The sequence below is a fragment of the Allobosea sp. FBZP-16 genome (assembly GCF_002831785.1).
GTDB lineage: Bacteria > Pseudomonadota > Alphaproteobacteria > Rhizobiales > Beijerinckiaceae > Allobosea > Allobosea lupini.
On record NZ_LNCQ01000022.1, the window covers coordinates 341,193 to 564,962 of the forward strand.

Below are 223,770 nucleotides of genomic sequence, written 5' to 3' on the forward strand. Positions count from 1 at the left end.
CCGGCGGCGCAGCATAGACCTGCGCCGATTCCGACGGAGTCGGGATATCGGCGGCCCAGTCGATGAAGGGCGCGTGCACGGGCTGGTATTTTTGCGGCGGAATCAGATCGCGGCGGGCGATCGGCGGCGCCTCGTCACCGTTCGAGTCCCACAGCGATTCGCCAGGCGGCGGCGGCATCGCCGCTCGCTCGGCCGGGCCGGGGACTCCGCGCTCCGCCTCGTCGATCGCGACCGCGATGATGTATTGGCCGATCTCGAGCCGGTCGCCATGCTGCAACCGGTAGGGCGACTGCACCCGATAGGCACCGCCATTGACGAAGGTGCCATTGGTCGAGATGTCGCGCAGCCAGTAGGCGTTGTCGTTGAAGCGGATTTCGCAATGCCGCCCGGAGATGGCCCGGCTCGGATCCGGCAGGCACCAGTCGAGATGCTGGTCGCGGCCGATATCCAGCCCGCGCCCGCCGCTCAGCGTGACGCTGAGCGGGCCGCCATCCGGCAGTGAAGCCTGGTTCTCGATCGTCAGCGTCAGCGCCATGTCGGGCCGCCCGCCTCGTCATAGTCCGACACCGGCTGCCGCATCGGCGCCGGGGCCAAGCTATGCTCTCGTCCTGCCGCTTTCGTCATCGATCAGACGAATGCATGCTTCGACGCAATTTCGCAATGCGGCATCGCGTTCTGGCTCGGATACCCTTCCGAGTGCGGTTAATACCGCGATCCGCGCCGTCTTGGCGGTCAAGTCCGGCGGTGCGGGCACGGCATGGCTCGCCACCATGCTGCCGCCGGAATATCCGGCCGCCAGCGCGACCCAAGTGCCGAGGCTGGCGTGATGGCCGCTTTCGCCGAGCGCCAGGGCAGCACGGCGCGTCTCGTCGGTCGGGTCGCGAACCCAGGCTTCGGCTGCCTTCAGGCCGGGATCTGCTGCGGTTCCGGCAGGCTGCATGCGCTGGACGCTCTGCAGGGCCCACCAGACGGCTTCGCGGCGTGGCATCAGGAAGGCGCAGAAGCCGATCGCGTCCTTGTGATCGCCCGAGGCAAGGAGCTTGCGCAGGAAGCTCAGCGGCGGCTCGGTGGTCGGCGCGGTCTGGATGATCTCGCGCGCGGCGGGGAAGGTCTCGAAGACCTCCTGCGCTGTGCTGAACCGAAGTTTCGACATCGCTGTACCAGAGGCTGTCAGTTGATCTTGACGACGCCGCCCGTGATGATGGTCATGCCGCCGCCGTTGATCTCGGTCTTTGCGGTGCTCTCGACCTTGATCATCGGCGAGGTGATGGTGATGTTGGTCGGCGTCATCGTGATCTCGCTCTGGCCGCAGACCAGCTTGATCTCCAGAGCAGCCTCGACATAGCGCTTGCCCTGCTTGACGTGCAGCTTGTCGCTGCCGCTCAGGATCTGCGTCGTGCGGGCGAAGTCGGTCGGGCCGCCCTCGAATTTCTTGCCGACGTCGCGGGTCTCGAGGTTGAAGACCTCGGTCTTGTGGTCGCGTTCGGCCTGCATGGAGAAGACCTCCTTGCCGGCCAGGTCCTCGAACTTGATCTCGTTGAACTTCCCCGACTTGCCGCCGCCATCGGTCGATTCCGACTTCAGGCCCGATTGGGTCTTGTTGGCCGGCAGGTCGTAGGGCGGCATATGCTGGTCGTTGACCACAGCGCCGGTGATGATCGGCCGGTCGGGGTCGCCGCCGATATAGGAGACCACGACCTCCTGGCCGATGCGCGGGATGATCTGCCCGCCCCAGTTCTTGCCCGACCAGGCCTGCGCCACGCGCACGCGGCAGGAGGTCGACTCCTTCTCGCGGTCCCAGTGGAAGCGCAGCCAGACCCGGCCGTACTTGTCGACGTCGATGTCGCCTTCCTCGCCCTTGTTCTTCTCGCCGACCACCTTGGCGGTGTCGGGGCCGATATGGAGCGGGGAGGGTGTCAGCAGCGGGGCGCGGAAGCGCTTGGTCGCTTTCTGGAGTTCGTAGGAGCCGTGGTAGATCGCCTGGTCGGTGCGCTTGGACGAGCGATAGCTCTGCACGCCGTAGCTGTGCGTCGCCCGCACCACCAGGAACTCGGCGTTCTCCGAGCCGACGGGATGATCGGCCAACGTCATCAGGGTCCCAGGATTGAGGCTGGGCGCATCGCCGACGGCGAGGCGCCGCTCGTCCTGCGCCTGCTCGGCCTGGACCTGGATACGGGCGAGCTTCTCGCCCTTGCCGCGGTCGAGATAGGCGCCGGGATAGTCGAACGCCTCGTAGGACTTAGTGCGCGGGAAGCCGTCCTCGGCGCGCGCCGTCAGGTCCGAGGTGGATTTCTCGAAATCATAGTCCTTGATCTCGATCTTGCCGGTCCGCAGCCGCCGCTGCGCCGACCATTGCGTCAGATGCTCGATGCGCCGCCTTTGGGCACCGTCCGTCGGCATGAACGGGTAGGCGGCGCCGGCTCCGGCGAAGCTCGGTTCGGCTGCGGCAGTCACCGCATCATGCGAGTTGCGCGCATCCGAGAGGACCAGCTTGTGGTCCCCCTCGGTGTGCTTGAAATAGTAGTAGATGCCGTATTTCTCCATCAGGCGCAGGACGAAGTCGAGATCGGACTCGCGGTACTGCACGCAATAGTCAATCTCCGGGGGCGGCTCGCTGACGCGGTCCTCGAAGCTCGCCTTGTCCTCTTTCCCGAAGATCGTCTTGATGATGTCGAGGGCCGTCTTGTTCTTGAAGATGCGGCAATCGGAGCGCTGCGAGAGCAGCCAGAGCCAGGGCCGCAGCACGAAGCGGTAGTGGTCGAGATCCTTCTCCCGGCCGAGCCACTGCGCCTCGACGAGCACGCCGTTGAAGATCCGGTCTTCACCGTTCTTCAGCGTCATTTTAATATGGCATTTCTCGCCAATTAAATTTTGAAGATCGTCGCCCCGAGAAGTACTCACAGCCTCGATTTGATAAACAAATAATTCGCTGAGAGCTTCGCGCGCCTCAAACTTGAGAAGTGAGAAGACATCTTGACCCGCCGGTGTCGTAAAGGAGGCAAGTCTTTTCGATTGTCCTGGAGCGGCGGGCATCAACAAAACCTCGTGGCTTGCGACAAGAGACGACTATTGACGCAGCAAACGCTGCGAGGCATAGTTCGCGCCGTCAGTCTTCAACCGCCTCAGCGAACCTAAACGGGAGGAAGACCGTGCGCAAGCAGGCCCTTGTCATGGTTAGTGCCGCTCTTGCCGCAGGCTTCTGCGTCCTGTCGCCGTTTTCCGCGCAGGCACAGGCCTACAAGGCGGACGATATCGTCAAGCACTTCGGAGCCGCGAAGCCGAATCTCGGCGTCTCGCGCGGCCTGTGCGTCGGCACCGAGGCCGAGTGCAACAGGGCCGGCCACGTCGTGAAGCCGCCGACCGCCTTCGATCTCGTCGTCAAGTTCAAATACAATTCCGACGTGCTCGAGCCCGAGGCGCGGGTGAACCTCGACGAGTTCGCCAAGGCGCTGAAGGATCCGCAGCTTTCGGCGAGCAGTTTCCTGGTCGAGGGGCACACTGATGCCAGCGGCACCGCGGACTACAATCTGAGTCTGTCGGAGCGGCGCGCCAAGGCGGTCGTGCGCTATCTCAGCGATCGGGGCGTCGATACCGCCAAGCTCGTCCCGCGCGGCCTCGGCCAGAGCAAGCCCGTCGTTTCCGACAAGTTCTCGGCCGATAATCGCCGGGTCGAGACGCGGCTGCAGGTGGAGTGACGGCCAGGCGGCCGCCCCGATAAGCTCGATTGATCGTGAGGGGGCATGGCCGCGCTCAATTTCGCTGATCTGGCGAAGCCGGTTTCGGCGGATGATCCCTGCGGTCCCGATCCGGATGCCGATCCCGACGTCATGAACGTCATGGCGCGCCTCGAAGTGGCGCTGCCGACCTCCTATTTCCGCCGCGACGACGAAGGGCGGCAAATCCCGTTCGATCGCAGCACGATCGATTTTCCCGTAGCCTTCGGCGATCTCGGCAAGGTGCTGAAGCAGAGCCGCGACCTGCGTGGCTTCGTCCTGGCGGGCAAGCTTTGTCTGCTCAATCGCGACATCGCCGGTTTCGCCGCGAGCCTCGGGCTGATCGCGAGCTATCTCGGCGACTATTGGGAAGAGGTCTATCCTCGGGCCGAGGACGGCGACTTCATCATGCGCGAGGTCGCGCTGCAGGGGCTCGACGAGAACGCCACCGTCGCCCTGCCGCTGCAGCATGCGCCGCTGTTCCTGAGCAAGCGGCTGGGACCGGTGATGTTTCGCAGCCAGCTCGTCGCCTCGGGCGAGCTGCGGCCCGGCGAGGATGAGAAACACCCCGATGCCGGCGGAATCAACGCGGCGCTGAAGGAGGTGGAACTCTCCGACCTGACGGCGATGCTCGGCCATGTCACCGCGATCCGGGACGCGCAGTTGCGATTGCGCGCGATCTGGAGCGAGAAGCTCGGCACCGACCAGGCGGTGACCTTCCCGCGGCTTGCCGGACTTGTCGGGCAGATCATCGCGTTTCTCGAGGCCGCGATCGAACGGAAGGCGCCCGGCGGGCAGGGCGCCGCCGGCGCCGAGGTGCCCGCAGCCGTCGGCGGCGCTGCGACCGGGACGATTGTGGTTGCAGCGCTTCCGCCCGGCGTCTGCGCCTCCGTCGACGAGGCCCAGGCCGCGCTCGCCGGCTGTCTCGCCTATTTCCGCCGGGTCGAGCCGTCGAGCCCGGCCGTGCTGCTGATCGGCCAGGCGCAGCGCCTGATCGGCAAGTCGCTGATCGAGGTCATCCAGATCATGTTCCCGGAGCACGTCGACAAGGCGATGCTCGAGATCGGCGACGACACGAAATATCAGCTGCCGCTGGAGCGCCTGGGTGGCGATGGTTCTGGCGGCGGCTATGGCGACGACAGCGGTGAGGACGACGGCTACGCCTCCGATGGCGACGAAGAGAGCTCATCCTACGATGACGAGGAAAATTCGTCCGATGATGAGGAGACGGACGCCGGGGACGGAGCTGACCAGGAAGCCGACGACGAAGGGGAACAGGGCGCCGACGAGGAGACTGAGAGCGAGCAGCCGCAGGCCGGGACCGAATCCAGAGCGAGTGCTTCCGCGGCGGTGGCACCTGTACCTGCGATCACCATCGCGAGCCGGGCCGAGGCGATCGCCCGGATGAAGGCCGTCGCCGGCTTCTATCGTCACGCCGAGCCGTCCAATCCGGTGCCGCTGCTGATGGACAAGGCCTGTGCGCTGGCGCAGCAAGATTTTCTGTCGCTGCTCGGCGATATCCTGCCTGAAGTCGGCATAAGGCAGAGCAGCGGCGAGTAGGTCGCGACGGTCCCTTCGTGGAGCGCCGCGCCTCATTCGTTCGGTGGATGCGGTGACGTCATCCGCCTGCAAAGCTGAGCTGGCTGGATCTTGTGCAGCCGATGCGAGCAGTTCGACAAGAACTGTCAAGCGGTCGGCAAGTGTGTATGGTATAGCGAGCTGGATCGTAAGCGTGGCATCACGCTCTCCTTGCGTGATGCCTCTAAAGGAAGGGGCGCCGTCATGGCCGGAGATTCGGGGCAGAAATTCATTCGCCGCAATAGGCCACCGCGGGTCCACATTACCTATGAGGATCCCTACAATGCCGACCAGAAGGTCGAGCTGCCCTTCGTGATGGGGGTTCTCGCCGATCTGTCGGGCAATGCTTCGGCGGTCGAGAAGCCCGACGTTGGCGACCGCAAGTTCCTCGACATCGACATGGACAATTTCGATCAGCGCATGGCCGCGATCGAACCGGGCGCGGCCTTTACCGTGCCGAACAAGCTCGGGGACGGGAGCGACAAGCTGTCCGTGTCGCTGAAGTTCAAGAAATACGAGGACTTCAACCCGGCTGCGATCGCCCGCCAGATTCCGGCGACGGCCAAGCTGCTGGAGGCACGCGAGCAGCTCGCCAACCTCCTGCGCTACATGGATGGCAAGGTCGCGGCCAGCGACCAGCTCAAGGCCCTTCTGGCTGATCCGCAATTGATGGCGGCGCTGAAGGACAAGCTCGGCGAAAAGCCGGCTGGTGACGACAAGCAGGACAGCAACGGGTAAGCGAGGCGGCTATGGCGGAAGCACAGATCCAACAACCCGGCGCGGCAGCTGCTGAAACGCAAGGCGCCGACGACTTCTCGGCACTGCTGAAGCAGAGCTTCAAGCCGAAGACCGAACGAGCGGCCAGCGAGGTCGAGAACGCGGTCGCGACCCTGGTCAACCAGGCTCTCGCCGACTCGACGCTGATCAAGGGCGACGTACTCGACACGATCGAGGAGATGATCGCCCGGCTCGACGCCAAGCTCAGCGAGCAGATGAACGAGGTGCTGCATGCGCCGGAGTTCCAGAAGCTCGAAAGCGCCTGGCGCGGCCTCAACTACCTCGTCTTCAACTCCGAGACCGACTCGCAGCTGAAGATCAAGGTGATGAACGTCGGCAAGACCGAGCTCTACCGTAACCTCAAGACCTATCCCGGCGCCCGCTGGGACCAGAGCCCGCTGTTCAAGCAGCTCTACGAGCAGGAGTTCGGTCAGCTCGGCGGCCAGCCCTTCGGCGCGCTCGTCGGCGACTATCACTTCAGCCACGCCCCCACGGACGTGCAGTTGCTGCGCGATCTCTCCAAGATCGCGGCCGCCGCCCATGCGCCATTCTTCACCGGCGCCGACCCGAACCTGATGGGCATGGACTCCTGGACGGAGCTCTCGAACCCGCGCGACCTTGGCAAGGTCTTCGACACGCCGGACTATGCGGCCTGGAAGGGCCTGCGCGACGCGGCCGACTCCCGTTATGTCGGCCTGTGCCTGCCGCGAGTGCTGGCGCGGGTTCCCTACGGGGCCAAGTCGGAGCCGGTCGAGGAGTTCGCCTTCGAGGAAGACACCGACGGCCACAAGGGCGAGAAATACGCCTGGATGAACGCCGCCTACGCCATGGCGGTGAACATCAACCGGGCCTTCAAGGAGTATGGCTGGTGCACCCGCATCCGCGGCGTCCAGTCGGGCGGCGAGGTTCTCAACCTGCCGACCCATACCTTCCCGACCGATGACGGCGGCGTCGACCTGAAGTGCCCGACCGAAATCGCGATCAGCGACCGCCGCGAGGCGGAACTGGCCAAGTCCGGCCTGATCCCGCTGATCCATCGCAAGAACACGGACAAGGCGGCCTTCATCGGCGCGCAGTCGCTCTACAAGCCCAAGACCTTCTTCGGGCCCGACGGCGTCGCGGCGACGGCCTCCGACAACCTGTCTTCGCGACTTCCCTATATGTTCGCCGTGTCGCGCTTCGCGCATTACCTGAAGTGCATGGTGCGCGACAAGATCGGCTCCTACAAGGAGCGCGAACCCCTGCGTCGCTGGCTGCAGGAGTGGATCACCGAATATGTGGACGGCGATCCGCTGAACTCCAGCGAGGAGACGAAGGCGCGCAAGCCCCTGTCCGATGCGCGCATCGACGTCTTCGAGGACGAGGAGAACCCCGGTTATTATTCGGCTAAGTTCTACCTCCGGCCGCACTTCCAGCTCGAGGGCATGGATATCGGCCTGAGCCTCGTCTCGCGCCTGCCGGCGCCCAAGACCTGAGACCCAGGCGGGCCCTTAGGCGCGCCGGCCCCCAGGACAACAGTCGACCCTGCGCTCGCGGCGCAGGGAGAGTAGCGACGCATGGGGGGAGCTCTCCAGGCGACGCGAGTTCTATGCCTAAATCACCTGAATCAGCCAACAATTGGAGAGCACCATGGCTAGCGACTTCCATCTGGAGATCGACGGTATCAAGGGCGAAAGCCAGGACGCCAAGCACAAGGACACGATCGAGATCGAATCCTTCTCCTGGGGCGTCAGCAATTCCGGCACGCACGCCGCCGGGCATGGCGGCGGCGCCGGCAAGGCGAGCTACCAGGACCTGCACTGCACGGCCAACGTCAACAAGGCCTCGGCGACCCTGATGCTGAAGTGCTCGACCGGCGAGCACATCAAGAAGGCCGTGCTGCACGTCCGCAAGCAGGGCAAGGGCCAGCAGGAGTTCTACACGGTCACGCTCGAGGACCTGCTCGTGTCGAGCTACCAGTCGGGCGACTCGACCGGCGGCAACCCGGTCCCGACCGATCAGTTCTCGCTGAACTTCGCCAAGATCAAGTTCGAATACAAGCCGCAGAACAAGGACGGCTCGCTCGGTTCGGCGATCACCGGTACCTACGACCTCAAGAAGAACCAAGAGTAATACGCCATTCCAGCCGGGTCCGCTCGGGCGGGCCCGGCTGGAGGGCAGCTTCCGGTGTCCCGCCTCGACCGGCGTCGCCGATCCTGTCACGTTCCGCACGGACTCCCCGCGATTGCGGCAGCAATCACCGGGAGTCCGTCGCATTGAGCAGCTTCGTTCGGGATGACCCAGATGCTCGACCCCAAGGCGAAGAACCGGTTGCGACCGCCGTTGATGTTCGCCTTCCGTGAGGCGCATCGCGCCAAGGACGCGAAGGTCCAGCTCGACCTGCGCGACGCCGGCGGCGAGCGCGTGGTGGCTGGGCGCCGCGCTGCGCCGCGGACCGCGATCACCGAGAGCAAGCTGCGCCAGGAGATCGCGCTCGACCTCGAAGCCCTGGTCAACACGATCAATTTCGCTTCCTCGACGGATCTGTCGCGCTTCGAGCATGTCCGCCGCTCCGTGCTCAACTGCGGCTTCCCGGACGTCCAGAACAAGTCGATCGACGAGCACCGGGTCGGCGCGATCAAGGACGAGCTCGCGCAGGTGCTGCTCGCCTACGAGCCGCGGCTGATGAAGCAGTCGATCGTGGTCGAGCGCGACGAAGGGCTCGACAAGGCCGAGCTCAAGATCCGCTTCATCGTGCGGGCAGATCTCAATTGCGAGCCGCTGAATATTCCGGTGCAATTCGTCGCCGATGTCGAACTCGACACCGGCAAGATCGCGATCAAGAACCGGTAGCGTGGAATGAACCAGGAATTCCTCGACTTCTACAATCGCGAGCTCAGGCTCTTCACCGAGCATACGAAGGAGTTCGCCGAGGAATACCCCGGCATCGCCGAGCGGCTCGGCGGTCTCGTCGGCGAGCGCATGGACCCGATGGTCGGCGGCCTGCTGGAGGGGGCGGCCTTCCTTGCCGCGCGGGTCCAGCTCAAGCTCAAGCACGAATTCCCCGAGTTCACCAACAATCTGCTCGAGCAGCTGATCCCGAACTATCTGGCGCCGACGCCGTCGGCTCTGCTCGCCGGGATCGCGCCCACCTACGGCGACCCGGCTCTGCGCGAGGGGGTCGAGGTGCCGCGTGGCTCCTATCTCGACGCAACCTATGTCGAACGCGACCGACGCGTCGCCTGCCGCTACCGGCTGAGCTCGCCCGTTACGATCTGGCCGTTCGAGGTCGCCTCCGCCGAATACATCGCCGCGCCGGGGCGGCTGCAGGCGCTTGGGCTCCCGGCCGACGGCCGGGTGCTCTCGGGACTGCGCCTGTCGCTGACCCATCGCATCGCCAGCGACCCGGCCGAGGAACCATCGCCGGAGCAGGCGAGCAAGCTGCCGAACAGCTGGTTTGCCGGCTGCAAGACGCGCGAGCTCACAGTGCACCTGCTCGGCACGGAAGCCGATGCGATCGCGCTCTATGAGCAGATCTTCGCCGACCGCCTCGGTCTCTATTTCCGCTATCTCGACGAGTTCGGCGATCCCGTGGTGCTGTCGGGGGCGGAGTGCGCGCTGGAGCAGATCGGCTTCGATGAGGACGAGGCGCTGCTGCCGGCCGATACGCGGGTCTTCCGCGGCTTCGACCTGCTGCGCGAGCAGTTCTGGTTCCCGCGCAAATTCCTCGGCTTCAAGCTGAGCGGTCTCGACAAGGTGATGTCCCGGCTCAAGGCCAAGGCGGTCGACATCATCTTCGTCTTCGACGAGGTCAACACGCGCCTGCCGGCAGCGGTCCAGCGCGAGATGTTCGCGCTCTATGCCGCCCCCGCGGTGAACCTGTTCGAGAAGACGACCGACCGCATCCCGGTGCGCCGGAACGAGCACGAATATCACGTCGTGCCCGATCGCAGCCGCATGCTCGACTACGAGCCGCACTCGATCCTCGACGTCTACGCGCATTACAGCGGCGGCCGCGACAAGCAGCCGGTCCACCCGCTCTATTCCTCACCCGAAGGCGCTTCGCCGACCCACGGCCTGCTCTACACGCAGCGGCGGCTGCCGCGCCGGCGTTCCTCGGCGGAGCGCCGCGAGGGGCGGGCGTCCGACTATACCGGCACCGAGATGTTCATCTCCCTCTACGAGCCGGCGACGGTTTCCGATGCCGCAGCCGTGGCCGAGCTCAGCATCCGGGCTCTCTGCTCCAACCGCCATTTGACCGAGCATCTGCCGACCGGCGTCGGCGGCGCCGATTTCCGCCTGATCGACAATGTCGTGCTCGACGTGACCTCCCTCGCCGGTCCGACCCCGCCGCGCGAGCCGATCGTCTCGCAGCTTCGGCTGCGCTCGGAGACGGCGAGCACCGGCGTCGTCACCTGGCGGCTGATCAATCTGCTCAGCCTCAACCATCTCGGCCTGGTTCAGCGTGGCGCCGGCGAGAACGCCGAGGCGCTGCGCGAGATGCTCTCGCTCTTCGCCGACCTCGCCGATAGCGCCACGGAGCGCCGCATCCGCGGCATCAAGAGTGTCGACAGCCGCCCGGTGATCCGGCGCTTCCCGCAGCGGGCCGGAACAGGCGCTGCGCGCGGGCTCGAGATCACAGTCCTCTTCGACGAAAAGGCGTTCGAGGGCAGCGGCGTCTTCCTGCTGGGGGCGATCCTCGACCGCTTCTTCGCCGAATACGCGGCGATGAACCATTTCACGCAGACCGTGATCCGCACCGTCGAGCGCGGCGAGGTCATGCGCTTCCCGCCGCGCGCCGGCACGAGGCGCATCCTGTGAACGAGCGCGCGCCAGCCCTGCCGCCACCAGCCGCGCTCGACGATCTGCGCGTCGAGCCGCCCTTCGTCGAAGGGTTGCGGGCCGAGCCCTGGCGGCATGATTTCTATGCGGCGCTGCGCCGGATCGAACGTAGCTTCCCGGAGCGCGAGCGCATCGGTGACGTCGCCGCCAGGCGGGATGAGTATGTCGCGCTCGGCGAGCAGCCCTATATGGACTTTCCGGCCTCGGCCATCGCCGAGGCCGATCGCGACCTGCAGGGCCGGCTGCGACTCTTCGTCAAGTTCCTCGGCCTGCTGGGCCCGCAAGGTGCGCTGCCGCTGGCGACGACCGAGGAGAGCTATCACTGGCAGCTCGTTCGCGACGACGCCTTCCCGCGCTTCCTCGACATCTTCAACAACCGGTTCCTGCAGCTCTTCTACCGGGCCTGGGCGGATTCGCGGCCTGTCGCGCAGCATGACCGGCCCGACAAGGACCGCTTCATCGCCTATGTCGGCAGCATGACGGGCCTGGGCTCGCAGCCCTATCAGAACCGTGACAGCGTCCCCGATCCCGAAAAGCTCGCCCATGCCGGTCTCACCGGCGCGCAGGCCAAGTCGGCTTCGCGCCTGCGCAGCCTGCTCGCCGGGCTCTTCGACATCGAGGTCGAGGTCGAGCAATTCGTCGGCATGCGGCTGGTCTTCGACCCCGAGGACAGGACCAAGCTCGGCCGCGGCCAATGCGCCTTGGGCAGCAATGTCCTGCTCGGCGCCAGCGTCTACAGCGTCGAGGACAAGTTCCGGGTCAAGCTGGTCGCCCGCGACCTCGAGCAGTTCAATCGCTTCCTGCCGAATGGCGATCGCTGCGAGCCTCTGGCCGACGCGGTGTTCTTCTATCTCGGCGAGCAGTTCGAATGGGATGTCGAGCTCGCTCTGCCGGTCGGCAAGGTCCAGCCAATGCAGCTCGGCCGCTCCGGCGCGCTAGGCTGGTCGAGCTGGATCTCGCCGAACTGGAACGTCCCGGACGGCAGCCTGCGCCGCGATGCCCGTTTCCACCCGGCCGAACGCATGCGCCAGAAGCGCAGCCGGCAAAGCCAGAACTTGACCAAGCAAGCTTCCACCAAGCCAGCTTCATTGAAACAAACCTGATTCAAAAAGACAGACGATAGGGGACCGCCATGGCCGACATCAGTCTCGAAGCCGTCACCGGCAAACTCAACCGCGTCGGCTATGAAGCCTTCATCCAGGCCTTGCGCCAGGCCAAGGGAGCCGGCAACCGCAATGTCGAGCTGGCGCACTGGCTCGCCCAGATCCTGCAGCGGCGCTCCACCGATATCGGGCTGACCGCGCAGCATTACGGCCTCGACATGGCTCGGCTGGCCACCGATATCGGCGGCGTCATCGAGGGTTTCCGCAAGAACGAAACGGAGATGCCCGGCGTCGCGAACAACGTCGTCGACGTGCTCGACCGCGGCTGGCATTACGCCACGCTGTTCTTCGGCGAGACCCAGATCCGGAGCGGCCATGTCCTGGTCGCGGCGCTGAAGTCGCTCGAGCTCAAGCGGGCGCTGACCGGCATCTCCAAGGAGTTCGGCAAAATCCCGGTCGAGGAGCTCGCCGCCGGGTACGCCAAGATCTGGAAGGACTCCGAAGAGGAGAACCTGCGGCCGATGGACGGCTCGGGGCTGCGCGCCGCCGGCACGCCGGGCGCAGAGCAGGCGGATGGCGCCAAGGGCACCACCGCGCTCGACCGCTTCTCGCAGGACCTGACCGAGAAGGCGCGCTCAGGCACGATGGACCCGATCCTCGGGCGCGACGACGAAATCCGCCAGGTCATCGACGTGCTGATGCGCCGGCGCCAGAACAACCCGATCCTCACCGGCGAGGCCGGCGTCGGCAAGACCGCGATCGCCGAAGGCTTCGCCCAGCGCATCGTCGCCGGCGACGTGCCGCCGCCCTTGCGCGGGGTCAAGGTCTGCGCCCTCGACATCGGCCTGATGCAGGCCGGCGCCTCGATGAAGGGTGAGTTCGAGCAGCGCCTGCGATCGGTCATCGACGAGGTCCAGTCTTCGCCGACGCCGGTGATCCTGTTCATCGACGAGGCGCATACGCTGATCGGCGCAGGCGGAGCTGCCGGCACCGGCGACGCCGCCAATCTGCTGAAGCCCGCGCTGGCCCGTGGCACGCTGCGCACCATCGCCGCGACGACCTGGTCCGAGTATCGCCAGTATTTCGAGAAGGATCCGGCACTGACCCGCCGCTTCCAGCCGGTCCAGGTCGACGAGCCGGACGTCGTGCGCTGCTGCACGATGCTGCGTGGCCTGATCGGGCCGATGGAAAAGCACCACAAGGTCCGCATCTCCGACGCCGCCATCGTCGCAGCGGTGCAGCTCTCCTCGCGTTACATCCCGGCACGGCAGCTCCCCGACAAGGCGGTGAGCCTGCTCGATACGGCCTGCGCTCGCGTCGCGATCAGCCAGACTGCAACCCCGGCGGCGATCGAGGATGCCCGCGTCGCCATTACCGCGCTGGAGAAGGAGAAGATCGCGCTGATCGCCGACAAGGATCTCGGCGACGCCACCGATGAGCGCCTCGGCAAGATCGAGGAAGAGAGCGCTGCGCTGACGGCGAAGCTGGAGGCGCTCGAAGCCGACTGGGCTTCCGAGCTCGCCCTCGTCGAGGAGATCACGCTGCTGCGCGGCAAGCTCGGCGAGAAACCGGCCGCTGAGGCTGTTCCTGCTGATGGCGAGGCATCTGCCGACGCCGCGCCCGCCGAAGCGCCGGCCGATCCCGAGGCGACGCGCGCCAGCCTGCGCGAGAAGTTCGATGCGCTCGGCGCGATCGATCCGGCGGGCCGGATGATCTACGCCCATGTCGACGAGCAGTCGGTCGCCTCCGTCGTCTCCGACTGGACCGGCATCCCCGTCGGCCGCATGGTCAAGGACGAGATCGAGACCGTGCTCAACCTCGCCGCGACGCTGAACAAGCGCGTGGTCGGGCAGGGGCATGGCATCGCCATGATCGCCAAGCGCATCGAGACCAATCGCGCCAAACTCGACAATCCGAACAAGCCGATCGGCGTGTTCATGCTCTGCGGCCCGTCGGGCGTCGGCAAGACCGAGACGGCGCTGGCGCTGGCTGAATCGCTCTATGGCGGCGAGCAGAACGTCATCACCATCAATATGAGCGAGTTCCAGGAGGCTCACACCGTCTCCACGCTGAAGGGGGCGCCTCCCGGCTATGTCGGCTATGGCGAGGGCGGACGCCTCACCGAGGCCGTGCGCCGCAAGCCCTATTCGGTCGTGCTGCTCGACGAGGTCGAGAAGGCCCATCCCGACGTGCACGAGCTGTTCTTCCAGGTCTTCGACAAGGGCACGATGGAGGACGGGACCGGAAGGCGCATCGACTTCAAGAACACGCTGATCATCCTGACCTCGAATGTCGGCACCGACGAGATCATGCGCATGGCCGGCGACGAGGCGAGCCGTCCGGATTCCGAGGAGCTCGCGGTCGCGCTGCGGCCGGCACTGCTCAAGGTCTTCCCGCCGGCGCTGATCGGCCGTCTGGTGACGATTCCGTATTACCCGCTCTCCGGCGAGATGCTCGGCGGGATCGTGCGCCTCCAGCTCGGGCGCATCGGCAAGCGCCTGCGCGACAATCACAACGCTGCCTTCACCTATGACGACGCGGTGGTCGAGCACATCGTCGCCCAGTGCAACGACCCGGATTCGGGCGGGCGCATGATCGACAACATCATCACCAACTCGATGCTGCCGGCGCTCTCGCGCAGCATCCTCAACCTGCAATTGGAGAAGAAGCCGCTGACCGAGGCGAAGGTCACGGTGGAGGATGGCGCTTTCCACTACGCCTGCAATTGAAGTGGTGGTCCCAGCGTCATTGCGACGGAAGGCGAAGCAATTCACGAGTGGCGGGCTCTACGTCCCCTGGATTGCTTCGTCGCTACGCTCCTCGGAATGACGGAACGGGGCCAGCAGCGAGACAAGCATCGCCGCCGATCTCTGTTTGAGATATACTTGCGCGGCGGGTTCGACGCGGAAACAGAGACGTGCAACCGGTTCGCCTGAAGCGACGGCCCGACGAGGCCGCCAGCACCACCTCTCTCCAGCCGGAGAGCGAGACAGCGCGGCGTCCACGTAGCGGTGGCGGACGGTCAGGGTCGGGACGCGGCAGCGTGCTGCCCTGGATTCTGGCTGTGCTGGCGATCGTCGCTGCCGGCGTCACCGGCCATCTTCTCTATGAGGAAAAGAGCCGCGTCGCGGCACTCCAGCAGGAGCAGGCCATCCTGCAGAGCAGCTATGACGAGAAGCTGAAGGCGCTGCAGCGTCGCCTCGTCAGCGCCATCGTCGCCTCCGGCAATTCGCCCGGCCTGCCGTCGCAGCCGGGCCAGCCCGCTGCGTCCGGCAAGGCGGGCGACCAGCTCGCCGACCTGATCACGCGTCAGATCGAGCTCGAGGCCCGCCAGGCCCTGCTCGGCGCGCTGACCGGCCAGGCAGTCGGGCCGATCCTGCCGCAGGGCGGCGCCAAGGCGCAGGGCGGCAATCAGTTCGCCGACGGCCAGAATGTCCTGGATCGCGTCAATCCCGCCATACTGGCGCAACAGCGCCGGCAGGTCGCGGCAGCGGTCAAGGCAGCTGAGACGATGTCGCTCGACCAGCGCATCGCCATACTCGGCCAATCGCTCGACCGGGTGCAGAACGGCCAGAACCAGCAGCTTCCGGCGCTCGGGCGCCAGCTCGTCGGCCGTGTGCAAGAAGTGAAGGCAGCGCTGACCGAGATCGGGCTCGATCCTGCCAAGGTCAAGCTGCCGCCGGGCCAGCCGGGCATGGGCGGCCCGCTCATACCGATGACGGTGAAGGCCGGTACCTTCGAGCATGCGCTGATGCAGCTCGGCGAAGCGCGCGCAGTTTTCGGGCGCTGGCGTGACCTTGCGACCATCGTCCCATTCCAGCGCCCGGTCCCGACCGACGACACCACCACCAGCAATTTCGGCCCGCGCTCCGATCCGTTCACCGGCGGCACCGCGATGCATGCCGGCATGGACTTTCGAGGCGAGACCGGCACGCCGGTGCATGCTGCCGGGGCAGGCAAGGTGCTGCGTGCAGAGGTTGCCGGCGGCTACGGCAACCTCGTCGAACTCGATCACGGCAATGGCGTGACGACGCGCTACGGCCATCTTTCGGCCTTCGACGTCAAGGCCGGCCAGATCGTCGCCGCCGGCCAGGTCATCGGCCGCGTCGGCTCGACCGGCCGCTCGACCGGCCCGCATCTTCACTATGAGACGCGGCTCTCGGACGAGGCGCGCAATCCCCTCAAATTCATCCAGATTGGCGACAAGCTGACGGTCGGGCCGAGCGGCCTGCGCTGAGTGGGCGCGAGGTGCCGCCCGGCGCCTAGAGCATTTCCGGCGAACACGGGTTCGCCTCCAATGCTCCATCTCTCTGTTTTCACGCAATTCCTGACGCAAAACCGCTGCGCACCGTTGCTGGAATTGCTCTAGCCGGCACCCGCGAAGAAGGAGACGAGCCGCTCGCTCAGTTCGGCCGGGCGCTCTTCAGGAACATAGTGCCCGCTACGGCTGGCGATCCAGCCCTGTGGATTTGCCGCGACCCGCTGCATCGTCGCGAGGGCTGCGCCGCGATAGCCGTGCTCGGCGCCGATCGCCAGGACTGGGAGCATCAGTTTGCGCGAGCCGAAATCCAGGTTGTCCTGAAGGTCATGCGACAACAGGGTTCTGTAGTAGGCGAACATGCTCCGCAGGCAGCCGGGGGCTGCCGCTGCTGCGGCATAGACCGCGATGTCCACCTCGGCGATGGCAGTGCGGTCCCACAGCCCGACCTTGTCGCGATGCAGCATATGGCGGATGAACATGTGCTCGCGGCCGGCGACCAAGGCCTCGGCGATGTCACCGGCGGCGTTGAAGCCGAAATGCCAACTCCCGCCCTGCGCGATGTTCATGGCGTTCTCCTGGCCGAAGCCGGGCAGGCCCGACTCGATGAACACCAGGCCCTTCGCCCGCTCCGGCCATTGCGCCACGAACGGATAGGCCACCTGTCCGCCCATGTCGTGACCGACCACCCAGCACGACGGAATGGCGAGGCTGTCGAGCAGTTCGAGCAGGTCGCGTGCGACGCTCTTCTTGTCATAGCCGTCGGGCGGCTTCAAGCTGTGGCCGAAGCCACGCAGATCCACCGCGATCGCCCGGTATCCGGCCTTTGCCAGCAGGGGCGCAACGTGTCGCCAGGCATAAGACGTCTGGGGCCAGCCATGCAGGAGCAGGACCGCCTCGGCATCCCGGGATCCGAATTCCGTCAGATGAAGCCGGACCCCGCTGGGCAGGAATGCCGCAGCAGGACGGACCTCGTTGCGATCACCAGCAATCATCGACGCTCTCGCTTCCGCTTCGACGTCGATAGCGCTCCGGCGAGACCAGCTGCAAGTGAGAGATCCGGTGTCCCGATCTCACCTTGCTGTCAGGTTGCGCTTGAACCGACCTCCCGCCACGCGCTTCCGGTGTCGTAGAAGAAGCGCTCTTCGGCGATACGGTCGCCCCGCCAGCGCTGGAAAGCCAGCTCTTCGAGCCGGCGCGTCACGCCTGTCTTGTCGGTCGCGTCGAAAATCCAGCGGACGACGACATGGTCGCCGTCGACCAGCACTGCGGCGGGGGGATGCGTATGCATCTTCTCGAGCCGCTCCAGCGCGCGCGCCTCGTGCGCCATCAGCGCCTCGCGGCCGCGGCGCGGCTCGTTGGCGTTCTCCTGCATGGTCGCGTCGTCAGTGTAGAAATCGCGAATGGCGCCGACATGATCGCCGCTCACGACGGCGGCGACAAAGGCATCGACTCTCGCACGGTCAGGCATAGCCATCTCCATCTCGTCAGGCCGAGATGGTGGAGAATAGCTCCGTCCGCGATGGAGCGTGTCAGCATCAGCTCCGGTGCTTGGGCGCTCCGGGCTTGGTCGGAACTTGCGGCGAGACCGGATCGCTGGCGGGAAAGGTGTCCTTCAGCGCCTTGTCGAGCTCCTTCTCGGCCGAGCCACCCGCCTTCTTCGCGTCATTGCGCTGTTCGCGCTGCTCCTTGCGCAAGCTCTCGACCGCGTGGTTTGCCGAATTCGCCATGATAGTCCCCCTGTAGTGTCGCAGGACCAGCCTGCATGTCCCGTCAACGCAGGTGCTTGAGCGAAAGTTCCTGTGGCAACGGCTCAGGCGCGCTTGCGAGCAGGCTACGGATTCAATGGATCGGGAAGGATTTTCTCCTTCTTCCTCGAAATAAGAAAATTCACGCTATCTGATGTGAATTGATTGACAGGCTTTCAAGTTATATGTGGATTGTTCGATTTACAGAACATCCCACTGACTGACGACATGGCAGGTCGTGGCGGGCGAGGGCGGCATCGTGCTGTCCGCGTCGGCCTTGTCTGCGCAGAGCAAGTACATGGTCGAGTTGCAGGAACAGGCCGAAAACCTCAATGCTGCGTTCGGAACGTCGGATGCAGCCGAGCGCCTCGCAGGATTGGTGCGGAACACTGGTGGGCGCCTCGTCTTCACCACCAGCTTCGGCCTCGAGGATCAGGTCGTCACCCATCTGATCGCAACCCAGAACCTGCCGATCGAGATCGTCACGCTCGATACCGGCCGGCTCTTCGGTGAGGTCCATGCGCTCTGGGCGCAGACCGAGGCGCGCTACGGCATCACGATCACGCCGTTCTATCCGCGTCACGACGCGGTCGAGGCCTTCGTGCTCGGCCACGGCATCAACGGCTTCTACAATTCGATCGAGGCCCGCAAGGCCTGCTGCAATGTCCGCAAGGTCGAGCCGCTCGGCCGGGCGCTCGCCGGAGCCGCCGCCTGGATCACCGGCCTGCGCGCCGACCAGTCGGCCGCACGCGGTGGCGTCGCGCTCGCCGAGGCCGACCGGGAGCGCAGCCTCATCAAGTTCAATCCCCTGCTCGACTGGTCGCGCGACCAGGCGCTGGCCTTCGCCCGCAAGCACGATGTTCCGCTCAACCCGCTGCATGAGAAGGGTTTCCTCTCGATTGGCTGCCAGCCCTGCACCCGCGCCATCCAGCCGGGCGAGCCGGAGCGGGCGGGGCGCTGGTGGTGGGAAGAGGAAGCCGCCAAGGAGTGCGGCCTGCATGTCGGCCCGGACGGCCGGTTGGTGCGGTCCAAGCCGGCCGCGGAGGTTTTGGCGTGATCCAGCTCAGTCATCTGCAGAAGCTCGAAGCCGAGGCGATCTTCATCATCCGCGAGGTCGCCGCGACCTGCGAAAAGCCGGTGCTGCTCTATTCGATCGGCAAGGACTCGGCGGTCCTGCTGCATCTTGCCATGAAGGCCTTCTATCCCGGCAAGCCGCCATTCCCGCTGCTCCATGTCGACACGACCTGGAAGTTCCGGGACATGATCGCCTTCCGTGACCAGACCGCGAGCCGGCTCGGGCTCGACCTGATCGTGCACATCAACGAGGAGGGCCGGAGGGCCGGCGTGAACCCGTTTGCCTCGGGCTCGCGCCTGCACACCGATGTGATGAAGACGCAAGGGCTGAAGCAGGCGCTCGACAAATACGGCTTCGACGCGGCCTTCGGTGGCGCCCGTCGCGACGAGGAGAAGAGCCGGGCCAAGGAGCGGGTGTTCTCGCTGCGCTCGGCCCAGCACCGGTGGGATCCGAAGAACCAGCGGCCCGAGCCCTGGCGGCTGTTCAACACCCGCAAGGCCCAGGGCGAGAGCTTCCGCGTCTTCCCGCTCTCCAATTGGACCGAGAAGGACGTCTGGGACTACATCGCGCTCGAGAACATCCCGGTCGTGCCGCTCTATTTCGCCGCGCCGCGCCCGGTCGTGCGCCGCAACGGCGCCTGGATCATGCGCGACGACGAGCGCATGGAGCTGCTGCCCGGCGAAAAGCTCGAGACCCGCATGGTCCGCTTCCGCACGCTCGGCTGCTACCCGCTGACCGGCGCGGTCGAGAGCGAAGCGGCGAACCTTACCGACATCATCGCCGAGATGCGTGCGTCACGTTCCTCCGAGCGGGAAGGGCGCGTCATCGACCATGACGGCTCCGGCTCGATGGAGCAGAAGAAGCAGGAAGGCTATTTCTGATGGCGGCGCTCGCGAAGTTGAAGGGCCAGCCCGCTCCGGCTGGCCAGCCGCACCCCGCCAACGACCAGAGCCAGAGAACCGAGGGCAGCGCCCGCGCCTTGCTGCGCTTCATCACCTGCGGCTCGGTCGACGACGGCAAGTCGACTCTGATCGGCCGGATTCTCTATGAGGCCGGCGCGGTCTTCGACGACCAGCTCACTGCGCTCGACTCAGATTCCCGCAAGTTCGGCACGCAGGGCGCGGCGCCGGACTTCGCTCTGCTGGTCGATGGGCTCTCGGCCGAGCGCGAGCAGGGCATCACCATCGATGTCGCCTATCGGTATTTCTCGACCGACCAGCGCAGCTTCATCGTCGCCGACACCCCCGGTCACGAGCAGTACACCCGCAATATGGCGACCGGCGCCTCGACCGCGGACCTCGCCATCATCCTGATCGACGCCCGCAAGGGCCTGCTGCCGCAGACGCGCCGGCACTCCTTCATCGTTTCGCTGGTCGGCGTCCGCCATGTCGTCGTCGCCGTCAACAAGATGGACCTGGTCGGCTATGACGAGGCGGTCTTCCGCCAGATCGAGCAGGACTATCGCAAGGCCGTCGCGGGCTTAGGCTTCGCCAGCATCGACTTCGTCCCGGTCTCGGCTCGAGACGGCGAGAACGTCACGAGTCTCTCCAAGCTGACGCCCTGGTATCGCGGCCCGGCGCTGCTGCCCCTGCTCGAATCCGTCGTGGTCGTCGCCGAGGCGGAAGTCGAAGCCGGCTTCGCTTTGCCGGTGCAATGGGTCAACCGGCCCGATCTCGACTTCCGCGGCTTCGCCGGCACGGTCGCGCGCGGGCGCCTGCGCGTCGGCGATGCGGTCGCGGCGCTGCCGTCGGGCCGTCGCAGCACGATCGCCCGCATCCTTGCGCCGTCCGGCGACGTCTCGCAGGCGAGCGCCGGCCAGTCGGTGACGGTCACGCTTGCGGACGAGATCGACGTCTCGCGCGGCGACGTCATTGCCTCGGTCGCTCACGCTCCGGTGGTGAAGCAGGAATTACAGGCGCGCCTGCTCTGGACCGGCGAGGCCGCGCTGCGCGAAGGCGGCGAGTTCATCGTGAAGCTCGCCACCGCGAGCGCCAACGCGCAGATCGTGCGCCTGCACCACAGCGTCGACATCGAAAGCTATGCCGAGGCACCGGCCGACAGCCTGGCGATGAACGGCATCGGCCTGGCGACGCTGACGCTCGACCGGCAGCTCGCGGTGCTCGACTACACGCATAGCCGCGAGCTCGGTGGCTTCATTCTGATCGACAGGCTCAGCAACCAGACGGTCGCCTTCGGCTTCGTCGAGACCCATAAGGCTCAGGACAAGGCTCGTTCGATCACTGAGGCTGGTGCGGTCAGCGGCGCGGTCCTGCGTCTCGTCGGCTGGCGCGGTGCACAGGAACGACGCGCCTGGTTCGAGGCCGCGAGCTGGCGCCTGGCAAGCGGATTGTTCGTCTTCGCCGTCGTGGCGCTGTCGACGGGGCAGTGGGGTCTCGCGGCCGTGCTTGCACTCGGCGATATCGCGCTGCGGCCGCTGCTGAAGGACCTGCATGCGAGGCTGTGGGCAAAGAAGGCGCCGCCTTCGCTCTATGACGGGGCGGGCATCTGAACCGCATATCTCGAGAGCGCCGGACGGCCTTCTGCCGGCCCGGCGTTGCGCAAGCGGTGATCAGGCCGCCTGGGAATAGGTCGTGCCAGCGGAAGCCTTCGCTCCGAGCTGGTAGGTCTGGCCATAAGCTTCCGACGCGCCGCTGATCTCCGCCGGCAATGGTGGCGGAGGCGGCCGCTGCGAGGCGCGTTCTTCCATCTGCTTCTTGAAGTCGGCCATCTCCTCCTTGGAGACCTGGCCGTCCTTGTCCGCATCCATCGCGGCGAAGAGGCGGCTTAGCAGGCCGTTCGAGCTGTCTCCGTCGGGAGCGACCACCTTCAGGAATTCGTCCTTGGCGACGCTGCCGTCTGAATCGGCATCAAGCTTGGCGAAGTAGTTCTTGTCCTCGCCATCCTTGGCGTCGGTCTTGGTCGACGTCTTGGCGTTGGCCGTATCCGACTGGAGCATCAGCAGGAGGGCCTGCGTCTGCTGGTCAGCCTTCTCCGCCTTCGCCTTGAAGGCGTCCGATTCCGCCTTGCTGACCGACCCGTCCTGGTCGGTGTCCATCGCCTTGAACAGTTTCTCTGTCTTGGCGTTGTCGGCGCCTTTCGGCGCGCCGGCGGAGAATTCGGCGAGGTTGAGCACCCCGTCGCTATTGCTGTCGAGCTTGTCGAAACTCGGCGGCTTTCCTGGCGGTGGCGGGCGAAAGCCCCCGGCGCCGCTGATACTCGTCATGCGATACTCCTGACGATTCACCGCCCGGATCAGACGGCGCCGTCGAGTATCGTGGCTAATTCTTGGTAAATTCCTAGCGCGTCTTACACTGCGCCGGAGCGATGGCTCAGCCCGGCAGCACGGCCGTCGCCTCGATCTCGACCATCGCCTCCGGCTCGACCAGAGCGGGAACGGAGACCACCGCCATGGCGGGGAAATGCCGGCCGAGATTGGCGCGATAGGCCGGGCCGAGCTCGGCCAGGCTGTTGCGATAGGCCTCGATGTCGGTGACGTACCAGGTCAGGCGCACGATATCCTCGACCTTGCCGCCGCCGGCCTCGACCACGGCCTTGATGTTGGCGAGCGTCTGGCCGACCTGGGCGACGAAGCCCTTGGCGAAGACGCCCTGGACGTCCCAGCCGACGAGACCGCCGGTCACCAGCACCTTGCCTTCGGCGACCATGCCGTTGGCATAACCGCGCGGCTGCGGCCAGCCTTCGGGCAGGACCGCGCGGGCGCGGCGCGGAGCGGAATCGGATGGCGAGGTGCCGCTGGTCATGGGCGTGGTCTTTCTCAAGCAATAGTCAGGAAGCCGAAGCTTCCAGGCGCGCGATCTCGCGCAGGGCGAAGCGCTGCAGCTTCCCGGTAGAGGTCTTCGGCAGGGTTGTCACGAAGGCGATGGCGCGTGGGTATTTGTAGGGCGCGATCGTCGCCTTGACATGCTCCTGCAGCGCCTTGGCCAGCGCGGCATCGCCAGTGAAGCCCTCGCGCAGCAGCACATAGGCCTTCACGATCTGGCCGCGCTCGGGGCAGGGCGCTCCGACGACGCCGCATTCGGCCACCGCCGCATGCGTCAGCAGGGAGGCCTCGACCTCCGGCCCGGCGATGTTGTAGCCGGCCGAGATGATCATGTCGTCGGAGCGCGCCTGGTACCAGAAATAGCCGTCGCCATCGCGCAGATAGGTGTCGCCGGTGACGTTCCAGCCATCGAGGATGTATTTGGCCTGGCGCGGATCGGCTAGGTAGCGGCAGCCGGTCGGGCCGCGCACGGCGAGGCGCCCGGGCGTGCCGTCCGGCACCTCCTTGCCATCCTCGTCGACGATCTTCGCCTCGTAGCCGGGCACCGGCAGGCCGGTCGAGCCCGGCCGTATCTTGTCGCGCGGCGCGCCGATGAAAATGTGCAGCATCTCGGTCGCGCCGATCCCGTCCATCAATGGCAGCCCGGTTGCCTCCTGCCAGGCGTCGAAGGTCGCCTTCGGCAGCGTTTCGCCGGCCGAGACGCAGATGCGCAGTGAAGAGAGGTCGCGCTCGGCGAGTTTGCCGAGCATGGCGCGATAGGCAGTGGGAGCGGTGAAGCAGACCGTCGCACGATGGCGCTCGATCGCTTCGGCGAGATCGGGCGGCGCGACCTTGGCCGGCAGGATGCAGGCGGCGCCGATGCGCAAGGGAAAGAGCACGATGCCGCCAAGCCCGAAGGTGAAGGCGAGCGGCGGCGAACCGATGAAGCGGTCGTCAGGTGCAGCCTGCAGCACGCGCGCGCCATAGGCGTCGCAGATCGCCAACAGGTCGCGCTGGAAATGCATCGTGCCCTTGGGTTCGCCGGTGGTGCCCGAGGTGAAGGCGATCAGGCAGACATCGTCCTGCGCGGTGTCAGCCGGCTCGAAACTCTCGTAGCCGGCTTTGTCCATCAGGGCTTCTAGCCCGCCATCGCCCCATGTGACGATGGTCGAGAGTTCTGCTGCAAGCTGTTGGGCAGCCTTGAGTTCATCGACCAGCGTCGCATCGCACAGCGCCAGCCCGATCTTCGCCTTGCGGATCGGATAGGCGAGCTCGCCGGCACGCAGCATCGGCATGGTCGCGACCACCACGCCGCCGGCCTTGAGCACCGCGAAATAGGTCGCGACCATCATCGGCGTGTTGGCGGCGCGCAGCAGTACCCGGTTGCCCGGCACCATGCCGAGATCGCGGGTCAGCACATTGGCGATGCGGTTCACGATTTCGGCGAGCGCCCGATAGCTCCAGGTCTCGCTCGGGCCGATCACCGCGTCGCGTTCGCCGCGCCCCTCGGCGACATGGCGATCGACGAACTCGGTGACGACGTTGAGCCGTTCCGGATAGCTTAGCCCGGCGGCTGCGAGGTCGAGGCGCGGCCAGCTTTCACGCCGCGGCAGGTTGTCCCGCGCGAAAGAGTCCACATGTCCCGACCGCATGAGATCTGCGGTACCCATCTCGTTCCCCTGGTCCATTTTTTGAACGTAGTCTTGTCGCAAAACCGGTTCCCACTTTTGCGGACCATGCTCGCGCCTACTTCAGCAGGTCGCGTGCGATCACGACCTTCTGCACCTCGCTGGCGCCCTCGTAGATTCTGAGCGCCCTGATCTCGCGATAGAGTTCCTCGACCTTGACGCCGCGGGTGACCCCGAGACCGCCATGGATCTGCACGGCGCGGTCGATCACCTTCTGAGCGTTCTCGGTCGCGACGAGCTTGGCGAGCGCCGCCTCGCGGGTGACGCGGGCTGCGCCCCGGTCCTTGGTCCAGGCGGCGCGGTAGACGAGGAGGGCGGCGGCATCGACCTCGGTCGCGCTGTCGGCGATCGCGGCCTGCGAGAGCTGGAGGTCGCCGAGCGTCCCGCCGAAGAGCTTGCGGTTCTTGGCATGGGAAACCGTTTCGTGCAGCGCGCGACGGGCGAAGCCGAGCGCCGCGGCGCCGACCGTCGATCGGAAGATATCGAGCGTCGCCATCGCCACCTTGAAGCCGTCGCCAGGACCGCCGATGCGGTTCGCGGCGGGGATGCGGCAGCCATCGAAGCGTAAGGTCGCGAGCGGATGCGGCGCGATCACGTCGATGCGCTCGGCGATGAAAAGCCCAGGCGTATCGGCCTCGACCAGATAGGCCGAGAGGCCGCGCGCGCCGGGCGCCTCGCCGGAGCGGGCGAAGACGACGTAATGGTCGGCGATGCCGCCATTCGAGATCCAGGTCTTCTCGCCGTCGATCCGGACATGGGTATTGCCGTCCGGCGTCGCCGTTGTCGCCAGGGCGGCGACGTCGGAGCCGGCTTCCTTCTCGGAGAGGGCGAAGGCCGCGATCCTCTCGCCGCGCGCCACCGCCGGCAGGATGCGCGCCTTCATCTCGGGCGAACCGGCGACGCTGATCGAGCCGGTCCCCAGCCCCTGCATGGCGAAGGCGAAATCGGCGAGCCCGTCGCGGGCGGCGAGGATTTCGCGGGCGAGGCAGAGCGTGCGTACGTCGAGCGCGGCATGCAGTCCGCCGTATTCGGCCGGCACGGCGGCCCTCAGGAAACCAGCCTCGCCCAGCGCTTTCACCCGGGCCCGGCAGGCTTCGTCGACATCGTCATGCGGCAGGCCCGGCAGGGTGGCGTCGGCCCAGGCGGAGAGCCGCCCAGCGAAGTCGCGGTGATGCGCCTCGAAGAAGGGCCAGTCGAGCGTGTCGCCGAGGAATCCTGTGCCGAGCGCAGCCATCTCAGTTGCCCTCGAACACCGGCTTCCGCTTCTCGGCGAAGGCGTGATAGGCGCGGGCGAAATCCTCGGTCTGCATGCACAGCGCCTGCGCCACCGCCTCCGCCTCGATCGCGGATTCGACCGACATCGCCCATTCCATTTCGAGCATGCGCTTGGTCATGGCGTTGGCGAAAGTCGGCCCGTCGGCGAGCTCGGCCGCGAGCGCCTGTGCCTCGGCGAGCACGATCTCGCGGGCGATGAGCCGGTTGAGGAAGCCCCAACGCTCGGCTTCCTCGCCCTTGAGCACTCGGCCGGTATACAGAAGCTCGGCGGCGCGACCCTGTCCGATGATGCGCGGCAGCATCGCGCAGGCGCCCATATCGCAGCCGGCGAGGCCGACACGGTTGAACAGGAAGGCGATCTTGGTCTCGGCCGTGCCGAGGCGCAGATCGGAGGCCATGGCGATGATCGCGCCGGCGCCGGCGCAGATGCCGTCGATCGCGGCGACGATGGGCTGCGGACAGGCACGCATCGTCTTGACCAGCTCGCCGGTCATCCGGGTAAACTTGAGCAGGTCCTTGGTATCCATCGCGACCAGCGGCCCGATGATCTCGAAGACGTCGCCGCCCGAAGAAAAGTTGCCGCCTGCGCCCGTCACGACGATCGCCTTGACCGCTTCCTCCTTCTGCGCCGCGAGGAAGAGATCGGTCAGCTCGCGATAGCTCTCGAAGGTCAACGGGTTCTTCTTCTCCGGCCGGTTCAGCGTCACGGTCGCGACCTTGCCGGCGACCGAGAGCTGGAAATGCTGCGGCTTGAAGCCGGAAAGCGGCAGGGTGACGGGGTTTGCGCTGGTCATTCGGTCTCTCCCGCCGCGGTCGGCGTGCCGTTCTGGCGGTTGCTGATGGCCTGGTGGAGCGAGGCCTTGACCCCGCCGAGCAGGCGGAAGAGCTGGCCGATCTCGGCTGGGCCGAGGTCGGCGAAGAGCTCCGCGATCCAGCCTTCATGACGCTCGGCCATCGCCTTGAAGGCGCGCCTGCCCTGGGCAGTCAGCGTCAGCACCTGGACGCGCCGGTCCTGCGCCGCCGGGCGCTTGTCGACCAGCCCGTCGGTGAGCAGGCCGGCGACGACGGCCGTGACGTTGCCGTTCGAGACCATCAGCCGCTGCGAGACCTCGCCGACGGTCATGCCGGTGGTCGACTTCTCGAGCTGCGCCATCAGGTCGAAGCGCGGCAGCGTCGTCTTGAACTCCTCGCGCAGGCGGGTGCGGATTTCGCTCTCGATCAGGGTCGAGCAGGTCAGCATCCGCAGCCAGAGGCGCAACTCATCCTTGTGGTCGCCGGGGCGCTCGCTCGCCTTGGTTTCGCGGTCGAGCAGGGGGGCGGTGGACGGGATTTCCATGGTCAGAATTCCCCGCCATTGATCAGGATGGACTGCCCAGTGATGCCGCGGCTTTGCGGCCCGCAGAGATTGAGGACGGCGGCCGCGACTTCCGCCGGCGTGATCAGCCGGTGCTGCGGATTGTCCTTGGTCAGCTCCGCCAGCGCCTCCTCGCGGCTCTTGCCGGTCTTGGCGGCGATCGTCGTCAGGCTGCCGGCGACCATGTCGGTGTCGGTGTAGCCGGGGCAGATCGCGTTGACGGTGACGCCGGAGCGCGCCGTCTCCAGCGCCAGCGAGCGCACGAGACCGACGACCGCGTGCTTGGCGGCGACATAGGCTGAAACATAGGCATAGCCGCGGTGCCCGGCGGTCGAGGCGATCGCGATCAGTCGGCCCGAGCGGCGCTCGGTCATGCCAGGCAAAGCGGGACGGAAGCAGTTCACCGTGCCGATCAGGTTGATCTCGACCATGCGCCGGAACAGCTCGGCGTCGCTGCGCTGGAAGCTGGCGCTTTCGGCCGCGCCGGCATTGGCGACGACGATGTCGAAGGGTTGTCCCGCCGAGAGTCCGGCCATCGCCTCGCTCACGGCGCTCTCATCGGTCACGTCGACGGCATGGGCGGCATCGGCTGCGCCAGCGATCACCGCCTGTTGCAGGATGTCGTCATTGCGGCCGATGATCGAGACGCGGGCGCCGGCCTGGCGCAGGATGGAGGCAATGGCGCGGCCGATGCCGCGTCCGCCGCCGCTCACCAGGGCATGTTGTCCCGCCAGAGCCGATGCCATGCCGTTCACTCCCTCTTGGCAGTCAATATATTTTAGGTCTGAAACATTTTGCAAGAGGGATGGAGAGAAACAGGGATGAGGATAAATATCGTTGATATGACAATGTATTATGCGGATTTAGCTTTGACTCGACCAGCCTGTGCTGCGGTCGGGAACATGGCCGATCCATCGGGGCTTGAGCCGAAATTATTTTAGGTTTAAAATGATTTCACGAGCGAGGGAGAGCGTCATGCGCATTGCGGTGGTGGGCGGCGGTCCGGCAGGTCTTTATTACGCGCTGCTGATGAAGCGGGACTGGCCGGAGCTCGACGTCACCGTCTTCGAGCGCAACCGCCCCGACGACACCTTCGGCTTCGGCGTCGTCTTCTCCGACCAGACACTCGACCTGTTCAAGGCGGCCGACCTGCCGAGCTATGAGGCGATCGTTCGCAGCTTCGCCTATTGGGACGATATCGAGATCCATTTCAAAGGCACGGTGCGTCGCGTGCCCGGCAACGGCTTCTGCGGCTGCTCGCGCCGCACGCTGCTGATGCTTTTGCAAGAGCGGGCGCGCCAGGTCGGCGTCAAGCTCGTCTTCTCGCAGGAGATCGAGGACGTCGCCGCGCTCAAGCGCGATTACGACCTCGTCGTCGCCGCAGACGGCATCAACAGCCGCATCCGCGAGGGCGACCGCGAACGCTTCGCGCCGCAGGTCGATCTGCGGCCGAACCGCTTCGTCTGGATGGGCTCGACCCGGCCCTTCGACGCCTTCACCTTCTTCTTCAAGCAGACGCAGCACGGCGTCTTCATCGCCCATTGCTACCAGTACGAGCCGGGGCAATCGACCTGGGTGCTGGAGACCGACCCCGAGACCTTCGCCCGCGCCGGGCTGGAGGGCCTGGATGAGGCCGGCACAGCTGCCTTCCTGGAACAGGTCTTCGCCGAGGAATTGCAGGGTCACAGGCTGATCACCAATCGCTCGCTCTGGCGGCAGTTCCCGATGATCCGCTGCAGCAACTGGGTCGTCGATAATGTCGTGCTGCTCGGTGACGCCAAGGCGACGGCGCATTTCTCGATCGGCTCCGGCACCAAGCTCGCCATGGAGGATTCGATCGCGCTGCATCGCGCCTTCCATCGCGCCGGGCTCGACGTCAAGGCGGCGCTCGCCGGCTTCGAGACCGGGCGGCGCGAGGAGGTCGAGAAGACCCAGCACGCCGCCGACGTCTCGCTGGTCTGGTTCGAGCAGTTGAAGCGCTTCTGGGATTTCGAGCCGCTGCGCTTCGCCTTCGGCCTGATGACCCGTTCCAAGGCGATCACCTACGACAACCTCGCGCTGCGTGCCCCCGAGTTCGTCGCGGCGATCGACAGGCTGGTCGCCGACGATCTCGGCGCAGATCAAGCGACGCGCCGCGACGGCACGCCGGTGCCACCGGCCTTCCAGCCCTTCTTCCTGCGCGAGATGAAGGTGGCGAACCGCTTCGTCGTCTCGCCGATGTGCCAGTATTCCGCACAGGATGGCCTGCCGGGCGACTGGCACCTGATGCATTACGGCGCCCGCGCCATCGGCGGGGCAGGGCTCGTCTTCACCGAAATGACCTGCGTCTCGGCCGATGCCCGCATCACCCCCGGCTGCGCCGGGCTCTACAATGATGCGCAGGAAGCCGCCTGGACGCGCATCGTCGATTTCGTCCATGGCAACTCGGCTGCGAAGATCTGCCTGCAGCTCGGCCATGCCGGGCGAAAAGGGGCGAGCAAGCTGATGTGGGACGGCATGGACCGGCCGCTCGCCGAGGGCGCCTGGCCGATCATCTCGGCATCGCCGCTGCCGTATTATCCCGAAAGCCAGGTGCCACGCGAAATGACCCGAGCCGACATGGAGCGGGTCAAGGCCGATTTCGTCGCGTCGGCCGAGCGCGGCCTGGGCGCCGGCTTCGACATGCTCGAACTGCACTGCGCCCACGGCTATCTGCTGGCGAGCTTCCTTTCGCCGCTGACCAACAAGCGCAGCGACGAGTACGGCGGCTCGCTCGAGAACCGCCTGCGCTTCCCGCTCGAAGTCTTCGACGCGCTTCGCCAGATGTGGCCGGCCGACAAGCCGATGTCGGTACGGATCTCGGCGACCGACTGGCAGGAGGGCGGCATCAGCGCGGAAGATTCCGTCGCGATCTCCGAGGCCTTCGCCGGGGCCGGCTGCGACCTCGTCGACGTCTCGACCGGGCAGACGACGCCGCGCGCCCGCCCGCATTATGGCCGCATGTTCCAGACGCCGTTCGCCGACCGCATCCGCAACGAGGCCGGCGTCGCGACCATGTGCGTCGGCGCGATCACCACGGCCGACCAGGCCAACACGATCGTCGCCGCCGGCCGCGCCGATCTCGTCGCGCTGGGACGCCCGCACCTTGCCGACCCCTCCTTCGTGCTCAGGGCCGCCGCCTGGTATGGGGCGGACGTCGCGCAGCCGGTCCAGTACCAGCCGGGCAAGGACCAGCTCATGCGCAACACGCCGCGCGAGCGCGAGGAGCTGGAGACACTCAAGCTCAAGGCCAAGCCGAGCCGGCACGGTGGCGCACCGGCTGATCCGACGAGCATTCCGGCTGCGCGAGCGGCGGAGTAGGCGGAACCTGATCGGGAGGTGGCCGGTTGATCAAGGACTTCCTCGATCAACCGGAGATCCGCCATGACTGCCAGGACGACGCTGCTTGCCCTGCTGACGACGGTCGCGCTGACTGCCGCCGCCGTGGCGCAGACACCTCAAACCACGAAACAGCCCGACAACTCGGGCGTCGGTCCGACTACGACGCATCCGAGCCAGGTCGACAAGGGCCAGAACATGATCCTGCCTTCGGCGGGACAGGCCGGGCAGTCGGCCGCGCCGACCATGGTCTATGACTGCAAGAACAAGCCGCAGGATTGCACCACGCCGCCATCGCCGGGTGACAAGAGCAGCTTGCCCAAGCAATCGTCCTCGCCGCCGAAGCAGGTTCCATGATTGCATTCATGCAATTTATGATTGGATGCGCGCCGTCTTTATGGCGTAGGCGCAAAGATTATCTTGGTGAGCAGCGCAAGCGCTTCGTCAGATGAAGCCCGCAACCAAGGGGTCCGCATCATGCAGCTCACCGGCATCCACCACGTCACCGCGATCACCGCCCAGGCCGCGCAGAACCGGCGCTTCTACGTCGAGACGCTCGGCCTGCGCCTGGTCAAGAAGACGGTGAACCAGGACGACACCTCTGCCTATCACCTGTTCTACGCCGACGGCGCCGGCTCGCCCGGCACCGACCTGACCTTCTTCGACTGGCCAACGTCTCCTGCCCGGCGCGGCACGAACTCGATCACCCGGACCGCGCTCAGGGTCGCGAGCGAGACCTCGCTCGACTTCTGGCGCGAGCGACTCACGGCAGCCGGCGTCACCGTCTCCGACACGCGCCTGCTCAATGGCCGCGCCGCGCTAGATTTCGAGGATCCGGAAGGCCAGCGCCTGACGCTTATCGTGGATGGCGGCGCGATTCCCTTCGTCGCCTGGGAGAAGAGCCCGGTTCCGGCCGAGCATCAGATCCGCGGCCTCGGGCCGGTGACGATCTCGGTGCCGCAGATCGAGCGCACGGAGCTGGTTCTGACCAAGCTGCTCGGGTTGGAGCGCATCGCGGACTATCGCGACGCGGGCCACGCCAGCGGTGACATCCATGTCTTCCGGATCGGCGAGGGCGGCCCTGCGGCCGAGCTCAATGTCGCAGTCGAGCCCGGTCTTGCCCCGGCCCGCGAAGGCGCCGGCGGCGTCCATCACCTGGCTCTGCGGACGCCGAGCTTCGGGGAGTACGACGCCTGGGCCGAGAGGCTGCGCGCCTCCGGCTATCCGAACAGCGGGCCGGTCGATCGCTTCTATTTCCGCTCGCTCTATCTGCGCGAGCCGAATGGCGTGCTGATCGAGATCGCCAGCGACGGGCCCGGCTTCGCCACCGACGAGCCCTTCGAGACCATGGGCGAGGGGCTGTCGCTGCCGCCTTTCCTGGAGCCGAAGCGGGCGGCGATCGAGGCCGGGCTGAAGCCTCTGGCCTGACGGCGCCCGGGCCATAGAAGCGCGCTGCGGCCAGGACGGCCGCAGCGCGAGAAGCATTCCCTAAAATGCTTTTGATTCATCGCGAATTAACCAAGGTCGCGCTGAATGAACCTCGTGAGGTTGGGGCCTCCCGAGACTGATTAGCAGGCCGCTACGGTCTCCCGGTGCGTATCGAGCGCGGCGGCGAGACGAGCAGGGCGCTGCGCCTCAGCGGGAGGCCTGCAAGGTGTCCCGAGGCGTTGCGTATGCGTAGCTCGAACAAGTTCGCCGGTTATTCCTATAGCCTGAAGCGTCGGCGCGGCAGCCCCTTCATCCGCCTTGGCGTCCTCGTGGCCGTTGCCGCCGGCGCGATGGCGGGGGTGTCGGCCTGGTCTGGCAGGCAGACCGAGCAGGCGGCGACCGCAACACTGCCGCCCCAGAAGCACGCGCTGGGCCATTCGACATCGCCCCACAGCGCAACACCGCTGCTCCGCCCCGGCTATGTCGTTGGCTATGTCGCGCAATCTCTCGCCGAGAGCGCACCGCTCTCCAGTCGCTTCCAGTCGACAGTCGCCGCCCCGCAGGCCGTGGTATTCGATCCTGAGACGACCGGCTCGATCGCGCCGTCTGAGCCGGCGGCCGGCCCAAGCCTGGCGACGGCCACTATTGCCGTCCAGCCCGCTACTGCTGAAGCCCCGCGAATCGCGCTGATCGCGCCGCGTCCAGTTCCGCGCCCGTCCGATCTCAAGCTGCCGACACCGCCTGAGCCGCGCCTCGCGACGCGCGCAATCTCGCGCCAGGGCAAGGATATCGTCGCCAAGGCCGAGCCTGCCCCCGACAACCGCTCCTTCTTCGAGAAGCTTTTCGGCGTGAATGCAAATGCCCCGCAGAGCTCCGGCGAACGTCTCGCCTATGCCGCGCCGCAGGACGACATCACCCAGCGCAGCGGCCGAGGCAGCGGCCTCACGGTCGCTCCGGCGCCCATGCCGGCGCCGATCGCATCGACGGCGCCGGCTGCCAGCGGCAAGACCGCAGTCTACGACATCAGCGCTCGCACCGTTTACTTGCCCAATGGCGAGCGGCTGGAAGCCAATTCCGGCCTTGGCGACAAGATGAACGACCTGCGCTACGTCCATGTCCGCATGCATGGCCCGACGCCGCCGCACGTCTACAATCTGACCGAGCGCGAGGCGCTCTTCCACGGCGTGCGCGCCATCCGCATGCATCCGGTTGGCGGCAGCGGCAAGATCTTCGGCCGCGCCGGCCTGCTGGTGCACAGCTACCTGCTCGGGCCGCGCGGCGACTCGAATGGCTGTGTATCGGTCAAGGACTACGACCGCTTCCTGCAGGCCTTCCTGCGCGGCGAGATCAAGCAGCTCGTCGTCGTGGGCGGGCGGAGTTGAGGCGCCGCCGCCAGCCTTGCCCCCATGGGAGCCCGGCTGCTCTGATCGGCGGATGACGAGACCGCCCACTCTTCCGACCTCTCTGCTGGCGCTTGCTGTGCTGGCACTCTCTCTGGCGGTGGCCGCTCCGGCCGCCGCCGAAGTGCGTTTAGGCAGCAATGTCCGCATCGGCGGCCACGATGCCTCGAACCAGCGCTTCGATCGCCGCAATCGCGGCGCCTACCGCGTCTACGATGGGCGGCCGCGCAGTCCTGGTTGCTCCTGGCATGCGGATGGCAGGGGTGGGCGGGTCAAGATCTGCCATCTGCAGCGCATCAGGCGGCGCTGACCAATGAAAAGGGGCCAGCTTGCAGCTGGCCCCGACGATGTCTCTGTTCAACCAAGTGCGTGGGGCGTGCCGCGGGCCCCGGCCGAGTGTTCTGTTTCAGAACTCTTCCCAGCCCGCGTCGCCGCCGCGGGCATTGGCGACCTTGCGGGCAGGGGCCGGCATGGGCGCGGGCACAGCACGTTCGCGACGCGGTGCCGGCTTGTGTTGGGCAAAGGCGGCCTCCGCACGCTGCTGCAGCCGTACCGGCTCCGATGCGTTGACCAAGACGAACGCAGCCGACTGCGGCGAGGCGGTGCCGGCGCTCGCACTGGTCCGGAAGCCGGAGACCAGGGCGTTGAGTTCGCCGATCTTGCTCGACAACGCGCCGGCAGAGGCGGCGCTCTGTTCGGCGAGTGCCGCGTTCGCCTGGGTCATCTCGTCCATATGGGCGACGGTCTGGCTCATCTCCTCGATGCCGTTCGCCTGTTCGCTCGAGGCCGCAGCGACCTCGGAGACGGTCGCTTGGACGCTCTGCGAGGCGGAGACGATGCGGGTCAGCGCGTCGCCGGCCTGGCGAACCAGTTTGACGCCCGCTTCGACCTCGGTGTTCGAGGAGGAGATCAGGCCGGTGATGCCCTTGGCCGCCTCGCCCGAGCGCTGGGCGAGCGTGCGGACTTCCGACGCGACGACCGCAAAGCCCTTGCCGGCGTCGCCGGCCCGCGCCGCTTCCACCGCTGCATTGAGCGCCAGCAGATTGGTCTGGAAGGCGATGTCGTCGATCACGCGGGTGATGTCGGAGATCTTCTTCGAGGCCGCCTCGATCCGTTCCATCGCCGAGACGGCGTCGGTGACGATGTTGCCGCCGGCCTGCGCGACCTGCATCGCCTCGCCGGCCTGGCGCACCGCCTGCTGGGCGGCCTGGGCGGCGGCCTTGACGGAGGCGGCGAGCTCCTCGGTGGTCGCAGCACTCTCCTCCAGCGAGGAGGCCTGCTCCTCGGTGCGCTTGGAGAGATCGTCGGCGCCCATGTTGATCTCGCGCGCCGACAGGCCGACATCCGCCGACATCGTCTGGATCGTGCTGACGGTCGCCGACAGCCGCGACAACGTTTCGTTGATCGCATCCTTCAATTCGGCGAAGCGGCCGCGATAGGCCGTCGGGACCTGGCGGGTCAGGTCGCCGGCGGCGAGCGCCTGCAGCACCGCGACGAACTCCGTGGTGGCGTTGTCGACGACAGCATTGATCTCGTTGATCCCGGCGACCAGCTTCTGCATCTGCTCGTCGCCATGGTCGATCTGGAGCCGGGCTGAGAAATCGCCCGCGGCGGCCGCGGCGACGACCTCGCCGACATCGGACACCACCGAGGCCATCGCATCCGCCGAGCGAATGCGCGTTGCGGAGGCGGCACGCTCCTGCTCCTGCAGCAGCGCGACCTGCTCGGTGCTCTGGCGCAGGACCGAGACTGCCCGGGCCATCTCGCCGATCTCGTCGCGGCGCTTGGTATGTGGCACCTCGATCTGAGTCTCCCCGGCGGTGAGGCGGCTCATCGTCCCGCCGAGGTCGACGAGAGGACGGATGATCGAGCGCCGCGAAAAGACCAGCGCGCCGAAGATCGCGCCGCCGAGCACCGCGATCAGCGCGACCGGCAGCCAGGTCCGCACCTGCTCCGAAAAGGCGCTGGAGGCTGCATCGACCTCGTTGGCGAGCGTCTCGTTGAAGCTGCTCAGCGACGTCAGCTCTTCCTGCAGCGTCGCGCGGTTCTTCTTGCTGGCGTCGCTGTTGCCCCAGGCTTCCGCCGCACGGGCCGAGATCTCGCGGACCATGCGCGTCGTCTCCAGCCGGATGGCGACGAATTCGGTGATCAGGCCACTGATCTTCTCCATCCGCTCGCGTTCGGCCGGCGGGACGAGCCTGGCGAGATCCTTGCGGCGCTCCTCGACCCTGGCGAGGCCGCCCTCGACCGTCGTCGCTGCGATGCCGGCGAAATGCGGGTTGCGGGCGGTGTAGACGAGGTAGGAATCGGCGACGACGAGATTGACCGCGGCATTGAGCCGTTCGGCGGCGAGGGCGATGTGGTTCTGCTGCGACGAACGATCGTTCATCGTGTCGATGCGGGTCATCGCCAGCAAGGCGCAGCCGAGTGCAACCAAGGCGCCGGCCGCGACGATCGCGATCAGCCCCAGAATCTGGGTCCTGATGGATTTCATGATGTCCCCTCGCAGGCCGCTAGTTCGACTGCGGCGCTGAAACCTAGCGAGAGGCTTTGAATCCGGAGTTAACCGTGATCGGCTTTAGAGCGCTTTTTCAATCGGTTGAAAGATCGCTGCGGGCTAATGGCGGCTATTCCTCCGCGGCGCTGGCCTTCTTGGCCTTGGCGCTCTTTGCTTTCGCTGGCGCCTTCTTGGCTGCTGCCGGCTTCTTGGCAGCTGCCGGCTTCTTGGCGGGTGCCTTCGCCTTGCTCTTGGTGCCACCGCCGGTCGCCGCCTTGGCGTTGACCAGCTCGATCGCCTGTTCGGTGGTGATGCTCTCCTGCGCCATCGTCTTCGGCAGCGTGGCGTAGACCTTGCCCCATGCGACATAAGGACCGTAGCGGCCGGCCCTGACCTCCATCTTGCCGCCCTGCGGGTGCTCGCCGAGATCGCGCCCTGGCGTCGCCGCGGCATTGCCGAAACGGCGGCCGCCCGCACCGCTCTCCTTGGCCACGATCAGGTCGATGGCGCGGTTGGCGCCGATCTCCAGGATGTCGTCGCCCTTGTCGATATTGGCGTAGGTCTTGCCGTGCTGGACGTAAGGGCCGTAGCGGCCGATGCCGGCGAGGATCGGCTCGCCGCTGGTCGGGTGCTTCGCGACCTCCCGCGGTAGCGAGAGCAGGGCGAGTGCCTTCTCCAGCGTCAGCGAGCCGACGGTCTCACCCTTGGGCAGGCTGGAGCGCTTCGGCTTCTCGCCGTCGCCAAGCTGGATATAGGGGCCGAAGCGGCCGTCGCGCGCGGTGACTTCGAGATCGGTGACCGGATCCTTGCCGAGGATGCGGACGCCATTGACGGCCTGCCCGCCTTCGGCCGACGCCTCGCCATCGGCGGCGGACGCCGTGAGCGGGCGGGTGAAGCGGCATTCGGGATAGTTCGAGCAGCCGACGAAGGCGCCGAACTTGCCGAGCTTGAGCGATAGCGTGCCGGTGCCGCAGACCTGGCAGCTGCGCGGATCGCTGCCATCGGGGCGCGGCGGGAAGACGTGCTGACCCAGGATGCCGTTCAGCGCTTCCAGAACGTCGCCGACGCGCAGCTCCTTGGTTTCGCCGATCGCCTTGGTGAATTCGTCCCAGAACTCGCGCAGCAGGACCTTCCAGTCGACATCGCCGCTGGAAACCAGATCGAGCTTCTCCTCCAGGCTCGCCGTGAAGTCGAACTCGACATAGCGCTTGAAGAAGGACTCCAGGAATGCCGTAACCAGCATGCCCTTGTCCTCGGGCACCAGGCGCTTCTTCTCGACGCGGACATACTCGCGGTCGCGCAGCGTTGCCAGCGTCGCGGCATAGGTCGAAGGCCGGCCGATACCGAGCTCTTCCATGCGCTTGACCAGGCTCGCTTCCGAAAAGCGCGGCGGCGGCTCGGTGAAATGCTGGTCGGCGGCGATGGCGCGCTTCTCCAGCGGATCGCCGGCCTTCATCGGGGGCAGCTTCTTGGAGTCCTCGTCCTCCTCGTCGTCGCGGCTCTCCTGATAGAGCGTCAGGAAGCCGTCGAAGAGCACGACCTGGCCGGTCGCGCGCAGTTCGAGCGCGCGGGCCCCGACCTGGGCGGCGATATCGACTGTAGTGCGCTCCATCGAGGCCGATTCCATCTGGCTGGCGATGGTTCGCTTCCAGATCAGCTCATAAAGCTTGGCCTGCTCGGGCTCGAGATGGCGCGTCACCATCGCCGGCAGGCGGCCGAGATCGGTCGGGCGGATGGCTTCGTGCGCTTCCTGCGCATTCTTGGCCTTGACCGTGTATTTGCGCGGGGCGTCGGGCACGTAGTTGTCGCCGAACTCCTTGCCGATGACCCGCCGCGCCGCCGTGATCGCGGAGCCGTCCATGTCGACGCCGTCGGTCCGCATATAGGTGATCAGGCCGACGGTCTCGCCGCCGATGTCGACGCCCTCATAGAGGCGCTGCGCGACCTGCATGGTGCGGGCCGGCGCCATGCCCAGCTTGCGCGAGGCCTCCTGCTGCAGGGTCGAAGTCTGGAAGGGCGGCTGCGGATGCCGCTTGACCGGCTTGGCCTCGACCTCGGCGACCGAGAACCTTGCGGTCTCCAGCGCGGCCTTGAAGGCCGCGGCCTCATCGCCCGTGCCGATGTCGAGCCGGGTGATCTTCTTGCCGTCGGCGCCACTGAGGCGTGCATCGAAGGTTGCGCCGCTGGCGGTTGCGAGCGTCGCGATCAGCGACCAGTATTCGCGGGCCCGGAAGGCCTCGATCTCGCGTTCGCGGTCGCTGACCAGGCGCAGCGCGACCGATTGCACGCGCCCGGCCGAGCGGGCGCCGGGGAGCTTGCGCCACAGCACAGGCGACAGCGTGAAGCCGACGAGATAGTCGAGGGCGCGGCGGGCGAGATAGGCGTCGACCAGCGCCTGGTCGATCGGGCGCGGATTGGCCAGCGCCTTCTGCACGGCGTCCTTGGTCACGGCGTTGAAGGTGACGCGCTCGACCGGGATGCCCTTGATGGCCCGCTTCTGGTTCAGCGCCTCCAGCACGTGCCAGGAGATCGCCTCGCCCTCGCGATCCGGGTCGGTGGCGAGAATGACCTTCTCGGCGTTCTTTGCCGCCTTGGCGATCTCGGCGACCTGCTTGGCGCCGCGCCCCTCGGTCTCCCAGAGCATTGCGAAGTCGTTCTCGGGATCGACCGAGCCGTCCTTCGCGGGGAGATCGCGAATGTGCCCGAACGAGGCGATGACCTCGTAGTCCGGGCCCAGATATTTGTTGATCGTCTTGGCCTTGGCCGGCGACTCGACGACGAGGAGCTTCATGACGCTTTCGATCTCATAGACAAGGGTAAGGCGGGCACTAGCAGCCAGCCTCGCCGAACTTGGCGCGGGGCGCGTTGATAGCGGTTCGGGATTGCGCGCGAAAGTGGTTCACGCGGCCGGTCCTGTCAAACCCGATTCTGCTTTCCGGGGCAGGGCGGTCAGGCTACGTCAGCAGCCGCCGCCGTTTCGGCGTCTGATATGGAGAGCTTGGCATGTCGTCGCAGAACCGGACAAGTCGGCTGACCTCGCTCGATATTCGCGGACGCAAGGGCGGCGAGCCGCTCGTCGCCCTGACGGCCTGTATCGCGCCGATGGCCAGGATCGTCGACGAGGTCGCGGATGTCGCGCTCGTCGGCGACTCGCTCGGCATGGTCGTCTACGGCCTCGACAGCACCGTCCCGGTGACGCTGGAGATGATGAGCCTGCACGGCCAGGCCGTGACGCGCGCGACGACGCGTTCCCTCGTCGTGATCGACATGCCGTTCGGCAGTTATGAAGAGGGCCGTGAACAGGCCTTCCGTAATGCCGCCCGGCTGCTCAAGGAGACTGGCGCCGGCGCCGTGAAGCTCGAAGGCGGCGCGAGGATGGCCGAGACCGTGCGCTTCTTGGTCGAGCGCGGCGTGCCGGTGATGGGCCATGTCGGGCTTACGCCGCAGGCGGTCAACACGCTCGGTGGCTACAAGGCGCAGGGTCGCAGCAAGGCTGAGTGGCCGGCCCTCATCGCCGACGCCACGGCGATCGCAGATGCCGGGGCATTCTCCCTGGTGATCGAGGCGGTGGCTGAGCCGCTGGCGGTCGAGATCACCAAAAAGGTCGCGATCCCGACCATCGGGATCGGCGCCTCGGCCGCCTGCGACGGGCAGGTCCTCGTCCTCGACGACATGCTCGGCCTCACCGGCCGGGTGCCGAAATTCGTGAAGGCCTATGGCAATCTCGCAGCACAGGCCCGGGAGGTGGTGCGTGCCTACGCCGCCGAGGTGCGCAGCCGCCAGTTCCCTGGTGAAGCACATGTCTACGCGTTGAAAGCAGAGTGACGCACTGAAGAACGTGCGCGCCGCCTTGCGCCGGCCACGACTCGCCCCTAAACAGCGGTCTTCAAATGACATCGACCGTATCGCTCTATCCGCACCGGCACCTCCTCGGGATCGAGGGGCTGTCACATCTGGATATCGAGGCGCTGCTCGAGCGCGCCGAGACCTATGTCGCGCTCTCGCGCCAGATCGAGAAGAAGACGGCCACGCTGCGCGGCCGCACCCAGATCAACCTGTTCTTCGAGCCGTCGACACGGACGCAGGCCTCGTTCGAGCTCGCGGGCAAGCGTCTGGGCGCCGATGTGATGAACATGTCGGTCGGCTCCTCCTCGGTGAAGAAGGGCGAGACTCTGATCGACACTGCCGCGACGCTGAACGCGATGCGGCCGGACATCCTGGTCGTGCGCCACCATGCCGCCGGCGCGGTCAATCTGCTCGCCCGCAAGGTCGATTGCTCCGTCGTCAATGCCGGCGACGGCGCCCATGAGCATCCGACTCAGGCCCTGCTCGACGCCCTGACCATCCGCCGTAACAAGGGCCGGATCGCCGGGCTTACCGTCGCGATCTGCGGCGACATCGTGCATTCGCGCGTCGCCCGCTCCAACATCATCCTGCTGAGCGCCCTTGGCGCCAAGGTCCGCCTGATCGCGCCTTCGACCCTGCTGCCGACCGGTGTCGAGCGCATGGGGGTCGAGGTCTTCCGTGACATGAAGAAGGGGCTGGAGGGCGTCGACATCGTCATGATGCTGCGCCTGCAGCTCGAGCGCATGAACGGCGCCTTCGTGCCGTCCTCGAAGGAATACTTCCGCTATTTCGGGCTCGACCGCGACAAGCTCTCGCTGGCCGCGCCGGATGCGCTCGTCATGCATCCCGGCCCGATGAACCGCGGCGTCGAGATCTCGTCCGAGGTGGCGGACGGCGCCCAGTCGCTGATCCGCGAGCAGGTCGAGATGGGCGTGGCCGTGCGCATGGCGGTGCTCGATGCGCTTGCGCAGCATCTCCCGAATGGCTGAGCCGGATGGAGCTCTTCTTCGCCTGGCTGCTGCGACAGATGCGCCGGGCAAGGATCGTCTTCGTCGGACTCTATCTCGTGGTCGTGGCCGGCTTCGTCTATGCCGAGCCGCGCTCCGCCTGGACCTGGCTGATCGTTCTCCTCGGTGCGCTTCTGTGCATCGGCATCTGGGGGCTGGTCGGGTTCTGGCATTATGTCTTCACGCAGCGCCGCGAGCGCGAGAATGGGATCGAGCGTAGCGATGGCTGAGAGCAGCGATCTTGCGATCATCGGCGCGCAACTGGTCGACCCGGCCTCCGGCCGCGAGGGCGTCGGCAGCGTCCTGATCCGCGACGGTGTGATCGCCGATGTCCATTGGGGTGGCGATCGTCCGGAGCTGCCCGCCGGCATCCCGGTCGAGGACGGCCAAGGCCTCGTGCTGGCGCCCGGCCTCGTCGATCTGCGCGCCTTCCTCGGCGAGCCCGGCGCCGAATTCCGGGAGACGCTCGGGACTGGCTCGCAAGCCGCCGCGGCCGGCGGCGTCACCACGGTGATCTGCCGTCCGGACACCGATCCGCCGATCGACGATCCCTCCGTCATCGACTTCATCAAGCGCCGTGCCCGCGACAAGGCGATCGTCAATGTCCTGCCCGCTGCGGCCTTGACCAAGGGATTGCACGGCAGGGAGATCACCGAGTTCGGCCTGCTGCTGGAAGCCGGCGCGGTCGCCTTCAGCGACGGCGCCAAGGGCGTGCGCAACCCGCAGGTGATGCGCCGCGCCATGATCTATGCCCGCGACTTCGACGCGCTGTTGATCAACCATGTCGAGGATCCCGATCTGCGCGGCGTCGGCGTGATGAACGAGGGCGAATTCGCCAGCCGCAAGGGCCTGCCGGGCATTCCGCACGAGGCCGAGACGGTGATGCTCGAGCGCGACCTGCGCCTCGCTCGCGCCTCCGGCGCCCGCTACCACGCCGCCATGATCTCCTGCTCGGATTCGCTCGCGCTGATCCGCCGGGCCAAGGAGGACGGGCTTTCCGTCACCTGCGGCGTCTCGATCAACAATCTCTGCCTGAACGAGAACGATGTCGGCGAGTACCGCACCTTCTGCAAGGTCTCGCCGCCGCTGCGGCACGAGGACGAGCGGCTGGCGATGATCGAGGCCGTAGCCGAGGGCCTGGTCGATGTCATCGTCTCCGACCACGACCCGCAGGACGTCGAGACCAAGCGCCAGCCCTTCGCCGAAGCCGCCAATGGCGCGCTCGGCATCGAGACGCTGCTGCCGGCGGCGCTCAGGCTCTATCACGGCGAGCAGGTCGGCCTTGCCTCGCTGTTCGCCGCCCTGTCGAGCCGGCCGGCTGAATTGCTCGGGCTTGGCTGCGGCCGGCTTGCGATCGGCGCACCAGCCGATCTTGCCTTGATCGACATCGACGCGCCCTTCGTCGTCGACAAGCGCAAGCTGAAATCACGCGCCAAGAATTCGCCCTTCGACGAGGCGCGGCTGCAAGGGCTGGTGCGGGCGACCTGGGTCGGTGGCCGGGTAGTATATCGCGGCGAAGCAGCTTAGGGTTGCGGCCGTACGGGCGGGGGAGGTTGCATGGCTGAGGCGTTCGCTTGGGCGTATCCGAGCCCGATAGGGCTCGGCGCGCTTGTCCTCGGCTACCTCCTCGGGTCGATTCCGTTCGGTATCATCCTGACCCGGCTGAGCGGCGGCCCCGACCTGCGCACGATCGGCTCCGGCAATATCGGCGCGACCAATGTCCTGCGCACCGGCAACAAGAAGCTGGCGGCGCTGACGCTGCTCGGGGACATGCTGAAGGGCACGTCGGCGGTCCTGCTCGCCGGCTGGCTGCTCGGCGGCAAGGCGGCTGCGCTCGCCGCCGGCCTCGGCGCCTTCCTCGGCCATCTCTTCCCGGTCTGGCTGCGCTTCAAGGGCGGGAAAGGCGTCGCGACCTTCCTCGGCATCCTGATCGGCTTGAATTGGTCGATCGCGCTGATCTTCGCGGCGGTCTGGCTGAGCATCGCCTATCTCTCCAAGTATTCCTCGCTTTCGGCCCTGATCGCCAGCCTGCTCACGGTGCTGCTGCTCTGGTTCTGGATTCGCGATGCCCAGGCGGCCGGGCTGATGGCGATCCTCGCGCTATTGCTCTGGTTCATGCATCGCGAGAACATCGCGAGGCTGCTCGCCGGCCGCGAGGGCAAGATCGGACAGAAGGGCTGAATGGCGATGGCCGGTTTCGCTCTCGACGATCGGCAACGCCTCGACTGGCTCCGCCTGATCCGCAGCGAGAGCATCGGCCCACGCACCTTCCGCACCCTGGTCAATCGCTTCGGCGGTGCCGCCGGGGCTCTCGAAGCCTTGCCGCAGCTCGGCCGGCAGGCCGGGCGGACGCTTCGGCTGTGCACGCCAGCGGAGGCCGAGCGGGAATTCGAGGCGCTGCACCGGCGTGGTGCCCATCTGATCGCGCTCGGCGAGGCCGCCTATCCCGTGCCGCTGCAGGCGATCGATTCGGCTCCGCCGCTGATCGCGATCGAAGGCGATCCGGCGGTGCTGGGTCGCCCCTGCGTCGCACTTGTCGGCTCGCGCAACGCCTCCGCCGCCGGGCTGAAATTCACCGCGACGCTGGCGCGGGAGCTGGGCGAGGCTGGCTTCGTCGTCGTTTCGGGTCTTGCCCGAGGGATCGACACGTCGGCGCATCAGGCGAGCCTGGAGAGCGGCACGATCGCGGTGCTCGCAGGCGGGCTCGACGAGGTCTATCCACCGCAGAACATCCCGTTGCTGGATCGTATCCGCGGGCGCGGCGCAGCGCTGAGCGAGATGCCGCTCGGCTGGGTGCCGCGCGGGCGCGATTTCCCGAGGCGCAATCGCCTCGTCTCGGGGCTGGCTCTAGGGACGGTGGTCGTCGAGGCCGCGCGCAAATCCGGTTCGCTGATCACCGCCCGCTTCGCCAATGAGCAGGGCCGTCAGGTCTTCGCCGTGCCGGGTTCGCCGCTCGATCCACGGGCCGAGGGTGGCAACCACCTGATTCGCGAAGGCGCGATCCTCTGCGCAGAAACGGCTCATGTCGTCGATGTCCTGGCGCCGATGCTACGGCAGGGCGATCTGTTCGGGTCAGCGCCGATTCTGGCGCGCGAAGAGGCTGGCACGGAACCCCGGAAGGAAGCGCTCTGGGACGAGCTCGATCTGCCGGAGATCCTGCCGGCCCCGAAGCTCGAGCTCGAACGCGAGCCCATCTCGCAGGAGGGGCACGTCGAAGATGCTCCCCGCCGGCGCCTGCTCGACCTGATCGGGGCCACGCCGACGGCGCTGGACGATCTCGTTCGCGCCAGCGGCCAGCCGGTGCGCGAGGTCAGCCGCATCGTGCTGGAACTGGAACTGGAGGGCATGGTGCAGCGCCACGCCGGCGGCGCGCTTTCACGGTCGACCTGACCCCTGGAGGCGGGACGGTCAGCCGGCCGCGTCGCCCCAGCGGCTGCGCTCGCGCACGGCCTCCGCCGCCGCTAGCTCGAGGAAGGTCACCAGCAGGTCAAGCTCGGCGGCGCGAGCCTGGTTGCCAAGTTCGGCGAGCATAGTCGCCGCCTTTACGGCGACGTCGCGCTGCAGGTCGCGTTGACGGGCTCGCTTCTCGACCAAGAGCTGCAAGGCCAGTGCCTCCGGTTCGCCGTGACGGTACAGGCCTTCCGCGGAGAGAAGGGCGCCGCTTGGGCAGGCGATCGTCGGAGAAGCCGGCATCGGACACTCCTGTCAGGTTGCTGAATAATATTAATGCAACCTATAGTTTAATAATCTGCAAAGCCCGGCTTCAAGGTGAACTATCGGGATCGGCCACGTCGCCGAGCTGCAATTGGCAGGTCCGTCGATTGATCGCCGCCTCAAGCCGCGTCATCTCGACGAAATAGGCCAGGCTGCTGAGCTGCGCCGCCCGGGCCATCGCACCGAGCTCGATGGTGATCTCCTCGATATAAGATGCAACCTCCAATTGCATGCGCGCCAGCGCGTCCATGCTGTACGGACCGGGCGAGGCCGAGGCGCTGCGGCCGATGCCGGAAGCTCGAGGCAAGTGATTGTCATCCCGATAGATTTTATCCTCCTTGATTCGCCGCGATGCTGCTTTCCTCATCTCGCCCAACCCTGTGGCCGCACTAATTCGGGAAACGAACCGGCGTTCGACGCAGCTATTCTTGCTACTCGATCTCCAGAAATGCAATCACTGCGTGCAGTTATTTTCTCGAAAGGAACACTTTCCGGATTGCCGGGTTGATTGCCAGTCGCAATTCCGCCGCGATTGGTTCAGACCCGGTTCAACCGGAGCGAGCTAGATCAGGCGTCAAGGCGGGAACCCGCCGAGAAGGAGAATGCCATGTCAGCTTTCGGAAAGAGCCGTTTCCTCGTGACGCTCGCCGTCACCGGCAGCGTTCTGGCGGCAGGCCTGACGCCCGTCATGGCGGGCGAGACCCGCCCGGTCGGCTTCGACAAGAGCCGTCTCGATGCGGCGCAAGTCGACTACTCGCAGTACTATCGTCGCGGCTGGCGGGGCGGCAATCGCGGCGCTGCGGTCGCAGCTGGTGTTGGCCTCGGCCTCCTTGGGGCTGCGGCGATCGCTGCCAGCCGTCCGGACTATGCCGAACCGGTCTATGGCTATGACGACGGCTATTATGACGAGCAGCCGGTTTATGTGGCGCCGCGCCGCTACTACGCGCCGCGTTACTACGCCCCCGACAACATCCGCGACCCGGCCGGCGGCAGCTATCGCTGAACGCCGACCAGGATAAACAGCCTTAATCGATTCTGAACGCCTGGCGCCTAGGCTTGAAGGGCCGCTTCCGTATCATGACGGGGGCGGCCCTTTTCATGGCCTACGGGAGCTCGCGGCTCCGATCCCGGGGCGTTGCCTTGCCGACCTTGGAGAAAAAAGATGAAACCCTCGCTCAAGACACTGCTGTCCGGCTGCGGCGCGGTCGCCCTGGCGGTGCTCTGTTCCGGCGCGGCAACGGCCCAATACTATTCCGATGACGGCTACGGCCGTCGCCGCGGCTATGACCGGGGCTATGACAGCGGGTACGATCAGGGCCGCCGCGACAGGGGCTATGGTCGCGACGATCGCGGTTATGGGCGCGACGACCGCCGTTTTGGCGGCCAGGACGGTGGCGGCTATCGGCGCGGCCCCAATCCCAATAATCCGCTCGCCGGCATGAGCATCGAAGACCAGAAGCGGGCGATCAAGAACCATCGCGACGCGCAGAAGAAGGCGATCAAGCGCGGCTACGTCATTCCGTAGTCGTCCTCCTCCGGCTCGCTCGCATCGGCCGTGAGGCGGCCGAGCCGGTCGAGCGCGCCCTGCAGGATATAGGCGGCGGCCATCTTGTCGACGACGGCCGCGCGCCGGGCGCGCGAGGCATCGGCGTCGAGCAGCGTGCGGGTGACGGCGAGCGTCGACATCCGCTCGTCCCAGAACACGATCGGCAGCGTCGTCAGCGGCGCGAGATTGCGCACGAAGGCGCGGGTCGACTGGACCCGCGGACCTTCCGTTCCATCCATGTTGAGCGGCAGGCCGATCACCAGCCCAGCGATCGCGTGCTTCTCCGCCACCTTCAACAGCGCCGCAGCGTCCTGGCGGAACTTGATGCGCTGGATCGTCTCCAGCGGCGTCGCGATCCGGCGCTCGACATCGGACAGAGCGAGCCCGATCGTCTTAGTGCCGAGATCCAGCCCGAGCAGGCGTGCGTGCTCGGGCAGAGCGACGAAATGATCCAGGGCGACGAGATTGCTCATCTGCCGCCGGTAGCATGGGCCGCCCGCAGAGGCGAGCGGCCCAGCCAACTCTAGTTGGCGTTCTGCGGCGTCAGCCCGGCGGCCTTCAGCGCCGTTCCCCATTTGGCGACCTCGGCGGCGAAGCGCTTGGCATGGGCCTCGCGCGTCCATTCGCTGGCCGGGAAGGCGCTGGTGCCGACGGCCTTGAAGCGCTCGAGCACGACCGGGTCCTTCAAGGCGGCCTGCAGCGCGCCGTTGAGCTTGTCGAGTGCAGCGGTCGGCGTGCCCGTCGGGGCGTAGAGCCCGTGCCAGATCGTCATGTCGATCTCGGTGCCGGCCTCGCGCGAGGTCGGGACGTTCGGCAGCACGCCGAGCCGTTCCGGCGAGGTCACCGCATAGGCGCGGATCTTGTCGGACTGGATCTGCGGCACCGCCGTCGTCGACTGGTCGCAGAGCACGTCGACCTGGCCGCCGACCAGGTCGTTCATCGCCGGCCCGGTGCCGCGATAGGCGACCTGGGCAAGCTTGACGCTCAGGGCCTGCGAGATCAGCACCGCGCACAGATGAGCATTCGACCCGACACCGGCATGGGCAACGGTGAGCTTCTCGGCCTGCTGCTTGGCGTAGGGGAAGAATGACTTGCCATCGACCGGGGGTAGCGCGAGCTTGCCGGCAATTACCATCGGCCCGGTGTTGATGAGCCCGACTGGTGCAAAGGCGGTCTGCGTGTCGTAGCCAAGATTGCTGTAGAGCGCCGGCGCTGCCGCGAGCGCGAGATGGTGGATCAGCAAAGTGTGCCCGTCCGCCTCGGCCGAGACGAGGCGCTTGGCTCCGGCAGTGCCGCCGGCGCCGGCGATGTTCTCGACAATGACCTGCTGGCCAAGCGTGCGGCCCATATGCTCGCCGAGCAGGCGGGCGATAACATCGCTGGGCCCGCCGGCGGCAAAGGGAACGATCAGGGTGATGGGCTTGGTCGGGAAGCCTTGAGCCAGGGCAGGTGCGCCCAGGCCCAGCAGGGCCAGCCCAGCGAGGGCGCTGCGGCGCGTCATGAGGATTCTGCGGATATGCGCGATCATTCGTTTCCTCCAATAGGGCGGCCGCTCTGCGTCGGCTTGGTCGAAATCTCGTGGCTTTTCGGTCCTCGAGTTTGGTTCGCTCGATTTCGAGCGGAACTTTAGAAATGCAGGGCAACAAACTGATCTTGCACCGGTAGATGATCGGTGCTCGCACGAAATCGGGCAGGGACGGTTCAGCGCAGGTCCGACAGGTAGTGAACCTCCTGGGTCAGACACAGGCTGAGCCGGTGCTCGACAGGCGTGCCATCGAGCGACAGGGCGATACGGTCGATCTGCAGGGCCGGTTCGCCAGCCGCAGCTCCCAGCACTGCGGCGTCCTTCGCCGAGAGCGCCACCGCCTTCAGCCGTTCGCGCGCATTGGCGATGGTGATGCCGTAGTGCCCCGCATACAGGCTGTAGAGATTGTTCGGGATCGGCCCGCTCTCCAGCCCCGGGAAGAGGGCTTGCGGCAGGCTGACCGTCTCGACGATCAGCGGCGCACCGTCGAAGGAGCGCTGCCGGCGGATTCGGATGATGGGGGCAGCCTCCTGCAGGTCCAGCGCCGTACGTTCCGCGTCGTCAGCCGGTCCCGTCGTCACCGAGAGCACGACGCTGTCGGGAAAGCGCGGCGCACCCTGGTCCGGCGCCAGCTTGAAGAACTGGAACAGGATGCGGCGCTCGTCATGCTCGGCGACGAAGGTGCCGCGGCCCTGGCGCCGCACGACGAGGTTCTCGGCAGCAAGCTCGTCGAGCGCCTTGCGCACCGTGCCCTGGCTGACGCCGATCTCGGCGGCGAGTTGCCCTTCGCTCGGCAGAACCGCGCCGGGAGCCCAGACGCCATCCATCAGCCGGCGTACGAAGATCGCTTTGACCTGCCGGTAGAGCGGCCGGAAGCCGAGCGTCTCCGGCATATCGGGCTCACGAGGCTGCGCTGTGATTTCGAGCTTGTGCACACTCATATGTCTTATATAAGACTTGGGCGCAGCCGCGTCGAGCCTTATTCGAAAAGGGGTCGCGAAGCGTGGATTACGGGAACGGTCAGGGATATCAGCCATGAGCAAGCCGCATCTGCTGGTGCATGAGAAGAAGGACACGGTCGGCGTCGTCGTCGTCGAGGGCCTGAAGGCCGGAACCGACATGCTCTGTGTCGTCACGCACGACAATTCCGACTTCCGCCTCGCCGCCAAGATGGACATCCCGATCGGCCATAAGGTCGCGCTCAAGGACATCAAGAAGGGCGATACGATCTGGAAATACGGCCAAGACATCGGCAAGGCGATCGCCGATATCGCCAAGGGCGAGCATCTCCACGTCCACAACGTCAAGACCAAGCGCTGGTGAGCGCGGCTCTTCGCCGATCACGTCACGAGGCTCCCGTCCGGTCGAGCCCGCAACCTTTCAGGAAACACCCATGTCCTCCATCGTTGCCAATTTCGACCTCGTCAAAGGCAAGCTCGCCAAGGTGAAGGGCCGCAAAATCGAGGCGCCCGAATTCAAGACGCCCTTCGTCAAGCGCCCGACCGGCCGCAGCCTCGATTCCTTCATGGGCTGGCGCCGCGAGAACGGCCGCGTCGGCGTGCGCAACCACGTGCTGCTACTGCCGCTCGACGACCTCTCCAACGCCGCCTGCGAGGCTGTCGCCAACAATATCAAGGGCACGCTGGCGATCCCGCATGCCTATGGCCGCCTGCAGTTCGGCGAAGACCTCGAGGTCCATTTCCGCACCCTGATCGGCACCGGTTCGAACCCGAACGTCGCGGCGGTGGTCGTCATCGGCATCGAGGATGGCTGGACCAAGCGCGTCGTCGACGGCATCGCCAGGACCGGCAAGCCGGTGGTCGGCTTCGGCATCGAGGGGCATGGCGACATCGCCACCATTGCGAAGGCGTCCTATGTCGCCAAGGAGTTCGTGCAGTGGGCGACCGAGCTGCAGCGCGTGAAATGCGGCATCGAGGAGCTCTGGGTCTCGACCAAGTGCGGTGAATCGGACACCACGACCGGCCTGTCCTCCTGCCCGACCGTCGGCAACATGTACGACAAGTGGATCCCGCGCGGTGTCTACGGCGTCTTCGGCGAGACCTCCGAGATCACCGGGGCCGAGCATCTCTGCAAGGCGCGCGCCGCCACGCCGGAGGTCGGCGAGCGCTGGTACAAGATGTGGAAGGCCTATCAGGACGACGTCATCGAGGCCCACAAGACCGACGACCTCTCCGATTCACAGCCGACCAAGGGCAACATCGCCGGTGGCCTGACCACGATCGAGGAGAAGGCCCTCGGCAACCTCGAGAAGATCGGCCGCGAGTGCAAGTTCATCGATATCCTCGAGCCGGCGCAGGCGCCGGAAAAGGGGCCGGGCCTCTACTACATGGACACCTCCTCGGCCGCGGCCGAATGCGTGACCCTGATGGCGGCGGGCGGCTATGTCGTGCACACCTTTCCGACCGGGCAGGGCAACGTCATCGGCAATCCGATCGTCCCGGTCATCAAGATCACCGGCAACCCGAAGACCATGCGGACCATGCCCGAGCACATCGACGTCGACGTCTCTGGCATCCTGCGCCGTGATCTCACCATCCCGCAGGCCGGTGATGCGTTGATCGAAAACATCGTGCGCACCGCGAATGGCCGCCTCACGGCAGCCGAAGCGCTCGGCCATCGCGAGTTCTCGATGACCAAGCTATACCGCAGCGCCTGAGGAACTGCGTCTCCGGGCGCGACGAGGCAAACGTGTCGGTCAGTATCGCTTCCAGCATCGTTGCACTACATCAGCCGGGGCGGGATGCCTTGCCCGCCTATGTCCGTGCTCTCGAAGCAGGCTGGTCGCCGAACACGATGCGCAACGTCGCGCCGGAGCAGCTCGCAGCGATTGCGGCCGATCCGGACGCCTTCGTCGCCGGGCTCAACCAGCGCGGCGGCACCATCCGCCTGCATGACGGCAGCGAGGTCGCGCGCCTGCCTGACATGATCCGCTGGATCATCGCGACCGACCGGCCGGAGCGGCCCTTCGTCGGCAGCATCAATCTGCGCTGGCAGGAAGATGAATCCGGCAAGCCGGTCACGGAATTGCCGCCGCATGTGCTCGGCCATGTCGGCTATACCATCCTGCCGGACCATGCCGGGCGCGGCTATGCCAGCGCCGCCCTGGCTGCGGTGCTAGTCGAGGCGCGTAGTATTGGCCTGCCATTCCTGAAGATCACCTGTGACGTCGCGAATGCCGCCTCGCGCCGGATCATTGAGAAGGCCGGCGGACGTTTCGTCGAAAGCTTCGTTGCGCCATTATACGGGCCGGAAGAGCGGCTGATGTATCGGATCGACTTGCAATCATGAGCCAAACGGCGACCTTGCGCCTGACGAACGGGCTCGGCCGGCTCGCACCGGGCATCGCCCTGTCGGTGGCGGTGGCGATCGCCTCCGTGCTGGCCGAGCCTATCGTGAAGCAACTCGCCGGCGGGCGCGTCGGCCTCCCGGCCGTCGTCATCGCCCTGGTAATCGGCATGACCTTGCACCCGATCGCCAATACGAAGCGCTTCGAGCCTGGCATGACCTTCTGCGTCAAGAAGCTGCTGCGCTGGGCGATCGCGCTGCTCGGCCTGCGCGTCGCGCTCGGGGACATCGTCGCGCTTGGCCTCGGCACGGCCCTGCTCGTCATCGTCGCCATGACCGCGACGATCGTCGCCGGCTTCGTGCTGGCGCGCCTGCTCGGCCGTGAGCCAGGCGTCGGCGCGCTCGGCGGCGTCGCAACGGCGGTCTGCGGTGCCTCGGCCGCGCTCGCGACCTCGACCGTCGTGCCCGACTACCGCAACAAGGCCGCCGACACCGCCTTCACCGTGATCGCGATGAACGTGCTCTCGACGATCGCGATGCTGGCCTATCCGCTGCTCTGCGCCTGGCTCGGCCTCTCGCAGCAGCAGACCGGCGTGATGCTTGGAGCGACCATCCATGACGTCGCGCAAGTCGTCGGTGCCGGCCAGGCGGTCTCGGACGAGGCGGCGAATGCGGCTGTCATCGTCAAGCTGTTCCGGGTCTTCCTGCTGCTGCCGGCGGTGCTGATCGTCGGCTGGTGGCTGACCCGCCATGGCGAGACCCATGGCGACGCCAAGGTGCCGGTGCCGGTCTTTGCTTTCGTCTTCCTGATCATGTGCCTGATCAACAGCGTGCTGAGCACGCAGGCGGGGCTCGCCGGCATCTACATGCCGATGCGCGATATCCTGCTTGAGATCTCGCGCTGGGGCCTGCTGATCGCCATCGCGGCGCTCGGCCTTGGCACCTCGATCGCGGCGATGGCCCGGCTCGGCTGGCGGCATCTCGCCGTGGTCACCGGCACCAGCCTCGTCATCCTCGTCGTCGCCACGGGCGGGATCATCCTGCTCGGCTGACTGGACTTCACAGCGGAAACAGCCATGACCGAGATCGTCATCACCGAATTCATGGACGAGGCGGCGGTCGCGGCGCTCAAGGCGCGCTACAGCGTGCACCATGACCCGGATCTCTTCGGCAAACCGGACGAGCTCGCGCGGCTGGTCGCCGACATCCCCGCGCTGATCGTGCGCAACCAGACGCAGGTCCGTGGCGAAGTGCTGGCAGCCGCCAAGAACCTGAAAGTCGTCGGGCGGCTCGGCGTCGGACTCGACAATATCGACATGGAAGCCTGCTCGGCGCGCGGCATCAAGGTTTTCCCGGCGACCGGCGCCAACAGCCTGTCGGTGGTCGAGTATGTGATCGGCACCGCGATGACGCTGCTGCGCGGCGCCTATTTTGCCAATGCCGCCATGCTCGCCGGCGAATTTCCCAAGACTAGGCTGATCGGCCGCGAGATCGCCGGCAAGCGCATGGGCCTGGTCGGCTTCGGCGCGATCGCCCGCGATGCGGCGCGGCACGCAAGGGCGCTCGGCATGACCGTCGCGGCCTATGACCCTTATGTTCCCGCTGGCGATGCCTGGCAGGGCATCGAGCAGCTCGAGCTCGACGCTTTGCTGTCGACGTCCGACGTGATCTCGATCCATCTGCCGCTGACGCCTGAGACGCGCGGACTGATCGGCAAGGCCGCCTTCGCCAGGATGAAGCCCGACGCGATCCTGATCAACGCGGCGCGCGGCGGCATCATGGACGAAGCGGCGCTGGTTGCGGCGCTGAAGGACGGGCGCCTTGGCGGCGCGGCGCTCGACGTCTTCGAGCAGGAGCCGCTCAAGGCCGACGGCGCCAATGTCTTCGCGGGCACGCCCAATCTGATCCTGACGCCGCACATCGCCGGCAATACGGTGGAATCGAACGGGCGCGTCTCCGGTCTCGTGGCAGAGCGGGTGATGGCGGCTCTGGAGGGCAGGGCGTGACGAAGCTCTCGCTGGAAGCGGCCGAGCAGAAGGTCGCGGATCTCTTCATCGAGGCCGGCGCCTCTGCCGCCAACGCCGCCTCAGTCGCGCTGGCGCTGGTCATGGCCGAGGCGGACGGGCTCAAGGGCCACGGCCTGTCGCGCGTGCCGACCTACATTTCGATGCTGCGCTCCGGCAAGATCGACGGTCAGGCCGTACCGATCGCGCGCCAGCCCAAGCCCGGCGTGCTGGCGATCGACGCCGCCCACGGCTTCGCCTATCCTGCGATCGACCTCGCCGTGATCGAACTGCCCGAAATCGCGCGCAAGCAAGGCATCGCTGCCGCGCCGATCCGCCGTTCCAATCATTGCGGCGCCGCCGGCCTGCATGTCGAGCGGCTGGCCGAGCAGGGCCTGGTCGCGCTGCTCTTCGCCAACACCCCCGGCGCGATGGCGCCCTGGGGCGGCGCGAAGCCGGTCTTCGGCACCAATCCGATCGCGTTTGCCGCGCCGCTGGCCGGCCGCGAGCCGCTGGTAATCGATATGGCCCTGTCCAAGGTGGCGCGCGGTCCGATCGTCGCGGCCAAGCAGAAGGGCGAGCCGATCCCCGAAGGCTGGGCCCTTGACGCCCAGGGCAAGCCGACGACCGATCCGACAGCGGCGATCGCCGGTACCATGGTGCCGCTCGGCGACGCCAAGGGCGCGACGCTTGCCATGATGGTCGAGATCCTCGCTGCTGCACTGGTCGGCACCCATTTCGCCTTCCAGGCCTCATCCTTCCTCGACGACCAGGGCGGCCCGCCCGACACCGGCCAGCTCATCCTCGCCATCGACCCGGCGAGCATGGGCGGCAACTGGTTCGCCGAGCGCATGCGGATGCTGACGCATGCGATCGAGGAGCAGCCGGGGACGCGGCTGCCTGGCATGCGGCGCTATGCTTTGCGGGCCAAGGCACGGGCGGAGGGCATCGAGGTCGCATTCTAACGATGCCGCGTCCTTCCGGGGGCAGGCCGAAGGGCTGAGCCCGGAACTCATGAACACAGGTCGCTTCCAGAAGGCAGCGGCGCTCGACACGCTTCTTCAGCAGCCTCCGGTGTTCATGGATTCCGGACTCTTTCCTGCGCAAAGCCCCGGAAAGACCGCAGTCTCTCGCTCACACGAAATCGAATCGATCAACATCGACAAGGCCTTTGTCGGTGATCTTGAGATGCGGGATCACCGGCAGGGTCAGGAAGGCGACCTGCAGGAAGGGTTCGGCCAGCACGACGCCGAGCGCCTTCGCAGCCGCGCGCAGGCCTTCCAGCCCATGCCGCACCCTCTCGAAAGGCTGGTCGCTCATCAGCCCGGCGACGGGCAGCGCCAGCTCGGCGACGACCTTGCCGTTGTCCGCCACGGCGAAGCCGCCGCCGGTCTCGATCAGCCGGTTGGCCGCCGCCGCCATCGAGGCCTCGTCGACGCCGACGACGCAGAGATTGTGGCTGTCATGCCCGACCGATGAGGCGATTGCGCCGTGCTTCATGCCGAAGCCATGGACGAAGCCTGAGGCGATGCCGCCATTGCGGCCATGGCGCTCGATCACCGTGACCTTGACGGCATCCTGGTCGAGATCGGGCAAGGCGAGGCCGTCCTGCATCGGCAGGCGCATCGAAAGGCGCTCGGTGATGATGCGGCCGGGCACGACGCCGATCACCGGCGTCTGCCCCTCGCGCGCTTTCACCGCGAAATCCTCCGGCGCGAGCCTGCGGCTGCGGACGCTGGCGAGGCCGACGGGTGCCACGGCCTTCCTGTCGGCGAAAAGCCCGTCCTCGACCAGTCGGCCGCCGGCGAAGACCTGCTTGACGCGACAGGTGGCGAGATCGTCGACCAGCACGATGTCGGCGCGCTTGCCGGGGCCGATGAAGCCACGATCGAACAGGCCGAAGTTCCGTGCCGCCGACAGGCTCGCGGTGCGATAGGTCGCGAGGATGTCGGCGCCATGCGCGATCGCGGTGCGGATCATGTAGTCGAGATGGCCTTCCTCGGCGATGTCCAGCGGGTTGCGGTCGTCGGTGCAGAAGGCGAGGAAGGGCGAAGCGTCGCGCGTGATCAGCGGGATCAGCGCATGCAAATCCTTCGAGACCGAGCCCTCGCGGATCAGGATGGCCATGCCCTTGCCGAGCTTTTCGCGCGCTTCGTCGGCGGTCGTAGTCTCGTGGTCGGTGCGAATGCCGGCGGAGAGATAGCCGTTGAGGTCGAGCCCGCGCACCAGCGGCGCATGGCCGTCGATATGCCGGTGCGAAAAGGCTTCCAGCTTGGCGAGGCAGCCGGGATCGCGATGGAGGACGCCGGGGAAGTTCATGAACTCGGCGAGGCCGATCACCTTGGGATGATCGATGAACGGGGTGAGATCGGCCGCTTCCAGCGCAGCGCCCGCCGTCTCCAGATGCGTCGCCGGCACGCAGCTCGAGAGCTGGACGCGTAGATCCATCCGCATCGCCTGCGCGCATTCGAGGAAATAGCGGATGCCCTCGGCGCCGAGCACATTGGAGATCTCGTGCGGGTCGCAGATCGCGGTGGTGACACCGTGCGGCAGGACGCAGCGCTCGAATTCGAGTGGCGTCACCAGCGAGGATTCGACATGGAGATGCGTGTCGATGAAGCCGGGCACCGCGATCAGGCCGGAGGCATCGAAGCTCGCCTTGCCCTCATAGCGGCCATGGCTTCCGACGATCGTGTCGCCGCAAAGCGCGATGTCGGTCGGGGTGAGGTCGCCCGTGACGAGGTCGAAAAGCCGGGCGCCGCGAATGACGAGATCGGCCGGCTCGTCGCCCCGTCCTTGCGCGATCCGGCGGGCGAGGGTGGCTGCGTCGGTCATAGGCGTGAGCTCCGGGTTTGCTGGGAGAGCCTGCACGCGCCTTGCATCGCTGTCGACGTGATGACGTACGAACATGCGTGTCGTCCCGGGCCAGCGGCGTAGCCGCGCCGACCCGGGACCCATTCCGGAACAGTGCAAAACAATCGGGACATTTTCGCATCCTATCCTGGACCGTTCCGGAATGGGTCCCGGGTCTACGCTTCGCTTCGCCCGGGACGACAGTGCGTTATGGTTCTGCAATGTGGGTATATCTTCTAGCGAGCAAGAAGGGCGGAACGCTCTATGTCGGCGTGACCAATTCGCTGTCGCGCCGCATTCTGGAGCACCGCGAAGGACGGGGTTCCGAATTTGCCAGGCGTCATGGTGCTCTACGGCTCGTATACGCGGAACAATTCGACGATGCGCGGGAGGCGATCGCTCACGAAAAGCGGATCAAGCATTGGCACCGCGCCTGGAAGATCGCGCTGATCGAACGCGCCAATCCCGACTGGAACGATCTCTATCCGACCACACATCTCGATTGAGCCGCCCAGCCCGGCTATATGCCTGCCACGCAGCCTTTTCGCGGAGACCATCATGCAGCTCACCTGGTTCGGCCATTCGGCGTTTCGGCTCGACCTGCCCGGCGCCTCGGTCCTGATCGATCCGTTCTTCACCGGCAATCCGGCTTTCGAGGGCGATGCCGCAGTGGCCGGCAAGGGCGTCAGCCATATCGTCATCACCCACGGCCATGGCGACCATGTCGGCGACACGCTCGCCATCGCCGCCGCGAACGACGCCACGGTGATCACCAATTACGACCTCTGCATGCACCTCGCCTCGAAGGGGCTGAAGACGTTCCAGCCGATGAACACAGGCGGCACTGTCGATCTCGGCGCTTTCTCGGTGACCCTGGTCCGCGCCGATCATTCGGCAGGCATGGGCGAAGCGGGGGTGGCCGTCCCGGTTGGCAACGCCAATGGCGCGATCATCAAGACGCCTGGCGAGAAGACGCTCTGGCACATGGGCGACACCGATATCTTCTCGGACATGGCCCTCCTCGCCGAGATCCACGGCGTCGAGGCCTGCATCTGTCCGATCGGCGATCGCTTCACCATGGGCGCCAGGACCGCGGCGCTGGCGATGACCCGCTTCGTCAAGCCCAAGCTCGCCATCCCCTGCCACTACGGCTCCTTCCCGATCATCGCCCAGGATGCAGCAGTCTTCGTCGAAGGGCTGAAGGGCAGCGGCATCGAGGCGCTGGTGCCGGAGAAGGGCAAGGCGGTCACGGTCTGACGCCGGAGCCATTGTGAGCAGCCGCAGCCGGCGGACCGCAAGTAAGTGCTGACTTACTGGCGGTCCGCGCGCTATAGCGCTGGCGAACCATGTCCGGCGTCGTTGCGCCGATCCCAGCAGGAGCCAGCCCATGTCGGTCGACGCCGCCACCGTCAAACGCGTCGCGCATCTCTCGCGCATCGCCGTCGATGATGCGGATGTGCCGAAGCTGCAAGGCGAGCTCAACGCCATCCTCGGCTTCGTCGATCAGCTCAACGAGCTCGACGTCACAGGTGTCGAGCCGATGACCTCGGTCACGCCAATGGTGATGAAGAAGCGCCAGGACGTCGTGACCGATGGCGAGATCGCCGCCGATATCGTCGCCAACGCGCCGGCTTCCGAGGACGACTACTTCATGGTGCCGAAGGTGATCGAGTGAGCGCCTGACGCGCTCCGTTCACCCTCATCGCCCGTTCCTATACGTTTTACGGATATTTCCCGTGACCGATCTCACCCGCCTGACCCTGACCGACGCTCGAGACGGGCTTAAGGCCAAGCAGTTCTCCGCCACCGAACTCGCCAAGGCGCATATCGCCGCCGTCGAGCAGGCGCGCGCGCTCAACGCCTATGTGCTGGAGACGCCCGAGCATGCGCTGAAGCAGGCCGCCGCCTCCGACGAGAAGCTCGCCAGAGGCGAGGCCGGCCCGCTCGAAGGCCTGCCGCTCGGGATCAAGGACCTGTTCGCGACCAAGGGCGTGCGCACCACCGCCTGCTCGCGCATCCTCGGCAACTTCGTGCCGCCTTATGAATCGACCGTCTCGTCGCAGCTCTGGCGCGACGGTGCCGTCATGCTCGGCAAGCTCAACAATGACGAGTTTGCCATGGGCTCGTCGAACGAGACCTCGGCTTTCGGGCCGGTGGTCAACCCCTGGCGTCGGCAGGGTTCCAATGTCGGGGCAGGGGCTGCTGGCGCGATCGAGGGCAACCACTTGGTGCCCGGCGGGTCTTCTGGCGGCTCGGCCGCGGCTGTTGCCGCGCATCTCTGCCTCGCCGCGACCGCGACCGACACCGGCGGTTCTATCCGCCAGCCGGCCGCCTTCACCGGCACGGTCGGCATCAAGCCGACCTATGGCCGCTGCTCGCGCTGGGGCATCGTCGCCTTCGCCTCCTCGCTCGACCAGGCCGGGCCGATCGGCAAGACCGTGCGCGACACCGCCGTGATGCTGCGCTCCATGGCCGGCCACGACCCGAAGGATACGACCTCGGTCGACCGCCCCGTGCCGAACTACGAGGCGGCCGTCGGCCGCTCGATCAAGGGCATGAAGATCGGCATTCCCCGGGAGTATCGCCTCGAAGGTCTCAACCCCGAGATCGACGCGCTCTGGCAGCAGGGCATCGACTGGCTGAGGACTGCCGGGGCCGAGATCGTCGAGATTTCGCTGCCGCACTCCAAATACGCACTGCCGGCCTATTACATCGTCGCGCCGGCGGAAGCCTCGTCCAACCTCGCCCGCTATGACGGTGTCCGCTACGGCCTGCGCGAGCAGGGCCGCGACATCGTCGAGATGTACGAGAAGACCCGTGCCGCCGGTTTCGGCGCCGAGGTCAGGCGTCGCATCATGATCGGCACCTATGTGCTGTCCTCGGGCTATTACGACGCCTATTACCTGCGCGCCCAGAAGGTGCGAACGCTGATCAAGCGCGATTTCGAAGCTGTCTACGAGCAGGGCATCGACGCGGTGCTGACGCCGGCGACGCCATCCTCCGCCTTCGGCATCGGCGAGAAGGGCTCGTCCGACCCGGTCGAGATGTATCTCAACGACGTCTTCACGGTGACGGTGAACATGGCCGGCCTGCCGGGCATCGCCGTGCCTGCCGGGCTCGACAGCCAGGGCCTGCCGCTCGGGCTGCAGCTGATCGGCCGCCCCTTTGACGAGGAGACGCTGTTCTCGCTCGGCCAGGTCATCGAGGAAGCGGCCGGCCGCTTCCCGGTCGGCGAGCGCTGGTGGGCCTAAGCACCGGACCGGAAAGTGGAATCCACTTTTCGGGCGAATCCGGTGCGGCTGGATCAAAGCCCGTCAGCGCGTGATCGATCGCATTCCGAATCCTGATTTCTCGGACGCGACACCGGGTGGCACTCTCCGCGCCTGACCAGGCTGCCGGAGACCGCCATGCCGTCCTATCCGTTCGAGACTGTAGACGTCTTCACCAACACCCGCTTCGGCGGAAACCAGCTCGCCGTCTTCACCGATGCGCGCGGCCTGTCCGATGCCGAGATGCAGGCGCTGGCGGCGGAGATGAACTACAGCGAGACGACTTTCGTGCTGCCGCCGAGCGATCCGGCCAACACGGCGCGCGTCCGCATCTTCCACCGTACCGCCGAGATGCCTTTCGCCGGCCATCCCAATGTCGGCACGGCCTGCGTGCTTGCAAGCCATGGCCGCGACCGCGACGGCATCCTGCTGTTCGAGGAGATCGCCGGCCTCGTCGAAGTCCGGGTGGCGCGCGATGCCGCCGGGGTGGTGACGGGCGCGACCATCGCCGCGCCGCAGGCACTCTCGCTCGGCATCCAGCTGCCGGTCGACGCGGTCGCTAGCTGTGCCGGACTTCAGGCGCAAGATATCCTCACCGGCCGCCATTTGCCGCAGCAGGCCTCGGTCGGGGTCAAGTTCTTCTTTGTCGAGGTCACGCCGGAGGCGCTGACGCGGGCGACACCGGACATCGCTGCCTATCGCCGGCTGTCGGCCGCCAATCCGGGCCTGGAGGGGCGCCTGTCCATCTTCTTCTACGCCTGGGATGGCGAGAGGGTGCGCGCCCGCATGTTCGCGCCGCTATCGGGCACCTGGGAAGATCCGGCGACAGGTAGCGCCAGCGCGACGCTCGCCGCCCTGACCCTCTCGCTGTCCGACAAGGACAACATCGCCTTCGAGATCGCACAGGGCGTCGAGATGGGGCGGCCGAGTCTGCTGCAGGTCACGGCGCGGCGGGTCGGCAGCGAGATCCGCGCGACGGTGGGCGGCGGCTGCGTGCCGGTGCTGCGGGGCGAAGCGACGGTTTAGAGCTCCATCCTTGGAGCGCGAGTCGTCCCGGGCGACCGGAGGGAGACCCGGGACCCATTCGAGAACCTCTATCGGTGAAACTCCGGAATGGAATCCCGGATCGGCACGGTTGTTGCCGCTTCCGGGATGACACGCGCTCTTGGAACGAGGTGGATCAGGCCCTGAGCCCGAGCTCCGCACGCACCTTCCGCGTCAGCCCGGCCGCGACCAGCCGGTGGCTCTCGCGCAGATAGTCGCGAAAGGCGTCGTCCGGCAGGCCTTCGTCGGAGAAGCGCTGGATCCACTTCATTCCGCGCGAGGCGAGATAGGGCGCCGGGCGGCAGCCCGGCGCGTCGCGTAGCATCTCATAGGCCATCGGCGAGCATTTGAACGAGACGAACAGTGTGCCCTCGGCATCGTCGCGGCCGAGCGCGAACACCTTGCCGCCAACCTTCCAGACATCGGCCCCGCCCCATTGCACGACATGGCTGGTCGCGGGCAGGGCGGCGCAGAAGGCGTTGTATTCGGCGAGTGTCATGTCGTCCTGCTATCGCGAGTCGCTGGGTCGGATCGCTTGATATCCTAATCGCAGCCGGCGGGTGTCCGGAGCCGGCGACACTATCCGCTAGCGTTGCCAGAAGCGCTTGGCGAACTCGGTCTCGACCTGCTGTTTCGTCAGGCCGATATCTTTGAGCAGGTGCGGATTCTCCTGCGCCATCTGCGCCAGATTCCAGCGCGCGCGAATGCGTTCGCGCCAGATTGCCAGCAGGCCTTGTGGGGCGGCCGGATGTGAATTGGGTGCGAGAACGGGACCGTCGTGCATGGCAACCTCCCATGGTTCGGGGGCGCATGGCACCCGGAGTGAAGGGAGGTTTCGTTCTGCTTGATGCGGGCAGCCTGGTCCTTAAGCCCGCCCGAAGAGTTCCAAAAACTTCCAAACGGACTATGGATTCAGCCCATGCAGGGATCGCGCTTCGCCTTCGGCCCTTTCGTGCTCGATTCGGGCACGGGAACGCTTCTCGAGAACGGTATCCCCGTCAGCGCCAGCTATCGTGGCCTGAAGCTGCTCGCGGCCCTCGTCGGACGGCCCGGCGGTGTCCTGAGCAAGGCCGCATTGCTGGAGGCCGCCTGGCCGGGCATGGCCGTCGAGGAAGGCAATCTCACCGTCCAGATCGCACAACTGCGTAAACTGCTCGGCGAGCCCGCAAATGGTGGTGATTGGATCGTCACGGTACCGCGTGTCGGCTACCGCTTCGCCGGAGTGGTCGAACAACTGGGCAGTGCGAGGCGAGAGCCCTTGCCGCTGCCGAGCAAGCCGTCGATCGTCGTGCTGCCCTTCGTCAATGTCAGCAACGATCCCGGGCAGGAAAGCTTTGCGGACGGACTGACCGAGGACCTGATCACTGACCTGTCGAGGACCGCGGAGCTCTTCGTCATCGCCCGCAATTCGGCCTTCGCCTACAAGGGCAAGGCGAGGGAGGTGCGCGAGATCGCCGAGGAACTCGGCGTGCGCTACCTGCTGGAAGGAAGCGTCAGGCACGCTGCCGGGAGGGTTCGCATCAACGCCCAGCTCGTCGATTCGCTGACCGGCGATCATCTCTGGGCCGAACGCTTCGATCGCGAGCTGGGCGACATCTTCGCCGTCCAGGACGAGGTCGCCGCCAGGATCGTCCAGGCTTTGCTGGGTCGCCTGCGCACACCGCCGCCGAGGCAGCGACCGAAAAGCCTCGACGCCTATGAACTCTGCGTGCGGGCGCGCCGATTGATGGACGACACGCCGCAGGCCGCGCAGGAAGCGCACCTCCTGCTGACACGCGCGATCTCGCTCGATCCGGACTATGCCGAGGCCTATCGCTGGCTTGCCTTGAACCACTGGATGGGCTGGGTGCACTCCGGCGGGCCGAGCGAAGCCTCTCGCGGCACCGCCCTTGACCTGGCGCGCAAGGCCGTAGCGCTCGATCAGGACGATGCCGGCTGCCGTTGGACGCTGGCCTATCTGCTCGCCTATGAGCGAGACTTCGCAACGGCGGATGCGGAATTCGCCCGGGCGATCGAGCTCGATCCGAACGAAGCCGATGCATGGGCAGCGCTCTCCGATATCACGGTGCTGGCCGGGCGGGTCGAGGAGGGCCTCGAACAGATCCGCAAGGCCTTCCGGCTGAACCCGTTTCCGGCGAGCTGGTACTATCTGCCGCTCGGCCAGGCGCTTTATGCGGCCGGCGAGTATCAGGCGGCTGTCGAAGCACTGCGCCGGGACGAGACCCATCGGACGAGCTCGCGCCGCTTCCTGGCCGCGAGCCTTGCCCAGCTCGGCCATCTCGAAGAGGCGAGGGCGGAGGCCGAACTGTTCCTGGTCGGCAATCCGGATTTCAGCGTTCGCCACTGGGCGACGATGGAGCCATTTCGCGATGACATGCTGCGCGAACGCTTCGTCGACGGCTTCCGCAAGGCCGGCCTGCCGGAATGATGGAACCCGACCGGCTCATATGTCGTTGCCGATGGCGAAGACCCGAATGCGAGGCGACGATGAAACTCTCCGGCGGCTGCAATTGCGGACAGGTCCGCTACGAGCTAGACGGCGAGCCCATTCGCGTCGGCATCTGCCATTGCGAGACCTGCCGGAAAAGCTCCGGCTCGGCGTTCTCCTATTTCGGCATCTGGCCGCGGGCGAGCGCGACCCTGTCCGGCGAACTCGGCTGCTGGCAGGCCCGCGCCGGCGGCGAGCGCTTCTGTCCCGCCTGCGGCTCGCCGCTGTTCTGCTGGGCTGAGGGGGCCGACGAGATCGAGGTCAAGCTCGGTACATTGGACAGCCCGCCGAGCTCGCTCGTCCCAGCCTATGAGCTCTGGACGATCCGCCGCGAGCCCTGGCTGGCACACCAGAAGGGCGCCGAGCAGCACACGCGTGATCGCGAGAAGCCTGACGGCTGAGCGCGATCAGAACCTTTCGGCGTCGACGCCATGAGCCTTAGCGGCGGCGACGATCTGCGACCAGGTCTCGTCGTCGAGCGGAATGCCGTCGCGCTCGCGCTCGATACGCATCGTACGCTCCTTGTCGCCCGGCGCCAGCACGGGCTGCGAGGGATCCTGCGGCGCGGCAGCGCGGACGAATTTCAGATAGCTCTCGATCCGCTGCCGACGCAGGTCCGCATCCGGCTCGAGCCGCGCCGGATCGATCAGGACGCCGAACAGCGAGTTGATGATCCAGGTTTTATGCGGCTTCTGGTCGATGCGGGCGGCTCCCATCAACCCGGCCGAGAGCAATTCGGCGATCAGCGAGAGGCCGGCGCCCTTGTGGTCGCCGAAGGGCAGCAGCGCCCCCAATGGCAGGTCGGGCTGCGCGAAGACGTGGCGAGGCTCGACGGTCGGCCGGCCCTCGCCATCGATGATATAGCCCTCGGGCACGTCGACGCCCTTGTTGAAGGCGACGCGGGCCTTGCCATGCGCCATACGACTGGTGGCGAAATCGAGGATCAACGGCTCGCCGCCCGGAACCGGCAGGCCGATGGAGATCGGATTGGTGCCGAAGCGCGCCTGCTTGGCAGCGAAAGGCGCGACGATCGGCGGACGCCCGGCGACATTGACCCAGAACACCGAGATCAGCCCGGCAGCCGCCGCAACCTCGGAATAGTGGCCGATGCGGCCGATATGGTGGGAATCGAGCAGATTGAGCACGGCGACGCCGCCAGTCCGGGCGATCGTGATGGCGCGGTCGACGGCGCTGCGCGCGGTCGGCTGGCCGAGCGCGATATTGCCGTCGACGATCAGGAAGGAGCCGAGCTCGCTGCGGACGGCCAGCTTGGCCTCCGGCTTCAGATTGCCGTCGGCAAGCGAGTTGAAATAGAGCGGCAGCATGCCGACGCCGTGGCTGTCATGGCCGCTGAGATTGGCCAGCACCAGATGCTCGGCCGTCTCCTTCGCCTCGTCCTCGCTCCAACCGGCGGCGGTGATCATGGCGCGGGTGAGGGCGCGGAGCGCCTCGGGCCGGTGCAGGCGATAGGATGTCATGGCTGTCTGTCGGATGCTGCGATGGTGGGGCCAGAGTGCACGGGCGTGCGCTCCATGCAATGGACGCAAGCAAATGGCGCCGTCCCGGCCGGTGCATCTCGACGTTGCGCTCACCAATCCTTATGTTGCCGTCAGCAATCCTGTTTTCACCGGACCTTGAATCCGGTCGAGGAGGGACGAGGATATGTTTTCGATACCCGGTCTTAAGGTGGTCTCGCTGACCGATGCTGCTGCTCGGCGCATTCGCGAGATCATGGCGCAGTCGGCGCGCGACAATCCGGATTCGCCGGCGCTCGGCCTGCGCGTCGGCGTCAAGAAGGGCGGCTGCGCCGGCATGGAATACACCTTCGAGGTCGCGCGCGCGGCCGGGAAGGGCGACGAGGTCGTGACCGAGAAGGACGCGACCGTGGTCGTCGACGCCAAGGCGGTGCTGTTCCTGCTCGGCACCGAGCTCGACTTCAAGACCGACCGCTTTTCCTCGACCTTCGTCTTCAACAACCCGAACCAGGTTTCGGCCTGCGGCTGTGGCGAATCGGTCGAGATCAAGCCGCGTTCGGAGACGGTGCTGGCGGCCCAGTAGCCAGCGATGGATGCCGCCGCCGTTGCGGAACTGTTCGCGCCGGTGGTCGCGGTTCGTACGCGCCGCATGTTCGGCGGGCTCGGCGTATACTCGGGCGAGGCGATGTTCGCGCTCGCCTTCGCTGGCGAGATTTTCCTGAAGACGACGGAAGCGACGCGGCCGGACTTCATGGCGGCCGGCAGCGAGCCGTTCCGCTATGCCGCACGAAGCCGTGAGCGCGAAACCGGCTATTGGCGTTTGCCGGCGGCGGCTTTCGACGACGAGGATGCGCTGCGCCATTTCACTGAGCTCGCGCTTGCCGCAGCGCGCGAGGCAGCGCTCAATAAGGGTATCAGGCCGCTCAGGCGACCTTCGCGGCGTCCTGGACCGCGTCCTCGGTGACGGTGCGGTTGCGGCCGTCGCGCTTGGCCTGCAGCAGTGCATTGTCAGCCCGCTCGACGATCGAGCTCGCCGTATCACCGCGTCGGTACATCGATACGCCGAGCGAGATGGTGATCCGCCCGAGGCTCTCATTGGTCGAGCGCTTGACCAGTTCGCGGGTCAGCAGCGCCTGGCGCACCGTCTCGGCACCGAACTTGCCGGCAACGACATCGGCTTCCGGCAGGATGATGGCGAACTCCTCGCCGCCGAAGCGGGTGATGATCGCCTTGTCCTTGAACTTGTCCTTCATCGTCCTGGCGACCAGGCGCAGCACCTGGTCGCCCGTAAGATGGCCGTGCATGTCGTTGAAGTGCTTGAAGAAGTCGATATCGGCCATGACCAGCGCGAAGGGCTCGCGTCGCAGCGTCGCCTGATCGATCGCCTTCTGCAGCATCTCCTCGAAATGGCGGCGATTGGCGAGACCGGTGAGGGGGTCGGTCAGCGCCTCCGCCCGTGTCGATTCCAGCGCCTCGCGCAGATTGCGGATCTCATGAGCGCTCTCGCGCAGCTGGCCTTCGAGCTGCGTCTTGCGGGCGACCTCCTCGCGGGTCGACAGGACGAGTGCCTCGACCCATTCGCGCAGCTTCTGCCGGTCAGCTGACGGAGGCACTTCCTCCGACATGGCGCAGAGCCGGCCATGATACTGCTCGCTGGAGCTGAGCGCCCTATCGACCAGCGCCATCATGCTCTCGATCTCGGCGAGCACCTGCAGGCTGGTACGCTCCGCCTGTCGCGAGAGCCGGTCGGTGCTGACGAATTTCTCGTAGAGCGTGTCGATGTCCGCAGCGCCGACTTCGCCATTGCTGGCAGCGATCACAGCCTGCATCGCCATGCTGAGCGCCGGCATCTCGCCGCTGAGATGGGCGTACCAGACCTCGAAAGCGCGCGGATACCCAGGGGAATAATGCTGTCGCATCGCTGCGACGACCTGCTCGGCGAGGTCGTGAGCCTGCGGCGAGCCTGAGCTGCTGTTGGTCATGACATCCTGTCCCCTGCCGAGCGCGAAATTCTTCCGCGCCCGCTACGCGCCTGACCCTAGGACAGGCGAAGTTAAAGCAAGGTTGCCAGTATACGTATTTTAGCCGACGCGGACGGGGCGCAGCAGGAAGGCAGGGACGTGGTCGCCGAGGCCTTTGACCTTGGGGCCGTCGTCGAGGTCGTCGCGACGCGGTGACCGGCCGCGATTGCCGTGCGGCGCACCGTTGCCGGAGGCTTCCTCGCGGCGTGGCGCCCGTGGTGCCTCGCTGCTGCGCACAGCCTCCACCTCGGCCCGCTCGGGGCGGCTTTCGGATCGAGCGTGCTCGCTCCTTGGCTCGCCCCGCGACGGCTTGCCATCGCGTCCGCCGCGTTGCGGGCGGCCGCCCTTTCGGTCGTCACCACGGCGGCCGCGGCGCTCTTCACGCGGCTCGGCTGCCGGCAGGCTATCGAGGCCCGGCCCGGCCCATTCGATGCTCTGGCCGGTCAATTTCTCGATCGCGGCGAGGAGCTTGTCGTCATGGCGGGTGACGATGGTGAAGGAGGCGCCCTCGCGGCCGGCGCGGCCGGTGCGGCCGATGCGGTGGACATAGTCCTCGGCATGGGTCGGCACATCGAAATTGAAGACGTGGCTGACGGCGGGAATATCGAGGCCGCGCGCCGCGACATCGCTTGCGACCAGGATGGGGTTCTCGCCCGTGCGGAAGGACTCGAGCGCCGCCATGCGGGCGTACTGGTCCATGTCGCCATGCAGCGCCACAGCCGGGAAACCATGCTTCTGGAGGGACTTGTGCAGCGTTGCTACATCGCGCTTGCGGTTGCAGAACACGATCGCGTTCTGCAGGTCCTTGGCGTCCTTGATCAGCTTGCGCAGGGTCTCGCGCTTCTCGAAATCCTGGCTGTTGGAGGCGATCAGGCGCTGCGTGATCGTGGTCGCGGCGGTCGCAGGCCGGGACACTTCGATCCGCACTGGATTGTGCAGGAACTGCTCGCTGATCCGGGTGATCTCCGGCGGCATAGTCGCGGTGAAGAACAGGGTCTGCCGCGTGAAGGGAACAAGCTTGCAGACCCGCTCGATGTCCGGGATGAAGCCCATGTCGAGCATGCGGTCGGCTTCGTCGATGACGAGCAGCTCGACGCCGGTGAGGAGCAGCTTGCCGCGCTCGACATGGTCGAGCAGGCGGCCCGGCGTCGCGATCAACACGTCGACGCCGCGCGTGATCTTGGCATCCTGGTCGCCGAAGGAGACGCCGCCGATCAGCAGCGCCACCGAAAGCTTCTGGTTGACGCCGTAGCGAGTGAAATTCTCCTCGACCTGCGCTGCGAGCTCGCGCGTCGGCTCCAGGATGAGCGTGCGCGGCATGCGGGCACGGGCGCGGCCGTTTTCCAGGATGGTCAGCATCGGCAGGGTGAAGGCCGCGGTCTTGCCGGTGCCTGTCTGGGCGATGCCGAGCACGTCCTTGCGGGCGAGCACGTGGGGAATGGCCTGGGCCTGGATGGGGGTAGGCGTCGTGTAGCCGGCGGTGGTGACCGCGGTTAGAACCTTATCGCTCAGGCCGAGTTCGGCAAAAGACATCGATGGCTGCGCTTCTCAAGGGTCGGTGACACGTGGCGGGATGACCGATCGACCGCAACGGTGGCGCGACTTTGCTGGGTTGCGCGCCTTCGGACGCCCGTGCAATGCAGAAAAAACAGGGCAAAGTCAACATTCTAGCGAGCTTGATGAAGAATGGCTGCGATGCAGACAACGATTCCAGAACCACTCGTCCTGATTCCGGGACTGAATTGCACGCCTGCATTCTATGCTCCGCAATGGCCAGCCCTGGCGCCGGGGCGGCAGATCCTTGTCGCTGACAACACAACCGACGATACGATCGCCGCCATGGTCGAGCGTTTGCTGGCTACGGCGCCGGAGCGCTTTGCGCTGTGCGGATTGTCTATGGGCGGCTATGTCGCCTTCGAGGTGGTGCGTCGTGCGCCGGAGCGGGTGACGCGGCTCGCTTTGCTCGACACCACCGCCAAGCCGCCGACACCCGAAACCAATGCGCCACGCGAACAGATGATCGCGCTGGCGGAAAAGGGCGCCTTCGGCAATGTCGTGACAGTGCTCTGGCAGAAGCTGGTCGCGCCCGATCGGCTGACCGACGAGGCATTGCGGCTCAAGGTGAAAGCAATGGCCGAGGCCGTCGGGCCATCAGGTTTCATCCGCCAGCAGCGCGCCATCATGGGCAGGTCGGATGCCCGGCAGGTAGTGCGTACGATATCCGTCCCGACGCTGGTCGTGGTCGGCGCGGAGGACGCGATCACGCCGCCCGACGAGGCGCGCGAAATCGCCGGCGGAATCGGGACGAAGGCGCGTTATCTGGAAATACCGGGCTGCGGCCATCTCTCGACGCTGGAGGCGCCGGAGGTCGTCACGGCGGCTTTGCGCGACTGGCTCGCTTAGGGCTCAGCGCGGGACCACGCAGGGGTCGAGTTTCGTCTCATTGGCGCGCTTGGCGAGTGAGCCGGTGACCAGCGGGTCGATTGCCTGCCCCTTCGCCGCGGCCTGGGCGACCTCGCGCATCGCGTCACGATCGAGCTGTGCGGTGTGGTTCGAGACAAAATTGGCGGCGATGACGGAAAGGAAGGCGATCGCCGCGCCGGCCTTGGCGACATCGGCGACCATGGTGCCGCGCGTGTTGCGCAGGAAGGCGATGACGAGCTGCATCGCAGAACTCCGGAAAGCAAATGGCTGGGATCGCCGATAGACAGAGCATGCGGCAGCGGCTGTAAAAACTTGGTTAGCGAAGCGTCTCTGGCTCAGTTCGCCATCGCTAGGCGCGAATAAACGGCTTACGCTAGGACAGTCAGTGGTCGTCACCGTCAGAGGGGCGTCGGATGCTGAAACTGGGGGCACGGGGTGAGCCGGTCCGCTTGCTGCAGAACCAGCTCAACATGCTGCCGACGCGGCTGGTCAAGCTCGTCGTCGACGGCATCTTCGGCACGCGGACCCACAGCCGGGTACTGGAATTCCAGGGCAACAATCAGCTCGAGAAGGATGGCGTCGTCGGCCCGCTGACGGTGCAATTGCTCGAGAACCTGCTCAAGAACCTCAACAATATTTTGCCGGTTCCGCCGCCCGTGCCGGTTCCCAAGAAGCCGTCGGCGGTGAGGCTGGTCACCGACGAGATCCTAGGTTCCTTTCCATCGGCGAACGGCCTCATCACGCAGGTCATCCCGCCGATCGCCGTGATCCAGACCGCGACCTACAAGCAGGGAGCGGGCGGCCCGCCGCTCGACTTCCAGATCATGCCGCTGACGACCGGGCGGCTCGCGATCTTCGCCGCCCGCAACAAGGACGGGATCGAGCGCGCGGTGATCCTGCTGCTGCCGGCGCAGGTCAAGCCTGATCGCCTGCTGATCTGCATCAGCCACGGCTTCGGCGGGCAGGGGCCGAAGACGCGGGCCAGGCTCGCGGCGCTGAACTGGACCAATCCGCTGTCGAAGCCGCTGATCGACTATGTGCTGCTGAATCATGTCGTCAATCGCTGGGGCGCCCAGACGCTTGCGGCCCAGAAGCGCAATCTCGGCTACATGCAGATCGTCCGCTCCGGCGCGGCCGGCGGCGAGCTCGGGCCCTTCGCCAGGGACGCTGCCTTCCTGCGGCAGGTGCTGACCGAGATGAGCGACCTGACTAACGGCGCCTTCTCGTTCGACACTCTGGAGACAATGACCTTTTCGAGCGGCATCAGCGATCACAACCTGTTCGTCTCACATGCCGAGAAGCAGTTCGACATTGCCGCCAGCTACGCCATCGATCCCGTACCGCAGACTCGGCCGGCCAATTCCAAGGGCAAGAAGCGGCTGTTTCGCAGCGGCGTGACCTCGCAGGGGCCGCCGCTGCCCGGCTCGGATTTCCTGCCGGTCGGTCGCTGGCGCAATGAATGGGCGAATTTTCGCCTGAAGACCGACGGCGAGTACGACTACATGCACAATTGGACGATGCCGTTCTACTGCCTCTATCTGGGCATCCAGACATCGTGACGAAAAACGCGCTGCGCCGTCAGCGCTTGCCTTCCAGCCTGCCACGATGCTCGCGGAACAGTGCACGCAAGGCGTCGAGCGCGGCCAGTACAGCTGGCCGCTGCCTGCTGCTCTCGTGCGAGACCAGGAAGATCTCGTCGGCGGTCGCCTCGGGCGGTTCCTCCAGCCGGATCAGCCCCGCATCGCCATCCGCCAGGAAGCAGGGCGCCATCGAGACCGCACCGGATGAGCGGATGCTCTCATAGCGCGCGGCCGAATCGCCGACGCGCGCGGCGATCGGTCGTCCGGCGGCCCAGGCGAGGATGTGCTGCTCGATGCGTGAGGAGACGTCCCGGCTGACCGAGATCACCGGTGCGGTCGAAGGATCGACATCGCGGTGGACGTAGAAGGCCTGCGCCAGCCTGCCGACCTTCTGGCCGAAATAGCCGGCGTCACCTGGCGGTTTGCGCATGCGGATCGCGATCTCGGCCTCGCCGCGTGCCAGATCGAGCCGCTCGCGGGTACTGATGATGACGATCTCGATGCCGCCCGCGGCTGCCGAGAGCCGGGCGGCGTGCTGGGTCAGGAACAGGCTGATCGAGGTCGTCGCCGTGATGCGGACGGGAGCGTCGTCGCGGGCGCGGGCGGCGTTCGCTCGTGTCGCGAAGCGCGCGACGGCCTCGGCCGCCGCTGCCGCATCCTCGGCGAGCGATAGGCCGATCTGCGTCGGGATCAGACGGTTGGCGCCGCGCTTGAACAGGGGCAGGCCGAGACGCGCCTCGAACGCTTTCAGGCGCCGCGCAACCGTCGTCTCGCTCAGTCCGAGCGCAGACGCTGCCAGAGCGAGGCCGCCCGTGGCGGCGATGGCGTGGAAGATTTCAAGATCGGCCCAGAGCGAGGTCTGGGCCGAGGCCTGGGCATCGCGTCGAGATGGAGAGGCAGGAGGCTCGCCCATTCGCTCAAGGGCCGGAAGGAGGGCGCGGACTCGTGGCCATGGGTGGGATCATGGTCGGCATCGTGCGGGTCGGTCGACATGCGCGCAAAGTGCGCGCATGTCGGTTGCAAGACAGCCCGGCAGGCTTGCCGGGGAGCCCGGCGCTCGAGCCGGCCAGGCTTCGCCTCACAGGTCGATCAACTCGCCGGCGAAGGCGGCCCGCTCCTGGATGAAGAGGAAACGCGCCTCGGGCTTGTTGCCCATCAGCCGCTCGACCGTGTCCGAGGTCTCTTCCTTCGCCTCGTGGTCGACCATGACCTTGAGCAGGGAGCGCTTGCTCGGGTCCATCGTGGTCTCCTTGAGCTCGGCCGGCATCATCTCGCCCAGGCCCTTGAAGCGGCCGATCTCCGGCTTCTTACCCTTGAAGACAGTCTCGATCAACTCGTCCTTATGGGCCTCGTCCCGGGCATAGACGGACTTGGTGCCATGACGAAGCCGATAGAGCGGCGGCACGGACAGATAGAGATGGCCCTTCTCGATCAGGCGCGGCATCTGGCGCCAGAAGAACGTGACCAGCAGCGAGGCGATATGGGCGCCGTCGACGTCGGCGTCGGTCATCACGATGACCTTCTCGTAACGCAGGTCGTCTTCGCGGAACTGGCTGCCGATGCCGCAGCCCAGCGCCAGGATCAGGTCGGCGAGCTGCTGGTTGGCGTTGAGCTTCTCGCGCGTCGCATTGGCCACGTTGAGGATCTTGCCGCGCAGGGGCAGGATCGCCTGATTGGCGCGATTGCGCGCCTGCTTGGCCGAGCCGCCGGCGGAATCGCCCTCGACGATGAACAGCTCGGAGCCTGCCGCGCCGGCATTGCTGCAATCGGCGAGCTTGCCGGGCAATCTCAGCTTGCGTGTCGCGGTCTTGCGCGAGACCTCCTTCTCGAGGCGGCGGCGCTGGCGCTCCTCGGCCCGGTCGACCGACCAGTCGAGCAGCCTCAGCGCCTGTTGCGGCGAGGCGGCGAGCCAATGGTCGAAAGCATCGCGGATCGCGTTCTCGACGATGCGGGCCGCTTCAAGCGTCGCCAGCTTGTCCTTGGTCTGGCCCTGAAATTCCGGCTCGCGGATGAAGACCGAGAGCATGGCGGCGCAGGTCGCCATCACGTCGTCGGCGGTGACCTGTGCCATGCGCTTTGACTGGCCGATGCGTTCGGCATGGTCGCGCAGGCCGCGCAGCAGCGCGATGCGCAGGCCGGATTCATGCGTGCCGCCCTCCGGCGTCGGGATGGTGTTGCAGTAGGAAGAGGAGAAGCCGTCCTCACCGGTCGCGAGCCATGCCACCGCCCATTCGAGCGAGCCGTGGCCGCCTTCCTTGGTGATCTTGCCCGAGAAGATCGGCTCGGCGACGAGGTCCTTGCCCTCGATTTCGCGGGCGAGATAGTCGCGCAAGCCGCCTGGGAACTTGAACACCGCCTCGGCCGCGACATCGCCTTCCGGCTGCAAGCGCGACGGCGCGCAGCGCCAGCGGATCTCGACGCCGCCGAACAGATAGGCCTTGGAGCGGGCCATGCGGAACAGCCGCGCCGGGACGAAATGCGCGCCTTCGCCGAAGATCTGAGCGTCCGGATGGAAGCGAACGCGGGTGCCGCGGCGGTTCGGCGCCCGGCCGACGGTCTCCAGCGGCCCCAGCGGGATGCCGCGCGAGAAGCTCTGGCGATAGAGCATCTGGCCGCGCGCCACCTCCACCTCGACCAGATCGGAGAGCGCATTGACGACGGATACGCCGACGCCGTGGAGACCGCCCGAGGTCTCGTAGACCTTGGAGTCGAACTTTCCGCCGGCGTGCAGGATCGTCATGATGACTTCGAGCGCCGACTTGTCCGGAAATTTCGGATGCGGGTCGATCGGCATGCCGCGGCCATTGTCGGTGACCGCGAGCGAGCCGTCGGCGAAGAGCTCGACATCGATGAAGCTGGCATGGCCGGCGACCGCCTCGTCCATGGCATTGTCGATCACCTCGGCGAAGAGGTGATGCAGCGCCCGCTCATCGGTGCCGCCGATATACATGCCCGGCCGGCGCCGCACCGGCTCCAGACCCTCGAGCACCTCGATCGCGGACGCGTCGTAGCCGGCCTCGGAGGGCGTGCCGCTGCGCGGGGGCGGAGCAGGGCGCGCGGCCGGCTTCGGCGCAGGGGCGGGCGCACGCGATTCCTCGCGCATCTCCTTGCCGCCATCTTCGCCGAAGAGATCGTCCGTCATCGTCACCGCACTCGCTGATTCGCTCAGATCGCAGGATAGCGCATCGGCCTGCCCACCGCCTGCCGGAGCCCCTATAACCCGCCGCTCTCCCGCAATAAACCGATCGGATCGCCGCCGAAAGTCAGGATCAGCGAGACCGTCGCCGAACCGTCATTCAAGGATGACACGGTCGGCCATGGAACCTTGGCCGGCACTTGTCGGTTCAGCAGCCATTAAGGGCCCCGGCTTCATCATCATGATGCAAATCGGGACTGGCTCCGACAGCACATTCGGCTAAGCTGGCCAGAGGGGGGAAGGTCTCGTGGCGTCGCGTTCCGCTGTACCCAAGATCCGTATTGCCGGTCTCGAGCGGGCCGCGCGTTTTGCCGGCGAGGCCTTCGCTTACGAGGAACTCTCCAGCGTAGAGACGCGGCACGATGCCGAGAGCGCGCAGCTGCGACGGCTCTGGTGGGGCGCCGCCATCGTCGCGCTGATCGGTCTGGCGATCGTCGCGCTGCGCTGAGCGTATTTCAGGCAGGCACCTTCAAGCCGTCATAGAAGCTGATATGGGCGAGGGCGGCCTCACTCCATAACTTGGCGAGATCGACGCCGATCGCCTCCGCCTTGCGGACCTGGGCGGCGAGGATCGCCTCGGCGAAGCGCTCGGGCGTGGCGTCTGTCGGGCAGAGCACCGTCGCCGGATTGTCGATCTTCGCCTTCAGCGCGGGCGCAAGCGCGAACTCGTCCTGCCGCTCCGGTTCGGTCGAGACCAGCGGGATCGCGAGTTGGCTGACCGCCTGGAAGCTGCCGCGCCGCGTGCTGATCCCGTCGGTGAAAGGCAGCAGGAAGACATCGGCGGCCGAGAGCGTCGCCATCAGCTCGCTTTCGTCGTCGATCCGGCCGCGGAAATCGAGCCAGTCGGAGACGCCGAGCTCGCTCGCGAGCGCAAGGAAGGCTTCGCGATCTCCAGGTTTGTCCCAGAGGAAATCGCCGCAGATCAGCAGGCGCGCCTTGACGCCGCGCTGGTGCAGCGCCTGCGTCGTGCGCAGCAGGACATCGGGCCGCTTGCTGGCATAGAGCACGCCGAAATAGCCGATCACGACATCGGCTTCGCTTGCGCCGCTGCCGCGCAGTTTCACCCGTTCCGCCGCGACCCGCTCGGGATCGATCCGGGCCGGCATGATGTTGGGGCCGATCGGGATGACCGGCGCCGCCTGCTTCTTCGCCGCGCCGACCAATGGCGTCGTCAGGAAGCCCTCGCGCTGCTGCGGCGAGACGAGGACGAAGCCGTCGCAGGCGAGGATGTCCGGTACCATCGAGAGATAGCGCAGGCGATTGAGCGAGGCCCATTCGTGCAGGGTGATGGCGATGCGGCCCGTGCGGGTCATCAACCGCGCCGCCATCAGCGCCGAGCCCGGCACGACGCTGTTGCCCCAGCCCTCAATCGGCATCTGGAAATGCACGACACGGTCGCGGCGCAGTTCCTCGGCGATGGCGCCGATGAAGGCGGCCGGACGTCCCGGCTCGATCGTCCGGATCCCAACGAGGCCCGGGCGCAGCGCATTGACGGCGCCGGCGAGCCGATAGGCGTAGTCCATCACCGCGCAGGTGACGGGCTTGGCCGAGCCGAAGATGACGACGGAGGGGGCGGGGGCAGCGGGCATCGGCGGCAATCTACAGCATGGGCGGGTGGCCCACCTTCGCACCGCTTTGCTAAGCTTCGGTTGAGCGCCGCCCCCAGCACAAGGGATTGCGCGGCGCCGCCTGGATCAGGACACCGGCCTGAACCAGGTCCCGTTCGCGACCGCGGCGAGCATGATGCACCCGAAGCAGAGAAGAGCCGCCGCCAGCGCCGCAAAGAGCCCGGTGAGCCCTCCGCCGGACGCGAGTGCCAGCGAGCCGATCCCCAATGCGATGGTCATGCGGACACCGCCCGCGATCAACGGCCAACGCAACTGGCCGGCACCCTGCGAGGCGAAATAGAGCGACAGGCCGAGGCCGAAGAAACCATAGGCGGGCCCGACGATCCGCAGATAGAGGCTTCCGGTCGCGATCGCGGCAGGATCGGTCGTGAAAAGCCCGATCCAGGCCGCCGGCCATGCCGCGGCGGCCAGCCCGATCGCTTCCGTCAGCGCAAAGGCGATGGCTCCGCCCGTCAGTGCGATCCGCAGCGCGCGGTCCTGGCGGCCCGCGCCGATATTGGTGCCGACCAGCGCGACGAGCGGGGCGCCGAGCCCGAAGACGAGCGGGATCAGCAGGTATTCGAGCCGTGCGCCTGTCCCGAAACCGGCGACGGCGCCGACACCGGCCGCACCCGCGACCAGAGCTGTGGCGGTCGCGATCGTCAGATTGGTCATCAGCGACGTCACCGAGCCTACGGCGCCGACGCGCAGGATCGACCAGAACAACGGCCAGCGCAGCGGCACCCAGCGGAAATGCGCGAGGTTCCTGCCAGAGAGCACGTACCAGGCCAGTGCGGCCGCTCCGCCCGCATAGAACGGAACGAGCGCGGTGCCCGCTCCCGCGATGCCCAATGCGGGCACCGGCCCCCAGCCGAAGATCAGCAGTGGTGAAAGCGGGATCAGCAGGGCGACGCCGACGATGGTGACCAGCGCCGGGACAAGCATGTTCCCGGTACCGCGGATGACGCTCGCCAGGCCGTTCATCAGCCAGAGCAGCAGGTTTCCCGCGAAGACGACATCAGAATAGGCGAGGGCGGCATCAAGCTCGCCGGAGGTCGCGCCGAGTGCCCGATAGATCGGCCGCCCCCAGACCAGCATGACCGCCGAGAAGACCAGTCCGAGCAGCAGGTTGATCACGACAGCATGGAGCACGAGCGCGTCGGCTTCCTCGCGCTGGCCGGCGCCGAGGGCCCGGGCCACGGCCGAGGAGATGCCGCCTCCCATCGCGCCGGCGGAGATCATCTGCATCAGCATTGCCGCCGGGAAGACCAGAGCCATTCCCGCGAGCGCCTCGGTGCCGAGATGCGAGACCCACCATGTCTCGATCAGGCCCGTCGAGGCCTGGGCGAGCATGATCAGCATGTTGGGCCAAGCGAGACGCAGCAGTGTCGGGACGATCGGGTCGTTGAGCAAACGCAGCGTGCGCGCGCTGTGGATGGCGTTTCCGGGCGCCGCCTCGGTCGTGGTCACGAACGGCTCTCCGCCTCGTGCCGGACGCGCGCCGCTGCGATCAACGCCTGGCGCGCAAGACCGCGACTGCCCAGTGCCGGACCGGGCCTGATCTCGAAGATGGGGTCGGCGAGCGACTTGCCGCTGACGCTGTCGACGAGGATCGGCTCGGCGGCCAGGCCCGTCGTCCGATCGACGATGAGCATGCTTGGCCCCTCCGGCGCGAAATGCCGGTTCCCCCAGGCGAGCAGCGCCTGCACCACCTCGCGGAAGTCGCGGCCGCGTTCGGTCAGGACGTAATCGTACCGCCGCGGACGCTCGCTATAGGCGCGCTTTTCCATCAAGCCGCCGTCGACCAGTCCTGCCAGACGTCGCGCCAGCATGTTGGGCGCGATCCCCAAGCTGCGCTCGAACTCGTCGAAGCGGGTCAACCCTTGCAGGGCATCGCGCAGGATCAGGATGCTCCACCACTCGCCGACGCGGTCGAGGCCGCGGGCGATCGGGCAGGACATCGCGGCGAAGGGGGTCCGTTTCATGGGTCGTCTCGATTGACTTGCATTATGCAAGTTACAGATGCGACTTGCATGATGCAAGCTACCTTGAGCGGCGCCATGCGAAGAGCGCCGAACGCCCTGTTGGGAGGCCGGACGCTGGACATGAAAAAACCGGGGCGTTTCCGCCCCGGTTCGAAGGTGGACTGCGGATCGCCGCAGCCAGGAGGAAATCCTGTCCGGACCCGAAGCCCGGCCGGAAACCTGCTCAGTAGGAATAGTACATCGTGAACTCGACCGGGTGCGGCGTCATCTCGAAGCGCGCCACGTCCTGCATCTTGAGCTCGATATAGCTCTCGATGAAGTCGTCGGTGAAGACGCCGCCGGCCTTGAGGAAAGCGTTGTCCTTCTTGAGCGAATCCAGCGCCTCGCGCAGCGAGCCGCAGACGGTCGGGATCTTCTTCAGCTCGCGCGGCGGCAGGTCGTAGAGATCCTTGTCCATCGCAGGGCCGGGATCGATCTTGTTGAGGATGCCGTCGAGGCCGGCCATCGTCAGCGCGGCGAAGGCGAGATAGGGGTTCGCCATCGGATCGGGGAAGCGGACCTCGACGCGCTTGGCCTTCGGCGAGGTCGTCCACGGGATACGGCAGGAGGCCGAGCGGTTGCGCGCCGAATAGGCGAGCAGCACCGGCGCCTCATAGCCCGGGACCAGGCGCTTGTAGGAGTTGGTCGACGGGTTGGTGAAGGCGTTCAGCGCCTTGGCATGCTTGATGACGCCCCCGATGAACCACAGGCACTCCTGCGACAGGTCGGCGTACTTGTTGCCCGCGAAGAGCGGCTTGCCACCCTTCCAGATCGACAGGTGGACGTGCATGCCCGAGCCGTTGTCGCCATAGACCGGCTTGGGCATGAAGGTCGCGGTCTTGCCGTAGCTCTGGGCGACATTATGGATGGCGTACTTATAGACCTGCATCTGGTCCGCCATATGCGTCAGCGTGTCGAACTTCATGCCGAGTTCGTGCTGGGCCGAGGCGACCTCGTGGTGGTGCTTCTCGACCTTGACGCCCATCGCCGCCATGGCCGCGAGCATCTCGCCGCGCATGTCCTGCGCCGAATCCTGCGGCGGAACCGGGAAGTAGCCGCCCTTGATCGCGATGCGGTGGCCGAGATTGCCGCCTTCGTACTCGGTCTGGCCGTTGATCGGCAGCTCGACGCTGTCGAGCTTGAAGCCGGTGTTGTACGGGTCGGCCGAGAACTTGACGTCGTCGAAGACGAAGAATTCGGCTTCGGGGCCGACATAGACGGTATCGCCGATGCCGGTCGACTTGAGGTACGCCTCGGCCTTCTTGGCCATGCCGCGCGGGTCGCGGCTGTAGGGTTCGCCGGTGGCCGGCTCGAGCACGTCGCAGTTGATGACCATGGTCGAGGCCGAGAAGAACGGGTCGATGCAGGCCGTCGTCGGGTCGGGCATCAGCAGCATGTCGGACTCGTTGATCGCCTTCCAGCCGGCGATCGAGGAGCCGTCGAACATCGTGCCCTCGGCGAAAATCTCCTCGTCGATCATCGAGACGTCGAAGGTGACGTGCTGCCACTTGCCGCGCGGATCGGTGAAGCGGAAGTCGACGTATTTGACGTCATTGTCCTTGATCGCCTTCAGGACCTCTTTGGCGTTCTTCATCTCACGACTTCCTTTGTCGACTGCTAGGGTCTCACGACAGACGCTGCCCGCGGGGCTCCGCCGGCGCACGCATTCCTTCGGGGATGGGACAAATCCTCAGATCGCGTCCGCGCCGGACTCGCCGGTGCGGATGCGGATCGCCCCCTCCACGCTCGATACAAAAATCTTGCCATCGCCGATGCGGCCGGTCTGGGCCGCCTTCTTGATCGCCTCGATCGCCCGCTCGACCATGTCGTCGGCCAGCACGATCTCGATCTTCACCTTCGGCAGGAAGTCGACCACATATTCGGCGCCGCGATAGAGCTCAGTATGACCCTTCTGGCGGCCGAAACCCTTCGCCTCGAGCACCGTGATGCCCTGGAGGCCGACCTCCTGCAGCGCCTCCTTCACCTCGTCGAGCTTGAAGGGCTTGATGATCGCTTCGATCTTCTTCATGCGCCGACCGACCTCCTTGGCGTGACCTTCGGCCACTGTACGCAGCCTTTTTCCGTTCTGACCATGGCGGCCGGTCCGGATCAACCTCGGCGCGTCCAGCAAACTCCGCCTCCGCTGCTCATAGCATCGGCGCAGTCTGGCCGCCATGACGCCCCCCAGGGCAAACCGCCTGTTGAAGAGGCGAAAAACCGTCTAAAAAATATGCAGATGCTTATCTTGAGTGCAAACAAGGAAATTGCCTGCATCCTTGCCTCGGCGCCTGTGCCGGCAGACAATCCTCGGATGACGATGGCTGCCGATCTCTCGCCCCTCGCGTTGCTCAGCGTCGCCGAGATGGCGGCGGCGGACGCGGCGACGATTGCGACCGGTACGCGGGGCGTCGTCCTGATGGAAAGGGCGGGCAAGGCTGTCGCCGACGCGGTGACGCGGCGCATCCGCCCCGGTCAGAGCGTCCTCGTGCTGTGTGGCCCTGGCAACAATGGCGGCGATGGTTTCGTCGCGGCCCGGCTGCTGGCCGAGCGCGGCTGCCGGGTCACGCTGGCGCTCGCCGCCGACCCCACCGCCTTGACAGGCGATGCGGCGCTGGCGGCGCAGGGCTGGACAGGCCCTGTCGCGGCGGTCGATGGAATCGATCCGGCCCGGCATGACCTCGTGATCGACGCCCTGTTCGGCGCCGGGCTCAGCCGTGCGATCTCCGGCGAGCTCGCGGCGCTTGTCGAGCAGGTCAACGCCGCAGGCAAACCCGTCGTTTGCGTCGACGTGCCGAGCGGTGTCGACGGCGATACCGGGCTCGCGGACGGCCCCGTCATCCGCGCTGCCGAGACCGTGACCTTTTTCCGGCTGAAACCCGGCCATCTGCTCCAACCGGGTCGATCGCTCTGCGGTGTCGTCACCCTGGCCGATATCGGCATGCGACCCGAAACCATCTTCACGCCGGGCAGGATCACGCCATCGACCTTCCGCAATGCGCCAGGCCTCTGGCGCACGCGATGGCCGGACCATGACCCCGGCGTCCACAAATATGCCCGCGGTGCTGTTGCAGTCGCTGCGGGCGGATTGTCCGGTGTCGGGGCGCCGCGGCTTGGTGCTCGTGCGGCGCTGCGCGTCGGCGCAGGGCTCGCGACGATCATCTGCCGGCCGGAGGCGCTGGCGGCGCATGCCGCGCGCGGCCCCGATGCCTTGATGCAACGCGCGGCGGCCGACTCCGCAGCCTTCGAGGCGATGCTATCAGGAGGCAAGGTCGACGCGCTGCTGATCGGGCCGGCTCTCGGCCTCGACGATGAAGCGCGATCCTGGGTGGCGGCAGCCTTGCGCGGCGGCCATCCCTGCGTCTTCGATGCCGATGCGCTGACTCACATCGGCGCGCAGCGGCCGGCCTTCCCCGATCTGCTGCAGCAGCGCCCAGGGCCGGCAGTGCTGACGCCGCATGAGGGCGAGTTCAAGCGCCTCGTCGCCGATGCCGCTGGCTTCGAGCCCGAACGCGGCAAGCTCGAGCGGGCGCGTCGCGCTGCCGGGCTGATGGGAGCAGTCGTTGTCCTCAAGGGGCCGGATACGGTCATCGCCGCGCCCGATGGGCGCGCCGCGATCAACAACACCGGTTCTTCCGCCCTGGCGACCGCCGGCTCAGGTGACGTCCTCGGCGGAATCGTTGCCGGCCTGCTGGCGCAAAAGATGCCGGCGTTCGAGGCGGCCTGCGCCGCCGTATGGCTGCATGGGCGGGCTGGCGAGACGAGCGGCATGGGCTTGATCGCCGACGACCTGCCTGAGGCGCTCCCTGGCGTGCTGGCAGAGGTCGAGGACTGAAGTGCTCGGCAAACAAAAGGCCCGCCCCTTTCAGGGCGGGCCTCCAGTGAGCGTTGCCAGCGCGTGCTTAGCGAGCGGCGTAGGTCACGGCCGGAGCGGACGTCAGTTGCTCCTTGGTCATCGTGATCTTGCCGTGGTCGGGATACATCTCCGGGCCCTTTTTGGCTGCCGGCGGCGCGTTCATCGCCGTGCTGCCGCCAGTTCCGGTCCCGCCGGCCGGGGCGGGAGCCGGCGTAACCATTGGCTCCTCGCTCCACTGCACCTGCTCGAACGGGATGGCGACATCCTTGGTGCCGATGCCGAGGAAGCCGCCGACGCCGACCGTGACAAGCTCGATCTTGCCGGCCTTGTCGAACACGACCTCGGTGACGTCGCCGACCTTCTTGTTGTCGGGACCGTAGATGTCGACGCCCATCAGCTTCGACGCCCGCCATTTGCCCTGGCCGGCGAGGTTGTTCTCGGGAGCCTTTGCGGTTTCGGCCGCCGGCGCCGGAGTGGCCGGCGCGCTCGTCGCGGGCGCGGTCGGCTGCGGGCTCGGCGGCTGGTTCGAGGGCGCGCTGGTCTGCGCAACTGCAGCGGTGGCAAGCATGACGCCGCCGATAGCCGTCAATGCAACGTGACGCTTGTACATCGTATTTCCTCCTATCATGTCCGCATGTGCGGAATGATCGAACAACGCGGAAAAGCCGTTTTGGTTCGCGTATGGGGAGCATGCGCCTGTCGTTTGACGGAGGCGGAACCCCGCGACGCCTGTCGGCTTAGCGCTTCGGTAAGGCCTGTGCGCTTTGCTGACGGCCCGCCGCGTGGCTCGGAGCCTGACAGGATGCGCAGGAATTTCACGCTTTTGAGCCTCGCTGCCCTCGGTATGATCGCGACGACACTGCCCGCCGCGGCCTTCTGGGAGCGCTCGCAATGGCGCGTCTGCTCCGAGGGGACGACGGCAGCCGACTACCAGCGCTGGCGCTGTTGGGAGCTCGACGCCTATGGCGGAGCGATCGCGCCGTCGGGAGGCCAGTCCTTCGGTGGAAGGGCGCTGCGGCAACCGCGGGGGAAGCTGCCGGGCGGCATCGTCGAACGTCTGGGCTAAAGACGGCAGGGCCGGCGGCTTTGCCGATCCAAATAACGACGTCGGGCGCTTAACCTGGCCTCATGCCGGCGGCATGCTCCGGAGGATTCCACTGGGGACTCCACATCAAGCATCACCTGCACTGGCTTTCTGAAATGCTGGAGTAGGCCGCGTGAAGCAGCGGTTCAGTCGCGACCGATGCCGGGGAATCGCGCTTCCCGACCAGCAAAATGCTTTCCAAAACACAGATTGGGAAGCAATCTGGAAAACGCTACTTATAAAAAATCAAGCCAAACTATTGATTTTGTTGGTGAGCGGGGAGGGGATCGAACCCTCGACCACATGATTAAAAGTCACGTGCTCTACCACTGAGCTACCCGCCCTCACCGGCTCGCTTCCAGTTCGCTCGATCAGCGAAACGATCATGCAGCGCACCAATTCAGTCTGCTCCGGTGCGCTGACATAGGCAGGTGGCGCGCGCCGGTCAACATTGTTCCGGCGGACGCATCGTGGCAGAAGCCCTGCCGATGGCGAACGAGCGTGCAACCGGAGAAGCGTCGAGCGGCGCACCGCAAGACTGGCGCGGCTGGACAACGGCGTTCGCGCTTGCCGCCGCGACGCTGACGGCCTTCCTGCTCGGCTTCATCATCGTGCTCGATCCCTACGGTGCGCGCTTGCGGGCCGGCCAGCCCGCGCGGCCGCTGATGGATCTCAACCAGCGCTTCATGTACCCGCAGATCGTCAAGTCGGGAGCGTTCGATTCGGCCGTCCTCGGCACCTCGACGATGCGCCTGCTCGATCCACAGATTCTGTCGAAGGGATTGTCCGCCCGCTTCGCCAATCTCGGCATGAATGCCGCCACCCCCTGGGAGCAGAGCCAGATCGCCGGCCTGTTCGCGCGCAAGGTCATGGCTCCTAAGGTCGTGATCTGGGGTATCGACCAGACCTGGTGCGACGCCGATGCGACCGACGAGGCTCGCCGGTTGACGCCGCGGCCGTTCCCGCCCTGGCTCTATGACGACAGCGCTTGGTACAATTGGCCAAAGCAGCTCAATGTCACCACGCTCGAGATCGCGCTGCGCCTGGCTGCCTATCGGCTCGGCCTGCAGCCGGAGCGCCTGCGCGGCGACGGCTACGAGGTCTTCACGCCGCCCGAAGAGACGTACGATCTCGCTCGCGCGCGCTCCCATCTCTATCGCAGCCACGGCGGCAGAGCGCCTGATCTGGCGCCCCAGGCGCCTGGCGCCGCGGTGTCGGCCGCCGAACGCGCGAGCTGGCGCTTCCCGGCGCTTGCCTGGCTGGAGCAGGGCCTCGCCGCGTTTCCGGCGGCGACGCGGCGTCTGATCGTGCTGCCCCCGGTCCATGCCGGCGCGATGCCGCGCGAAGGCAGCCCGGCCTGGCAGCGCTTTGCTGCCTGCAAGGCGCAGATCGCGGCGATCGCGTCACGTCAAAAGGCCGTGGTCGCCGACTACACCCATCCGTCAGCGTTGACCCGCGAGGATGCCAACTACTGGGATCCGCTGCACTATCGGTTGCCGATCGCGCGCCGGCTCGAAGCCGATCTGATCACGCTGGGACAGGGGCAGCGAGCGCCGGACGACCCGGCCTTGATCGTGATCGGCGCTCCTCGTTAACGGCGCATCAACCAAGCGACTCTACCGTGGCGGCATGGTCATCCGCCGCGGTCTCCGCTCCGTTCTCGTCACGCTCGCGCTCTATCTCGTGTCGAGCGCCGTGGTCGGCTATTTCCTGTTCCACGCGCAGCACGGAGCGCGCGGGCTCGAGACGTCGGCCGGCCTGCGCGAGAAGCTCGGCGAGATGGAAGCGGAACTCGCTAGCCTGAACGGCGAACGGCAGGACTGGGAGAAGCGCCTGGGACTGATGCGCGACGAGGCCATCGATCGCGACCTGCTCGAGGAGAGGGCGCGTGCCGTGCTCGGGCGCATCCACCGCAACGACGTCGTCGTCATGGGGCGTTGACGCCTCCGCAGCGTCCTTGAGGCGAGGCCAGCGAACCGACGTTCCAGCCTGGAAAACAGCTCTACCGATCGGTTGCGAGGCACACGCCGAAAGCGGCGCCGAGCCAGCTTTCCCAGCGTCAATGGTCGCAAAAAGATCGATTAACCGATAATCGGTTAAATAACATTATCATAGAAATAGCAGATACTTAGCTTATGTTGCAGTGCGAGATGCCCGTCTCGCCAAGGTGTAGGGCTTACTCTACAACCAAAACAGTAGAGCTCGGGAGGACCGTTCATGGCCATTGCCGCACGGAAGACGAAAGCAGGGGCGCCTGCGAAGGCAGCCGCAAAGGCGCCAGCGAAGAGCGCTTCGAAAGGTGCGGCCAAGACGCTTTCGAACGTCCCGACCTTCAACAAGGACGAAGACCTCCACGCCTATCGCGAGATGCTGCTGATCCGCCGCTTCGAAGAGAAGGCGGGCCAGATGTACGGCATGGGCCTGATCGGCGGCTTCTGCCATCTCTATATCGGCCAGGAAGCGGTGGTCATCGGCATGCAGATGGCGTCGAAGGAGGGCGACCAGGTCATCACCGGCTATCGCGACCACGGCCACATGCTGGCTTGCGGTATGGAATCGCGTGGCGTGATGGCCGAGCTCACCGGCCGGCGAGGCGGCTATTCGCACGGCAAGGGCGGCTCGATGCACATGTTCAGCCGCGAGAAGAATTTCTACGGCGGCCACGGCATCGTCGGCGCCCAGGTTTCGCTCGGCGCCGGCCTCGGCTTCGCCAATTGGTACCGCCAGGACGGGCGCGTATCGATGGCCTATTTCGGCGACGGCGCCGCCAATCAGGGCCAGGTCTATGAGAGCTTCAACATGGCCGAGCTCTGGAAGCTGCCGGTCGTGTTCGTGATCGAGAACAACCGCTATGCCATGGGCACCTCGGTCAACCGTGCCTCGGCCCAGACCGACTTCTCCAAGCGCGGCGTCTCCTTCGGCATCCCGGGCGAGCAGGTCGACGGCATGGACGTCCGGGCCGTGCGCGAGGCGGCGAGCCGCGCCATCGAGCATGCCCGCTCCGGCAAGGGCCCCTACATCCTGGAAATGCAGACCTACCGCTATCGCGGCCACTCCATGTCCGATCCGGCGAAGTACCGCTCGAAGGACGAGGTCCAGCGCATGCGCGAGGAGCACGACCCGATCGAGCAGGTCCGCGCCCGCCTGACCCGCGAGCATAAGGTCGGCGAGGACGAGCTCAAGGCGATCGACGCCAAGGTCCGCGAGATCGTCAACGACGCGGCGGAGTTCGCGACGCATGACCCGGAGCCGGACGTCTCCGAGCTCTACACCGATATCCTGCTGGAGCCGGCGCAGGCCTGAAGGCCGCGCTCGATCCTCCCCGCCCTTTCAGCCCTCGCGGCCATCCCAGAAATCCGGGTGCGTAAATGCCGATCGACATTCTGATGCCCGCCCTGTCGCCGACCATGGAACAGGGCAAGCTCGCCAAGTGGCTGAAAGCCGAAGGCGACAAGATCAAGGCCGGTGACATCATCGCCGAGATCGAGACCGACAAGGCGACCATGGAGGTCGAGGCGGTCGACGAGGGCGTGCTCGCCAAGATCCTGATCGCCGACGGCACCGAGAACGTCGCGGTCAACACGCTGATCGGCCTGATCGCCGCCGACGGCGAGGACGTATCCGCCGCGGCCAGCGGCTCCGCCAAGGCGGCTCCCGCGCCGCAGGCCGCGGAGAAGCCGGCGGAGCCCGAAAAGGCCGCCGAGGCGCCCACCAGCCCGGCTCCTGCCGCAGCGGCGAGCGTTCCGGCTCAGGCGAAATCCTATGACGCCTCCTCCGAGTTCCCGGCCGGCGCAGAGATCGTCTCGATGACGGTGCGCGAGGCGCTTCGCGACGCCATGGCCGAGGAGATGCGTCGTGATGCCGACGTCTTCGTCATGGGCGAGGAGGTCGCCGAGTATCAGGGCGCCTACAAGGTCACGCAGGGCCTGCTGCAGGAGTTCGGCGCCCGCCGCGTCATCGACACCCCGATCACCGAGCACGGCTTTGCCGGCATCGGCGTCGGCGCGGCGCTGACCGGCCTGAAGCCGATCGTCGAATTCATGACCTTCAATTTCGCCATGCAGGCGATCGACCACATCATCAACTCGGCGGCCAAGACGCTCTACATGTCCGGCGGCCAGATGGGCTGCCCGATCGTCTTCCGCGGCCCCAACGGCGCCGCCGCCCGCGTCGGCGCGCAGCACAGCCACGACTATGCCGCCTGGTACTCGAACGTGCCCGGCCTCAAGGTAGTGATGCCCTACAGCGCTTCCGATGCGAAGGGCCTGCTGAAGAGCGCAATCCGCGATCCCAACCCGATCATCTTCCTCGAGAACGAAATCCTCTACGGCCGCTCCTTCGACGTGCCCAAGGGCGACGATTTCACGATCCCGATCGGCAAGGCCAAGGTCGTGCGCCCGGGCAGCGACGTCACCATCGTCTCCTTCGGCATCGGCATGACCTATGCGCTCGGCGCGGCCGAGGCGCTGGCCAAGGACGGCATCGAGGCCGAGGTCATCGATCTCAGAACCATCCGCCCGATGGACATCGAGACCGTCATCGCGTCGGTGCAGAAGACCAATCGCTGCGTCGCGGTCGAGGAGGGCTTCCCGCAATCGGGCGTCACTGCCGAGATCGGCATGAAGATCATGGAGGCGGCCTTCGACTATCTCGATGCACCCGTCGCGCGCGTCACGGGCAAGGACGTGCCGATGCCCTACGCCGCCAATCTCGAGAAGCTGGCGCTGCCGAATATCGGCGAGGTCGTCGCGGCGGCCAAGGCCGTCTGCTATCGGGCCTGACCATGCAGGTGACGATCGGAGCCATGCTGGTTTCGGTCGGCCTCGCGGCGATCGGGGGGCTGGCGAGCTATGCCTATGTCCAGCCCCGCAAACGGCTGGCGCCGCGCCCGCTGACACCGAGGGACCTCGCTACGACGCGGCTCTATCTGCACCGTGTCGACATATTCGCCTTCGTGCTCGCCGCCGCCGGCGTGCTGACGCTGATTCCGGAAAGCGTCCAGGCTTTCGCGCCCGAACTTATGGCCGGCAAGACGCTGGCCGGCACGGCGCTGGAGCATCTCGACTATATCGCCTTCGTTCTTGTCTCCGTCAGTTTCGGCATGGGCGTCATCCGCCGCATGCTGTTCATCGCATTGGAAAAAGCGAGCCTCCAGCCATGCCCGTGAACATCCTGATGCCCGCGCTCTCTCCGACGATGGAGAAGGGCAATCTCGCCAAGTGGCTGAAGAAGGAAGGTGACGCCATCAAGTCCGGCGACATCATCGCCGAGATCGAGACCGACAAGGCGACCATGGAGGTCGAGGCGGTCGACGAGGGCGTCCTCGCCAAGATCGTGGTGCCCGAAGGCACGGCCGACGTCGCCGTCAACGAGGTGATCGGCGTGATCGCCGGCGAAGGCGAGGATGCCAAGAGCGTCTCGGCGCCCGCCAAGGCCGATGCTCCGAAAGCAGAAGCTCCCAAGCAGGAGCCGGCAAAGGCCGAGGCGGCTGCACCGAAAGCGGAAGCCAAGCACGAATCGACACCGCAGGTCACCGCGGAATCCGGCTTGAACACCGGTGGCAAATCGGTCTCGGGTGATCGGCCCTTCGCCTCGCCGCTGGCACGCCGCCTCGCCAAGGAGGCCGGCATCGACCTTGGCAAGGTCCAGGGCTCGGGTCCGCATGGCCGTATCGTCGAGAAGGACATCGAGGCCGCCAAGCAGGGCGGGGCGGCCAAGACCGCGCCGGCTGCTGCCCCGGCAGGCGCTCCTGCCGCGCCAAAGCCCGCCGCCGCGCCGCTCGCGACCGGCCCCTCGGACGAGCAGACCAAGAAGCTGTTCGCGCCGGGCTCCTATGAGGAGATCCCGCATGACGGCATGCGCAAGACGATCGCGCGCCGCCTGACCGAGGCCAAACAGACCATCCCGCATTTCTACGTCACGCTGGATTGCGAGCTCGACGCGCTGCTCAAGCTGCGGGCCGAGCTCAATGCCGCAGCGCCGGAGAAGGACGGCAAGCCGGCCTACAAGCTCTCGGTCAACGACATGGTGATCAAGGCGCTGGCGCTGGCGCTCAAGGCCGTGCCGGACGCCAACGTCTCCTGGACCGATGGTGCCATGCTCAAGCACAAGCATGCCGATGTCGGCGTCGCCGTCTCGATCCCGGGCGGGCTGATCACTCCGATCATCCGCGACGCCTGCCACAAGACGCTGAGCCAGATCTCCAACGAGATGAAGGACATGGCGGCACGGGCGAAAGCGCGCAAGCTGAAGCCCGAGGAGTATCAGGGCGGCACCACGGCGGTCTCGAACCTCGGCATGTTCGGCGTCAAGGACTTCGCCGCGGTGGTGAATCCGCCGCATGCGACGATCCTGGCAGTCGGCGCCGGCGAGCAGCGGGTCATTGTCAAGGGCGGCCAGCCGGCCGTCGCGACGGTGATGTCGGTGACGCTCTCGACCGACCACCGCGCCGTGGACGGCGCGCTCGGCGCCGAGCTGCTCCAGGCCTTCAAAGGCTATATCGAGAAGCCGATGGCGATGCTGGTGTGAGCCGAGTGAACGCGGCCGGCAAGAAAAGGCATGGATTGTCGGCGCTGCTGTTCCTGATCGCGGCGGTTGCCGTCTGGGTGGCGGCGGAGGCGGTCGTGTTGGGCGGGGGGCCCGGTATTGCCTGGGCCTTTGTCCTCGGGGGCAAGCTAGGTTTAGGATTCGTTGTGTGGCTGGCAGTTTCGGATTCGTTCTCTAGAAGCTGGGGTGTTCCCGAGATCGCGCCGGTGATTTACTTCGTCATGGCGGCCTGCGCGTATGCGTTGCTGTGGTGGCTGAGAGTAAGCCTTCGCGACAGCGTGCCTTATGTCCTAGTCGGCCTGATGTATCTTGGTCGTAACGTCGCTAAAGCGGTCACATAAGGGCGGCACGTCATGCGTGGATTTGCGAGAGCAGTTCAGCGAGCAGGGTGGTGCAGCTTGCAGAGGGCGTCCGTCGGCGAGCCCTGCAACGGCTGCGGCACCTTTTCGGGAACATCACGATGACCCGCCAGGCCCGCATCCTCGCTTTCGGCGATTCCCTGACCTGGGGCCGGATCGCAAACCGGCCGGAGCGGCATGGCGACGATGTGCGCTGGCCGCGCGTGCTCGAGAAGGCGCTCGGCGGCTATGCCACGGTGATCGAGGAGGGGCTCAACGGCCGGCGGATCGCGGTCGAAGACCCCTTACGCCCCTATCGCTCCGGCATCTCGCTCCTGCCACTCTTCATCGAGTGCCATGCGCCGCTCGATCTCGTCATCCTGATGCTCGGCACCAATGACTGCCAGCGCCAGCACTCGCTGGCGCCCTACGACGTCGCCCGCTCGATGCGGATGCTGGCGCAGGTGGCGCAGCGCCCACCCGTCGAGCCCGGCATGCCGGTACCGGAGGTGCTGATCGTCGCGCCGCCGGTGGTGCGCATGCCGGATGACCCCGAGCATGAGGCCAATTTCTTCATGGAGGGCGCGCCCGAGAAGATGGCGCTGCTGGCGAGCTATTATCGCCGCATCGCCGACGAGATCGGCGTCAGCTTCTTCGACGCGGCTGCGGTCGCGACGGTGACCGGCGCGGACGGCATCCATCTCGACGCCGACAACACCCGCGCGATCGGGCTGGCGCTTGCCCCCGTGGTCGACGGCCTGCTCGGCCTGCCGCTGCCGGCGCGCGGGCCGGCGCTGCGGATTACTGGGCGCGTGGGATGATGGCGCGACAGGTTGTTTGCGCATGCGCTAACCCCTCCCCCCTGTGGGGAGGGGCAGGGGTGGGGGTCGTCCTGCAGCGCTGGTCCGTGGTGGGGGGCATTATGCCGTGGGTGCAAGCCAAGGATCGCGTCGCTGGCGAGGCAGCTAAGCGAAACGCTGCGACGCTACGGCGTAGCCAAACAGAACCCGAGAAGCGCCTCTGGATGCTTCTTCGCAAGCGCTTGCCGCAAGAAGGCCGGCATTTTCGCCGGCAGGCCGCGCTTGGATCTTATGTTGTCGATTTCGTCTGCTTCAGCGCCCGTCTCATTATCGAGGTGGACGGCGACCAGCACGGATCTGATACGGCGGTTCGCTATGACGCAAAGCGTTCCGCCTGGCTTGAAACCCAAGGATTCCGCTTCCTGCGCTTCACGAACCGCCAAGTGATGATCGACGCCGATATGGTGGTCGACACGATCTTTGCCGCCCTGACGAATAGCCCCGAACCCGGTCATACCACCCCCACCCCCAGCCCCTCCCCACAAGGGGGAGGGGAGGAGCGCTAGCCATGGCTGACTACGACATCATCATCATCGGCTCCGGCCCCGGCGGCTATGTCGCGGCGATCCGCGCGGCGCAACTCGGCTTCAAGACCGCCATCGTCGAACGCGAGCACCTCGCCGGCATCTGCTCGAACTGGGGCTGCATCCCGACCAAGGCGCTGCTGCGCTCGGCCGAGATCCTGCACTACGGCCAGCACGCCAAGGACTACGGGCTGACCCTGGAGGGCTCGTTCAAGGCCGATCTGGAGGCGGTGGTGAAGCGCTCGCGCGGCATCGCGGTCCGGATGAACAACGGCGTCCAGTTCCTGATGAAGAAGAACAAGGTCGACGTGATCTGGGGCGAGGCCAAGCTCACCAAGGCCAACACCATCGTGGTCGCGCCGACCAAGAAGCCGGCGATGCAGCCGCAGGGGCCAGTGCCGAAGGGCGCCAAGGGCGAGGGCACCTATACCGCCGACCACATCATCGTCGCGACCGGCGCCCGCCCGCGCGTGCTGCCCGGGCTGGAGCCGGACGGCAAGCTGATCTGGACCTATTTCGAGGCGCTGGTGCCGCCGACCATGCCGAAATCGCTGGTGGTGATGGGCTCGGGCGCGATCGGCATCGAGTTCGCCTCGTTCTACCGCACGCTCGGAGCCGAGGTGACGGTCGTCGAGGTGATGCCGCAGGTCGTCCCGGTCGAGGATGGCGAGATCGGTGCCTTCGCCCGCAAAGCCTTCGAGAAGCAGGGCATGAAGATCCTGACCTCGACCAAGGTCACCAAGGTCGAGAAGGGCGCGAACTCGGTTACCGCCCATGTCGAGGACGATAAGGGCAACAAGCAGACGATTACTGCCGAGCGGATGATCTCGGCCGTCGGCGTCGTCGCCAATGTCGAGAATCTCGGCCTGGAGGCGCTCGGCGTGAAGCTCGATCGCGGCGTGATCGCGATCGACGGGCTCTGCCGCACCAATGTGAAGGGCATCTATGCGATCGGCGACGTCGCCGGTCCGCCGATGCTGGCGCACAAGGCCGAGCACGAGGCGGTGATCTGCGTCGAGGCGATCAAGGGCCTGCACCCGCACCCGATGGACAAGGCGATGATCCCGGGCTGCACCTATTGCCACCCGCAGATCGCCAGCGTCGGCCTGACCGAGGCCAAGGCCAAGGACGCCGGGCACCAGCTCAAGGTCGGCCGCTTCAACTTCGTCGCCAACGGCAAGGCTGTGGCGCTGGGCGAGGATAGCGGCATGGTCAAGACGATCTTCGACGCCAAGACCGGCAAGCTGCTCGGCGCCCACATGGTCGGCGCGGAGGTCACCGAGCTGATCCAGGGCTTTGTCGTCGCGATGAACCTCGAGACCACCGAGGAAGAGCTGATGCACACCATCTTCCCGCATCCGACCCTGTCGGAAACGATGAAGGAGGCGGTGCTCGACGCCTACGGCAAGGTGCTGAACGCCTGAGCGTTCACATCCGCTTCACATAAGCTCGGCGATCCTCCCGTCATTGTTTCGGGAGGATCGCCATGGACCTTCGTGCCGTTCTCGTCGCCATCGCCATCGGCGCCGTCGCCGGCTGGCTCGCCAGCATCGTCATGGGCGGCGGCGGCCTGATCCGTTACATCATCACCGGCTTGATCGGCGCCTTCGTCGGCAGCTTCCTGCTGCAGTTCCTCGGCATCAGCCTCGGCATCGGCAATCCGCTGGTCTCGCAGATCGTCACCGCGACGATCGGCGCGATCGTGGTGGTCTTTTTGGCCCGGTTGATCGCCTGATCTCCCGGCGCTGGAATTCGCGCGCGGCCGAGGCCATATCCGGCCGATGACGCGCGCCCACAAATCCGCCAAACCCGATCGGATCGTTCCGGACGACAAGATCGAGATCCTGCCGCCCGGCACGAAGCTCGCGCTCGACTGGCGCCGGCTTCTGCCTCCAGTGGCGTTCGGTACCGGCGCGGGCTTCATCGCCAGCCTGGTCGTCGGCGGTGGCGGCTTCCTGCGCCATGCCGTGGTCGGCCTGCTCGGCATGCTGGTCGGGCAGGGCATCGTCCGCGTCACCGGCTGGCGCGCGAGCACCGGCTACCGCTTCCTCGATTCGATGGCGATGGCGGTGATCGGCGCGATCCTGGTGGTGCTGCTGGCCCGCTTCATTGCCTGACGGAACCGGCGCGGGGGTGGCGCGTTGCAGACTGCGGCCGGCTGGCCGGACTTGAGGGCAGGGGGATTGCCATGAACGACCAGATCTATGCCGCGCTCGGCACGCCGGGCTATGGCTTCTTCATGACGCTGCTGATCGGCGTCATCGCCGGCTGGATCGCCGAGCGCGTCACCTCGTCGGATCACGGCCTCTTCACCAACATGATTGTCGGCGTCGCCGGCTCCTTCGTCGGTAGCCGTATTGCCGAACTGCTGGAGATCCCGATCTTCGGCTTCTGGCGCACGCTCGTCGCTGCGATCGCCGGCGCCTGCCTGCTGATCGTGGTCTGGCGCGCGGTGCGCAACTGAGTCCCATGGCGCGCGGGTTGCTCGCGAGGCACTTCGGCATTAGCTAGACGGGAGTGGCCGCGCCCTGCTGCGCGGCGCCAGTAACGGACCCGTCCATGGCCGTCGTGCTCGACCTCCTCAACCGCGATCCGCGCCCCAACGCCGGCAACCCGAAATCCGAGGTGAAGCCGGAGCTGCGCCATCCGGAAAAGCAGAAGCGGCCGGAGAACCCGATCCTGCGCAAGCCGGACTGGATTCGCGTGAAGGCCCCGGGCTCGCCGAAATGGGCCGAAACCCAGAAGATTGTGAAGGCCGAAAAGCTCGTCACCGTCTGCGAGGAGGCGGGCTGCCCCAATATCGGCGAGTGCTGGGAGAAGAAGCACGCCACCTTCATGATCATGGGCGACACCTGCACGCGCGCCTGTGCCTTCTGCAACGTCAAGACCGGCGTGCCCGAAGCGCTCGATCATGACGAGCCGCGCAAGGTCGCCGACGCCGTCGCCAAGCTCGGCCTGGAACATGTCGTGATCACCTCGGTCGACCGCGACGATCTCCAGGATGGCGGCGCCGAGCATTTCGCCGGCGTCATCTGCGCCATCCGCGAAGCTTCGCCCGGCACGACGATCGAGATCCTGACGCCGGACTTCCTGCGCAAGCCCGGCGCGCTCGAGATCGTCGTCGCGGCCAAGCCCGACGTCTTCAACCACAATCTCGAGACGGTGCCCGGCAAGTACCTCAAAGTGCGCCCCGGTGCCCGCTATTTCCATTCGCTGCGCCTGCTGCAGCAGGTCAAGGAGCTCGACCCGACCATCTTCACCAAGTCCGGCATCATGGTCGGCCTCGGCGAGGAGCGGAACGAGGTCTTGCAGTTGATGGACGATCTGCGCTCGGCCGAGGTCGATTTCATCACCATCGGCCAATACCTGGCGCCGTCGCGCAAGCACCATGAGGTCGTGCGCTTCGTCACGCCGGACGAATTCAAGAGCTTCGAGACCATCGCCTATGTGAAGGGCTTCCTGATGGTGTCGTCGACGCCGCTCACGCGCTCTTCGCACCACGCCGGCGAGGATTTCGCCAAGCTGCGTGCGGCGCGCGCGGCCAAGCTCGGCAGCTGATCGGCCCAAGTCACATGCCGATGTTCAACAGCACCCGCCGGGTGAAGCATTCGCCCGGAGAGATGTTCGCGCTTGTGGCGGATGTCGAGAAATACCCGCAGTTCCTGCCGCTCTGCGAGGGGCTGACGGTCCGCCGGCGCACGCCGCGCGAGGGCGGCGGGGAGGTGCTGCTCGCCGACATGACGGTCGGCTACAAGGCGATCCGCGAGACCTTCACCAGTCGCGTCACGCTCGACCCCGGCAATCTCAAGATCGTGGTGGAATATGTCGACGGGCCGTTCCGCTATCTCGAGAACCGCTGGAGCTTCAAGCCGCTCGATACGGGCAGCGAGATCGGCTTCTTCATCTCCTACGAATTCGCCAGCCGCATGCTCGGCCTGCTGATGGGCGCGATGTTCGACAAGGCCTTCCGCAAATTCGCCGAGGCGTTCGAGAGGCGTGCCGACGCGATCTATGGCAGCAGCCCGGCGGCGCTCACCTAGTTTTAAGGGGGCTTGCACCATTGTTCCCCTCGTTTCGGCGGGGGAAGACATGGAAGCTCCAGTTGTGCAGGCGGACGTCGATGTCGGCGCGCGCCGAATGAGCGCGATGCTGCCGGTCTATATCGGTACAATCTTTCTCTCCGCCTTCCTGCTCTTCGGCATCCAGCCGATGTTCGCCAAGATGGTGCTGCCGAAGCTCGGCGGCTCACCGGCAGTCTGGTCGACGGCGATGGTCTTCTTCCAGGCGATTCTGCTCGCGGGCTACGCTTATGCGCACTGGCTTGTCAGCCGCTTCAGCGTGCGGCGCGCCGCGCTGATCCACATCGCCCTGATGATCGTGGTCGTAGCGACCTCGCTGCCGATCGGCATCGCCGCGGGCTTTGAGCGCCCGCCGCAACAAGGCGAATTCGCCTGGCTCCTGCTGCTCTTCGCCGCCTCGGTCGGGTTGCCCTTCTTTGCTGTCTCCGCAAACGGCCCGTTGCTGCAGGCCTGGTTCGCCCGGACGGGCCATGCCCATGCCCGCGATCCTTACTTCCTCTATGCTGCCTCCAACATCGGCAGCTTCCTCGCTTTGCTCGCCTATCCGTTCGCGGTCGAACCCGCCCTCAGACTGGCGACACAGGCTTCGGCCTGGGCCTGGGGTTTCGGTCTGCTACTCGCCGGCATCACGGCTTGCGCCGGATTGTGCGTCGGGTCGGTGGCGGGCACACGCGATACTGCCCCGCTCATGGCCGAGCCGATCCCTGCCGGCCGCAAGTTGCATTGGCTCTTCCTTGCCTTCGTGCCGTCTGGCCTGCTGGTCGCCGTAACGGCGCATATTTCGACCGATGTTGCGGCCGGCCCGCTGCTTTGGGTCGCCCCGCTCGCACTCTTCCTGCTGACCTTCGTCATCGTCTTCCAGCGTAAGCCGCTGCTGCGCCATGGCTGGATGCTGAACGTGCAGCTGCTGCTCGTCCTCTGCTACATGGCCTCGATGGTGTTCAACCTGCGCCTGGGCTGGGGCAGCGAACTCGTCCTCCATCTCTCCATTCTGTCCGTCACGGCGATGGTCGCGCATGGCGAGCTGGCGCGGCTGCGGCCGTCAGCGGCGGAGCTGACGAGCTTCTACCTCTGGATGTCGTTCGGCGGTGTGCTGGGCGGCGTGTTCGCCGCCTTGCTGGCGCCATTGCTGTTCAATTCCGTGGCCGAGTATCCGCTTCTGGTCGTGGCAGGCATGCTCTGCCGCCCGGGTTTCACCTCCGTCCGGCCGTCGCGGCGGCAAGGTGCCGCGCTCGCTTGCCTGGCCGTTGTCGCAATGACGGCGCTCATCGTCCGTGAAACCACCCGGACGGACATGGTTCGCTCCTTCTTCGGCGTGCACCGGATCAGCGAGATGCAGGCGGGCCGCTTCCGCGTACTCAGTCACGGCAGCACGATCCATGGTGCGCAACGCCTGCGTCAGGATGACGGTACGCCGGTGTCCGGGCGCCCGGAGCCGTTGACCTATTACTTCACCGGCGGTGGCATTGCCGATGGCATCGACTCCGTTCGCCAGGCGAGGGGAGGCACCCTTGGGGCCGTCGCCGCGATCGGCGTCGGGACGGGCTCGCTCGCCTGCCAGGCCCGCACCGGCGAGGATTGGCACTTCTACGAGATCGACCCGGCGGTGATCGGGATCGCGACCGATCCGGCCCGCTTCAGCTTCTTCAGCGCCTGTGCACCCAAGCCGACCTTCGTCATCGGCGATGCGCGGCTGACGCTCGGCGACGCCAGCAACGGCTCGCTCGACCTGATCGTCGTCGATGCGTTCTCGTCCGACGCGATCCCGGTCCATCTGCTCACCAGCGAGGCCCTGGCGCTCTATATGCGCAAGCTCAAGCCGGATGGAGCCGTGCTCCTGCACATCTCCAACCGGAACATGGAGCTTCAATCCGTGGTCAGGGCGACGGCGGCAGGGCAGGGGCTGACGACCTGGATCAACAGCCCGGTTCGGACCGAAGCCGATCTGCAAGCCATGAAAACCGCTCCGAGCGTCGCAGTGGTCACGCGACCGGGCGTCGATCCCGGCCCAGCGGTGATAACATGGAAGCAGCAGGTTGGCCCGGGAACGACCCGTCCCTGGAGCGACGACTATGCCGACATCGTCGGCGCAATCTGGCGGCAGCTTTCGCCGAAATAGGAGCAGCCGCCTATTCGATCGTCAGCGCGGCCTCGCGCAGCAGGTCGAGCGCCTCCAGCACGCTGAGGCGCCTGATCTCGTCGCGTCCCTTCGCGCCGAAGCGCTTCTCGCGATGCAGCGTCCGTGCCCCGTTGGTGCAGGCGAAGTGCACCAGCCCGACCGGCTTCGCTTCGCTGCCGCCATCAGGGCCGGCGATACCCGTGACGGAGACGGCGAGCCGCGATGACAGCCGCTCGCGGCCGCCTTCCGCCATGGCGCGCGCGACTGGCTCGCTGACCGCGCCATGCTGGCGGATCAATTCGGCCGGGACGCCAGCCAGAACCGTCTTCGCTTCGTTGGAATAGGTCACGAGGCCGCCGAGCACCATACTGGACGAGCCGGAGATCGCTGTCAGGGCGCCTGCAACCAGCCCGCCCGTGCAGGATTCGATCGTCGCGACGGTGATGCCCCGCTCCCGCGAGATGTTCAGCAGTTCGGCGGCAAGCGAGCGGATATCGAGATCGAACATGGTCTCACTCCGGTTCCGGCAGGCGGATGGTGGCGGTGGCGAGCGCGGCCAGGCCTTCCCCGCGCCCGGTGAAACCAAGACGCTCCGAGGTCGTCGCCTTGGTGCCGACTTGGTCGAGGCGCAGGCCGGCGATCTCGGCGATGCGGGCACGGATGGCATCGCGATGCGGGCCGACCTTCGGTCCCTCGCAGACGATGGTCAGGTCGAGATGATCGATCTGCCCGCCGCGCTGCCGGACACGGTTTGCGGCGAAGGCGAGGAAGCGATCAGAGGAGGCGCCGCGCCATTGCGGATCGCTCGGCGGGAAATGGCTGCCGATGTCGCCATCGGCCAAGGCGCCCAGCACGGCATCGGTGAGCGCATGCAGGGCGACGTCGCCGTCGGAATGGGCAGTGACACCGCGGCTATGCGGGATGCGGATGCCGCCGAGCCAGACATGGTCGCCCTCGGTGAAGGCGTGGACGTCATAGCCGGTGCCGATGCGGGTGACGAGCGGGCGGGCGAGGCGCTGCTCGGCCAGTTCGAAATCGCCGGGATAAGTCAGCTTCAGGTTCATCGAATCTCCGGCGAAGGTCGCTACCCGGTGGCCGGCCCATTCCATGATGGCGGAATCGTCGGTGAAGCCGGCGGCTCCAGCGGCATGGGCGGCTCGGTGCGCGGCCAGCAGCGGCTGGAAGGCGAAGGCTTGCGGTGTCTGCACCGACACGAGCTGCTCGCGCGGCAGGGTCTCTTCGATCTGGCCGGTGGCATCGACGCGCTTGACGGTGTCGGTGACCGCGAGTGCCGGAATGGCGGCGACACTCTCGGCACCGGCCGCCAAGGCCCGCTCGATCAGCGCTGGCGACACGAAAGGCCGCGCCGCATCGTGCACGAGAATGGTGCCGGTGAATCCCGACGCCGCGAGCGCCTCCAGCCCCGCGCGAACCGAATCCTGGCGGGTCTCGCCACCTTCGATCGGCGCGAGCAGCCGAGTGCGGGCGCTCTGCGGAAGCCGGCTGATCGCGTCGTCATAGCGGTCGTTGTCACCGGCCCCGGTCACCACCAGCACCGTGCCGAGGCGGCTTTCCGCCAGGAAGGGCGCGAGCGTGCGGCACAGGACCGGCACGCCACCCAGCTGCCGGTACTGCTTGGGAGAACCAGCTCCGGCGCGCAGGCCGCGCCCGGCGGCAACGATCAGGGCTGCGACGGCCGGTGTCATCGATCCTCTTGGGTCCGGATCACGGGGCTTCGCTGATAGGACGGCAAGGGCCTCGCGCCAAGCCATCAGCACGCTGAAGCAAGAGGCGAGGAGGATGAATTTCCGCGCATGTCGATATTGCATTGCAACATCGCGTGAAATTCTCTTGCGCGCCGCACCATTTGTCCAATAAATCGGCAGAATGGAAACTGCCTCAAATTCGGGCGAGCGCAAAGTGTCGATCGGCGGGCTGCTGCCGGTCTCGCGCGCCTTCCTCGCGCCAATGTCGGGCGTGACCGATCTGGCCATGCGCCGGATCGCCGCGCGCTTCGGCGCCGGGCTCGTAGTGTCTGAGATGGTCGCATCGGACGAGCTCGTCCGCGGCAGCGAAGAGGCAAGGCTGCGGGCCGAGGGCGCCGGCGTCACGCCGCATGTCGTCCAGCTTGCCGGTTGCGAGGCGCGCTGGCTTGCCGAAGCCGCGCAGGTCGCCGAGGCCTCGGGCGCGGATATCGTCGACATCAATATGGGCTGCCCGGCCAAGCGCGTCGTCGGCGGCTGGGCCGGCTCGGCGCTGATGCGCGATCTCGACCATGCCGTCGGCCTGGTCGAGGCCGTCGTCGCGGCGGTGAAGGTGCCGGTCACGGTCAAGATGCGGCTCGGCTGGGACGATGCCAGCCGCAACGCGCCGGAGCTGGCGCGCCGGGCCGTCGTTGCCGGCGCAGCTGCGATCACCGTTCATGGCCGCACGCGCCAGCAATTCTACAAAGGGCAGGCCGATTGGGCCGCGATCCGCCCGGTGCGCGCCGCAGGCACGTTTCCGCTCGTCGCCAATGGCGACATCGCGACGCTGTCGCAGGCGCGGTGCTGCCTGGAACGATCTGGCGCCGACTATGTCATGGTCGGCCGCGCCGCGATGGGCCGCCCCTGGCTGCCCGGCGCGATCGGCGCCGAACTCTCCGGCCGCGTCCCGCTGGAGATTTCGCTCGCCGCCAAGCACGACATCGCCCGCGAGCATTATGAGGACCTGCTGTCGCTGATGGGACGCGAATCAGGCGTCCGTCATGCGCGCAAGCATCTGGCCGCCTATGCCGACGAAGCGCTCGCCAGCGGGCTGGAGCCCGACGAGGGCGCCCGCCGCGAGCTGCTCACCACCACTGAACCCGCGCGGGCGATCGCTGCGCTCGGGCAATTGTTCTCAAGCGACCGCCTCGGCGCCGCCGCCTGATCACGAAAGTCCGCATATGACGATGGCGATGTTCAACGACGGTGTGGAGGGGCTGCACGATCCATTGTCCGACCTGCTCGAAATCCAGGCCCTGAACGTCCTGCCCATGCCCGTGCTGGTGATCGGGGAGCGGCATGGCATTCTTTACGCCAACACCGCTGCCGAAGATTTCTTCCAGGCCAGCGCACTTGTCCTGAAGCGCCAGCGCCTCGATGACCTCGTCGCCTTCGGCTCGCCGGTCCTGGGACTGGTCGAAGAGGTGCAGCGGCGCGGCGCCAGCGTCAGCGAGTATCGGCTCGAGCTCGCTTCGCCCCGGCTCGGCCTTGACCGGATCGTCGACGTCTTTGCCTCATTGCTGCCCAGCCAGCCCGATGCCGTGGTGCTTCTGCTGCAAGAACGAACAATTGCCGAAAAAATGGACAGGCAATTGACGCATAGAGGGGCAGCCCGCTCGATCACGGCGCTCGGCGCAATGCTTGCGCATGAGATCAAGAACCCGCTCTCCGGGATCCGCGGTGCGGCGCAGTTGCTCGAGGCTTCGGTCGGCGACGAGGATCGCCTGCTGACGCAGTTGATCTGCGATGAGGCCGATCGGATCGTGAAGCTGGTCGAGCGCGTCGAATTGTTCGGCGACGAGCGCCCGAGCGAGCGCGGGCCGGTCAACGTCCATGACGTGCTCGACCATGTGAAGCGGTTGGCGCAGTCGGGCTTCGCCCGCCACATCCGCTTCAGCGAGGCCTACGATCCGTCGCTCCCTCCGGTCGCCGGCAATCGCGACCAACTCGTCCAGGTGCTGCTCAACCTGGTCAAGAACGCGGCCGAGGCGATCGGCCAGGACGCTATCGACGGCGAGATCACGCTGACCACAGCCTATCGCCCGGGCATCCGCATGCAGGCGCCGGGCTCCGGTGCCCGGCTCGCTCTGCCGCTCGAGATCGGTGTGCGCGACAATGGGCCTGGCGTGCCGCCCGAACTGCACCAGCTCCTGTTCGATCCCTTCGTTACCACCAAGGCGCAGGGAAGTGGCCTTGGACTTGCACTCGTCGCCAAGGTGATCGGCGATCACGGCGGAATCGTCGAATGCGAATCCGTGCCGCGACGCACGACATTCCGCATTCGGTTGCCCCTGCACGAGGCCAAACCGTCTCAGGCCGGGTGAAAAGATGAGTAGGACACGGAAAAGCGCATGCCGACGGGTAACATTCTCATCGCCGACGACGACGCCGCGATCCGCACCGTCCTCAACCAGGCGCTCGCCCGCGCCGGCTACGAAGTCCGCACCACCGGCCAGGCGGCGACGCTCTGGACCTGGGCGGCGCAGGGCCTCGGCGATCTCATCATCACCGACGTGGTGATGCCGGACGGCAACGCCTTCGACCTTCTGCCGCGTATCAAGCGGGTTCGGCCCGAGCTGCCGATCATCGTGATGAGCGCGCAGAACACCTTCATGACCGCGATCAAGGCTTCCGAGCGCGGCGCCTACGAATACCTGCCCAAGCCCTTCGACCTGAAGGAGCTCGTCGCCATCGTCGGGCGGGCCCTGTCGCGGCCGCGCGGCGATGCCCCGCGCAACCATGCTGCCGAGCCGGAGGACATCCCGCTGGTCGGCCGCTCGCCGGCCATGCAGGACGTCTACCGCGCGTTGGCGCGGCTGATGCCGATCGATCTCACCGTGATGATCAACGGTGAATCGGGCACCGGCAAGGAGCTGGTCGCCCGCGCCCTGCACGACTACGGCAAGCGTCGCAATGGCCCCTTCGTCGCGATAAACATGGCGGCGATCCCTAAGGACCTGATCGAATCGGAGCTGTTCGGCCACGAGAAGGGCGCCTTCACCGGCGCTTTGACCCGCTCCTCCGGCCGCTTCGAGCAGGCCGAGGGCGGCACGCTCTTCCTCGACGAGATCGGCGACATGCCGATGGAGGCGCAGACGCGCCTGCTGCGCGTGCTTCAGCAAGGCGAATACACCACCGTCGGCGGCCGCACCCCGATCAAGACCAACGTCCGCATTGTTGCCGCGACCAACAAGGACCTGCGCATCTCGATCGCGCACGGACTGTTCCGCGAGGACCTGTTCTTCCGCCTCAATGTCGTGCCGATCCGCCTGCCGCCGCTGCGCGAGCGCGTCGAGGACATTCCGGATCTCGTCCGCCATTTCTTCGCGATGGTCGAGAAGGAGGGACTGCCCCGCAAGCAGATCGATTCGGAAGCGATGGACGTGCTGCGGCGCTATCGCTGGCCCGGCAATGTCCGCGAGCTGGAGAATCTGGTGCGGCGTCTGGCCGCGCTCTATCCGCAGGAGACGATCACGGCGCCGATCGTCGAAGCCGAGCTGCAGCCGGCGACCGGTGCTCCGATGCAAGCCGGGAGCAGCAGCAGCGCCCCGGAGCGTGCAGAGACCCTGTCCGGCTCGGTGGAGCGCCATCTCGGCCAGTATTTCGGCGGTTTCGGCGACCAGATCCCGCCGCCCGGCCTCTATCACCGCATCCTGCGTGAGATCGAGCCGCCCCTGATCGCCGCCGCCCTGGCGGCAACGCGCGGCAACCAAATTCGCGCCGCGGAGCTGCTAGGACTCAATCGCAACACTCTTCGCAAGAAGATCCGCGAGCTCGACATGCAGGTGGTACGCTCGCCGCGCTAGAGCCCGCTCCGATCAGCTTGCTCCGCTAGCTGATCGATAAAATGGCGTCGCCTTAAGTTGAGAGCCGGATATACCGAGCAGGTTGAATCGACCTGATCGGATCAGGTTTGCCCCGTCACTGTGGCTGCCTTGCATCTGTCATATTTTGACAACACCGTTGCGGCGGCGCATCAGTGCGCTGTGCGGTAGTTCCGATGACGGACCGCCGCTGCAATGGAGCTCCGATTCCGTCTTGACCACTTCGACCGGCGACATGCGCATGACGCCCCGGACCGACGACCCGCCACGCCGGGTCTCGGGCTGGCTCGGCGCGCTCGTCGTCGGGTTCGCGCTGGTCTCGGCGCTCACCACCTTCCTCGTGCTCTCTGGCGCGACGCCGGTCGCACCCGTCCACGAGGTTGTGGTCGGCGTCTTCATCATCAACGGCCTGCTGATCCTGCTCCTGCTGATCATCGTCGCCTTCGAGGCGGCGGTTCTGATCCGCGCCAGGCGCAAGGGCGTGGCCGCTGCCGGCCTGCATGTGCGGATCGTCAGCCTGTTCAGCATCGTCGCCGCCCTGCCGGCGATTCTCGTCGCGATCATCGCGACCGCGACGCTGGAGCGCGGTCTCGAACCCTGGTTCTCCGACCGGATGCGCGACGTGATCTTCAAATCCGTCGAGGTCGCCGACGCCTACACGACCGGCCAATGCCGTTCGCTCGGCCGCGAGATCAGGTTGCTCGCCGACGATCTCGGGCGGGCGAAAACCGCCTACGACGCTGATCGGCGCTGGTTCGAGACCTTTCTGACGGCGCGGGCCACGGCGCTCGGCCTGCCGGTGGTCTGGATCATGAAGCCGCCGGACACCGTCGTCGTCCGCGCCAATATCGACGTGCTGCGCGACCCTCACAAACCCAATGCCGACGCATTCGAAGATGCGCAGAGCTCGCCGGAGCCGATCTGCGTATTGCCGTCGGAGGGGCGGGTCTTCGGCGCGCTGATGAAGCTGCCGAGCTATGACGGCGCCTTCCTTTATGTCGCCCGCGAGGTCGATCCGCTCGCTGTCGAGTTCCCGGCCGTCGCCCGCGGCGCCGTGGTCGAATATCTCGGCATCGACGCGCGGCGGAAGGGCGTACAGGTTGCCTTTGCCTCTATGTACGTACTGATCTCGGTGATCCTGCTGCTCTCGGCGATCTGGCTCGGCCTCAATTTCGCCAATGGCCTCGTCGCCCCGATCCGGCGGATGATCCATGCGACCGACCAAGTCTCCAGCGGCAATTTCTACGTCCAGGTGCCGATACGACGAGCGGAGGGGGATCTCGCCCATCTCGGCGAAACCTTCAACAAGATGACCGCCGAACTGCGCCGCCAGCGCGACGGGCTGGTCACGGCAAGCGAAGTGATCGACCGACGAAGGCGCTTCACCGAGACGGTACTCTCCGGCGTCTCTTCGGGCGTGCTCGGCATCGACGAGGACGGGCACATCACCCTCAGCAACCGCTCGGCCGAGACCCTGCTCGGCTCCGGCGGCCGGCTGCTCGGCGAACCCGTCGCGCGCGTCGTTCCCGAGATCGCCGGCTTCGTCTCCGAGGCACTGAGCAATCGCCAGCGCCTGAGCTCCAGCCAGGCAGCGATCACCCGTGGCGGCCGCGAGCGCATGCTCAACATCCGCGCGACGCGCGAAGGCGAGGGGGCTGGTGCCGGGCTGGTCGTGACGCTCGACGACATTACCGATCTCGTCTCGGCGCAGCGCACAGCCGCCTGGGCCGACGTCGCCCGCCGCATCGCCCATGAGATCAAGAACCCGCTGACGCCGATCCAGCTCTCGGCCGAGCGCATCCGGCGCAAGTTCGGCCGCGTCATCGTCGACGACAAGGAGATCTTCGACCAGTGCACGGCGACGATCGTGCGCCAGGTCGAAGACATTCGCCGCATGGTCGACGAGTTCTCATCCTTCGCCCGCATGCCCAAGCCCTCGCCGGCACGGGACGACATCATCGAGACGGCAAGGCAGGTCACCTTCCTGATGCGGGTCGGCAATCCCGAGATCGACATCACCGACAACCTGCCGGAGGCGCCGGTCCTGGCCCATTTCGACCGGCGCCTGATCTCGCAAGCCCTGACCAACGTCATCAAGAACGCGACCGAGGCGATCCAGGCGGTGCCAGCCGAGGAGCGCGGCAAGGGCCGCATCGAGATCAGTTTCGAACGGACACAGGACGGGCGGATCGTCATCGACATCCTCGACAACGGCAAGGGCTTGCCGGCCGACCAGCGCCAGAAGCTGCTCGAGCCCTACATGACCACCCGCGACGGCGGTACCGGGCTCGGCCTCGCCATCGTCGGCAAGATCCTCGAGGATCATGGCGGCGGCATTGAGTTGCTTGACCGCCCCGACGGCGCCCGCGGTGCCCGGATCAGGCTCTGGTTCATCGAGACCGGACCGCCGCCGGCCGACGAAGACAGGCCAGAAGCACGCAATCACCCGGCGAATTCCGCCGCACGACAGGTAAACGGGACGAAGGCATGAGTGCTGACATTCTCGTCGTCGACGACGAGGTCGATATTCGCGAACTGGTGGCCGGCCTCCTGGAGGACGAGGGCTATCGGACGCGCAAGGCGGGCTCCGCCGACGAGGCGCTGGCCGCGATCGCGGCACGGCGCCCCAATCTCGTCTTCCTCGACATCTGGCTCCAGGGCAGCCGGCTCGATGGGTTGCAGGTGCTGGAGCTGATCAAGGAGAGCCATCCCGACCTAGCGGTGGTGATGATCTCCGGGCACGGCAACATCGAGACAGCCGTCTCGGCAATCAAGAGCGGCGCCTACGACTTCATCGAGAAGCCGTTCAAGGCCGACCGGCTCGTGCTCGTCGCCGAGCGGGCGCTGGAGGCCTCGCGCCTGCGGCGCGAGGTGCGCGAGCTCAAGACTCGCTCGGTCCAGGCCAGCCGCATCGTCGGCCGCTCGACCGCGGTCAACCAGTTGCGCCAGACGCTGGAGCGGGTCGCGCCGACCAATGCCCGCGTGCTGATCACCGGCGAGCCGGGCTGCGGCAAGGAGCTGACCGCGCGCACCCTGCACGACGCCTCGACCCGCTCGGCCGGCCCCTTCGTGGTGATCAACGCCGCGACGATCACGCCCGAGACGATGGAGGAGGAGCTGTTCGGCATCGAGGGCGGCGACGGGCGCTCGCGTCGGGTCGGCGCGCTCGAGGAAGCGCATGGCGGCACGCTCTATATCGACGAGATCGGCGACATGCCGCGCGAGACTCAGAACCGCATCCTGCGCGTCCTGGTCGACCAGAACTTCCAGCGCGTCGGCGGCGCGACGCGCGTCCATGTCGACGTCAGGATCATCTCGTCCAGCAGCCGCGACCTCGCCAAGCTGATCGCCGACGGTCAATTGCGCGAGGACCTGTACCACCGGCTCGGCGTGGTGCCGATCCGCGTCCCGGCCTTGTCTGAGCGGCGCGAGGACGTTCCCGAGCTGATCGAGTTCTTCATGGACCAGATCTCGGTCGCGACCGGCCTGCCCAAGCGTCGAATCGGCGGCGACGCCATGGCGATCCTGCAATCGCATGAATGGCCGGGCAATGTCCGCGAGCTGCGCAACAACGTCGAACGGCTGATGATCCTGACCAAGGGCGAGCCCACAGCGGAGATCACCGTCGACATGCTGCCGGCCGAGGTCGGCGCCATGGTGCCGACGACGCCCTCCGGCTCGGGCGGCGAGAAGCTGATGAGCCTGCCGCTGCGCGATGCCCGCGAGATCTTCGAGCGCGAATATCTGATGGCGCAGATCGCCCGTTTCTCCGGCAACATCTCGCGCACGGCGGAGTTCATCGGCATGGAGCGTTCAGCCCTGCACCGTAAGCTGAAATCGCTTGGAGTGGGCTGAAACCCAACCGTCGTGTTGCACCGCACGCAAGGCGGTTGGCCGAAATTGACGTTCCGCAACCCTTGCGCGTTCTCGCCGGGTCACGATCTAATGAAGCGTCGGTGTTCCGACGGCCCGGCGATTGGCGCCGAAGCCGAACGGAACGATCTGGATCGCAAGGGCAAACCGATTGCGATCCCAACAACAGGGATTACCCATGGCCGCCGAACGGGCTCAAAATCTCCAGGACACCTTCCTCAACCACGTCCGCAAACAGAAGATTCCGCTGACCATCTTTCTCGTGAACGGCGTCAAACTGCAGGGCGTGGTCACCTGGTTCGACAATTTCTGCGTTCTCCTGCGTCGCGACGGGCATTCGCAGCTCGTCTACAAGCATGCGATCTCGACGATCATGCCGGGCCATCCGGTCCAGTTGTTCGAGCCCGAGGACACGGACAAGGCCTGACCGTGGGCGGCAAGGCCGGCGGCTCGACGACAGGCAGCGGAAGCGCAATCGGGATCTCGATCGATGCGGCCGAGCATGCCTTGGCTGCGGACACTCGCGCCTTTGTGATCGGCCCCTATCTGGCGCGCCACGCCGCCAGCCGGGCCGCTGCGGGCGACGAGAACCAGCGCAGCCATGCAGCGCGGCTGGACGAGGCGTTCGGCCTCGCCAGCGCCATCGACCTCCAGATTGTCGAGGCGATCCCCGTGGTCCTGCCGGCGCTGCGGCCAGCAACCTATCTCGGCAAGGGCAAGGTCGAGGAACTGGCCGAGCGCGTTAAGATCGAGGAAATCGGCCTCGTCGTGATGGACTGCGCCCTGTCGCCGGTGCAGCAGCGCAATCTTGAAAAAGCCTTCGGCTGCAAGGTGATCGACCGCACCGGCCTGATCCTCGAAATCTTCGGCCGGCGCGCCCGCACGCGCGAAGGCGCGCTGCAGGTCGAGCTCGCCCATCTCAACTATCAGAAGAGCCGCCTGGTCAGGTCCTGGACCCACCTGGAGCGCCAGCGCGGCGGCTTCGGCTTCCTCGGCGGACCCGGTGAGACCCAGATCGAGGCCGACCGGCGCATCATCCAGGAGCGGATGACCAAGATCGAGCGCGAGCTCGACAGCGTGAAACGCACGCGCTCGCTGCATCGCGCCAGCCGCAAGCGCGTGCCCTATCCGGTCGTCGCGCTGGTCGGCTACACCAATGCCGGCAAGTCGACGCTGTTCAACCGGCTGACCTCTGCCGAAGTTCTGGCGCAGGACATGCTTTTCGCCACGCTCGACCCGACGGCGCGGGCGCTGAAGCTGCCCCATGGCGCCAGGATCATGCTCTCCGACACGGTCGGCTTCATCTCCGACCTGCCGACGCAGCTCGTCGCGGCTTTCCGTGCAACGCTTGAAGATGCGATCGAGGCCGATGTGCTGCTGCATGTCCGCGACGTTTCGCATGAGGACACGCAGGCCCAGGCCGCCGATGTCCAGGGCATCCTGCGCGATCTCGGCATCGACCCGGAGGACGGCGAGCGCGTCATCGAGGTCTGGAACAAGGCCGATCTACTCTCGGGTGACGAGCGTGAGCGCCAGGCGGCGCTGACCGAGCTCAAGCCGGGAGCCTCGCGGCCGGTGCTGGTCTCCGCCTTGACCGGCGAGGGCATGGAAAGGCTGACCGACGCCATCGAGCGGCGCATCGCCCGCACCCGGCCGGTCTATCGGCTCACACTGGAACCGGGCGACGGCAAGTCCCTGGCCTGGCTGCACGCCAATGGCGAGATCCTCGAGCGCGAGGATGCGGAGGACGGTGCGCTCAGCCTGCTGGTCAGGCTGCCACCCGAGCGGGAAGGGGCCTTCGGGGCCCGTTTCCCTCAGGCAGAACGCGTCGGCAGCAACTCCTGAGGAGGCCGGTCACGCTCGCTGTGGCCGCAGTCTGAAACGCCGGGGTTTCAGGTCGGCGAGCACCGAGCGGGCCGCATTATGGCCCGGCGCACCGGTGACGCCGCCGCCCGGATGGGCGCCCGAGCCGCAGAGATAGAGGCCCGGCACCGGCATGCGATAATCGGCATGGCCGAGCACCGGGCGGGCGCTGAAGAGCTGGTCGAGCGTCAGGCGGCCATGGAAGATGTCGCCGCTCACCAATCCGAAGCGCGCCTCCAGATCGCTCGGCGCCAGAGCCAGCCGGCCGATGACGGAAGCCCGGAACCCCGGGGCGTAGCGGTCCACGGTGTCGATCATCAGATCGGCCACCGCGTCGCGATGCGCATCCCAGCTGCCGCCGTCCGGCAGCTGTGGCGCAACATGCTGGCAGAACAGGCTGGCGACATGGCGACCGGGCGGGGCGAGGCCATCGTCCAGCGTCGACGGGATCAGCATCTCGACGATCGGCTCGCTCGACCAGCCCGACAGCCGCGCCTGCGCGTGGGCGCGGTCCATATAGGCGAGCGAGGGCGCGATGATGATTCCGGCGGTGAGGTGGTCGCCCAGTTCCGGCAGGCAGGTGAAGTGGGGCAGTTCCGACAACGCCAGGTTCATCCGGAAGGTGCCAGAGCCCGAGGCATAGCGGCGGATGCGCTCGCCGAAGTCGGCGGCAACGATCGCCGGATCGACGAACCGCTCGAACAGCAGGCGCGGATGCAGGTTGGACACTACGGCGCGCGCCCGCACCACATCGCCCTGTTCGGTCACGGCACCGACGGCGGAGCCTTTTTCGGTCAGAACCTGAGCGACCGGCGTCTCCAGCCTGATCTCGACGCCCTGTTCGGCGCAGGCCCGCGCCATCGCCTGCGTGATCGCGCCCATGCCGCCGAGCGCATGGCCCCAGGCACCGCGCTTGCCGTTGACCTCGCCGAAGACGTGATGCAGCAGCACATAGGCCGAGCCAGGCGTATAAGGGCTGGCATAGTTGCCGACTACGCTGTCGAAGCCGAAAAGCGCCTTGACCGGATCGCTCTCGAACCAGCCGTCGAGCCAGTAGCCGGCCGATTTGGTGAAGAGGTCGAGGAGATCGCGCCGGCCGGACTGGTCGAGCCCGGCGATGCGCCGCCCGAGCGCGGCCGCCTTCAGCATTTGCGGCAGCGCCGCCAGCCAGCCGCCATCCCCGAGATTGGGCGGCGCCTGCAGCACGAGATCGCGCAGGATGGCAGCGATCCGTTCCAGCCGCACGCCATAGGTCGACAGCCGCTCCGCATCGCGGGCGGAGAATTTCGCCACCTCCGCTGCCGTGCGCCCCTCGCCGGCAGAGAGATAGCGCCCATCCGGCAGCGGCAGGAAGTTCGCCATGCGCCGCTCGACGATGCGCAGCCCGTGCCGTGCCAGCTCCATATCCGCGATGATGCGCGGATTGAGCAGGCTGACCGTGTAGCTCGCCGTGGAGTTGCGGAAGCCGGGATGGAATTCCTCGGTGACCGCCGCGCCGCCGACCACGGCGCGCCGCTCCAGCACGATGACCTTCAGCCCGGCTTTGGCCAGATAGAAGGCGCAGACGAGGCCATTATGGCCACCGCCAAGAATGACGATGTCGGCATGGCTGGTGCTCACGAAACCACCCCTTCGTCAGCACGCAGCACGTCTATTGGAAATTCGGCAACTCAGTTCAGCTCGGCCTTGTCGAGCCGATACTTGCCCTTGCGGTCGCGCCGGAAATATTCGCGCGCCTGCGGATGACGGATCGGCTGGCCCGACTCGTCGATCACGAGATTTTGTTCCGAGACATAGGCGACGTACTCGGTTTCCTCGTTCTCGGCGAAGAGGTGATAGAAGGGCTGGTCCTTGGAAGGGCGCAGATGCTCTGGAATCGCCAGCCACCATTCGTCCGAGTTCGAGAACACCGGATCGACGTCGAAGATCACGCCGCGGAACGGATAGACGCGATGGCGTACAACGTCGCCGATGCGGAATTTCGCCGTGCGTGATTCCATGATCCTCGTTCAGCCCCAGGCCGGCCCGTCACAGCCGGTGTCGCCGTAACCCTGCGCTTGACGTAGGATTACGTCGCAAATGCGTCAATATCCGTCGATGTCGCGGCAGCGCTCTTTCAGAAGCCGTAGCGCGCCGCCAGCGCCGGATCGCGGGCCGCAACCTGCCGCGCCAGGTCGACAATGACCTTGGCCTGCTTCCAGGTCGCGTCGTCCTGCATCTTGCCATCGATCATCACCGCGCCTGAGCCGTCCGGCATTGCTTCCAGGATGCGTCTGGCGAAAGAAACCTCGCCCGGATCGGGGCTGAAGACGCGCTTGGCGATTTCGATCTGCGAGGGATGCAGCGTCCAGGCGCCGGCGCAGCCGAGCAGGAAGGCGTTGCGGAACTGCGCCTCGCAGGCGGCTCCATCCGAGAAGTCGCCGAACGGGCCGTAGAAGGGCTTCAGGCCGGCCGAAGCGCAGGCGTCGACCATCTTCGCGAGGGTGTAATGCCAAAGATCCTGCTGCGCCACGGCGCGCGGGCCGCCATCGGGCGTGGGGTCGGCGATGACCTTGTATTCGGGATGGCCGCCGCCGACGCGCGTCGTCTTCATGGCGCGCGAGGCGGCGAGGTCCGCCGGGCCTAGGCTCATGCCATGCATGCGTGGGGAGGCGGTGGCGATCGCATCGACGTTCTTCACGCCCTCGGCCGTCTCCAGAATGGCGTGGATCAGGATCGGCTTGGGCAGGGCATGGCGCGCCTCGTACTGCGCCAGCAGCTGGTCGACATAATGGATGTCCCAGGGGCCTTCGACCTTCGGCACCATGACGACGTCGAGCTTGCCGCCGATCTCGCCCATGATCGCGGCGATGTCGTCGAGGAACCAGGGCGAGTTCAGCGCATTGACGCGGGTCCACAGGCCGGTCGCGCCGAAATCAGTCGCCTTGGCAAGCTCGATAAATCCGTCGCGCGCCGCCTGCTTCGCCTCGACCGGGATCGCATCCTCGAGGTTGCCGAGCACGATGTCGACCTGGCCGGCGAGCTCGGGAACCTTGGCGCGGACCTTCTCGAGGTGCGGCGGCACGAAATGGATCATCCGCTCCAGCCGCAGCGGCAGCTCGCGATAGGGCTCAGGCGCGCCGATCGCCAGCGGGCGGAAGAACTGGCGCGGCGTCTTGGTCGTCATGCTCGGCTCCATGCTGCGATGCAGCGAATGTGCCGGAAGGTCGCCGCGCCGTCCATCGGTCTTTCGGCAGGCTTTGGGTGAATTATCCTAGGGCAGAAGTCCTAGGATAATAAACTTAAGACCGCTCAGTTGCGCGAAAACGGCGTCTGCAGCACGACGCGCGCCGGATTCGCAATCGGATCGCGGGGGGTGAGCACGCCACGCAGGCCGAGCGTATCGGCGTCGCTGGCATAGCTGTCATCGTGCAGGCTGGCCTCGCGCACCCGCATCTGCCGGCGCAAGGCGCGGACCTGCGCTTCCCGATGCGAGACGCCGACCTTCTCGTCGATCTGGCGACGGTCGCTGGCCGTCAGGTCGGGCGCGCCGCGGAAATCGCGGAAATCGGCGGTGTTGTAGGGCCATTTGCCGCCGGTGAAGGTCCGCACCCTTCCGTCGAGCACGATGCTGTCGCCCGGACGCAAGGTGAAGTCGCGCAGCAGCGAGACGCGGCGATCCTTCGCCGTTGCGATGGCAGGCCGGCAGGCTGGATCGGCGCCGCGCTCATAGGCATAGGCCATCGGCAGCTGGCGATAGGTCTTGCCGTCGTTCGCCACGGCGTCGTCGATCGTCGCGGCGCCGGCCGCGACCTTGAAGACCTTGACCGGCACGCCGGGGTTGGCGGCCTGGCAGAGCGCCTCATGCGCCCTGAGATCGGACTGGCTGCGCAGATGGCCGATCGGCGCCTGGAAGCCGTCGCAGAGGCGCACGCAGATGGTCCGCGTCACATCGGCCGCGCCGGACACGGTGTCGTAGCGGATCGGCGGCAGCTTCGGCTTCTGCTGCACCTGCCTGGCTGCGGCACGGACCGGCTTGAACGGATTGAGCTCGACCGGCGGCGGTGCAAGACGCCCATCCGGGCGTGCCTGCTGGAAGAAGGGCACGGACCAGGTGTGGCGGGCCGGGGCATAAGCCGACACGGGAACGGAGGCGTAGGCGGCCCGAGCCGGCACGCGTTCGGCCCGGCGGGTAGCTTCCTCGCGATAAAAGGCGCGGATTCCGGCGTCGTCCTCGGCCTGGACCAGCGAGACGGTCAGGACCGTGCCACTCGCGCCGAGCGCGAGCCCGACGCCGGCCATGGCGACCATGCGCAAGCCACCGCTGCGACCACGCGAGACGGAATTCACCTTCGTCGAGGAACTGGAACCGGTCGGCGGGACGGGATCGGAACGCAGGCAATCGACATTACGGACACGAAGCACCGCGATCTCTCCACCGCTCGCTAGTTCATTGTCCGCCGCAGGATTGGCTTAGTTTACTTTTCGTTAAGACTCAACGGCCGCGCAGCAGCCGTCACCGCAAAGCCGGCGTCATCGTTAATGCGCAGATCGCTGGAATAGGGTCTGCCGGTCTGAAGCGACCGGCGGCCGGAGCCGGATGCCTCAATCCGGCTGGCGATGCACCGCCTGCGGGATCGCGACCGGGATCGCGCCCGGCACCGAGGCCGCTTCCTCCCGCTCGCCGCGACCGCGGCCGGAGATGAAGCTGTCGACCTTGTCGAGATAGAAATAGACGACCGGCGTGATGTAGAGCGTCAGCAGCTGCGAGACGACGAGGCCACCGACCACGGCGATGCCGAGCGGCTGGCGCAGTTCCGCTCCGGCGCCATGGCCGAGCGCGATCGGCAGCACGCCGAAGATCGCCGCGAAGCTCGTCATCATGATCGGCCGGAAGCGCACCAGCGCGGCATCACGGATGGCGGTCAGCGCGTCGTCACCCATCTTGCGGCGCTCGATCGCGAAGTCGACCATCATGATCGCGTTCTTCTTGACGATGCCGACCAGCATCAGGATGCCGATGATCGCGATCACCGACAGGTCCATGTGGAAATACTGCAGGGCGAGGAGGGCGCCCAGGCCCGCCGAGGGCAGGCCGGACAGGATCGTGATCGGGTGGATGAAGCTCTCGTAGAGAATGCCGAGGATGATGTAGATCACCAGGATCGCCGCGAAGATCAGCAGGCCCTGGCCCTTCAGCGCATCCTGGAAGAGCTGGGCCGAGCCGGCGAAGCTGGTGACGATCGAGGCGGGCAGGTTGATGTCGCGCTCGGCGGCGCGGATCGCGTTGACGGCATCGCCGAGCGAGACGCCGGGCGCGGTATTGAACGAGATCGTCACCGCCGGCTGCTGCGAGATCCGGTTGACTGCGAGCGGCCCGACGCTCGGCTTGATCGTCGCCACCGCCTCGAGCGGCACGTTCTGGCCGTTGGCGGCCTTGAGCATCAGGCGCGACAGCACCGCCGGGTCCTGCTGGTAGGCGCGCTCGGCCTCCATGATCACCTGGTAGTCGGTCGCTGGCGTGAAGATCGTCGCGATCTGGCGCGAGCCGAAGGCGTTGCCGAGCGCCTGGCGGATCTGGTCGCTGGATATGCCCAGGCTGGCGGCGCGCTCGCGATCGATGTCGATCGACAGCTGCGGGTTGCGCAGTTGCAGGTCGATATTGGCGTCGCGCAGTTGCGGCAGCTGCGACAGGCGCTGCTGCATCAGCGGCGCGTAATTGAAGAGGGCACCAAGATCAGGCCCCTGCAGCGAATAGAGATACTGCGCCCGCGAGGAACGGCCGGCGTTGAGGTTGATGTTCTGGACCTGCTGGAACACCGCGGTGATGCCCGGCACCTCCGAGACGGCCCGGCGCAGGCGCGCGATCACGACCTCGGCCTTGTCGCGCTGCTCCTTCGGCTTCAGCGCGATGAACATGAAGCCGTTATTGGTGGCGTTGAAGCCGCCGATATTCGAGGTCAGGTAGTCGATCGCGGGATCGGCCTTCACGATCTCGGCGAGACGGATCTGGCGCGCCGCCATCGCCTCGAAGGAGGTGTCCGGCGGGCCTTCGGTCGAGCCGCGCAGGAGGCCGGTATCCTCGGTCGGGAAGAAGCCCTTGGGCACGTCCATATAGAGCTGGACCGAGACATAGACCGTGCCGAGCGTCACCAGCAGCATCAGGAAGCGCGCCCTCAGCACGAGGTCGAGCGTCCAGCGATAGGCGCCGAGCATGCCCTGGAAGCCGGCTTCGAACACACGCTCGACGATGTTCGGCTTCTTGTGATGGTCGTGCGCCTTGAGGAAGCGGGCGCACAGCATCGGCGTCAACGTCAGCGAGACGAAGCCGGAGACAATGATCGCCGCTGCGATCGTGCCGGCGAATTCGGCAAAGACCTTGCCGACCACGCCGCCCATGAAGAAAACCGGGATGAAGACGGCGACCAGCGAGATGGTGATCGACAGGATGGTGAAGCCGATCTCGCGCGAGCCGTCGAGCGCCGCCTGGAATGGCTTCTTGCCCATTTCGATATGCCGGATGATGTTCTCCAGCATGACGATGGCGTCGTCGACGACGAAGCCGACCGCAAGCGTCAGCGCCAGCAGCGAGATGTTGTCGAGCGAATAGCCCAGCGCAAACATGATCGCGAAGGTGCCGACCAGGGAGATCGGCAGCGCCAGCGTCGGGATCACCGTTGCGGCGAAGCTCTTCAGGAACAGGAAGATCACCATGATGACGAGGGCGATCGCGATCATCAGCGAGACCTCGACATCCTCGACCGCCTCGCGGATCGGGATCGAACGGTCGTTCAGGACGTGCAGTTCGATCGCTGCGGGCAATTGCGCCCGATAGGCGTCGAGCTTGTCCTTGATGCTGTCGACGACCTGGACGGTGTTGGCGTCCGACTGGCGGTAGACCGCGAGCATGATCGAGCGCTGGCCGTTGTACCAGCTGCCGGTCTGGTCGTTCTCAACGGAATCATAGATCTGCGCGACGTCGTTGAGGCGGATCGGGATGCCATTCTTCTGCGAGATGATCAGGTTGCCATACTCGCCGGCGCGTTCCATCTGGCCGGTGGCGCCGAGCGTCAGGCGCTGGTTGGAGCCATTCAGCGTGCCGACCGGAGAGTTGGAATTGGCGGCGGCGATGGCGGTGCGGACTTCGGCAAACGAGAGGCCGCGGGCCGAGACGGCGTCGGGATTGACCCGCACCCGCACGGCGTATTTCTGCGCGCCGAAGATGTTGACCTGAGCGACGCCGGGCAATTGCGAGATCTGCTGCTGCAGGATGTTCTCGCCGAATTCATGGACCTCGTAGAGCGGCTTGGTCGCCGAGGTCAGCACCATGAACAGCACCGGCTGGTCTGCCGGGTTGACCTTCCTGAAGCTCGGCGGGGCAGGGAGCTCGGGCGGCAGGCGCCGCACCGTCGCGCTGAGCGCCGCCTGCACGTCGAGCGCGGCGCCGTCGATGTTGCGGTTGAGGTCGAACTGCAGCGTGATCGAGGTCGAGCCCTGCTGTGAGACCGACGACATCGAAGTGATGCCGGAGATCGAGGCGAATTCACGCTCCAGCGGCGCCGCGACCGAGGACGCCATCGTCTCCGGGCTCGCGCCCGGCAGGCGGGCACTGACATTGATGGTCGGGAAATCGACCCGCGGCAGCGCCGCCACCGGCAGCTGCTTGAAGGCGAACAGCCCGAAGATCAGGAACGTCGCCATCAGGAGGGTCGTCATGACCGGGCGACGGATGCAGAGCTCGGGCAGGTTCATCAGCCGGCGCTCCCCCGCTGGGAGGTGAGATTGGGCGCCGGCGGGCTCTGGCCGCCGCGGCCGCGCTCGATCGTGCGCGCGCCTTCTGTCAGCAGCAGTTGCCCGTCGATCGCCACGGTCTCGTCGCCGGTCAGGCCCGAGGCGATGACGGCGCGGTCATCGACATTGCGCGCGACGACGATCGGCCGGGCGCGGGCGACATTGTTCTCGATCACGAAAACATAGGAGCCGTTCTGCCCGGTCTGGACGGCCTCACGCGGCACGGTGACGGCATCGGGCTCGGTCCGCAGCGTCAGCCTGACCTGGCCGAGCGCGCCCGGCCAGAGCGTCTCGGCGGGATTGTCGAAGCTGGCGCGGATCTGGATCGTGCCGGTCGTCGCATCGACCGCGTTGTCGATCACCGCGATCGTACCCTCGATGGTCCTGCCGACGCCCTGCTGGCTCGCCTGGACGACCGCCGTCTTCGCCTGCATCGCCTCGCGGATCTCCGGCAGATAGCGCTGCGCCACGGCGAAGCTGACATAAATCGGGTCGATCTGGTTGATCGTCGCGAGCATCGCCGAGCTGTCGCCGCTCTTGGCGATATTGCCTTCCTTGAGGGCGGCGACGCCGACGCGACCCGAAACCGGCGCGCTGATCGTGTAATAGCTGAGCTGGACGCGCAGACTGTCGACAGCCGCCTCGCCGCCGCGGATGGCGGCGCGCAGCGTGCTCACGGCCGTGCGGGCGGTATCGAGCCGTGCGTCGGTGGCGATCTCGCGCCGCGAGAGCTCCTCGGCTCGGCGCAGATCGGATTCGGCCGCAATCAGCGAGGCCTTGTCGCGCGCGACATTCGCCTCGGCCTGACGGAGCTGCGCCTCGAGCTGGCGTGAATCCAGCCGGAACAGCACGTCTCCCTTGTTGACCATGGCGCCGTCGCGGAATTCGACCGCCATGATCTGGCTGTCGACGCGCGAGCGGATGTTGACGGTCGAGATCGCCTGGACGGTGCCGATCGCATCGATCCGCACCGGCATCGGCCGGCGCTCCACCTTTGCGGTGACGATCGTCACCGGCGGCCGGTTGGCCTGGCCGGAGCGGTTGTTGCCGCCCGCTGCGGGGGCTGATGCGGTGGCGGCGGGCTTGGCCGGGCCGGGGATCACCTTGCCGTAAGGAACCTGATCGAGCGGCCAGGGAACGGGACGCCCGGTGTAATGAAGAAACGCGCCCGCGGCGAGCACGCCCGCGGCCGAGAACAGAGCCACACGCCCGAAAGTCAGCACTGCCATAGAAAGCCTTGCGCCACGGGAACGCCGTATCCGGCTAATCCGGACAGTCGCTCCCCCATTGTCCTCACCGCAAGAATTTAGCATGAAGACGGCCCGGTTTCGACACAAGTGTCTAACACGGTTTATTGAGCGCTGTAGCGACAAGGTGACAGGACAACAATTCGGCCGGTCGAAATCGGCCGCACACGTCTTGCGTGCGACAAGCAAAAGCTGTTCAGAGAACAGCAACCACGATACCAACCCACATGAAGAACAGGCAAGCAACGCCAGCAGCAAAGATGAGTGCACGCTGCTTCAGGCTGTTGGTTCCAGTGTGAACCAATGTATGGACGACACGTGTCGCGACATAAGCCCAGGCCAGCGCCGCCATGACGTAGCCGATCGCGCCGACATGGATCGCGATCAGGATCAGCGCGAAGAACAGGACCGGAGTCTCGAACTGATTACTGAAATTGGCCGCGGCCAGTCGCGCGGAGTCAGGATAACGCTCGGTCGAGACGGCGATATCGGCGAGCCCGACCTCGCGATTGGCGAAGGCCCGCTTGCGGCGCTGGAACATGATGACGAGGACGACGAAGCTCCAGAGAATCTGGGCCAGCGCCGGATAGATCAGCTTGAGCGTCATGTCGTCCTCTTCGCGGAGCGGCGGACCGACAACTGGGTCCACGCTCCGGAAGTATCTGATGCCCGATCGAAAAAGGACAGATCGCCGTGAGGCGATCCGAGATCAGGAGCGCGTCGGATAGTTCGGGCTTTCGCGCACGATCGTCACGTCATGGACATGGCTCTCGCGCAGGCCGGCGCTGGTGATGCGGATGAAGCGGGCCTTGTTGCGATAGTCTTCGAGGTCGCGGCCGCCGACATAGCCCATCGCGGCGCGCAGGCCGCCGGCGAGCTGATGCAGCACACCCGAGACCGGGCCCTTATAGGCGACCTGGCCCTCGATGCCTTCGGGCACCAGCTTCAGCGCATCCTTGATGTCCTGCTGGAAATAGCGGTCGGCCGAGCCGCGCGCCATCGCACCGACCGAGCCCATGCCGCGATACGCCTTGTAGGAGCGCCCCTGGTACAGGAAGGTCTCGCCCGGTGTCTCGTCTGTGCCGGCGAGCAGCGAGCCGACCATGGCGCAGGCAGCACCGGCCGCGAGCGCCTTGGCGAGGTCGCCCGAATACTTGATGCCGCCATCGGCGATGATCGGGATGCCGGCCTTCTGCCCTGCCGAGGCCGCATCCATCACCGCAGTGAGCTGCGGCACGCCGACGCCGGCGACGATGCGGGTGGTGCAGATCGAACCGGGGCCGATGCCGACCTTGATCGCGTCGGCGCCGGCATCGATCAGCGCCTGAGCGCCGCCGGCGGTGGCGACGTTGCCCGCGATGACCTGGACGGCATTGGAGAGCTTCTTCACCCGCGTCACCGCCTCCAGCACCTTGGCCGAGTGGCCATGGGCGGTGTCGACGACGATGAGATCGACGCCGGCATCGATCAGCATCTCGGAGCGCTCGAAGCCGAGGTCGCCGGTCGTCGTCGCTGCCGCGACCAGGAGCCGGCCCCGGCTGTCCTTGGCGGCATTGGGATGCGTGACCTGCTTCTCCATGTCCTTGACGGTGATCAGGCCGATGCAGCGGTAGTGATCGTCGACCACCAGCAGCTTCTCGATGCGGAACTGATGCAGCAGTCGGCGGGCTTCATCCTGCGCGACGCCCTCGCGAACCGTGATGAGGCGGTCCTTGGTCATCAGCTCCGAGACGGGCTGTTCCGGATTGGCGGCAAAGCGCACGTCGCGATTGGTCAGGATGCCGACCAGCTTGCCGTTGTGCCCCTGAGGCCCGCGCTCGACGACCGGGATGCCGGAAATGCCGTTGTTGCGCATCAGCGTCAACGCGTCGGCCAGTGTCTCGTCGGGATGGATCGTGATCGGGTTGGCGATCATCCCGGATTCGAACTTCTTGACGAGGCGGACCTGGTCGGCCTGCTGTTCGGGGTCGAGATTGCGATGCACGACGCCGAGGCCGCCGGCCTGCGCCATGGCGATCGCCATCTTCGCCTCGGTGACCGTATCCATCGCCGAGGCGATGATCGGCAGGTTGAGCGAGATCGTCTTGGTGAGCTTGGTCGAGATGTCGACATCGCCAGGCATCACCTCGGACGGGCCGGGCTCGAGCAGCACGTCGTCGAAGGTGAAACCGTCGCGAATGAGGCCGTCAGTGATCGTCGCCATCGTCAACTCCGGGGCCGGTGCGGCCGGCACTGAAAAGGGGCAGGGCGGATATGCCCTAAGCCGAGTTGACGAGGCCCGATATCACGCGTGTGACCGGCCCGCTAGGGGCGTTGTGACAAAAACTGTCTAAGCGGTCCCGGCCGGACGGCGGGACCGCTTAGAGCCCAGATGAGACTGAGCCTATTGCTGCTGCGCCGGGCGTGTCCGGCCAGCCTGCTGCGCTGCCGGCCCGGCCGCCTTCGGCTCGACGCCGAAACAGCCCATGCCCATCATCGTGCCGCCTTTGGCGTTCGCCATCTGCTGGCATTCCTTCTGACGGGCGCAGTTGTAGTTCCGCAGCGCATCGCCCGAACCCGGGGTGACGACGCGCATCGCGCAGCCGTCTTCCCAGCTGGTCGACTGAGCCAAGGCCGGCGCCTGGCCAGCGCTGAAGAACGCGGCGCCGGCCAGCAAAGCGACAGCGGCACCGTGACGCAAAGCGGTCACGGTGAGCGAGCGGACTGCGTGGTGGGTGGAGTTGATCATAGGACACCTCTTGCCCGCGGACCGGCCGCGTCGGCGTAAGCGAAACCATCGCCCCTTCAACCCAAGAGATAGGTATGGTTGAGCCGGATCGCCTTGTCGCAAACGCATAACGGGGCCGCTCTCACGTCCTTGTGACGACGTGAGAGCAGATCGGAAGCCGGCTTTCCTTGAATAGCCACAGTCCGCTCGCCATGCACCGGATGCAACCCTCGTCACCACACCCCTGTCGGCCCTCGCCAGCCGGATAGAGCCGCATTAAAGGGCAGCGGGCGGCGAAAAATCCGAAAGTTCGATACCTTGCAGCGCGCCAAGCTCCTGCCTCTCATCGTCGCCTGCGCGTTGTTCATGGAGAACACCGACTCGACGGTGATCGCGACCTCGCTGCCGGTGATCGCCAAATCGCTTGGCGAGGATCCGATCGCGCTCAAGCTGGCGCTGACCTCCTACCTCGTCAGCCTCGCCGTCTTCATCCCGATCTCCGGCTGGATGGCCGACAAATTCGGCGCCCGTACCATCTTCAGGACGGCGCTCGGCATCTTCATGTTCGGCTCGGTGCTTTGCGCCTTCTCGAACTCGCTCGGTGCCTTCGTCGGCGCGCGCTTCATCCAGGGCATGGGCGGGGCGATGATGGTTCCGGTCGGCCGGCTCGTCATCCTGCGCAGCGTCGAGAAGTCCGAACTCGTCAGTGCACTGGCCTATCTAACGGTGCCGGCGCTGGTCGGCCCGGTCGTCGGCCCGGTGGTCGGCGGCTTCATCACCACCTATTTCGACTGGCGCTGGATCTTCTTCATCAACCTGCCGATCGGCCTGCTCGGCATCGCTCTGGCGACGATGTTCTTCGAGGATATCCGCGAGGAGGACGTCGCTCCGCTCGACATCACCGGCTTCCTGTTGTCATCGACGGGCTTCGCCGCGCTGATGCTCGGCCTCGCAACCGGTGGGCGCCATCTCGTGCCCGTTGCCGTCTCCTATGGCTGCGTGGCGTTCGGCATCGTGGCGCTGGTCATCTACTGGTTCCATGCCCGCCGGCTGGCTTATCCGGTGCTCAATCTCTCGCTGCTGCGCATTCCGACCTATCGGATCGGCGTCCTCGGCGGCTCGATATTTCGCGTCGGCATCGGCGCGATCCCCTTCCTGCTGCCTTTGATGCTGCAGCTCGGCTTCGGGCTCGACGCACTGCAATCTGGCCTGATCACCTTCGCTTCGGCGGCCGGCGCCCTCGTGATGAAGACGCTGGCGAAGACGATCCTCGCCCGCTTCGGCTTTCGCGGCGTGTTGACGTTCAACGCGTTGATCGGCTCGGCCTTCCTGGCGGCTTCAGGCCTGTTCACGCCGACGACACCGCACTGGCTCATGCTTGGCGTGCTCTTCGTCGGCGGCTGCTTCCGCTCGCTGCAGTTCACCGGCATCAATGCGCTGAGCTATGCCGACGTCTCGAACCGCGACATGTCGAGCGCGACCAGCTTCTCCAGCGTCGCCCAGCAATTGTCCCTGAGCCTCGGCATCACCGTCGGCGCCTTCGCGCTGGAGGCCGCCAATCTCTACAATGGCGGCAAGGCGCTGGGCGCAGGCGATTTCTGGCCAGCCTTCGCCCTCGTCGGCCTGATCTCGGCCTCATCGGCATTGTGGATGATCAGGCTGAAGCCCGATGCCGGCGCCGAGGTCTCCGGGCATGCGCCGATGAGTGCCCGCAAGGTCACGGCGCAGGCGATCGAGGATCAGAAGCCGCTCGAGTGATGCTCTGCCGATTGACGAAGCCGCGCCGCTGCGCCAGCGGTGGCGCATGACCCTCGGCCAGAATCGCCTGTTCCTCGGCGTCGGGCACTCCGCCCTTGGACGCCCCTGGCGCAACCGCCTCGATCCCGCCGGCCTCGCGCTGGCCGAGGCGCTGGCGCAGGTCGAAGGCGTCCCCGACACGCTGGCGCGCGTCCTCGCCGGCCGCGGCGTCGCCTCCAGCGAGGCGCTGCGCCATCTCGAGCCGAAGCTGCGCGACCTGCTGCCGGACCCGTCCGTGCTGCGCGACATGGACCGGGCCGCACAGCGGCTCGCCCAGGCGGCGATATCCGGCGAGAAAGTCGCGATCTTCGGCGACTACGACGTCGACGGCGCCTGCTCGGCGGCCCTGCTCGCCGGTTTTCTCGCCGAGGCCGGAGCAAAGCCGCGCATCCATATCCCCGATCGGCTGATCGAGGGCTATGGCCCCAATGCCGAGGCGATCACGATGCTGGCCGGCGAGGGCGCGACGCTGCTCGTCACCGTCGACTGCGGCACCAACAGCCACGAGCCCCTGCAGCAGGCGGCACGGCTCGGCCTCGACACCGTCGTGCTCGACCATCACCAAGCGCCCGAATTGCTTCCCGAGGTCCAGGCGCTGGTCAATCCCAACCGGCAGGACGATCTCTCCGGTCTGGGCCATCTCTGTGCCGCCGGCGTCGTCTTCCTGGCGCTCGTCGCGACCAATCGCGAACTGCGTCGGCGCGGCGCCTGGCAGGCGAGGGGCGGTGAGCCCGATCTGCTCGCGGCGCTCGATCTTGTCGGGCTGGCGACGGTCGCCGATGTCGTGCCGCTGATCGGCCTCAACCGCGCCTTCGTGCGCCAGGGGATCGCCGTGATGCGACTGCGCCAGCGGCCCGGCCTCGCGGCGCTGCTCGACGTCGCCGGGCTCGATGGCCCCGTGCAGGCCTGGCATCTCGGATTCCTGCTCGGGCCGCGCATCAATGCCGGCGGACGCATCGGCGACGCGGCTCTCGGCGCCCGCTTGCTTCTGACCCGCGACGAGGTCGAGGCGCGCACGATCGCCGCCGAGCTCAACCGGCTCAACCAGGAGCGTCAGGAGATCGAGCGGGCTGCGGTCGAGGAGGCGGTGGCCGAGGTCGAGCACCGCTTCGAGGATGCCGCTTCGCATCCGGTGCTGGTCGTCGGTTCGGCCGATTGGCATCCTGGCATCGTCGGACTGATCGCGGGCCGCCTGAAGGAACGGTTCAACCGGCCAGCCTTCGCGCTGGCGCGCAATGCCAATGGCGGCGCGACCGGCTCGGGCCGTTCGATCGCCGGCGTCGATCTCGGCTCGGCCGTGCGCCAGGCGGTCGAGGCCGGCCTTGCCGTCAAGGGCGGTGGCCATGCCATGGCGGCGGGCGTGACGCTGGCGCCAGGACAGGAGGGCGCCTTCGCCAATTTCGTCAGCGAAAGGCTGGCCGGCGGCGTCGCCGGCTCGCGCGAGGCCGAAGCCCTGCTGATCGACGCGGCGATCAGCGCCGGCGGTGCCAATCCGCGCCTGCTCGCCGAGATCGATCGGGCCGGCCCGTTCGGCGCCGGCTGCCCGGAGCCGGTCTTCGTGCTGCCGGCGCACCGCCTGACGGAGGTGATCGAGGTCGGCGCCGGCGGGCATCTGCGCATCAAGCTGCGGGCTGGCGATGGCGCCACCATCGGAGGAATCGCCTTCCGCGCCGCGCGCGAGCCGCTCGGCCAGGCGCTGCTGGCGGCACGCGGCGAGAGCGTGCATCTGGCCGGCACATTGACGCTGAATCGCTGGGGCGGCAGCGAACGGGCCGAGGTGCGCGTGGTGGATCTGGCCCGGCCGCTGTGAGCGAATGCGAAAAACCCTGACAACGGGGTTGCCCAAGCTTCGCCGGGACACTATAGCTCGCCCCGCCTCGCAAGAGCGCTTCGCGCTCAGGCCCGCGGTCTTCGTCTATCGGTTAGGACACCAGCCTTTCACGCTGGGGAGACGGGTTCGACTCCCGTAGACCGCGCCATTCCCGCCAGCGCTATAAGCATCGCAACGCCGCTTGGCATACGTCCTCTCGGCGCTCCGGGTAGGCTACTTCCTCAGATACATGTCCCAGCAGGGCGACAGCGCGACGAGCTGGCGGCCCTCCAGAGCCTGCGCGAACTGCTTCCAGATCGCCGCCCGCTTGACCTCGTAGGGGCATTTGGGCCGCATGATCGCGTCGATGTCGCGCAGGGCCTCCAGCATCTCGCGCGTGACCTTCGGATTGGTGCGCTCGGTATCGATGCCGAGCGCAACGTGCTGCGGCGCGGCGCGACCGAGCAGATGGTTGAACGGGCTGACGAAATCGAGTGCGAAGAAGCCGTTCAGCTGGCGACGATTCGCCGCCTCCCAGCGCTTGATCGCATCGAGCCCCTGCTGCACTTCGAGCAGCCAGGTCGCCTGGTGATCGATCTCCGAGAACAAGGTCGCCGACGGCAGCAGGCCCTGGCGGGCGAGGTCCTCATAGGCCTCCTTGTATTTCGGATAGTGCTCGATCTGGGCGATCGCCCGCTGTGCGAGTTCAGGCTTGAGGCTGACGCGGCCGAGCGGTCCGACATCCGGCACCGCCAGCGCCTGGTAGCGCGGCGCAGCGATCAGCGCCCGCGCGCCCCGCTCCAGGAAAATCACGGCGCTCGGCAGCGACACCGCCATGACGAGCACCAGCACCCATGGGCGCAACGGGTCGCCGGACCTGTGAGAATGGTCCTTGAGGATCAGGATCAACACCGGCCAGAGCCCGATGAACTCGAGCGATCCGCTGTTCTGCGTCTCGCCTAGGACGAGGGCGAAGAGGCTTGCGCTGAGCCAGCCCAGCGGCGAGGCCAGCAGGCTTGCCGGCGACAGCCTGTCTCGTCGCGCCATGTAGGCAAGGACGCCGATCAGCGCCAGGCAGGGCGCTATCACATTGAACTTGATCGAGCCCAGCGTCAGGAAGCGCCGCAGGAACGAGGCGGAGTTGAGCAGGGCGAGGTCGATGATGTCCTCGACATAGGCATAGACCACGCCCGTCGCGAGCTCGATCGCGCCCAGGCACGCTATGACCGCGCCGGCGGCGATCGACGCATCGCGAAAGCGCATGCGCCCGGCCAGGACCGCATAGCCGACGAGGGCGGCGCCCGATACCGGGCCCGTGACCTTGACCAGGAACAGCGCGACCATCAGCACCGCGACGAGCGTCGTCAGCAGGATCCGACTCTCGACGAAGAGGAGTGCCGCCAGCAGCAGATAGAGCAGCAGGGCGACATGGCGGTTGTAGTACCCGAAGCCATCGAAGCCGGGCGACGGGTAGAGGCTGTGAAGATTGATCGGAAGCGAGGTCAGGAACAGGAACGGAATGACGATCGCCAGCGCAAGCTTGCGCGAGCGCGCGTCGATGTCCCAGGCGATCAGCGCGGCGATCGGCAGCGAGATCGGCACGATCGCCCAGTTGGCGAGCAGGGCCGGCTGGGCCTGCGGGAACAGCGCCTTGATCCCCGCGGTGAGATAGAAGCCGAGCGGACCGATCGAGGTGAAGAAGTCGATATTGGGGATTTGGCCCTGCCGGATGCGCTGGGCCGCGTCGAGATAGATGTCGGTATCCCAGTAGTTCGGCCCTAGCGGCAGGCGGATCGGCAGTGCGAGCCCCAGGATCACCATCACCAGGAATGCCACGATCCAGAAGACCGGAGACGTGATCGAAGATCGCCAGAGAGCCCCGGACACCGAGCTACCTGCTGCCGCTTGAGAGCTGCTCATCATCGCCTTTTCCATGAGCCATTCGGGGAACATGGCAGAAATGTGTTACCCGATCGCTTCCAGCTTTGTCGAAAGCTGCAATTTTTAGTTGCATGAAACGAGGGGGCGGAACTCGGGCAGCGGGCTCACCGCAACGGCGTTCCGCGACCGGCGCAGGGATGTGCGCCCCTGCGGGTTCTCAGGCGCCGGCGCCCATCCTATAAGGCGGCGCAGCCGCCATCGTCGGCGCTCGAGAGTGCCGCATGGCCGACATCGCCAGCCTGTTCAATCTGGTCGCACCCTTCTTCGGGTTGATCCTGCTCGGCTTCCTGATCGGCCGCTACAAGCGCCTGCCGGGCGAGGGGCTCGCCTGGATGCAGTTCTTCCTGATCTATGTCGCGCTGCCTTGCCTGTTCTACCGGCTGATCGCCGACAAGCCCTTGAGCGAGTTGACCAACTGGCGTTTCGTCGCGGTGACGACGCTCGCGACCTTCTGCGCCTTCGTGCTCTCCTTCGCGCTTGGCTGGCGCCATACCCATGGCGACATGCCGCAGGCGGTGATGCAGGGCGTCGCCGGCTCCTATTCCAATATCGGTTATATGGGCCCGCCGCTGATCCTGGCGGCGCTAGGGCCCGTCGCCAGCGCCCCGGTCGTCCTGATCTTCGTCTTCGACAACCTGCTGCTGTTCTCGCTGATTCCGTTCCTGATGGCCCTGGCCGGCGTCGAGAAGCGCAGCTTCGCCGCGACGGCGGGCGAGGTGATCCGGCGGGTCGTGACCCATCCTTTCAACGTCGCCACCGTCGCCGGCGTGCTCGCGGCCTTCCTCAAGCTCGAATTGCCGACCGCAATCGACAAGATGACGCTTTGGCTCTCGCAGGCCGCCGCCCCCTGCGCGCTCTTCCTGCTCGGCGTGACCGTTGCGTTGCAGCCGATCCGGCAGATGCCGAGCGAGCTGCCCTGGCTCGTCGCCATCAAGCTGCTGCTGCATCCGCTTCTGGTCTGGCTGCTGCTATCCGGCCTTGGCGACTTCTCGGCACCCTGGGTTTATGCCGCCGTGATCATGGCGGCGCTGCCGCCGGCACTGAACATCTTCGTGATCTCGACGCAGTACCGCGTCGGCATAGAGCGTGCCTCGGCCTGCATCCTTGTTGGAACCATCGTCTCGACGGTGACGCTGACGGGCTTCCTGTGGCTGGTGAAGACGGGCAGGATGCCGGCAGATTTGTTCCACTGACGGCCTGAAACGGCCTATCTTCCCGGGCCCAGCGATGCAGCCACTCTCCGACCTCCTCGTCCTTGACTTCTCGACCCTGCTGCCCGGACCGCTGGCGAGTCTCTTCCTCGCCGAAGCGGGCGCATGCGTGATCCGGATCGAGCGGCCGGATGGCGAGGACATGCGCCGCTTTCCGCCGCAAATCGGCGAGACCTCCGCTCCCTTCGCCGCGCTGAACCGCGGCAAGCGGAGCCTCGCCATCGATCTCAAGGCGCCCGATGCGCTGGAGCGGCTGACACCGCTGATCAGGCAAGCCGACATCGTGATCGAGCAGTTCCGGCCGGGCGTCATGTCCCGGCTCGGCTTCGGCTACGAGGCTCTGAAGGCGCTCAATCCGCGGCTGGTCTACTGCTCGATCAGCGGCTACGGCCAGGACGGCCCACGCGCCGCCGAGGCTGGCCACGACATCAACTACCAGGCGATCGGCGGGCTGCTCGGCCAGTCGCTCGCGCCGCGCCGCGAGGCACCACTGCCGCCGACCCTCGTCGCCGACATCGCCGGCGGCGCCATGCCGGCGGTGATCAACATCCTGCTGGCCTTGCGTGAGCGCGACCGCTCCGGACAGGGCTGCCATCTCGATATCGCCATGACCGACGCGATGCTCACCTTCTCATGGTACGCGCTGGCACAGGGGCAGGCCTCAGGCCGCTATCCCAATGGCGGGGAGGGGCTGCTCACCGGCGCCAGCCCGCGCTATGGCCTTTATGCGACCGCCGATGGCTGGTTCCTCGCCGTCGGTGCGCTTGAGGATAAGTTCTGGACGAATTTTTGCGAGGGCATCGGGCTCGCCAAAGAGCTCCGCGACGACCGGCATGATCCCGCAGCTACGCGAGCCGCGATCACCAAGATCATCGCTGGTCAGCCGGCCACTCATTGGCGGGCGACGATCGAGCCGCTCGACTGCTGCTGCACCGTGGTGCGCACGCTCGACGAGGCGCTGGCCGATCCGCAGCTGACCGCGCGCGGCCTGCTCGACCGGCAAGTTGAGGAGCCCGGTGGAAAGCGCATGGTGTCGACGCCATTGCCACTCGCGCCTGTCTTCCGCGACGCCGCGCCGGCGCTGCGGCCAAGCCCGCCGGTCGGCGACTACGAGATTTGAGGCTCAGCCCGCCGCAGTGCCGCCGGCCAGGCCCTGGCGCATGACCAGGCGGCGCAAGGGTGCGATGCGCGACAGCGCCAGCAGCCCGGCACCGCGCATCAGGTCGGCCGTCAGCAGGTCGGTCAGCAGGGTCCGGTTGAGCGCATCGACTGCGCCGGTGCGCAGGCGCACATCGGCCTGGCGCGAGCGATCATAGGCTGACAGCGCCTCGACCTCGCCCGGATCATCAGTGCCGGCAACGGCATCGCGCAGGGCCGCGACGTCGCGCAGGCCGAGATTGAGCCCCTGCGCCCCGATCGGCGGGAAGACATGCGCGGCTTCGCCGATCAGCGCCATGCGCCCACCCGCGAACCGATCGACCGACAGGCCGCTCATCGGCACGCGCCCGCGCGGGCCTGCAACCGTGAGCGCGCCGAGGATCGAATGGGTCCGGCGTTCGACCACGCGGGCGAACGCAGAATCGTCGAGCCCGGCGATCCGCTCGGCCTCAGCCGGTTCGACCAGCCAGACCAGCGAGGAGCGCCGGCCGGGCATCGGTACCAGCGTGCAGGGCCCCGAGCGGGTGTGGAATTCGGTCGATGCGTCCCGATGCTCGCGGCGATGGCTCAGGATCGCCGTCAGCGCCACCTGCGGGTAGCTCCAGTCGCGCGTCGTGATGCCGGCAGCCTCACGGACCCGCGACTTGCGGCCATCTGCACCGACGACGAGGCGGGCCGCGACAGGCGTGAAGCCGTCACCCGCCAGACGGACGCTGTCGGCGCCCGCGGTGATCTGCGTCACTGCCTGCGGGATCATGCGGATGCGTGGCTCGGCGGCCGCCTTCGCGGCCATCGCTTCGACCAGCACGGCGTTCTCGATGTTCCAGCCGAAGGCCGGCAGGCCGAGCTCGGCCGCCTTGAACTCGACCGGTGGCTGCCGAAACAGGCTGCCGGTGTCATCGACCATACGCATGACCGCAAGTGGCGCCGCGACTGTGTCCAGCGTTTCCGTAAGGCCAAGTGCTTCGAGCAATCGCCAGGAGCCGTCGAGAAGAGCGACCGTGCGGCCATCGCGCGGCGCGCTGGCCTGCCCGAACAGCGCGACCTGCCGCCCGGCGGCGGCGAGCGCGAGCGCTGCCGCGAGCCCGACCGCGCCCGCCCCGACGATCGCGATGTCGCAATGCTGCTGGTCCGTCATGGCCTTTCGGTAACCGATGCCGGCGCCGCTGGCGAGCGCACGCTTGCCGCAGGACAGCGCCGTCTATGCAAATTTGCCAGCACGCCCGGCGTCGAATGCCGGTCGCGAATGCGGCGCGGCCGTTGCGCCCAAGCAGGGCAAGTCCCTATCGTCGGCGCCATCGACAGGAGGAGATGATCGCCATGGCGAAAGCAATCCGCGTACACAAGACCGGTGGCCCCGAGGTTCTGCAGCTGGAGGAGATCAGCCTGCCGGCCCCTGGGCCGGGCGAAATCCTGATCCGCAACCGCGCCATCGGCCTCAACTTCATCGACACCTATTTCCGCACCGGTCTCTACCCGGCGCCGCTGCCTTTCACGCTCGGCAATGAATCGGCCGGCGACGTGCTCGCGGTCGGCCCCGGCGTGACCGAGTTCAAGCCCGGCGACCGCATCGCCGTCGTCGCCGCCCATGGCGCCTATGCCGAGGAGCGCATCGTTCCGGCCTCGGCCGTCGTCGCCTTGCCCGACAACGTCTCTTACGAGGCCGCCGCCAGCATGCTGCTGAAGGGGCTGACTGCCGAATACCTGCTCCATCGCACCTATCCGGTGAAGGCCGGCGACACGATCCTGGTCCATGCCGCGGCCGGCGGCACCGGCTCGATCCTGTGCCAATGGGGCAAGGCGCTCGGCGCGACCGTGATCGGCACGGTCGGCAGCAAGGAGAAGGCCGAACTCGCCAAGGCGAACAAGGCCGACCATGTCATCCTCTACCGCGACGAGGACGTTCCGGCGCGGGTCAAGGAGATCACCGGCGGCAAGCTCTGCAACGTCGTCTATGACGGCGTCGGCAAGGACACCTTCATGGGCTCGCTCGACTCGCTGAGGCCCTTCGGCCTGCTGGCGAGCTTCGGCAACGCCTCGGGCGCGGTCGAGGCCTTCAATCTCGGCATCCTCGCCGCGAAGGGCTCGCTCTACGTCACCCGCCCGACGATGAACACGCACACCGCCAACCGTGAGACGCTGGTCGCGATGGCGAAGAACCTGTTCGAGGCCGTCGGCTCCGGCAAGGTCGCCGTCGCGATCAACGCCCGCTTCGCGCTGAAGGACGCCGCCGACGCCCACCGCGCGCTGGAAGGGCGCGGCACGACCGGCTCGACGGTGATCGTGCCGTAGCGGCGGCGCAATTTCCGCCTGAATCGGAGGTTAGGTGAATTGCGGTCCGGCCAGGTGGCCGGACCGTTTCCGTTTCAGGTATGCCGCTTGCGCATTCACAGGGTCATCGTTTCGTCGAGCCTCGTCCTGGCTCTCGCAGTTGGCGGAGCCGTGATCGCTCCGCCGGCTTTGCAGGGCTGGCGCCTCCAGCAGGCGCAGGACGATGCCACCGAGCTGTCGCGGCTGCGCCTCCCCGGCGTCGCGACGCAGGATCGCATCGCCCATGAGATCGACCTGGCGGTGACAGCCGGCGATCTTTCCCTCGCCGAGAGTTTCCTCGCGCTGGCGGCCGAGCGCGGGACTGCCGTCGCGCCCGATCGCATCGCGCGAATCGAGGCCTTGAAGGCAAACGCGCTGGCCCGAGCCGTCTCCGACTTCGGCCACGGCTTTGTTGCCGGTGAACGCGAGAGCGATGCGGCCTTCGCCGGCGCACTCGTCGGGGACATCAGCGGCTTCGGCGATCTGCGCGATCTCGCCCGCGAAGGCAGCAGGCTGGCGGCTGGCGAGACGATCGACGAGACAGTGTTGGTGCTCGCCGCTGTCGGCCTGGCGATCAGCGCCGCAACCTGGGTCAGTCTCGGAGGTGGCCTTCCGGCCCGGGGCGGCGTCAGTGCCGTCAAGGCGGCGAGCAAGGCAAAGCTGCTTTCCCCCGTGCTGACCGCGAATCTCGGCCGCATGGCCGCCGGCGCCATCGACCGGCCGGCCCTGTCGGCGAGCTTCGGCGCTGCCGCAAGGCTGGATCTCGCGGCCGCCAAAGCCACCGCCGGCGGCATCGTCCGGCCAGCGGCTTTGGCGCGCTTCACCGCGCTCGGCCAGGACGCCGGCTCGCTCTACGCCCGCACCGGCCAACGGGGCCTGCGCCAGGTGCTTGCCGTCGCCGAGGACGCAGGGGACATCGGCCGGGCCGCGAAGCTGGCAGCGGCGAAGCCGTCGACGGCGCGGGCGGTGCTCAAACTGCTCGGGCGCTCGGCTCTCGTGCTCGGCGCTCTCGGCCTCCAGGCGGCCGGCTTTATGCTGGCTCTGCTCGCCTACGCGCTGGCCATCGCCATGGCGGCGCAACGCTTCGGCTGGTGGCTGGGACGGCTCGGCCGGACGTCACGCGCGAGAGAGTCGGTTTCGAGCGCCTGACGTAAAGGGAGCAGGAAAAACGAAAATCCCGAAACCTAAAAGCGAAACCACGCCTGGAGCCGGCAAAGCGGGACCAACAACAAGATCCCTGGTCCCTACGTCATGTCCCCGCTTCTCCGCCGCCTCGGTTTCATCCTCTCCTTCGTCATCGTCGCGATGGCGCTCCAGGCGCAGCTCTCCGCCCGTCCGACGCTTCAGCTCGCCACCCAGATCAGCGATGCCCAGGTCGTCTTCGAGAAGTCGTCGCGTCCGCGTGTCGGCCGCGTCGCCGAACCGCGCCGCATGGCGCGGATTGTGTCGGCCGCGCTTGCCTGATCAGACCGCCATGCCGTGCAGGTCGTAGGCGTCGGCGCGCTCGATCTTCACGGTGACGATATCGCCTGGCCGCAGCGGCCGCCGGCTCGAAACATAGACATTGCCGTCGATCTCCGGCGCGTCCCATTTCGAACGGCCCTTGGCGACTGTCGGGCCGGCCTCGTCGATGATCACCGGAATCCGCTTGCCGACACGCCCCTTGACGATGCGGGCCGAGACCTCGGCCTGCGTCTTCATGAAGCGATGCCAGCGCGCCTCCTTCTCGTCCTCGTCGACCAGCGGCAGGCCGAGATCATTGGCGGTCGCGCCGTTGACCGGCTCGTATTTGAAGCAGCCGACCCGCTCCAGCTTCGCTTCCTTCAGCCAGTCGAGCAGGAAGTCGACGTCTCCGTCCGTCTCGCCGGGGAAGCCGACGATGAAGGTCGAGCGGATGGCGAGATCCGGGCAGATCTCGCGCCACTTCCGGATCCGCTCCAGCGTCTTCTCATGATGGGCCGGCCGGCGCATCGCCTTCAGCACCGAGGGCGAGGCATGCTGGAACGGAATGTCGAGATAGGGCAGCACGTTGCCCTCCGCCATCAGCGGGATGACCTCGTCGACATGCGGATAGGGGTAGACATAGTGCATCCGCACCCAGACGCCCATCTGCCCGAGCTCGCGCGCCAGCTCGAAGAAGCGGGTGCGGACCTCGCGATCCTTCCACATCGACGGCGCATACTTGATGTCGAGCCCGTAGGCGCTGGTGTCCTGCGAGATCACCAGCAGTTCCTTGACGCCGGCCTTGACCAGCTTCTCGGCCTCGCGGAGCACATCGCCGATCGGCCGCGAGACCAGGTCGCCGCGCAGCTTGGGAATGATGCAGAAGCTGCAGCGGTTGTTGCAACCCTCTGAGATCTTTAGGTAGGCGTAGTGCCGCGGCGTCAGTTTGATGCCCTGGTCAGGCACCAGGTCGATAAAGGGGTCGTGCTTGGGCGGCACGGCCTGATGCACGGCCGAGACCACGCTCTCATAGGCCTGCGGGCCGGTGATCGCGAGCAGGTTCGGGAAGGCGTCGCGGATCTGCTCGGGCTCGGCGCCCATGCAGCCGGTGACGATGACCTTGCCGTTCTCGGCCATGGCCGAGCCGATCGCCTCCAGCGATTCCTGCTTGGCGCTGTCGAGGAAGCCGCAGGTGTTGACGATGACGACGTCGGCGCCCGCATGGCTCTTGCTGAGCTCATAGCCCTCCGAGCGCAGCGAGGTGATGATGCGTTCGGAATCGACGAGCGCCTTGGGGCACCCGAGAGAGACGAACGAGATTTTCGGCGCGACGGCGTTCATCGGCGGCAGAACTCAACAAAGGAGCAAGGGAAGGGCGCGGCAAGACCGGCGCGTTGGCGCTTCCTTTGAGCCTTTTTGGACGAATTTGCAACTTGACGTGCCCCGCTGGATTGGCTGCCGGGGGCAAATGACCGGGCGCAATCCGTTACGGCCCAAATCGACAGGTGGTGACACGCAGCGGCTTCGCCGGAATTGGCTGCGGCTCAGGCCAGGGGACCCTCGGATACGTGGCCAACACGGTAGATCTGGTCGGCGACGTCCGAAGGCGAGGGGGCGCTTCGCCAAAGTTGAAAACGCACCAGGCGCCATCCTTTCGGATCAAATCCAACGACGACTGCCAAGGCTCTTTTCGCCGAACCCGATTTGGCCCATCGGATCGACTCGTTTTTCAGTTCCGTCAGATCGCGATAGGGCGAAATGGCCTCGACGTGACGGCTCGCAAAGCGCGCATCCGCGACGTCGACGGCGACGACGCTATGCCAGGTCAGCCATATGTCGACACTTGGCCAGCCAAGGTCCTTTGTCAGTTGAGCGAAGCCGGGGCCGGTCAGGAAGTTGCTGACCCCATCCGGCCTATCCCAGAGATAGAACGGAGCATAGAGATTCTCCGGGCTCGCGAAATCGATCTCGTCTTTGCGCGCAGACAAATAGGCCTTGAAACGAAGGTGCGGAAAGCCGTCGAGCAACGGCCCCTTGTCGCGAATGCGCCCTTCGATGATCGTCATGTCGTAGTCAGCTGGAAAGACCAGACTGTATTGCATCGCGATCATTGCTCGGCGTCCTCGCTTTCGGCCGTGTCCAGCCAACGAACCGCAGTGCCATCCCTGACGCATTGCACGCTGAGATAGCTGAACGAACTGTCTGATGCGGCGCCATGCCGATGGCGCTCACCCTCGGCAAACCAGACCGTGTCGCCGGCGCGAACACATTCGGCCGCTTCGCCGTGACGCTGCACATGGCCGATACCGCTGACGACGAACAGGAGCTGACCACGCGGATGGCTGTGCCAGTTCGTCATCGTGCCCGGCTCCATGAAGACCCGCATTGCGGTCATGTCGCCTTCTCGGCTGCTCGACAGCAGCATCTGAGCGAGAAATGGCCGATTGGCGATGTCGGGCGGGGCCGCGGTGATATTCGATCCGTCACGCCATACCGTCATCCTGGTCGGAGATTCGGATTCCTTTTCGAACGCAGCGCTCATCGAATTCTGACTTCCTCTTCGTTTGACAACGCCATTCTGGCGATCGACAACTGTGCGGAAAATCAAATAATTCAGGACAAAAGATCCGGTTTTTCAGGACAGTGTATGCGACCTACCAATCTTGATCTCGATGCTTTGCGCAGCTTCGCAGTGGGTTTGGAAACGGGATCCTTCGCCCGGGCCGCCGAGCGGCTGGGCCGCTCGACCTCAGCGGTGAGCGCCCAACTCAAGAAATTGGAGGAGCAGGCGGGCGTTACCCTGCTTCGCAAGTCAGGGCGCGGACTGAGATTGACCGACGCTGGCGAAACCCTCCTTTCCTACGCCCAACGCCTCTTGGACCTCAACGATGAGGCGCTCGGCGCCGTAGGCGGGGCCAATCTCGAAGGCTGGATTCGCCTCGGACTACAGGAGGATTTCGGTGAAACGATCTTGCCTGGCGTCCTGGGACAGTTCGTCCGAGCTCACCCGAAGGTCCGCATCGAGGGCCGGATAGCCCGTAACGGCGAACTGGTCGACAAGATTGCCTCCCGGCAGCTCGACATCGCTCTCGCCTGGGATGGAGGAGAACGTCCCGCTCGCGTCGAACGCATAGCAAGCGTGCCGCTCTGCTGGCTCGCCGCCGCGACCGATTCGTGGCGGAACGATCGCGGCGAGCCGCTCCCGCTTGCCCTGCTCGAAACGCCCTGCCTGCTACGAGATATCGCTTGCGAACAGCTCGATCGCCAGGGCACAGCTTGGCGAGTGGCGTTTGTCAGCCCCAGTCTCGCAGGCTTGTGGGCGGCGACCGCTGCCGGACTCGGGCTCGCGCTTCGTACGCCGATAGGTCACCCAAAATCGGTGCGGATGCTCGATCCGGCCGAATACGGCTTGCCGACCTTGCCTTCCATCGACCTCGTCCTGCACCGCGTCGATGGGGTTTCCAACGTGGCGACGGACCATCTTGTCGGAATCTTGAAGCAGGCTCTCCGCCAAGCTCTGCCCGGCGACTGGTACGCCACACCACCCCAGCACTGAGCCGCGGGGCGCTCAGCCGCCTCCGATCGCGACTGGCCGCTCCGGGTCCTGTGTCCAGTCGGTCATCGAGCCATCGTAGAGCGAGACCTCCTCGCGCTCGAGCAGCTCCGACATCACGAACCAGTTCAGCGACGCAGTGTGGCCGGTGTTGCAATAGGAAATCACCGGGCCGTTCGGCACCGGGCCGAACAACGTGCCGAGCTCTCCGGCAGGCTTGAACCGCCCGGTCGAAGGGTCGAAGGCCGCCGAATAGTCGCGCGAGACGGCGCCGGGAATGCGCCCGGCGCGCGCGGCTTCCGCCGCCTTTTCCTGTCCCTCGAAATAGCTGGCCGAACGAGCGTCGACGAGCGTCGCCAGCTTGCTGCGCGAAGCAACGAGCGTGGCATCGGCGGTGCTTCTGAGCTTCTGCTGCACGACCACCGGGTAAGGCGAGGCCGGCACCGGCTTGGACGGGCCGGTCTCGACCCGCAGGCCGGGCGCGGTTCGCCAGCCGTCGAAGCCGCCGTCGAGGATGGCCTGCTGGCCGTGGCCGATCAGCTTCAGCGTCCAGTAGACGCGCGTCGCGGCGGCAAGATCGCTGGCGCTGAGCCCGGCGGGGACGATCACCACCTTGCTCGGGGGAGTGACGCCGAGCCGCCCCACCAGTTCGGCGAGATGGTCGAGCGGCGGCAGCATGCCGGGCGCATTGCCGACCTTGGCGCGCCAGCCGTCGGCGGCGTAGTCGCTGTGCACGGCACCGGGGATATGGCCGGCCTCGAAGGCCTGGCGCCCGCCCTCGGCGGCGGCACGAATATCGATGATGACGAGATCGGGCGAACCCAGCGCTCCGGCCAGGACGTTGGGCGATACCAGCCCCGAGGTCGGGATGTCCGTCATTCGGCGGCCTCCTGCTGCAGTTCCTCGATGACCACGAGCGAGGTGCTCATCTGCGCGGTCGCCCCCAGCATGATCGAAGCGGAACAGTACTTTTCCTTCGACAATGTGACGGCGCGCTCAGCCTTGGCCTGCGACAGGCCGCGGCCGCTGATGCGATAGGCGAGGTGGATCTTGGTGAAGACCTTGGGGTCCTCGGTCGCGCGCTCCGCCTCGACCTCGACCTCGCAGCCGGTCACTGCCTCGCGGCCCTTCTTCAGGATCTGCACGACGTCGAAGCCAGTGCAGCCGGCGAGCCCGATCAGCAGCATCTCCATCGGCCGAATGCCGATATTGCGGCCGCCATATTCAGGCGCACCGTCCATGACCACTGCATGGCCTCTGCCGGCTTCGCCCAGGAAGGCCATGCCCTCGACCCATTTCGCTCGCGCCTTCATGGCCGTCTCCTGTCGTCAGAACATGTCAGGCGACAGGGATAACCCGCCCGGTGCGCGAAAGGCGAGGGCGGCATCAGGCCGCGGCGAAGAGGTTGCCATGCGTGATGCGCAACCGGACGCGTTCGCCGATCGCTGGCGCGACCTGGCTGGCGAGGTCGACGTCGAGCCGCTTTGGCAGCCCTTCGACGGCGACTTCGGCGCGGCGCAGCGGCCCGTTCCGGCGCAGGTGCTCGACGACACCGGGCAGAGCGAGCGGCGCATCATCGACAATGCGCAAATGCTGCGGCCGGACATAGAGCGAGGCCGGGCCGCCCTGATTCTGGCGCAGACCGCCCAGCACCGGCCGGTCCTGGAAGAAGGCCTGGCTGCCGACGACCTTGACCGGCAGATGGTTGGCGTCGCCCAGGAACTGGCAGACGAAGGGCGTCGCCGGATGGTCGTAGACATCGTCGGGCGAGCCGACCTGCTCGAGCCGGCCGTCATGCAGGATCGCGACCCGGTCGGCGAGCTCCAGCGCCTCCTCCTGGTCGTGCGTGACGAAGACGGTGGTATGGCCGGTGTGCCGGTGCAGCTCGCGCAGCCAGGCGCGCAAATCCTTGCGGACCTTGGCGTCCAAGGCTCCGAAAGGCTCGTCGAGCAGCAGCACGCGCGGCTCGATTGCCAGCGCCCGGGCGAGCGCGATGCGCTGACGCTGGCCGCCCGAGAGCTGGCTCGGATAGCGCTTTTCGAGGCCCGGCAGCTGGATGAGTTCCAGGAGATCGGAGACGCGCTTTTTGATCTCGGCCGAACTCGGCCGTTCGGCGCGCGGACGCGACTTCAAGCCGAAGGCGATGTTCTCGGCGACGCTCATCGTCTTGAATAGCGCATAGTGCTGGAAGACGAAGCCGATCCGGCGCTCGCGCAGCGACAGCTCGCGGGTATCGGTCTCGCCGAAGAGCACGCGGCCGCGCTCGGCCTGTTCCAGCCCGGCGATGACGCGCAGCAATGTCGTCTTGCCCGAGCCGGAGGGACCGAGCAGCGCGACGAGTTCGCCCGGCTGGATGTCGAGCGAGACGCCGCGCAGGGCGGGGAAGTTCTGGAAGCGCTTCTCGACGCTTTCGATGGTGACGGCGACCGACATGGGCTGTTCCACTCAGTGACGGCGGCTGGCGGCGATCGCGTCGGCGAAATGCCACTCCAGGACGGTTTTCAGGACGAGCGTGACGAGGGCAAGGCCCGCCAGCAGCGAGGCGACGGCGAAGGCGGCGGCGCCCATGTACTCGTTGTAGAGAATCTCGACATGCAGCGGCATGGTCGTGGTCACGCCGCGGATCTTGCCCGAGACGACGGCGACCGCGCCGAACTCGCCCATGGCGCGGGCATTGCAGAGCAGCACGCCGTAGAACAGACTCCATTTCACGTTCGGCAGCGTCACCGTGAAGAAGGTGCGCCAGGGCGAGGCGCCCAAGGTCAGCGCCGTCTCCTCGTCGGCCGAGCCGAGCGACTGCATATGCGGGATCAGTTCGCGTGCGACGAAGGGGAAGGTGACGAAGATCGTCGCCAGCAGGATGCCCGGCACGGCGAAGATGATCTTGAGGTCGTTGGCCGCGAGCCAGGGGCCGAAATAGCCCTGCGCGCCGAAGAGCAGCACGAAGACCAGACCCGAGATCACCGGCGAGACCGAGAAGGGCAGGTCGATGAAGCTGATCAGCAGGCTCTTGCCGCGGAACTCGAACTTGGCGATCGCCCAGGCGGCCGCCAGGCCGATGATCACGTTGAACGGCACCGCGATTGCCGCGATGAGCAGGGTCAACCGGATCGCCGCCAAGGCATCGGGCTCGAGGATCGCCTCACGGTAGGCGTGCCAGCCACGCGCCCCGGCCTCGACGAAGACCGAGATCAGCGGCAGGAACAGGAAGAGGCTAAGGAAGAGGAGCGAAATCGCAACCAGCACGAACTGGACGATGCGGGATTCGCCCTTGACGCGCCGTGCGGCGCGGGCGGGCGCGAGGTCCTCGATCTGATAGGGCAGGCTGGCGTCAGACATCGCCGAACCTCCGGCGGGCGCGCGCCTGGATCAGGTTGACGAGCAGGATCAGCGAAAACGAGAGCAGGAGCATGATCGTCGCGACCACGGCCGCCCCGGCATAGTCGAACTGCTCCAGCCGGATCACGATCAGCAATGGTGCGATCTCGGAGACCATCGGCACATTGCCGGCGATGAAGATGACCGAGCCGTATTCGCCGACGGCACGCGCGAAGGCGAGGACGAAGCCAGTCAGCAGGGCCGGCAGCACCGGCGGCAGCAGCACGGAGAAAACGGTGCGCCAGCGGCTGGCTCCAAGCAGCGCCGCCGCCTCCTCGATATCGGCAGGCAATTCCTCCAAGACCGGCTGGATTGTGCGGACGACGAAGGGCAGCCCGATGAAGATCAGCGCCACCATCACGCCGAGCGGCGTATAGGCGACCTTGATGTTGTAGGGGGCTAGCAGGCTGCCGACCCAGCCATTGGGTGCATAGATCGCCGCGAGCGCGATACCGGCGACGGCCGTCGGCAGGGCGAAGGGCAGGTCGACCGCCGCATCGATCAGGCGCCTGCCCGGAAAATCATAGCGGACGAGCACCCAGGCCAGGATCAGCCCGAAGACGGCATTCACTGCCGCGGCGAAGAAGGCTCCGAAAAAGGAGAGCTTCAACGCGGCCAGCGTCCGCGGCGAGGTCGCCACGGCCCAGATGTCGGCCGGGCCGGCGCTCGCCGCCTTGATGAAGAGCGCGGCCAGAGGAATCAGCACGATCAGCGACAGGGCCGTTACGGTAATACCCAGCGCCAAGCCGAAGCCTGGTAGGATGCTGGGCTCGCGCCAGCGGGAGACTGCCGCCGTCATGCTCAGCGCGCCGGCTTGTAGAGCTGGTCGAACGTGCCGCCATCACCGAAATGGGTGGGCTGCGCCTTGGCCCAGCCGCCGAAGCTCTCGTCGATGGTGACGAGCTCGACCTTCGGGAATCGGGCGATGTCCTTGGGGTCGGCAGCTTCCGGATTGCGCGGGCGGTAGTAGTTCTTGGCGATGATCGCCTGGCCCTTCGGCGTGTAGAGGAATTCGAGATAGGCCTGCGCCTCGGCACGGGTGCCCTTGGTATCGACATTGCCGTCGACGATCGCGACCGGCGGCTCGGCCAGGATTGAGAGCGAGGGCACGATGATGTCGAACTTGTCCTCGCCGAACTCCTTCAGCGCCAGGAAGGCCTCGTTCTCCCAGGACAGGAAGACGTCGCCGATGCCGCGCTGGGTGAAGGTCGTGGTCGCCCCGCGCGCGCCGGTGTCGAGCACCGGGACGTTGCTGAGCAGCTTCCCGATATAGTCGCGGACCTTGGCCTCGTCCTTATTGAAGGCTTTCTCGGCATAGGCCCAGGCGGCGAGATAGTTCCAGCGCGCCCCGCCCGAGGTCTTCGGGTTCGGCGTGATGATCTGAACGCCGGGCTTCACCAGGTCACCCCAGTCCTTGATCGCCTTCGGATTGCCCTTGCGGACGAGGAAGACAATGGTCGAGGTGTAGGGTGAGGAGTTCTGCGGCAGCCGCTTCTGCCAGTCGAGCGGCAGCTTCTTCGAGCGCTCGGCGACGGCGTCGATGTCGCCGGCGAGCGCCAGCGTCAGCACGTCGGCATTGAGGCCGTCGATGACGGTGCGGGCCTGCGCACCCGAGCCGCCATGCGACTGCCGAATCGTGCCGATCTTCTTGGCGTTCTTGCCGTTCCAGTCGGCGATGAAGGCCGCGTTGATCTCCCGATAGAGCTCGCGGGTCGGATCATAGGAGACGTTGAGCAGCTCGGTCTGCGCGCGCGCACCGCCGATCACGCCGAAGCAGACGGCAAAGGCCCCGAGCGCCAGACCGGCTTGCAGCAAGCGGTGAAGTCTCTGTCGCGTCATCTCAGTGCTCCGTGTCGGACAGTTCAGAAAACCGCGTAAACGGCTCAAAAAACTGTTCTGAAAAACAAACAGAACGTACTGAATTGGCGGTCATCGCTCAACTAGCGGAGGCAGTAGAGCCCTTCCAAACTTTTCGCGCCAGAGAGAAAACGCATCTCCGGCGGTTTGGTTCACGTCAGCCGTGTGCCAGGTTGCCGCTCGATGCAGCCGGCAGCGCGGCGCCCATGGCGTGGCCGATCAGCACGAGGACCGGCCCCTTGCTCGGAAGCTCGCCCAGCCGCTCCGGCAGGTGCGCGATCGTGCTCGCGATCCGCATTTCAGTCGGGGTGGTTGCGCCGAGCACGGCAACAGCGGGCGTAGCCGGGTCGAGCCCCGCCGCGAGCGCCTTCTCGCGGAACAGCGGCAGCGTAGCGCGCGCCATGTAGAGCACCGTGGTTGCGGCGGGGTCGGCAAGCGCCTTCCAGTCGAGATCCTGCGGCAGCTTGCCGTCGCGGGCATGACCCGTAACGAACTGCAGCCGACGGGCATGATCGCGATGGGTGAGCGAGAGACCAAGCGAGGCGGCCGCGCCCTGCGCCGCCGAGATGCCGGGCACGATCGTGACCGGGATGCCGGCACGGTGGCAGGCTTCGATCTCCTCGCCGGCACGGCCGAAAATGCCGGGCTCACCACCCTTCAAGCGGACGACATGCTTGCCCTGGCCGGCGAGCGAGACGAGCATCGCATTGATGTCATCCTGCTTCACCGCCGGGCCGTAGCCCTGCTTGCCGACCAGCATGCGCTTGGCCTCGCGCCGGGCAAGCTCGAGCACGCCTGCCGAGACGAGGTCGTCATAGAGGATGATGTCGGCGCTCTGCAGCGCCCGGATCGCCTTCAGCGTCAGCAACTCCGGGTCGCCAGGACCGGCACCGACCAGCGTGACCCGCCCGTTCGGCGTACCGCCGCGCTCGATATCGTCGAGAATGGCAGAGAGACCGCTGCGATCGTTCTCATTGGGTCGGCGCTGCGGCTCGGCTAGGGCCCGGCTGGTGAAGCGCTCCCAGAAATCGCGGCGCAGCGGGAAGGCGAGCTCGCGCGCCTTGACCATCGGGCGCCAGTCATGTGCGGCCTGCGCCCAGGCCTTGAGGCCCGCCGGCAGCAACGCCTCGATCTTGGCGCGGATCGCCTGGCCGAAGACGGGAGCGGCGCCGTCGGTCGAGATCGCGATGACGAGCGGCGAGCGGTTGACCAGCGAGCCGAAGGCAAAATCGCAGAACTCGGGCTTGTCAACGACATTGACCGGGACGCCGTTTTGCCGGGCTGCGGCGACGAAGGCCTTGGCTTCCTCGAGCGAGTCGATATCGGCGATGGCGAGCGCGGCGCCGTCGAGATCATCCGCCTGCCAGGCGCGCGGCAACACCGTCACCGAGCCGGCCGGCGGGTCGGCAGCGAGGCCACCGAAGGCTCCAGGCTGATCGCCGGCGAGGATCAGCAGCTCGGAGCCGGCGGCGGCGAGCAGTTCAGCCTTCCAGAGCGCCCCTTCGCTCGCGCCCGCGAGCACGACCTTGCGCCCTTCCAGCTTGTGGAAGAGCGGCAGGGTGGCGAGCCGGTCGATCCGGCGCGCGGTGGTTGTCTCCGGGCGTCTTGCGCTCATCGTTGCGTCGCTGCGGCCTTCACATCGGGGGGCAATCGGCTGTCGCCCGCAGGTGGCACGAACAGCCACAGGCCGGCAAGCACCAGGATGATAAGCCGGAAGCAAAGATCGAACCAGCGCTCGCGCGGTGCGGAAACAGACTGGCCGATGGCACGGTCGATATCGCTCAGCATGGCCTCCTCCCATTCATCGTCGCTATGGCGGTCGGCGGGCCGGCGCAGGCTCGATTGGGCCGAACCGTGCATCGTCTCAGCCCGCCGCGACATGTTTCAGCCGGGCCGAACGGCGCCGGTCGAGGATGTTGCCGCTGTCGCCATAGCCGCGCTGATAGCCATGGCTGATCTGGCCGAGCGCATTGACCCATTGCTCGACGGGCTGGCGCGCCGCGCTCGCCTCGGGCAGCTCGACCTCGTCGAAGCCGCAGGCGATGGCATAGGCGAACTGGTCGGCGATCAGTGGGCCGCTGGCGCGCAGGGTGCCCGTGAAGCCGTGATTGCGGATCAGCCGCGCCAGGCTGAAGCCGCGCCCGTCGCCGAAGGATGGAAAGCTGATCGCGATCAGCGAGAGCTGGCGCATCAGGAGCTTCAGCTGGGGAATGCGCACTGTGTTGGGGATGACGACGCCGATGCGCTGGTCGCGCGTCTTCTGCGCCAGCGCTTCCGGCAGCGCCGCCCAATCGACCAGCGCGTGCGAGATGTTGTCGATCGCTGCGCCTTCGCTGCGCGTCCAGATTTCGGTCTTGGCGCCGTGACGATCAAGCAACGGCATGGCTGATCTCCCGGTTGGTGTCCTGGAAAGCCGCCTTGAACGGCGCGAGGCCGAGGCGGCGAACATTGTCGATGAAGCTTTCGCCGGCCTGGCGCTGCGCCAGGTAGACCGAGACGATGCGCTCGATCGCATCCGGCACCTCCTCGGCGGCGAGGCCCGGGCCGAGGATCTCGCCGATCGCGGCGTTCTCGGTCGCGTCGCCGCCGAGGGTGATCTGGTAGGATTCGATGCCGCGCTTCTCAAGCCCGAGAATCCCGATATGGCCGACATGGTGATGGCCGCAGGCATTGATGCAGCCGGAGATCTTGATGTTGAGCACACCGATCTCCTTCTGTCTGACGGGGTCGGCGAAGCGCTGCGCCAAGGCCTGCGCGATCGGGATCGAGCGAGCCGTCGCCAGCGCGCAATAGTCGAGGCCGGGGCAGGCGATGATGTCGGTGATCAGCCCGGCATTGGCCGTCGCGAGTTCGGCCGCGCCGAGGCGCTGCCAGACCGCGAACAGATCCGACAGCTTCACATGCGGCAGGACGAGGTTCTGCGCGTGGGTGACGCGGATCTCGGAGAGCGAGAACTCATCCGCAAGATCGGCGACGACGCGCATCTGCTCGCTGGTGGCATCGCCGGGGGGCGCGCCGATCGGCTTCAGCGAGATCGTCAGCGCGGCATAGCCCGGCTGGCGATGCGGCGTGAGGTTGGTCTCGACCCAGCGGGCAAAATCGGGATTGCCCGCCCTGGCCGCCTCGAAGGCACCGCTGGTCGCCGGCAGCGTCTCGTAGGCGGGCGGCGCGAAGTAGGCGGCGATGCGCGCGACCTCGGCCGGATCGGCATTGACCGAGGGGCCGTCGAGCCTGGCGAACTCCTCCTCGACGCGGCGGGAAAATTCCTCCGTGCCGATCTCGTGGACGAGGATCTTGACCCTGGCCTTGTACTTGTTGTCGCGCCGGCCTTCGAGATTGTAGACCCGCATGACCGCCTCGAGATAAGCGAGCAGGTCGGCCTTGGGCAGGAACTCGCGCACGACCTTGCCGATCATCGGGGTGCGGCCGAGGCCGCCGCCAACGATGACCTCATAGCCGATCTCGTGCGTGTCGGGATGGCGCAGGATGCGCAGGCCGATATCGTGCGCCTTGATCACGGCGCGGTCGTGCTCGGCGCCGGTGACCGCGATCTTGAACTTGCGCGGCAGGTAATCGAACTCGGGATGCAGGCTCGACCATTGCCGGATCAGCTCGGCGGTCGGGCGCGGGTCCTCGACCTCGTCCTGGGCGACGCCGGCGAAATGATCGGCCGTGACGTTGCGGATGCAATTGCCCGAAGTCTGGATCGCGTGCATCTCGACATCGGCCAGCAGGTCGAGAATATCCGGGATGTCGCGCAGCTTGGGCCAGTTGAACTGCAGATTGGTGCGTGTGGTGAAATGGCCGTAGCCGCGGTCATAGCGCTCGCCGATCAGCGCGAGTTGGCGCATCTGCTTCGACGACAGCGTGCCGTAGGGAACCGCGATCCGCAGCATATAGGCATGCAGTTGCAGATAGACGCCGTTCTTTAGGCGCAGCGGCTTGAATTCGTCCTCGGTCAGCGAACCGTTCAGCCGGCGGCCGACCTGATCGCGGAACTGCGCGACGCGCTCGCGGACAAAGCGTTCGTCGAATTCATCGTAGCGATACATGCGTCAGGCTCTCAGGAAAGCTGGGGCGAGCGGCAGTTCGGCCTGCTTGCCGAGATCGCGCCGGATGCTGGGGCCGGTCGTCTTCATCCGCTCGCGGTAATGGCGCGGCACCGGCACGCCGTCCTCGATCGCGACATCGACCAGATAGGCATCGACGACATGCTGGTTGCCGAGTTCGGCGGCGGCGAAGGCATCGAGCCGGTCGGCGGTCGCATCGTCATCGCCGACCAGCGCGGCACCAGGATCACGCGACCAGTGCAGGCCAGTCGCATCGCCCGCCGCGAAGACGACATCGCCATCGAGCAGGTCGTTGGCCAGCAGGATAACCGGCAGGGCAGGGCGCTTGGCGGCAGCCATGAATAATGCTCGCTACGTTCGCTATTCCGAACGTTTTACATAAGGCACTGGCCTTCGAGCATCAATTCACGCGCGGTAGTGTGATTTTTCTTATTCCCGTTCAAAAAGAGGAAATCTCTCTTCGGGCTGTCCCGACGACGGGCCGAGCGGAAAAAATCATGCTGTCGCGATCCATATTGCGCGTGTCGTCCCGGGCGACCGCAGGGAGACCCGGGACCCATTCCGGAACCTCTTTCGGACAAGCTCCGGAATGGAGCCCGGATCGGCGCGGCTTCACCGCTCGTCCGGGATGACAGCCAGATTGATGCGTGGATTTACGAAGCCTCACACCAGCCCGCCGAGCCGATAGCCCACCCCCGGCTCGGTCTCGATCAGCTTCGGCTCGGCTGGATCGTCCTCGAGCTTCTGCCGGAGCTGGCCGACGAAGACGCGCAGATACTGCACGTCATGCTCATGCGCCGGCCCCCAGACCGCGGTGAGGATCTGCTTATGGGTCAGCACGCGGCCATTGCCCTGCGCCAGGCAGGCGAAGAGGTCGTATTCCTTGGGCGAAAGCTTCACGGCCGCACCGCCCTTGCTGATCCGGCGGTTGACCAGATCGATCTCGACATTGCCGATCTGCAGCGCCGGCTCCGAGCCCTGGCGTTCGAGGCGATGGCGCAGCGCGACGCGCAGGCGCGCCAGCAACTCGCCGACACCGAAGGGTTTCTCGACATAGTCGTCGGCGCCGGCGTCAAGCGCGTCGATCTTCTCGGTCTCGCGGTCGCGGGCCGAGAGGATGATCACCGGCCCGTCATAGAAGGCACGTGCTTTGGCGAGCGCCTCCTTGCCGTCCATGTCGGGCAGGCCGAGATCGAGCACGACGGCGTCCGGCGGCTTGCGGGCGATCTCGCGCAGGCCAGTCGTGGCGTCGTCGGCGCGGATCGGCTCGTAGCCGGCGGCGTCGAGCGCCGGGCCGAGGAAACGGTGGATCTGCGGCTCGTCGTCGATGACGAGGATACGCGGGCGAAAGGCGGTCATGACTTGGTTTCTCCACCCGCGGCGTCCTTGCGCAGGCTGATCAGGATGCGGGTGCCGCCCTTGCTGCCGTCCGGGCGGTCATGGATCGGGCTGGCGGCGGCGATGCGCCCGCCCATGGCTTCGACGAAGCCCTTGGCGATAGCGAGGCCTAGGCCGGCACCCTTGCCGCGCTCGCCACCGCGATCGATCGATTCCTCCAGCCGCCGGAACTTCTCGAAGACGCGCTCCAGCTCGGCGGTCGGGATGCCGCGACCCTCATCCTCGATCGAGATCACGACATTGCCGCGATCCTCATAGGCGGCCGCCTCGATCAAGGCACCGTCCTCACTATAGGCGATGGCGTTCTCGAGGATGTTGACCAGCACCTGTTCAAGCAGGCCGGCATCGGCCCTGACGAGCGAGAGCTCGGCTGGGAAGTCGCGCTGGACCCGGCGTTGGCCGAGCCGGCGCGAAATGCGCGATAGCGCCGATGCGATCACGTCGCGGACGTCGATCCAGTCACGCCGCGCCACCAGCGCCCCGCCTTCGAGCCTGGTCATGTCGAGCAGGTCGCCGACATAGCGGTTCAGGCGCTCGGCCTCTTCGCGGATCGAGAGCAGGAGGTCGTCGCGCACGGCCGCCTTCATACCCTCGCCATAGTCGATCAGCGTCGTCGCCGAGCCGAGCACGGTGGCGAGCGGCGTGCGCAGGTCGTGGCTCACCGAGTTGAGCAAGGCGGAGCGCAGCCGGTCGCTGCGGCGCAGCGCCTCGGCATCGACAGCCGCAGCGGCGAGCTCGGCCCGCTCGATCGCAATCGCGCCCTGGTCGAGCAGCGCCATTGCGAAGCGCGCGTTCTCGGCCGTCGCCAGCGCCTTCGGCTCGAACCCGACGACGCCTGAACGGGCCCGCACGCCCTGCAACGGCCGGAAGGTCCAGGCCGCATTGGGCAAGGTCCCGGTACCGGCCCCGGCCGGCTCGCCACGGCTCCAGGTCCAGCGCGCCGCGGTCATGTCGGCGGTCGAAAGCGCTTCGAGCTCAGGGGCACCGGCGGCGGGAGCGATCTCGCCATTGACAGGAAGCAGCACCACGACCTTGCCGGATGTCGCGGCCGAGACCTGCTCGGCCAGGATAGCGGCGGCGTCCTCGCGCCGCGCCGCGGCCGAGAGCCGGCGGCTGGCCGCGAGCAGGGCGGTGATCGCCGAGGCGCGCCGCGCCGTCGCCTTGGCCTGGTCGCGGATGCGCCCGGTCAGGCCGCCCGTCGTCAGCGCCACTGCGAAGAAGACGAGGAAGGTCAGGACATCCGCCGGGTGGCCGATCCAGAAGGACAGCCGCGGCTCCAGAAAGAAGAAGTTGTAGGCGAAGGCCGCGAGCGCCGCCGCCGTCACCGCCGGCCACAAGCCGAAGGCGAGACCGGCACCGAGCACGCTGACCAGAAACAGCATGGCGAGGTTGACGTTCTCGACCCGCTTGTCGATCAGCTCGGCGAGGCCGATCACGAGCCCGACCATGGCGATCGCGCCGAGATGGGCGAGCCAGCTGAATCTGGCGGGCGACGTGTTCGGGCTCGCAGGCTGAACCGGGCCGCTCGTCACCTCGGTGATGATGTGTAGCGCCGCACCGTTCTGCGCCTTCAGCAATTCCGGCGCGAGCGAGCGATGGAACCAGCCGCGCCAGCCCTTGCGATGCGATTTGCCGACGACGATCTGGGTGACGTTGTTGCGGCGCGCATAGTCGAGCACGGCGCCGACGAGATCGTCGCCATTCAGCACGACGCTGGCGCCGCCGAGCTGTTCGGCGAGCTTGAGCGCTTCAGCCAGATGGGCGCCGCGGCCGGAATCGGGCTCCGCCCCGCCGGGCCGCTCGACATGGGCGACCGTCCACGGCGCATCCATCATCATGTCGGAGAGGCGTCGTCCCGCCCGCACCAGCGAGCCGGCCATGGCGTCAGGTCCGATCAGCACGAGGATGCGCTCGCCCGCCGCCCAGGGCCCCTCGACGCCGGCGCGCTTCATCGCCTGGCTGAGCTGGTCGTCGACCGTCTGAGCGGCTCGGCGCAAGGCGAGCTCGCGCAGCGCGGTCAGGTTCTCCGGCTTGAAGAAGTTGCCGGCGGCGAGCCGCGCCGTCTCGGGGACGTAGACCTTGCCCTCTTCCATGCGCTGGCGGAGCTCGGTCGGCGTGATGTCGATCAGCTCGATCTCGTCGGCGCGGCTGAGGGCGCTGTCCGGCACCGTCTCGCGCTGGCGCACGCCGGTGATCTTCCAGACCACGTCGACCAGGCTTTCGAGATGCTGGACGTTGAGGGTCGTCCAGACGTCGATGCCGGCCTGCAGCAGCTCCTCGACGTCCTGCCAGCGCTTGGGATGGCGGCTGCCCGGCGCGTTGGAATGCGCATACTCGTCGACCAGCAGCAGCCTCGGCTTCAGCGCGAGAGCCGCATCGAGGTCGAACTCCATCATCAGCCGGCCGCGGTGCTCGAGCGGCCGGCGCGCCATGACCTCGAGCCCGTCGAGCAGCTCCTCCGTCTCGCGGCGACCGTGCGTCTCGACCACGCCGACAAGCACCTCGCCATGCTCCGTCTGGGCGCGCCGACCTTGCGTCAGCATCTCGTAGGTCTTGCCGACGCCCGGCGCCATGCCGAGAAAAATCTTCAGCCGGCCACGCTTGCCGCGGCCGGCTGAAGCCAGCAGGGCGTCGGGGTCGGGCCGCCCTGCCTCACGGAACTGGGATTCGTCTGTTGCCATCGAACCTAACGTTGAGCGCGCGGCCAGCGCGCGTCGAGTGCCAAATTGACGGCGAGCACATTGACGCGCGGCTCGCCGAGCAGGCCGAAGGTCGAGCCTTCGGTGTTGGCCGCGATCACGGCCTGCACCTCCGCTGCCGGAGCCTTCCGGGCCGCGGCGATACGCGGGACCTGCCGGGCCGCATTGGCCGGCGAGACATGCGGGTCGAGACCGGAGGCCGAGCTGGTGACGGCGTCGACCGGGATCGGCGCCTTGCTCTCGGCGCGCAGCGTTTCGGCATCGGCCTTGATGCGGGCGGCAAGGTCCTCGTTCAGCGGCCCAAGATTGGAGCCAGACGAGCCCGAGGCATCATAGCCGTCCTTGCCGGCAGCCGAGGGGCGGGGCCGCAGATAGGCCTCGTCCTTGAAGTTCTGCCCGATCCAGCGCGAGCCGACGATCTCGCCGGACGCGTTGCGGATCAGCGAGCCGCCGGCCTGCGCCGGGAACAGCGCCTGCGCCAGCCCGGTGACGCCCAGCGGGTAGGCAAAGCCGAGCAGGGCCGTGAAGAGGACCATCGAGACGATGGCGGGGCGAAGATTGGCGATCATGACCTGTGTCCTGTTCTGACCATCACGCGAGCCCGAAGGCCGCGACGATGAGATCGATCAGCTTGATGCCGACGAACGGCGCGATCAGCCCGCCGACGCCGTAGAGGGTGAGATTGCGCGAGAGCAGCTTGGCCGCGCCGATCGCCCGGTAGCGCACGCCGCGCAGGGCCAGCGGAATCAGCGCGACGATGACGAGAGCATTGAAGATCACCGCCGAAAGGATGGCGCTCTGCGGGCTCGCAAGGCCCATGATGTTGAGCGCGCCCAGAGCCGGCAGCGAGACGACGAACAGCGCCGGGATGATGGCGAAATACTTCGCGACGTCGTTGGCGATCGAGAAGGTGGTGAGCGCGCCGCGCGTGATCAGCAGCTGCTTGCCGACCTCGACGATCTCCAGGACCTTGGTCGGGTCGCTGTCGAGATCGACCATGTTGCCGGCCTCGCGCGCCGCCTGCGCGCCGGTCTGCATGGCGACGCCGACATCGGCCTGGGCAAGGGCAGGGGCGTCGTTGGCGCCGTCGCCGCACATGGCGACGAGGCGGCCCTTGGCCTGCTCGGTGCGGATGATCCGCAGCTTGTCCTCCGGCGTCGCCTCGGCGAGGAAGTCGTCGACACCGGCCTCGGAGGCGATCGCCGCGGCGGTGACGGGGTTGTCGCCGGTGATCATCACCGTGCGCACACCCATGCGGCGGAGATCCGCGAAGCGTTCCTTCACGCCGGGCTTGACCACGTCCTTGAGATGGATGACGCCGACCAGCGCACCGTTCTCGCTGACGGCGAGCGGCGTGCCACCCGAGCGGGCGATGCCGTCGACCGCCTGGCGCAGTTCCGCCGGCACCTGGCTCTCGACGAGGTCGAGCGTCTTGATCACCGCGTCGACCGCGCCCTTGCGCCAGGATTTGCCGTCGAGGTCGAGGCCCGACTGGCGGGTGGTGGCGCTGAACGGGATCGTGGTCGCCCCCGCCGGGACTTCAGCGGTGACGCCCTGATTGCGCGCGAGCTCGACGATGGAGCGGCCTTCCGGCGTCTCGTCGGCGAGCGAGGCCATCAGCGCAGCGCGCAGCGCCGCGTCCGGACGCACGCCGGGAACCGGGATGACCTCGACCGCCATGCGGTTGCCGAAGGTGATGGTGCCGGTCTTGTCGAGCAGCAGCGTATCGACGTCGCCGGCGGCCTCGACGGCCCTGCCTGAGGTCGCCAGGACATTCACTTTCAGAAGCCGATCCATCCCGGCGATGCCGACGGCGCTGAGCAGGCCGCCGATCGTGGTCGGGATCAGCGTGATGAAGAGCGCGCCCAGGACCATCGGATCGAGCGAGACCCCCGAAAAGGCGCCAAGCCCTGTCAGGGTAACGACCGCGATCAGGAAGACCAGCGTCAGCCCGGCGAGCAGCACGGCGAGCGCCAGCTCGTTCGGGGTCTTGCGCCGGTCGGCGCCCTCGACCATCGCGATCATCCGATCGAGGAAGGAGGAGCCCGGCCGCGAGGTCACGCGGACCTTGATCCAGTCGGAGACGACGGTGGTGCCGCCAGTGACGGCCGAGCGGTCGCCGCCGCTCTCGCGGATCACCGGGGCGGATTCGCCGGTGATCGCGGCTTCGTTGACCGAGGCTACGCCCTCGATGATCTCGCCATCGGCAGGAATGACGTCGCCGGCCTCGACGAGGACTATGTCATCAGGCGCGAGTTCGTGAGCCGGCGTCGGGATCATCGCATTGCGCTCGGCGTCGATGATCAGCTTGGCCTTGGTGGTGACGCGGGTGGCACGCAACGAATCCGCCGCCGCCTTGCCGCGCCCTTCGGCGATAGCCTCGGCGAAGTTGGCAAAGACGACGGTGAGCCAGAGCCAGATCGCGATCTGGAGCGGGAAGGCGGCGGGCTGGCCATTGGCGATGGCGACGACCGCCGACACGGTCGCGAGCGCGGCGACGACCTCGGTGGCGAGGATGACCGGATTGCCGGTCAGCCGGCGCGGGTCGAGCTTGATGACGGCACTCTTCAGCGCGGTCAGCACGATGGCCTGGCTGAAGGCGCTGGATTTGGCGAGTGAGACACTCATTTGACGGAGTTCCTTTGTCGGCTCAACGATTGGCCGCAAGCACCTGGAAGTGCTCGACGATCGGCCCAAGCGCGAGCGCAGGGAAGAATTGCAGGCCGCCCAGGATCAGGATGATGCCGATGAGCAGGCCGACGAAGAGCGGGCTGTCGCTCGGCAGCGTGCCGGCGGTCGGCGCGAGCTTCGGCTTGGCGGCGATGGCGCCGGCCATGGCGATCACCGGAACCATGTAGGCGAAGCGGCCGAGCAGCATTGCGATGCCGAGCGTGGTGTTCCACCAGGGCGCGTTGGCGGTGAGCCCCGCGAAGGCCGAGCCGTTGTTCCCCGCCGCCGAGGAATAGGCGTAGAGGATCTCGGTGAGCCCGCGTGGTCCCTTGTTCAGCAGCCCCTCGAGCGCGACCGGCAGCACCGCTGCGATGGCCGAGAAGCCGAGGATCGCGAGCGGCAGGATCAGCACCGCCAGCATGGCGAACTTGATTTCGCGGGCCTCGACCTTCTTGCCGAGATATTCCGGCGTGCGTCCGACCATCAGGCCAGCGACGAAGACGGCGAGCAGCGCCATCACCACCATGCCGTAGAGGCCGGAGCCGACGCCGCCGGGCAGGATCTCGCCGAGCTGGATCAGGAACATGGCGACGCCGCCGCCGAGCGGCATGAACGAGCCGTGCATGGCGTTGACCGAGCCGTTCGAGGCGCCGGTGGTCTGCGCCGCCCAGATCGACGAGGCGGCAGCGCCGAAGCGAACCTCCTTGCCTTCCATGTTGGCGGGCGCATCGGTGATGCCGGCAGCGATCATCGCAGGCTGCGGCGTCAGCGTCTCGGAGGAGTAGATCGCAGCGGCGCCGAGGCCGACGAGGATCACCATCGCCGAGAGCAGGGCACGCGCTTCCTTGCGGGCGCTGGCGACACGTCCGAACGCGACGACCGTGCCGAAAGCGAGCGCGTTCAGCGAGACGACCTCGATCAGGTTGGTCAGCGGCGTGGGGTTCTCGAGCGGATGGGCCGAGTTGACGTTGAACAGGCCGCCGCCATTGGTGCCCCACTGCTTGATCGCTTCCTGGCTGGCGACCGGGAAAAGGGCGATGATCTGGTCGGCGCCTTCCAGCGTCTTGGCCGTGACATTGGCGAGCAGGCTCTGCGGCACGCCGGCAGCGACGAGCGCCAGCGCGGTGACGATCGAGAGCGGCAGCAGCACGTAGAGAACGGAGCGGGTCAGATCGACCCAGAAATTACCGAGCGTTTCGCCGCGGTCGGCGGCGAAGGCGCGCGCCACGGCCGCTGCGACGGCGAGGCCGGCGCCGGCCGAGACGAAGTTCTGCACCGTCAGGCCGGCCATCTGGCTGAGGCTGCTCATCGTCGTCTCGCCACCATAGGACTGCCAGTTCGTGTTGGTGACGAAGCTGACCGCGGTGTTGAAGGCGAGATGCGGTGACAGGCCGTCGAAGCCCTGCGGGTTCAACGGCAGGAAGCCCTGCAGTCGCAGGAGGCCATAGAGCAGCACGAAGCCGGCCACGCTGAAGGCGAGCACGGCACCGGCATAGCCGAGCCAGTTCTGCTCCCTGTTCTTGTCGATGCCGAGTGCGGCGTAGAAGCTTGCCTCGACCGGCTTCAGCACCAGGTCGAGCGGCGTACGCTCGCGCGCCCAGACGCGCGCCATATAGATGCCGAGCGGCCAGCCCACGGCCACCGTCAGCGCGATCGTGAAGGCGATCTCAGCCCAGCCCCGCCAGTCCATGCGAGGTCTCCTTTTTGTGTTGTTCAGAAGCGGTCGGGGCGCAGCAGCGCGGCGACCATGTATATCGCGAGCCCGAAGGCCGCGGCGGCATAGAGCAAGGTCAGGCCCATGGCGTCAGACCTTGCGCAGCAGCGCTGCGTACCAGCCGAAGAGCGCGAAGGCCCCGGCTCCGAGCGCGAGAAAGACGATATCGGCCATGACGGATCTCCAGCCTGGGTTTCAGACCGGAGATGTGGTGCAGCCCCTGCTAAGCGGTCGAGCGGGAAGGGCAGGCGGGGGCATAAGGGCCGCGTAAAGATCAGGATCTTTCGAAGGGCAGATCGAGATCGAGTTCGCCATAGCCCATGCCGTCGAGGAGCAGTCGCGTGCGGCGAATGATGTCGTCGGGCGCGCCTGGCACGGGATGGTCGAGCACCAGTGCGGCAAGGATATCTGATGGCAGTTCGAATCTGACGCCGTCTCTCGGTGCGCCGCGATGATCGAACACGATCCCATAGGCCTGCTCGTGGTTGTAGTTGCAGCGCCAAATGTGCTGCCGGCGATCCGTCGTCCGGACATCGATCGAACTGATCGAGAGCGGCTCCTCGGACAGCGATCGACGATGAAGCGAAATCTCAGCCAGGCGCTCGCTGCCATAAAGAAGGAAACGCGAGTGATACCCGATCGGATCGGCGCCCGGCGGCGCCTGGTCGATGCGGCTCTGATGCGCACGCTGAGGGTCGATGATGCTGAGCAGAAGCTTCCCATCTGGTAGGCGTTGCGCCGCGATCAGCTTTTCATTGGCTTGGTAGGCCCGCTGCCCGGCCTCGATCGTCATCGGCTCCAGCAGGACTGGGCGGAAACTGCGAAAGATATACTCCTTGCTGAAGCTGAGCTGGCCATTCTGCTCGGGCATCGATGCCAGCAGGCCGTCCGGCGTAACAGGCCAAGGGCCTGCTTGGAATTGCGGCTCCGCCACGCTTTCGCGCTCGTGTTCCGGCAACTCGATGGGAAATGGAGACGGCTCCCAGATCGACGCGATTTTGAGCTCCCGGACGGTTCGCTCCTCGCGTTCATGGAACTCCGCGCAGATTGCCTTGATATCTCGTTCGAGGAGTTGCCGTTCCTTAGCCAGCCAGCGCTTCCAGATCGGATCGCGCCCCTCGAGTTGATCCATGACCGCACTGGCCGTTTGGGCGCGCCCTGCCAACAGCAAAGCGACGACATACGGGGAAATTTTGTCTCGGTCCCCCTCCAACCGCCGAGCCAGGCCTTCTAGCGTCGTGAGTGTTCCCAGCTCGGCAAAGATGTCGTGCTGAAGTGAGTTCATTAGCAGCGGCAGGAAGCGCGCGGCGGTGACGTCCCAAAGCGGGCTATGGATCGACTGGTCGTAACCGACTGAACCCGGGTGCTCATAGAGCGGATTGAGGTAACGCCAGAGACGAAAACGGGTCCGTTCCCCTATGCTATCGAACAATGCGCCGCGCAAGACGTGCCGCACAGGCCTGATCAAGAGATGCTGGCCGACGAGGATGAGGTCATCCCGTTCGGCCAGGAGGCTCTTCAGATGCCGCTTGATATCCGCCGGACGCGTTCCCGGTTCAGCAGGACCACGCTTTCCGCCCGCCGCCTTCAGATGCCGCCTGGCATGGTCGACTGCCGTGCCGGCGTACTGCCATTCGCCCGATGCCTCTTCGAGCACGATGCCTTTCGTCAGCTTGGCCAGGGCGGCCGCGAGGCAGAGGCCGACACCGGCCTCATCCTCATCGCTCGCCCAACGCAGGCTGACGCAGCATGAGAACGGCTTCGCAGCGTCCGGAGGACCGAGATCGTCGGCAGCATCGGGGCCACTGCGGACATCGAACTCGCATCCGGACTGCTGCCGCCGAAGTGTTGCCGGAAGGAAGCCGCCGTGGTCGGTGAGAGGGCCGTTTCCGTGTTGAAGCCTGACGGGAAAACCGAGGCCCCTCAGCTCGGCATTGATGTCCTTGATGGTCGGCAAGGCCGCATTGAAAAGCACATGCGCTTCGGTTGCCATGCTGTGCGGCCCTCCAACAGAGTCCGCCACAACCATAACGAGAACGCGGCGCATTGCACGCCGCGTTCAAACCCGACGCCAATCGAGCCGGCCTAGTTCAGGAAATGAAGGGCGCGAGGGCTGGAAGCCTTGTCGATCAGCTGGCCGCTTCCAGCCCCACGATGGCGAGAAAGCCCGATAGCGCCAGGCCCGCCCAGAAGAAATCGTTGAGAACACCCTGCAGGGGCGCGGCCCCCATGGTCACCACAGACAAGCCGCCGGCCAGGAACAGCGCCGACGCCGCAACAAGGCTGTTCATGATGTCCTCCCGCATTTTGGCTTCGAACGCGGCGGGAGCGATTCCGTTCCCCCTATTTGATGCGGCATCAAATCAGTAGTTTTGATGGGTTTTATCGCAGCCTATGATTGCTGTGATATGACGGTGCGCAAGAAGGAGGCCGCATGACGCATCGCTTGAACGGCGCCTGTCATTGCGGCGCGATCGGGCTCGAATTGACGCTGCCGCGCCCGCCCGAGGAGGAAGTTGTCGGCGCCTGCCAGTGCTCCTTCTGCCGCAAGCACAGTGCCCGGACTGTCTCCGACCCCAAAGCACAGGCCCGGCTCGTCTTGCGCGAGCCGATCGAACTCCAGCGGTATCGCTTCGGCCTCAGCGCGTCCGAGGTCGTCCTCTGCCGCCGCTGCGGCGTCTACGTCGCCATGCTGATGACCGAGGCCGGCAAGGCCTGGAGCACGATCAACATCGATGCGCTCGACGAACGCGCCCGTTTCACCCGACCTGCCGAGCCACGCGACTTCAGCGGGGAGACGCTGGAGGGACGGCGCGAGCGTAGAATAGCGCGCTGGACGCCGACCGAGCTGGTCGGCTGGCCGAAAGAGTGACGCCGGTCAGGCAGCAGGCGCGGCCAGTCGTTCTAGCTGCTCTCGCACAGCATCCGAGAACGGCCGCGCCTTGCGCGTCGCTTCGTCCATCTGGACGATCACGGAAAGCCCGCTGGCGACGCAGCGCTCGCCCTGGAAGATCGCCTGCTCGAGCCGGACCGAGCTGCGGCCGACGGACGCGACGCGCGTGCCGATCTCGACCTCGCCCGGCCACAGCAGCTCCGCCCGGAAATCCAGCTCAAGTCGCGCGAGAACGAAGGCCGTTCCCGGCTCGGCCAGCCGACCGGCCTGGCCATAGATCAGCTCGACCCGTCCGGTTTCCAGAAAAGTCGAGAACACCGCGTTGTTGACGTGGCCCTGACGGTCGGTGTCGCCATAGCGGAGCTTGTCTCGCGCCCGCAGCGGAAAATCGGTGATGGCGAGATCGTCCGGCATGGCAGGCCCCTTTTCGTGACGGAGCCTTCAAACGCGATCGGCCGGCGCGAGGCAAGCTGAGAGCGGCGAGGGCCCCTCAAGCGAGCACGTCGCGGTAGTCAGGATGGCGATGCGCCCAGGCGACGACGAAAGAGCAGCGCGGCACCACGCGCCGTCCGCTGGCACGGGCGATCCTGAAGATGCCCTCGGCCAGTTGCGAGCCGATTCCGCGCCCGTTGAACGCCGCCGGCACCTCGGTATGCGTCACGACGATCCGGTCGCCTTCGCTACGATAGACCGCGAAGGCCTGTCCGCCGGGAAAATCAAGCTCGAAACGCCCGGTCTCGGGCCGTTCGACGACCTCGGCCCGGTCAGCCTCCCCATGCTGCGACATGCCTCGCCTCCGCAAACACCTTCGACCACAATGTGGGCGCGTCGCGACCGCTTGTCGTCCGTGCGATCATGCGGAAAGCGAATGGCAGGGCTGCGGACGAACCCCAGCCCCGCAGGGCTTGGGTCAGGACAGCAATTCCTGCTCGCGGCGGCGGGCGCGCTCGGCCTTGAGCTCGTCCTCAGCACCGCGATCGACAGTCTCTTCGCTGCGGTTGCGGAAGGTCCAGATCGCCTTGGCCGCTTCCCAGTGCTCGTGATCGCGGCCATCCGGCTGCCCTTCTTCCATCCAGAGCGCATAGGCGATCTTGCGGATCTCGCGCTCGGCCTTGCCAGTATGACTCATCTCGTCCTCCTGGTTCCGTTGCGGTCGATAAGGAAACGATGGAACGCCATGGGGCGTTCCGCGCTTCCAAAGCTATCTTGCCACGGCAATATGGCGCTCGCATGAGCCCTTTCGGAGGCAGGTGACGGCTCCTTCGGGCGAAGCCGGCGTTATTCGGCCGCCGCCGCCGGGGCAGGGGTCGTCATCTGCTCGAAGCAGTCGAGCGTGCGCGCGGAATAGACCAGCGCTGCGCCCGCATTCATCGCGATCGCGACGCCGAGCGCCTCGGCGATCTCCTCGCGGCTGACCCCGGCCTTGATCGCCGCATCGACATGGGTGGTGATGCAGCCGTCGCAGCGCGTGGTGACGGCGACGGCGAGCGAGATCAGTTCGCGCGTGCGAGCGTCGAGATGCGTGGTCTTGGCCGCCCCGCCGGCCAGCGCGACATAGCCGCGAAGCGCGTCGGGGGCAGCCTTGCCGAAATCACCGACGCGGCCCTTCAGCTCGGTGCGATAAGTGGTCCAGTCCAGCATGGCACTGCCCTCCGTCGTGAGATCGGCCCGGTGATCGGCCGGCCACGATTGTTAGGCAGAGGGGCCGGTACGCGCCAGCAACGGGCGGACATCGTAGCGCGGAGCGCGTCTTGCGCTTCCGTCGTGAGACAGGGCTGGCGCGTGTTCTGCGCGGGTGGGCGCCATGCGCATGCTTGAAGAAAGCGAACCTCACCCCAAATCCCGATGAAAGGGTGCCATCGCCTCCTGTGAAGCGGAGCTCGCCATGAACCAAGAGAAGCTGAAGCAATTCCGCAAGCAATCGGTCGAAAAGGCCCTGCGTGCCGGACTCCCCGCCTATTTCCTCGACGAATGCGAGGATGAGGGGGTGATCCGGGTCAGGCCTGGCGGCGCAGCCGAGCGGATCGTCATCCTGCAGGGCCGGGCGCAGGTTCAGCCCTTCGAATGCCGGGCCTGCTGAGGAGGTCTGCCTCGCTCGTCCAGCAACAAAACCACCCGACTAGACGAACAAGGCGGCGCCGAAGCGCCGCCTTTGCATTGTGCAGACAGAGCTGCGTTTCAGACAGCCAGACCGCGATCTCTGCTGGCTTCAGACTCGCGCTTCGCGTTCCCCGCCTCCCGCGGCAAAACAGGAGATCGGCGCGTCGGGCTCTAAGGATAAATGGCGGAAGGGGTGTCCGTCCACCTAATTTACCTAAGCCGTTGAAAGACAACGGCTAAAAATAACCAGAAAATAAAATGTACCCGACAATGTACCCGGCTCCGATGCGGGTATGACGGGCAACATTCGGGAAGGGTCGGGAAAGAAAGGGGCTTGACTTTTCGTCAAAAGTGTGCATAATACCCGATTCTAGACGGACCTATAAAGCCTGTCCGTTCATAGGGCATTGTGTCGACATCAAACGCATTAGTCAACCCCATCCGGGGATTTATTTTTGGGAGGAGCTACCCTTGCTGGCAGACAACGATAATCGCCCCCTTCGCCTGCTGCGTCTCACCGAGGTTAAAGCCATAGCTGGGCTGGGCACCTCGACGATTTACCGGCGCATGGACGCGGGCACGTTCCCTCGACCGCGCGCGCTTTCGCCTGGCTGCGTCCGATGGATTGAAGCGGACGTTCTATCTTGGGCCAAGGCACTGCCTGAGGCCGTGAGGGCTGCGGCCTGACCAAATCAGCGCCCGCATGGGCGCTAACCATTCCACAACCACAGCAAAGTCCCTTGGAGGGGATATAGTGCAAATCATTTCATGGTGGCCGCAGGACGGCCGCGGCAGCGCGCTCGCGCATTTCGATATCGAAGTAATGGACGGGCTGCGGCTATGCGGCCTCAAACTGATTCAGAACGACCAGGGCCAATTCCGAACCATCGCCCCGACGATGGGGAGCCGCCGGTCTGTCACCTTCCATCCTGAAGTTGCGTCGCGCATCACCGCTGCCGCCGTCGATCGCATGAACCGGCCGGAGCCGCGCTTTGAACATCGCAACTGAGTCGGCGCCTAGCCTAGTGTTTGGCGGCGATGAAACACCCGAGCAGATTGAGGCCATCGTCTCCGAATACGTGGCAGTCCGAACCGCCATCCTTCGTGACGAGCGGCAGGAACTTGAACTCGAGTTCGAAACCCGCGAGGCGGAACTAGCCGCCCGTCCCAAAGCCGACAACGACAACGACCCAGCAGGACCGAAGGGGGCGCCGCTTCCTGTCATCTGCCCGGCAGACTGGCATGGTCTGCCAGTGCCAGAGCGTGAGTGGTTCATAGACGGCCTTATCCCAACCCGTCAGGTGACGATGCTTGCCGGTGATGGCGGTGTGGGCAAGAGCTTACTTGGCGTCCAGATTGCTGCCGCGGCTTGCCTTGGTGTTGAGACGCTGGGACTAAACCCGGCTCGGTGCGGCGTCGTCTATCTCGGTGCGGAAGATGAGGCAGACGAGTTTCACCGCCGACTTGCCGACATCGTCGCGGCGCATGACCGCACGCTAGCCGATCTTGCTGACTTCCGGCTGATCCCCTTGGCCGATCGTGACGCCTTGCTGGCGACGCCGGACCCGAAGGGCGTCATGCAGCCGACCAGCAATTTCACCAGCCTCGACAATCACATTGCCCGCCACCAGCCGGGGCTCGTCATCTTAGACACAAGCGCCGACCTGTTTGGCGGTGACGAGATCAAGCGCGGTCAGGTCCGGCAGTTCGTCGCGATGCTCCGCGGGTTGGCCATCAAATGGAACTGCGCGGTTGTGCTACTCTCGCATCCATCGGTGTCAGGCATGCAAACGGGCTCTGGCACGTCCGGTTCAACGGCCTGGAATAACTCGGTACGGAGTCGGATCTATCTCACCCGGCCGGATGGCAAGGACGTCGACCCAGATATACGCATCCTGAAGACGATGAAAGCCAACTACGGCGCAGTCGGCGACGAGATGAAGCTGCGTTGGCGCGCTGGCGCTTTCGTGCTGGACGATGGGCTCCCGGCTGCCGAAATCACCTTCGTGAATAAGGCGCAGGACGAGGCCTTTATCCGCCTCCTAAGAGCGGTCACACGTTCCGGTCAGGTGGTGGCGCCAACCAAGGGCGTGAACTTCGCGCCGAAGGTTTTGGCCGCTCGCACTGACGCCGCTCCATATGACGAGCGGACGCTTGAAAAAGCCATGCATCGGCTCCTCACTGACAGCACACTGAAGGTTGCGAAGTACGGGCCGCCGTCCAAACGGAGGCAGCAGCTTCTCGTTTCAGCCGACGATTTCGGCGGGGAGGACTAGGTGTTCCACCCCACCTTCCACCCCCCTTCCACCCCTCTACCAGGGGGGTGTGCTTCCACCCCCCTTATACCCCCCGCAGGGTGGAACACCCTGGCAGGGGCTGGAAGCCCCGCCGGCGTCCCAGCCCTGCCAAAAACCAAGAGCGCCACGGGCGCCATCATTTCAGAGAACGGAGCAACCAAAGTGACTGCCACCTACATCACCGCCCCCGAAGACCCGAACGACACGACCGAGTACCGTCGGATACTAGAAGACCTGCGTGCCACGGACGCTGACAACGACAACGAGCCTGCACCACGGCGCGCGCACTCAACGAGCCCGCGCCACCGCGCATGGCAGGAAGCGTTTGCCCCGCTGATGGACTGGAAGCGCCTACGCGAGGCGACAGAAGCCGGCTCGGTGGGAAGCAACTGGATGCTGGCGCCCGGCGACTCCGCTGCGCCGACCAACGCGGAGGCTAGCCTGCCGAAAGACTTCTCCGAGGAGACGCTTATTCTAGCCGCTTCCTATGGCGTGCGGTGGAAGCAGGTAGGCGGTCGGCTCGTTCCGGCCGACGGACAGATTGAGTATGATGCGGCCGGGCGTCTCATCCGTTGCGGTGCGCTCATCATTGCCGGCGAGCCGATCGCGGCCAACGATGACGAAGAGCCGAAGCCCCTGCCGGTGGCCGACGCCGACAAGGTGGAAGTGATAGGCGGCGTCAAGCGCCCGACCGAACGTGAAGATGATATCGACGATCCAGAGGACCGGGCTGACGACCTCGCGGACATACTCGGACGCAACCTCAACCCGACCGAGTCCATTGACCGCGGCAGGCGCTACGGCGCGAAGGTTCGTAGCGGGAGCATCGTCGGAATCCTGCACCGGACCAAGAACAGCGACAAGGTCGTGGTGCGTACCGAACCGCGGAACGCGGACGGTCGCTATCGCCCGCGCAAGGGCAAGCGGCCACCGGCAGGGTACGTCATCCCGCCGGACGAGGTCATAGACTCGCAGCGGTTTCTGCCGCGCCTTCTTAAGGTGATGTCGGCAGAAGCAGTCATCGTTCTAGACTTTGCGCTTCGTGCAGCGAACCTGGCTAACATCGGCGAGGTATTCGGCAAATCAGGAAAGAACGCGGAGCGCGTCGGCAAGCAAAAGCTGATCGAAGCTTGTGCAGAATTTGAGAGTGCCGTGAAGCAATTCGCCGAAGAGGATGGGGCGCGGCAGCAAGCAATAGCGGCTTGAAGTCCCTTTTTTGCAGGGTGCGACCCTTATAGGTAGAGGCGGATAGTTCTTCTCCGTTCCGACTGCCTCTACTGACCCGCTGTTTCATGCCAACGGGTCTTTTTTATTCTGATCGTGCGGCGCCGGGATGGCGCTGTTCGATGGGGCTTGAGCGCGCCTGGTGTCTATCGGGTTCAGGCGCGCTCGCCCTGTTATTTCAGCCAAAAAACCTTCAACTGGATACTATTCCAATGCATGCCTCGCATTGGGGCGACCGCGTCTATAGACGCGATGCAGCCGCGCGATGTTGCGGCCTGCACCCCAAGAACCTCGATACTTTGATTATTCGGATGCGTAGCGCCGACGTTCTCTTTTCGGAGCGTAGGGGCGGTGCGCGTGTTTTCTCTGCCCGTGACATCTGCGTCTTACGCATTGCTTGGGAGCTAGAGCAGGCCGGTCAGACGTGGCTGACAGCCTTGGCGCGCGCCTTCGACAATCTCCAGGCGCCGCCCCCAGAGCACGCACTGCTGATCACCCCGGCCAGTTCGGTTTCGTCGAAGTCCTCATGGATCACGACGGTTGCGCCGCAGCCCGGCGACAAAACCCTGATCACAATCCCCATCGGCCGGTTCTGCGCCGAAGTTCTCGGAAAGCTACGCAGTGAATTGGTGGCCGTTTAGTCGAAAATCCGACGCAGTGTCGGAAACCAAGGGCGAACTGACCGACCCCGACAGCGAAAGCTGGGCCGCGCTTCTAGCCGGCTCGCTTCCATCCGCGTCGGGCGTTGCCGTCAATGCGGAAACCGCAATGGCTTCACCATCGGTGAATTGTGCGGTGACGCTCGTCACCTCGAGCATCGGTCTGTTGCCCTGCAAACTCTATCGCAGGGCCAACGACGGCAAGGAAGTCGCTGACGATCACCCTGCCGCGCCTCTCGTGCATCGTGACGCAAACGACTGGCAGTCAGCCGGCGACGTCCGCGAAGCCATCACAATGGATGCGCTGCTTCACGGCGACGGCTTCGGCTTCGTCACAAAGGTCCGCAACCGGCCGGTGGAAGTCCTTCGGCTGAAACGTTCCGACGTGACGGTTGAATGGCTCGACACGGGTGAGCCCCGCTACTTGGTTGGCGAAAAGCGCTACAAACCCGACAGCATCATCCACCTCCAGGCGCCATCGATCGACGGCAAGACCGGGCTCGGTCTGCTGCGCTCCGGCAAGGACGCGATTGGGCTGGCCATCCTCTTGGAGCGTCAGTCCGCCAGGCTGTTCCGCAACAACAGCAAACCGGGCGGGCTCCTGTCGGTGAACGGGCAACTCAAGCCCGCTGCGGCTAAGCACATTCTGGAAATGTGGAACACGACGCAGGGCGGCGACAACGTCGGCTCGGTGGCTATCGTCGATAATGACGCTAAGTACACCCCGGCAGCGTTCACTTCGGTCGACAGCCAGCATCTCGAACAGCGCAACTTCGCAATCGGCGAAATTGCACGCCTGACACGCGTACCCGTGACGATGCTCCAAGAGCTAAGCCACGGCACGTTTGCAAACACGGAACAGCAGGCCCTGCAGTTCTTGCAGCTTTGCCTATTGCCCTGGCTCAAGGCTTGGACGGATGCTTATCGCCGCACTCTCCTGACCAAGGAAGAGCGCAGCGAATATAGCTTTGAATTCGTGGTCGACGACATCTTGCGCGCCGACACCGCGACCCGGGCCGAGGCTTACGCCAAGTTCCGATCGATGGGCGCGTTCACCGCGAACGACGTCCGGCGGCTGGAGTCGATGCCCGCGCTGCCAGGCGGCGACGAGCTTCAGAACCCGTACACCACACCCGGCAAACCGGTGAACTCAAACGAACCAAAGGATAAAGATGCCGCAGCTTAATACAGGCGCGACAATCGATCTCGACACTAAATCCGTCACTCCTGACGGATTTTTTGTTGGCTACGCAAGCACTTTCGGCAACACCGATCGCGGCGGAGACGTCTTGATGCCGGGAGCATTCACGAAGAGCCTGCAGAAATACCCGGCTGGTCGGGTAAAGTTGCTTTGGCAGCATAATACAGACGAGCCGATTGGCGTCTGGAAATCGCTCACCGAAGACGGACACGGCCTGAAGGCAGAGGGGCAACTCCTGCTTGAGACGGCGCGCGGTCGTGAGGCCCATGCGCTCATGAAGGCTGATCAGCTAGCCCTCTCGATCGGCTTCAAGACGATCCGAGACGAAGTCGATCGCAAGAGCGGCGTTCGCCGTCTGCACGAGGTCGAGCTTAGGGAAGCGTCGCTTGTGACATTCCCGATGAACGAAGACGCCGTGATTAGCGGCGTCAAATCCAACAACAATTCTTTCCGCGCTCTGGTCGAAGCAATCAACTCGGCCCGCGCTACTTTCAAGGACTAACCATTGTTTATCGATAAAATTCCTGCCGACCTCGAAACCAAGTCGGACGACACCGGCATTGAAGAAGTCAAGGGCGCGCTCGCGGGCCTGACCGACGACGTGAAGGCCCGCCTTGATGCTATGGAGGCCCAGATCGCCCGCCCGAACCTGAACAAGGGCTCGAAGGACGAGACGACCGACGAGCAGAAGGCCTTCGCCGAATACCTCCACCGCGGCGACGCTGCTCCGGAGGTCAAGACCCTGACCGTCTCCAGCGATCCGGGCGCTGGCTATCTCGCGCCCGTCGAGATGAACGCCGAGTTCATTCGAAACCTTGTCGAATTCTCACCTATCCGCCAGTATGCGAGCGTCCGCACGACGTCTGCCCCGGCTGTGCGCTATCCCAAGCGGAACTCAATCACGAACTCGCAGTGGGAAGGCGAGCTTGAAGAGTCGCAGGCGTCCGAGCCCACCTTTGGCCAACTCGAGATTCCGGTCCACAAGCTGACGACGTTTGTCGATATCTCGGAAGAGCTTCTGGCGGACAGCGGCGGCTCGGCTGAGCAGGAAGTGCGGCTGGCACTGGCCGAAGATTTCGGTCAGAAGGAGGCAATCGGCTTTGTCAGCGGTTCGGGCGTCAAGCAGCCCGAGGGCTTCATGTCGAACGCGGACATCGCGGCGACGGTCAACGGCCACGCGACCAATCTGTCTGCGGATAAACTGATCGACCTTCTGTATTCCCTCCCGGCCTCCTATCGGAACGCATCCGGCGCGGCTTGGGCGATGAACGGCACGACCCTGGCTGCCGTCCGAAAGCTCAAGGACGGGCAGAATAATTTTCTGTGGCAGCCATCCTACCAGGCAGGCCAGCCCGAAACCCTGCTCGGAAAGCCGGTAGTCGAGATGGTCGACATGCCGGATATCGCGGACGGCGCCTTCCCGGTAATTTATGGCGATTGGTCCTCGTATCGGATTCTTGACCGGCTGAATCTGTCCGTTCTCGTCGACCCTTACACTCAGAAGCGTAACGGCGTCGTCCGCATCCACGGCACCCGTCGTGTTGGTGGCCGCATTCTGCAGGCCGCGCGCTTCCGTAAGCTCAAGACCGCGACCTCGTAATCGCAGTCTGCAATTGGGCGGCTTCGGCCGCCCGCTCCCCCTATTCAAGGAATTCATATGCGCGACATTTCGCACAATATCGGCGCCGTCAACGCGCTCTCGCCGGCCGTTCAGGCTGCTTCCGTCAACGGCAACGCCATTGACACCAAGGACTTCAACAGCCTCGCCTTCATCGTCAACACGGGCGCGATTGCCTCAGCCGGCGACTTCTCTGCCAAGCTTCAGGAATCGGACGTTTCCGGCAGTGGCTACACTGATGTTGCGGCGGGTCAGTTCGACAGCAACGCTCCCGCCACGCTCGCCGCTGATGCCACCTACAAGCTCGGATACCGAGGCAACAAGCGTTGGGCTCGCGTCGTGCTGACTAAGGCCGGCGGCACGAGCATCGCGGCTGGTGTGGTTGCTGTTCTCGGCGACGCTGCCAACAAGCCCGTTACGTAATTCGGCGCCTGGTCAAGAGGGCGTTTAGCGGTTCGTCCGACAGCAGATAGGCAGCCTCCCGGGCGCCAAAGCAGTTCTTTAACGGGTCAAGGCTTCCACAATCGCGAGCACCAGCGGGCACACCTTTCCCCCGCCAAGGACTCATTGCCCAACCGCGTTAGGTAACGGGCACGGCCAGTCGGTACGCAGGACGCTGCCGGCTGGCCACCTCATTCAGGATTATCATGCCATCAGCAGCACCGAGGTATTGCACCTGCGGTCGACACGTCGTGCCCGCTCGCCAGTCATGTCCATGCGCTAAGGCTCGAGCCGAGGCGACACAGACCGCTAGGCCATCAGCATCGGCACGTGGTTACGACTCCAACTGGCGGAAGGCATCGAGGGCATTCCTTGCCCTGCCTGGCAACGAGCGCTGCGCCTGTGGGTGCGGCAAGCCTGCGAACGTGGTCGACCATCACGTCGCGCATAAGGGCGACCAGCGCCTCTTCTGGGACCGATCGAACTGGCGCGCGATGAATGTCGCGTGCAACTCGCGCAAGGCAGCCCAGTCCGAAGGCGGATTCGGCAACCCGCGTCGATCGCAATAATATTGCGTGAAACAGCAACAAAGTTGCGTGAAACATGTTGCAAACGGGCAACATGTGCCATTTTGGGGCGGGGGGTGGGTCGCGACGCCGCTAGGGGGCTAGGGACCACGCCGCCCCCAACGCTCACGATGAATCCGTATTGGGCCATTCTCAAAGCTGATGAATGGCAGCATTTCAGCAAGTTTTGATTATGGACATTATCACACTAGCAGAATTTCAGGCGCATACCCGCATCTCCGACGATACGGAGAACGAGGAAGCGCAAGCCCTAGTCGACGCGGCCAACGGTTACGTAACGGGCCTCATCGATCCGGCCGACGATTACGACCCGCCGGCTGACGTTAAGCTCGCTGCGCTTCAGATCGCCGCGCATTGGTGGGAACGCCGCGAGACGGCAGGGCCTGAGGCCCTTTCAGATATCCCGCTCAACGCCTCCGCAATCCTTGTCAATCATCGAGCCTGGAGCTTCGGGCGGTGACGGCAGGGCAGTTGCGATATCAAATCCGCTTTCAAGAGAGAGAGGAAATCGAGGACGAGTACGGGAACGTTTCAGGTGGCTGGGCAACCAAATTCACCTGCTTTGCCGGGTTCAAATTCCTCCGCGGCGGCGAAGAGGTCATGGCCGGGCGCCTGGCTGGTAAGCAGCCCGCTATCATCACAGTCCGTTCCAGCGACATCAGCCGGCGCGTCGATACCGCTTGGCGCATCCTCGATCGTGAGGACCAGGCTTGGAACATCCGCGCCATTACCGACCCCACTGGCAAGCGCGCCTGGCTTGAAATACTTGCCGAGAAGGGAGTGGCCACATGAGCCATCATACCCGGGGCCGCAAAGCCGCGCCCCAGCCGATCGCTGACGCCGTCCGCAAGGTTCCACCAGCGCCGAAGCACTGGCCCGTCGCAGCGAAGAAAGAATGGAAGAGGGTAATGCCCGTACTCGTCGAAAGGCGAGTTCTTTCGCAGGGAGACCTGCATGCTGCTGAGCGCTTCTGTGAAGCCGCCGCGGATATTGCCGCTGCGCGAGCCGCGATTTCGGAGAGCAAAGAGTACATCGAGAATGCCCGCGGTGAGCTTAAACGCCACCCGGCGTTCGCCACCTTGCGCGAGGCCACTGCTGAATCCCGACGTTGGGCAGCAGAGCTTGGCCTTACCCCCGCGGCTCGTTCCCGCGCCGGCGTCCACGAAGACGACGAAGACAATCCGCTAGACCTTTAATGTCACGACCCGCTTGGCTGTTTGACGACAGCCCGATTGCGGACCCTCTCGGCTACGGCGAGCGGGCCGTACAGTTCTTGCGCGCCCTGAAGCACCCGAAATCCAGGCTACCCGGGCGCGCCTATCAGTTGGATCCATGGGTAGAGCGCTTGGTGCGCCGCATCTATGGCCCCCGCGATGCAGATGGCCAGCGGCAGGTCCGCACCGTCTTTGCCATGGTGCCCCGAGGTGCCCGGAAAACTTCTACTGGCGCAGCACTGATCGCGCTTCACACGTTCGGCCCGGAGCGCATTGCCAACGGCCAGGTGGTCAGCGCCGCCGCTGACGCCAAACAGGCCCTTATCGCGTACGATGAGGCGCTAGGCATCGTAACCGCCATGCCCGAGGTGGCAGCGAAGCTCAAGGTTCTGGTCGGCACGCATAAGATCAGGCACCCGAAAAAAGGCGCCACGTATGAGTCCATCAGTTCAGACGGCGCCACGCAACACGGCAGGACGGTCAACTTCCTGCTCTCGGACGAAGTCCACGCCTGGAAAAAGCGCGACCTATGGGAGGCGCTGAAAACCTCTCTGGCGAAGACCGCGGAATCGCTTCACGTCATCACGACCACGGCAGGCCGAGGTCAGGATAATCTGGCATTCGACCTTGTCAGCTATGCTCGCAAGGTGGCCTCTGGCGAGATTGTAGACCCGTCGTTTCTGCCTGTCCTGTTTGAGCCGGACCCTAACGCAGACTGGCGCGACGAAGCCGTGTGGCATGACGTCAACCCCGGGCTCGCGCTGGGATATCCCGATCTGAAGGGGTTGCGCGCCATGGCGCGCGAGGCTGAGAGCCGCCCCTTCGAACAGGATGCGTTTCGCCAGTACCATCTGAACTTCTGGCCGGACCACAGCGCCAGCCCCTTCGTCGATATGGCGACATGGGACGGCGGTAGCGACCCGATCGACATGGATGCGCTAGAGGGCGAGCCGTGTTGGCTCGGCGTCGACTTGTCGAGCAGCACTGACCTTTCCGTCGTGTTAGCTGCCTTCCGCGAAGGGGACGACACGATCCTTGTGCCGCAGTTCTTCGTGCCCAAGGACAACCTGCGCCAGCGCCAGGACGCCACTCAGGCGCCTTATCTAGACTGGGTAGCGAAGGGTTATGTAACGGCTACGCCTGGCAACGTGATCGATTTCCGCGCGGTTGAGCAGCACATTCGCGATCTCCACGACCGCTATGACGTTCGCGAGATTGCGATGGACCCGGCCATGGCGCGGAACCTGCTCAATAATCTGCAGGAAGACGGCCTAAACGCCATCGAGTTCCGGCAGGGCGCGCTGTCCATGATGCCTGCCATTGCCGAGTTGGAACGCCAGGTTATCGCGGGGCGCGTCAAACACGGCGGCAACCCGGTCCTGCGCTTCTGCATGGCCAACTGCGAAGTTGAGAGCAACTCCTACGGCCACAAGGTCCGGCTGACGAAATCAAAGAAGTGGCTGTCTATCGACGGTGCGGTCAGTGCCTGCATGGCAGCATACCGGGCCAGCCTTGGCGGCGGCGAGGGCGGCAGCCTTTACGATACCGACGATTGGAAGTCGATTTATGCCAGATAGTTCATTGCCGTTGCAGGTCGCCGTGGTGGCGGCCCTGCGCGGCTCTTCTGCGCTCGCGCCCTTGGTGGCCGGGCGCATCTACGATCGCGTGCCGGAGAACCAGCCGCAGCCGTATGTCGCCATGGCGTCGTGGTTCGTCCGCGAGGATGGATCCGACTGCGCCGACGCCACCGCGGTCTCGTTCCTTGTCGAATGCTACAGCGATAAGCCCGGGCGCAAAGAGGTTGGCGATATTGCCGGCGCCGTGAAGGACGCCCTGCATAGGCTCGAGCCGGTGGGCGGTGAGGTGCTATGGCGGGATACCGTCTACAGCACGGAAGACACGCTGGTCAGCCATGCCGTGGTGCGTTTCGAGGCACTGCTAGATGGCTAAGAGCGCAGCCAGCGTCGCGCGCTTCAAACGCCGGCTGGAGCGGATCCCGATAGAGGTTCGCTCCGCCACTGCCGCTCAGGCGCTGATCAGCGCCAACAACGTCGCCGTCGCCCTCAAGGGCTCGTCGCCGAAAGTGTCGGGCGGCCTAGCCGGTTCGGTTCGGGTGGAGATGGGCCGCTACGGCGACGTCTTCCTTGTCAAGGCAGGCGGGCGCGCCACCACAAAGCCGGTACGTAACGGCGCGAAAGCGGAATTCGACTACTCGATTTCGACAGAGTGGGGCCGCAAAGAACAACCGGCCCGCAAGTGGTTTTGGCCAACGATCAATCATCGGGCCAAGAAAATCAAAGCCGATATTCAGAACGCCGCCTTTGCTGCGGCTAAGCAACTTTCCGATTAGGATTTACAATGACCGACGATATTCGATTCCGCGACAAGCCTAAGCGCACGGCTCGCGTTAAACTGTTCTTTGGCGACGACGAGCATGAGTTCGTCCTGAAGTTTGAGCAGCTCGAAGAGCTTCAGGACAAGCTCGACCAGGGTCCGATGCGGACGCTCATGAACTTCGAAAGCACCGACTGGTCGCCGAAGTCTGTGTTTGAGGTGATCCGGCTCGGCCTGATTGGTGGCGGCAAGACGCCTGCGGAAGCGTTCGCCCTGGCCAAGCGCTATTGCGTCGAGCGACCGCTAGGCGAATCCCTGCCGGTGGCGGGCGCCGTTCTCTCAGCTGCCCTTGTCGGCGTAGAGGTCGAAAGCGAGGAATCCGCGAATGGCTGATGACTCGCCAGGCGGCCTTGTCTTCGCCGTCGGCGCGAACATCAAGGCGTTAGAGCGGCAGATGAAGGCGGCCGGCGATCGAGCCGACCGCACCGCGAAAGACATCGAGGACAGGTTCAGGCGCGTTAACCCGACCATGAACCTGTCAGGCCTTCAGAACGCGATGAAGGGTTTCCTCGCGGCGTTCACCCTCGACAAGGTCATTCGCGGCCTAGCCGAGGCCAACAGCGAGCTTGTCCGGATTGGCGAGACAGCCAAGCGCGTCGGGCTCGACGTCCAGAGGTTCCAAGAACTTCAGTTCGCCGGTCGTACCAACGGCTTGACGAATAAGCAATTTGGCACGGGCATCGAGGGTTTAGCCGAGCGCCTGAACGAGGCGCGCCAGCAAGAAAACTCGCTGAGCAAGCTGCTCGACGAAAATAATATCAAATACAAGGACCGCCAAGGCCGCGTAATTGATATCAATACAGCGCTTGGACAGGTCGCCAACCTTACCAAGAACGCCGCCACTGAGTTCGATAAGATTAAGATTGCCGAAGCGGCCGGGCTAACCCGCGATTGGGTTCCTATGCTGGAGCAGGGCGCCGATGCTATTGCCAAGCAGGCCGCGGAAGCGCAGCGCACCGGCAACCTGATCGACTCGGAAATCATCGCTAAGGCGAAGACGTTCGAACAAGACTGGACTGCCGCGACTGAGCGCTGGTCCAATATGATCAAGGCCAACGCGGGCGGGCTTATCAGCCTCATTGATACGCTCATCGCAAAGGCCGGTGGCCTCGCCGGCACGATCGGTGACGCGGTCGACAAGTATGCCAAGCGCGTTTCCGCAGTTGCGGACATCGAGCAGAATGGTGTGCAGGGCGCCAGCCGAGGGAGCCTAGAATGGGCGATCGGCAAAGGCCGCGAACTTGGTGTTTCAGCCGAGGACATGGCTGCGGCAACGAAGCGCCTGGACGAGCTGCGCGAGCTTGATCGCGAGACAGCCCGGGCCGCTGGCTTTCCGCAGACCAAGGAAGCGCTCACCGTCAACGTCAACAAGTCCCCGACCAAGACCAGTAGCTTGTTCGACAAGGGCAAGGGCGGCGGTAGCAGCGACGAGGACCGCGTTACCAGTGTCGAGCGTTACGTTGACGCCCTGAACAAGGCGAAGGCCGTGGCGGAGGCCGAGAGGCAGACCGTTGGCCTATCCGTGATCGAGCGGGCGAAGGCTGTAGCGCTGGCGAACGGCCAGGCAGCAGCCCAGCGCGACGTCACAGCCGGCCTGCGTGAGACGGCGACGCTGACTCAGGATGAAAAGGACAAGATCCTTGGCATCGCTGAAGCTACGGCGAAGTGGAAAGAAGAAACCAAACAGGTCAAGGAATCCCTTGATTTTGCGAAGGATCTGACAACCGACGTCGCCAAGTCGTTCGTTGACGATCTGATGAACGGAACGAAGGCCGCCGATGCGCTCAACAATGCGCTGAAAAAGATCATTGCAACGTTGGCAAACAAGGCGATCGAAGGCCTGATTGGCAACCTTTTCTCCGGCGGGACGGGCGGAAGCATCTTCGGCGGTATCGGCAAGCTCTTTGGGTTTGCCGACGGCGGGCCAGTTGGTTCCGTCAACTCGGATTGTATGGAGGTGCTCGCGTGAGTGCTATCGCGACGTTTATTGAGCACGGCCGCGTGCACCTTGTGGCGGATGCCTGCTTCTATGACGAAGCGGGCACGCTGACGGCGATCGAGCCGAAGGTGTGGCCTGTGCCGCGAGCTAAGGCTGTGTTCTCTAGCCGAGGATCCCGATGGGCGTTTGACGCCTTTGAGATGGCTTGTGAATGCATCGAATACGATGGCTTCGACGAGTTCGTGGAAAAGCTTGACGACATTTTCGCAGCGTTCGACCTGGTGATGGGTGAACTCCTAGGAGAGATCGTAATCGCCGGCTGGTCCGATCGCGACGGCGTCGGCCGCGTCCTATTCCGCAAGACCTATCATCGCGAGGGCGATGATTGCGCGCCCGGCATCATCTACGTGCTAGGCAAGCGCTCTGGCTTCGGCGTCGACCGTCTCGACCTTGGTGATGACTGGTCTGAAGAACGCGCCGTAGCGGCCTTCCAGCGGGCACGAGAGGGCTTGGAGGATATTCGGTACGGTCTCGGTCCCGAGCCAGTTCTACGGCATGCCGTAGGCGGCTACATCGGGCATGCCGTCGTGGGACCGGACGGGGTGTCCGGTAAGGTTATCCACGGCTGGATTGAAGACGAGGTAGGCCGCAGGATCAATCCGGCTGGCCTCAGAGACGCGGCATGATGCCCGACAACCGCAGCGGCGTAGTTCGGGGCGAGTGGGGTGGCGCCATGCGCCGCCTCCGTCTTGCGATAGGCGAACTCGAGGAGCTGCAGGAGGCGACGGGTGTCGGAGCGTTTACGCTGACGCAGCGACTTGCAGCGAACGATTGGCGCGTTGCGGATGTGCGCGAGACAATCCGCTTAGGATTGATCGGCGGCGGGATGGGCGTGGAAAGCGCTGATCGCCTCATCGACAGCATGTCCACTATGGACCTTCGACTAGGTGTTCCGGTGGCGATAATCGTACTCGCCGCCGCCCTCACCGGATCGCCCGAGGAACAGCAGTTTAAGCGCGCCCACAAGTCGGGCGGTTCGGGACCCGAACTTCCTGAAGGCAGGCTTCGCTTTGGTTCGTTCTATCGAGCGGCGGGGGCGATAGGCGTTTCCGTCGCCGATATGCGAACAATGACGCTGTGGCAGTTCAACGAGGTTGTCGACGGATTCGTGGAATCGAAGACGGACGGCAAGGACGCCGGCCTGTCGCAGATTGAAGAGGATCAATTGGGAGCGCTTCTAGCCGCTCCCATATAGACGCCGCCTAGCGGCAACCGGCCCGTTACGTCGGATGTAAACGGACGGGCCGGTTTTTGTTCAGAAAAGAAGTGCTAGGACGTCGTCTAGCGTTGCGTCGTATTCGCGCTGGCTGCAGCCGAGCACGACAACGTTGCGATCGTCAGTGACCATGTAGCCGGGGCCGTATTCAGCCCTCGTCCAGTGGCGAGCTGGCGTCTTGGACAAGCGGAAGCCCTTGGCAGCAAGAGCGCGGCGGATGTTGGATTCAGTCATAGCAACGGTTCCTCTGTGAGGGTTGAGACCGTTGCGTTGCGTTGACCTGGGCCGGTTGTCAGTGCCGGGGCAGGCGCATCCGTGGATGCAGCGTCGAATAGATAGGATCGAGGACGGGCAGCAGTCAAGGGCGCCTATTTAAAGCGACCTCCAGATTTGCGCTTAACGTCTTTGACCATCGTCTTGAGGCCGCCCTTGGCCAGTTTGAGCATTTTCGCGTTGTGTTCGGCGATGACCCTCTCTCTGTCCTCGGGACTCAACCCGGCGAGCAATCTCTTAATCTCCTGCTCCGGAGTCTCTTTCTTTGGCGGCTTGCTGCCACCCTGCTTATCGCCACTCATCCACTGCTCCCCCATTTCTCACAGCGTCACGTAACGGCATGACGCGGTCAAGTTTTCAGCGCAACTCCCGGGCCGAGTGGATCCACCCCCGGCTCGACGAACTGAACCCCAGCCGACTCCAACGCCGCCCGTATGGCTGCGAGGTTGTTGGCGATGGGAACGCGCTTCCCTGCTTCGAAATCCCGAACGGTCGACGGCGAGACGCCAGCGCGTTCCGCGAGCTGCGGCTGCCGCCAGTCTTTGAGCGCGCGAGCGGCGCGGCATTGATCAGGAGTGATTGTCATGCCCGCTTTTAACACGCGCGCCAGAAACAACAAGGTTGGTGTTTCTAGTTGACATGCTTCTGAGGTTGGTGTTTTTTAATGAGGTTAATTTTTCCTCAGGAGCAACACACATGGCCAGCATCGGTGGTTCTTACAACCCGGACGCCGAACCGTCCTCGGGCTATCAGCCCCTTCCGGCCGGTGAGTACGCGCTCGAGATCGTGGAGTCGGATTACGACGTCAATGCCAGGGGCAATGGCATGGTGTTGAAGTGCAAGGCCCAGATCGTCGGCGGCGCGTATGACTGCCGCCCGTTCTACATCAACTACAACTTAGAGCATGAAGACGACCAAACGCAGGAGATCGGACAGCGTGACTTCGCTGGTCTGCGCCGGGCGACGGGCGTGCTCAGCCCAAGCGACACCTCGGAGCTTCATTTCAAGACCTTCCGCGTGAAGATCGGCCGCAAGGTCCGCAAATCCACTGGCGAGCTTGAGAACGTAATCAAGCAGTACCTGTTCGGCGACGAACCCGACCCCGAGCCCCACCGGCCGGGGGTAAAGGCCGCCGAGTGGCGGAAGGCGGCGTGAGCGTCGCTGGCGATCTCTCCGCGCCGAGGCTAGTGTACCCCCGCGAATATCGTGGGGGTACAGCCGTGGCCAAGTTCATCGTTATCGCATTGCTGGCAGGGGCGGCTGGCGCCGCTGGTGGCGTCGCTGCGACATGGGCCACGCCGTCCAAGCCGGTTGACTGCGTCGTGCGCGTCGACCCGCCGAAGGACATCACGGCGGACGAACTCAAGAAGTTGCTCAAGCCGAAGTAATGCTTGTGATCAAATTGATCATAAGCATCAGCGACGCGGCCCTAGCAGCAGTTCATCCGCTGGCTTTGCGCCTTCAAGGATCAGGTCGGCCCACTCCTGCGCCAACTCGCGCCGCCGGTCGATATGGAGGGCTCGATTGTAAGCGCCTTCGACCTTGTTCTCAGGGACGTGGGCTAGCATCAGATCAATGATGGCTTTGTCAGCCTTGAAGCGCTCATTCATCACGCTTGAGAATGTCGATCGCCAGCCGTGCGGCACATGGTGGCCGTGATACCCGGCGCGGTGCAGTAGATAGCCCATCGCGTTCTCGCTCATAGGCTTGTGCGCGTGACGCGTATTCGGAAAGGCCAGCGGGCCGCGTCCGCTAACCTTACGCAGCGCCTCTATCGCCTCGACGGCCTGTCGAGATAGCGGCACCAAATGGTCACGCGCCTCGTCTGACTTCTGACGCAGCTTGAGTTTCATTCGCGCGGCAGGGATCAGCCACATTGGTTGCGGGCCGGTTAGTTCCGCCCATTCCACCCAAGGTGTTTCCGCGAGCGCGCCAGGGCGAACGGCGGTCAATGCCAGAATACGGAGAGCCAGCTTCGTGACGGGATGCGCGTGTTCCGCCTCGACCTTGTTGAGCATCACGCGCGCTGCTGCCAAGTCGGTTACCGCCGGTTGCCTACCCTTGATCAGAGGGGCCATTGCTTTCTGGACAACTGCTGCCGGATCGCCCTCTGCGCGTCCCGTGGAGATTGCATAGACGAAGACAGCGGACATGCGCTGCCGAACCCGGCGCGCGGTTTCGTTTGCTCCGCGTGATTCGATCTCTCTCAAGACAGCGATGGTTTCCTGTGCGCCGATCTCGCTGATCGGCACGCTGCCCAGCTTCGGGAACACCTCGCGTTCAAGGCTGTCCAGCACGTCGAAGGCGTGACGCTCAACCCATCCCGACTTCTGGAGCGCGTGCCATTCGCGGGAAACGGATTCGAAAGTGGTAGCTGCGCTAGCAGCACCGGCAAGGCGCTGCAGTTTCTTGGTGATCGATGGATCTTTCCCAGTGCGCAGTGTCGACTTTGCTTCGTCCCGCGCCTTTCGAGCATCTAAGAGCGAGAGGGCAGGGTATGGCCCTAGCGAAAGGAGCTTCTCCTTACCGCCGAATTCGTATCGGTAGCGCCAATGCTTGCCGCCCGCGGGCGTTACGAACAGGTGCAAACCCGCCCCGTCCGTGAGCTTGAAGGCCTTATCCGCGGCCTTTGCCTTGCGAATTTGCGCGTCCGTGAGCATGCCCGATTCCGCCCAGATACCCGGTTTCCAAAGCTTATACCCGGTTTTGCACCCGGATTGAAGCCGGGTATCACTGGCAACGAGTGGGAAGGATCGGGAAAATGGGTCCGCAGAAAATCCCGATTGTGTAGCAGTTGCAATCGGTTAAGCGAACAATCGGGAACGCTTGATAACGGCCAGTGGCGGAAGGGGTGGGATTCGAACCCACGGTGGGCTTGCACCCACGGCGGTTTTCAAGACCGCTGCCTTAAACCACTCGGCCACCCTTCCGGCGCCCCGTCATTGCCGTTCCCTGTCGATTTTTGCAAGCCGCATGCGGAGCGATCGTGGCAATCTTTGCCCATACTCCGGAGAATACGCGCATTTTCAATAGCTTGCGGCAATGCTCCGCGCATCTCGTCAATCCGCACCGTGAAGCCCGTTTGGGCGTTGCGGCTCGGTCACGCTCCACCGAAAAATGGCGACGGAATGGTGGCGGATTGACAGCTGCCGCATTTCCGACACCTTTGTGCCCGCCCAAGGGCGGTGCTGGGTTTCCGTTGACGGTCATGCGTTCGCGCTGCCGCCGCTTAACGATCCCTTAATGGAATTGGTCGAAAACTGCGTCCTTGCCACGGTGGTGGCTTGGGCGGCGCAGCGTTTTCGGCGCGACGAACAGGAATGCGGCATGATGCGAGGCACGAGCGCAGCGGCGGAGACCTCCCCTGTGGCCGAGTCCGGCGACGCCCCTCGTAGCTCATCGTCCTCCCTGTCCACGGCGACCCGCCTCGGCTGCGTCGTGCTGGCCGGCCTGTTCCTCGCCAACTGCGCCAACAACCAGGTTGCCCGCCGCGGGAAATCGAAAGAGATCGGCGCCTTCCCGTCCTCGAAATACGGTCCCGCCAGCGCCCGCGTCGTCGAAGAAGGGCAGCCGGTGCCGAAGGGCGGCGGCCGCGAGTTGATCGGCCGCAGCTACACCGTCGCCGGTAAGCGCTACACTCCTTACGAGAAGCCGGTCGGCTACACGGCCGTTGGCACCGCCTCCTGGTACGGCGAGGCCTTCCATGGCCGGCGCACCGCCAACGGCGAAGTCTATGATCGCATGAGCATCAGCGCCGCGCATCCGACCATGCCGCTGCCGGCCTATGCCCGCGTCACCAACGTCACCAACAGCCGCTCGATCATCGTGCGCGTCAACGATCGTGGCCCTTTCCATGGCGGCCGTGTCATGGACGTCTCGCAAAAGACCGCCGATGCGCTCGCCTTCCGGCATCTCGGCACGGCGCGCGTCAAGATCGAGTATCTCGGCCAGGCCTCGCTCGCCGGCTCGGACGACCAGATGCTGCTCGCCTCGCTGCGCACCGACGGCTCGCCGGCCTCGATCCCGGGCCAGAGCAGCCGGACGATGATCGCGAGCGCCGCGTCTCAGGTCGATCTCGGCCGATCCGCGGGGCCGGATCTCGACGACGAAGCCGCCAGGCCCGCTCCCGCTCCGACGCCTGTTCGCGCTGAACCTGCGCCGGTCGAAGCGCAGCCCGTCGTCCAGGCCTACGCTCCCGAGCAGCCGCGGACGATCGCCGTGCAGAGCCCGATCGTCGCCAGCGTCGCGGCGTCGCCGTCTGCGGCGGGCGTCCCGATCAGCGGAGTCCGCCTGCCGCCGTCTCGGCCCTTCGATCTCGGCGCCGCCGCCCATGCCGGCAAGCCGGTTCCGGGCTTGCGTCCGAGTGTGACGACGACGCTGCCGGTGCCGCGCACCGCCAGCCTCCCTGCCGCCACCGAGAAGGCGCCGACCCTGCGTCTTGCCAAGGGCTCGCCGCTGTCCACCGGCACGAAGCAGCAGCCGCTGGCGCGGAATTGATCCTGTTGCGGGCTTGACCGCCCGGACTGGCACATCATCTGATCTCGATATGACGCAAGGTCGATCAGGGATGGCGCGCGCCCGCTATTTGCCAGCCTCCGGCGGAATTCTCGCAGTGCTGGCCCTGCTGCTTGCGCTGGCTCCGGGGCTTGCTCGCGCGCAGGCGTTCCAATCAGCCGCGCCCTACGCGATCCTGCTCGATTCCGCCAGCGGCGCCGTGCTCTACGAGAAGGCCGCCGACGAGCTGATGGTGCCGGCGAGCCTCGCCAAGCTCGCCACCGCCCTCGTCGCCTTCCAGGAGATCGCAGCCGGCAAGATGACGCTGGAGACCGAGATCTCGATCTCGGAGAACGCCTGGCGCAAGGGGGGCGGCGTCTCGGGCGGCTCGACCATGTTCGCCATCGTCAACAGCCGGGTGAAGCTCGGCGACATCCTTCAGGGCCTGATCGTGCACTCCGGCAACGATGCCGCGATCGCGCTGGCCGAGGCCGTGGCGGGCGATGAGGCGAGCTTCGCCAGGATCATGACCGAGCGTGTCCACGCGCTCGGCATGCCCAAATCGCAGTTCCGCAATGCCACCGGCATGGCCGATCCGCAGCAGAAGGTGACCGCGCGCGAGCTCGCCTTCCTGGCCGACCATATCGTCAAGACCTATCCGGAGCTCTACCGGATCTTCGGCCAGCGCGACTTCACCTGGAACAAGATCAAGCAGAGCAACCGCAACCCGCTGCTCGCCATGGATATCGGCGCCGACGGCCTCAAGACAGGAAATATCGACGAGACCGGCTACGGCCTCGTCGGCTCGGCCGTGCAGAAGGGCCAGCGTCTGATCGTCGTGGTCAACGGGCTGAAGAACGCGCGCGATCGCGCCAGCGAGGCCCGCAAGCTGCTCGAATGGGGCTTCCGCTCCTTCGAGCAGCGGCAGGTCTTCGCCGAGGGCGAGACCGTCGGCGAGGCCAGCGTCTTCGGTGGCGAGAAAGGGCGCATCGCGCTGAAGGCGAAAGGGCCGGTCAATCTGCTGGTACCGCGCGGCAGCAGCGAACGCCTCGCTGCTCGAATCGTTTATCGGGGGCCCCTGCAGGCGCCGGTGGCGGAGGGGACGGAAGTCGGTCGCCTGCTGGTCACGCGCGGCGAGATCAAGACGCTGGAGATCCCGCTCTATGCGGCCGAGTCGATCGCGGCCGGAAGCCTGCAGCAGCGGGCGTTCGATGCGCTGATGGAGGCCGCGACCGGCTGGGTCCGCAAGGCCCTGAAGCGGAGTTGAGCTTGGCCAAAGCTAAGGTGCAGCCTGCGACCGGGCATTTCATCACGCTCGAAGGCGGGGAGGGGGCCGGCAAGTCGACCCTCGCCAAGGCGCTCGCGGCGCGGCTGGAGGCGCAAGGGCTTACCGTCGAGCTGACACGCGAGCCGGGCGGCTCACCCAAGGCCGAGCGCATCCGCGAGGCGCTGCTCGCTGGGCGGATCAAGCCCTATGGTGCCTTCGCCGAAGCGCTGATGTTCCAGGCAGCCCGCATCGACCATGTCGACAGCCGGATCAGGCCGGCGCTCAAGCGCGGCGCCTGGGTGATCTGCGACCGCTTCATCGATTCGACCCGCGTCTACCAGGGCACGCTCGGCGAGATCGCCGGAGACAAGCTCGCTGCCCTGGAGACCGTCGCCATCGCCGGCCTGATGCCGGAGCTGACCTTCATCCTCGACCTCGCGCCCGAGACGGGCCTCGCCCGCGCCGCCCGTCGTCGCCAGCCGGGCGAGGCGACAGACCGTTTCGAGAGCGAAACGATCAGCTTCCATCGCCGCCTGCGCCAGGGCTTTCTCGACATCGCTTCCGCCGAGCCGCAGCGCTGCGTCGTGCTCGACGCCAGCCTCCCGCCGGAGGTGCTGGCGGATACCGCCTGGGAAGCGCTTTCCAGCCGGCTGCCCTTGCCGCAGATTGCGCCGGCATGATCGAATCGAGCAACGAACCAGACCGCCTGCCGAACGCGCCGCATCCACGCGAGACGCTGGCCCTTGTCGGTCACCAGCGCCGGGAGGAAGCCCTCCTGACGGCTTTACGCTCAGGCCGCATGCACCATGCCTGGCTGCTCGGCGGCCCGGAGGGCGTCGGCAAGGCGAGCTTCGCCTATCGCGCCGCCCGCTTCATGCTGGCCGAGGGCGATCCGCTGCGCCGCGCGGAAGATTCCCGCGATCTCGCCGTGCCCGAAACGGAGGGAGCCACCCGCAAGATCGCGGCGCAGTCGCATCCCGACCTGCATCTGCTGCGGCGCATCGCCAAGCCGGATGGCAAGAGCTTCACCAGCAATATCCCGGTCGATCTCGTGCGCCGGATCATCGACCGCTTCGGCTCCAGCGCGGGCGAGGGCGGCTGGCGCGTCGCGATCGTCGATTCAGCCGAGGACCTCGACCGGCCAGGCGCCAACGCCCTGCTGAAACTGCTCGAGGAGCCGCCGCCGCGCTGCCTCTTCCTGATCGTCGCCCATGCGCCCGGCCGGGTCCTGCCGACCATCCGCTCGCGCTGCCGGCTGCTCTCCTTCGAGCCACTCGGCGAGGCCGATGTCGCGCAGGCCGGCGCGATCGCACTGGAGCGCATGCGCCTGCCCTATGACGCCTCGGCGCTCCACCGCGCTGCCACTCTGTCCGAAGGCTCGGTCAAGCGGGCGCTGACCTATGTCGATCCGGAAACGCTGGCGCTGGTGGAAGCCGTGAGGGCGCGGCTCGACGCGCTGCCTTCGATCGATCTCTCGGCCCTGCTGGCGCTGGGCGAGGATGTCGCGGGCAGGGCGGGCGAGGCCGATTTCGCGGTCATGATCGAGACCGTGCAGGGCTGGCTCGGCGCGCACCTTCATGCGCATGCCGCCGCCGGCCCGGCCCGGCTTGCGCCCCTCGCGGAGGTGTGGGAGAGACTTGCACGCGCCGCGAACGAGGTCGAAACCTACAATCTCGATCGCCGCCCCCTCGTCATGTCGCTGTTTCACGATCTGTCGGAGGCGGTTTCCCGTTCGCGCGCGGCCTGAAACCAGGAGCAGGATGCGAAAAGTGGAAACCGGTTTTCGCGCAAGTCCTGCTCTCACTCTTTGACGACCGGACAGACCAATGGCCTCGGCCCCGAAGTTCTATCTGACGACTGCGATCCACTACACCAACGGCCCGCCGCATATCGGCCACGCCTATGAGATGGTGTCGGCGGATGCGATCGCCCGCTTCAAGCGCCTCGATGGCTATGACGTCTTCGCCATGACCGGCACCGACGAGCACGGCCAGAAGGTGCAGCGCACTGCTGCGCAGAACGGGCTCTCGCCCAAGGATTTCGTCGACGGCATCGCCGCGCGCTTCGAGGAGATGGAGCAGCGGCTGGGCTGCTCGTTCGACCGCTTCATCCGCACCACCGACACCGACCACCTGCCCTCGACGCAGGAACTCTGGCGCAGGATGGAGGCCAATGGCGACATCTACCTCGCCAAATATTCCGGCTGGTACTCGGTCCGGGACGAAGCCTTCTATGGCGAGGAGGAGACGACCCTCCAACCTGACGGCACGCGCCTGGGCGGGCAGGGCACGCCGGTCGAATGGGTCGAGGAGGAGAGCTATTTCTTCCGTCTGAAGGCCTATCAGGACAAGCTACTCGCGCTTTATCGCGACGTGCCGGACTTCGTCTCGCCGGAAACGCGCCGCAACGAGATCGTTTCCTTCGTCCAAAGCGGGCTCGAGGATCTCTCGATTAGCCGCACCACCTTCGACTGGGGGCTGCCGGTCGCGGGCGATCCCAAGCATGTGATGTATGTCTGGGTCGACGCGCTCAACAACTACGTTACCGGCTGTGGCTTCCCCGACGAGAGCGATCCGCGCTGGCACTACTGGCCGGCCGATGTCCACATCATCGGCAAGGACATCGTGCGATTCCATACGGTCTACTGGCCGGCCTTCCTGATGTCTGCGGGGCTGCCGCTGCCGAAGCGTGTCTTCGGTCATGGCTTCCTGCTGAACAAGGGCGCCAAGATGTCGAAATCGGTCGGCAACGTCGTCGACCCGTTCGCGCTCGCCGATATCTACGGCGTCGACCAGCTGCGCTACTTCTTCCTGCGCGAGGTCTCCTTCGGCCAGGACGGCAACTACAGCCACGAGGCGATCGTCGGACGCATCAATGCCGACCTCGCCAATGATCTCGGCAATCTCGCGCAGCGCTCGCTGTCGATGATCGCCAAGAACTGCGAGGGCAGGGTGCCGCCGGCCGGTGCGCTGACGGAAGGCGATCGCGCCATGCTGGCGCAGGCCGATGGGCTGCTGGCGAAGACGCGCGCGGCCATGCAGGATTTCGCCCTGCACGTCGTGCTGGCGGACATCTGGGCCGTGGTCGCCGAGGCCAACCGCTATTTCGCCAACAACGAGCCGTGGAAGCTCTCCAAGAGCGACCCGGTCCGCCGCGATACGGTGCTCTACGTCACGATCGAGACGATCCGGCAGGTCGCCATCCTGACCCAGCCGGTGATGCCGCAATCGATGGCCAAGCTGCTCGATCTGCTCGCGGTCCCGGCGGAGGCGCGCGACTTCGCCGCGCTCGGCGAGGCCGGCCGCCTCACCTCGGACACCGTGCTGCCGGCGCCGAGCGCGGTCTTCCCGCGCTATGTCGAGCCGGAAGACGGGCAGGCCGCCTGATGCTGATCGATACGCATTGCCATCTCGATTTCCCGGATTTCGCCGAGGATATCGCGTCTTACGTCGGCCGTGCCGAAGCGGCCGGCGTCGGCCGGATGGTGACGATCTCGACCCGTGTTGCTCGCTTTGACACCTATGCGGCGCTGGCCGAGCGTTTCCCCTCGGTCTGGTGCACGGTCGGCACGCATCCGCATGGCGCGCATGAAGAGCTCGACGTCACCGCCGGGCAGCTGGTCGCACTGTCGCGTCATCCGCGCTGCGTCGCGATCGGCGAGGCCGGGCTCGACTATCACTACGACAAGAGCCCGCGCGAAGCGCAGGAGCAAGGCCTGCGCACCCATATCGCCGCGGCCCGCGAGACCCAGCTGCCGCTGGTGATCCATTCGCGCGAAGCCGACGAGGACATGGCGGCGATCCTGCGCGAGGAAATGGGGAAGGGCGCCTTCCCTGCCATCCTGCACTGCTTCACCGCCGGTGAGATGCTGGCCAGCACCGGCGTCGAGCTCGGTCTTTACGTCTCCTTCTCCGGCATCCTGACCTTCAAGACCTCCGGGGCGCTGCGGGACATCGCCCGCGATATCCCGCTGGAGCACCTGCTGGTCGAGACCGACGCGCCCTACCTCGCCCCCACGCCTTACCGCGGCAAGCGCAACGAACCGTCCTATGTCGTTGAAACTGCGAAGGTTCTCGCCGAGGTCAAAGGCGTCTCCTTCGACGAGATCGCCCGGATCACGACGGAGAACGCCAGGCGCTGCTACTGGAAGATGGACCATGCGGCGCCTGTGGCGCGGGTTGCCTGAGGCTGGCGCCGCCGCATGAGCCTGACCGTCACCATCCTCGGCTGCGGCTCATCCGGCGGCGTGCCACGGCCAGGCTCCGGCTGGGGCGCCTGCGACCCCAACGATCCGAAGAACCGGCGCCGGCGCTGCTCGATCCTGGTCGAGCGCCGCGGCCTGAACGGCGCGACGAGCGTGCTGATCGACACCACGCCGGACCTGCGCGAGCAGCTCCTGTCGGCTGAGATCAGCCGGCTCGACGTGACCCTGTTCAGCCACGACCATGCCGACCACACCCATGGCATCGACGATCTGCGAGCGCTGGTGCTGCATATGCGCAAGCGCATCCCGGTCCACGCCGATGCCGCAACGGCCGTGACGCTGCGCCAGCGCTTCGGCTATCTGTTCGAGACGCCGCCCGGCAGCTTGTATCCGCCGATCCTCGATCTGAAGCCGCTCGCAGCCGGCGAACCGCTCGTGATCGATGGCGCTGGCGGACCGATCGAGACATTGCCGTTCCGGCTCGAGCACGGCCCGAACTATGACGCGCTCGGCTTCCGCTTCGGCGATTTTGCCTATGCGCCCGATGTCAGCGCGATCCCGCCAGAAGCGATGGCGGCGATGAGCGGGCTCGACCTTCTCGTCCTCGACTGCCTGCGTGAATCGCCGCATCCCAGCCACTTCAATCTGGAGCAATCGCTGGAAGCGATCGCTCAGCTCAGGCCGCGCCGCGCCATCCTAACCAACCTCCATGTCGATCTCGATTATGCCAGCTTGGCCAAGCGCTTGCCGGCCAATATTGAACCGGCGTTCGATGGCATGACGCTGACGGTCGAGAGCTAGGCCGGCCTCACGGGGGCATTTCCGGGCATCAATTCAAGTTCCATAATATGTCTTATGCGAATCGGATCTGGGCCTGCGGATCGCTTCTCTCCAACCCCTCCGCTCCGTCTTCCAACGCCTGGCGCAACCACACCAGGCGTTGAAGCAATGAGCCGATCGCGTTGAGTCTCCCCGCCATCGCGACGCGCAAGCCCTTCACGCCACCGCCAGCTCCGCCCGCTTCTCGGGAAACGGCCGGAAGCTCCACAGGACCAGCATCGCCGCCAGGCCGAGGACCCAGGAGCCGACATACATCGGCGCGTAGCTACCGAACCGGTCGTAGATCAGGCCGCCGAGCAGCGGGCCGGTCGACATGCCCAAGCTTCCGGCCATCGCCGTGCCGCCGATGATCGTACCCATCATCTTCAGAGGGAAATTCTCGCGGATGATCACGGCATAGAGCGGCATGGTGCCGGCGTAGATGAAGCCGACGATCACAGCGACCGCATAGAAGCCGGCGAGCTCGCCGACGAAGGCATAGGCCAGCACGCCGAAAGCCTGGGCCAGCAGCCCGAGGATCAGGACCCGCTGCGCGCCGAACCGGTCCCCCGCGACACCGAAGCCGAGACGGCCGAACATGCCGGCCAATCCCTCGACGCTGTAGATCGACACGGCCGCGAGCATCGGGATGCCACAGCTCACGGCATAGCTCACCGTGTGGAAGATCGGCCCGGAATGCGTGGCGCAGCAGAAGAAATTCGCCAGCATGAGCGTGATGAACTGGGGCGAACGCACCGCCTGGCCGACGCTCATCTCTTCTTGCGTGACTTCGGTCGTCTCGGTCTTGGCAGCAGCTGCCTCCAGCGCTGGCGGCCGGCGCACCAGGAGCGCCGCAGGGATCATCAGCACCGCCGCGATGCCGGCGATGATCTGCATCGAGGCGCGCCAGTGATGGATGGTGACCAGCCAGGCTGCGAGCGGCGCCATGGTCATCGGCGCCATCCCCATGCCGGCCGAGACGAGCGAGACCGCAAGGCCGCGCTGGGTCTCGAACCAGCCGGTGACGCAGGCCATCATCGGCGCGAAGACAGCCGCGGTCGCCGCACCGACCAGAAGGCCGAAGAGCAGCTGGAATTCGATCAGGGAATCCGCCCTGCTCGCGAGCGCCAGGCTCGCAGCCAGGACGATCGATCCGGTCAGCACCACCGGGCGCGGCCCATAGCGATCGGAGAGATTGCCCCAGGCCATGCTGGCTGCGGCCATGGCGAGGAAACCGATCGTCATCGCCGTCGAGATCCCGGTGACGGACCAGCCGGTATCCTGCGACATCGGCCGCAGGAAGACCGGCAACGAGAACATGGCGCCGACCGCGACGCAGCCGAGCAGGCCGCCTGCGGCGACGATCACCCAACGATAGGACTGGCTCATCACCTTCTCCGGGACGTTCGAGGAGCGCCCCGGTCAGCCGGACTGGCCCCGCGGGTGCGCTCAATGCCCCAAGGACGGATCGGCCTTGGCGAAGCCGACATCCCGCCGCAGCTTTTTATCGGGATCGGGCCGCCTCAGCCCTGCGACGGTTTCCAGTCGGCCGACGGGATGGTGTTGACCATCCACGGGATCCCGAACTTGTCGACGAGGGAGCCGAAGCCGGGCGACCAGAAGGTCTCGCTGAACGGCATCACGGCCCTGCCCCCGTCGGCCAACTGCTCGAACCAGCGCTGGCCCTGGGCCTTGTCGTTGGTGTGCAGGGTGACGTCGAAGCCGTTCTTCGGTTTGTCGATGTTGTGGGCCCAGGCGGTATCCATGTCGGCGCCCATCAGCGCCTGGTCGCCGACCTCGAGCCAGCAATGCATCAGCCAGTTCTTATACTTGCCGTCGGTGTCCGGCATGCCCATGCCGGGCGGCGCATCGCCATAGGGCATGGCGGCCGTGATCTTGCCGCCCAGCACTTTGGCATAGAACTCGAAAGCCTCGCGGCACTGCCCCTGAAAGCTCAGGCTGGTCACGATCTTCATGGTCGTCTCCCTTTTTTCGTCTGAGATCGGCGCGAATCTGGCGGCATCGACCGACCGAAACGCAGCCGGTTAGGCGGTGATCCAGCCGTCATTGTTCAACGGCGGCGCATGACGTGTTCGCCAACCGGCGACTTTACCCATGCGGCTCCTGCTCATCGCCAAACGCCCGCTGTCGAGCACGGTTCAGGCCGGCCGTTCTGCTGTCAGGCCGAACGGTCTATTTATGTTGGTATCAACGTACTAGGCCGACGAATGTCAATCTCCGCAGCCAACACTCCTGCCAACCCGTTGGCTTCAACGTCATGCAAAACGCCCGGATTTCCCGGCCGATTTCGGTTGCGGCGATCCTGACAGCCAGTTCGGCCGGCTGCCGGGGAGACCCTGCTTTGGTCGGGTTGCCATTCCGATATCGCAATGCGCTAATCTGACATAACGCCCGGCATTCTGCCGGAAGCGATTGCAAGGACCTTCAAGAGTCCGGATATCCAAGGGAGATCAAATCGATGTCGAAATCCGGCTGGCTCGGCGCACTCGCGCTCGCCACCCTCATCCAGCTCGTCCCGGCAGCGCCGGCGACGGCTCAATCCTGGCCGCAGAAGCCCGTCAGCTTCATCGTGCCGTTCCCGGCCGGCGGCGGCACTGACGCCTTTGCCCGCCCCCTTGCCGCCCAGCTCGAGCAGCAGCTCGGCCAGCGCATCCTGATCGACAACCGCGGCGGCGCCGGCGGGACGGTCGGCGCGTCGGCCGCCTCGAAGGCCGCGCCCGACGGCTACACCTTCTTCATCGGCGCCGCGCACCACGCCATCGCGCCGGCCCTCTATCCGAAGCTCGACTACAACATCCAGACCGATTTCATCCCGATCGGCGTCATCGCCCAGCCGCCGCAGGTCGTGGTCGTCCATCCCGGCAAGGTCCAGGCCAAGACGCTGGCGGAGCTGATCGACTTCGCCAAGAAGAATCCCGACAAGCTGAACTATGGCTCGGCCGGCAACGGCACCACGCACCATCTCGCCGGCGAACTGTTCAAGCTCACCACCAAGGTGAACCTGACCCATGTACCCTATCGTGGCGCAGGCCCGCTGATGCAGGATCTCGTCGCCGGTCAGGTCGATCTCGCCTTCGACGGGCTTGGTTCCTCCGCCGCGCAGATCTCCAGCGGCACGCTGCGGGCCCTCGCCGTCGCTGCGCCCAAACGCGCCAGCGCCTTCCCCGATGTTCCGACCACCGCGGAAGCGGGCGTGCCGGGCTACGAGGTCTCGACCTGGTATGCGATGTGGGCGCCGAAGAACACGCCGCCCGAGATCGTCGCGAAGATGACGGCCGAGCTGCAGAAGGCGCTGGCTGCGCCGACGGTGACCGAAGCCTGGAAGAGAAACGGCTCGGAGATCCCGAACCTCTACGGCCCCGCCTTCGGCGATTTCGTCAAGGTCGAGGTCGCGCGCTGGGGCAAGGTCGTGGCCGAGGCCAACGTCAAGCCCGATTGACCGGTCCAGCGGTCACCCGCCCTCGCCCGCGTCGTCGATCACGGCGCGGGCGATCGCCAGGCTGAAGCCGGCGCGTGCCAGCGCCGCGATGTGCTTTTGCCGCTGCGCGACGCGATCACCGCGGCTCCATGGTCCGAGGCGCTTGCGGCGGGCAGCGATGCGCGCGGCATCCAGCTCGGTCTCCTCGTCGGTCGCCACGACCTCGGCGACGAGGCCGCGCTCGACGCCCTTGGTCGCAAGCCCCGCCGCCACGGCCCGCGCCGAGCGCCCCTTGCGGCGCAGGCTCTGCGCCCTCGCCTCGGCGAAGCGGCGATCGTCGACGAGGCTCGAGGCGACGCAAGACCTGACGATCTCCTCGACCGCCGTGCGGAATGCCTGGGGGTCTTGCCCGTGATGCCGGCAGCTGCGCTCCACCTTGCGCAGCAGGACGCGCTGCAATTGCACCGCCGGGACTGAATAGCGTTCGAGATAATGCAGCGCGGCCCGCCGCAGATAGTCGGCCGTGATCCGCTTGGGCGCCGGCCGCTCTCCTGCTGCCGCCTCTTTGCCCCGCCCTGACGCCAAGCTAGTCGAACCTCGGCTTGCCGCGGGTCGACTTGACCGAGGAACGCTTTACCTTCGAAGCTAGGCGCCGCTCCTTCGAGGCCTTGGTCGGCTTGGTCGCCCGCCGAACCTTAGGTCGCACCTCCGCCTGCCTGATCAGCTCGACCAGCCGCGCCAGCGCCTCCTCGCGGTTGCGGCTCTGGCTGCGATGCTCCTGGGCCGTGATGACGATCACGCCATCCTGCGTCAGCCGGCTGCCTGCGAGCTTCATCAGGCGGAGCGCGACATCATTGGGCAGCGAGGCCGAGCGGCGGGCGTCGAACCGAAGCTCGACGGCGGTCGAGACCTTGTTGACGTTCTGCCCGCCCGGACCGGAGGCGCGCACGAAGCTCTCCTCGATCTCGCTGTCGTCGATCGCGATGGACGGGGTCACTTGAATCATGGGAGGACGCTAGCCCAACACAGGGAGAATTGCAGCGATGAAGCCGTCTCGCGACATCGAGCGCCTGATCGAGATCATGGCCGCGCTGCGTACACCCGGGACGGGCTGCCCCTGGGATCTCGAGCAGGACTTCGCCTCGATTGCGCCCTACACGATCGAGGAGGCCCACGAGGTCGCCGACGCGATCGCCCGCGGCGATCTCGTCGATCTCAAGGACGAGCTCGGCGACCTCTTGTTGCAGGTCGTGTTCCACGCCCGAATGGCACAGGAGCAGGGCAGCTTCGCCTTCCCCGACGTCGTCGAGGCGATCACCACCAAGCTGATCCGCCGGCATCCGCATGTCTTCGGCGATGCGCGCGATCTGTCGCCCGCTGAGGTCAAGGCGCTCTGGGGGCAGATCAAGGCGCAGGAGAAGGCCGACAAGGCGCGCGCCAGAGCCGAGGCCGGGCTGCCGGAACCTGCAGAGGCCAAGGGCGTGCTCGCCGGCGTGCCGACCACCCTGCCCGCGCTGACCCGCGCCTGGAAGCTGCAGGCCAAGGCCTCGACCGTCGGCTTCGACTGGAACGATGCCCGATTGGTGCTCGACAAGGTCCGCGAGGAGACCGCCGAGATCGAAGAAGCGCTCGCCGGCGGCGACAAGGCCGCGATCCAGGAGGAGATCGGCGACCTGCTCTTCGTGGTGGCCAACCTCGCCCGCCATGTCGATGCCGATCCCGAGGCCTGCCTGACTGCTGCCAACGCAAAATTCCAACGGCGCTTTGCCGGCATCGAGGCGGCGTTGGAGCGCCAGGGGCGCGAGCCGCGGGAGGCCACCCTGGAGGAGCTCGAGGAGCTCTGGCAGCAGGTCAAGCGCACTGAGCGCGCCGCCCCTTGAACACATGAAAACGCCGGGCACGAGGCCCGGCGTCGATATGCATTCTACCTGTTCGATCGATCAGGGCTTCGGAGCCGGCGCAGGCGTCGCGCCCGGAGCCGGGGCGGCCGGCGTACCGGGGGCCGGCGCCGCGCCAGGGGTCGCCTCGGCGCCGCCGAGGCGCTTGCGCAGCTCCTCCTGGCGCTTGGCGAGTTCGTCCTGCAGCGCCTTCTGCTGCTCTTCCAAAACCTTCGGGTCGATCGGCGCGCCGTCAAAGGCCTTGGCGAAATCAGCCAGCGGGATGGCGAAGGTGACCTCGCGCGCGCCTTGGTTCTGCACGCTGATGTTGAGGGTGGTGCCCTTCTTCATCGCGTTGATGAGGTCGTCCTTGACCTGCGCCTCGGCAAAGCAGCCGTTCGGGAAGCAGATCGCATAGCGGCCGGGCGTCGGCTGCGCGTTGTCGACGCCGAAGCGGATGCCCGGCTGCAGCAGCAGGCCGAGCGGCATCAGGAAGCGCACGATCTTGTTGGCGTCGCCCTTGACGTCGTAGACCGCGGCGGCAAGCACCGGCTGGCCCTGGTCAGAGACGAAGTCGCGGGTGGTGTAGCAGATTTCCTTGTTGGCCGCCTGATCCTTGCCGCAGACCTTGGTCCAGCTCGTCTGGGACGGCTCGGGCTTGACCTGGACGACGGTGGGACCGGTCTGGGCAGCCTGGCCCTGGGCCGGCTGCTGAGCGGGAGCGGGCTGCTGCGCCGGCGCGGCCGGGCGATTCGCCGGACGCTGCGGCTGAGCCTGCTGCGCGCTCGCGGCGATCGGGGCTAGAGCGACGGCGGCGCCGAGGATGAGCGCGAGGCCGCGGACCGTGCTCTTCGCGGTGGCGCCCTGGCTCCGGGACAGGCGGGTCGAAGCTGACATCTGCGTTTCCTTGACCATGAAACTGGTTCGGCCGCCGGATTCGGCGGCATGCATCACCCAAGGCTCAACCCAGCAAGGTGCCGGAGCCGGTGGCGGCGTGAGCACATCAAGCGCGATTGCGGCGTTTGGATGACGCCCGGCCTGCGTTTAGCGAGTTCTGTCGCAGGTTTCCAGCCCCGAAGAGCCCGGCGCGACAAGTTTGATCGCATGTTATTCTGCGGCAGGGAATCAGTTTCGAGCATGCATCGACCTTTCAGCGCAGCGGCGCGTTACGCGTGGTGTCTCTGGCTCGTCCTGGCGGGCTTGGCGGCTTTCGGGCCGATCGGGAACCCGCGCGCAGCTGCCGCCGAGAACGATGCCGCCATCGCCATGCATGGCGAGCCGGAGCTGGCCAAGGGTTTCGCTCACCTGCCCTATGCCGATCCGCAGGCGCCGAAGGGCGGCCGAATCATCTACGGCCAGCAGGGCACCTTCGACAGCCTCAATCCTCTGGTGGTGTTGGGTGTCGCCCCCGACGCCGTCCCGCGCTATGTCCAGCAGAGCCTTCTGTTCCGCTCTGCCGACGAGCCTTTCACCGCTTATGGCCTGCTGGCCAGCAAGGTCGAGCTCAACCCGGAACGAACCCGTCTCGCCTTCCAGATCGATCCGCGCGCCCGCTTCTCCGATGGCAAGCCGGTGACGGCGGACGATGTGATCTTCACCTTCGAGATGCTGAAGACCAAGGGCAAGCCGTTCCACCGCTCGAGCCTGGGTCGCGTGACCAAGGTCGAAGCCCCCTCTCCCGATCGCGTCGTCTTCGAACTCGGCGACGGCTCCAACCGCGAATTGCCGCTGGTGATCGGCGCCATGCCGATCTTCGCCAGGCACGCCACCGAAGCCGAGAAATTCGGCGACACCAGCTTCAAGCCGGCGCTCGGCTCCGGCCCCTACCTCGTCGAGGAGGTCAAGCCAGGCGAGATGCTCCGGCTGAAGCGCCGCAAGGATTTCTGGGCCGAGGATCATGCCCTCACCCGCGGCCTCTTCAACGTCGACGAGATCCGCTACGATTTCTACCGTGATTCCAATGCTTTGTTCGAAGCCTTCAAGGCAGGACTTTACGATGTTCGCCTTGAAAGCGACCCGACGCGCTGGATGACCGGCTATGACGTCCCGGCCGTGCGCGAGGGTCGGATCGTCCGCGACACCTTCCGATTCCAGACGCCCAAGGGCATGACCGGACTGGTCTTCAACACACGCCGCCCGCAATTCGCCGATATCCGCGTCCGCGAGGCGCTGGCGATGCTGTTCGACTTCGAATGGGCCAATCGCAACCTGTTCCACGGTGTCTACCGACGCGCCGGCAGCTTCTTCGCCGACAGCGAGCTCTCGGCGCTCGGCGTGCCGGCCGATCAGCACGAGAAGGCGTTGCTCGCCGCCTTTCCCGGCGCCGTGCGCGACGACATCCTCGCCGGAACCTGGGCCCCGGCCACGACCGACGGCTCCGGCCGCGACCGTGACCAGGCTCGCCGCGCGCTCGCTTTGCTGGAAGCCGCCGGCTACCGGCTGAACGACGGGCAGCTGCGCAAGGACGGCCAGAGCGAGGCTTTCGGCTTCGAGATCACCGTCACCAACCGCCCGCAGGAGCGGCTGGCGCTGAACTATGCGACCTCGCTCGCACGCCTGGGCATCACCGTCTCGGTCCGGTTGATCGACGACGTCCAGTACTGGCGCCGGCTCTCGACCTTCGACTTCGACATGATCCAGTGGACCTGGCCGGCTTCCGCCTCGCCCGGCAATGAGCAGATCGGCCGCTGGGGTTCGGCCAATGCCGAGCGCAAGGGCGCGCTCAACTATGCCGGCGTGCGCTCGCCTGCCATCGACGCAACATTGCAGGCACTGCTGGCGGCGCGTTCGCGCGAGGATTTCGTGGCGACCGTGCGCACGCTCGATCGTTTGCTGCTGTCCGGCTTCTATGTCGTGCCGCTCTACTATCTGCCGGAGACTTGGCTGGCGCGGGCGCGCGAGATCACCCTGCCCGAGCGGCGACCGAAATTCTTCTTCTCAAATGAGACGCTGGCGCGGTCGCCCTCCCCGCCCGCGCCCGCCAACTAGAGCAGGACGCGAGAAAGTGGGAACCGATTTTTCGCAGGAAGCCTGCTCTGAACTCTCAGAACCGATCACGCTTTATGGTTTTGGATCGACCCGATCTGAAACCATCGTGATCTAGGACCGGCGATGCGGATGGGCTCCGACGAAATCTCCATCGGCGCGCTGGTCGAAGGGCTCGATTTCGACAGCCTGCTGAAGGCACTCGCCGCCCGCCGCGGCTATGAGCCGGCCTTCCGCGACCCGCCCGGCCGGCGCGACTGGAGCGATTTTTCCCCCAATGCCTTCGGCTTCGCCGAGCTCGACGGCCGCGTCGACCGGCTTGCCAACCTTCTCCTCCTCGCCAAGCCGCAAGCTGGCGCCTGCGTCGCGATCCTGGCCCCGCTCGGCCCTGAGGCCCTGGTCTCGATCCTCGCCAGCCTGCGGGCCGGCCTGTCGCCGATGCTCCTGCCGGCCCATGCCAAGGAAGCGGAGCTCTTGCCGATCATCGAGCGCTCCGGCGCGGTGATGGCGCTCGGCGTGCCACGGATCGGCGAGCTGCAGCCGCTGCACCTGCTCCGCGACGTCGCCGCCCGCTCCTTCGGCATGCGCTTCATCGGCGGCTTCGGAGCGCGCGTACCCGACGGCGTCGCGGCGCTGGAGCCGCTGCTCGGCCACGGCGCTACGCTATCGGCATTGCCGCCTGCAGCGAACCGGGCGCCGATCCGCGTCGTCGACGGACATAGCCTCGCCGGTCCCTTCACGGTCGGTGAGAAGGAGGTGCTAGCCAAGGCGCTCGAGATTTCGCGCGTGCTGAAGCCGCTGGCGTCCTCGCGCATCGTCACCACGCTGGTCGGCGGCGATCTCGCTGCGCTCGCGACCGGGCCCGGCATCGCGCTGCTCACTGGTGTCGAGCTCCTGCCGCTCGGACTGTTCGTGCTCGACGACCTGCGTGCCTGCATGGAAGGCGGGCGCATGGTCCATCTCGTCATCCCCGCCGCGCTGGAACCGGCGCTCGCGCGCTCGCGGCTCGGCGGCCACAAGTCGCTGACCAGCCTGGTCGTCACCCGCCGCGCCGGCGAGGACGATGGTTTGCCGCGCCTAGACCGACCCGACCTCGCCATCGTCGACGTGATCACGCACGCGCCCGAGCGCGTCGAGATCAGGCGGCGCAATCCGGGCTAAAGCCAGAAGGCCGTCATGCTCGGGCTTGACCCGAGCATCTCGGGCCGGAGGAAACTCCAACCCGCGCGTTCCCTTCATGAAATTCTCGGGTCGCCGCTGCGCGTCCCCCGAGAATGACGGATGAGGCCCTACGCCGCCTTCTTCCGCTCGGCGATGCGCGCGAGATCGGTCAGCAGCCGGCGCGTGCCGGTCAGGCGTTGCTCGGCCGTCTCGAAATCGTCGATGAAGACGACGCGCATGTCGGGGCGAACCTTGGCCAGCGTCCCGATCTTCGCGACATACGAGACGAGCCCCTCCGGATTGGCGAACTCGTTGTCGCGGAAGGCGACAATGATGCCCTTCGGCCCGGCCTCGACCTTCTCGACATTGGCGCGCTTGCAGAGCGCCTTGATCGCGACGATCTCCAGCAGCTGCTTGACCTCCTCCGGCAGCGGGCCGAAGCGGTCGATCAGCTCGGCGCCGAACGACTGCAGGTCGCCGTCGTCGTCCATCGTCGAGAGGCGCTTGTAGAGCGTCAGCCTGAGCGTCAGATCGCCGACATAGTGCTCGGGGATCATCACAGGCGCGCCGATCTGGATGCTCGGCGACCAATGAGCGTCGCTCTCGATCTCGATGCCGGCCTTCAGCGCCGCCACCGCCTCCTCCAGCATCTGCTGGTAGAGCTCGTAGCCGACCTCCTTGATATGGCCGGACTGCTCGTCGCCGAGCAGGTTGCCGGCGCCCCTGATGTCGAGGTCGTGGCTGGCGAGCTGGAAGCCGGCGCCGAGCGTATCGAGCGACTGCAGCACCTTGAGGCGCCGGTCGGCCTGCTCGGTCAGCTTGCGGCTGGCCGGCACGGTGAAGAGCGCATAGGCGCGCACCTTGGAGCGGCCGACGCGGCCCCTGAGCTGATAGAGCTGCGCCAGGCCGAACATGTCGGCGCGGTGGATGATCAGCGTGTTGGCGGTCGGGATGTCGAGCCCGGATTCGACGATCGTCGTCGAGAGCAGGATGTCGTACTGGCCCTCATAGAAGGCCGTCATCACGTCTTCCAGCGTGCCCGCAGCCATCTGGCCATGGGCGATGCCGACCTTGCACTCGGGCACCTGCTTGTCGAGGAAGTCCTTGACCTCGGCGATGTCCTCGATGCGCGGCACGACATAGAACGAGCGCCCGCCCCTATAGCGCTCGCGCAGCAGCGCCTCGCGCACGATCAGCGGATCGAACGGCGTGACGAAGGTGCGTACCGCCAGCCGGTCGACCGGCGGCGTCGCGATGATCGAGAGCTCGCGCACGCCGGTCATGGCGAGCTGGAGGGTGCGCGGGATCGGCGTCGCCGTCAGCGTCAGCATGTGGACCTCGGCGCGCATTTCCTTCAGTCGCTCCTTGTGGGCGACGCCGAAATGCTGCTCCTCGTCGACGATGACGAGGCCGAGATCCTTGAAGTCGATGCCCTTGCCAAGCAGCGCATGCGTACCGACGGTGATGTCCATCGTCCCGTCGGCAATACCCTGCTTGACCGCCTTGAGATCGGGCGCCGAGACGAAGCGCGACGCCTGGCCGACCTTGACCGGCAGGCCAGCGAAGCGCTCGGCGAAATTGCGGTAGTGCTGGCGCGCGAGCAGCGTCGTCGGCACCACGACCGCGACCTGCTTGCCGGCGAGCGCGGCGGTGAAGGCGGCGCGCAACGCTACCTCGGTCTTGCCGAAACCGACATCGCCGCAGACCAGCCGGTCCATCGGACGGCCGGCCGCGAGATCCTCGAGCACGGCATCGATCGTGTTCTGCTGGTCCTCGGTCTCCTCATAGGGGAAGCGGGCGCAGAACTCGTCGTAGAGCCCGTCCTGCGGGATCAGGCGGGGCGCTTCCTTGAGCGCGCGGGCAGCCGCGATCTGGATCAGCTTGCCAGCCATCTCGCGGATGCGCTGCTTCAGCTTGGCCTTGCGCGCCTGCCAGCCGCCGCCACCGAGCCGATCGAGCACAACCTCGGTGTCCTCCGAGCCGTAGCGCGAGAGCAGCTCGATATTCTCGGCCGGCAGGAACAGCTTGGCGTCGCCGGCGTAGTGGATTTCGAGGCAATCATGCGGCGCGCCGGCCGCCGTGATCGTCTGCAGGCCGACGAAGCGGCCGATGCCGTGGTCGACATGGACGACGATGTCGCCGGGTGTCAGCGAGGACAGCTCGTTGATGAAGTCCTGCGGCCGGCGCGTCTTCTTGCGCGGCCGCACCAGCCGGTCGCCCAGGATGTCCTGTTCGCCGATGACGGCGAGCCTGCCGGCCTCGAAGCCGGTCTCGAACCCCCAGACGGCGAGCGCCGTGGTGCCGGGCTTGAGGTCGAAGGCCGCCCGCAGGCTACCGGTCATCTGCACGGTCTTCAGGCCGTGATCCGCCAGCACATGGGCGAGGCGCTCGCGCGAGCCCTCGGACCAGGCGGCGAGGATGACGCGTCGCCCGTCTCCCTCCAGGGCCTTCACATGCGCGACGGCCGCGTCGAAGACGCTGCCGGAATTGTCGGCGCGTTCGGCGGCGAAGTTGCGCCCCTGCTTGGCGCCGAGATCGACGACGAGCTTGCCTTCGCTCTCCGGCAACTGGAACGGCGTCAGCGAGGCGACGCCGGCCTCGCCGATGATGCCGCGCCAATCGGCCGGCGAGAGATAGAGCGCCTCCGGCGGCAGCGGCTTATAGGGTATCGAGCCCGGCGACGGCTGGTCGAGCGCGCTCTTGCGGGCGTCGTAGTAGTCCTTGATGAGGCTGATGCGCTCGGCCACCGCATCATCGGCGTGATGGTCGAGGACGATCGGGACATCGGGCAGATAGGTGAAGAGCGTGTCGAGCTTCTCGGCCAGCAGCGGCAGCCAGTGCTCGAGACCGGCCGGACGCCTGCCTTCGCTCACCGCCTCATAGAGCGTGTCGTCGCGGCCGGGCGTGCCGAAGGTCGCGATATAGGATTGGCGGAAGCGACGGATCGAGTCGCTCGTCATCTGTGCCTCGGACATCGGCACGAGGTCGAGCCCGCGCAATTGCCCGGTGGTGCGCTGCGTCTCTGGATCGAAGGTCCGGATCGATTCCAGCGTGTCGCCGAAGAAGTCGAGCCGGATCGGCGCCGGCATGCCCGGCGGGAAGAGGTCGACGATGCCGCCGCGCACGGCGAACTCGCCGGTCTCGCGCACCGTCGAGGTCCGCAGGTAGCCGTTGACGTCGAGCCAGCGCGCCAGTTCCTCCGTATCGACCATGTTGCCCGGCGCGGCCGAGAAGCTCTCGGAGGCGACCTTGCCGAAGGCCGGCACGCGCTGGAGCGCGGCGTTGACGGTGGTCAGCAGCAGGCGCGGCCGATCGCCGGACTTGGTCCTGGCGAGGCGCGACAGCGTCGTCATCCGGTGCGCCACGATCGAGGGCGCCGGCGAGACGCGGTCATAGGGCTGGCAGTCCCAGGCCGGGAAGCTCATCACCTCGAGATCGGGCGCGACGAACTGCAGCGCGTTCTCCAGCACCTGCAGGCGCTGACCGTCGCGGGCGATGAAGACGATCAGCGCCGGCCCTTCCGATTTCTTCGCCCGAGCCCGCGTCAGATCGGCGAGCACGACGGCGTCGAAACCATCGGGCACGCCGGAGAGCGTCGGCTTGTCGCCGCGGTTCAGCGCATCGAGGACGCGCTCGAGCTGCGGCTTGGCGATCTGGGTAGGAGGCGGAATGCTCATCGGGCAGTTTTCTCAGGCGTCATTCTCGGGCTTGTCCCGAGAATCTCAGGACCAGGGCCCACTGGTTTCCGAGATGGTCGGGTCAAGCCCGACCATGACGGCGGTTCACACATGGATCGGCTTGTCGTGCTGGTGGAAGGCCTTCAGCCGCCGGAAGACCTCGCTATCGTAGTTCTCCGGCACCTGCGCCTCCCCCGTCACCCAGCTCAAAAGGTCGCGGTCGAGTACTTCGATCAGCCGCTCGAATTCGTCGAGCTCCGCATCGGTCAGATTGCCGATCTGCGCATCGGCGAAGCGGCCCATGATCAGGTCCATCTCGCGCATGCCGCGATGCCAGGCGCGGAACAGGATCTTGCGCCGTCGCGGGTCGAGATCGGCGCTGCTACGGGTCGAGCCACTCATCTTCGGCCTCGCGAAATGGAAATAGGGCCGGCCCCGTCGCGGAGCCTGCCGTCGCGAGCTATATAGCGATGCCATCTCGCGAAGTCAGCGGCAGGAATGCCGCCGGGCTCGCACTCCTGACATGCCGTGAAGCCATTGCGTCCATCCGTCCTCGATCCGCTCTTCGCACCGGCCACAGCCCTCTCCGGCGTCGGCCCCAAGCTCGCCAAGGCGCTCGACCGGCTGCTGGGCGACGAGACTCATGCCGCTCGCGTCATCGATCTGCTGTTCCATCTGCCGACCGGCGCGATCGACCGACGGCCGAGCGAGAGCATCGCCGAGGCGCCGATCGGCGAGGTCGCGACCTTCTCGGCGCAAGTGACCGAGCATCGCCCGGCCCCACCGACCAAGGCGAAGGCGCCCTATCGCGTCATCGTCGAGGACGAGACCGGCGACGTCACGCTGGTATTCTTCCATGCCGATGTCCGCCATCTCCTGCAGACCCTGCCGATCGGCGCTTATCGCATCATCTCGGGCAAGCTCGAACTCTGGGACGGCATGCGTCAGATGGTGCATCCCGACCGCATCCTCGATCCCAAGCTCGCCGCCGCCCTGCCGTCGGTCGAGCCGGTCTACGGGCTCACCGAAGGCATAGGCGGGCGCGTCATGGCCCGCATCGCCGCCGGAGCGGCCGAGCGCTGTCCCGAGCTGCCGGAATGGCAGGATCCGGCCTTCCTGACACGGTACGATTTCGTGCCCTTCCGCGACGCCATCCACGCTCTGCATCACCCGGTCGATCTCAAGGCCGCGACAGGGGAAACGGTCGCCCGCCGGCGCATCGCCTATGACGAATTGCTGGCGAGCCAGATCGCGCTCGCTTTGGTGCGCCGCCAGCAGAAGAAGGCGGCCGGCCGCGCCACCGCCGGCGACGGCGCCTTGCGCCACGCCATCGAAACCGCCCTGCCCTTCACGCTGACCGACGGCCAGCGCAAGGCGATCGCCGACATCCATGACGACATGGAGAAACCCGAGCGCATGCTGCGCCTGCTCCAGGGCGATGTCGGCTCGGGCAAGACCGTGGTCGCGCTGATGGCGATGGCGGCCGCAGCCGAAGCCAGAAGACAATCGGTGCTGATGGCGCCGACCGAAATCCTAGCCCGGCAGCATGCCGAGCGCCTGGCGCCTCTCGCCGACAAGGCCGGCCTCAAGCTCGCTCTGCTCACCGGCCGCGAGAAGGGCGCCGGCCGCCGGCAGGTGCTGGAAGGCCTGGCGAATGGCGAGATCGACATTGTCGTCGGCACCCATGCACTGTTCCAGGAGGGCGTTGCCTTTCACGACCTTGCGCTCGCCGTCGTCGACGAGCAGCACCGCTTCGGCGTGCACCAGCGCCTGCTGCTCGGCGCCAAGGGCGAGGCGGTCGACATTCTCGTCATGACAGCGACGCCGATCCCGCGCACGCTGGCGCTGACCTGGTTCGGCGACATGGACGTCTCGATCCTCTCGGAGAAACCGGCCGGCCGGAAGCCGATCACCACGCGGGCGATCTCGCTTGAGCGCTATGACGAAGTCGTCGGCGCGGTCGGGCGCGCACTCGACGCCGGTGCGCAGGTCTACTGGGTCTGCCCGCTGGTGCAGGAATCCGACACGCTCGATGTCGCGGCGGCGCAGGAACGCTTCGAGGCGCTGCAGGCGATCTTTGGCGACAAGGTCGGCCTGCTGCACGGCCAGATGCCGGGACGCGACAAGGATGCCGCCATGGCCGCCTTCTCCGGCGGAAAGACGCGGGTGCTGGTCTCGACCACGGTGATCGAGGTCGGCGTCGACGTGCCCAATGCCTCGGTGATGGTGATCGAGCATGCCGAGCGCTTCGGCCTCGCCCAGCTCCACCAGTTGCGCGGGCGGATCGGCCGAGGCAGCGCTGCCTCGACCTGCCTGCTGCTCTACAAGGGTCCGCTCGGCCAGGTGGCGGAAGCGCGCCTCACCATCATGCGCGAGAGCGAGGACGGCTTCCGCATCGCCGAGGAAGACTTACGGCTGCGCGGCGAAGGCGAGGTGCTCGGCACGCGTCAGTCCGGCTCGCCCGACTGGCGCATCGCCCGGCCGGAGATCGACGGCGATCTCCTCGCCGCCGCGCGCGACGATGCCCGCCTGCTGATCGAGCGCGATCCGCAGCTGGAGACGCCACGCGGCCAGGCAATCCGGACGCTGCTCTACCTGTTCGAGCGCGACGTCGCGATCCGCCTGCTGCGGGCCGGCTGAGATGATACTCAACCCTGCGCGAACTAGGCGTTTTCGGTAGCCTTGGACGGAATCCGGGCGACGACCTTAAGTTCGAAATCGAAGCCGGCGAGCCAGGTCACGCCCACGGCGGTCCAGGTGGGATAGGGCGGCTCGCCGATTTCCTCGGCGCGGATCGCCATCATTGTCTCGAACTGCGTCGCCGGGTCGGTGTGGAAGGAGATGACGTCGATCACATCGTCGAACGTCGCGCCTGCCGCGGCCAGAACCGCGCGCAGATTGGCGAAGGCGCGCCGGACCTGATCCTCGAACACCGGTTCGGGCGAACCATCCTCGCGGCTGCCAACCTGCCCCGAGACGAAGAGCAGGTCGCCATGCCGGATCGCGGCCGAATACTGATGCAGATCGTACAGTGCGTGCCGATCGGCGGGGAAAATCGCAGCGCGTTTAGCCATGTCGGTTCCTTTCATGGACTGCGAACGCAGCGGCCTCTCCGCGTGGTTCGCTTTAGTCGACAGGAGATAGCGGGCGACCATTGTTCGGATTAGCCGTTGAATTTGGTACACGCTGATGCAAAATCACCAGCAATGACTCGCCCTTCGCTGAACGACCTGACCGCCTTCGTCACTGTCGCGACCCGTCGCAGCTTCCGGCGCGCGGCGGACGAGCTCGGCACGGCGCCCTCCACCTTGAGCCACGCGATGCGCGCTCTCGAGGAACGTATGGGCGTGCGCCTGCTCAACCGTACGACACGCAGCGTCTCGCCGACGGAAGCCGGCTTCGAATTGCTCGGCCGCCTTCAGCCGGCGCTCGCCACCCTGGACGAGGCGCTCGACAGCGTTGCCCCCTTCCGCGGCAATGTCGCAGGCACCGTCCGGATCAATGCGCCGCGGCTGGGGGCAACCATCCTCCTGCGCAACATCCTGCCGGCGATGTCCGAACGCTTTCCCGACGTGGTCGTCGACCTCGTCGTCGAGGGCAAGCTGATCGACATCGTCGCTGGCGGTTTCGATGCCGGGGTACGCCTCGTCGACTCGATCCCGAAGGACATGATCGCCGTGCCATTCGGTGCGAAAGTCAGCTTCATCTGCGTCGCGTCGCCGGCCTATCTCGAACGCTTCGGCGAGCCCGGTACGCCCGACGAGCTCACGCGACACCGCTGCATCGGCCACCGTGTGCCGAACGGAAAGCTCTATCGCTGGGAGTTCGAGCGGGCCGGACAGGCGCTGACGATCGAGGCAGCCGGCCCGGTCATCCTCGACGACGAGGAACTGATGGTGGATGCCGCGATCACGGGCCTCGGCATCGCCTATGTCGCCAGCCCGGCGGCCGAGGCGGCGCTGGCCAAGGGTCGCCTTCGCCGGGTTCTGGCAGCGTGGACGCCCGCCCCAGAGCGGGTCGCGATCTACTATCCCGGCCACCGCGCCGTGCCGCCGGCGCTGCGGGCCTTCCTCGATGTCGCCAAGGCTGCGCGCTGGAAAGAGCGACAGCAATCCTGATCAAGCAGACGCGCTTCGCCTCCGCCATGGTGCCGGCGTTTCGTGAGTGAGCCATGGACCCGATCAAGAAAGCCCTTTGGTGCATCGAAAGCCGCTTCGCCTCCGAGCTCTCGCTCGACGAGATCGCGGAGGTCAGCGGCGTCTCTCGCTTCCATCTGAGCCGCGCCTTCGGCGTGGCGACCGGCCGCTCGGTGATGCGCTATGTGCGCGAGCGCCGGCTTTCGGAAGCGGCGCGACAGCTCGCCGATGGGGCGCCCGACATCCTCCAGGTCGCGCTCGACTGGGGCTATGGCTCTCACGAGGCCTTCACCCGCGCCTTCCGCGAGCAGTTCGGCATCACGCCGGACGAACTGCGCTCGAGGCGCGATCTGTCATCTCTTGCTCTCGTGGAGCCTCTGTCTATGCACGCTGCAAACCGCACTCCCCTCGCCGAGCCCCGTATCGTCACTGGTACCCCCTTGCTGATCGCCGGCTTCAACGGTCATTTCTCGGTCGACAACACGCAAGGCATTCCGCTGCTCTGGCAGAGAATCGCCCCGCATTTCGGCCATATCCCCGGCCAGACGGGCTATGTCGCCTATGGCGCGAGCTACAACTGCGACGATGTCGGCGCCTTCGATTATATTGCCGGCGCGGAGGTCTCGTCCTTCAGCGACCTGCCCGACGAGTTCGCCCGGCTGAGCGTGCCGGAGCAACTCTGTGCCGTGTTCGAGCACAGCGGCCACATCACCGGCATCAAGCAGACCTATGAGGCGATCTGGCGCGACTGGCTGCCGAAATCGGGCCGGGAGCCGGCGATGGGCGTCACGCTCGAACGCATGGACCAGCGCTTCGACGGCGCCAGCGGCAACGGCATCGTCGAGATCTGGGTGCCGCTGAAAGGCTGAGTTACTTCGCCCCGTCCGACAATGGCTCGCCAGGCTGGATCAGCCCAGCCGACATGATCAGCTTGGCGCCGTCCTCGACGGAGATCGACAATTCGACTATCTCGCGCCGCGGCAGATAGAAGAAGAACCCGGTGGTCGGATTCGGCGTGCAGGGCAGGAAGACGCCGATCTGCTCGTCGCCGTCAGGCAGTCTGCCGGCGATCTCCGGCGCCGCCTCCTGGGCGATGAAGACGATCGACCACATGCCCGGCTGCGGAAACTGCACCATGCCGACCGTCCGGAACGAGGTGCCGGACTGCGAGAAGATCGTCTCGAAGATCTGTTTCACGCCCTTGTAGAGGCCGCGCACCACCGGCATCCGGTTGAGGAGCGATTCGCCGGCGCCGATCAGGGTGCGCCCGACCAGGTTCGCGGCAAAAAAGCCGATCACCGTCAGGCCGATCAGGGCGATGATCAGGCCGAAGCCGGGCAGCGGGAACGGCAGATGGTTTTCGGGCCAGAACTGGGCCGGCACCAGCGGTTTCACCATGCCGTCGACCAGGTTGATGAACCACCAGGTCACCGAGGCGGTGATGGCGAGCGGCGCTGCCAGCACGAGACCGGTCAGGAAATAGCGCCTGAGCCTGGTCCCGAAGGTTGGCCGCAGCAGATCAGGCTGGACGACGAGGCGCGGATCGGGCGTGCGGGCAGTCATAGGCGATCCGGGTCTCCGTCGCTCTTGCGGCCTGACCATATTGCGCCGCACTATCGAACGATAGCCGAGCGCCAGCCGCTGACTAGCCCCCGATTCGTCGATAGGCCTCGTGTCCGAACCGTCCAGATCTCAACGCCGCTGGCATCGGCCGCTCTATCTTGCGGCCGGCTGGCTCTGCGTACTGCTCGGAATAATCGGGCTGATCCTGCCCGTGATGCCCGGCACCGTCTTCCTGATCGCGGCGGCCTGGTGCTTCTCGCGCTCCTCGCCGCGGTTCGAAACCTGGCTGGTCAATCACCCCCGGCTCGGCCCGCAGGTCGTGCGCTGGCGGGAAACCGGCGCGATTGCCCGCAGGACGAAATATCTCGCCTGCGGCTCGATGCTGCTGAGCTTCGTCATCGTAGCGGCGACCGATGCGCCGCCGATCGCGCTCTGGCTGAGCGGCGCCGGCCTGATCGCCGCCGGCACCTATGTCGCAAGCCGGCCGGAGCCGGACTAGAACCGGGTAGAGATCACTCGACGGTGACCGACTTCGCCAGATTGCGCGGCTGGTCGACGTCCTTGCCCATGAAGACGGCCGTCTGATAGGCGATCATCTGGATCGGCACCGCATAGACGATCGGCGCGAACAGCGGATCCATCTCCGGCATGATGATCGTCGCCTCCGGCACGACCCCGGCTTCGGCCGCTCCCTTGGCGTCGGTGATCAGGATGATCCGGCCGCCGCGTGCCGCGACCTCCTGCATGTTCGAGGCCGTCTTCTCGAAGAGCGCATCGTGCGGGGCGATGACGATGACCGGCATGTCCTCGTCGATCAGCGCGATCGGGCCGTGCTTGAGCTCGCCGGCCGGATAACCTTCGGCGTGGATATAGCTGATTTCCTTGAGCTTCAGCGCGCCTTCCAGCGCCAGCGGGAAGGCGGTGCCGCGGCCGAGATAGAGCACGTCGCGCGCCCTGGAGAGCTTGCGGGCGAGCTTCTCGATCTCGGACTCCAGCGTCAGCGCCTGCGCCATCAGGCCGGGCAGCGCGATCAGTTCCTGGACGTAAGCCGCTTCCTGCTCGGCCGTGAGCGTGCCGCGGGCGCGGGCGGCGGCGATGGCGAGGCCAGCGAGCGCCGTCAGCTGGCAGGTGAAGGCCTTGGTCGAGGCGACACCGATCTCGGGGCCGGCCAGCGTCGGGGCGACGACATCGCTCTCGCGCGCGATCGTCGAGGTCGGCACGTTGACCACCGACATGATGTGCTGGCCTTCCTGGCGGGCATAGCGCAGGCAGGCGAGCGTGTCGGCGGTCTCGCCCGATTGCGAGACGAAGAGCGCGAGCCCGTTCGCCGGCAGCGGCGCCTCGCGATAGCGGAACTCCGAGGCCACATCGATCTCGACCGGCAGGCGGGCGAGCTTCTCGAACCAGTATTTGGCGGTGAGACCGGCGTAGTAAGCTGTGCCGCAGGCCGAGACGGACAGGCGCGACAGGCTCTTCCAGTCGAACGGCGTCTCGAAAGGCAGCCGCGTCACGCCATTCGCCATGTCGATATAATGCGTCAGCGTGTGGCCGACCACTTCCGGCTGCTCGTAGATCTCCTTGGCCATGAAGTGGTGGTGATTGCCCTTCTCGACCAGGAAGGCACCGGCCGCGACGCGCTGGGCGCGGCGCTCGACCTGGCTGCCGTCGGCGTCGTAGAAGGTCGCGCCCTTGCGGTTCAGCACCACCCAGTCGCCCTCGTCGAGATAGACGATCAGATTGGTGAAAGGCGCCAAGGCCAGCGCATCCGAACCGAGATACATCTCGCCGTCACCGATGCCGACTGCGAGCGGCGAGCCCTTGCGGGCGCCAATCAGCAGGTCTTCCTGTCCCTCGAACAGGAAGGCGAGCGCGAAAGCGCCACGCAGATGCGGCAGCGACGCTCCGACCGCCGCGATCGGGTCCTTGCCGCGATCGAGCTCGCGGGTGACGAGATGGGCAATGACCTCTGTATCGGTTTCGCTGGCGAAAACGTGGCCGTCGGCCTCGAGCTCGGCCTTGAGCTCGCGGAAGTTCTCGATGATGCCGTTGTGGACGACCGCGAGCTTCTCCGTGGCGTGCGGATGGGCATTGCTCTCGGTCGGCTTGCCATGCGTCGCCCAGCGGGTATGGCCGATGCCGATCAAGCCATCGAGCGGCTCGTTGGAGAGGCGCACTTCGAGATTCTTGAGCTTGCCCTCGGCGCGGCGGCGGCTGAGCCGGCCGCCTTCGAGGGTCGCGACGCCGGCTGAATCATAGCCGCGATATTCGAGCCGCCGCAACGCCTCGACGACCTGGCCGGCGACGGCCTGCTTGCCGAGAATGCCCACGATCCCGCACATGGATATGCCTCATCTGTTGATATCGATGCGGATCGCAATAAGCCGCGAGCCGGCAAATGCGAAATCACGTTGAATATCGAACTGTGAACGAAATGCCTTGCAAATCGCTTATTGTCGGGCCTTTCGGGCCTGCGCTGCAGCCCTGAAGGCCGAAGCCCAGCCCTCGCGCTCCATCTGCCGGCCGCGCGCGATGGCGAGCGCATCCGGCTTGACGTCGCGGGTGATGACCGAGCCCGAGCCGACATAGGCACCCGCCCCGATCGTCACCGGCGCGACCAGCGCGGAGTTGGAACCGACGAAGGCGCCCTCGCCGATGATCGTCTTAGACTTGACGAAGCCGTCATAATTGCAGGTGATCGTGCCGGCGCCGATATTGGCGTTCGCGCCGATCTCGGCATCGCCGATATAGGTCAGGTGGTTGACCTTGGCGCCCTCGCCGATCGCCGCCGCCTTGATCTCGACGAAGTTGCCGACCCTGGCGCCCTTCGCCAGTTCGGCACCCGGGCGCAGGCGCGCATAGGGGCCGATCGAGGCGCTTGGGCCGACGCTCGCCCCCTCGAGATGCGAGAAGGCGTGGATGACGGCATTGTCCGCGACCTTGACGCCGGGGCCGAAGACGACGTTGGGCTCGATCAGGACATCGCGGCCGATCACAGTGTCATGGCTGAAGAACACGGTTTCGGGCGCGATTAGCGTGGCGCCGGCCAGCATCGCCTCAAGCCGCTTGCGGCGCTGGAAGTCGGCCTCGACGGCCGCGAGCTGGACCCGATCGTTGACCCCCTGCACCTCGGCCTCGGGCGCAACCCTTGCGACCGTCTTCAAGCCTTGCGCTCGCGCCACTGCAACGGCGTCGGTCAGGTAATATTCGTTCTGCGCATTGGCGCAGCCGATCGCGTCGAGGATGGCGAGCGCCTTGTGGCCATTGAGCGCCATCAGCCCGGCATTGCACAGGGTGATCCTGCGCGTCGCCTCGTCGGCATCCTTGTGTTCGACGATGGCGTGCAGCGCACCTTCCTGGGTGACGAAACGACCATAGCCGGCTGGATCTTTCGCCTCGAAGCCCAGCGCCGCAACGCCGACACCGCCATGCAACGCCTTGCGCAGGTCGGCGAAGGTCTCGGGACGCACCAGCGGCGTATCCGCAAACGCCACCAGCACATCGTCGTGCTTGCCCGCCAGGCTCTCACGGGCCGCCAGCACCGCATGCGCTGTGCCCTTGCGCTCGCTCTGAATGAAGACCGCGGCGTGCGGAGCATGCTTCCTGACCTCGGCCGCCACATCGGGACGATCGGGCCCGATAACCACCGCGAGCGCATCGGCGCCGGCGGTCGTCACTGCTGCCAGGACATGGCTTAGCAGCGAGCGGCCAGCCACCTCGTGTAGCACCTTCGGCCGTGCCGATTTCATCCGGGTCCCCTCGCCCGCGGCCAGCACGATGGCAAGACAGGTCCGGGCGGGCTGCATTTCCGTCATGATCGTCCTGTCACATGCTCGTTAACGAGGAAGCGCGGCCACGACCGGCCGTCGTCGCGGGGGCAGGCGAATGCCGCCCGGCGTTGGATAGCCGATAGCGAGCGGATTTGGCAAAGCCCAGCGGACGAAGCGCCCAGATGCCGGCCTCTGACGAGCCATTCGGCACGGCTTCGTTTTCAGCATGGCATTCCTGCATGCAAGGCGCTCCTTTTTTCGCCTTTGGCCTTGCACTGCGCTTTTCAGCCCCGCGCGAAATGCTCTAGAAGCGCAAGTCGGCAGAGCTTTGCCGGCCCAAGTTGGATATCATGTCGAAATCCTTGAATCGCCGTCGATTTTTGAGCCTCGCAGCGACCGGCGCCATCGCGCAGCGGTTTGCCGTCGGCACTGCGGCGGCGCAGGCCCCGACGGCATGGGCCGGGCTGGTGCAATCGGTTATCGCCGAAGGACAACGCTTCGATCCCGCACTCGTCGTCGAAGCGGCGCGCGTGCTCTCGCGCCGGCCGATGGTGCCATTGGTCGCCACCGACCTGCCGGAGGGCTACGCCACCCTGCCCTACGACCAGTATGTCGGCATCAGGGCGCAGCCTTCGGGCATGATCTGGGCCGGCGAGAATCGCGGCTTCACCGTCGAGCCGCTGCACCGCGGCTATGTCTTCTCGTCGCCGGTCAGCCTGTTCACCGTCGAGGACGAGATCGTCCGGCGCGTCGCCTTCGATCCCAGCAAGTTCAACTATGGCCGCGTGGCGCCCCCGCCTGCGGGCGCAGACCTCCAATTTTCGGGCTTCCGCGTTTCGGCAGGGCTGGAGCGTCCCTATGAGCTGGCGCTGTTCCAGGGCGCGACCTTCTTCCGCTCGCTGGCGCGCGGCCAGAATTTCGGGGCCGTGGCTCGCGCCCTGATTCTGCGACCCGGCGAGACGCGCGGCGAGGAAATCCCTTTCTTCCGCGCCTACTGGATCGAGCGGCCGAGCGCCGCCGCCGGTATGCTGATCATCCACGCGCTGCTCGATTCCGAGAGCGTCACCGGCGCAGTCCGCATGACGCTGCGCCCGGGCGACGTGACCTTCATCGATGTCGAGATGACCCTGTTCGCCCGTGCCAATCTCGACCATGTCGGCTTCGGCTGCGTGATGGGCACCTATCTCTCCGGGCCGCAGAGCCGGCGCGGCTTCGATGATCTGCGCCCGGCGGTCCACGAGGTCTCCGGCGTGCAGATGCTCACCGGCAACGGCGAATGGATCTACCGACCGGTCAGCAACCCGGCCAATCTGCAGGTCTCGTCCTTCCAGGATTCCAATCCGCGCGGCTTCGGTCTGGTCCAGCGCGAGCGCGATCCCAATGCCTTCGTCGACGACGACCAGCGCTTCGAACTCAGGCCGAGCGTCTGGATGGAGCCGCTTGGCGACTGGGGACCGGGCTCGGTCCAGTTGATCGAAATCCCCAGCGAATCCGAGCTCAACGACAACATCATCAGCTACTGGCGCCCGCGCCAGCCGATCGCCGCCGGCAGCGAGACGACGATCGCCTATCGGCAGGCCTGGTGCTGGCAGCCGCCCGAGCGCCCGCCGCTCGCCACCGCGACGCGCATCCGGCAAGGCCGGGGCTCGCAGGCGCGCCGACGCCGCTTCCTCGTCGACTTCACCGGTGACAGGCTTGGCGATGCTGCCCTCGTCGCCGCCATCCGCGCCAATGTTACGGCAACGCCGGGCTCGATCCAGAACCTGCGGCTCTGGCCCTATCCGGAACGACGCACCATGCGCGTCGCCTTCGAGGTCGATCCCGGCAGCGAGACGCTCTCGGAACTGCGCCTCGTGCTCGACGCCGGCGGCCAGCCGGTTTCGGAAACCCTGCTCAATCGGTGGACCTGGTGACTGTGGACGTAGCTGCCCGCCCGGCCGAGATCGAGGTCGCGACCGGCTATCCCGCCCCGGTCGAGGCGACGCCGCCCGAGAACCGGCTGGAGATGCCGGTGCAGTCCTTCCGCAGCTGGAACGCCTCCGAGGGGCGCAAGCCGGCTGTACCACAGGCCTGGCAGACGCCCTGGCTCGCCCGGATCTTCGTCTTCGGCGGCGCCTGGGCGCTGACCGCCTACGGCGCCTGGGAGATGTACCATGTCGTGTCGGTCAGCCGCACGACCTTCCTGCAGTACGTGCTGCTCGTCCTCTTCACCGTGAACTTCTCATGGATCGCGCTCGCCTTCACCAGCGCGATCCTCGGCTTCTGCGCCCTGCTCTTCAGGCTGGTGAAGAGCCCCCGCGCCGAGACGCTGACGCAAAAGACCGTCGTGGTCATGCCGATCTACAACGAATCGACGGCACGGACCTTTGCGGCCGTGGCGGCAATCCGCGAGTCGATCGAGGCGACGGGACTGGGCGCCCATTTCGACTATTTCATCGTCTCCGACACCACCAACCCCGACATCTGGGTGGCGGAGGAACGCGCCTTCCTGGCCCTGCGCCAGCGGCTTGGACCGGATGCGCGCATCTATTATCGCCACCGGCCGAAGAACCATCACCGCAAGGCCGGCAACATCGCCGACTTCGTCACGCGCTGGGGCGGACATTACCCCCATATGGTCGTGCTCGACGCCGACAGCCTGATGACCGGCACCTGCATCGTGCGCCTCGCCGCGGCGATGGAGGCCGACCCCGACGCCGGCATCATCCAGTCGCTGCCGTTGATCATCAACCGCAACACCTTCTTCGCGCGCCTGCAGCAGTTCGCGGCGCGGGTCTACGGCCCGGTGATCGCGACGGGCCTGGCGATCTGGTCCGGCCGCGACGGCAACTACTGGGGCCACAACGCGATCATCAGGACGAAGGCCTTCGCCGATCATTGCGGCCTGCCCGATCTCAAGGGCAAGCCGCCCTTCGGCGGCCACGTCCTCAGCCACGATTTTGTCGAGGCAGCGCTGATCCGGCGCGCCGGCTGGTCGGTCTACATGCTGCCCGACCTGACGGGCTCCTATGAGGAGAGCCCGCCTTCGCTGATCGACATCGCCACCCGCGACCGGCGCTGGTGCCAGGGCAATCTGCAACATTCGCGCATCATCGGCGCCAAGGGCCTGAAGCTCTCGACCCGCCAGCATTTCGCCACCGGCATGATGGCCTATCTCGCCTCGCCCTTCTGGCTGATGCAGCTGGTGGTCGGCATTTTGATCGTGCTGCAGGTCAATTACGCCAGGCCGGAATATTTCACCGAGGAGTTCCGGCTCTTCCCGGTCTGGCCGCGCTTCGACCCCGAACGCGCGCTCAACCTGTTCGGGCTGACCATGGCGATCCTCCTGGCGCCGAAGCTGTTCGGCCTCCTGCTGACGCTGTTCGACGGCAAGCTCAGGCGCGCCTGCGGCGGCGGTATCCGGCTCGTCCTTTCGGCCCTGCTGGAGATCCTGTTCTCGGCCTTCTTCGCGCCGATCATGATGGTGATCCAGTCCGGCTCGGTCTTCCAGATCCTGGTCGGCCGCGACACCGGCTGGAATCCGCAGCGCCGCGACGACGGCTCGATCCCGCTCAACGACATCATTCGCAGGCACCGCGCCCATACCCTGCTCGGACTCGTCGCCGGCCTGTCGGCCTTCATGATCGCGACCTCGCTCTTCGCCTGGATGTCGCCGACGATCGTCGGCCTGCTGCTGGCGATCCCGCTCTCCTGGGCCTCGGGCAACCTCGCGCTCGGCCTCTGGCTGAAGCGGCGCGGGCTCTTGCTGACGCCGGAGGAAGGCGATCCGCCGGCGATCGCCGTGCGGGCCAACGCGCTCCAGGCCGAGTTCTCGCAGGCCGGCTTCGACGATGCCGACGGGCTTGCGACCCTGCACGCCGATCCGATGCTGCGCGCGAACCATGAGGCCATGCTGCCGCAGGTCCAGTCGCGCCGGCGCGGCGAGATCGAGCCGGACCGCGCCGTGGCGCAGGCCAAGCTGATCGATGCCGAGACGATCGCCGACGCGATGATCTGGCTAAAGCCGAAGGAACGCATGGTCGTCCTGCACGACCGCGCCTTGCTCGGCCTGCTGGCCAACCTGCCCGAAGGGCCGGCCCGTGCGGGCGCCGAGCCCAGAGCGAGCTGAGCGAAGGGTCAGCCGCGCTCGAAGATGATGGCGCAGCCGAAGGCCGCACTCCCCGGAACGACGAAGCGGGCGCCCTCCTGGCGGTGAGCGATGCCGCGCTCCAAGAGCCGCTGCCGCAGAGGTTCGAAATCCGGCACCGTGACCGCAAAGCCGGCGAAATGAGCCTGTTGCCGACGGCTCTCGCCATCAAGCACGGTCTCGGCGGCCCCGGGAGTCAGCACCTCCAGCCGTCCACGCGGCAGCGGCAGGCGCAAGCCCCCCTCCGGCGTCGCGAAGCTCTCGGCGCCGGAGAAGGCGCTGAGGAAAGCCGTTTGCGCGGCAGGCTCCTGCGCCACCAGGAACACGGCGGAAAGCCCGCTCGCGCCGTTCTCGTGCTGCTGGAAAGCCGGGTTCCAGAAGTTCTGCGGCTCGTGCTGCTGGCAGACGAAGAAGCCGCACTCGGGCGCCGTCCGATTCTCGGCAAAGGCGAGCGAAAAGGCGACGCGGACCTCGCTGCCATCCGGCCGGCGCGCCTGCCGTTCGAAGAAGAAGGGCTCGAAGTCGCCAATGCCGGCGCTGCGAAAGCTCTCTGCATCACCAGCCGAATCGCGGCTCTCCAGCACCAGCATCGACATCCCCTCGCCCTGCGCCAGCACGTCGCGCACGAAGGCGCCGAAGGAGAACTGCCGCGGTGCATGCGGCGGAATCAGTGTCGCGTCGCCGACGGTGATCAGTTCCAGGAAAGCGCCGGGAAACTGGACGATCCGGTTCTCGGTTCCCCAGGGATGGCGATTGCGTGCGCCGACACGGAAGCCGAGATCGGCGTAGAAGGCTCCGGCCGCATCGAGATCGGCGACGCCGATGACGAGATGGTCGAGGCCGCGTGGTTCGGAGGTCGTCGTCATTGTGATCTCATCCTGAGGGTCATCCCGGACAAGCCGCGATAGCGGCACCGATCCGGGATCCATGCCTGAACCGTTCCGGAATGGGTCCCGGGTCTCCGCTGCGCTCCGCCCGGGACGACTGGGACGACTGGGAGCTTCCCAGAGGGTCAAGGCTCGATGAAATGCGGCACGAAGCGCGAGGTGTTCTTGGTGATCGGAGTCGTATCCTCCCGGATGCCGAGCCCGCAAGGCTGCGAAGCCACCAGCCAGGAGCCGAGCACCGGATAGTTGCCGTCGAAGTTCGGCAGCATCGCGGTCGCCTGCAGAATGAAGCCCTCGGCGCCATAGGGCCCATCATCGCTGTCGCGCACCGTACCGCCCTCGATGAGCGTCACATTGGCGCCCTCCCGCGAATAGAGCGGTTTGCGGACGTAGTTCGCGCCCAGCTCCGCGCAGCGCGGATCGTCCTCGAAATAGGCAGGCAGGAGGTTGGGATGGCCGGGCGCCATCTCCCAGAGATAGGGCAGCAGCCCCTTGCTGGAGACGAGCGCCTTCCAGGGCGGCTCGACGAACTGGCAGCGCGAGCCGGCAAGCGCCGAGGCGTACTGCTCGCGGAACAGCCACTCCCAGGGATAGAGCTTGAACAGCATCTCGATCGGCAGGCTGGCGCCGTCGCAGAAGCGCCCGTCGGCGAGCAGGCCCATCTCCTCGATGAAGGTGAAACGGGCGTCGATTCCGGCCTGGCCGGCACAATCCATCAGATAGTCGACCGTGCCCTTGTCCTCGACGCTGCCCTGCACGCAGGTGAAGTGCATGCGCTCCGGTTTCGGACTGCGCAGCTGGCCGAAGGCGGCGATCAGGCGCTCGTGCAGCGAGTTGAACTGGTCGCAGCCGCGCGAGATCGGGCCCTGCGCCATCGCCTGCTCGAGCCAGTCCCATTGCACCACGGCCGCCTCGAACAGCGAGGTCGGCGTGTCGGCGTTGTACTCAAGCAGCTTTGCGGGCCCCTTGCCGTCATAGGCGAGGTCGAGCCGGCCATAGAGATTGCGATCGCCGCGCTGCCAGCTGTCGCGGATCAGGCTCCATTGTGGCTCCGGGATCGCGAGCCGGCGCAGGATGGCCTCGTCCTTCAGGGCACGCTCGACAAAGGCGAAGCACAGGCCTTCGATCTCGCTGGTCGGAGCCTCGATGTCTTCCTCGATCTCCTTCAGCGAGAAGGCATAGGCGACGCTCTCGTCCCAATAGATCTCGCCGTCGAGCGTGTGATAGGCGAAGCCGAGACGCTCGGCCTCGCCCTGCCAGTTCTTGCGTGGTGATGGGCGAAGGCGCTGCATCGGTCAGGACGACGACGAGGAGGAGAAGGAGCGCGAGGTCGAGCCGAAGCCGCCGCGGGATGCGACGCTCGGCGTGCTCGCCATGCCGGTCGAGGAGATGTTGCGCGCGACCATCGCCTGGCCGGAGGTGGTCGTATAGGCGCGCGAGCGGCTGCTGCTGCCGCCATAATAGCCGCCACTCGACGAAGAGGATGACGAGGACGAGCTCCGGGCGGGCTGCTCGCATTCGGGACGCCCGGAGCCGGGCTGGCGCGTACCTGGCGGACAGGCCGCGCTGGTCGGCGGCAGCAATGGCTGCGCCGCGCCGCCGCCCGACATGAACTGCCGCGCCAGCATGATCCCCGCCAAGGCCGGGATGAAGACCTGGGCATTGTTCCAGACCGCGCTCTGGCAACCGCTGGCCCCGTATTCCTGCTCGCAGGAAGCACTGCTGGTGAACTTCTTGGCATCGCGCAGATGGTTGGCGGAGGCCTCGTTGAAGCGCTGCTCGCACTGGCTGGAGCCGAGCAGGTTGGCTGCCCGGCACTCGGCGAGATTGCTGTAGACCAGCGAATCATCGGTCTCGCCGCCGGAGAGCGACCAGTAGGTCGCGACAAGCACCACGCCTGCCGCGGCGAGCCCGATCTGGGTCGAGCGCTTCATTGCGGCCTCCTACAAGCTCATGCTGGCAGCGGCGAGCGTGCCGCTGATCACGGCAATCACTGCCAGCATCGCTGCCGAGGGAATCCGGTCCTCCTCGATCTTGCGCGAGAGATCGGGGATGACGATGCGGGCAAAGCCATAGGCGCCAAACTGGACGACCATGGCGATCACCGCCCAGATCACCAGGTCGGGAATGCTCGCCGCCTGCTCGATCGCCGTCTCCAGCGGCACCGAGAAGCCGACCAGATTGCCGCCGAAAGCGATCGCGGCGGAGAGATTGCCGCCGCGGATCAGCGCGATCTCGTCATGGTTGGTGAGCCGCATGTAGACCGCGGCAAAGCCGGCGATCAGCGCGAACCCGACGCAGAAATACAGAATGAACGCCGGCAACCCGGCCATCGAGATCGTCATGCTGCCGCCCCTTGCATGCCATGATGCTCAAGGAGATCACTATACGGCAGCGGCGCCGGCGCGCCAGACTGTCGCGGCTTGGGCTGTGAACGCGCGGACGACGTCACGGAGACACTCCATGAAGGACAGACATGCGCAATGCTCTTGCGGGGCTCTGAGCCTGATCTGCCGCGGAGAGCCGGCGCTCGTCGCGCTCTGCCATTGCCGGGAATGCCAGCGGCGCACCGGCAGCACCTATGGCATCGCCGCCTTCTTCCCGCGTTCAGAGGTCGAGATCAGCGGCGAAGCGAAATCTTATAGCCGCGAGGCCGACAGCGGCTTCGACGTTACGCAGCACTTCTGCCCGCGCTGCGGCAGCACGGTCTATTGGGAGCCATTGCGCAAGCCGGAGATGATCGCGGTCGCCGTCGGCGCCTTCGCCGACCCGGATTTTCCGGCGCCGGGCAAGCAGGTCTACTCCCAGCACCGCCACCCCTGGGTCGCGGTGCCGGTCGATTGATCGCCAAGGATCAGACCAGGCGGCTCTGCACCACCGCCGCCTCGATGAAGCTGGCGAAGAGCGGATGCGGCTCGAACGGCCGCGACTTCAGCTCGGGATGGTACTGCACGCCGATGAACCAGGGATGGTCGGGATATTCGACCGTCTCCGGCAGCAGTCCGTCGGGCGAGACGCCGCTGAAACGCAGGCCCCTGGCCTCGAGCAGCTCGCGATAGCCCATATTGACCTCGTAGCGGTGGCGATGCCGCTCGGAGATCTCGGTCGAGCCGTAGATCTGCGCGATCTTGGTGTCGTCCGACAGCTTCGACTGGTAGGCGCCGAGCCGCATCGTGCCGCCGAGATCGCCGCCGGAGAAGCGCTGCTCCAGCTCGTTGCCGCGCATCCACTCGGTCATCAGGCCGACGACAGGCTGCTCGGTCGGGCCGAACTCGGTCGAATTGGCGTCCTTGACGCCGGCGAGCGAACGCGCCGCTTCGATCACCGCCATCTGCATGCCGAAGCAGATGCCGAAATAGGGCACCTTGCGCTGCCTGGCGAAGCTCGCCGCCTTGATCTTGCCCTCGGCGCCGCGATGGCCGAATCCCCCGGGCACGAGGATGCCGTGGACATGCTCGAGGAACGGCGCCGGGTCCTCCTTCTCGAACACCTCGGACTCGATCCAGTCGAGATTGACCTTGACCCGGTTGGCGATGCCGCCATGGGTCAGTGCCTCGATCAGCGACTTATAGGCGTCCTTCATCCCGGTGTACTTGCCGACGATGGCGATGGTGACCTCGCCTTCCGGGTTCTTGATCCGCTCGGAGATCCGCCGCCAGTTGCTGATGTCGGGGGCGGTCTTGTCGTCCAGGCCGAAGGCGGCCAGGACCTCGGTATCGAGCCCCTCGGCGTGATAGGACAGCGGCACATCATAGATCGAGGCAACGTCGCGGGCCTCGATCACTGCGGTCTCGCGGACATTGCAGAACAGCGCGAGCTTGCGCCGCTCCTCGACCGGGATCTCGCGATCGGTGCGGCAGAGCAGGATGTCGGGCTGGATGCCGATCGAGCGCAGCTCGGCGACAGAGTGCTGCGTCGGCTTGGTCTTCAGCTCGCCAGCGGTCGGAATATAGGGCAGCAGCGTCAGATGCAGGAAGATGCACTGGCCGCGCGGCAATTGCTGGTTGGTCTGGCGGATCGCCTCGAGGAAGGGCAGGCTCTCGATGTCGCCGACCGTGCCGCCGATCTCGACCAGCACGAAGTCGTAGCCGTCATTGCCGGAGAGGACGAATTCCTTGATGGCGTTGGTGACGTGCGGGATCACCTGGATGGTGGCGCCGAGATAGTCGCCCCGCCGCTCGCGCGTCAGGATGTCCATGTAGATGCGGCCGGTGGTGATGTTGTCGCCCTTGTTGCAGGGCCGGCCGGTGAAGCGCTCGTAATGACCGAGGTCGAGATCGGTCTCGGCGCCGTCGTCGGTGACGAAGACCTCGCCATGCTGATACGGGCTCATCGTGCCCGGATCGACATTGAGATAGGGGTCGAGCTTGCGCAGGCGGACCTTATAGCCACGCGCCTGCAGGAGAGCAGCCAGAGCAGCCGCCGCCAGGCCTTTGCCAAGCGAGGACACCACGCCGCCGGTGATGAAAACATACCGCGTCATGGGAGATCACCTTTAACGCTAGGATTTCGATTCGCTAAGCGGGTCGGTGCAGACCGATCCTGCGCTCTACGCTTGTCCACAAAAGAGAAGGGCCGGTTTCCCGGCCCCTGCCCTTGTCTCGTTCCGGTCACCGCGTCGGGGTTCCCGGCTGCGGCGGTTGCGACCCGCCTTGGTTCTGCATCTGCCGGAGCTGGTCGAGCACCCCGCCGGCATTCGGCGCGGAAGGCCCGCTCGGCGCGGCCGGGGCGGTCGTGCCGGCAGGCGCCGGGGCGCCGTCGATGATCGAGCGCTGCGTGCGGCCATGCGTCGCCATCACCGCCAGCGCGATCGAGGTGATGAAGAACAGGCCGGCGAGAATGGCCGTGGCGCGGGTCAGCGCATTGGCCTGGCCGCGGCCGGTCATGAAGCCGCCGACGCCGCCTCCGCCGCCCGAGCCCATGCCGAGGCCGCCGCCTTCGGAGCGCTGCAGCAGCACGACGCCGACCAGCGCGATCACGATCAGCAGGTGAATGACGATGAGGACGTTCTGCATGGCTCTCGAAATGGGTATGGCGCGGGCGCCTGCCAAGATGGCGGCATCCCGCGGAACGGCGCTGGCCATAGCATGGGCTTTCCGCCCATGCCACCTGCGATTTCAATCTCCCTTCGGATCAGGCGCAGGCGCGCGCGATCGCGAGGAAGTCCTCGGCCTTGAGGCTGGCGCCACCGACGAGCGCGCCATCGACATTGGCGACGTTCATCAGCTCGGCCGCATTGCTCGGCTTGACCGAGCCGCCATAGAGCAGCCTGACGCCGGCGGCCACAGCCTTGCCGAGGATGCGCCCGAGCTCGGCCCGGATCGCCTCGTGCATCTGCGCGACATCGGCCGCTGTCGGGGTCAGGCCGGTGCCGATCGCCCAGACCGGCTCATAGGCGACGACCAGCGAGGCTGCGCTCGCGCCGTCCGGCACCGAGCCGCGCAGCTGCTTCTTCACGATCGCCAGCGCCTTGCCGGCCTCGCGCTCGTCCTTGGTCTCGCCGACGCAGACGATCGGCGTCAATCCCGCAGCCAGCGCCGCCTCGGCCTTGGCCTTCACCTGCGCATTGCTCTCGCCATGCAGGGTCCGGCGCTCGGAATGCCCGACGATCGCATAGGTCGCACCGGCATCGACCAGCATCGGCGCCGAGACCTCGCCGGTATAGGCGCCGCTGGCATGGGCGCTGCAATCCTGCCCGCCGGTCGCGATACGCGAGCCGATCAGCGAAGCCGTCAGCGTGAACAGCAGCGTTGCGGGCGGGCAGATCGCGAGGTCGACGGCCCGCCGCAACGTGGCGTCGTGGCCCTGGGCGACCTCGGCTGCGATGGCGAGGTCGGCCTTCAGCCCGTTCATCTTCCAGTTGCCCGCCACCAGCGGCTTGATCGTTCGCGTCACGGCTGCTCTCCAAATCTTGTCCATCTGGCTCTAGCAATGCCGTACCCCGATCGCAATCAAGGCGATCCAGAGCGATTGCCGGAAGGCGTCGCTCTTCCTATAAGCGGCGCGCAGCGGCACGGCCGCGAGAGGATCGGGAAGATAAGACCATGATGATGCAGGGCATCCGCAAGGCGGGGCAGAGCTTGATCGGCAAGCTCATCATCGCCGTGATGTTCGGCTTCCTGATCATCTCCTTCGCGGTCTGGGGCATCGGCGACATCTTCCGTGGCTATGGCCGCAACGCCGTCGCCGTCGTCGGCAAGACCGAGATCGGCCTCGAGCAGGTGCGCACGGCCTATCAGAACGAGATCCAGCAGCTGCAGCGCCAGCAGCGCCGCCAGATCAGCCCCGATCTGGCCCGGGCGCTCGGCCTAGACCAGCGCGTGCTCTCGCGCCTCGTCACCGACGCGACCCTGGACCAGACGGCCGCGAAGCTGGGTCTCGCCGTCTCCGACGAGACCGTGCGCACGATCCTCTTCACCGATCCGAACCTGAAGAACGCTGCCGGCCAGTTCGATCCGGCCCGCTTCAACGAGCTGCTGCGCGCGATCGGCCTGACCGAGCAGCAGTTCGTGCGCGAGCAGCGCGCCGCGACGATGCGCCAGGAGATCGCCGAGATGGTCGTCGGCGCGGTCACGGCCCCGGTCGCACTGCAGGAACTCGGCCATCGCCTGCGCCATGAGCAGCGCGAGATTGCCTATATCACCCTGCCCGAGAGCGCCGCCGGCGAGATCCCGGCGCCGAGCGCCGAGGTGCTGCGCAAGTATTTCGATGAACGCAAGGCCGCCTTCCGCGCGCCGGAGTACCGTACCGCCAACGTACTGGTCCTGACGGCGGCCAGCCTTGCCGACCCGAGCAAGGTCAGCGACGCCGACGCCCGCGCCCGCTACGAGCAGATCAAGACCCAGCGCTTCGGCTCCGCCGAGCGACGCACCGTCCAGCAGATCGGCTTTCCCTCGATGGAGGAGGCCAAGGCCGCCAAGGCCAGGATCGACGCCGGCGAGACCTTCGAGGCGATCGGTACCAGCCGCAATGTCGCCGAGGCCGATCTGACGCTCGGCACCTTCACCCGCGAGGGCCTGTTCGATCCGGCCGTGCGCGATGCCGCCTTCGCTTTGGCGCAAGGCGCGGTCAGCGAGCCCGTGCAGGGCGGCTTCGGCGTCGTGCTGCTGCGCGTCCCGGCGATCGAGCCGGCCCGTCTGAAGAGCTTCGAAGAGGTCGCCGACGAGGTCCGTCGCGATGTCGCGACGAGCCGCGCCGCCGAGCAGCTGACCGATCTGCACGACAAGGTCGAGGACCAGCGCGCCTCGGCCAGGCCGCTGCCGGAGATCGCCAAGGAGTTCAATCTCCCTCTGCGCAATTTCGGCCCGGCCGATGCGAGCCTCGGCAAGGCCGACGGCACGCAGGAGACCTCCCTCCCCGGCGGCGACACGACGCTGCAGGCGCTGTTCCGCACTGATATCGGCGTCGACAACGAAGCGGTGCGCCTGCCCAATAATGGCGGCTATGTCTGGTTCGACGTGACCAAGATCGATCCGCCGCGCGAGCGCGGCTTCGATGAGGTCAAGGCGGAGGTCGAGAAGCAATGGCGCTCCGACGAGGTCGCCTCGCGCCTCTCGGCCCAGGCCCGCGACATCGTGCAGAAGCTCGACGCCGGCGAGAAGCTCGACGCGCTCGCCTTCGCCCAGGGACTTGCTTTGGAGGATGCGACGCTCGGCCGTCAGGACCAGAGCGACGCCCTGCCGCGCAATGTCGTCTCGCTGGTCTTCGGCACGCCGGCCGGCAAGGCGGGCTCGGCCGCGGTCGAAAACACCGGCCGCGTCGTCTTCCAGGTCAAGTCGGCGACGGTCAGCCCCTATGCCCGCACCACCGAGGATGCCGAGAACTTCGTCAGGCTGCTGACGTCGAGCATCAGCGAGGATCTCCTCGCCCAATATGTCGGCAAGCTGCAGAACGATCTCGGCGTCCAGCTCAACCAGGCGGCGTTGCGCAACGCCACCGGTGGCCAGAACTGAAGCAGGACGCATGGATCCGGCCGCCGATTTCGCCCGCTTCGCCGCCGCCTATCAGGCCGGCGAGCCGCAATTGCTGACGCTCTCGCTGGTCGGCGATTGCGAGACGCCGGTCGCCGCCTTCCTGAAACTGCGCCATACCTATGGGGGCCCGGCGTTCCTGCTCGAATCCGTCGAGGGCGGCGCCGTGCGCGGCCGCTACTCGATGATCGGGCTCGATCCCGACCTGATCTGGCGCTGCCATCGCGGGCAGGCCTCGCTTCGCCGCCTCGCTCAGGATGAGGATTTCGTCGCCGATCCGCGCCCGGCCTTCGAGTCGCTGCGCGCCCTGCTCGCTGAGAGTGCCATCCCCGATCGCGACGGCCTGCCGCCTATGGCCGCCGGTGTCTTCGGCTATCTCGGCTACGACATGGTGCGCTTGATGGAGCGCCTGCCGGAAGCGAAAGCCACCGGCCCCGGCGTGCCCGACGCGATCCTGACCCGCCCGACGCTGATGGTCGTGTTCGATTCGATCCGCGACGAGATCACGGTGGTGACGCCGGTGCGCCCGCTGGCGAACGTCCCGGCTCGCGCGGCGCATGAACGGGCGCAGGAGCGGCTGGACGCGGTGGTACGGGCGCTCGAAGGCCCCCTGCCCGATGAAGCCGGCATCGACATTGCGGCGATCCCGCATCCGGATTCCACATCGAACACCAGCGAGGCCGAGTTCCACGCGATGGTCGCGACCGCGCAGGAATATGTCCGTGCCGGCGACATCTTCCAGGTCGTGCTCTCCCAGCGCTTCGAAGCGCCGTTCGAATTGCCGCCCTTCGCGCTTTACAGGGCGCTGCGGCGGGTCAATCCGGCGCCCTTTCTCTGCTATCTTGATTTCGAGGCCTTCCAGATCGTCTGCTCGAGCCCCGAGATTCTGGTTCGCCTGCGCGACGGCAAGGTCACGATCCGGCCGATCGCCGGCACCCGCCCGCGCGGCGCAACGCCCGCTGCCGACGAGGCTCTCGCCGACGAGTTGCTGGCCGATCCCAAGGAGCGGGCCGAGCATCTGATGCTGCTCGACCTCGGCCGCAACGATGTCGGCCGCGTTGCGGAGATCGGCAGCGTCAATGTCACCGATTCCTTCTTCATCGAGCGCTACAGCCAGGTGATGCACATCGTCTCGAACGTCGAGGGACGCATCTCCGGCGAGCACGACGCGCTCTCGGCCCTCGCTGCCGGCTTCCCTGCCGGCACCGTCTCAGGCGCGCCGAAGGTGCGCGCCATGGAGATCATCGACGAGCTGGAGAAGGACGGACGCGGCGCCTATGGCGGCTGCATCGGCTATTTCGGCGCCAATGGCGAGATGGACACCTGCATCGTCCTGCGCACGGCGGTCGTCCAGGACGGCCGCATGCAGGTCCAGGCCGGCGCCGGCATCGTCTACGATTCGAACCCGGCCTCCGAACAGCTCGAATGCATCAACAAGGCGAAAGCCCTGTTCAAGGCGGCCGAAGAGGCCGTGCGCTTCGCCGCCCGTAGCCGGCGAGGCCAATGATCCTGTAGCAATAGCCTGCATACGCGCACCCCGAAGACGCATGTCCGCTCACTTGCGCGGCGTGTTTTGGCCCGCGCATATTGCCGGTAGTCGAGATCGCCGCTCACTAGCCTCAAGGTTGTCGTGGGTGGCCACTCAGCAATCAGAACCGGCCCTGCCCGTTCGCGCGGATGCCTGACGCGGACAGACAGGGCTCGGCGACAAATGGAGAGGAAACCATGCGTTTGCGCGCAACCATGATCGGCAGCGGTCTTGCCCTGGCGCTTCTGGCCGGCACGGCCGCCATCGCCCAGCAGACCCAGAAGGTGACGGTCGCCGTCACCGCCATCGTCGAGCACCCGGCGCTCGACGCCGCCCGCGACGGCGTCAAGAAGGCGCTGGAGGAGGCCGGCTACAAGGACGGCACCAACCTGACCTTCCGCTATGAATCGGCGCAGGGCTCGCCGGCGACGGCAGCCCAGATCGCCCAGAAATTCGCTGGCGAGAACCCGAACGTGATCGTCGCGATCGCGACCCCTTCGGCCCAGGCGATGGTCACGGCAACGCAGACGATTCCCGTCGTCTTCACCGCCGTGACCGATCCTGTCGCCGCCCAGATCGTCAAGGACAGGCAGGCGCCCGGCGGCAACGTAACCGGCATCTCCGACTTCTCGCCGCTGGAGGCCCAGTTCGACCTGATCAAGGAGCTGGTGCCGTCTGCCAAGAAGATTGGCGTCGTCTACAATCCCGGCGAGGCCAACAGTGTCGCGCTGCTCAACGCCGTGAAAGCGCTGGCGCCAGCCCGCAACCTCCAGATCGTCGAGGCCTCGGCCGGCCGCACCGCCGATGTCTCCGGCGCAGCGCAGAATCTCGTTGGCAAGGTCGACGCAATCTACCTGCCGACCGACAACACCATCATCTCGGCGCTCGGCACCGTGCTCGCCGTCGGCACCGACAACAAGCTGCCGGTCTTCACCGGTGACACCGAGTCGGTCCAGAAGGGCTCGGTCGCCTCGATCGGCTTCGACTATTTTCAGGTCGGCGTCGAGACCGGCGCTGTGGTCGTGCGCGTCCTCAAGGGCGAGAAGCCCGGCACGATCCCGGTCAAGAACGCCAGCGGCAGCAACCTTGTCATCAACGCCAAGGCGGCCGCCGCCATGGGCGTGACGATCCCGGCGGCCGTGCAGGCCCGCGCCAAGCAGGTGATCAACTGATCTGAGGCGCGGCGGCGTTCCCGCGCCGCCGCTCTCTTCGGCCGCCTAATCTTTCCGGAACAGAGCAAGCAGGGCGACCGATGAGTCTCATCGCCACCCTGGGCGCCATCGAGATCGGACTGGTGTTCGCTCTCGTGGCGCTCGGCGTCTACATCACCTTCCGCGTCCTCGACTTTCCCGACCTCACGGTCGACGGCACCTTGCCGCTCGGCGCCGCCGTCGCGGCGGCGATGATCGCAGGTGGCGTCAATCCGGTCTTTGCGACGCTGGCGGCGATCGTCGCCGGCTGCCTCGCCGGCACGGTCACCGCCTGGCTCAACATTCGCTTTTCGATCCTGCATCTGCTTGCCGGCATCCTGACGATGACGGCGCTGTTTTCGATCAATCTCAGGGTCATGGGCGTGCCCAACATCCCCTTGATGAACCGGCCGACGGTGATCGATTTCTTCACCTGGCTGAACCCGTTCATCGCTGCCATGGGGCTGCCCGCCCGCCCGACCCTGCGCGTGCTCGCGCTGCTGATCATCGTCACCGTGATCGCCGCCCTCCTAGCCCGTTTCCTCAAGACCGAGTTCGGGCTCGCCATGCGTGCAACCGGCGCCAATCCGCGCATGGCGCGGGCGCAGGGCATCCGCACCGACATGTACATCTATGTCGGCGTCGCCCTTTCCAACGGCCTCGTCGCCCTGGCTGGCGCTCTGTTCGCGCAGACGGCCGGCTTCGCCGACGTCAGTATCGGCACCGGCACGATCATCGCGGGCCTCGCCGCCGTCATCCTCGGCGAGACCATCTTGCGCACCAGATCGATCGTCGTTGCGGTCTTCTCCTGCCTGATCGGCGCCATCGCCTATCGCCTCGCCATCGCGCTTGCGCTGAACGCCGGCTGGCTCGGCCTGCGCGCCTCCGACCTCAACCTCGTCACCGCAGTGCTGGTCGGCATCGCGCTGATGCTGCCCGGGATCGCCAATCCGCTGCGCAGCCTGTTCAAGCGGAGCGCGCCATGATCAGCGTCCGGGACGTCCATGTCACCTTCGGGCGCGGCACGCCGCTGGAGAACCGCGTTCTGCGCGGCCTTGATCTCACCGTGCCCGAGGGCGAGTTCATCACCGTGATCGGCTCGAACGGCGCCGGCAAGTCGACATTGCTCAACGTCCTCAGTGGCGATGCCCGGGCCGAGCGCGGCACGGTCGAAGTCGACGGCATCGACGTGACGCGCTGGCCGACACCAAAGCGCGCCGGGCTGATCGCGCGCGTCTTCCAGGACCCGATGGCAGGCACCTGCGAACGCCTGACGATCGAGGAGAACATGGCGCTGGCTCAGGCGCGCGGTCGCGCCCGTGGCCTCGGCGCGGCGCTTGACCGCTCGCGGCGCGCGTTGTTTCGCGACAAGCTGGCGGTCCTCGGCCTCGGCCTCGAGAACCGCCTCCGCGATTCGATGGGCCTGCTGTCAGGCGGTCAGCGCCAAGCGGTCAGCCTGCTGATGTCGACGCTGGCGGGCACCAAGACCCTGCTGCTCGACGAGCACACCGCCGCGCTCGATCCCCGCACCGCCGCCTTCGTGCTCGACCTGACCCGGCGCATCGTCGACGATCAGAAGCTGACCGCGCTGATGGTCACCCATTCGATGCGCGACGCGCTCGACCATGGCAGCCGTACCGTGATGCTGCATGAGGGCAAGGTCGTCTTCGACATCGCCGGCGAGCGCCGCAAGGCGATGGACGTTCCCGATCTCTTGCGCCTGTTCAAGCAGGTGCGCGGCGAGGAACTCTCCGACGACAGCCTGCTGCTGAGCTGAGGCTTCAGGCTGTCAGGCCCGAATCTTCACATTCCGGGCCAGGAAATCGATGAAGGCCCGCATCCGGGCCGGCACGAAACCGCCCTGCCCGAGATAGACGGCGTGGATGACCTCGATGTCACCGGGATTGAAGTCCTCCAGCACCGTGACCAGCCGGCCCGCGGCGACCTCGGTCTGGGTATGAAAGCGCCCCAGCCGCGCCAGGCCAACTCCGGCAACCGCGAGCTGGCGCGCGATCTCGCCGTCGCCGACCTGGGTGTTGCCGACGGCGGCGATCGAGATCAGCGCGCCGTCGACGCGGAACGGCCAGCCCTCTACCGAGCGGGCGAAGTTGAAGCCGATCAGGTTGTGTTTCGCCAGATCGGCCGGCGTCCTCGGCTCGCCATGGCGCGCGAGATAGTCGGGGGAAGCGACCACGGCTACGCCGCTCTCGCCGATCTTGCGCGCCATCAGCTGGTTGCCGCGCAAGGGCCCGGGCGCAACGCGGATCGCGATATCCGCCCGCTCCTCGATCAGGTCGACGACCTGGTCGGTGAAGACGAGATCGACCGAGAGGTCGGGATGCTCGGCCAGGAAGGTCGGCACC

220 protein-coding genes and 3 tRNA genes (1 of these 223 cut by a window edge) are annotated in these 223,770 nt (G+C 66.3%); 124 read left to right on the top strand and 99 right to left on the bottom strand.

The features are described from left to right. From CXY91_RS07850 to CXY91_RS07860, 3 genes are all read right to left on the bottom strand, one after another. Positions 1-535, bottom strand: a 535-nt coding sequence (locus tag CXY91_RS07850; RefSeq protein WP_158673312.1) for a type VI secretion system-associated FHA domain protein, incomplete at its 3' end; no start/stop codon positions are given. A 60-nt stretch (positions 536-595) separates the two neighbouring features. Beyond that, positions 596-1,153, bottom strand: coding sequence for a DUF6931 family protein (locus tag CXY91_RS07855; RefSeq protein ID WP_100960167.1), 558 nt, complete (start codon positions 1,151-1,153; stop codon positions 596-598). 17 nt (positions 1,154-1,170) lie between these two features. Continuing rightward, on the bottom strand, positions 1,171-3,033 hold the full coding sequence (locus CXY91_RS07860; RefSeq protein ID WP_100960169.1) for a type VI secretion system Vgr family protein: 1,863 nt from the start codon (positions 3,031-3,033) through the stop codon (positions 1,171-1,173). 116 nt (positions 3,034-3,149) lie between these two features. Between CXY91_RS07860 and CXY91_RS07865 the strand changes: the two genes are divergently transcribed. The 10 genes from CXY91_RS07865 (at position 3,150) to CXY91_RS07910 (ending at position 16,229) form a co-directional block, all read left to right on the top strand. Next, positions 3,150-3,695: an OmpA family protein gene (locus CXY91_RS07865; RefSeq protein ID WP_248307396.1), complete on the top strand. Its 546-nt coding sequence runs from the start codon at positions 3,150-3,152 to the stop codon at positions 3,693-3,695. A gap of 45 nt (positions 3,696-3,740) precedes the next feature. Continuing rightward, a complete protein-coding gene (locus CXY91_RS07870) occupies positions 3,741-5,273 on the top strand; it encodes a type VI secretion system protein TssA (RefSeq protein ID WP_100960174.1) in 1,533 nt (510 codons plus the stop codon). A gap of 222 nt (positions 5,274-5,495) precedes the next feature. Beyond that, the gene (gene tssB / locus CXY91_RS07875; protein ID WP_091829333.1) at positions 5,496-6,029 is read left to right on the top strand and encodes a type VI secretion system contractile sheath small subunit; all 534 of its coding nucleotides are present in this window, start codon (positions 5,496-5,498) and stop codon (positions 6,027-6,029) included. 11 nt (positions 6,030-6,040) lie between these two features. Next, entirely contained in the window at positions 6,041-7,543 is a 1,503-nt protein-coding gene (gene tssC, locus CXY91_RS07880; protein ID WP_091829331.1) for a type VI secretion system contractile sheath large subunit, read from the top strand. Between the two features lie 154 nt (positions 7,544-7,697). Further along, on the top strand, positions 7,698-8,180 hold the full coding sequence (locus CXY91_RS07885; RefSeq protein WP_091829329.1) for an Hcp family type VI secretion system effector: 483 nt from the start codon (positions 7,698-7,700) through the stop codon (positions 8,178-8,180). A 162-nt stretch (positions 8,181-8,342) separates the two neighbouring features. Continuing rightward, positions 8,343-8,900, top strand: coding sequence for a type VI secretion system baseplate subunit TssE (locus CXY91_RS07890; RefSeq protein ID WP_244543656.1), 558 nt, complete (start codon positions 8,343-8,345; stop codon positions 8,898-8,900). 6 nt (positions 8,901-8,906) lie between these two features. Further along, entirely contained in the window at positions 8,907-10,868 is a 1,962-nt protein-coding gene (tssF, locus tag CXY91_RS07895) for a type VI secretion system baseplate subunit TssF (RefSeq protein ID WP_100960176.1), read from the top strand. After that, positions 10,865-11,992: a type VI secretion system baseplate subunit TssG gene (tssG, locus tag CXY91_RS07900; protein WP_349236581.1), complete on the top strand. Its 1,128-nt coding sequence runs from the start codon at positions 10,865-10,867 to the stop codon at positions 11,990-11,992. Before tssF ends, tssG begins: the two co-directional genes overlap by 4 nt. 29 nt (positions 11,993-12,021) lie before the next feature. Beyond that, positions 12,022-14,721, top strand: a complete 2,700-nt coding sequence (gene tssH / locus CXY91_RS07905) for a type VI secretion system ATPase TssH (RefSeq protein ID WP_100960178.1) — start codon at positions 12,022-12,024, stop codon at positions 14,719-14,721. A 188-nt stretch (positions 14,722-14,909) separates the two neighbouring features. Further along, positions 14,910-16,229: a M23 family metallopeptidase gene (locus tag CXY91_RS07910; RefSeq protein ID WP_158673313.1), complete on the top strand. Its 1,320-nt coding sequence runs from the start codon at positions 14,910-14,912 to the stop codon at positions 16,227-16,229. A gap of 128 nt (positions 16,230-16,357) precedes the next feature. Here the strand turns inward: CXY91_RS07910 and CXY91_RS07915 are convergent, their stop codons facing one another. The 3 genes from CXY91_RS07915 to CXY91_RS07925 all read right to left on the bottom strand — a co-directional run bounded on the left by CXY91_RS07915 (position 16,358) and on the right by CXY91_RS07925 (position 17,980). Then, positions 16,358-17,245, bottom strand: coding sequence for an alpha/beta fold hydrolase (locus tag CXY91_RS07915; protein ID WP_100960183.1), 888 nt, complete (start codon positions 17,243-17,245; stop codon positions 16,358-16,360). An 89-nt stretch (positions 17,246-17,334) separates the two neighbouring features. Next, complete coding sequence (locus CXY91_RS07920) at positions 17,335-17,721, bottom strand: nuclear transport factor 2 family protein (protein ID WP_091829317.1); 387 nt, start codon at positions 17,719-17,721, stop codon at positions 17,335-17,337. Positions 17,722-17,788: 67 nt separating this feature from the next. Further along, positions 17,789-17,980: a hypothetical protein gene (locus tag CXY91_RS07925; protein ID WP_100960185.1), complete on the bottom strand. Its 192-nt coding sequence runs from the start codon at positions 17,978-17,980 to the stop codon at positions 17,789-17,791. A gap of 316 nt (positions 17,981-18,296) precedes the next feature. On the opposite strand from CXY91_RS07925, the gene CXY91_RS07930 reads away from it, so the two are divergent. From CXY91_RS07930 to cysN, 3 genes are read left to right on the top strand one after another with little or no spacing between them, the layout of a single operon-like run. Further along, the gene (locus CXY91_RS07930; protein WP_100960820.1) at positions 18,297-19,055 is read left to right on the top strand and encodes a phosphoadenylyl-sulfate reductase; all 759 of its coding nucleotides are present in this window, start codon (positions 18,297-18,299) and stop codon (positions 19,053-19,055) included. Next, positions 19,052-19,954 carry a sulfate adenylyltransferase subunit CysD gene (cysD, locus tag CXY91_RS07935; protein WP_091829311.1) on the top strand — a complete coding sequence of 301 codons (903 nt, stop codon included), beginning with the start codon at positions 19,052-19,054 and terminating at the stop codon, positions 19,952-19,954. Before CXY91_RS07930 ends, cysD begins: the two co-directional genes overlap by 4 nt. Beyond that, a complete protein-coding gene (gene cysN, locus CXY91_RS07940; protein ID WP_100960187.1) occupies positions 19,954-21,582 on the top strand; it encodes a sulfate adenylyltransferase subunit CysN in 1,629 nt (542 codons plus the stop codon). The genes cysD and cysN overlap by 1 nt, the downstream gene beginning before the upstream one ends. A 60-nt stretch (positions 21,583-21,642) precedes the next feature. Here the strand turns inward: cysN and CXY91_RS07945 are convergent, their stop codons facing one another. The 7 genes from CXY91_RS07945 to CXY91_RS07975 form a co-directional block, all read right to left on the bottom strand. Beyond that, positions 21,643-22,296 carry an EF-hand domain-containing protein gene (locus CXY91_RS07945; protein WP_100960189.1) on the bottom strand — a complete coding sequence of 218 codons (654 nt, stop codon included), beginning with the start codon at positions 22,294-22,296 and terminating at the stop codon, positions 21,643-21,645. A 106-nt stretch (positions 22,297-22,402) separates the two neighbouring features. Further along, positions 22,403-22,834, bottom strand: coding sequence for a RidA family protein (locus CXY91_RS07950; protein WP_100960191.1), 432 nt, complete (start codon positions 22,832-22,834; stop codon positions 22,403-22,405). A 25-nt stretch (positions 22,835-22,859) separates the two neighbouring features. Further along, positions 22,860-24,521, bottom strand: a complete 1,662-nt coding sequence (locus tag CXY91_RS07955) for an AMP-binding protein (RefSeq protein WP_100960193.1) — start codon at positions 24,519-24,521, stop codon at positions 22,860-22,862. A gap of 58 nt (positions 24,522-24,579) precedes the next feature. Further along, positions 24,580-25,755 carry an acyl-CoA dehydrogenase family protein gene (locus CXY91_RS07960; RefSeq protein WP_100960195.1) on the bottom strand — a complete coding sequence of 392 codons (1,176 nt, stop codon included), beginning with the start codon at positions 25,753-25,755 and terminating at the stop codon, positions 24,580-24,582. A 1-nt stretch (position 25,756) separates the two neighbouring features. After that, positions 25,757-26,590 carry an enoyl-CoA hydratase family protein gene (locus tag CXY91_RS07965; RefSeq protein WP_100960196.1) on the bottom strand — a complete coding sequence of 278 codons (834 nt, stop codon included), beginning with the start codon at positions 26,588-26,590 and terminating at the stop codon, positions 25,757-25,759. Beyond that, positions 26,587-27,132: a MarR family winged helix-turn-helix transcriptional regulator gene (locus CXY91_RS07970; RefSeq protein WP_091829298.1), complete on the bottom strand. Its 546-nt coding sequence runs from the start codon at positions 27,130-27,132 to the stop codon at positions 26,587-26,589. The genes CXY91_RS07965 and CXY91_RS07970 overlap by 4 nt, the downstream gene beginning before the upstream one ends. Positions 27,133-27,134: 2 nt before the next feature. Further along, a complete protein-coding gene (locus CXY91_RS07975) occupies positions 27,135-27,896 on the bottom strand; it encodes an SDR family NAD(P)-dependent oxidoreductase (RefSeq protein WP_100960198.1) in 762 nt (253 codons plus the stop codon). Between the two features lie 229 nt (positions 27,897-28,125). Between CXY91_RS07975 and CXY91_RS07980 the strand changes: the two genes are divergently transcribed. From CXY91_RS07980 to CXY91_RS08000, 5 genes are all read left to right on the top strand, one after another. Beyond that, complete coding sequence (locus CXY91_RS07980) at positions 28,126-30,489, top strand: bifunctional salicylyl-CoA 5-hydroxylase/oxidoreductase (RefSeq protein ID WP_100960200.1); 2,364 nt, start codon at positions 28,126-28,128, stop codon at positions 30,487-30,489. 63 nt (positions 30,490-30,552) lie between these two features. Further along, entirely contained in the window at positions 30,553-30,864 is a 312-nt protein-coding gene (locus tag CXY91_RS07985) for a hypothetical protein (RefSeq protein ID WP_100960202.1), read from the top strand. Positions 30,865-30,984: 120 nt separating this feature from the next. After that, positions 30,985-31,935, top strand: a complete 951-nt coding sequence (locus CXY91_RS07990) for a ring-cleaving dioxygenase (protein WP_100960203.1) — start codon at positions 30,985-30,987, stop codon at positions 31,933-31,935. Between the two features lie 245 nt (positions 31,936-32,180). Beyond that, a complete protein-coding gene (locus CXY91_RS07995; protein ID WP_248307398.1) occupies positions 32,181-33,317 on the top strand; it encodes a tlde1 domain-containing protein in 1,137 nt (378 codons plus the stop codon). 52 nt (positions 33,318-33,369) lie between these two features. Next, positions 33,370-33,645 (top strand): hypothetical protein, encoded by a 276-nt coding sequence (locus tag CXY91_RS08000; RefSeq protein WP_199777377.1) that lies wholly within the window; start codon positions 33,370-33,372, stop codon positions 33,643-33,645. Between the two features lie 96 nt (positions 33,646-33,741). Here the strand turns inward: CXY91_RS08000 and CXY91_RS08005 are convergent, their stop codons facing one another. Together CXY91_RS08005 and topA are read right to left on the bottom strand one after the other, a co-directional pair. After that, positions 33,742-35,829, bottom strand: coding sequence for a methyl-accepting chemotaxis protein (locus CXY91_RS08005; protein ID WP_100960205.1), 2,088 nt, complete (start codon positions 35,827-35,829; stop codon positions 33,742-33,744). Between the two features lie 133 nt (positions 35,830-35,962). Further along, positions 35,963-38,623 carry a type I DNA topoisomerase gene (gene topA, locus CXY91_RS08010; RefSeq protein ID WP_100960210.1) on the bottom strand — a complete coding sequence of 887 codons (2,661 nt, stop codon included), beginning with the start codon at positions 38,621-38,623 and terminating at the stop codon, positions 35,963-35,965. Positions 38,624-38,835: 212 nt separating this feature from the next. Here topA and panB point away from each other — a divergent pair, with 212 nt between their 5' ends. The 6 genes from panB (at position 38,836) to dprA (ending at position 44,075) form a co-directional block, all read left to right on the top strand. Beyond that, complete coding sequence (panB, locus tag CXY91_RS08015; RefSeq protein WP_100960212.1) at positions 38,836-39,657, top strand: 3-methyl-2-oxobutanoate hydroxymethyltransferase; 822 nt, start codon at positions 38,836-38,838, stop codon at positions 39,655-39,657. Between the two features lie 65 nt (positions 39,658-39,722). Further along, positions 39,723-40,667, top strand: coding sequence for an aspartate carbamoyltransferase catalytic subunit (locus CXY91_RS08020; protein WP_091829281.1), 945 nt, complete (start codon positions 39,723-39,725; stop codon positions 40,665-40,667). 5 nt (positions 40,668-40,672) lie between these two features. Then, complete coding sequence (locus tag CXY91_RS08025) at positions 40,673-40,915, top strand: hypothetical protein (RefSeq protein ID WP_100960214.1); 243 nt, start codon at positions 40,673-40,675, stop codon at positions 40,913-40,915. Then, on the top strand, positions 40,908-42,212 hold the full coding sequence (pyrC, locus tag CXY91_RS08030; protein ID WP_100960216.1) for a dihydroorotase: 1,305 nt from the start codon (positions 40,908-40,910) through the stop codon (positions 42,210-42,212). The genes CXY91_RS08025 and pyrC overlap by 8 nt, the downstream gene beginning before the upstream one ends. A gap of 30 nt (positions 42,213-42,242) precedes the next feature. Further along, the gene (gene plsY, locus CXY91_RS08035) at positions 42,243-42,866 is read left to right on the top strand and encodes a glycerol-3-phosphate 1-O-acyltransferase PlsY (protein WP_100960217.1); all 624 of its coding nucleotides are present in this window, start codon (positions 42,243-42,245) and stop codon (positions 42,864-42,866) included. After that, the gene (gene dprA, locus CXY91_RS08040; protein ID WP_100960219.1) at positions 42,867-44,075 is read left to right on the top strand and encodes a DNA-processing protein DprA; all 1,209 of its coding nucleotides are present in this window, start codon (positions 42,867-42,869) and stop codon (positions 44,073-44,075) included. It begins immediately after the preceding gene. Between the two features lie 18 nt (positions 44,076-44,093). Here the strand turns inward: dprA and CXY91_RS08045 are convergent, their stop codons facing one another. Both CXY91_RS08045 and CXY91_RS30075 read right to left on the bottom strand, forming a co-directional pair. Beyond that, positions 44,094-44,378: a hypothetical protein gene (locus CXY91_RS08045; RefSeq protein ID WP_100960223.1), complete on the bottom strand. Its 285-nt coding sequence runs from the start codon at positions 44,376-44,378 to the stop codon at positions 44,094-44,096. Positions 44,379-44,448: 70 nt separating this feature from the next. After that, positions 44,449-44,766: a hypothetical protein gene (locus CXY91_RS30075; protein ID WP_158673314.1), complete on the bottom strand. Its 318-nt coding sequence runs from the start codon at positions 44,764-44,766 to the stop codon at positions 44,449-44,451. Between the two features lie 240 nt (positions 44,767-45,006). Between CXY91_RS30075 and CXY91_RS08055 the strand changes: the two genes are divergently transcribed. Further along, the gene (locus tag CXY91_RS08055) at positions 45,007-45,402 is read left to right on the top strand and encodes a hypothetical protein (RefSeq protein WP_100960227.1); all 396 of its coding nucleotides are present in this window, start codon (positions 45,007-45,009) and stop codon (positions 45,400-45,402) included. Between the two features lie 159 nt (positions 45,403-45,561). Beyond that, complete coding sequence (locus CXY91_RS08060) at positions 45,562-45,924, top strand: DUF5320 domain-containing protein (RefSeq protein ID WP_100960228.1); 363 nt, start codon at positions 45,562-45,564, stop codon at positions 45,922-45,924. Here the strand turns inward: CXY91_RS08060 and ruvX are convergent. From ruvX to CXY91_RS08075, 3 genes are all read right to left on the bottom strand, one after another. After that, on the bottom strand, positions 45,909-46,418 hold the full coding sequence (ruvX, locus tag CXY91_RS08065; protein WP_100960230.1) for a Holliday junction resolvase RuvX: 510 nt from the start codon (positions 46,416-46,418) through the stop codon (positions 45,909-45,911). The two genes, CXY91_RS08060 and ruvX, sit on opposite strands and share 16 nt — an antisense overlap. A 50-nt stretch (positions 46,419-46,468) precedes the next feature. Beyond that, entirely contained in the window at positions 46,469-47,446 is a 978-nt protein-coding gene (locus CXY91_RS08070) for a tripartite tricarboxylate transporter substrate-binding protein (RefSeq protein ID WP_100960826.1), read from the bottom strand. A gap of 200 nt (positions 47,447-47,646) precedes the next feature. Beyond that, positions 47,647-48,363 carry a GntR family transcriptional regulator gene (locus CXY91_RS08075; RefSeq protein ID WP_100960232.1) on the bottom strand — a complete coding sequence of 239 codons (717 nt, stop codon included), beginning with the start codon at positions 48,361-48,363 and terminating at the stop codon, positions 47,647-47,649. 142 nt (positions 48,364-48,505) lie between these two features. Here CXY91_RS08075 and CXY91_RS08080 point away from each other — a divergent pair, with 142 nt between their 5' ends. From CXY91_RS08080 to CXY91_RS08105, 6 genes are all read left to right on the top strand, one after another. After that, the gene (locus tag CXY91_RS08080) at positions 48,506-48,793 is read left to right on the top strand and encodes a UxaA family hydrolase (RefSeq protein ID WP_091829257.1); all 288 of its coding nucleotides are present in this window, start codon (positions 48,506-48,508) and stop codon (positions 48,791-48,793) included. Between the two features lie 202 nt (positions 48,794-48,995). Then, positions 48,996-50,147 (top strand): UxaA family hydrolase, encoded by a 1,152-nt coding sequence (locus CXY91_RS08085; RefSeq protein WP_100960828.1) that lies wholly within the window; start codon positions 48,996-48,998, stop codon positions 50,145-50,147. Between the two features lie 32 nt (positions 50,148-50,179). After that, positions 50,180-50,779, top strand: a complete 600-nt coding sequence (locus CXY91_RS08090) for a GNAT family N-acetyltransferase (RefSeq protein WP_158673315.1) — start codon at positions 50,180-50,182, stop codon at positions 50,777-50,779. After that, positions 50,776-51,828, top strand: coding sequence for a YeiH family protein (locus CXY91_RS08095; protein WP_100960237.1), 1,053 nt, complete (start codon positions 50,776-50,778; stop codon positions 51,826-51,828). Before CXY91_RS08090 ends, CXY91_RS08095 begins: the two co-directional genes overlap by 4 nt. A 24-nt stretch (positions 51,829-51,852) precedes the next feature. After that, positions 51,853-52,782 carry a hydroxyacid dehydrogenase gene (locus CXY91_RS08100; RefSeq protein WP_100960239.1) on the top strand — a complete coding sequence of 310 codons (930 nt, stop codon included), beginning with the start codon at positions 51,853-51,855 and terminating at the stop codon, positions 52,780-52,782. Then, entirely contained in the window at positions 52,779-53,744 is a 966-nt protein-coding gene (locus tag CXY91_RS08105) for an Ldh family oxidoreductase (RefSeq protein WP_100960241.1), read from the top strand. Before CXY91_RS08100 ends, CXY91_RS08105 begins: the two co-directional genes overlap by 4 nt. A gap of 169 nt (positions 53,745-53,913) precedes the next feature. On the opposite strand, the gene ade is transcribed toward CXY91_RS08105, so the two are convergent. Then, entirely contained in the window at positions 53,914-55,614 is a 1,701-nt protein-coding gene (gene ade, locus CXY91_RS08110; protein ID WP_100960243.1) for an adenine deaminase, read from the bottom strand. A gap of 239 nt (positions 55,615-55,853) precedes the next feature. Between ade and CXY91_RS08115 the strand changes: the two genes are divergently transcribed. The 5 genes from CXY91_RS08115 (at position 55,854) to CXY91_RS08135 (ending at position 59,927) form a co-directional block, all read left to right on the top strand. After that, positions 55,854-56,138 carry a GIY-YIG nuclease family protein gene (locus CXY91_RS08115; protein WP_100960245.1) on the top strand — a complete coding sequence of 95 codons (285 nt, stop codon included), beginning with the start codon at positions 55,854-55,856 and terminating at the stop codon, positions 56,136-56,138. Between the two features lie 52 nt (positions 56,139-56,190). Next, entirely contained in the window at positions 56,191-56,889 is a 699-nt protein-coding gene (locus CXY91_RS08120) for a metal-dependent hydrolase (RefSeq protein WP_100960247.1), read from the top strand. Between the two features lie 130 nt (positions 56,890-57,019). Next, positions 57,020-57,307: an Asp-tRNA(Asn)/Glu-tRNA(Gln) amidotransferase subunit GatC gene (gatC, locus tag CXY91_RS08125; RefSeq protein ID WP_091829244.1), complete on the top strand. Its 288-nt coding sequence runs from the start codon at positions 57,020-57,022 to the stop codon at positions 57,305-57,307. A 61-nt stretch (positions 57,308-57,368) separates the two neighbouring features. Beyond that, positions 57,369-58,883 (top strand): Asp-tRNA(Asn)/Glu-tRNA(Gln) amidotransferase subunit GatA, encoded by a 1,515-nt coding sequence (gatA, locus tag CXY91_RS08130; protein WP_100960248.1) that lies wholly within the window; start codon positions 57,369-57,371, stop codon positions 58,881-58,883. 156 nt (positions 58,884-59,039) lie between these two features. Then, positions 59,040-59,927, top strand: coding sequence for a PhzF family phenazine biosynthesis protein (locus CXY91_RS08135; RefSeq protein WP_100960249.1), 888 nt, complete (start codon positions 59,040-59,042; stop codon positions 59,925-59,927). 154 nt (positions 59,928-60,081) lie between these two features. Here CXY91_RS08135 and CXY91_RS08140 read toward each other — a convergent pair whose 3' ends face one another. Next, positions 60,082-60,444 carry an MmcQ/YjbR family DNA-binding protein gene (locus CXY91_RS08140; protein ID WP_100960250.1) on the bottom strand — a complete coding sequence of 121 codons (363 nt, stop codon included), beginning with the start codon at positions 60,442-60,444 and terminating at the stop codon, positions 60,082-60,084. Positions 60,445-60,531: 87 nt separating this feature from the next. Continuing rightward, positions 60,532-60,729 (bottom strand): DUF1127 domain-containing protein, encoded by a 198-nt coding sequence (locus CXY91_RS30540; protein ID WP_199777378.1) that lies wholly within the window; start codon positions 60,727-60,729, stop codon positions 60,532-60,534. Positions 60,730-60,864: 135 nt separating this feature from the next. On the opposite strand from CXY91_RS30540, the gene CXY91_RS08150 reads away from it, so the two are divergent. Continuing rightward, positions 60,865-62,373 carry a winged helix-turn-helix domain-containing tetratricopeptide repeat protein gene (locus CXY91_RS08150; protein ID WP_100960252.1) on the top strand — a complete coding sequence of 503 codons (1,509 nt, stop codon included), beginning with the start codon at positions 60,865-60,867 and terminating at the stop codon, positions 62,371-62,373. A gap of 59 nt (positions 62,374-62,432) precedes the next feature. Continuing rightward, positions 62,433-62,834: a GFA family protein gene (locus CXY91_RS08155; protein ID WP_100960254.1), complete on the top strand. Its 402-nt coding sequence runs from the start codon at positions 62,433-62,435 to the stop codon at positions 62,832-62,834. 6 nt (positions 62,835-62,840) lie between these two features. Here the strand turns inward: CXY91_RS08155 and CXY91_RS08160 are convergent, their stop codons facing one another. Next, positions 62,841-63,911, bottom strand: a complete 1,071-nt coding sequence (locus tag CXY91_RS08160) for a malate/lactate/ureidoglycolate dehydrogenase (protein WP_100960257.1) — start codon at positions 63,909-63,911, stop codon at positions 62,841-62,843. A 184-nt stretch (positions 63,912-64,095) separates the two neighbouring features. Between CXY91_RS08160 and CXY91_RS08165 the strand changes: the two genes are divergently transcribed. Continuing rightward, complete coding sequence (locus tag CXY91_RS08165) at positions 64,096-64,491, top strand: HesB/IscA family protein (protein WP_100960258.1); 396 nt, start codon at positions 64,096-64,098, stop codon at positions 64,489-64,491. Between the two features lie 6 nt (positions 64,492-64,497). Beyond that, entirely contained in the window at positions 64,498-64,872 is a 375-nt protein-coding gene (locus tag CXY91_RS08170) for a TfoX/Sxy family protein (protein WP_100960260.1), read from the top strand. Here CXY91_RS08170 and CXY91_RS08175 read toward each other — a convergent pair. Further along, entirely contained in the window at positions 64,832-65,890 is a 1,059-nt protein-coding gene (locus CXY91_RS08175) for a GGDEF domain-containing protein (protein ID WP_091829222.1), read from the bottom strand. The genes CXY91_RS08170 and CXY91_RS08175 overlap by 41 nt on opposite strands. A 99-nt stretch (positions 65,891-65,989) precedes the next feature. After that, positions 65,990-67,462: a DEAD/DEAH box helicase gene (locus CXY91_RS08180; protein WP_100960262.1), complete on the bottom strand. Its 1,473-nt coding sequence runs from the start codon at positions 67,460-67,462 to the stop codon at positions 65,990-65,992. A gap of 162 nt (positions 67,463-67,624) precedes the next feature. Here CXY91_RS08180 and CXY91_RS08185 point away from each other — a divergent pair, with 162 nt between their 5' ends. Continuing rightward, on the top strand, positions 67,625-68,332 hold the full coding sequence (locus tag CXY91_RS08185; RefSeq protein ID WP_100960829.1) for an alpha/beta fold hydrolase: 708 nt from the start codon (positions 67,625-67,627) through the stop codon (positions 68,330-68,332). A 3-nt stretch (positions 68,333-68,335) separates the two neighbouring features. On the opposite strand, the gene CXY91_RS08190 is transcribed toward CXY91_RS08185, so the two are convergent. Further along, the gene (locus CXY91_RS08190; protein ID WP_100960264.1) at positions 68,336-68,596 is read right to left on the bottom strand and encodes a hypothetical protein; all 261 of its coding nucleotides are present in this window, start codon (positions 68,594-68,596) and stop codon (positions 68,336-68,338) included. A gap of 170 nt (positions 68,597-68,766) precedes the next feature. On the opposite strand from CXY91_RS08190, the gene CXY91_RS08195 reads away from it, so the two are divergent. After that, the gene (locus tag CXY91_RS08195) at positions 68,767-69,912 is read left to right on the top strand and encodes a peptidoglycan-binding domain-containing protein (RefSeq protein ID WP_100960266.1); all 1,146 of its coding nucleotides are present in this window, start codon (positions 68,767-68,769) and stop codon (positions 69,910-69,912) included. A 19-nt stretch (positions 69,913-69,931) separates the two neighbouring features. On the opposite strand, the gene CXY91_RS08200 is transcribed toward CXY91_RS08195, so the two are convergent. Further along, positions 69,932-70,846 carry a LysR family transcriptional regulator gene (locus CXY91_RS08200; protein ID WP_100960268.1) on the bottom strand — a complete coding sequence of 305 codons (915 nt, stop codon included), beginning with the start codon at positions 70,844-70,846 and terminating at the stop codon, positions 69,932-69,934. A 165-nt stretch (positions 70,847-71,011) separates the two neighbouring features. After that, positions 71,012-73,075, bottom strand: a complete 2,064-nt coding sequence (gene parE, locus CXY91_RS08205; RefSeq protein ID WP_100960270.1) for a DNA topoisomerase IV subunit B — start codon at positions 73,073-73,075, stop codon at positions 71,012-71,014. A gap of 301 nt (positions 73,076-73,376) precedes the next feature. Here parE and CXY91_RS08210 point away from each other — a divergent pair, with 301 nt between their 5' ends. After that, the gene (locus tag CXY91_RS08210; protein ID WP_091829211.1) at positions 73,377-73,577 is read left to right on the top strand and encodes a hypothetical protein; all 201 of its coding nucleotides are present in this window, start codon (positions 73,377-73,379) and stop codon (positions 73,575-73,577) included. 7 nt (positions 73,578-73,584) lie between these two features. Here the strand turns inward: CXY91_RS08210 and CXY91_RS08215 are convergent, their stop codons facing one another. The 5 genes from CXY91_RS08215 to CXY91_RS08235 form a co-directional block, all read right to left on the bottom strand. After that, a complete protein-coding gene (locus CXY91_RS08215; RefSeq protein ID WP_100960272.1) occupies positions 73,585-74,718 on the bottom strand; it encodes a glycosyltransferase in 1,134 nt (377 codons plus the stop codon). A 105-nt stretch (positions 74,719-74,823) separates the two neighbouring features. Continuing rightward, positions 74,824-76,206, bottom strand: a complete 1,383-nt coding sequence (locus CXY91_RS08220) for an MATE family efflux transporter (RefSeq protein WP_248307399.1) — start codon at positions 76,204-76,206, stop codon at positions 74,824-74,826. Continuing rightward, on the bottom strand, positions 76,203-76,721 hold the full coding sequence (locus tag CXY91_RS08225; protein WP_100960274.1) for a winged helix-turn-helix transcriptional regulator: 519 nt from the start codon (positions 76,719-76,721) through the stop codon (positions 76,203-76,205). The genes CXY91_RS08220 and CXY91_RS08225 overlap by 4 nt, the downstream gene beginning before the upstream one ends. Before the next feature lie 223 nt (positions 76,722-76,944). Beyond that, complete coding sequence (glnA, locus tag CXY91_RS08230; protein ID WP_091829205.1) at positions 76,945-78,354, bottom strand: type I glutamate--ammonia ligase; 1,410 nt, start codon at positions 78,352-78,354, stop codon at positions 76,945-76,947. Between the two features lie 96 nt (positions 78,355-78,450). After that, the gene (locus CXY91_RS08235; RefSeq protein WP_057192756.1) at positions 78,451-78,789 is read right to left on the bottom strand and encodes a P-II family nitrogen regulator; all 339 of its coding nucleotides are present in this window, start codon (positions 78,787-78,789) and stop codon (positions 78,451-78,453) included. A 288-nt stretch (positions 78,790-79,077) separates the two neighbouring features. Here CXY91_RS08235 and CXY91_RS08240 point away from each other — a divergent pair, with 288 nt between their 5' ends. Beyond that, positions 79,078-80,592, top strand: coding sequence for an NAD(P)H-hydrate dehydratase (locus CXY91_RS08240; RefSeq protein ID WP_100960832.1), 1,515 nt, complete (start codon positions 79,078-79,080; stop codon positions 80,590-80,592). Between the two features lie 67 nt (positions 80,593-80,659). Here the strand turns inward: CXY91_RS08240 and CXY91_RS08245 are convergent, their stop codons facing one another. Then, positions 80,660-81,223, bottom strand: coding sequence for a PRC-barrel domain-containing protein (locus CXY91_RS08245; protein WP_100960276.1), 564 nt, complete (start codon positions 81,221-81,223; stop codon positions 80,660-80,662). A 192-nt stretch (positions 81,224-81,415) separates the two neighbouring features. Between CXY91_RS08245 and CXY91_RS08250 the strand changes: the two genes are divergently transcribed. Further along, on the top strand, positions 81,416-81,679 hold the full coding sequence (locus tag CXY91_RS08250) for a hypothetical protein (RefSeq protein ID WP_100960278.1): 264 nt from the start codon (positions 81,416-81,418) through the stop codon (positions 81,677-81,679). 287 nt (positions 81,680-81,966) lie between these two features. Here the strand turns inward: CXY91_RS08250 and CXY91_RS08255 are convergent. Next, positions 81,967-82,041, bottom strand: a tRNA-Lys gene (locus tag CXY91_RS08255). A 126-nt stretch (positions 82,042-82,167) separates the two neighbouring features. Between CXY91_RS08255 and CXY91_RS08260 the strand changes: the two genes are divergently transcribed. The 16 genes from CXY91_RS08260 to CXY91_RS08335 all read left to right on the top strand — a co-directional run bounded on the left by CXY91_RS08260 (position 82,168) and on the right by CXY91_RS08335 (position 96,163). Continuing rightward, positions 82,168-83,292: a hypothetical protein gene (locus tag CXY91_RS08260; RefSeq protein ID WP_158673316.1), complete on the top strand. Its 1,125-nt coding sequence runs from the start codon at positions 82,168-82,170 to the stop codon at positions 83,290-83,292. Positions 83,293-83,326: 34 nt separating this feature from the next. Next, entirely contained in the window at positions 83,327-83,638 is a 312-nt protein-coding gene (locus CXY91_RS08265; protein ID WP_091829078.1) for an FtsB family cell division protein, read from the top strand. A gap of 276 nt (positions 83,639-83,914) precedes the next feature. Further along, positions 83,915-85,000 carry a pyruvate dehydrogenase (acetyl-transferring) E1 component subunit alpha gene (gene pdhA / locus CXY91_RS08270; RefSeq protein ID WP_100960281.1) on the top strand — a complete coding sequence of 362 codons (1,086 nt, stop codon included), beginning with the start codon at positions 83,915-83,917 and terminating at the stop codon, positions 84,998-85,000. 65 nt (positions 85,001-85,065) lie between these two features. Beyond that, positions 85,066-86,478, top strand: coding sequence for a pyruvate dehydrogenase complex E1 component subunit beta (locus CXY91_RS08275; protein ID WP_100960283.1), 1,413 nt, complete (start codon positions 85,066-85,068; stop codon positions 86,476-86,478). Positions 86,479-86,480: 2 nt separating this feature from the next. Next, positions 86,481-86,864: a hypothetical protein gene (locus tag CXY91_RS08280; RefSeq protein WP_091829071.1), complete on the top strand. Its 384-nt coding sequence runs from the start codon at positions 86,481-86,483 to the stop codon at positions 86,862-86,864. Beyond that, positions 86,855-88,225, top strand: coding sequence for a pyruvate dehydrogenase complex dihydrolipoamide acetyltransferase (locus CXY91_RS08285; protein WP_100960285.1), 1,371 nt, complete (start codon positions 86,855-86,857; stop codon positions 88,223-88,225). The genes CXY91_RS08280 and CXY91_RS08285 overlap by 10 nt, the downstream gene beginning before the upstream one ends. A gap of 5 nt (positions 88,226-88,230) precedes the next feature. Continuing rightward, entirely contained in the window at positions 88,231-88,584 is a 354-nt protein-coding gene (locus tag CXY91_RS08290) for a hypothetical protein (RefSeq protein ID WP_100960287.1), read from the top strand. A 119-nt stretch (positions 88,585-88,703) separates the two neighbouring features. Beyond that, on the top strand, positions 88,704-89,402 hold the full coding sequence (locus CXY91_RS08295; protein WP_100960289.1) for an SGNH/GDSL hydrolase family protein: 699 nt from the start codon (positions 88,704-88,706) through the stop codon (positions 89,400-89,402). 101 nt (positions 89,403-89,503) lie between these two features. Next, complete coding sequence (locus CXY91_RS08300) at positions 89,504-89,947, top strand: endonuclease domain-containing protein (protein WP_100960834.1); 444 nt, start codon at positions 89,504-89,506, stop codon at positions 89,945-89,947. Positions 89,948-89,949: 2 nt separating this feature from the next. Next, positions 89,950-91,389: a dihydrolipoyl dehydrogenase gene (gene lpdA, locus CXY91_RS08305; protein ID WP_100960292.1), complete on the top strand. Its 1,440-nt coding sequence runs from the start codon at positions 89,950-89,952 to the stop codon at positions 91,387-91,389. Between the two features lie 62 nt (positions 91,390-91,451). Next, entirely contained in the window at positions 91,452-91,700 is a 249-nt protein-coding gene (locus tag CXY91_RS08310) for a GlsB/YeaQ/YmgE family stress response membrane protein (RefSeq protein WP_100960294.1), read from the top strand. 46 nt (positions 91,701-91,746) lie between these two features. After that, entirely contained in the window at positions 91,747-92,082 is a 336-nt protein-coding gene (locus CXY91_RS08315; RefSeq protein ID WP_100960296.1) for a GlsB/YeaQ/YmgE family stress response membrane protein, read from the top strand. Positions 92,083-92,153: 71 nt separating this feature from the next. Further along, positions 92,154-92,429, top strand: a complete 276-nt coding sequence (locus CXY91_RS08320) for a GlsB/YeaQ/YmgE family stress response membrane protein (protein ID WP_091829055.1) — start codon at positions 92,154-92,156, stop codon at positions 92,427-92,429. 95 nt (positions 92,430-92,524) lie between these two features. After that, positions 92,525-93,523: a lipoyl synthase gene (gene lipA, locus CXY91_RS08325; protein WP_100960298.1), complete on the top strand. Its 999-nt coding sequence runs from the start codon at positions 92,525-92,527 to the stop codon at positions 93,521-93,523. A gap of 14 nt (positions 93,524-93,537) precedes the next feature. Then, entirely contained in the window at positions 93,538-94,005 is a 468-nt protein-coding gene (locus CXY91_RS08330; protein ID WP_100960300.1) for a type II toxin-antitoxin system RatA family toxin, read from the top strand. 49 nt (positions 94,006-94,054) lie between these two features. After that, positions 94,055-96,163 carry a fused MFS/spermidine synthase gene (locus CXY91_RS08335; protein WP_100960302.1) on the top strand — a complete coding sequence of 703 codons (2,109 nt, stop codon included), beginning with the start codon at positions 94,055-94,057 and terminating at the stop codon, positions 96,161-96,163. Between the two features lie 10 nt (positions 96,164-96,173). On the opposite strand, the gene CXY91_RS08340 is transcribed toward CXY91_RS08335, so the two are convergent. Both CXY91_RS08340 and CXY91_RS08345 read right to left on the bottom strand, forming a co-directional pair. Beyond that, a complete protein-coding gene (locus CXY91_RS08340; protein ID WP_100960304.1) occupies positions 96,174-96,671 on the bottom strand; it encodes a CinA family protein in 498 nt (165 codons plus the stop codon). 4 nt (positions 96,672-96,675) lie between these two features. Then, positions 96,676-97,869 (bottom strand): bifunctional 2-C-methyl-D-erythritol 4-phosphate cytidylyltransferase/2-C-methyl-D-erythritol 2,4-cyclodiphosphate synthase, encoded by a 1,194-nt coding sequence (locus CXY91_RS08345; RefSeq protein ID WP_100960306.1) that lies wholly within the window; start codon positions 97,867-97,869, stop codon positions 96,676-96,678. A 181-nt stretch (positions 97,870-98,050) separates the two neighbouring features. On the opposite strand from CXY91_RS08345, the gene dusB reads away from it, so the two are divergent. The 7 genes from dusB to hflX all read left to right on the top strand — a co-directional run bounded on the left by dusB (position 98,051) and on the right by hflX (position 107,450). Further along, the gene (dusB, locus tag CXY91_RS08350) at positions 98,051-99,073 is read left to right on the top strand and encodes a tRNA dihydrouridine synthase DusB (RefSeq protein ID WP_100960308.1); all 1,023 of its coding nucleotides are present in this window, start codon (positions 98,051-98,053) and stop codon (positions 99,071-99,073) included. Between the two features lie 106 nt (positions 99,074-99,179). After that, positions 99,180-100,232 carry a two-component system sensor histidine kinase NtrB gene (locus tag CXY91_RS08355; RefSeq protein WP_244543705.1) on the top strand — a complete coding sequence of 351 codons (1,053 nt, stop codon included), beginning with the start codon at positions 99,180-99,182 and terminating at the stop codon, positions 100,230-100,232. 27 nt (positions 100,233-100,259) lie between these two features. Continuing rightward, entirely contained in the window at positions 100,260-101,714 is a 1,455-nt protein-coding gene (gene ntrC, locus CXY91_RS08360) for a nitrogen regulation protein NR(I) (protein WP_100960310.1), read from the top strand. Positions 101,715-101,946: 232 nt separating this feature from the next. After that, positions 101,947-104,223: a sensor histidine kinase NtrY-like gene (locus CXY91_RS08365; RefSeq protein WP_248307401.1), complete on the top strand. Its 2,277-nt coding sequence runs from the start codon at positions 101,947-101,949 to the stop codon at positions 104,221-104,223. Beyond that, positions 104,220-105,587: a nitrogen assimilation response regulator NtrX gene (gene ntrX, locus CXY91_RS08370; RefSeq protein WP_091829035.1), complete on the top strand. Its 1,368-nt coding sequence runs from the start codon at positions 104,220-104,222 to the stop codon at positions 105,585-105,587. The genes CXY91_RS08365 and ntrX overlap by 4 nt, the downstream gene beginning before the upstream one ends. Before the next feature lie 196 nt (positions 105,588-105,783). Next, on the top strand, positions 105,784-106,032 hold the full coding sequence (gene hfq / locus CXY91_RS08375; protein ID WP_057192822.1) for an RNA chaperone Hfq: 249 nt from the start codon (positions 105,784-105,786) through the stop codon (positions 106,030-106,032). Between the two features lie 80 nt (positions 106,033-106,112). Then, on the top strand, positions 106,113-107,450 hold the full coding sequence (hflX, locus tag CXY91_RS08380) for a GTPase HflX (protein WP_248307402.1): 1,338 nt from the start codon (positions 106,113-106,115) through the stop codon (positions 107,448-107,450). A 9-nt stretch (positions 107,451-107,459) separates the two neighbouring features. On the opposite strand, the gene CXY91_RS08385 is transcribed toward hflX, so the two are convergent. From CXY91_RS08385 to CXY91_RS08425, 9 genes are all read right to left on the bottom strand, one after another. Next, the gene (locus tag CXY91_RS08385) at positions 107,460-109,088 is read right to left on the bottom strand and encodes a phytoene desaturase family protein (protein ID WP_100960312.1); all 1,629 of its coding nucleotides are present in this window, start codon (positions 109,086-109,088) and stop codon (positions 107,460-107,462) included. A gap of 50 nt (positions 109,089-109,138) precedes the next feature. Further along, on the bottom strand, positions 109,139-109,468 hold the full coding sequence (gene hspQ / locus CXY91_RS08390) for a heat shock protein HspQ (protein WP_091829030.1): 330 nt from the start codon (positions 109,466-109,468) through the stop codon (positions 109,139-109,141). A gap of 116 nt (positions 109,469-109,584) precedes the next feature. Then, on the bottom strand, positions 109,585-110,634 hold the full coding sequence (locus tag CXY91_RS08395) for an HpcH/HpaI aldolase/citrate lyase family protein (protein ID WP_100960314.1): 1,050 nt from the start codon (positions 110,632-110,634) through the stop codon (positions 109,585-109,587). A 125-nt stretch (positions 110,635-110,759) separates the two neighbouring features. After that, positions 110,760-111,872, bottom strand: a complete 1,113-nt coding sequence (locus CXY91_RS08400) for a DUF2865 domain-containing protein (protein WP_158673317.1) — start codon at positions 111,870-111,872, stop codon at positions 110,760-110,762. A gap of 180 nt (positions 111,873-112,052) precedes the next feature. Continuing rightward, positions 112,053-115,199 carry an efflux RND transporter permease subunit gene (locus CXY91_RS08405; protein WP_100960318.1) on the bottom strand — a complete coding sequence of 1,049 codons (3,147 nt, stop codon included), beginning with the start codon at positions 115,197-115,199 and terminating at the stop codon, positions 112,053-112,055. Further along, on the bottom strand, positions 115,199-116,467 hold the full coding sequence (locus tag CXY91_RS08410; protein ID WP_158673318.1) for an efflux RND transporter periplasmic adaptor subunit: 1,269 nt from the start codon (positions 116,465-116,467) through the stop codon (positions 115,199-115,201). The genes CXY91_RS08405 and CXY91_RS08410 overlap by 1 nt, the downstream gene beginning before the upstream one ends. Positions 116,468-116,681: 214 nt before the next feature. Further along, the gene (locus CXY91_RS08415) at positions 116,682-117,092 is read right to left on the bottom strand and encodes an MAPEG family protein (RefSeq protein ID WP_100960323.1); all 411 of its coding nucleotides are present in this window, start codon (positions 117,090-117,092) and stop codon (positions 116,682-116,684) included. A gap of 102 nt (positions 117,093-117,194) precedes the next feature. Beyond that, on the bottom strand, positions 117,195-118,688 hold the full coding sequence (guaB, locus tag CXY91_RS08420) for an IMP dehydrogenase (RefSeq protein WP_091829017.1): 1,494 nt from the start codon (positions 118,686-118,688) through the stop codon (positions 117,195-117,197). A gap of 180 nt (positions 118,689-118,868) precedes the next feature. After that, entirely contained in the window at positions 118,869-119,213 is a 345-nt protein-coding gene (locus tag CXY91_RS08425) for a hypothetical protein (RefSeq protein WP_100960325.1), read from the bottom strand. Positions 119,214-119,510: 297 nt separating this feature from the next. On the opposite strand from CXY91_RS08425, the gene CXY91_RS08430 reads away from it, so the two are divergent. The 3 genes from CXY91_RS08430 to CXY91_RS08440 all read left to right on the top strand — a co-directional run bounded on the left by CXY91_RS08430 (position 119,511) and on the right by CXY91_RS08440 (position 122,968). Further along, the gene (locus CXY91_RS08430; RefSeq protein WP_100960327.1) at positions 119,511-120,950 is read left to right on the top strand and encodes an MFS transporter; all 1,440 of its coding nucleotides are present in this window, start codon (positions 119,511-119,513) and stop codon (positions 120,948-120,950) included. A 46-nt stretch (positions 120,951-120,996) separates the two neighbouring features. Continuing rightward, the gene (gene recJ / locus CXY91_RS08435) at positions 120,997-122,799 is read left to right on the top strand and encodes a single-stranded-DNA-specific exonuclease RecJ (RefSeq protein ID WP_100960329.1); all 1,803 of its coding nucleotides are present in this window, start codon (positions 120,997-120,999) and stop codon (positions 122,797-122,799) included. Positions 122,800-122,893: 94 nt separating this feature from the next. Continuing rightward, positions 122,894-122,968: transfer RNA gene (locus tag CXY91_RS08440), tRNA-Glu, on the top strand. A 65-nt stretch (positions 122,969-123,033) separates the two neighbouring features. On the opposite strand, the gene CXY91_RS08445 is transcribed toward CXY91_RS08440, so the two are convergent. Further along, positions 123,034-124,686: a hypothetical protein gene (locus CXY91_RS08445; RefSeq protein ID WP_210202600.1), complete on the bottom strand. Its 1,653-nt coding sequence runs from the start codon at positions 124,684-124,686 to the stop codon at positions 123,034-123,036. 275 nt (positions 124,687-124,961) lie between these two features. On the opposite strand from CXY91_RS08445, the gene CXY91_RS08450 reads away from it, so the two are divergent. Continuing rightward, on the top strand, positions 124,962-125,933 hold the full coding sequence (locus CXY91_RS08450; RefSeq protein WP_100960334.1) for an AEC family transporter: 972 nt from the start codon (positions 124,962-124,964) through the stop codon (positions 125,931-125,933). 34 nt (positions 125,934-125,967) lie between these two features. Next, positions 125,968-127,071, top strand: coding sequence for a CaiB/BaiF CoA transferase family protein (locus tag CXY91_RS08455; protein ID WP_100960336.1), 1,104 nt, complete (start codon positions 125,968-125,970; stop codon positions 127,069-127,071). A 3-nt stretch (positions 127,072-127,074) separates the two neighbouring features. Here CXY91_RS08455 and CXY91_RS08460 read toward each other — a convergent pair whose 3' ends face one another. Continuing rightward, the gene (locus CXY91_RS08460) at positions 127,075-128,247 is read right to left on the bottom strand and encodes a UbiH/UbiF family hydroxylase (protein ID WP_100960338.1); all 1,173 of its coding nucleotides are present in this window, start codon (positions 128,245-128,247) and stop codon (positions 127,075-127,077) included. Between the two features lie 182 nt (positions 128,248-128,429). Here CXY91_RS08460 and CXY91_RS08465 point away from each other — a divergent pair, with 182 nt between their 5' ends. From CXY91_RS08465 to CXY91_RS08475, 3 genes are all read left to right on the top strand, one after another. After that, complete coding sequence (locus CXY91_RS08465) at positions 128,430-129,401, top strand: quinone oxidoreductase family protein (RefSeq protein WP_100960842.1); 972 nt, start codon at positions 128,430-128,432, stop codon at positions 129,399-129,401. Between the two features lie 150 nt (positions 129,402-129,551). After that, positions 129,552-130,568 carry a hypothetical protein gene (locus CXY91_RS08470; RefSeq protein WP_100960340.1) on the top strand — a complete coding sequence of 339 codons (1,017 nt, stop codon included), beginning with the start codon at positions 129,552-129,554 and terminating at the stop codon, positions 130,566-130,568. Between the two features lie 102 nt (positions 130,569-130,670). Next, on the top strand, positions 130,671-130,883 hold the full coding sequence (locus CXY91_RS08475; protein WP_100960343.1) for a hypothetical protein: 213 nt from the start codon (positions 130,671-130,673) through the stop codon (positions 130,881-130,883). On the opposite strand, the gene rimO is transcribed toward CXY91_RS08475, so the two are convergent. The 3 genes from rimO to CXY91_RS08490 form a co-directional block, all read right to left on the bottom strand. Further along, positions 130,884-132,203 carry a 30S ribosomal protein S12 methylthiotransferase RimO gene (rimO, locus tag CXY91_RS08480; RefSeq protein ID WP_100960345.1) on the bottom strand — a complete coding sequence of 440 codons (1,320 nt, stop codon included), beginning with the start codon at positions 132,201-132,203 and terminating at the stop codon, positions 130,884-130,886. Between the two features lie 203 nt (positions 132,204-132,406). Next, the gene (locus tag CXY91_RS08485) at positions 132,407-132,973 is read right to left on the bottom strand and encodes a DUF4865 family protein (RefSeq protein WP_100960347.1); all 567 of its coding nucleotides are present in this window, start codon (positions 132,971-132,973) and stop codon (positions 132,407-132,409) included. Further along, positions 132,970-133,404, bottom strand: coding sequence for a cupin domain-containing protein (locus tag CXY91_RS08490; protein ID WP_100960349.1), 435 nt, complete (start codon positions 133,402-133,404; stop codon positions 132,970-132,972). The genes CXY91_RS08485 and CXY91_RS08490 overlap by 4 nt, the downstream gene beginning before the upstream one ends. A 105-nt stretch (positions 133,405-133,509) precedes the next feature. Here CXY91_RS08490 and CXY91_RS08495 point away from each other — a divergent pair, with 105 nt between their 5' ends. Then, the gene (locus tag CXY91_RS08495; protein WP_100960351.1) at positions 133,510-134,418 is read left to right on the top strand and encodes a LysR substrate-binding domain-containing protein; all 909 of its coding nucleotides are present in this window, start codon (positions 133,510-133,512) and stop codon (positions 134,416-134,418) included. A 12-nt stretch (positions 134,419-134,430) separates the two neighbouring features. Here the strand turns inward: CXY91_RS08495 and CXY91_RS08500 are convergent, their stop codons facing one another. The 19 genes from CXY91_RS08500 to CXY91_RS30080 all read right to left on the bottom strand — a co-directional run bounded on the left by CXY91_RS08500 (position 134,431) and on the right by CXY91_RS30080 (position 154,492). After that, a complete protein-coding gene (locus CXY91_RS08500) occupies positions 134,431-135,294 on the bottom strand; it encodes a sulfurtransferase (RefSeq protein WP_100960353.1) in 864 nt (287 codons plus the stop codon). Continuing rightward, a complete protein-coding gene (locus CXY91_RS08505) occupies positions 135,291-135,728 on the bottom strand; it encodes an OsmC family protein (protein ID WP_100960354.1) in 438 nt (145 codons plus the stop codon). The genes CXY91_RS08500 and CXY91_RS08505 overlap by 4 nt, the downstream gene beginning before the upstream one ends. A gap of 73 nt (positions 135,729-135,801) precedes the next feature. Further along, on the bottom strand, positions 135,802-136,848 hold the full coding sequence (locus CXY91_RS08510) for a sulfate/molybdate ABC transporter ATP-binding protein (RefSeq protein WP_100960356.1): 1,047 nt from the start codon (positions 136,846-136,848) through the stop codon (positions 135,802-135,804). Positions 136,849-136,860: 12 nt separating this feature from the next. Further along, on the bottom strand, positions 136,861-137,754 hold the full coding sequence (gene cysW, locus CXY91_RS08515; RefSeq protein ID WP_100960358.1) for a sulfate ABC transporter permease subunit CysW: 894 nt from the start codon (positions 137,752-137,754) through the stop codon (positions 136,861-136,863). Next, positions 137,747-138,592 (bottom strand): sulfate ABC transporter permease subunit CysT, encoded by an 846-nt coding sequence (cysT, locus tag CXY91_RS08520; protein WP_091828968.1) that lies wholly within the window; start codon positions 138,590-138,592, stop codon positions 137,747-137,749. The genes cysW and cysT overlap by 8 nt, the downstream gene beginning before the upstream one ends. 2 nt (positions 138,593-138,594) lie before the next feature. Continuing rightward, positions 138,595-139,632, bottom strand: coding sequence for a sulfate ABC transporter substrate-binding protein (locus tag CXY91_RS08525; protein WP_100960361.1), 1,038 nt, complete (start codon positions 139,630-139,632; stop codon positions 138,595-138,597). Between the two features lie 175 nt (positions 139,633-139,807). Continuing rightward, entirely contained in the window at positions 139,808-141,265 is a 1,458-nt protein-coding gene (cysG, locus tag CXY91_RS08530; RefSeq protein WP_100960362.1) for a siroheme synthase CysG, read from the bottom strand. Next, entirely contained in the window at positions 141,262-141,510 is a 249-nt protein-coding gene (locus CXY91_RS08535) for a hypothetical protein (protein WP_158673320.1), read from the bottom strand. Before CXY91_RS08535 ends, cysG begins: the two co-directional genes overlap by 4 nt. Before the next feature lie 4 nt (positions 141,511-141,514). Then, positions 141,515-142,033 (bottom strand): DUF934 domain-containing protein, encoded by a 519-nt coding sequence (locus CXY91_RS08540; RefSeq protein WP_091828956.1) that lies wholly within the window; start codon positions 142,031-142,033, stop codon positions 141,515-141,517. Beyond that, positions 142,020-143,702 (bottom strand): nitrite/sulfite reductase, encoded by a 1,683-nt coding sequence (locus CXY91_RS08545; protein ID WP_100960366.1) that lies wholly within the window; start codon positions 143,700-143,702, stop codon positions 142,020-142,022. The genes CXY91_RS08540 and CXY91_RS08545 overlap by 14 nt, the downstream gene beginning before the upstream one ends. A 3-nt stretch (positions 143,703-143,705) precedes the next feature. Beyond that, positions 143,706-144,059: a DUF2849 domain-containing protein gene (locus CXY91_RS08550; protein ID WP_091828952.1), complete on the bottom strand. Its 354-nt coding sequence runs from the start codon at positions 144,057-144,059 to the stop codon at positions 143,706-143,708. Between the two features lie 324 nt (positions 144,060-144,383). Then, positions 144,384-145,079: a winged helix-turn-helix domain-containing protein gene (locus CXY91_RS08555; protein ID WP_100960368.1), complete on the bottom strand. Its 696-nt coding sequence runs from the start codon at positions 145,077-145,079 to the stop codon at positions 144,384-144,386. Beyond that, entirely contained in the window at positions 145,076-147,799 is a 2,724-nt protein-coding gene (locus tag CXY91_RS08560; protein WP_100960370.1) for a sensor histidine kinase, read from the bottom strand. The genes CXY91_RS08555 and CXY91_RS08560 overlap by 4 nt, the downstream gene beginning before the upstream one ends. Positions 147,800-147,804: 5 nt before the next feature. Further along, positions 147,805-148,386: a potassium-transporting ATPase subunit KdpC gene (gene kdpC / locus CXY91_RS08565; RefSeq protein WP_100960372.1), complete on the bottom strand. Its 582-nt coding sequence runs from the start codon at positions 148,384-148,386 to the stop codon at positions 147,805-147,807. A gap of 22 nt (positions 148,387-148,408) precedes the next feature. Then, entirely contained in the window at positions 148,409-150,445 is a 2,037-nt protein-coding gene (kdpB, locus tag CXY91_RS08570; RefSeq protein ID WP_100960373.1) for a potassium-transporting ATPase subunit KdpB, read from the bottom strand. A 22-nt stretch (positions 150,446-150,467) separates the two neighbouring features. Beyond that, positions 150,468-152,177, bottom strand: a complete 1,710-nt coding sequence (gene kdpA, locus CXY91_RS08575) for a potassium-transporting ATPase subunit KdpA (RefSeq protein ID WP_100960375.1) — start codon at positions 152,175-152,177, stop codon at positions 150,468-150,470. Between the two features lie 23 nt (positions 152,178-152,200). Continuing rightward, a complete protein-coding gene (kdpF, locus tag CXY91_RS31290) occupies positions 152,201-152,287 on the bottom strand; it encodes a K(+)-transporting ATPase subunit F (protein ID WP_082613755.1) in 87 nt (28 codons plus the stop codon). A 188-nt stretch (positions 152,288-152,475) separates the two neighbouring features. Beyond that, positions 152,476-154,194: a hypothetical protein gene (locus CXY91_RS08585; protein WP_100960378.1), complete on the bottom strand. Its 1,719-nt coding sequence runs from the start codon at positions 154,192-154,194 to the stop codon at positions 152,476-152,478. 136 nt (positions 154,195-154,330) lie between these two features. Further along, positions 154,331-154,492 carry a hypothetical protein gene (locus CXY91_RS30080; RefSeq protein WP_158673321.1) on the bottom strand — a complete coding sequence of 54 codons (162 nt, stop codon included), beginning with the start codon at positions 154,490-154,492 and terminating at the stop codon, positions 154,331-154,333. A 143-nt stretch (positions 154,493-154,635) separates the two neighbouring features. Between CXY91_RS30080 and CXY91_RS08590 the strand changes: the two genes are divergently transcribed. Next, positions 154,636-155,073, top strand: a complete 438-nt coding sequence (locus CXY91_RS08590) for a GFA family protein (RefSeq protein WP_100960380.1) — start codon at positions 154,636-154,638, stop codon at positions 155,071-155,073. 6 nt (positions 155,074-155,079) lie between these two features. Here the strand turns inward: CXY91_RS08590 and CXY91_RS08595 are convergent, their stop codons facing one another. The 4 genes from CXY91_RS08595 to CXY91_RS08610 form a co-directional block, all read right to left on the bottom strand. Beyond that, positions 155,080-155,508: an acyl-CoA thioesterase gene (locus tag CXY91_RS08595; RefSeq protein ID WP_100960382.1), complete on the bottom strand. Its 429-nt coding sequence runs from the start codon at positions 155,506-155,508 to the stop codon at positions 155,080-155,082. A 76-nt stretch (positions 155,509-155,584) separates the two neighbouring features. Then, a complete protein-coding gene (locus CXY91_RS08600) occupies positions 155,585-155,881 on the bottom strand; it encodes a GNAT family N-acetyltransferase (protein ID WP_100960384.1) in 297 nt (98 codons plus the stop codon). 123 nt (positions 155,882-156,004) lie between these two features. Beyond that, positions 156,005-156,223, bottom strand: a complete 219-nt coding sequence (locus tag CXY91_RS08605) for a DUF2934 domain-containing protein (RefSeq protein ID WP_091828927.1) — start codon at positions 156,221-156,223, stop codon at positions 156,005-156,007. A gap of 149 nt (positions 156,224-156,372) precedes the next feature. Next, positions 156,373-156,735, bottom strand: a complete 363-nt coding sequence (locus CXY91_RS08610) for a carboxymuconolactone decarboxylase family protein (protein WP_100960386.1) — start codon at positions 156,733-156,735, stop codon at positions 156,373-156,375. Positions 156,736-156,979: 244 nt separating this feature from the next. On the opposite strand from CXY91_RS08610, the gene CXY91_RS08615 reads away from it, so the two are divergent. From CXY91_RS08615 to CXY91_RS08710, 20 genes are all read left to right on the top strand, one after another. After that, positions 156,980-157,174 carry a hypothetical protein gene (locus CXY91_RS08615; RefSeq protein WP_091828920.1) on the top strand — a complete coding sequence of 65 codons (195 nt, stop codon included), beginning with the start codon at positions 156,980-156,982 and terminating at the stop codon, positions 157,172-157,174. A 371-nt stretch (positions 157,175-157,545) separates the two neighbouring features. Next, positions 157,546-157,881: a helix-turn-helix transcriptional regulator gene (locus tag CXY91_RS31225; RefSeq protein ID WP_349236582.1), complete on the top strand. Its 336-nt coding sequence runs from the start codon at positions 157,546-157,548 to the stop codon at positions 157,879-157,881. A gap of 67 nt (positions 157,882-157,948) precedes the next feature. Further along, entirely contained in the window at positions 157,949-158,203 is a 255-nt protein-coding gene (locus tag CXY91_RS08625; RefSeq protein ID WP_100960388.1) for a hypothetical protein, read from the top strand. Beyond that, positions 158,187-159,470 carry an AAA family ATPase gene (locus CXY91_RS08630; protein WP_100960390.1) on the top strand — a complete coding sequence of 428 codons (1,284 nt, stop codon included), beginning with the start codon at positions 158,187-158,189 and terminating at the stop codon, positions 159,468-159,470. The genes CXY91_RS08625 and CXY91_RS08630 overlap by 17 nt, the downstream gene beginning before the upstream one ends. 183 nt (positions 159,471-159,653) lie before the next feature. Continuing rightward, on the top strand, positions 159,654-160,697 hold the full coding sequence (locus tag CXY91_RS08635) for a hypothetical protein (RefSeq protein ID WP_158673322.1): 1,044 nt from the start codon (positions 159,654-159,656) through the stop codon (positions 160,695-160,697). Positions 160,698-160,837: 140 nt separating this feature from the next. Beyond that, positions 160,838-161,356 carry a hypothetical protein gene (locus CXY91_RS30085; protein ID WP_158673323.1) on the top strand — a complete coding sequence of 173 codons (519 nt, stop codon included), beginning with the start codon at positions 160,838-160,840 and terminating at the stop codon, positions 161,354-161,356. 16 nt (positions 161,357-161,372) lie between these two features. Beyond that, positions 161,373-162,560: a phage portal protein gene (locus CXY91_RS08640; protein WP_248307403.1), complete on the top strand. Its 1,188-nt coding sequence runs from the start codon at positions 161,373-161,375 to the stop codon at positions 162,558-162,560. Beyond that, positions 162,547-163,077 (top strand): HK97 family phage prohead protease, encoded by a 531-nt coding sequence (locus CXY91_RS08645; RefSeq protein WP_100960396.1) that lies wholly within the window; start codon positions 162,547-162,549, stop codon positions 163,075-163,077. The genes CXY91_RS08640 and CXY91_RS08645 overlap by 14 nt, the downstream gene beginning before the upstream one ends. A gap of 3 nt (positions 163,078-163,080) precedes the next feature. Further along, positions 163,081-164,175: a phage major capsid protein gene (locus CXY91_RS08650; RefSeq protein ID WP_100960398.1), complete on the top strand. Its 1,095-nt coding sequence runs from the start codon at positions 163,081-163,083 to the stop codon at positions 164,173-164,175. Positions 164,176-164,232: 57 nt separating this feature from the next. Continuing rightward, on the top strand, positions 164,233-164,616 hold the full coding sequence (locus tag CXY91_RS08655) for a hypothetical protein (RefSeq protein WP_100960400.1): 384 nt from the start codon (positions 164,233-164,235) through the stop codon (positions 164,614-164,616). Between the two features lie 750 nt (positions 164,617-165,366). Continuing rightward, positions 165,367-165,681 (top strand): head-tail connector protein, encoded by a 315-nt coding sequence (locus tag CXY91_RS08665; RefSeq protein WP_100960402.1) that lies wholly within the window; start codon positions 165,367-165,369, stop codon positions 165,679-165,681. Beyond that, complete coding sequence (locus CXY91_RS08670; RefSeq protein ID WP_100960403.1) at positions 165,678-166,013, top strand: phage head closure protein; 336 nt, start codon at positions 165,678-165,680, stop codon at positions 166,011-166,013. Before CXY91_RS08665 ends, CXY91_RS08670 begins: the two co-directional genes overlap by 4 nt. Beyond that, the gene (locus tag CXY91_RS08675; RefSeq protein WP_100960405.1) at positions 166,010-166,417 is read left to right on the top strand and encodes a phage terminase small subunit P27 family; all 408 of its coding nucleotides are present in this window, start codon (positions 166,010-166,012) and stop codon (positions 166,415-166,417) included. The genes CXY91_RS08670 and CXY91_RS08675 overlap by 4 nt, the downstream gene beginning before the upstream one ends. Then, positions 166,417-168,012 (top strand): terminase large subunit, encoded by a 1,596-nt coding sequence (locus tag CXY91_RS08680; RefSeq protein ID WP_100960407.1) that lies wholly within the window; start codon positions 166,417-166,419, stop codon positions 168,010-168,012. The genes CXY91_RS08675 and CXY91_RS08680 overlap by 1 nt, the downstream gene beginning before the upstream one ends. 4 nt (positions 168,013-168,016) lie before the next feature. Then, positions 168,017-168,385, top strand: a complete 369-nt coding sequence (locus tag CXY91_RS08685; RefSeq protein WP_158673324.1) for a DUF3168 domain-containing protein — start codon at positions 168,017-168,019, stop codon at positions 168,383-168,385. Beyond that, positions 168,378-168,785, top strand: coding sequence for a hypothetical protein (locus CXY91_RS08690; protein ID WP_100960411.1), 408 nt, complete (start codon positions 168,378-168,380; stop codon positions 168,783-168,785). Before CXY91_RS08685 ends, CXY91_RS08690 begins: the two co-directional genes overlap by 8 nt. Before the next feature lie 8 nt (positions 168,786-168,793). After that, entirely contained in the window at positions 168,794-169,162 is a 369-nt protein-coding gene (locus tag CXY91_RS08695) for a gene transfer agent family protein (protein ID WP_100960413.1), read from the top strand. Next, positions 169,155-170,798 carry a hypothetical protein gene (locus CXY91_RS08700; RefSeq protein WP_100960415.1) on the top strand — a complete coding sequence of 548 codons (1,644 nt, stop codon included), beginning with the start codon at positions 169,155-169,157 and terminating at the stop codon, positions 170,796-170,798. Before CXY91_RS08695 ends, CXY91_RS08700 begins: the two co-directional genes overlap by 8 nt. After that, the gene (locus CXY91_RS08705) at positions 170,795-171,454 is read left to right on the top strand and encodes a hypothetical protein (RefSeq protein WP_100960417.1); all 660 of its coding nucleotides are present in this window, start codon (positions 170,795-170,797) and stop codon (positions 171,452-171,454) included. The genes CXY91_RS08700 and CXY91_RS08705 overlap by 4 nt, the downstream gene beginning before the upstream one ends. Next, positions 171,451-172,023, top strand: a complete 573-nt coding sequence (locus tag CXY91_RS08710; protein ID WP_100960419.1) for a gene transfer agent family protein — start codon at positions 171,451-171,453, stop codon at positions 172,021-172,023. Before CXY91_RS08705 ends, CXY91_RS08710 begins: the two co-directional genes overlap by 4 nt. Before the next feature lie 60 nt (positions 172,024-172,083). On the opposite strand, the gene CXY91_RS08715 is transcribed toward CXY91_RS08710, so the two are convergent. From CXY91_RS08715 to CXY91_RS08725, 3 genes are all read right to left on the bottom strand, one after another. Beyond that, complete coding sequence (locus tag CXY91_RS08715) at positions 172,084-172,278, bottom strand: hypothetical protein (protein ID WP_100960421.1); 195 nt, start codon at positions 172,276-172,278, stop codon at positions 172,084-172,086. 134 nt (positions 172,279-172,412) lie between these two features. Continuing rightward, positions 172,413-172,619, bottom strand: coding sequence for a hypothetical protein (locus tag CXY91_RS08720; RefSeq protein WP_158673325.1), 207 nt, complete (start codon positions 172,617-172,619; stop codon positions 172,413-172,415). Positions 172,620-172,666: 47 nt separating this feature from the next. Next, positions 172,667-172,903: a helix-turn-helix domain-containing protein gene (locus tag CXY91_RS08725; RefSeq protein WP_100960846.1), complete on the bottom strand. Its 237-nt coding sequence runs from the start codon at positions 172,901-172,903 to the stop codon at positions 172,667-172,669. A 110-nt stretch (positions 172,904-173,013) separates the two neighbouring features. On the opposite strand from CXY91_RS08725, the gene CXY91_RS08730 reads away from it, so the two are divergent. Together CXY91_RS08730 and CXY91_RS30090 are read left to right on the top strand one after the other, a co-directional pair. Then, positions 173,014-173,472 (top strand): DUF669 domain-containing protein, encoded by a 459-nt coding sequence (locus tag CXY91_RS08730; protein WP_158673326.1) that lies wholly within the window; start codon positions 173,014-173,016, stop codon positions 173,470-173,472. A 65-nt stretch (positions 173,473-173,537) separates the two neighbouring features. Beyond that, positions 173,538-173,705 carry a hypothetical protein gene (locus CXY91_RS30090; RefSeq protein ID WP_158673327.1) on the top strand — a complete coding sequence of 56 codons (168 nt, stop codon included), beginning with the start codon at positions 173,538-173,540 and terminating at the stop codon, positions 173,703-173,705. 27 nt (positions 173,706-173,732) lie between these two features. Here CXY91_RS30090 and CXY91_RS08735 read toward each other — a convergent pair whose 3' ends face one another. Both CXY91_RS08735 and CXY91_RS08740 read right to left on the bottom strand, forming a co-directional pair. After that, positions 173,733-174,977, bottom strand: a complete 1,245-nt coding sequence (locus CXY91_RS08735) for a tyrosine-type recombinase/integrase (protein WP_100960426.1) — start codon at positions 174,975-174,977, stop codon at positions 173,733-173,735. A 180-nt stretch (positions 174,978-175,157) separates the two neighbouring features. Then, positions 175,158-175,247, bottom strand: a tRNA-Ser gene (locus CXY91_RS08740). 313 nt (positions 175,248-175,560) lie between these two features. Here CXY91_RS08740 and CXY91_RS31105 point away from each other — a divergent pair. The 7 genes from CXY91_RS31105 (at position 175,561) to CXY91_RS08775 (ending at position 183,083) form a co-directional block, all read left to right on the top strand. After that, complete coding sequence (locus CXY91_RS31105; RefSeq protein WP_282569367.1) at positions 175,561-176,814, top strand: septal ring lytic transglycosylase RlpA family protein; 1,254 nt, start codon at positions 175,561-175,563, stop codon at positions 176,812-176,814. Positions 176,815-176,884: 70 nt separating this feature from the next. Further along, a complete protein-coding gene (locus tag CXY91_RS08750) occupies positions 176,885-178,078 on the top strand; it encodes a D-alanyl-D-alanine carboxypeptidase family protein (RefSeq protein WP_248307404.1) in 1,194 nt (397 codons plus the stop codon). A gap of 2 nt (positions 178,079-178,080) precedes the next feature. Beyond that, entirely contained in the window at positions 178,081-178,758 is a 678-nt protein-coding gene (gene tmk / locus CXY91_RS08755; RefSeq protein WP_100960430.1) for a dTMP kinase, read from the top strand. After that, positions 178,755-179,825 carry a DNA polymerase III subunit delta' gene (locus tag CXY91_RS08760; RefSeq protein WP_100960432.1) on the top strand — a complete coding sequence of 357 codons (1,071 nt, stop codon included), beginning with the start codon at positions 178,755-178,757 and terminating at the stop codon, positions 179,823-179,825. Before tmk ends, CXY91_RS08760 begins: the two co-directional genes overlap by 4 nt. A gap of 79 nt (positions 179,826-179,904) precedes the next feature. Next, positions 179,905-181,464 (top strand): methionine--tRNA ligase, encoded by a 1,560-nt coding sequence (gene metG / locus CXY91_RS08765; RefSeq protein WP_100960434.1) that lies wholly within the window; start codon positions 179,905-179,907, stop codon positions 181,462-181,464. Then, positions 181,464-182,264: a TatD family hydrolase gene (locus CXY91_RS08770; protein WP_100960436.1), complete on the top strand. Its 801-nt coding sequence runs from the start codon at positions 181,464-181,466 to the stop codon at positions 182,262-182,264. Before metG ends, CXY91_RS08770 begins: the two co-directional genes overlap by 1 nt. A gap of 15 nt (positions 182,265-182,279) precedes the next feature. Then, a complete protein-coding gene (locus CXY91_RS08775) occupies positions 182,280-183,083 on the top strand; it encodes an MBL fold metallo-hydrolase (RefSeq protein ID WP_100960439.1) in 804 nt (267 codons plus the stop codon). A 195-nt stretch (positions 183,084-183,278) separates the two neighbouring features. Here the strand turns inward: CXY91_RS08775 and CXY91_RS08780 are convergent, their stop codons facing one another. Then, complete coding sequence (locus tag CXY91_RS08780; protein WP_100960441.1) at positions 183,279-184,490, bottom strand: MFS transporter; 1,212 nt, start codon at positions 184,488-184,490, stop codon at positions 183,279-183,281. Positions 184,491-184,624: 134 nt separating this feature from the next. Further along, positions 184,625-185,077, bottom strand: coding sequence for a VOC family protein (locus CXY91_RS08785; RefSeq protein WP_100960443.1), 453 nt, complete (start codon positions 185,075-185,077; stop codon positions 184,625-184,627). Positions 185,078-185,580: 503 nt separating this feature from the next. Between CXY91_RS08785 and CXY91_RS08790 the strand changes: the two genes are divergently transcribed. Next, positions 185,581-186,561 (top strand): Bug family tripartite tricarboxylate transporter substrate binding protein, encoded by a 981-nt coding sequence (locus CXY91_RS08790; RefSeq protein WP_100960445.1) that lies wholly within the window; start codon positions 185,581-185,583, stop codon positions 186,559-186,561. Between the two features lie 12 nt (positions 186,562-186,573). Here CXY91_RS08790 and CXY91_RS08795 read toward each other — a convergent pair whose 3' ends face one another. Beyond that, a complete protein-coding gene (locus CXY91_RS08795; protein ID WP_100960447.1) occupies positions 186,574-187,125 on the bottom strand; it encodes a regulatory protein RecX in 552 nt (183 codons plus the stop codon). 1 nt (position 187,126) lies between these two features. Next, positions 187,127-187,546: an alternative ribosome rescue aminoacyl-tRNA hydrolase ArfB gene (gene arfB, locus CXY91_RS08800; RefSeq protein ID WP_091828879.1), complete on the bottom strand. Its 420-nt coding sequence runs from the start codon at positions 187,544-187,546 to the stop codon at positions 187,127-187,129. A 37-nt stretch (positions 187,547-187,583) separates the two neighbouring features. Between arfB and mazG the strand changes: the two genes are divergently transcribed. Continuing rightward, positions 187,584-188,420, top strand: a complete 837-nt coding sequence (gene mazG / locus CXY91_RS08805) for a nucleoside triphosphate pyrophosphohydrolase (RefSeq protein WP_100960448.1) — start codon at positions 187,584-187,586, stop codon at positions 188,418-188,420. 60 nt (positions 188,421-188,480) lie between these two features. Here the strand turns inward: mazG and CXY91_RS08810 are convergent, their stop codons facing one another. Next, a complete protein-coding gene (locus CXY91_RS08810) occupies positions 188,481-189,314 on the bottom strand; it encodes an invasion associated locus B family protein (RefSeq protein ID WP_091830462.1) in 834 nt (277 codons plus the stop codon). A 240-nt stretch (positions 189,315-189,554) separates the two neighbouring features. Between CXY91_RS08810 and CXY91_RS08815 the strand changes: the two genes are divergently transcribed. Together CXY91_RS08815 and CXY91_RS08820 are read left to right on the top strand one after the other, a co-directional pair. After that, positions 189,555-191,405: an extracellular solute-binding protein gene (locus tag CXY91_RS08815; protein ID WP_100960451.1), complete on the top strand. Its 1,851-nt coding sequence runs from the start codon at positions 189,555-189,557 to the stop codon at positions 191,403-191,405. Between the two features lie 123 nt (positions 191,406-191,528). Then, positions 191,529-192,563 (top strand): AMP-binding protein, encoded by a 1,035-nt coding sequence (locus tag CXY91_RS08820; RefSeq protein ID WP_100960452.1) that lies wholly within the window; start codon positions 191,529-191,531, stop codon positions 192,561-192,563. Between the two features lie 128 nt (positions 192,564-192,691). Here CXY91_RS08820 and mfd read toward each other — a convergent pair whose 3' ends face one another. Together mfd and CXY91_RS08830 are read right to left on the bottom strand one after the other, a co-directional pair. Continuing rightward, positions 192,692-196,240: a transcription-repair coupling factor gene (mfd, locus tag CXY91_RS08825; RefSeq protein WP_100960454.1), complete on the bottom strand. Its 3,549-nt coding sequence runs from the start codon at positions 196,238-196,240 to the stop codon at positions 192,692-192,694. Positions 196,241-196,345: 105 nt separating this feature from the next. Further along, a complete protein-coding gene (locus CXY91_RS08830; RefSeq protein ID WP_100960456.1) occupies positions 196,346-196,642 on the bottom strand; it encodes an FAD assembly factor SdhE in 297 nt (98 codons plus the stop codon). 135 nt (positions 196,643-196,777) lie between these two features. Here CXY91_RS08830 and recG point away from each other — a divergent pair, with 135 nt between their 5' ends. Continuing rightward, the gene (gene recG / locus CXY91_RS08835; RefSeq protein WP_100960851.1) at positions 196,778-198,880 is read left to right on the top strand and encodes an ATP-dependent DNA helicase RecG; all 2,103 of its coding nucleotides are present in this window, start codon (positions 196,778-196,780) and stop codon (positions 198,878-198,880) included. Positions 198,881-198,903: 23 nt separating this feature from the next. Here recG and CXY91_RS08840 read toward each other — a convergent pair whose 3' ends face one another. Next, positions 198,904-199,314, bottom strand: a complete 411-nt coding sequence (locus CXY91_RS08840) for a RidA family protein (protein ID WP_100960458.1) — start codon at positions 199,312-199,314, stop codon at positions 198,904-198,906. A 132-nt stretch (positions 199,315-199,446) separates the two neighbouring features. Here CXY91_RS08840 and CXY91_RS08845 point away from each other — a divergent pair, with 132 nt between their 5' ends. Continuing rightward, positions 199,447-200,358: a LysR family transcriptional regulator gene (locus CXY91_RS08845; protein WP_100960460.1), complete on the top strand. Its 912-nt coding sequence runs from the start codon at positions 199,447-199,449 to the stop codon at positions 200,356-200,358. Positions 200,359-200,411: 53 nt separating this feature from the next. Next, positions 200,412-201,245, top strand: coding sequence for an AraC family transcriptional regulator (locus tag CXY91_RS08850; protein WP_100960462.1), 834 nt, complete (start codon positions 200,412-200,414; stop codon positions 201,243-201,245). A 1-nt stretch (position 201,246) separates the two neighbouring features. Here CXY91_RS08850 and CXY91_RS08855 read toward each other — a convergent pair whose 3' ends face one another. Next, positions 201,247-201,939 carry a DUF502 domain-containing protein gene (locus CXY91_RS08855; RefSeq protein ID WP_100960464.1) on the bottom strand — a complete coding sequence of 231 codons (693 nt, stop codon included), beginning with the start codon at positions 201,937-201,939 and terminating at the stop codon, positions 201,247-201,249. Positions 201,940-202,048: 109 nt separating this feature from the next. Here CXY91_RS08855 and CXY91_RS08860 point away from each other — a divergent pair, with 109 nt between their 5' ends. After that, positions 202,049-202,438, top strand: a complete 390-nt coding sequence (locus CXY91_RS08860) for a YbaN family protein (protein ID WP_100960466.1) — start codon at positions 202,049-202,051, stop codon at positions 202,436-202,438. 13 nt (positions 202,439-202,451) lie between these two features. Here CXY91_RS08860 and glmS read toward each other — a convergent pair whose 3' ends face one another. Further along, the gene (glmS, locus tag CXY91_RS08865) at positions 202,452-204,278 is read right to left on the bottom strand and encodes a glutamine--fructose-6-phosphate transaminase (isomerizing) (RefSeq protein ID WP_100960468.1); all 1,827 of its coding nucleotides are present in this window, start codon (positions 204,276-204,278) and stop codon (positions 202,452-202,454) included. A 108-nt stretch (positions 204,279-204,386) separates the two neighbouring features. After that, the gene (gene glmU, locus CXY91_RS08870; protein WP_100960470.1) at positions 204,387-205,742 is read right to left on the bottom strand and encodes a bifunctional UDP-N-acetylglucosamine diphosphorylase/glucosamine-1-phosphate N-acetyltransferase GlmU; all 1,356 of its coding nucleotides are present in this window, start codon (positions 205,740-205,742) and stop codon (positions 204,387-204,389) included. Positions 205,743-206,056: 314 nt separating this feature from the next. On the opposite strand from glmU, the gene CXY91_RS08875 reads away from it, so the two are divergent. Next, on the top strand, positions 206,057-207,619 hold the full coding sequence (locus tag CXY91_RS08875; protein WP_199777380.1) for an OpgD/OpgG family glucan biosynthesis protein: 1,563 nt from the start codon (positions 206,057-206,059) through the stop codon (positions 207,617-207,619). 92 nt (positions 207,620-207,711) lie between these two features. Continuing rightward, positions 207,712-209,814: a glucans biosynthesis glucosyltransferase MdoH gene (gene mdoH / locus CXY91_RS08880; RefSeq protein WP_248307418.1), complete on the top strand. Its 2,103-nt coding sequence runs from the start codon at positions 207,712-207,714 to the stop codon at positions 209,812-209,814. A gap of 8 nt (positions 209,815-209,822) precedes the next feature. On the opposite strand, the gene CXY91_RS08885 is transcribed toward mdoH, so the two are convergent. The 4 genes from CXY91_RS08885 to CXY91_RS08900 form a co-directional block, all read right to left on the bottom strand. Next, on the bottom strand, positions 209,823-210,698 hold the full coding sequence (locus CXY91_RS08885; protein WP_248307406.1) for a VOC family protein: 876 nt from the start codon (positions 210,696-210,698) through the stop codon (positions 209,823-209,825). Between the two features lie 146 nt (positions 210,699-210,844). Next, positions 210,845-212,011: a glutathionylspermidine synthase family protein gene (locus tag CXY91_RS08890; protein WP_100960475.1), complete on the bottom strand. Its 1,167-nt coding sequence runs from the start codon at positions 212,009-212,011 to the stop codon at positions 210,845-210,847. A 3-nt stretch (positions 212,012-212,014) separates the two neighbouring features. Next, a complete protein-coding gene (locus tag CXY91_RS08895) occupies positions 212,015-212,653 on the bottom strand; it encodes a DUF1190 domain-containing protein (protein ID WP_091828800.1) in 639 nt (212 codons plus the stop codon). A gap of 9 nt (positions 212,654-212,662) precedes the next feature. Further along, positions 212,663-213,064 (bottom strand): DUF350 domain-containing protein, encoded by a 402-nt coding sequence (locus tag CXY91_RS08900; protein ID WP_091828798.1) that lies wholly within the window; start codon positions 213,062-213,064, stop codon positions 212,663-212,665. Positions 213,065-213,182: 118 nt separating this feature from the next. Between CXY91_RS08900 and CXY91_RS08905 the strand changes: the two genes are divergently transcribed. Then, complete coding sequence (locus CXY91_RS08905; RefSeq protein WP_100960478.1) at positions 213,183-213,563, top strand: GFA family protein; 381 nt, start codon at positions 213,183-213,185, stop codon at positions 213,561-213,563. 10 nt (positions 213,564-213,573) lie between these two features. Here CXY91_RS08905 and CXY91_RS08910 read toward each other — a convergent pair whose 3' ends face one another. From CXY91_RS08910 to tpiA, 3 genes are all read right to left on the bottom strand, one after another. Beyond that, positions 213,574-215,202 carry a CTP synthase gene (locus tag CXY91_RS08910; protein WP_100960480.1) on the bottom strand — a complete coding sequence of 543 codons (1,629 nt, stop codon included), beginning with the start codon at positions 215,200-215,202 and terminating at the stop codon, positions 213,574-213,576. A 127-nt stretch (positions 215,203-215,329) separates the two neighbouring features. Then, on the bottom strand, positions 215,330-215,734 hold the full coding sequence (gene secG, locus CXY91_RS08915; RefSeq protein WP_091828792.1) for a preprotein translocase subunit SecG: 405 nt from the start codon (positions 215,732-215,734) through the stop codon (positions 215,330-215,332). 118 nt (positions 215,735-215,852) lie between these two features. After that, complete coding sequence (tpiA, locus tag CXY91_RS08920) at positions 215,853-216,614, bottom strand: triose-phosphate isomerase (protein WP_100960482.1); 762 nt, start codon at positions 216,612-216,614, stop codon at positions 215,853-215,855. Positions 216,615-216,763: 149 nt separating this feature from the next. On the opposite strand from tpiA, the gene CXY91_RS08925 reads away from it, so the two are divergent. The 5 genes from CXY91_RS08925 to CXY91_RS08945 all read left to right on the top strand — a co-directional run bounded on the left by CXY91_RS08925 (position 216,764) and on the right by CXY91_RS08945 (position 223,184). Next, on the top strand, positions 216,764-218,671 hold the full coding sequence (locus CXY91_RS08925; protein ID WP_248307407.1) for a peptidylprolyl isomerase: 1,908 nt from the start codon (positions 216,764-216,766) through the stop codon (positions 218,669-218,671). Positions 218,672-218,681: 10 nt separating this feature from the next. Next, complete coding sequence (trpE, locus tag CXY91_RS08930) at positions 218,682-220,196, top strand: anthranilate synthase component I (RefSeq protein WP_100960484.1); 1,515 nt, start codon at positions 218,682-218,684, stop codon at positions 220,194-220,196. A 218-nt stretch (positions 220,197-220,414) separates the two neighbouring features. After that, a complete protein-coding gene (locus CXY91_RS08935; RefSeq protein ID WP_100960485.1) occupies positions 220,415-221,389 on the top strand; it encodes an ABC transporter substrate-binding protein in 975 nt (324 codons plus the stop codon). 80 nt (positions 221,390-221,469) lie between these two features. Next, complete coding sequence (locus CXY91_RS08940) at positions 221,470-222,393, top strand: ABC transporter permease (RefSeq protein ID WP_100960487.1); 924 nt, start codon at positions 221,470-221,472, stop codon at positions 222,391-222,393. Continuing rightward, positions 222,390-223,184, top strand: a complete 795-nt coding sequence (locus tag CXY91_RS08945; protein ID WP_100960489.1) for an ABC transporter ATP-binding protein — start codon at positions 222,390-222,392, stop codon at positions 223,182-223,184. The genes CXY91_RS08940 and CXY91_RS08945 overlap by 4 nt, the downstream gene beginning before the upstream one ends. A gap of 12 nt (positions 223,185-223,196) precedes the next feature. On the opposite strand, the gene CXY91_RS08950 is transcribed toward CXY91_RS08945, so the two are convergent. Next, positions 223,197-223,770 carry the 3' portion of a LysR family transcriptional regulator gene (locus CXY91_RS08950; protein WP_100960492.1) on the bottom strand. The gene runs 341 nt beyond the window's last position, so the window shows 574 of its 915 coding nt (coding positions 342-915); its start codon lies off the right edge, out of view; the stop codon is at positions 223,197-223,199.

Coding starts and splice junctions, on each gene's coding strand:
- CXY91_RS08725 (WP_100960846.1), bottom strand. CDS start 172,903: ATGACAATCACTCCTGATCAATGCCGCGCCGCTCGCGCGCTCAAAGAC.
- CXY91_RS08830 (WP_100960456.1), bottom strand. CDS start 196,642: ATGAGTGGCTCGACCCGTAGCAGCGCCGATCTCGACCCGCGACGGCGC.
- CXY91_RS07955 (WP_100960193.1), bottom strand. CDS start 24,521: ATGGACCAGGGGAACGAGATGGGTACCGCAGATCTCATGCGGTCGGGA.
- CXY91_RS08730 (WP_158673326.1), top strand. CDS start 173,014: ATGGCCAGCATCGGTGGTTCTTACAACCCGGACGCCGAACCGTCCTCG.
- CXY91_RS08840 (WP_100960458.1), bottom strand. CDS start 199,314: ATGGCTAAACGCGCTGCGATTTTCCCCGCCGATCGGCACGCACTGTAC.
- CXY91_RS07995 (WP_248307398.1), top strand. CDS start 32,181: ATGCGTAGCTCGAACAAGTTCGCCGGTTATTCCTATAGCCTGAAGCGT.
- glmS (WP_100960468.1), bottom strand. CDS start 204,278: ATGTGCGGGATCGTGGGCATTCTCGGCAAGCAGGCCGTCGCCGGCCAG.
- CXY91_RS08215 (WP_100960272.1), bottom strand. CDS start 74,718: ATGCCCGCTGCCCCCGCCCCCTCCGTCGTCATCTTCGGCTCGGCCAAG.
- CXY91_RS08465 (WP_100960842.1), top strand. CDS start 128,430: ATGGCGAAAGCAATCCGCGTACACAAGACCGGTGGCCCCGAGGTTCTG.
- tssF (WP_100960176.1), top strand. CDS start 8,907: ATGAACCAGGAATTCCTCGACTTCTACAATCGCGAGCTCAGGCTCTTC.
- CXY91_RS08285 (WP_100960285.1), top strand. CDS start 86,855: ATGCCCGTGAACATCCTGATGCCCGCGCTCTCTCCGACGATGGAGAAG.
- CXY91_RS08665 (WP_100960402.1), top strand. CDS start 165,367: ATGGCAGCATTTCAGCAAGTTTTGATTATGGACATTATCACACTAGCA.
- hspQ (WP_091829030.1), bottom strand. CDS start 109,468: ATGGAATCACGCACGGCGAAATTCCGCATCGGCGACGTTGTACGCCAT.
- CXY91_RS07930 (WP_100960820.1), top strand. CDS start 18,297: ATGGTCGAGTTGCAGGAACAGGCCGAAAACCTCAATGCTGCGTTCGGA.
- CXY91_RS08505 (WP_100960354.1), bottom strand. CDS start 135,728: ATGAAGGCGCGAGCGAAATGGGTCGAGGGCATGGCCTTCCTGGGCGAA.
- CXY91_RS08080 (WP_091829257.1), top strand. CDS start 48,506: ATGAGCAAGCCGCATCTGCTGGTGCATGAGAAGAAGGACACGGTCGGC.
- mdoH (WP_248307418.1), top strand. CDS start 207,712: ATGCCGGTGCAGTCCTTCCGCAGCTGGAACGCCTCCGAGGGGCGCAAG.
- kdpC (WP_100960372.1), bottom strand. CDS start 148,386: ATGATCGCCAATCTTCGCCCCGCCATCGTCTCGATGGTCCTCTTCACG.
- CXY91_RS08600 (WP_100960384.1), bottom strand. CDS start 155,881: ATGTCGCAGCATGGGGAGGCTGACCGGGCCGAGGTCGTCGAACGGCCC.
- parE (WP_100960270.1), bottom strand. CDS start 73,075: ATGACGGACGATCTCTTCGGCGAAGATGGCGGCAAGGAGATGCGCGAG.
- CXY91_RS07975 (WP_100960198.1), bottom strand. CDS start 27,896: ATGGCATCGGCTCTGGCGGGACAACATGCCCTGGTGAGCGGCGGCGGA.
- CXY91_RS08155 (WP_100960254.1), top strand. CDS start 62,433: ATGAAACTCTCCGGCGGCTGCAATTGCGGACAGGTCCGCTACGAGCTA.
- CXY91_RS08180 (WP_100960262.1), bottom strand. CDS start 67,462: ATGTCTTTTGCCGAACTCGGCCTGAGCGATAAGGTTCTAACCGCGGTC.
- glmU (WP_100960470.1), bottom strand. CDS start 205,742: ATGCAGCCCGCCCGGACCTGTCTTGCCATCGTGCTGGCCGCGGGCGAG.
- CXY91_RS08165 (WP_100960258.1), top strand. CDS start 64,096: ATGTTTTCGATACCCGGTCTTAAGGTGGTCTCGCTGACCGATGCTGCT.
- CXY91_RS08340 (WP_100960304.1), bottom strand. CDS start 96,671: ATGTTCGATCTCGATATCCGCTCGCTTGCCGCCGAACTGCTGAACATC.
- CXY91_RS08085 (WP_100960828.1), top strand. CDS start 48,996: ATGGGCTGGCGCCGCGAGAACGGCCGCGTCGGCGTGCGCAACCACGTG.
- glnA (WP_091829205.1), bottom strand. CDS start 78,354: ATGAAGAACGCCAAAGAGGTCCTGAAGGCGATCAAGGACAATGACGTC.
- tssH (WP_100960178.1), top strand. CDS start 12,022: ATGGCCGACATCAGTCTCGAAGCCGTCACCGGCAAACTCAACCGCGTC.
- cysG (WP_100960362.1), bottom strand. CDS start 141,265: ATGAGCGCAAGACGCCCGGAGACAACCACCGCGCGCCGGATCGACCGG.
- CXY91_RS08750 (WP_248307404.1), top strand. CDS start 176,885: ATGGCGCGCGCCCGCTATTTGCCAGCCTCCGGCGGAATTCTCGCAGTG.
- CXY91_RS08060 (WP_100960228.1), top strand. CDS start 45,562: ATGAAACCCTCGCTCAAGACACTGCTGTCCGGCTGCGGCGCGGTCGCC.
- CXY91_RS08195 (WP_100960266.1), top strand. CDS start 68,767: ATGCTGAAACTGGGGGCACGGGGTGAGCCGGTCCGCTTGCTGCAGAAC.
- CXY91_RS08735 (WP_100960426.1), bottom strand. CDS start 174,977: ATGCTCACGGACGCGCAAATTCGCAAGGCAAAGGCCGCGGATAAGGCC.
- rimO (WP_100960345.1), bottom strand. CDS start 132,203: ATGAACGCCGTCGCGCCGAAAATCTCGTTCGTCTCTCTCGGGTGCCCC.
- CXY91_RS08405 (WP_100960318.1), bottom strand. CDS start 115,199: ATGAACCTGCCCGAGCTCTGCATCCGTCGCCCGGTCATGACGACCCTC.
- CXY91_RS08140 (WP_100960250.1), bottom strand. CDS start 60,444: ATGACACTCGCCGAATACAACGCCTTCTGCGCCGCCCTGCCCGCGACC.
- CXY91_RS08855 (WP_100960464.1), bottom strand. CDS start 201,939: ATGACTGCCCGCACGCCCGATCCGCGCCTCGTCGTCCAGCCTGATCTG.
- CXY91_RS07950 (WP_100960191.1), bottom strand. CDS start 22,834: ATGACCAGCGGCACCTCGCCATCCGATTCCGCTCCGCGCCGCGCCCGC.
- panB (WP_100960212.1), top strand. CDS start 38,836: ATGTCGTCGCAGAACCGGACAAGTCGGCTGACCTCGCTCGATATTCGC.
- CXY91_RS08540 (WP_091828956.1), bottom strand. CDS start 142,033: ATGCCGTTGCTTGATCGTCACGGCGCCAAGACCGAAATCTGGACGCGC.
- CXY91_RS08135 (WP_100960249.1), top strand. CDS start 59,040: ATGCCGTCCTATCCGTTCGAGACTGTAGACGTCTTCACCAACACCCGC.
- CXY91_RS08185 (WP_100960829.1), top strand. CDS start 67,625: ATGCAGACAACGATTCCAGAACCACTCGTCCTGATTCCGGGACTGAAT.
- CXY91_RS08490 (WP_100960349.1), bottom strand. CDS start 133,404: ATGAGCGCTGCGTTCGAAAAGGAATCCGAATCTCCGACCAGGATGACG.
- ntrX (WP_091829035.1), top strand. CDS start 104,220: ATGAGTGCTGACATTCTCGTCGTCGACGACGAGGTCGATATTCGCGAA.
- CXY91_RS08295 (WP_100960289.1), top strand. CDS start 88,704: ATGACCCGCCAGGCCCGCATCCTCGCTTTCGGCGATTCCCTGACCTGG.
- CXY91_RS08075 (WP_100960232.1), bottom strand. CDS start 48,363: ATGCCGGAGACGCTCGGCTTCCGGCCGCTCTACCGGCAGGTCAAAGCG.
- CXY91_RS08410 (WP_158673318.1), bottom strand. CDS start 116,467: ATGGCAGTGCTGACTTTCGGGCGTGTGGCTCTGTTCTCGGCCGCGGGC.
- CXY91_RS08615 (WP_091828920.1), top strand. CDS start 156,980: ATGAACCAAGAGAAGCTGAAGCAATTCCGCAAGCAATCGGTCGAAAAG.
- CXY91_RS08555 (WP_100960368.1), bottom strand. CDS start 145,079: ATGACCGCCTTTCGCCCGCGTATCCTCGTCATCGACGACGAGCCGCAG.
- CXY91_RS08120 (WP_100960247.1), top strand. CDS start 56,191: ATGCAGCTCACCTGGTTCGGCCATTCGGCGTTTCGGCTCGACCTGCCC.
- CXY91_RS07860 (WP_100960169.1), bottom strand. CDS start 3,033: ATGCCCGCCGCTCCAGGACAATCGAAAAGACTTGCCTCCTTTACGACA.
- CXY91_RS08525 (WP_100960361.1), bottom strand. CDS start 139,632: ATGACGCGACAGAGACTTCACCGCTTGCTGCAAGCCGGTCTGGCGCTC.
- CXY91_RS08890 (WP_100960475.1), bottom strand. CDS start 212,011: ATGCAGCGCCTTCGCCCATCACCACGCAAGAACTGGCAGGGCGAGGCC.
- CXY91_RS08250 (WP_100960278.1), top strand. CDS start 81,416: ATGCGCAGGAATTTCACGCTTTTGAGCCTCGCTGCCCTCGGTATGATC.
- CXY91_RS07925 (WP_100960185.1), bottom strand. CDS start 17,980: ATGGCGAATTCGGCAAACCACGCGGTCGAGAGCTTGCGCAAGGAGCAG.
- CXY91_RS30080 (WP_158673321.1), bottom strand. CDS start 154,492: ATGAACAGCCTTGTTGCGGCGTCGGCGCTGTTCCTGGCCGGCGGCTTG.
- CXY91_RS08170 (WP_100960260.1), top strand. CDS start 64,498: ATGGATGCCGCCGCCGTTGCGGAACTGTTCGCGCCGGTGGTCGCGGTT.
- CXY91_RS08330 (WP_100960300.1), top strand. CDS start 93,538: ATGCCGATGTTCAACAGCACCCGCCGGGTGAAGCATTCGCCCGGAGAG.
- kdpF (WP_082613755.1), bottom strand. CDS start 152,287: ATGGGCCTGACCTTGCTCTATGCCGCCGCGGCCTTCGGGCTCGCGATA.
- CXY91_RS08320 (WP_091829055.1), top strand. CDS start 92,154: ATGAACGACCAGATCTATGCCGCGCTCGGCACGCCGGGCTATGGCTTC.
- CXY91_RS30085 (WP_158673323.1), top strand. CDS start 160,838: ATGGGGCTTGAGCGCGCCTGGTGTCTATCGGGTTCAGGCGCGCTCGCC.
- CXY91_RS08845 (WP_100960460.1), top strand. CDS start 199,447: ATGACTCGCCCTTCGCTGAACGACCTGACCGCCTTCGTCACTGTCGCG.
- CXY91_RS08545 (WP_100960366.1), bottom strand. CDS start 143,702: ATGTATCGCTACGATGAATTCGACGAACGCTTTGTCCGCGAGCGCGTC.
- CXY91_RS08595 (WP_100960382.1), bottom strand. CDS start 155,508: ATGCCGGACGATCTCGCCATCACCGATTTTCCGCTGCGGGCGCGAGAC.
- CXY91_RS08790 (WP_100960445.1), top strand. CDS start 185,581: ATGTCGAAATCCGGCTGGCTCGGCGCACTCGCGCTCGCCACCCTCATC.
- CXY91_RS08785 (WP_100960443.1), bottom strand. CDS start 185,077: ATGAAGATCGTGACCAGCCTGAGCTTTCAGGGGCAGTGCCGCGAGGCT.
- CXY91_RS08655 (WP_100960400.1), top strand. CDS start 164,233: ATGCGCGACATTTCGCACAATATCGGCGCCGTCAACGCGCTCTCGCCG.
- CXY91_RS08700 (WP_100960415.1), top strand. CDS start 169,155: ATGGCTGATGACTCGCCAGGCGGCCTTGTCTTCGCCGTCGGCGCGAAC.
- CXY91_RS08500 (WP_100960353.1), bottom strand. CDS start 135,294: ATGACGGACATCCCGACCTCGGGGCTGGTATCGCCCAACGTCCTGGCC.
- mfd (WP_100960454.1), bottom strand. CDS start 196,240: ATGAGCATTCCGCCTCCTACCCAGATCGCCAAGCCGCAGCTCGAGCGC.
- CXY91_RS08820 (WP_100960452.1), top strand. CDS start 191,529: ATGCGGATGGGCTCCGACGAAATCTCCATCGGCGCGCTGGTCGAAGGG.
- CXY91_RS08945 (WP_100960489.1), top strand. CDS start 222,390: ATGATCAGCGTCCGGGACGTCCATGTCACCTTCGGGCGCGGCACGCCG.
- tssC (WP_091829331.1), top strand. CDS start 6,041: ATGGCGGAAGCACAGATCCAACAACCCGGCGCGGCAGCTGCTGAAACG.
- CXY91_RS08190 (WP_100960264.1), bottom strand. CDS start 68,596: ATGCAGCTCGTCATCGCCTTCCTGCGCAACACGCGCGGCACCATGGTC.
- CXY91_RS08225 (WP_100960274.1), bottom strand. CDS start 76,721: ATGAAACGGACCCCCTTCGCCGCGATGTCCTGCCCGATCGCCCGCGGC.
- CXY91_RS07970 (WP_091829298.1), bottom strand. CDS start 27,132: ATGGAAATCCCGTCCACCGCCCCCCTGCTCGACCGCGAAACCAAGGCG.
- CXY91_RS07885 (WP_091829329.1), top strand. CDS start 7,698: ATGGCTAGCGACTTCCATCTGGAGATCGACGGTATCAAGGGCGAAAGC.
- CXY91_RS08935 (WP_100960485.1), top strand. CDS start 220,415: ATGCGTTTGCGCGCAACCATGATCGGCAGCGGTCTTGCCCTGGCGCTT.
- mazG (WP_100960448.1), top strand. CDS start 187,584: ATGAAGCCGTCTCGCGACATCGAGCGCCTGATCGAGATCATGGCCGCG.
- CXY91_RS08460 (WP_100960338.1), bottom strand. CDS start 128,247: ATGACGGACCAGCAGCATTGCGACATCGCGATCGTCGGGGCGGGCGCG.
- CXY91_RS08550 (WP_091828952.1), bottom strand. CDS start 144,059: ATGGCTGCCGCCAAGCGCCCTGCCCTGCCGGTTATCCTGCTGGCCAAC.
- CXY91_RS08475 (WP_100960343.1), top strand. CDS start 130,671: ATGTCCCCGCTTCTCCGCCGCCTCGGTTTCATCCTCTCCTTCGTCATC.
- lipA (WP_100960298.1), top strand. CDS start 92,525: ATGGCCGTCGTGCTCGACCTCCTCAACCGCGATCCGCGCCCCAACGCC.
- CXY91_RS07915 (WP_100960183.1), bottom strand. CDS start 17,245: ATGATTGCTGGTGATCGCAACGAGGTCCGTCCTGCTGCGGCATTCCTG.
- secG (WP_091828792.1), bottom strand. CDS start 215,734: ATGCAGAACGTCCTCATCGTCATTCACCTGCTGATCGTGATCGCGCTG.
- CXY91_RS08585 (WP_100960378.1), bottom strand. CDS start 154,194: ATGGCAACCGAAGCGCATGTGCTTTTCAATGCGGCCTTGCCGACCATC.
- CXY91_RS08485 (WP_100960347.1), bottom strand. CDS start 132,973: ATGATCGCGATGCAATACAGTCTGGTCTTTCCAGCTGACTACGACATG.
- cysT (WP_091828968.1), bottom strand. CDS start 138,592: ATGACGGCGGCAGTCTCCCGCTGGCGCGAGCCCAGCATCCTACCAGGC.
- CXY91_RS08020 (WP_091829281.1), top strand. CDS start 39,723: ATGACATCGACCGTATCGCTCTATCCGCACCGGCACCTCCTCGGGATC.
- CXY91_RS08450 (WP_100960334.1), top strand. CDS start 124,962: ATGGCCGACATCGCCAGCCTGTTCAATCTGGTCGCACCCTTCTTCGGG.
- CXY91_RS07870 (WP_100960174.1), top strand. CDS start 3,741: ATGGCCGCGCTCAATTTCGCTGATCTGGCGAAGCCGGTTTCGGCGGAT.
- CXY91_RS08070 (WP_100960826.1), bottom strand. CDS start 47,446: ATGACGCGCCGCAGCGCCCTCGCTGGGCTGGCCCTGCTGGGCCTGGGC.
- CXY91_RS08720 (WP_158673325.1), bottom strand. CDS start 172,619: ATGAGTGGCGATAAGCAGGGTGGCAGCAAGCCGCCAAAGAAAGAGACT.
- CXY91_RS08590 (WP_100960380.1), top strand. CDS start 154,636: ATGACGCATCGCTTGAACGGCGCCTGTCATTGCGGCGCGATCGGGCTC.
- CXY91_RS08760 (WP_100960432.1), top strand. CDS start 178,755: ATGATCGAATCGAGCAACGAACCAGACCGCCTGCCGAACGCGCCGCAT.
- CXY91_RS07855 (WP_100960167.1), bottom strand. CDS start 1,153: ATGTCGAAACTTCGGTTCAGCACAGCGCAGGAGGTCTTCGAGACCTTC.
- CXY91_RS08355 (WP_244543705.1), top strand. CDS start 99,180: ATGCCCGTGCTGGTGATCGGGGAGCGGCATGGCATTCTTTACGCCAAC.
- CXY91_RS08815 (WP_100960451.1), top strand. CDS start 189,555: ATGCATCGACCTTTCAGCGCAGCGGCGCGTTACGCGTGGTGTCTCTGG.
- cysN (WP_100960187.1), top strand. CDS start 19,954: ATGGCGGCGCTCGCGAAGTTGAAGGGCCAGCCCGCTCCGGCTGGCCAG.
- CXY91_RS08925 (WP_248307407.1), top strand. CDS start 216,764: ATGATGATGCAGGGCATCCGCAAGGCGGGGCAGAGCTTGATCGGCAAG.
- ade (WP_100960243.1), bottom strand. CDS start 55,614: ATGACCGACGCAGCCACCCTCGCCCGCCGGATCGCGCAAGGACGGGGC.
- CXY91_RS08715 (WP_100960421.1), bottom strand. CDS start 172,278: ATGACTGAATCCAACATCCGCCGCGCTCTTGCTGCCAAGGGCTTCCGC.
- CXY91_RS08275 (WP_100960283.1), top strand. CDS start 85,066: ATGCCGATCGACATTCTGATGCCCGCCCTGTCGCCGACCATGGAACAG.
- CXY91_RS08025 (WP_100960214.1), top strand. CDS start 40,673: ATGGAGCTCTTCTTCGCCTGGCTGCTGCGACAGATGCGCCGGGCAAGG.
- CXY91_RS07980 (WP_100960200.1), top strand. CDS start 28,126: ATGCGCATTGCGGTGGTGGGCGGCGGTCCGGCAGGTCTTTATTACGCG.
- CXY91_RS07985 (WP_100960202.1), top strand. CDS start 30,553: ATGACTGCCAGGACGACGCTGCTTGCCCTGCTGACGACGGTCGCGCTG.
- kdpA (WP_100960375.1), bottom strand. CDS start 152,177: ATGGACTGGCGGGGCTGGGCTGAGATCGCCTTCACGATCGCGCTGACG.
- CXY91_RS08885 (WP_248307406.1), bottom strand. CDS start 210,698: ATGACGACGACCTCCGAACCACGCGGCCTCGACCATCTCGTCATCGGC.
- CXY91_RS08280 (WP_091829071.1), top strand. CDS start 86,481: ATGCAGGTGACGATCGGAGCCATGCTGGTTTCGGTCGGCCTCGCGGCG.
- CXY91_RS08115 (WP_100960245.1), top strand. CDS start 55,854: ATGTGGGTATATCTTCTAGCGAGCAAGAAGGGCGGAACGCTCTATGTC.
- CXY91_RS08710 (WP_100960419.1), top strand. CDS start 171,451: ATGATGCCCGACAACCGCAGCGGCGTAGTTCGGGGCGAGTGGGGTGGC.
- CXY91_RS08940 (WP_100960487.1), top strand. CDS start 221,470: ATGAGTCTCATCGCCACCCTGGGCGCCATCGAGATCGGACTGGTGTTC.
- hfq (WP_057192822.1), top strand. CDS start 105,784: ATGGCCGCCGAACGGGCTCAAAATCTCCAGGACACCTTCCTCAACCAC.
- plsY (WP_100960217.1), top strand. CDS start 42,243: ATGGCTGAGGCGTTCGCTTGGGCGTATCCGAGCCCGATAGGGCTCGGC.
- CXY91_RS08675 (WP_100960405.1), top strand. CDS start 166,010: ATGAGCCATCATACCCGGGGCCGCAAAGCCGCGCCCCAGCCGATCGCT.
- CXY91_RS08610 (WP_100960386.1), bottom strand. CDS start 156,735: ATGCTGGACTGGACCACTTATCGCACCGAGCTGAAGGGCCGCGTCGGT.
- guaB (WP_091829017.1), bottom strand. CDS start 118,688: ATGGCGACGATCACTGACGGCCTCATTCGCGACGGTTTCACCTTCGAC.
- CXY91_RS08560 (WP_100960370.1), bottom strand. CDS start 147,799: ATGGCAACAGACGAATCCCAGTTCCGTGAGGCAGGGCGGCCCGACCCC.
- dusB (WP_100960308.1), top strand. CDS start 98,051: ATGGAAACTGCCTCAAATTCGGGCGAGCGCAAAGTGTCGATCGGCGGG.
- CXY91_RS08100 (WP_100960239.1), top strand. CDS start 51,853: ATGACCGAGATCGTCATCACCGAATTCATGGACGAGGCGGCGGTCGCG.
- CXY91_RS08850 (WP_100960462.1), top strand. CDS start 200,412: ATGGACCCGATCAAGAAAGCCCTTTGGTGCATCGAAAGCCGCTTCGCC.
- CXY91_RS08455 (WP_100960336.1), top strand. CDS start 125,968: ATGCAGCCACTCTCCGACCTCCTCGTCCTTGACTTCTCGACCCTGCTG.
- ruvX (WP_100960230.1), bottom strand. CDS start 46,418: ATGAGCAATCTCGTCGCCCTGGATCATTTCGTCGCTCTGCCCGAGCAC.
- CXY91_RS08175 (WP_091829222.1), bottom strand. CDS start 65,890: ATGACCAACAGCAGCTCAGGCTCGCCGCAGGCTCACGACCTCGCCGAG.
- CXY91_RS08690 (WP_100960411.1), top strand. CDS start 168,378: ATGGCTAAGAGCGCAGCCAGCGTCGCGCGCTTCAAACGCCGGCTGGAG.
- CXY91_RS08770 (WP_100960436.1), top strand. CDS start 181,464: ATGCTGATCGATACGCATTGCCATCTCGATTTCCCGGATTTCGCCGAG.
- CXY91_RS08265 (WP_091829078.1), top strand. CDS start 83,327: ATGGTCATCCGCCGCGGTCTCCGCTCCGTTCTCGTCACGCTCGCGCTC.
- CXY91_RS08150 (WP_100960252.1), top strand. CDS start 60,865: ATGCAGGGATCGCGCTTCGCCTTCGGCCCTTTCGTGCTCGATTCGGGC.
- CXY91_RS08510 (WP_100960356.1), bottom strand. CDS start 136,848: ATGTCGGTCGCCGTCACCATCGAAAGCGTCGAGAAGCGCTTCCAGAAC.
- CXY91_RS08245 (WP_100960276.1), bottom strand. CDS start 81,223: ATGTACAAGCGTCACGTTGCATTGACGGCTATCGGCGGCGTCATGCTT.
- CXY91_RS08780 (WP_100960441.1), bottom strand. CDS start 184,490: ATGAGCCAGTCCTATCGTTGGGTGATCGTCGCCGCAGGCGGCCTGCTC.
- CXY91_RS08240 (WP_100960832.1), top strand. CDS start 79,078: ATGGCTGCCGATCTCTCGCCCCTCGCGTTGCTCAGCGTCGCCGAGATG.
- CXY91_RS08535 (WP_158673320.1), bottom strand. CDS start 141,510: ATGCACGGTTCGGCCCAATCGAGCCTGCGCCGGCCCGCCGACCGCCAT.
- CXY91_RS08160 (WP_100960257.1), bottom strand. CDS start 63,911: ATGACATCCTATCGCCTGCACCGGCCCGAGGCGCTCCGCGCCCTCACC.
- pdhA (WP_100960281.1), top strand. CDS start 83,915: ATGGCCATTGCCGCACGGAAGACGAAAGCAGGGGCGCCTGCGAAGGCA.
- trpE (WP_100960484.1), top strand. CDS start 218,682: ATGGATCCGGCCGCCGATTTCGCCCGCTTCGCCGCCGCCTATCAGGCC.
- CXY91_RS08200 (WP_100960268.1), bottom strand. CDS start 70,846: ATGGGCGAGCCTCCTGCCTCTCCATCTCGACGCGATGCCCAGGCCTCG.
- CXY91_RS08910 (WP_100960480.1), bottom strand. CDS start 215,202: ATGACGCGGTATGTTTTCATCACCGGCGGCGTGGTGTCCTCGCTTGGC.
- topA (WP_100960210.1), bottom strand. CDS start 38,623: ATGAAGCTCCTCGTCGTCGAGTCGCCGGCCAAGGCCAAGACGATCAAC.
- CXY91_RS08810 (WP_091830462.1), bottom strand. CDS start 189,314: ATGTCAGCTTCGACCCGCCTGTCCCGGAGCCAGGGCGCCACCGCGAAG.
- CXY91_RS07945 (WP_100960189.1), bottom strand. CDS start 22,296: ATGACGAGTATCAGCGGCGCCGGGGGCTTTCGCCCGCCACCGCCAGGA.
- kdpB (WP_100960373.1), bottom strand. CDS start 150,445: ATGAGTGTCTCACTCGCCAAATCCAGCGCCTTCAGCCAGGCCATCGTG.
- gatC (WP_091829244.1), top strand. CDS start 57,020: ATGTCGGTCGACGCCGCCACCGTCAAACGCGTCGCGCATCTCTCGCGC.
- CXY91_RS08495 (WP_100960351.1), top strand. CDS start 133,510: ATGCGACCTACCAATCTTGATCTCGATGCTTTGCGCAGCTTCGCAGTG.
- CXY91_RS08645 (WP_100960396.1), top strand. CDS start 162,547: ATGCCGCAGCTTAATACAGGCGCGACAATCGATCTCGACACTAAATCC.
- CXY91_RS08300 (WP_100960834.1), top strand. CDS start 89,504: ATGCCGTGGGTGCAAGCCAAGGATCGCGTCGCTGGCGAGGCAGCTAAG.
- CXY91_RS08045 (WP_100960223.1), bottom strand. CDS start 44,378: ATGCCGGCTTCTCCGACGATCGCCTGCCCAAGCGGCGCCCTTCTCTCC.
- CXY91_RS08695 (WP_100960413.1), top strand. CDS start 168,794: ATGACCGACGATATTCGATTCCGCGACAAGCCTAAGCGCACGGCTCGC.
- CXY91_RS08310 (WP_100960294.1), top strand. CDS start 91,452: ATGGACCTTCGTGCCGTTCTCGTCGCCATCGCCATCGGCGCCGTCGCC.
- CXY91_RS07890 (WP_244543656.1), top strand. CDS start 8,343: ATGACCCAGATGCTCGACCCCAAGGCGAAGAACCGGTTGCGACCGCCG.
- CXY91_RS08415 (WP_100960323.1), bottom strand. CDS start 117,092: ATGACGCTCAAGCTGATCTATCCGGCGCTGGCCCAGATTCTCTGGAGC.
- CXY91_RS08005 (WP_100960205.1), bottom strand. CDS start 35,829: ATGAAATCCATCAGGACCCAGATTCTGGGGCTGATCGCGATCGTCGCG.
- CXY91_RS08055 (WP_100960227.1), top strand. CDS start 45,007: ATGTCAGCTTTCGGAAAGAGCCGTTTCCTCGTGACGCTCGCCGTCACC.
- CXY91_RS08905 (WP_100960478.1), top strand. CDS start 213,183: ATGAAGGACAGACATGCGCAATGCTCTTGCGGGGCTCTGAGCCTGATC.
- CXY91_RS08335 (WP_100960302.1), top strand. CDS start 94,055: ATGGAAGCTCCAGTTGTGCAGGCGGACGTCGATGTCGGCGCGCGCCGA.
- ntrC (WP_100960310.1), top strand. CDS start 100,260: ATGCCGACGGGTAACATTCTCATCGCCGACGACGACGCCGCGATCCGC.
- CXY91_RS08235 (WP_057192756.1), bottom strand. CDS start 78,789: ATGAAGAAGATCGAAGCGATCATCAAGCCCTTCAAGCTCGACGAGGTG.
- CXY91_RS08095 (WP_100960237.1), top strand. CDS start 50,776: ATGAGCCAAACGGCGACCTTGCGCCTGACGAACGGGCTCGGCCGGCTC.
- CXY91_RS30075 (WP_158673314.1), bottom strand. CDS start 44,766: ATGAGGAAAGCAGCATCGCGGCGAATCAAGGAGGATAAAATCTATCGG.
- CXY91_RS07960 (WP_100960195.1), bottom strand. CDS start 25,755: ATGGCTGCGCTCGGCACAGGATTCCTCGGCGACACGCTCGACTGGCCC.
- CXY91_RS08345 (WP_100960306.1), bottom strand. CDS start 97,869: ATGACACCGGCCGTCGCAGCCCTGATCGTTGCCGCCGGGCGCGGCCTG.
- recJ (WP_100960329.1), top strand. CDS start 120,997: ATGACCCTCGGCCAGAATCGCCTGTTCCTCGGCGTCGGGCACTCCGCC.
- CXY91_RS07990 (WP_100960203.1), top strand. CDS start 30,985: ATGCAGCTCACCGGCATCCACCACGTCACCGCGATCACCGCCCAGGCC.
- tssB (WP_091829333.1), top strand. CDS start 5,496: ATGGCCGGAGATTCGGGGCAGAAATTCATTCGCCGCAATAGGCCACCG.
- CXY91_RS08900 (WP_091828798.1), bottom strand. CDS start 213,064: ATGACGATCTCGATGGCCGGGTTGCCGGCGTTCATTCTGTATTTCTGC.
- pyrC (WP_100960216.1), top strand. CDS start 40,908: ATGGCTGAGAGCAGCGATCTTGCGATCATCGGCGCGCAACTGGTCGAC.
- metG (WP_100960434.1), top strand. CDS start 179,905: ATGGCCTCGGCCCCGAAGTTCTATCTGACGACTGCGATCCACTACACC.
- cysW (WP_100960358.1), bottom strand. CDS start 137,754: ATGTCTGACGCCAGCCTGCCCTATCAGATCGAGGACCTCGCGCCCGCC.
- CXY91_RS30540 (WP_199777378.1), bottom strand. CDS start 60,729: ATGCACGACGGTCCCGTTCTCGCACCCAATTCACATCCGGCCGCCCCA.
- arfB (WP_091828879.1), bottom strand. CDS start 187,546: ATGATTCAAGTGACCCCGTCCATCGCGATCGACGACAGCGAGATCGAG.
- CXY91_RS07965 (WP_100960196.1), bottom strand. CDS start 26,590: ATGACCAGCGCAAACCCCGTCACCCTGCCGCTTTCCGGCTTCAAGCCG.
- CXY91_RS08605 (WP_091828927.1), bottom strand. CDS start 156,223: ATGAGTCATACTGGCAAGGCCGAGCGCGAGATCCGCAAGATCGCCTAT.
- CXY91_RS08315 (WP_100960296.1), top strand. CDS start 91,747: ATGACGCGCGCCCACAAATCCGCCAAACCCGATCGGATCGTTCCGGAC.
- CXY91_RS08875 (WP_199777380.1), top strand. CDS start 206,057: ATGTCGAAATCCTTGAATCGCCGTCGATTTTTGAGCCTCGCAGCGACC.
- CXY91_RS08395 (WP_100960314.1), bottom strand. CDS start 110,634: ATGACGACCAAGACGCCGCGCCAGTTCTTCCGCCCGCTGGCGATCGGC.
- lpdA (WP_100960292.1), top strand. CDS start 89,950: ATGGCTGACTACGACATCATCATCATCGGCTCCGGCCCCGGCGGCTAT.
- CXY91_RS08775 (WP_100960439.1), top strand. CDS start 182,280: ATGAGCCTGACCGTCACCATCCTCGGCTGCGGCTCATCCGGCGGCGTG.
- dprA (WP_100960219.1), top strand. CDS start 42,867: ATGGCGATGGCCGGTTTCGCTCTCGACGATCGGCAACGCCTCGACTGG.
- CXY91_RS08000 (WP_199777377.1), top strand. CDS start 33,370: ATGACGAGACCGCCCACTCTTCCGACCTCTCTGCTGGCGCTTGCTGTG.
- CXY91_RS31105 (WP_282569367.1), top strand. CDS start 175,561: ATGGAATTGGTCGAAAACTGCGTCCTTGCCACGGTGGTGGCTTGGGCG.
- CXY91_RS07920 (WP_091829317.1), bottom strand. CDS start 17,721: ATGCCTGACCGTGCGAGAGTCGATGCCTTTGTCGCCGCCGTCGTGAGC.
- CXY91_RS08895 (WP_091828800.1), bottom strand. CDS start 212,653: ATGAAGCGCTCGACCCAGATCGGGCTCGCCGCGGCAGGCGTGGTGCTT.
- CXY91_RS08680 (WP_100960407.1), top strand. CDS start 166,417: ATGTCACGACCCGCTTGGCTGTTTGACGACAGCCCGATTGCGGACCCT.
- CXY91_RS08425 (WP_100960325.1), bottom strand. CDS start 119,213: ATGATCAACTCCACCCACCACGCAGTCCGCTCGCTCACCGTGACCGCT.